This is a genomic window from Nonomuraea sp. NPDC050451 (assembly GCF_044458585.1).
The window spans coordinates 1-226,100 of sequence record NZ_JBITHZ010000003.1; the positions used below are offsets into that span (position 1 = coordinate 1).

The following is a 226,100-nucleotide window of genomic DNA, read 5'->3' on the forward strand; positions in this document are numbered from 1 at the left end:
ACCACACGGCCGGCCAGGATGACGCGCTGCTGGACATCTACCGCAAGCTGCGGCCGGGTGAGCCGCCGACCAAGGAGTCGGCGCAGACCCTGCTGGAGAACCTCTACTTCAACCCCAAGCGGTACGACCTGGCCAAGGTCGGCCGATACAAGATCAACAAGAAGCTGGGCGTCGACTCGGAGATCTCGCAGGGCACCCTGACCGAGGACGACATCGTCGCCACGATCGAATACATCGTCCGCCTGCACGCGGGCGAGGAGTCGATGCCGGGTGCCAACGACCGCGAGGTCATCGTCGAGGTCGACGACATCGACCACTTCGGCAACCGTCGTCTGCGCAGCGTCGGCGAGCTCATCCAGAACCAGGTCCGCCTGGGTCTGGCCCGTATGGAGCGCGTCGTGCGCGAGCGCATGACCACGCAGGACGTCGAGGCGATCACGCCGCAGACCCTGATCAACATCCGCCCGGTCGTGGCGTCGATCAAGGAGTTCTTCGGCACCTCGCAGCTGTCGCAGTTCATGGACCAGACCAACCCGCTGGCCGGCCTGACGCACAAGCGGCGTCTGTCCGCGCTGGGTCCCGGTGGTCTGTCCCGTGAGCGGGCCGGCTTCGAGGTCCGTGACGTGCACCCGTCCCACTACGGCCGGATGTGCCCGATCGAGACGCCTGAAGGCCCCAACATCGGCCTCATCGGCTCGCTGGCCTCCTACGGCCGGATCAACGCCTTCGGGTTCGTCGAGACGCCTTACCGCAAGGTCGTCGACGGCAAGGTGACCGAGCAGATCGACTACCTGACCGCCGACGAGGAAGACCGCTACGTCAAGGCGCAGGCCAACACGGTGCTCAACGCCGACGGGTCGTTCGCCGAGCCCCGCGTCCTGGTCCGCACCAAGGGCGGTGAGACCGAGCTCATGCGGGCCGAGGAGGTCGACTACATCGACGTGTCGCCGCGCCAGATGGTGTCGGTGGCCACCGCGATGATCCCCTTCCTCGAGCACGACGACGCCAACCGCGCGCTCATGGGCTCCAACATGCAGAGGCAGTCCGTGCCGCTGCTGAAGAGCGAGGCGCCGCTGGTCGGCACCGGCATGGAATACCGTGCCGCGACCGACGCCGGCGACGTCATCAACGCCGAGAAGGCCGGTGTGGTCGAGGAGGTCTCCGCCGACTACATCACCGTCATGAACGACGACGGCACGCGCACCACGTACCGTGTCGCCAAGTTCAAGCGCTCCAACCAGGGCACCTCGTTCAACCAGAAGCCCATCGTCGCCGAGGGCGACCGGGTGGAGGTCAACCAGGTCATCGCCGACGGCCCCTGCACCGACAAGGGCGAGATGGCGCTGGGCAAGAACCTCCTGGTGGCGTTCATGCCGTGGGAGGGCCACAACTACGAAGACGCGATCATCCTGTCCCAGCGGCTGGTGCAGGACGACGTGCTGTCCTCGATCCACATCGAGGAGCACGAGGTCGACGCCCGCGACACCAAGCTGGGCCCCGAGGAGATCACCCGGGACATCCCGAACGTCTCCGAGGAGGTCCTGGCCGACCTGGACGAGCGCGGCATCATCCGCATCGGCGCCGAGGTCGTCCCCGGCGACATCCTGGTCGGCAAGGTCACGCCCAAGGGTGAGACCGAGCTGACGCCGGAGGAGCGGCTGCTGCGCGCGATCTTCGGTGAGAAGGCCCGCGAGGTCCGTGACACCTCGCTGAAGGTGCCGCACGGTGAGCAGGGCAAGGTCATCGGCGTCCGCGTGTTCTCCCGCGAGGAGGGCGACGAGCTGCCGCCGGGTGTCAACGAGCTGGTCCGCGTCTACGTGGCCCAGAAGCGGAAGATCACCGACGGCGACAAGCTGGCCGGCCGGCACGGCAACAAGGGCGTCATCTCCAAGATCCTGCCCGTCGAGGACATGCCGTTCCTGGAGGACGGCACGCCGGTCGACATCATCCTCAACCCGCTGGGCGTGCCCGGCCGAATGAACGTCGGCCAGGTGCTGGAGACCCACCTGGGGTGGATCGCCGCCCGCGGCTGGGACATCTCCGGCATCGCGGAGGCCTGGGCCGAGCGGCTGCGTGACAAGGGCTTCGAGAAGGTGGCCCCGCGCACCAACATGGCCACGCCGGTCTTCGACGGCGCCCACGAGGAGGAGATCGTCGGTCTCCTCGACAACACCATCGCCAACCGCGACGGTGACCGGATGGTCCAGGCGACGGGCAAGGCCCGGCTGTTCGACGGTCGTTCCGGTGAGCCGTTCCCGTACCCGATCTCGGTCGGCTACATCTACATTCTCAAGCTGCTGCACCTGGTCGACGACAAGATTCACGCGCGTTCGACGGGTCCGTACTCGATGATCACCCAGCAGCCGCTGGGTGGTAAGGCACAGTTCGGTGGTCAGCGCTTCGGTGAGATGGAGGTGTGGGCGCTGGAGGCGTACGGCGCCGCCTACGCCCTGCAGGAGCTGCTGACCATCAAGTCCGACGACGTTCTCGGCCGGGTGAAGGTCTACGAGGCCATCGTCAAGGGCGAGAACATTCCCGAGCCGGGTATTCCGGAGTCCTTCAAGGTCCTCATCAAGGAGATGCAGTCGCTGTGCCTCAACGTCGAGGTGCTCTCCAGCGACGGCATGTCCATCGAGATGCGCGACACGGACGAGGACGTCTTCCGCGCGGCGGAAGAGCTCGGCATCGATCTGTCCCGGCGTGAGCCGAGCAGCGTGGAAGAAGTCTGAGGGGGAGATCGCACAAAATGCTGGACGTCAACTTCTTCGACGAGCTCAGGATCGGCCTCGCGACGGCCGACGACATCCGTCAGTGGTCGCACGGCGAGGTCAAGAAGCCCGAGACCATCAACTACCGCACCCTCAAGCCGGAAAAGGACGGGCTCTTCTGCGAGAAGATCTTCGGTCCGACCCGCGACTGGGAGTGCTACTGCGGCAAGTACAAGCGCGTCCGCTTCAAGGGCATCATCTGTGAGCGCTGTGGCGTCGAGGTGACTCGCGCCAAGGTGCGTCGTGAGCGGATGGGCCACATCGAGCTGGCCGCGCCGGTCACGCACATCTGGTACTTCAAGGGCGTCCCGTCGCGCCTCGGCTACCTGCTCGACCTGGCCCCGAAGGACCTGGAGAAGGTCATCTACTTCGCGGCCTACATGATCACGCATGTCGACACCGAGATGCGTGAGCGTGACCTGCCCTCGCTGGAGGCGAAGATCTCCGTCGAGCGGCAGCACGTCGAGCAGCGCCGTGACGCCGACGTCGAGGCCCGGCAGAAGAAGCTCGAGGCCGACCTGGCCGAGCTCGAGGCCGCCGGTGCCAAGGGCGACCAGCGCCGGAAGGTCCGCGAGGGCGCCGAGCGCGAGATGCGTCAGCTCCGCGACCGGGCCCAGCGCGAGCTGGACCGGCTCGAGGAGGTCTGGAGCCGCTTCAAGAACCTCAAGGTCCAGGACCTCGAGGGCGACGAGCTGCTCTACCGCGAGATGCGTGACCGCTTCGGCCGCTACTTCAAGGGCGGCATGGGCGCGCAGGCGATCCAGGACCGCCTGATCAGCTTCGACCTCGACGCCGAGGCCGAAAACCTGCGCGAGACCATCCGCAGCGGCAAGGGCCAGAAGAAGGCCCGTGCCCTCAAGCGGCTCAAGGTCGTGTCGGCGTTCCTCAACACCACCAACTCGCCGCGCGGCATGGTGCTCGACTGCATCCCGGTCATCCCGCCGGACCTGCGCCCGATGGTGCAGCTCGACGGTGGCCGGTTCGCGACCTCCGACCTCAACGACCTCTACCGCCGGGTCATCAACCGCAACAACCGCCTCAAGAGGCTTCTCGACCTCGGCGCGCCCGAGATCATCGTGAACAACGAGAAGCGGATGCTGCAGGAGGCCGTCGACGCGCTGTTCGACAACGGCCGCCGCGGTCGCCCGGTCACCGGTCCTGGCAACAGGCCGCTGAAGTCCCTGAGCGACATGCTCAAGGGTAAGCAGGGTCGTTTCCGTCAAAACCTGCTGGGCAAGCGAGTCGACTACTCCGGCCGTTCGGTCATCGTCGTCGGCCCGCAGCTCAAGCTGCACCAGTGCGGTCTGCCCAAGCAGATGGCGCTGGAGCTGTTCAAGCCGTTCGTGATGAAGCGGCTGGTCGACCTCAACCACGCCCAGAACATCAAGTCGGCCAAGCGGATGGTCGAGCGCGCCCGCCCTGTGGTGTGGGACGTGCTCGAAGAGGTCATCACCGAGCACCCGGTGCTGCTCAACCGCGCTCCGACGCTCCACCGCCTGGGCATCCAGGCGTTCGAGCCGCAGCTGGTCGAGGGCAAGGCCATCCAGATCCACCCGCTCGTCTGCACCGCGTTCAACGCGGACTTCGACGGCGACCAGATGGCCGTGCACCTGCCGCTGTCGGCTGAGGCCCAGGCCGAGGCACGCATCCTGATGCTCTCGACCAACAACATCCTCAAGCCGGCCGACGGCAAGCCCGTGACGATGCCCACTCAGGACATGGTCATCGGCCTCTACTGGCTGACCACCCAGAAGGAAGGCGCGCTGGGCGAGGGCCGCGTGTTCGGCTCGATCGCCGAGGCGCAGATGGCCTTCGACCGCCGCGAGCTGGAGATTCAGGCGAAGATCCAGATCCGGATGAAGGACATCCTGCCGCCGCGCGACTGGGTTGCGCCTGAGGGCTGGGAGCAGGGTGACCCGATCCGGCTGGAGACCACGTTCGGCCGGTGCCTGTTCAACCTGACGCTGCCCGACAGCTACCCGTTCGTCGACTTCCAGGTCGGCAAGAAGCAGCTGTCCACGATCGTGAACGAGCTGGCGGAGACCTACCCCAAGATCGAGGTCGCCGCTTCGCTCGACGCGCTCAAGGACGCCGGCTTCCGCTGGGCGACGCGCTCCGGTGTCACGATCTCGATCGAGGACGTCGTCGCGCCGCCGAACAAGACCGACATCATGGAAAACTACGAGCGCCGGGCCGACAAGGTCCAGCGGGAGTACGAGCGCGGTCTGATCACCGACGAGGAGCGCCGTCAGGAGCTCATCGAGATCTGGACGCACGCGACGGCCGACGTCGAGACCGACATGGTCAACGCCTTCCCGGCGACCAACCCGGTCTGGATGATGGTCAACTCCGGCGCCCGTGGTAACAAGATGCAGGTCCGGCAGATCGCCGGCATCCGTGGCCTGGTGTCCAACACCAAGGGTGAGACGATCCCGCGGCCGATCAAGGCCTCGTTCCGCGAGGGCCTGTCGGTGCTGGAGTACTTCATCTCCACCCACGGTCAGCGGAAGGGTCTGGCCGACACCGCCCTGCGTACCGCCGACTCGGGCTACCTGACCCGTCGTCTGGTGGACGTGGCGCAGGACGTCATCGTGCGCGAGATCGACTGCGGCACCGACCGCGCCGTCCCGCTGCACGTCGGCGAGCGCGACGCGTCGGGCAACCTGGTCAAGGCCGAGAACGCCGAGTCCAACGTGCACGGCCGCATCCTGGCCGAGGACGTCGAGGTCGACGGCAAGGTCATCGCGGCGGCGGGTGTCGACATCAACGACAACCACGTCACCGCGCTGGTCGAGGCCGGCATCGAGACCGTCCGCACCCGCAGCGCGCTCGTCTGCGAGGCCAAGATCGGTGTCTGCGCGACCTGCTACGGCCGCTCGCTGGCCACCGGCAAGCTCGTGGACGTCGGCGAGGCGGTCGGCATCATCGCCGCCCAGTCGATCGGTGAGCCGGGCACGCAGCTGACCATGCGTACGTTCCACACCGGTGGTGTGGCCGGCGCCGACATCACCCACGGTCTGCCCCGTGTCACGGAGCTGTTCGAGGCGCGCATCCCCAAGGGTGTCGCCCCGATCTCCGAGGCCGAGGGCCGGGTTCGCATCGACGAGACCGACAAGACCAGGAAGATCGTGATCACCCCCGACGACGGCTCGGAGGAGATCGCGTACCCGGTGTCGATGCGTTCGCGCCTGCTCGTGCAGGACGGCCAGCGCGTGTCGGTCGGGCAGCAGCTCGTCGCCGGTGCGGTCAACCCCAACGAGGTGCTGCGCATCCTCGGCCCGCGGGCCGTGCAGCTGCACCTGGTGGCGGAGGTCCAGCAGGTCTACCGGTCGCAGGGTGTGTCGATCCACGACAAGCACATCGAGATCATCGTGCGGCAGATGCTCAAGCGCGTGAACGTGCTCGAGTCCGGTGACACCGACCTGCTGCCCGGCGAGCTCGTGGAGCGGCCGCGCTTCGAGCTGATGAACCGCGAGACGGTGGCGGAGGGCGGCTCGCCGGCCGCCGGCCGTCCGGTCCTCATGGGCATCACCAAGGCGTCGCTGGCCACCGAGTCGTGGCTGTCGGCGGCCTCCTTCCAGGAGACGACCAGGGTGCTGACGGACGCGGCGATCCACGCCAAGTCCGACTCGCTGCTGGGCCTGAAGGAGAACGTCATCATCGGTAAGCTCATCCCGGCCGGCACTGGCATGCCGCAGTACCGCAACATCCGGGTGGAGCCGACCGAGGAGGCCAAGGCGGCCATGTACACCGTGGGTGGTTACGACGGCTCGGCCGCCGACTACACCTTCGGGACTGGCAGCGGCGAGGCGGTTCCTCTGGAGGAGTACGACTTCGGTCAGTACAACCGGTGATGTTCTTCTAGTCGCCGGGTGACGCGCCCGGGCTCCCGATTTCGGGGGCCCGGGCACGCTGCTTTTCAGCGCCATCGGGTACGGCGGGGGCTCAGGATCGTCTGGTGCGGCAGGGTACGGCGGGGGCTCAGGATCGTCTGGTACGGCGGGGCACGGTGGGCGCCAGTGGCCGTACGGGGCTGATGGCCCTCCAGGAGACGCCTCTGACCCTTCACCGGCTGACCGCCGCAACGGCGCCCGCTTGACCGGCCTCGTGGCTCCTACCCACCCGCTGCACGTCGCGCTGGCCGCACGTCGCGCTGGCCGCACGTCGCGCTGGCCGCACGTCGCGCTGGTCGTACGTCGGGCTGGTCGTACGCTGGGCTCAGGCCGCACACAGTCGCACGACGGGCGCACGCGCATACGCCGCGCACCCCCGAAGGTCGGGAGCAGGCCACAGACCGCGCACCCGCCGCAAACCCAGTGCTCGCTCGCGCAGGGCGGGGGCCCCTGGACGTGGATCTGGGTCATGATGGCCTCCAGGTGGGCGACGCCGCCGGGGCTCTGCTCGCCGAGTCGCAGGTCGCATATGGGGACCTGGGCCACCCAGTCGCAGAACTGGCACTTGGAGTTGCAGCAGGGGACGTTCGCGTAGATCAGCAGGGGCTTGGTCATGAGGAACCTCTCACGTGCATCTCCCTGACGGCGAAGATCTGGCTCTCGTTGAAGGGGCGCTTTTCGGGATGGGGCTCGGTGAAGCGACTCAGCAGGCGCTCCAGCCCCGAGCTGGGCGCCCAGAGAGAAGTGCATGCCCTGGCCGAACGCGAGCCGGCCGGTGAGCTGCCGGTCGAGGTCGAAGCGTTCGGGGTCGGCGAAGTGGCGTTCGTCGTAGTTCGCGGACGGCAGCCAATTGATGACCATGGAACCGGCCGGGATCGGCGTGCCGTCGATCTCGACGTCGGCCGTGGGCAGCCGGGCGGCCTGGGTGAGCGGCGGGCGCAGCCTGAGCACCTCCTCAAAGGCCGGTGCGATCAGCTCCCCGGGCCCGTACGGCACTCTCCACGCCGGGCGCGTCACGGAAGCACAGAAACGCGTTCCCCAGCGCCATGGTGCTGGTGATCTGTCCGGCGGGCAGGAGGAGTTGACGATCTCGACGTCGGTTAGCCGGTCGCCGTCCACCTCGGCCGCGGCCATCCGGCTGACCAGGTCGTCCTGCGGACGGGTGTGGCGCTCGCGCATATGGTGAGGACGTATTCCCCCATTTCGCCATGGCCTGGCCGACGATCCGCCCGATCTCGACGTCCTGGGGGTCCTCGACGTGCAGTGCGACCAGCCGGTCGGCCCAGGTGCGGAACAGTTCGCCGTCGTGGATTGGGATGTCGAGCATCTCGGCGATCACCATCACGGGCAGCCGGTGCGATGTTCTCGACCAGGTCGAACTCGTCCTCGTCGATCTCGTCCAGCAGCGCCGTGGTGAGCTCAGTGAGGCGGCCAGGGGTTGGGGGTGAGTTTCGCCCGGTATTCCGCCGTGGCGCCGTCGAAGATCTCGACGGTACGGCGGGCGGGTCGGTCAGTTCTTCGGCCGGGATTTGATCAGCGGGCTCGAAAGGGCTCCTGATGAGGCCGGCCAGACTGTCGGCGTGGGTGCGAGATCGGGTCGCGCGTCGACGATCTCGGCGTGCAGGTGGAGTTCGATGAAACCGGAAAGCAGGGCGTTGAGGGCGAAACCGTGGGACGGGTCCCACATTTCGCTCTCGTGGAGCATCCGGAGATAATTGCGAAATAGCGTGAACGTGGTGAAGCGATAACACTGGAAAGCGAGCTGGGGATCGTCGTAGGCTCTTCCGATCGTTTCCTTGTCATAGATGTAGAGTGCTCGGAGGTGTGGATGCCTGAACACGAGGGTGAACAGCTCGCGGGAGAACTCCGAGAGGCCTGCGACGGCAGGACGACTCCGACAATTTCCTGAATGGCGAGCGTTCTTATGAGGCCGTCTTTCGTGTCCCAGCTGAGATAAATGGTGCCCTTGCCGATGTCCGCCCGCCGGGCGATCTCGTCCATCGAAGTTCGCTTGTAGCCGGATCGCAGGAGCATGCTTCTGGTGACGTCCATGGTCCGGCGTACGGGATCGTCGCTGGTCCTGGCACCCGTGCTGCGTGTCGATGTGCACCTAGCGTCGGCGATGTCGCAAAGGTGTTCCTATGTCAGGCGATGCACATCCGTGCGTTTGCCTGGAATGTCGATGGGCGTTTACCCCCAGAATGAGAGTCCGGATGGACCTCAGCCATCTGCCTATGGACGTCTTGGAACTCGCCGATGACGGTGTTGCGGTCGAGTCCCTTACTGCTGGTCACGGCATAACCGAAGTGGGCGCTTCGTGTAACTGCTTCTGCTATATCCGCTGCTCCTGTTCGAGCGCCTGACGTGGTACTCGGGCGTCGCAGTGGCGGTGCCCGCGCACCGTTGCATTTTGGTGCCAATAAAGCGAATGGGGCGTCATGTAATGACGGTTATTGAGCGGAATGCGATGGCCCGCCGGTCGCTGTTCTCACGTGCGGGTTCGCGGCCGCGCAGCTGGAATCCCCGCCATGGGACGAGTCCTATGCGCTGGTGACCCGGCTGCTCGCCGAGACCGCCCGGGTGGAGGCGGATGGGCGGCGGCTGGCGGTCGAAGGAGGATCTTCTGATGGCCGCGGGTGGGGCCGGTGGGCCTGATGGGATTTTTTTCCCCGCCGCCACCGACCCCGACGGCAACGTCCTGGGGCCGTGGCGCTCGGTGACGTCAATGGAGAGCTCGGCGCGTCCGGTTCCAGGCCGGTGCTCGTGGGGCTGCGGCGGGCGCTGCACACCGGGCGCCTTCGCTCCGGGCGGGAGTTGGCGGCGGTGTTGCCGTACGGGCTGAGGGGCGAGGTGGAGGAGTGGGTACGGCGTGCGCGCGAGTGCGCCGGGCTGCGCGCTCGCCTGCCTGAGGTCGTCGCTCGGGAGTCCCTGGAGAAGGAGGAACGGCTGCGCGCCGCCGCGGCCGATCCGGCCTTCCGGAGGGGGCTGACCTTGGCCGGTGGTGAGTTGGCGGCCGACCTGGAGAGGTGGCTCGCGGACCCTGCGCGGCGCCCAAAGCCGCAGAAGCTGCTCAGGCTGGCCAAATACCTGGTCAGGGCCGCTGTGAAGACCAGCCCGTACAGCTCTGCCCCGGGCGAGGGCGGTGCCGCAGTGCTGACGGCAGCGTCGCTCGGGGCGTTGACGGTGCTGATGGCGGTGGCGCTGCGCAGGGTGGTGGCGGTGGCGCCGCTCAGGAGGCAGGCGGGCTGGCCGATGGCGAGGCCGCGGCTGAGGGTCGCGCCGTTGCGATGGCGTCGCTCCCGGCGGGAGCGGTGCCCGTCGCGGGGGCGGTGTGGGGCGGACGGTGGGGCATGAGGTGGCGGTTTGTGCTGAGCCTGTGGCGAGGCTCGAGCTGGCGCGATGGCGTGACGGGCTTGCCGATCTCGACGCCGTACGCCGCTGGCTGGCCGTTTTCGACGCCAAGCACCCCATGCGCCTGGCGGTCGCCGACTACCTCGCCACCCGGTACGGCCCCGACGCGGCCGTCCCCTTCCTCACCCTCCACCACCACATCCAGCGCGAACTGGCCGGCACCGGGGAGGCAGGCCGGGAGTTGCGCGCGTTCCTCGGCTCCTCAGCCGTCCGGACCCAACCGCTGGCCAGCTCGGCCATGCCCAGGATCCGGGTGCTGGAGCACCTCAGAGCCGAGGCGAGAAGCCTGGCGCTGGACGCGGTGCCGCGTCATTCCAGGACAGCTGGCCGCGCAGCTGGAGTCGTGGCCGTCCTGGATCGCGATCCCCGCCTCCTCGGCCTGCTGCCTGCAGGCGGTGGCCGACACCCTGGTGCTCAATGTCGTCCATGGTGGCCACGGCCGAGCCCTGCGCAGGCTCGACCACCTCGTCGGAACGCGCCGGCGGCCACCCCGAGCCCGCCCGGCTCCAGGGCCCGGACGGCGCGGTCTATGCCGAGTTCTCCGGCGACCTGGGCTGCATGCTCAACGCGTGCCCGCCGAGCACCCGATACGAGATCGACTACCCCCCACTCGCCCGGCATGCGCCCGCCCGACCAGCGGCTGCCGGCGCTCGGACCTGCACGTGACGCTCTGCCCGGGCACCGGCCTGCCCGAGCTGCGTTCCAAGCGGCTCGGCCGCCGGGTCGTGCCGTTGCATCTCGGCCTGGCCGCCGAGTTCGGGCTTCCGCCGGCCGCGCGGTTCATCGAACGGGTCTTCGGCCCCGGCTACCTTCTCCATCCCGGTTCGCCGCCGCTGGTGCGGATGGGCCGGGTCCCGTCGGAGGTCACCCGATATTCGCGCGTCGAGGCGGGGCGAGTGGTGGTGCAGCGGCGTCGCTGGCTGGCGCCGAGGCCGCGCTGCCAGTGCGCGCGAAGGGCGGGGGCGGCCTCGCTCTCGCGCTCCCGCCTGGTGATCACGCTGCCGGTGCGCGCGAAGGGCGACGGCGACGTACCTCACGCGGCTGATCGCCTGGACGGATGAGTACGGCGTACCGCACCGATCGTTCGTCCGCGCCTGGCCGGAGCAGACGGGCCAGGCGGGGCAGGACAAGGTGCGTAAAGCGCTCTTCCTGGACCTGGCGAACCTGTTCCTGGTCAAGAAATTCGAGCGGCAGATACGCGGCTGCGCGTTCGCGCTCTTCGAGGAGGCGCTGCCCGACCCGGGGCCGGAGGGGGTGACCGAATACGTGATCGAGGTGGGAGGCCGATGAGCTGGGTGAGCGTACGCGTCTTGTCGCAGGGCCCGCTCGACGACATGATCACCGGGCTGGCCGTGCCCGAGGGGGCCGAGGAGCGGGAGCTGCGGGTCCGGCAGTGGGCACCGTACGAGCTGGAGTTCCATGATCGGAGGCGGGTGGGTCGCCGCGGCTACCTGGGTGACGGGTTCGGCGGGATGTTCTGGGCCCGTGGCCGGTTCGACCCGCTGCCCGCACGGCCCCAGCCCTATCCCGGACGGGCGATCGGGCTGCCCACCCCCCGATCTGGACGAACTGCGTCTCAAGAACCCCTCGCTCACGGATGTACTGGAGAGCCGCAGGTCCGTGCGCCGCGAGCGCCGATCACCCTCGACCTGCTCGGCGAGCTGCTGTATCGCACGGCCAGGGTGCGGGAGCGCTGGACGTCCGACGGCGTCGAGTACACCCGCAAGCCGTACCACTCCGGAGGGTCCGTCTACGAGCTGGAGATCTACCCCGTCGTCAGGAACGTGGCCAGGGCTGGAACCCGGCATGTACCACTACGACGGGCACGGCCACGTGCTCAGGCCGGTACGCGAGGCCGGCCATCCCACCGTACGCCGCCTGCTGACCGTCGCCGGGCACAGTGCCGCCACTGGCTGCGGTCCCCAGGTTCTGCTGGCTGTCTCCAGTCGCGCTGGCCCGCTGCTGATTGTCGTCGGGCACGGCGCCGCCACTGGCTGCGGTCCCCAGGTTCTGCTGGCCGTCTCCAGCCGCGCCAGCCGGCTGCTGTGGAAGTACGAAGGCATGGGGTACGCGCTGACGCGGTCGGCGAATTCCTGATCGGAACCGCGGAGGCGCCACGTTGAACGACTTCCAACCCAGACTTCCCGCCGACGTACGCTTCGTGCCAACCTTCGGCGGTGTCGCCTTCCTCACCCGCGAAGGCGTCGTGCGGATGAATGGGGCCTCCCTACGGGTGGAGCGGCTGGCTGTGCACCTCGACGGGAGCAGGACCGTGGCCGAGTTGACCGGTGGAGTTGCCCGACGAGTGGCGCGTTCGAGACGAGCCTGCTGACCACGCTGCGCGAGCGCGGGCTGGTGGAGGACGCGGGGGAGCGCGGCGTGCTGCCCGTGGCGGCCGGCACCACGTGCTCGCTGGTGGCCGACGTGGACCGGTTCGGAGAGCTGGCGCCCGCCCTGGCCGACGCCATGCGCAGGCTGGGGCTGGAGGTGCTGGGAGAGCCGTCGGGCGGGGCGCTCGTGCACGTCGTGGTGGCCGATGAGGACGGGCTGGCCGCCGCCGGGCGCTTCGACCGGCCGGGCGCCGAGGGCGGGTTGCCCATCGCGCATGTGCTGCTGCGCGAGGGCGAGGCGTGGTGGAGTGAGAGCGGCGTCGTCGGGCGCGACGTCCGCCGTGGGCGGCCGAATGGCGGCGGATGGCGGCCATGGAGGCCGTGCCGCGTACCGCCGGGCGCGTCTCCGAGTCGCCCGTCGCCGCGGCCCGCGTCGCCGGGCAGGTGGTGGCGGATCTGGGGCGCTGCCTGTCCGGAACGCCTGCGTGTTCGGCGGTCCGCGCGTGCACGTGGTGGACCTCGACGGGCTCGGCACCTGTACGCACTCCTTCCTGCCCCGCCTGCGGTGCTGCCGCCCGGCACGGGGGCGAGTTCGGGGCCGCTGGGCGAGGAGGAGTTCTTGCGGCGGGCGGCCAGGTTGATGGGCTCGCGGACGGGGGGTTCGCCGGGGGAGTATGGGCAGCTCCCGCTGCACGTGTCGGTGACCACGGTGGCCGATCCGATGGGGACCCTCAGGGGGGCGCGGACGCGGGTGATCGGTGTGGGGCGGACTTCGCCGCCGCGCGATACCGGGCGGCGCTGAAGGCGCTGACCGTGCACGGGCTGCTCGCCCTCGACCCCCGCCGCCTGTCCACGTCCAAGGGGACACCACTGACCGGCGCGGGGGAACGGCCGGTCGGCGGCCTGCTGCGTGGCCCGCTGTTGGACGATGCCGACCCGCTGCTGGACGGCATCGCGGTGGGCCGGGTTGAGGCATTCGTGCGTGGCCGTGACCTCGTAGCGGGCGGTGATGTGCTGCTGCCTGCCCGCGCGGTGTTCCTGGATCGCACGCCACCGGGGCCGCTGCGGCTACTCGGCCGAGGAAGCGCTGGTCGCCGGGGGTGCTGGACCACTGCGCGGGGCTGGCCGGGCTCGACGGGCCGCTGCCGCCCGTGGACGCGGGCGGCGCGCGGGCGGCCGACGACGAGAGCGCGTGTTCGGCGGCGCTGCTGGACGCGATCGGGCTGCCGTACCAGATGCTGGACGCCACCGGCCCCTCGGGCGTGCCCGTTTACGCGGGGACGCTCGACGGGCGGCTGGTGGCCCGGGCGGGAGGCGTCACACCCTTGGCCGCGCTGCGGGCCACGCTCGAAGGGATCCGGGCCGCGTATTAGGGCATTCCCGGTCCCGCGCCCCTGCCCGAGTTGCGCCCGGCCGTCGCGCAGGAGCCGCAGGTCGCCGTCGACACTGAGGCGGCGGGGCGCGGCGTCGGCGAGCTCGCCGACGCCCTGGCCGGCGCCGGGCTGTGGGTCAGCGCCGTTCCGCTGGATCACGACCGGGAGGTACACGCGCTCATGCCGCACGTCGTCCGCGTCGTCACGGAGCCGCTCCATGGCTGAGGTCATGGGACGGGCCTGCTGGCCGAGGAGACCACGCTCGCGCTGGCCCAGCACGTTTCTCCGTTCCCCGCGGGGCTGATCGCCTACCCGGAGCCGCCCACCGTGGCCGGCGCCGAACTCCGCGTCGTCGTCGCGAGAGACGGCGGGCACGTCGGCGACGTCGGCCATGCTGAGAGCGCTGCTGAGCCTCGTGACGTCGGCCATGCTGGGGGTGCTGGTGAGCCCCGTGACGTCGGCCAAGGTAGGGATGCCGGCCAGGCCGGTCGCATGGGTCAAGTCGGGGATGTCGGGCGGGTCATGGGGCGCAATCCGGTCACGGCCGTCGCTGCGCTCGTCCATCGGCTCGATCCGGCGGCCTTCGACCAGGCGGTCGTCACCGTGGGGACGCTGCGCGTGAGCGAGTGCGCGAACGTCGTCCCCACCCTCGCCGAGGTGGGCGTCACGGTCAGGGCCGCGACGGAGGACGCGGTGACCAGGGCCGTCGCCCGCGTCGCGCGGTCGGCGGAGGAGGCGGGGCGCGGCTGGCGGAGGAGACGGGGCGCGGTCGGCGGAGGAGGCGGGGCGCGGATGCAGGTCGAGCGCGCAGCGCCCGCGGGGGCCGGACCAAGCCGTGGGCGAGCAGGTCGCGCGGGGGAGTCGGTGGCATCGTGGTGTCCAGGGTCCCGCCCGGCGTGAACGAACCCGCCGCCACCGCCCTCGTACGCCGGGCCCACGAGGCCACGCTCGGCCACGGTCGTCACCGGCCCAGGCGGCTCGGCCTGCGAGGACTTCCCCCTCTACGGTGTGCCGTCCGTCTACTGGTACGTGGGCGCGGTCCCACCCTCTGGCCTGGTCGGACGCCCGCATACCGGGGCTTTCCGCCCCGGTCCCGTGCCTACGTTGAGGGCAGGGGTCACCGCCATGCAAACGGCTGCCCTGGCAGTCCTTGCGAACCCGTCACAGTTCGCCCCTCCATCCCGATATCATGGACGCGGAGCAGTAGCCGAGCACTGATGAAAACGGTCTCGGCGTCCTGGAGTGGCAAGGCTTGTCCGCTTTGCCGCGCCGCTTTGACGTGTCGCAGAGGCCTGGGTAGTCTTGAGCTTCGTGCCCGTCTCTAGCGGGCTCTCGACCGTGCGCTCATTGCGGGCGCGGGACGGCTTCCTGGCTCGTAAACCTCGCGGGACGTCTGCGTGAACAGCGCGACACGCCCGAGCGCGGGGGCACCGAGACAAGAAAAATCAGCAGGTCATGACACCGGCAGCACCTGCGAAATGCACCACAACTGACGAAACACCGGCCAAGCACGAAACGGAGTGGCAGTGCCCACTATTCAGCAGTTGGTCCGCAAGGGCCGGCAGGACAAGGTCTCGAAGACCAAGACTCCTGCCCTCAAGGGGAGTCCGCAGCGGCGCGGCGTGTGCCAGCGCGTGTACACCACGACCCCGAAGAAGCCCAACTCGGCACTGCGCAAGGTGGCCCGCGTTCGACTCACGAACGGCATCGAGGTCACGGCCTACATCCCGGGTGTGGGTCACAACCTGCAGGAGCACTCCATCGTGCTCGTGCGTGGCGGTCGTGTGAAGGACCTGCCCGGTGTTCGCTACAAGATCATCCGCGGCTCGCTGGACACCCAGGGTGTCCGCAACCGCAAGCAGGCCCGCAGCCGCTACGGCGCGAAGAAGGAGAAGAGCTAACAATGCCTCGCAAGGGTTCTCCTGGCCGTCGTCAGCTCATGTCTGACCCGGTTTACAGCTCGCCCCTGGTGACCGCCCTGATCAACAAGGTGCTTCTCGACGGCAAGCGCTCCATCGCGCAGTCCATCGTGTACGGCGCCCTCGAGGGCTGCAGGGAGAAGACCGGCAACGACCCGGTCGTCACCCTGAAGCGCGCGCTCGACAACGTCAAGCCGACCCTCGAGGTCCGCAGCCGCCGCGTCGGTGGCGCCACGTACCAGGTGCCGGTCGAGGTGCGCGCCGCGCGCAGCACCACCCTGGCCCTGCGCTGGCTGGTGCAGTACTCCCGCGCCCGCCGCGAGAAGACCATGACCGAGCGCCTCATGAACGAGCTCCTCGACGCCAGCAACGGCCTCGGGGCGAGTGTCAAGAAGCGCGAGGACACCCACAAGATGGCCGAGTCCAACAAGGCCTTCGCCCACTACCGCTGGTAACCCCGGCGGGTTCGACGAGACGACGAGGACGCGAGAGAAGTGGCCACCACGACCGCTCTTGACCTGGCCAAGGTCCGAAACATCGGGATCATGGCCCATATCGACGCGGGCAAGACCACCACGACCGAGCGCATCCTGTTCTACACCGGCATCAACTACAAGATCGGTGAGGTCCACGAGGGCGCTGCCACGATGGACTGGATGGAGCAGGAGCAGGAGCGCGGCATCACGATCACGTCTGCCGCGACCACCTGTGAGTGGATCGGTCACACCATCAACATCATCGACACCCCGGGTCACGTCGACTTCACCATCGAGGTGGAGCGCTCGCTCCGCGTCCTCGACGGTGCCGTCGCCGTGTTCGACGGCGTCGCGGGTGTCGAACCGCAGTCGGAGACGGTGTGGCGCCAGGCTGACCGCTACGACGTCCCCCGGATCTGCTTCGTCAACAAGATGGACCGTGTCGGCGCGGAGTTCCACCGCTGCGTCGACATGATGATCAGCCGTCTGGGCGCGACCCCGGCTGTCATTCAGCTTCCGTGGGGCGTTGAGGCCGACTTCAAGGGCGTCATCGACCTCATCACGATGAAGGGTCTCATCTGGAGCGCCGAGGCGGCCAAGGGCGAGATGTACGACACCGTCGACATCCCGGCCGACCACGCCGAGGCCGCGCGCGAGTGGCGTGACCGCCTCATCGAGACCGTCGCCGAGAACGACGACGAGCTGATGGAGCTCTTCCTCGAGGGCGTCGAGCCCACCGAGGAGCAGCTGGTCGCGGCCATCCGCCGCGCCACGCTGGCCAGCGCCATCAACCCGGTGCTCTGCGGCACCGCGTTCAAGAACAAGGGCGTGCAGCCCCTGCTCGACGCGATCGTCGCCTACCTCCCCGCCCCGACCGACATCCCGGCCTTCAAGGGCCACGCGGTCGGCCACGAGGACAAGGTCATCGAACGTCACGCGGACCCGAGCGAGCCGTTCTCCGCTCTGGCCTTCAAGATCGCCAGCGACCCGCACCTGGGCAAGCTCACCTACATCCGCATCTACTCGGGCACGCTCGAGACCGGTTCACAGGTCGTCAACTCTGTGAAGGGTAAGAAGGAGCGGATCGGCAAGATCTACCAGATGCACGCCAACAAGCGCGAGGAGCGCCCGACGGCGATTGCCGGCCAGATCGTCGCGGTCATGGGTCTGAAGGACACCACGACCGGCGACACCCTGTCCGACCCGTCGAACCAGGTCGTGCTCGAGTCGATGACGTTCCCGGCTCCGGTCATCAACGTCGCCATCGAGCCCAAGACCAAGGGCGACCAGGAGAAGTTGTCGACCGCCATCCAGCGGCTGGCCGAGGAGGACCCGTCCTTCCAGGTTCGCCGTGACGAGGAGACCGGTCAGACGGTCATCTGGGGCATGGGCGAGCTTCACCTGGAGATCCTCGTCGACCGCATGCGTCGCGAGTTCAAGGTGGAGGCCAACGTCGGCCGTCCGCAGGTGGCCTACCGCGAGACCATCCGCCGCAAGGTGGAGAAGCTCGATTACACCCACAAGAAGCAGACCGGTGGTTCCGGTCAGTTCGCGCGGGTGATCATCAACCTCGAGCCGCTGGGTGAAGGCAACGACGGCTACGAGTTCGAGAACAAGGTCACGGGTGGTCGCGTCCCGAGGGAGTACATCCCGTCGGTCGACGCGGGCGCCCAGGAGGCCGCCGAGTTCGGCGTGCTGGCCGGCTACCCGATGGTGGGCGTGAAGGTGACGCTCGTCGACGGTGCCGCGCACGACGTCGACTCCTCGGAAATGGCGTTCAAGATCGCCGGCTCGATGGCCTTCAAGGAGGCCGCGCGCAAGGCCGACGCAGTGCTTCTCGAGCCGATGATGGCCGTCGAGGTCACCACGCCCGAGGACTACATGGGTGATGTCATCGGTGACCTCAACGGTCGCCGCGGGCAGATCCAGTCTATGGACGAGCGGGCCGGCGCCCGTGTCGTCACGGCGCTCGTGCCGCTGTCTGAGATGTTCGGCTACGTGGGTGACCTGCGTAGCAAGACGCAGGGGCGCGCGAGCTACAGCATGCAGTTCGACTCCTATTCGGAGGTGCCCCCGGGCATCGCCAAGGAGATCGTCGCGAAGGCCCGGGGCGAATAGTTCCAGGTCCTGAGGTGGCTGGGGCCAGTGGAGATCGTCGCCCCGCTGCCAAGGGACCCGGGGCGAATAGAGTCCTGGTCCCTGGTGGGGTGGTGAGAGCCACCCCGCCGCCAAGGGGTTCGGGAGCTCCCGGGCCCGAGTGTGTAGACGAAAGTCAGTCAGATTCTCAAGGAGAGAACCAGTGGGCAAGGCCAAGTTCGAGCGGACTAAGCCGCACATGAACATCGGCACCATTGGACACATCGACCACGGCAAGACCACGCTGACCGCGGCGATCACCAAGGTGCTTCACGACCGTTTCCCCGAGCTGAACAAGGCGACCCCGTTCGACAAGATCGACAAGGCGCCCGAGGAGAAGGCTCGCGGCATTACGATCTCGATCGCGCACGTCGAGTACCAGACCGAGAAGCGTCACTACGCTCACGTTGACTGCCCCGGTCACGCCGACTACGTGAAGAACATGATCACCGGTGCTGCCCAGATGGACGGCGCCATCCTCGTGGTCGCCGCCACCGACGGCCCGATGCCGCAGACGAAGGAGCACGTCCTCCTGGCCCGCCAGGTCGGCGTCCCCTACATCGTCGTGGCCCTCAACAAGGCCGACATGGTCGACGACGAGGAGATCCTCGAGCTCGTCGAGCTGGAGGTCCGTGAGCTCCTGTCCGCTCAGGAGTTCCCCGGCGACGACCTGCCCGTCGTCCGCGTCTCCGCTCTCAAGGCTCTCGAGGGCGACCAGAAGTGGGCCGACAGCATCATCGAGCTGATGAACGCCGTCGACGAGAACGTGCCCGAGCCTCCGCGTGAGACGGACAAGCCGTTCCTCATGCCGGTCGAGGACGTCTTCTCGATCACCGGTCGCGGCACCGTCGTCACCGGTCGTATCGAGCGCGGCATCGTCAAGGTCAACGAGCAGGTCGACATCATCGGCATCAAGTCGGAGAAGACGACCACCACCGTCACCAGCATCGAGATGTTCAACAAGATGCTCGACGAGGGTCACGCCGGTGACAACGCCGCCCTGCTGCTCCGCGGCATCAAGCGCGACGACGTCGAGCGCGGCCAGTGCATCATCAAGCCGGGCACGACCACCCCGCACACCGAGTTCAACGGCCAGGTCTACATCCTGTCCAAGGACGAGGGCGGCCGCCACACGCCGTTCTTCAACAACTACCGCCCGCAGTTCTACTTCCGTACGACTGACGTGACCGGTGTCGTGAACCTCCCCGAGGGCACGGAGATGGTCATGCCGGGCGACAACACCGAAATGCGCGTTGAGCTGATCCAGCCCATCGCCATGGAGGAAGGCCTCAAGTTCGCGATCCGTGAGGGTGGCCGCACCGTCGGCGCCGGCCGGGTCGTGAAGATCATCAAGTAGCTAGACCGTCGGGGCGGCGGTCGGCCCCGGATCTCGGAGCCGACCGCCGAACCACGTTAGGGACCTCATGTAGAGGCCGTGATCCAGCAGTTGCTTCGGCCGAAGAGATATGACCGAAGTCACTGCCGGATCACGGAAGAAAAGGCAGATCCACTGCGTCTGCCTCTTGGGGTCTAGCAGGCTTCGACCTGCACCAACACAGCGGCAACAGGCCGCACGATACTTTTTCAGACGACAGCGAAGGACACCGAGGCCACTATGGCGGGACAGAAGATCCGCATCCGGCTTAAGGCCTATGACCACGAGGTCATCGACAGCTCGGCCAAGAAGATCGTCGAGACGGTGACGCGGACTGGCGCGAAGGTCGCGGGCCCGGTGCCGCTGCCGACCGAGAAGAACGTGTACTGCGTCATCCGCTCGCCGCACAAGTACAAGGACAGCCGCGAGCACTTCGAGATGCGCACGCACAAGCGGCTGATTGACATCATCGACCCGACCCCCAAGACGGTTGACTCGCTCATGCGGCTCGACCTCCCCGCGGGTGTCGACATTTCGATCAAGCTCTGAGGGAACGCACTGACATGGCTAAGACGATCAAGGGCGTCCTGGGCAAGAAGCTCGGCATGACCCAGGTCTTCGACGCGGACAACCGGCTGGTGCCGGTGACCGTGGTCGAGGCCGGTCCGTGCGTGGTGACCCGCGTCCGCACTGCTGACAAGGACGGCTACTCCGCCATCCAGCTCGGCTTCGGGCAGGTCGACCCCCGGAAGGTCAACAAGCCGCTCGGCGACTACCTGCGTAAGCACGACATCACCCCGCGCCGTTACTTCGCGGAGATCCGCACCGACGACGCGAGCGACTACAACCTGGGCCAGGAGCTGCTGGCCGACACCTTCGAGGCCGGCCAGTTCGTCGACGTGACGGGCAAGAGCAAGGGCAAGGGCTTCGCCGGTGTCATGAAGCGGCACGGCTTCGGTGGTCTGGGCGCGTCGCACGGTACGCAGCGCAAGCACCGTTCGCCGGGTTCCATCGGTGGCTGCGCCACCCCGGGCCGCGTTTTCAAGGGTCTGCGCATGGCTGGTCGGATGGGTAACGTCCGCACCACCGTGCAGAGCCTCAAGGTTCACTCCGTGGACGCCGAGAAGGGCCTCATCCTGATCAAGGGTGCGATCCCCGGCGCCAACGGAAGCCTGGTCCTCGTTCGCACCTCTGCCAAGAAGGGGGCTGCCAAGTGAGCACCACTATTGACGTCCTCGACGCCAGCGGCGCGAAGGCCGGCACCGTCGACCTGCCCGAGAACATCTTCGGCGCCAAGGTCAACGTGCCGCTGATCCACCAGGTGGTCGTGGCCCAGCTCGCCGCTCGCCGGCAGGGCACCCACAAGGCCAAGACCCGCGGTGAGGTCTCCGGCGGCGGCAAGAAGCCGTACCGGCAGAAGGGCACCGGCCGCGCCCGTCAGGGCTCGACCCGTGCGCCGCAGTTCACCGGCGGTGGCACCGTCCACGGCCCCGTGCCGCGCGACTACTCGCAGCGCACGCCCAAGAAGATGAAGGCCGCCGCCCTGCGTGGCGCCCTCTCCGACCGGGCCGGCGGCGGCCGCGTCCACGTGGTCAGCTCGCTGGTCGCGGGTGAGACGCCCAAGACCAAGGCCGCCCTCGAGGCGCTGCGCAAGATCACCCAGGCTCCGCGCGTCCTCGTCGTGGTCGACGAGGCCGACGAGCTGACCTGGCTGAGCCTGCGTAACGCTCCCGAGGTCCACCTGCTGGACGCGGGGCAGCTCAACACGTACGACGTGCTCGTGGCGGACGACGTGGTCTTCACGCAGGAGGCGTATGACCAGGTCGTCGCTCGCCTGAGCGACAGCGGGAAGGAAGAGGCCTGATGGAGAAGATCGCCGACCCGCGCGACATCATCATCAAGCCGGTCGTCTCTGAGAAGAGCTACGGCCTGATCGATGAGAACAACAAGTACACGTTCCTGGTGAAGAAGACCGCGAACAAGACCCAGGTCAAGATCGCCGTCGAGCAGATCTTCGGGGTCAAGGTCACCAGCGTGAACACGATCAACCGGCAGGGCAAGCGCAAGCGCACCCGTACCGGTTTCGGCAAGCGTCCCGACACCAAGCGCGCGATCGTGAGCCTGGTCGAGGGCGATCGGATCGACATCTTCGGTCAGATCGGCTAGCAGCGCCATAGAAGTGAGTGCGGGCCACACGGCCTGTGCGGGGCTGAGACCGTCGCGCTTTCGCGCGGCGGGCTCACCCATGTAACCGACGAAGGATGAACGAAAAAGATGGGCATCCGTAAGTACAAGCCGACGACTCCGGGTCGCCGCGGGTCGAGTGTCTCGGACTTCTCCGAGATCACCCGCAGCACGCCCGAGAAGTCGCTGCTTGCGCCCCTTCACAGCAAGGGCGGCCGTAACGTACACGGCCGGGTCACCGCCCGCCACCAGGGCGGCGGTCACAAGCGCGCCTACCGGATCATCGACTTCCGTAGGCATGACAAGGACGGCATTCCGGCCAAGGTCGCTCACATCGAGTACGACCCCAACCGCACCGCCAACATCGCTCTGCTCCACTACGCCGACGGTGAGAAGCGCTACATCATCGCGCCGACCGGCATCAAGCAGGGCGACCGTATCGAGAACGGCCCCGCTGCCGACATCAAGCCGGGCAACTGCCTGCCGCTGCGCAACATCCCGACCGGTACCTTCATCCACGCGGTGGAGCTCCGTCCGGGCGGCGGCGCCAAGCTCGGCCGTTCCGCGGGCGCCCAGATCCAGCTGCTCGCCAAGGAAGGCCAGTACGCCACCCTGCGTATGCCGTCCGGCGAAATGCGCATGGTCGACGTGCGCTGCCGGGCGACGGTGGGCCAGGTCGGCAACGCCGAGCAGGCCAACATCAACTGGGGCAAGGCCGGCCGTATGCGGTGGAAGGGCAAGCGCCCCACCGTCCGCGGTGTCGCGATGAACCCCGTCGACCACCCGCACGGTGGTGGTGAGGGCAAGACCTCCGGTGGTCGCCACCCGGTGAACCCGAAGGGTAAGCCCGAGGGGCGCACCCGCCAGGCCAACAAGGCCAGCGACCGACTGATCATCCGTCGTCGGAGCAAGAGGAAGAAGCGGTAGGAGCAGCCGAAATGCCACGTAGCCTTAAGAAGGGTCCCTTCGTGGACGGTCACCTTCAGAAGAAGGTCGACGTCCAGAACGAGAAGGGCACCAAGAACGTCATCAAGACGTGGTCGCGGCGCTCCATGATCGTTCCCGACATGCTCGGGCACACGATCGCCGTGCACGACGGCCGCAAGCACGTCCCGGTCTTCGTCACCGAGTCGATGATCGGCCACAAGCTTGGAGAGTTCGCCCCCACGCGGACCTTCCGCAGCCACGTCAAGGAAGACCGCCGCAGCCGGCGGTAAGCGTCCCGGAAGTAGGAGAAAGCGATGGAAGCCAGGGCTCAGGCGCGGTTCGTCCGTGTCACGCCCCAGAAGGCCCGCCGTGTGGTGGACCTCATTCGCGGGCTGCCCGCTTCGGAGGCGCAGGCCGTGCTGCAGTTCGCTCCCCAGTCGGCGAGCGAGCCGATCTACAAGGTGCTCAGCAGCGCTATGGCGAACGCTGAGCACAACTTCGACCTCGACCCGCAGACGCTCGTCGTCAGCCGGGCGTGGGTCGACGAGGGCCCGACGCTGAAGCGGTTCCGCCCGCGTGCACAGGGTCGTGCCTATCGGATCAACAAGCGGACGAGCCACATCACTGTGATCGTGGAGTCCCGCGAGCCGAAGGGAAGGACCCGATAGTGGGCCAGAAGGTTAACCCGCACGGGTTCCGCCTCGGCATCACGACCGACTTCAAGAGCCGGTGGTACGCCGACAAGCTGTACAAGTCGTACGTCGCCGAGGACGTGGCGATCCGCCGCATGCTGCAGAAGGGCATGGAGCGGGCCGGCATCTCCAAGGTCGAGATCGAGCGCACGACGGACCGCGTGCAGGTGGACATCCACACCGCGCGTCCCGGCATCGTGATCGGCCGCCGCGGCGCCGAGGCGGACCGTATCCGTGGCGACCTGGAGAAGCTGACCAAGAAGCAGGTCCAGCTCAACATCCTCGAGGTCAAGAACCCGGAGATCGACGCGCAGCTCGTCGCGCAGGGCGTGGCCGAGCAGCTGTCCAGCCGTGTCTCGTTCCGCCGCGCCATGCGCAAGGCGATGCAGTCGGCCATGAAGTCCGGCGCCAAGGGCATCCGTGTCCAGTGCTCCGGTCGTCTGGGCGGCGCCGAGATGTCGCGGTCGGAGTTCTACCGCGAGGGCCGCGTGCCGCTGCACACCCTCCGCGCGGACATCGACTACGGCTTCTACGAGGCCCGCACGACCTTCGGCCGCATCGGCGTGAAGGTCTGGATCTACAAGGGCGAGGCTCCGACCAGCCGCGCCGAGCGCGAGGCGGCTGCCGCCGGCGCTCGCGCCGGTCAGCGTCGCGAGCGTGACGACCGTCGTGGTGGCGGCGGCGACCGTCCGCGTCGTGGTGGCGGCGACCGCCCCCGTCGTGGCGGCGGCCGTGGCGACCGCGCCCCCCGCACTGAGGCGGCCTCGCAGGCCGCCCCCGAGACCGGCCCGGCTGCGCAGCCGGGTGCTGAAGGGAGCTGACCATGCTGATCCCGCGCAGGGTCAAGCACCGCAAGCAGCACCGGCCTGACCGCAGCGGAGCCGCCAAGGGCGGCACCAGGGTCACGTTCGGCGAGTTCGGCATCCAGGCGGTTGAGCACTCCTACGTGACCAACCGTCAGATCGAGTCGGCCCGTATCGCCATGACCCGTCACATCCGCCGTGGCGGCAAGGTGTGGATCAACATCTACCCCGACCGTCCGCTCACCAAGAAGCCTGCCGAGACCCGCATGGGTTCCGGTAAGGGTTCGCCGGAGTGGTGGATCGCCAACGTCAAGCCCGGACGCGTGATGTTCGAGCTGTCCGGCGTGGCGGAGCCGATCGCTCGCGAAGCGCTTCAGCGTGCGATCCACAAGCTGCCGATGAAGTGCAAGATCGTTAAGCGTGAAGTGGGTGAGGCGTGATGGCTAAGGGCCTGACCGCCGGCGAGCTGCGGCTCGAGGACGAGGACACCCTCGTCCAGAAGCTGAAGGAGGCGAAGGAGGAGCTGTTCAACCTCCGCTTCCAGGCGGCGACCGGTCAGTTGGAGAGCCACGGGCGGCTGCGCGCCGTCCGCCGCGAGATCGCCCGTATCTACACCGTGATGCGCGAGCGCGAGCTGGGCATCGTCACGGTCGAGAAGGAGACGAGCGATGGCTGAGACCGAGACCACTGAGACGAACGAGCAGCGGAACTTCCGCAAGGTCCGCGAGGGCCTCGTGGTGAGCGACAAGATGGACAAGACCGTCGTCGTCGCCGTCGAGGACCGCGTCAAGCACCGTCTGTACGGCAAGGTCATCCGCCGTACGACCAAGTACAAGGCACACGACGAGGCCAACGCCTGCGGCGTCGGCGACCGCGTGCTGCTCATGGAGACCCGCCCCCTCTCCGCCACCAAGCGGTGGAGGGTCGTGGAGATCCTCGAGAAGGCCAAGTAACACCCACCTTCTCGACATATACCGCGCCTCGTGGGGGCTCTGAGAGCCCCCATGACGGCGTCCAAGGACGCGGGGCCACATGTGGTCTCGCGTCGCCTGCGGTGCGGCGCCTACGGGCGTTGTGGCCGTGGGAACAAGACAACGACGGTTCCGCCAGGCTCAGAAATGAGAACCGGCGCGACTAACAGGAGTTCAACGTGATCCAGCAGGAGTCGCGGCTCAAGGTCGCCGACAACACGGGGGCGAAGGAAATCCTTTGCATCCGTGTGCTCGGTGGCTCGGGCCGACGCTACGCCGGTATCGGCGACATCATCGTCGCCACTGTCAAGGACGCGCTGCCGGGCAGCACGGGCGTCAAGAAGGGCGACGTGGTCAAGGCCGTCATCGTCCGCACGGTCAAGGAGCGCCGCCGGCCCGACGGCTCCTACATCCGCTTCGACGAGAACGCCGCCGTCATCATCAAGGACAGCGGCGACCCTCGTGGCACTCGTATCTTCGGCCCGGTCGGCCGCGAGCTGCGCGACAAGAAGTTCATGCGCATCATCTCGCTCGCCCCGGAGGTGCTGTAATGCCGAAGCTGCATGTGAAGAAGGGTGACCTGGTCCAGGTCATCGCCGGCAAGGACAAGGGTGCCAAGGGTCACGTCATCGCCACGCTCCCGCACGAGGACCGTGTGGTGGTCGAGGGCGTCAACATGATCAAGAAGCACTCCAAGGAGACCCACCAGGGTCCGCGCGGCGCCAAGACCGGCGGCGTGCAGACCATGGAGGGCCCCATCCACGTCTCGAACGTGAAGAAGCTCAAGGACGAGAAGCCCGCCGAGAAGAAGGCCGACGAGAAGAAGGCCGACGAGACGGGTGAGGACAGCTGATGACTGCCACGACCACTGAGACCGAGCGCCCGACGCCGCGACTCAAGACGAAGTACCGCGAGGAGATCGCGGCCCAGCTTCGCGAGCAGTTCGGCATCGAGAACGTCATGCAGATCCCGGCCCTGACCAAGATCAAGGTCAACATGGGCGTCGGCGAGGCGGCTCGCGACTCGAAGCTCATCGAGGGCGCCGTCCGCGACCTCACCGTGATCACCGGCCAGAAGCCGGCCGTCGTCCGGGCGCGCAAGTCCATCGCCCAGTTCAAGCTGCGTGAGGGCATGCCGATCGGTGCCCACGTCACGCTGCGCGGCGACCGCATGTGGGAGTTCCTCGACCGGCTGCTGGCGCTGGCCCTGCCTCGTATCCGGGACTTCCGCGGCCTGTCGCCCAAGCAGTTCGACGGCAACGGCAACTACACGTTCGGTCTGACCGAGCAGGTCATGTTCCACGAGGTCGACCAGGACAAGGTCGACCGGCCGCGGGGCATGGACATCACGATCGTGACCACGGCGAAGAACGACGACCAGGGCCGGGCGCTGCTGAAGCTCCTCGGCTTCCCGTTCAAGGAGGCCTGATCCAATGGCGAAGAAGTCGCTGATCGCCAAGGCGGGGCGCAAGCAGAAGTTCGAGGTCCGGGCGTACACCCGTTGCTCGCGTTGCGGCCGGCCGCGCGCCGTCTACCGCAAGTTCGGGCTCTGCCGCGTGTGCTTCCGCGAGATGGCGCACCGGGGCGAGCTGCCCGGCATCACCAAGTCGAGCTGGTAGATAACCTTAGGGGCGGCCTCGTGCCGCCCCTGGGTGATCATATTTTCAGAAGAAGACCCGGGCGCTCCCAAGGAGCGTCCATGACCGCGCCGAAGGTCCACCGGCAGAGCGCTGCTTGGCCGACTGGAAACCGCGGCGAGGAAGGCCACTGGCCATGACGATGACCGACCCGATCGCAGACATGCTCACACGTCTGCGTAACGCGAATTCGGCGTACCACGACAGCGTGACGATGCCGTACTCGAAGATCAAGGCGCACATCGCCGAGATCCTCCAGCAGGAGGGTTACATCCAGTCCTGGAGCGTCGAAGACGCCAAGGTTGGCAAGAACCTCGTGGTGGAGCTCAAGTTCGGGCCTACCCGTGAGCGGTCGCTCGCGGGCCTGCGCCGGGTTTCCAAGCCCGGTCTGCGGGTTTATGCAAAGAAGGACAACCTGCCTCGAGTCCTGGGCGGGCTGGGCGTCGCGATCATCTCGACGTCCGCCGGTCTCATGACCGACAAGCAGGCCGGCAAGCGTGGCGTGGGCGGCGAAGTCCTCGCCTACGTCTGGTAGAGGGGAGGAACACAGCATGTCGAGAATCGGACGGCTGCCCATCCCTGTGCCCAGCGGCGTAGACATCACGATCGCCGGCCAGGATGTCCAGGTCAAGGGCCCGAAGGGCACGCTCAGTCACAAGGTCGCCGAGCCCATCACGGTCGCTCGCGACGAGGACGGCGCCATCGCCGTCTCCCGGCCCAACGACGAGAACAAGGTCCGTGCGCTGCACGGCCTGTCCCGGACGCTGATCGCCAACATGGTGCAGGGCGTCACCCAGGGTTACTCCAAGTCCCTGGAGATCGTCGGCGTCGGTTACCGCGTCGCGGCCAAGGGCCCGACGCAGCTGGAGTTCTCGCTGGGCTTCAGTCACCCGGTCATCGTGGACGCCCCCGAGGGCGTCACCTTCCGCGTCGAGAAGCCGACCCTGTTCCACGTGGACGGCATCGACAAGCAGAAGGTCGGCGAGGTCGCGGCCAACATCCGCAAGCTGCGCAAGCCTGACCCGTACAAGGGCAAGGGCGTGCGCTACCAGGGCGAACAGATCCGCCGCAAGGTCGGAAAGGCTGGTAAGTAGGCATGGCTCCGAAGACTGCGTTCAGCAAGCACACGGCTGCCCGCACCGTCTCGCGGGCCCGCCGTCACCGCCGCGTCCGCAAGTTCGTCGTCGGTACGGCCGAGCGTCCGCGCCTGGTCGTCAACCGCTCGACGCGTCACATGTTCGTCCAGATCGTGGACGACTCCGTCGGCCACACGCTGGTGAGCGCGTCCACCATGGACGTCTCGCTGCGCTCGCTGGAGGCGGACAAGACCGAGAAGGCGAAGAAGGTCGGCGAGCTCCTCGCTCAGCGGGCCAAGGAAGCCGGGATCACCAAGGTCGTCTTCGACCGCGGTGGCAACCGCTACGCCGGCCGCATCGCGGCTCTGGCGGACAGCGCCCGCGAAGGCGGGCTCGAATTCTGATGGCAACTGAGAAGAGGAACCACTGATGGCTGCAGCTCCGCGTCGCGGTGGCGGCACCGGTGGCGAGCGGCGGGACCGTCGTGACGATCGCCGCGGTGGCGCCGCCGACAAGGGCGTCTCGTACATCGAGCGCGTAGTGAAGATCAACCGAGTGGCCAAGGTCGTGAAGGGTGGTCGTCGCTTCAGCTTCACCGCCCTCGTCGTCGTCGGTGACGGCAACGGCCTGGTCGGCGTCGGCTACGGCAAGGCCAAGGAAGTGCCCGCGGCCATCGCCAAGGGCGTCGAAGAGGCGAAGAAGCACTTCTTCAAGGTGCCTCGGATCCAGGGCACCATCCCGCACACCGTGCAGGGCGAGGAGGCGGCCGGTGTCGTCTTCCTGCGTCCGGCCTCGGCCGGTACCGGCGTCATCGCCGGCGGTCCGGTGCGCGCGGTGCTGGAGTGCGCCGGCATCCACGACGTGCTGTCGAAGTCGCTCGGCTCCGACAACCCGATCAACATCGTGCACGCCACCGTGGCGGCTCTGAAGGGCCTCTCGCGGCCCGAGGAGATCGCCGCCCGCCGTGGCCTGCCGATCGAGGACGTCGCTCCGGCCCGCATGCTGAAGGCTCAGCGTGAGGGTCTCGCCGAGGCGGCGGCCGCGAAGGCGGTGAGCTAGTCATGGCACGCCTGAAGATCACTCAGGTTCGCTCGAAGATCGGTGGCAAGCAGAACCAGCGTGACTCGCTGCGTTCGCTTGGCCTGAAGCGAATCGGCGACGTCGTCGTCAAGGAGGACCGGCCCGAGATTCGCGGGATGGTCTCCGTGGTGACGCACCTCGTCGAGGTGGAAGAGGTCGACTAGTCATGACTGACAAGGCTCCGCTCAAGATTCACGACCTGCGTCCCGCCCCCGGCGCCAACAAGGCCAAGATCCGCAAGGGTCGCGGCGAGGCGTCGAAGGGCAAGACCGCCGGTCGCGGCACCAAGGGCAGCCACGCCCGTACGACGGTCCCCCTCGGCTTCGAGGGTGGCCAGGTGCCGCTGCAGAGGCGTCTGCCGAAGCTCAAGGGCTTCTCCAACGCGCTGTTCAAGACGACCTACCAGGTCGTCAACCTGGACAAGCTCGGCGAGCTGTTCCCCGAGGGTGGCGAGGTCACCGTCGAGGCGCTGGTCGCGAAGGGTGCTGTCCGCAAGAACCAGCTCGTGAAGGTGCTCGGCACCGGCGAGATCTCTGTCACGGTGAACGTTCAGGCTCACGCCTTCTCGTCCACCGCGAAGGAGAAGATCGCCGCTGCGGGTGGTTCCGTTACCGAGCTGTAAGAGCTATTACGAGGCGTGGGGGCTTTGACAAATGCCCCCACGCCCGTAGTGCGTTAGAGTTCGCGAGACGGCAGGCTTCTGACCGACTCGTTTGACCTAAGACAGACATGGCAGATCCCCGCACCATCGCATACTCACACCGCCGTAAAGGCGCGCAGGAGGGACCGTGCTGACCGCGTTTACCCGGGCGTTCCGGACACCGGACCTGCGCAAGAAGTTGCTCTTCACCCTGGGCATCATCGCGCTATTCCGTCTCGGCTCGGTTCTTCCGACTCCGGGAGTTCACGTCCAGAACCTCGCGGCCTGTTTCGATCAGGCCCGTCAGGGAGCCGCCGGCAACATCTACGGGATGGTGCAGCTGTTCAGCGGTGGTGCGCTCCTGAAGCTTTCGGTGTTCGCGCTGGGCATCATGCCGTACATCACCGCGAGCATCATTCTCCAGCTGCTGGTCGTCGTCATTCCGCGACTCGAGGCGCTGAAGAAGGAAGGACAGGCCGGTCAGACCAAGATCACGCAGTATACGCGTTATCTGACCATCGGGCTCGCCGTCCTCCAGTCGACCGCTTTCATCGCGCTGGCCCGCACCGGGCAGCTTTTCCCGAACTGCCAGCAGGACGTGCTGCTCGACCCCGACAACATCTTCCAGATCGTGACGATGGTGGTCATCATGACCGCCGGTACGTCGGTGATCATGTGGCTCGGTGAGCTCATCACCGACCGCGGCGTCGGCAACGGCATGTCCATCCTGATCTTCACGCAGGTCGTCGCGGTCTTCCCGTCCGAGCTGGCCAACATCTTCCAGGCGAACAAGTTCACCTTCTCGGTCGTCATGGTCGTCGGTGTCTTCATGATCGCCGCGGTGGTGTTCGTCGAGCAGGCCCAGCGCCGCATCCCGGTGCAGTACGCCAAGCGGATGGTCGGGCGCAGAATGTACGGCGGCACGTCCACCTACATTCCGCTGAAGGTCAACCAGGCCGGCATCATCCCGGTCATCTTCGCGTCCTCGCTGCTCTACCTGCCGCAGCTGCTGACGTCGCTCTTCCAGACCACGGACAACGCGTTCATCCGCTGGGTCTCGCAGAACCTGGCCACGGGCGACACGCCGATCTACATGGCCACGTTCTTCCTGCTGATCATCTTCTTCACGTACTTCTACGTGTCCATTACGTTCAACCCCACTGAAGTCGCCGACAACATGAAGAAGTACGGTGGTTTCATTCCGGGCATCCGTCCTGGCAGGCCGACGGCTGAATACCTGAACTTCGTGCTCACTCGTCTGACCGCGCCGGGCTCGCTCTATCTGGGTCTCATCTCCATGGTCCCGATCGTCGCGCTGGCGGTGTCCGGTGCGAGCCAGAACTTCCCGTTCGGAGGGACGAGCATTCTGATCATGGTAGGCGTCGGCCTGGACACTGTTAAGCAGATCGAGAGCCAGCTCCAGCAGCGTAACTACGAAGGTTTCCTGCGGTAGTGCGTCTCGTTCTGGTCGGGCCCCCCGGAGCGGGTAAGGGGACACAGGCCCAGTACATCGCATCGAACCTGTCCATCCCGAAGATCTCGACAGGTGACATCTTCCGTGCCAACGTCTCGGGGGGCACGGATCTTGGCAAGCTGGCCAAGACGTACATGGACCGTGGTGATCTGGTGCCCGACGAGGTCACCATCGCCATGGTCCGTGACCGTCTGTCCGAGGACGACGCGCAGGACGGGTTCCTGCTCGACGGCTTCCCGAGGAACGTCGCACAGGCGGAGATCCTGCGCGACATGCTCAAGGACTGGGGCCAGGCGCTCGACCTCGTACTCGAGCTCGTCGTCGACGACGACGAGGTGGTCAGGCGGCTGGCCGGCCGGCGCACCTGCAGCCAGTGCGGCCGCATCTGGCACGTCGAGTTCGACGACAAGAAGGACGACAAATGCGACGCGTGCGGGGGCGCGCTCTTCCAGCGTGACGACGACAAGGAGGAGACCGTCAGGCACCGCCTGGAGGTCTACCAGGAGCAGACGGCGCCGCTGGTCTCCTACTACGCCGACGAGGGCATTCTCGTGGGGGTCGACGCCACGGGTCCGGTCGAGGAGGTCACCCAGCGGGCCATGGAGGCGATCCGCCCGTTCATGGGATAGCTCCAGTTACGAGCGATTTGCGGAGGTGGCACGGGTTTCCGTGCCACCTCGCGGCTATTGTGGGGGGAATTGGGCCCCCATTGTGGCCCGTTGAGACCCAGGGGGGCAGAAGATGTTCAAAAGGAACAGACACGGCATCCAGATCAAGTCGCCGGAGCAGCTGGAGAAGATGCGGGCGGCGGGCCTGGTGGTCGGGCGCACGCTCGACCTGCTGAAGCGCTCGGTCGAGCCCGGCATGACGCCGCTCGACCTCGACGTCATCGCCGAGAAGGCGATCAGGGGCGAGGGCGCGATCCCGTCGTTCAAGGGCTACCAGGGCTTCCCTGCGACGATCTGCGCGTCGGTGAACGACGAGGTGGTGCACGGCATCCCGACCGACGCCAGGAAGCTGCGCGAGGGCGACATCATCTCCATCGACTGCGGCGCGATCCTGGACGGCTGGCACGGCGACTCGGCCGTGACGGTGCCGGTCGGCGAGGTGGACCCGAAGCTGACCGAGCTGATGCGGATCACCGAGGACGCCATGTGGCGCGGCATCGCGGCGCTGCGGGTCGGCCGCCACCTGTCCGACATCGGCTACGAGGTGGAGCGCTACGTCAAGTCGCAGGGCCGCTTCGGCATCCCCCCGGAGTACGGCGGGCACGGCATCGGCACCGAGATGCACATGGACCCGTGGATCGCCAACCACGGCCGGCCCGGCCGGGGCCCGGTGCTGGAAGAGGGCATGTGCCTGGCCATCGAGCCCATGGTGAACCTGGGCACCGAGCGCACCCGCGTGCTGGCCGACGAGTGGACCGTCGTGACGGTCGACGGCAAGCACTCCGCGCACTTCGAGCACAGCGTCGCCGTGACACATAATGGACCTTGGGTGCTGACCGCCCTTGACGGCGGGAAAGAGCGCCTTACCCAACCGCAGAACTGACCCCCGGGAGTGGGTGGGATGGCGAACAGCCCCGAGATGCGAGCCTCCGACGCCGACCGCGACCGCGTCGCCGCCATCCTCCGCGAGCACACCGCGCAGGGTCGCATCACGATGGACGAGTTCAACGAGCGGCTCGAGCAGCTCTACCAGAGCAGGACGTACGGAGAGCTGGCCAAGCTGACGGTCGACCTGCCCGACGTGGACCTGCGCAACCGGCCCGCCACGGTGCCACAGAGCCCCGCACGGCGCACCGGCATGCATCCCGGCATGCGGGCGGCCTGGGGCGCCTGGGCGTCGGCCAGCGGCATCAACTGGGTGATCTGGCTGATCGTGAGCATCACGTCGGAGCATCTGATCTACCCCTGGCCGCTGTGGGTCATGGGCCCGTGGGGCGTGATCCTGCTGGTCAGCACCGTCTTCGGCAACCCGCCGCCCGACAAGTCCAAGAAGTCCAAGAAGCACAAGTAGGGCTGTGTGCACTAGTGCACTGTGTGCATTCGTGCGCAGTACGGATATGTCTGGATTCCTAACGTGAGCTGTGTCGGGAAGCACGACTCACGGAGGAACCGAAATGCGCAAGATCCTTGCGGCCACCGCCCTCGCCGGCTCGATCGCCCTCACCGGGCTCGCCGTCGCCCCCGCCGCCCAGGCGGCCACCACCACCCAGTCGACGGTCACGTCGATCAGCAGCTGGGGCAAGTACTACTCCGCCAACCACAAGGCCTACACCTACGGCAAGACCTGGAAGCAGAACGGCAAGGTCTACACCCACTGGTACGGCAAGGAGTTCACCCCGAAGAAGGGGTACGTGTGGTTCAAGTACTACTCCGGCGGCAGCTGGCACAAGTTCGTCCAGGGCTGGGACGGCTCGTACCAGGCGACCTGGTCGAAGTTCGGCATCAAGAAGCTGTACACCTACACCTGCTGGGGCGGCCCGTCCAAGTACTGCGGCCCCGCGCACCGCATCTACTAGGACCTCACCCACTGGAACAGGGCCCGCCGGGATCTCTCCCTCGGCGGGCCTTCCGCTTTTCCGGGTGGGCCTGAGGGCCGGTGAACGTGGGGTAGACTCTTCCATGGTTGTGTCAGGACACCTGACACGCGTTTCGCGTTTTAGGCTCAGGTGTCGTACACTCCTTAGTCGGCTCACTATGACTTTCACGCGTCGGCGGCCTTGCTGGTCGCCGCTCTCTTCGAAGCGTGAGGTCGCGGCTGCTTAGTGAACCGGAGCCTCAGACGATCGATCAGTGAAACGCGAGGAATCTTGGCCAAGAAAGACGGCGCCATCGAGATCGAGGGCACTGTGGTCGAGTCGCTCCCGAACGCCATGTTCCGGGTGCAGCTCGACAACGGCCATAAGGTCCTGGCCCATATCAGCGGGCGGATGCGGATGCACTACATCCGGATTCTGCCGGACGACCGGGTAGTCGTTGAACTGAGCCCCTACGACCTGAGTCGTGGGCGGATCGTCTACCGATACAAGTAAGACGTCTGAGGAATCACGAAGGACAATGAAGGTAAAGCCGAGCGTCAAGAAGATCTGCGACAAGTGCAAGGTTATCCGCCGGCACGGTCGCGTCATGGTGATCTGCGACAACCTGCGCCACAAGCAGCGCCAGGGTTAGTCGCCGCAAGGCTCCCCGAGTCCGCCCCGATTGAGGGAGCGGGCTCGACGCATGAGGAGCCTGAGTCAGTAATCGCGTCTCACACTTGAGCAGGCGGGCCCTTTTCGAAAGGCCCGAACCACTCGGGAGACCCCCGGTCGGAGGCCGGGGCCCTCACCCCGGGCATTGGGGAGGGGTAGTGCGGCGCAAGACCTCCGCCACAAAGAAGGAGAATGCCCGACCATGGCTCGCCTGGTTGGCGTCGACCTCCCCCGCGAGAAGCGGCTGGAGATCGCTCTCACCTACATCTACGGAATCGGCCGCACCCGCGCCCAGGAGATCCTCCAGGCCACCGGTGTCAGCGGCGACCTCCGCGTGCACCAGCTCTCCGACACCGAGCTCGTCCCGATGCGTGACTACATCGAGGCGAACTTCAAGATCGAGGGTGACCTGCGCCGCGAGGTCCAGGCCGACATTCGTCGCAAGATCGAAATCGGTTGCTACCAGGGCATCCGGCACCGCAAGGGCCTGCCCGTCCACGGCCAGCGCACGCAGACCAACGCGCGCACCCGCAAGGGCAAGAAGAAGACCGTGGCCGGCAAGAAGAAGCCCGGTAAGAAGTAGTCCACAGCCGCGGACCGAAGACCTCAGGAGTAATGGCAAACAATGCCTCCTAAGAGCCGCCAGGGCGCCCCGAAGAAGGTGCGCCGCAAGGAAAAGAAGAACGTCGCTCACGGGCACGCCCACATCAAGAGCACGTTCAACAACACGATCGTCTCGATCACGGACCCCAACGGGAACGTGATCTCCTGGGCCAGCGCCGGCCACGTGGGTTTCAAGGGCTCCCGTAAGTCCACCCCGTTCGCCGCGCAGATGGCCGCGGAGAACGCCGCTCGCCGCGCCATGGAGCACGGCATGCGCAAGGTGGACGTCTTCGTCAAGGGTCCCGGCTCCGGCCGTGAGACCGCGATCCGCTCGCTCCAGGCCACCGGCCTCGAGGTGGGCTCGATCCAGGACGTCACCCCGGTCCCGCACAACGGTTGCCGGCCGCCGAAGCGCCGCCGCGTCTGAACAAGCCCAGGAGATATTGAGAAATGGCTCGTTACACGGGCGCCGACTGCAAGCTCTGCCGTCGCGAGAAGACCAAGCTCTTCCTCAAGGGCAGCAAGTGCGAGTCTGCCAAGTGCCCCATCGAGATCCGTCCTTACCCGCCGGGTGAGCACGGCCGCGGACGTCCCAAGGAGTCCGAGTACCAGCTTCAGCTTCGTGAGAAGCAGAAGACCCGCCGCATCTACGGCGTCCTCGAGAAGCAGTTCCACAACTACTACGAGGAAGCCACCCGCAAGACCGGCAAGACCGGTGAGGCGCTGCTCCAGATCCTGGAGAGCCGTCTCGACAACGTCGTCTACCGCGCCGGGTTCGCCCAGTCGCGCGACGCCGCCCGCCAGCAGGTGCGCCACGGCCACATCCTGGTGAACGGCAAGAAGGTCGACATCCCGTCCTACCGCATTCGCGAGCACGACATCATCGAGGTCCGCGAGAACAAGCGCAACCTTCTGCCCTACGAGGTCGCCCGGGCGACCGCGGGCGAGCGCACCGTTCCCGCGTGGCTCGGCGTCGTGCCCGAGAGGCTCCGCGTCCTGGTTCACCAGCTGCCGGTTCGCCAGCAGATCGACACCCAGGTCCAGGAGCAGCTCATCGTCGAGTACTACTCGAAGTGAGCCTGAGTTGAGGTGCGGGTCTCCGCACCTCAACTACGCTGTTTATCGGAGTGGCGTCATATAGCGGGCGCCACACGAAAAAGGGGAGACCCCACATGCTGATCGCTCAGCGCCCGACTCTTCTCGAAGAGTCGATCGACGACACCCGGTCCCGGTTCGTCATCGAGCCGCTGGAGCCGGGCTTCGGCTACACCATCGGCAACTCGCTCCGCCGCACGCTGCTGTCGTCCATTCCGGGCGCGGCCGTGACGAGCATCCGGATCGAGGGCGTCCTGCACGAGTTCTCGACCGTTCCCGGGGTCAAGGAAGACGTCACCGACATCATCCTCAACCTCAAGGAGCTGGTCGTCTCCTCGGAGCACGACGAGCCGGTCGTGATGTACCTGCGCAAGCAGGGCCCGGGTGAGGTCACCGCCGCCGACATCGCGCCGCCGGCCGGTGTCGAGGTGCACAACCCCGAGCTGCGCATCGCCACGCTCAACGGCAAGGCGAAGCTGGAGATGGAGCTGACCGTCGAGCGCGGTCGCGGCTACGTCTCCGCCGCCCAGAACAAGCAGCCGGGCCAGGAGATCGGTCGCATCCCGATCGACTCGATCTACTCCCCGGTGCTCAAGGTCACCTACAAGGTCGAGGCGACCCGAGTCGAGCAGCGCACCGACTTCGACCGGCTCATCCTCGACGTCGAGACCAAGCCGGCCATGAAGCCCCGCGACGCGGTGGCATCCGCCGGTAAGACCCTCGTCGAGCTCTTCGGCCTGGCCCGCGAGCTCAACGTCGAGGCCGAGGGCATCGACATCGGCCCGTCGCCGACCGACGCCGCCCTGGCCGCCGACCTGGCGCTGCCGATCGAGGAGCTCAACCTCACCGTTCGCTCCTACAACTGCCTCAAGCGCGAGGGCATCCACACCGTGGGCGAGCTCGTCGCGCGCAGCGAGCAGGACCTGCTGGACATCCGCAACTTCGGCGCCAAGTCGATCGAAGAGGTCAAGCAGAAGCTGCACGAGATGTCGCTGGCGCTCAAGGACTCCCCGCCCGGGTTCGACCCGAGCGCGGTGGCCGGTGGCGGCTACGACGACGACGACAGCGCTTACGTCGAGACCGAGCAGTACTGACACTTCCGCGGTCCCCGCGCGTCCCTCGTGGAGGCGCGGGGAAGCTGAACGTAACGGCGTCGCGCGTACGCGGCGCCGGCCCGACTCCGGTACCTGGTACGGCCGGGGCGGGTTAACCACAAGGAGAATGAAATGCCCAAGCCCACCAAGGGTGCACGTCTTGGCGGCAGCCCGGCGCACGAGCGGCTGATCCTGGCCAACCTGGCCACCGATCTGTTCCGCCACGGCAAGATCCGCACGACGGTCGCCAAGGCCAAGCGCCTGCGCCCGCTGGCGGAGCGCCTGATCACCAAGGCGAAGAAGGGCGACATCCACAACCGTCGCCAGGTCCTGACGGTCGTCAAGGACAAGGGCGTCGTACACCACCTCTTCACCGAGATCGCGACGACGTTCGCCGAGCGTCCCGGTGGCTACACCCGGATCACCAAGGTCGGTCCGCGTAAGGGCGACAACGCCCCGATGGCGGTCATCGAGCTGGTGACCGAGCCGCTGAACGCCGTCACGACCCGCCGCACCGAGGCCCCGGCCGCCGCCGCGGCTCCGGCGCCCGCCGCGGAGGAGACCGAGGCTCCCAAGGCCGAGGAGAGCGAGGCCCCCGAGGCCGCCGCCGAGGAGACCCCCGCCGCTGAGGAGGCCCCGGCCGCCGAGGCTGAGGCGAAGAAGGACGAGGCCTGATCTTTCAGGTCGGACGAGACGGGCCCGGACCCCCTGCGGGGTGCGGGCCCGTTTTCCATTGAAGGAGGATCATCGTGGTACGGCTCCGCCTCGACCTCGCGTACGACGGGACCGACTTCTCCGGATGGGCCAGGCAGCCGGGACGCCGGACCGTCCAGGGCGAGATCGAGCAGGCGCTCGGCAGGATCCTGCGCCTCGGCGAGCCCGCGATGCTGACCGTGGCCGGCCGCACCGACGCCGGCGTGCACGCGCGCGGTCAGGTGGCCCACGTGGACGTGCCCGACGGGTCGCTGGCCGAGCTCGACGGCAACAGGGGGCCTCTGGGCGTCCACGAGCGGCTCGCTGCGCTTGTCAGGCGCCTGGGTGGGATCCTGCCCTCGGATGTGCGGGTTCATCGAGTCTGCGTGGCTCCTGAGGGCTTCGACGCGCGTTTCTCGGCGATGTTCCGGCGGTACGCGTACCGGGTGAGCGACCGGATGGGCGGCGTCGACCCGCTGCGGCGGCGCGAGGTGGTCTGGCACAACCGGTCGCTGGACGTCGGCGCGCTCAACGCGGCGGCGGCGCGGCTGATCGGGGAGCACGACTTCGCGGCGTTCTGCAAGAAGCGCGAGGGCGCGACCACGATCAGGGAGCTGCAGCGGCTGGACTGGGCACGCGAGCCCGACGGGGTGCTGGTGGCGACCGTCGTGGCGGACGCGTTCTGCCACTCGATGGTGCGGGCGCTGGTCGGCTCGCTGCTGGCCGCCGGTGACGGTAGCCGGCCGGTGGAGTGGCCCGCCCAGGTGCTGACGCGGGCCGTACGGGACTCGGGGGTGCACGTCGCGCCGGCGCATGGGCTGTGCCTGGAGGAGGTGGGCTACCCGGCGGAGCCGGAGCTCGCCGCGCGGGCCCGGGCCACGCGGCGAGTGCGCACCACCGCCCTCCAGCGGACGCCGTCAGCCCTTGGTGACGCGGCGCTCGAGGACGAGTGAGATCTGGTCCCGGAACGCCCCGCTGACCTTGGGCAGCGTCTTCTCCTTGGACTCCGGCGTGTGGCCGTCGGCGTAGGTGGCGTAGCTGAAGACGATGTAGCGCCCCCACACCAGGCCGGCCGCGTAGCCGCCGGCGATGTTCACGCGCTCGCCGCCCGAGCCGTCGGAGCCCGGGAGCGGGCGGAACCAGACGTTGCGTGAGAGGTTCTTGGACTGGTCGGCGATGATGGCCGCGTCCTTGTCGGGCAGGACCGCTATGCCCGTGGTGACCGCGTAGCGGCGCTTGCTGTCGACGTAGGTGGCCCTGAGCACGCGGCTGCACTTCTGCTCTTTCAGCGCCTCCGCGAACTCCCCTGTGGCGGCCTTGTCGCAGCTCGTCTCGACCGCCGCCTTGACCCTGGTGAACGTGGTGCCCGCCGCGCTGACCTTCTTCTTCGGGAACGCCTCCGAGAGCGAGAGCTTCTGCGGGTCGGTCTGCTCGGAGTTGAGGATGGACGTGCCGTCGGGCGCGTCGGAGGGCGCGCTCGCGGCGGGCGCCTCGGAGCTGGGCTCGCCCGACGTGCTGGGCCGGGCTGCCGCCGTGGTGGGCGTGGGGGAGGTGACCGCCTGGTAGGCGAAGAAGCCGCCGGTCGCCACGCCGGCCAGGGCCAACGCGCCCAATGTGACGAGCAGGGCCCGCTTGCTCTTTCCGGGCGGGACGGGCGGCGGGGGCGGGGTCTGGAACGGTGGCTGTTTGAACGCTCCAGGCGGGAACGCCGGGCTGCCGCCCTGGGGCCGGCTGAGCGGGGCGGCGGGCTTCTGTCCCCAGGTGTCCCTGGGGAACGGGAGATCGGGCAGCTTGGCCTCGGATGCTGGGATAGGGGGCCAGACGGGCACGTCGCCGGGCTCCGGCGTGCGGGCCGGCGGGTTGGCCGGATCGGACAGTGAGAGCGGCGGGGTGCCGCGTTCGGCGGGCTTCGGGCCGAAGGAGGGAACCGTCGGATCGGTGACGTCCTCCTCGGGTGGGGCGATCGGGGCCGGCAGGAAGCCGTCCGGAGGGGTGTCCTGGTCGGCGATGGACGGGGGCTGGGCCCTGACCACCTCCGCCTGCTGGGCGGCCTCCCTGCGGGCCGCCTCCGGGTCGAAGTAGTGGGCCGGGCGCGTGACGCCCTCCGGCTGGGTGGCGTTGGGGTCGAAGGGGGAGCCCGGCTCGTCGTTGTCGGGTTCGGCCACCAGCTCGCCCGTGGCGGCGGGCCAGGGCGGCATGGCGTGCGGGTCGCTGGGGGGCGGGGGCCACACCGGCATGCCCGCCGCGGCGGCGGTGAACGCCGGTGGCGGCTCCCACGACGGGCCGCCGGGCTCCGGGTCGTCCCAGGGGCGGACGGCCCGCACCTGTTCGGCTCGCATCTGCTCGCCCAGCGTGGGGCGCGCCCGGCCGATGAGCGTCTGGTCGGGGTCCTCCGCCTCGGCGGCCGCGTGAGGCGGCCGCAGGCCGCCCGGCCTGGTGGGCTCGGACTCGTCCTCGAACCAGTCGTACGGCGCGGCGTCGTCGCCGGCCACCTCCCACGGCTGGACGCCGGGCGGCTCGTCGGGATCGGAGGAGTCGGGCGGCGGCTCCCGGAAGGAGGGATCAGCGGGTCGCGTCCCGTGGTCGGGCGGCGGCTCCCGGAAGGCGGGATCGGCGGGTCGCGGTTCGGGCGGCGGCTCCCCGAAGACGGGGACGGCGGGTCGCGTCCCGTCTTCCGGCGACTCGGACGGCGGCCCCCGGAAGACGGGAACGGCGTCCGCCGCCTCGCCCGGCGGGGCGGGCGGCGCGTCGTCGGCAGGGCCGTGCGCCGCGTCGTCGGAGGAGCCGCGCACTTCCTCGTCGGCGGGGGCGAACGCCGGTGGTACGTCTCGCCCGCTGGTCTGGCCGAAGCTCGGCGGTGGCGTCGCTGGTGCGGCCGATCCGTCGGCTTCCCTGCGATCGTGCTCAGACCCGGGTTCCTGGCCACGCATAGGGCGAGCCTAGCGAGAGTAGCGAGATCGTTATGTCGGTATGGGCTTACCCAACGGGATCCGGCATCCCGTTTGGGGGCTTATCAAATAAGAAGCCGGATTCGCTACAGGGGGCTTCCGGTGACCGAACGGTGGTCCAGAGCTTTGAAGACCGTCGCCTTGGTGATGTCGCCGATGGCGGCGAAGATCTGCTTGGAGCCCTTCTTGTCCGGCTTCGTGCCGTCCTTGTTCTGGAACCAGACCATGATCGCGTAGTGGCCGTGCGTCCAGATCTTCGCGCCGCCCGCGCCCGAGCCGAGCTGCTTGGTGACACTGTCCTTGCCCGCCAGCGGCTTCACGTAGTTGGCCGTGCTGCCGGCCTTGGCCACCTTGGACGCCGACTTGCTGGTCTTGAGGTTGGCCACGCCGACCGTGCCGATGATCTTTCCGTCCTTGTCGCGGAAGCTGGCGCGTACGAGCTGGTTGCACTTGCCGTCCTTGAGCGCCTTCTTCAAGGCGTCGCCCAGGGCGCCGTCACTGCACTTCTTGTCCTTGCTGGTGATCGTCATCTCGTACGAGCGGCCCGAGATCGTGATCTTCTTCGTCTTGCCGAAGATCTCCTTGACCGTGATCGGGTCGGGGTCGCTGGACCGTTCGGCCGCGAAGCCGTACTTGCCGGGCGGGGCCGTCGGGAGCGGTGGCGCGGTCATGCGGGTGTTGGTGGTCTGGGCCGTGACGGGCTTGTCGGCGTTCCACATCAGCGCGAGGCCGCCGCCGAGCAGGCCGAGCACCGCTATGCCGCCGAGGGCGAACCACAGCGGGGCGCGCGAGCGCGGGCCCTCGTCGTACGGGCTCCAGCCGACCCTGCTCTGCGGCGCCCTGTCGGAGCTCTGCGGCGCCCCGTCGGACTTGCTCTCCTGTTCGGAGTCGTCGGCGGCGCGTTGCTTGCGGGAGCGGCGGGAGCGGCGCGGAGTGTCGTCGCCGTCGCCGGGGAGATCCGGACCGTTCGGGCCGTCAGGGCCGCCGGGACCACCAGGTCCACCGGGACCACCGGGGCCGTCCGGTCCGCTCGGGCCGCCGAAAAAGCCGGATCCGCCGGGACCACCGGGGCCGGGACCGCCAGGACCGTTGGGGCCGCCGGGTCCGTTCGGGCCACCAGGGCCGCCAGGACCACCGGGTCCGTTCGGGCCGCCGGGGCCGCCGGGACCGCCGGGCCCGTTCGGGCCGCCGGGACCGCCAGGGCCGTTGGGGGCGCCGAAAAAGCCAGGCCCGCCAGGCCCACCGGGGCCACCGGGCCCGCCGGGACCCCCAGGCCCACCGGGCCCGCCGGGACCCCCGGGCCCGCCGGGGCCATTGGGGCCGTCCGGACCGCCGGGACCGTTTGGAGCGCGGCGTCTGCCCGCAGGCTGGAAGACACTCCCCATGCCATAGGGGGCGCTGTTTTCACGTCCTTCGGGAAAAGCCATGCGGCGAGATTACCGTGATGCGCGTCATCGGGTTCCGAAGTCCTGGGTCCACCAAGGCCCGTCCGGGCCGGACGCGACGCCCACCCCGATGGCCTTCAGGCCGCAGTCGAGGATGTTCTTGCGGTGGTCGGGGCTGCCGAGCCAGCCGCTCACCGCCTCTTCGGGGGTGCTGTAGCCGGCGCCGATGTTCTCCGCGGCGCCCCAGCGGTATCCCGCGCGCTCCATCCGGTCCCACGGCGACGAGCCGTCGGGGGAGGTGTGCGCGAGTTGCCCGGTCCGGGCCATCTCCAGCGAGTGCGTACGCGCCGAGCTGGAGAGCCCGGCGTTCACCCTGAGCGCCGGGCAGCCGTGGCGGGACCTGGCGGAGTTGGTGAGCGAGACGACCTTGGCCGCCAGCCCGGGCATGATCTGGACGCCGCCGCTGCCGTCGCTGAGCATCGCGGGGTTGTCCTGGGTGTTGAACCCGGCGATCTCGCCGTCGGGCGTCCTGGTGGCCTTGGGGGTGGCCCGGCCGCGGGGCAGCGCCTTGGTCGTGATCTCCCTCGGGATCATCTCGAGCTGCTGCTGCGCCTTCCTGGCCGTCGTCGGCGCGGGGTTGGCGGTGGCCGCCGCGGGCGGGGCGGTCTCGTTGAGGTAGACGTGAGGGGCCGGCTCGGCGTCGTCGGTGAGCCGGCCGAGCAGCACCCCCGTGAAGAGCACGGTCATGAGGCAGGCCAACACCCCCAGATGATTCCGGCGCCGAGCGCCCCGCTGGGTTGGCCGGGAGTGAGAGTTCTGCCACATACCGCCGCTAACGATAGGGATGTCTGGTCCTGGGAAAGAAGAGGTCCCAGGTAAACGAAACCGAACCGTTCTGCGTTCGGGTAGACTCGCCCAGGGCTACTGGTCGTTTTGACCTGCGCGCCTTTGGGCGAGTAGCTTAGGTTCGTTGTGTGCATAGGTCCCGCGTGACCAATGCGCGGCGCGTCCGGCGTCATCTCCCGTAATGAGGAGACGGAAGGTCCGGGCCGTCGTGTGCCCGCACCGACCGACCAAATGTAGCTGTCGCATCCGACAGCGCCGAAGACGCGAGCATAAAGAAGGCTACGACCGTGCGCACGTACTCACCGAAGCCCGCCGACGTCCAGCGTCAGTGGTACGTCATCGACGCGACCGATGTCGTGCTGGGCCGGCTGGCCAGCCACGTCGCGACCCTGCTCCGCGGCAAGCACAAGCCGATCTTCGCTCCTCACGTCGACACCGGTGACTTCGTCATCGTGATCAACGCGGACAAGATCGCGCTCAGTGGCAACAAGCTTGAGCAGAAGAAGGCGTACCGCCACTCGGGCTACCCGGGCGGTCTGCGTTCCGTCAGCTATGGCGAGCTCATGGAGAAGCGGCCCGACAAGGCCGTCGAGAAGGCCGTCAAGGGCATGCTTCCGAAGAACTCCCTCGGCCGGAAGATGGCGAAGAAGCTGAAGGTCTACGCGGGTTCCGAGCACCCGCACCAGGCCCAGCAGCCGGTGCCGTTCCAGATCACCCAGATCGCCCAGTAGTAGTTCGAAAGAGTTAGAGGAGAACCGTGGCTGAGCCCACCGGTGTCGAGACGGCCGTCGAGGCCGAGCTGGAGGAATTCTCCGGCGAGGACTTCCCGTCCGAGTACACCACCGAGTCCGCCGCCAGCGCCGACGCGCCCGTGCGCAAGCCCGTCACCACGGGCAACTCGTACGGCACCGGCCGCCGCAAGGAGGCGATCGCCCGCGTGCGCATCGTCCCCGGCACCGGCAAGTGGACGATCAACGGTCGTTCGCTGGACGTCTACTTCCCGAACAAGGTCCACCAGCAGATCGTCAACGAGCCCTTCGTGGTGCTCGGCGCCGAGGAGGCGTTCGACGTCATCGCGCGCATCGACGGCGGCGGCGTGACCGGCCAGGCCGGCGCGCTGCGCATGGGCCTGTCCCGCGCCCTGGCGATCCTGGACGTCGAGGTCAACCGGCCGCCGCTGAAGAAGGCCGGCTTCCTCACCCGTGACGCCCGCGCCACGGAGCGGAAGAAGTACGGCCTCAAGAAGGCCCGCAAGGCTCCGCAGTACAGCAAGCGCTAAATTGGCGCGCCTTTTCGGCACCGACGGGGTACGTGGGGTCGCCGGTCGCGACCTCACGGCGCAGCTCGCCATGGACCTTTCGGTCGCGGCGGCTCATGTCCTCGGCGATGCGGGCGCGTTCGCCGCTGCCGGCCGCAAGAGCAGGCCGGTGGCGGTCGTGGGCCGGGACCCTCGCGCCTCGGGAGAGTTTCTCGAGGCCGCGGTGGTCGCCGGCCTTGCGGCGTCCGGTGTGGACGTGCTGCGCCTCGGCGTACTGCCCACCCCGGCCGTCGCCCACCTCACCGCCGCGCTCGGCGCCGACCTCGGCGTCATGCTGTCGGCCTCGCACAACCCGGCGCCGGACAACGGCATCAAGTTCCTGGCCCGCGGCGGCTTCAAGCTGTCCGACGCGGTCGAGGACGAGATCGAGCGGCGGCTGGGCGAGGACTGGAGCTTCCCCGTCGGCTCGGCCGTGGGCCGGGTGCGGGACGCGTACGGTGAGGCCAACCGGTATGTCTCCCACCTGCTGACCACGATGAAGGCCGCGCTCGACGGGCTGAACATCGTGGTCGACTGCGCTCACGGCGCCGCCCACATGGTGGCCCCGGAGGCGCTGGTGCGGGCGGGCGCCAGGGTCGAGGCCATCGGCGCCAGGCCCGACGGCCTCAACATCAACGCCGGCCACGGCTCCACCCACCTGGACAAGCTCGCGCAGGTGGTCGTGTCGCGCGGGGCGGACCTGGGCGTGGCCTACGACGGCGACGCCGACCGCTGCCTGGCGATCGACCACACGGGCGCGATCGTCGACGGCGACCACATCATGGCCATCCTCGCCGCCGCCATGCACGGCGAGGGCCTTCTGGCCAAGGACACCGTGGTGGCGACCGTGATGTCCAACCTGGGCTTCAAGCTGGCCATGCGCGATGCGGGCATCACCGTGGTGGAGACCGCGGTGGGCGACCGCTACGTGCTGGAGCGGATGAAGTCCGGCGGCTACAACCTGGGCGGGGAGCAGTCGGGCCACGTCATCATGCTCGACCATGCCACCACCGGCGACGGCCTGCTCACCTCGCTCCACCTGCTGGGCGTGGTGGCCAAGTCGGGCGTGCCGCTGAAGGAGCTGGCCGCGGTGATGACGCCGCTGCCGCAGATCCTGATCAACGTCAAGGACGTGGACAAGGGCAAGGCCGCCGCCCCCGAGCTGCTGGCCGCCGTCGCCGAGGCGGAGGCCGAGCTGGGGGAGACGGGCCGGGTCCTGATCAGGCCGAGCGGCACCGAGCCGATGATCCGGGTCATGGTCGAGGCCGCGTCGGAGGAGCACGCCACCCAGGTGGCGGACCGTCTCGCCGGCGTGGTGCGCACGGCCTGCGTCTGAGCGACTGTTCGAACGGCCCGCGGGGGTTGACCCCCGCGGGCCGTTCGTTCATTCGTCCCCGGTGAGCGAGAAGACCCGCAGCCGCTGCCCCGCCCAGAAGACGCCGACCACCGTGACGACGATCAGGGCCGGTGCGGCGAAGCTCAGGGCGACGTCCGCCTGGACGAAGGCCGAGTCGGAGATCTGCTTGGCTATCGTCTGGCCCCACTGCTGGATCGAGAACTTGCGGGCGCCCTGGATGAAGTTGCCCACCACGCTCTCCCAGACGAGGGCGTAGATGATGCCGATCGTGACCGCGTGCCGGGTGACGACGCCCAGCAGGAGGAAGACGGCGGCGTACGCGATGCCGGCCACCAGGGCTCCCAGGGCGAAGCCCGGGGCGATGCCGTCCTCGTTGCCGGCCAGGATCCAGGCCGCCACATAAGTGGGCACGGCGCCGAACAGGGCCATCAGCGAGGCCGCCACCAGGAACTTCGTCTGGATGATGACCGGGCGGGAGATCGGCTTCGACATCAGGTGGATGATCGTGCCGTCGTCGATCTCCGGGGCGATGACGCCCGTGCCGGCGATCAGGCCCAGCAACGGGAGCATGGTGCTGATGGCGAACTTCTGCATCAGTTCCACGGCCGCGCTCTGGTCGCCTCCGCCGAGCACGCGGAAGAGCACGGCCAGCCCGATCAGGGCGAGCGGGAGCAGCAGGAGCAGGATGATGCGCCGCCGCCCGAGCAGGGCCCGGTAAGTGATGCCCGCGACAACAGTGTTCATTCGGCGCTCCCTCGCGGATTCATCAGGTGCTCCTGGTGATGAGGTAGGAGAAGACGCTCTCCAGGTCCTCGTCCGCCGGGGAGACCTGGTGCAGGTGTACGCCCTCCGCCTGGGCCACCCGGGGGAGGAGCCAGGCGAAGCGGCGGAACTCGTCGGCCTGGACCTCCAGGCCGTCGGGACGGAGGGTGATGCCGCCCGTCGAGTGGTCGCGGATGAGGGCGGCGGCGAGCTTCCTGTCGTCGCTCGAACGGATCACGAACAGGTGGGGCCTGTCGGTCATCAGGCGCCGGATCTCGCGGAAGTTGCCCGACGCCGCGTGCCGGCCCGCCACCAGGACCTCGATGTGCTGGGCGACCCGTTCGACCTCCTCCAGGATGTGGGAGCTGAACAGGATCGTCTTGCCCGCCGTGCCCATGGTGCGGATCAGGTCCATGAGGTGCAGGCGCTGGCGGGGGTCCATGCCGTTGAACGGCTCGTCGAGCAGGAGCACTGGCGGGTCGTGGACGAGCGCCGCGGCCACCTTGACGCGCTGGCGCATGCCCTTGGAGTACGTCTCCACGCGCCGGTCCTTGGGCTCCTCCATCTCCACCGTGGCCAGGGCCTTGCGGGCCGCCTCGACCGGGTCGCTCAGCCCGTGGAGGCGGGCGGCCGAGAGGACGAACTGCCAGCCGGTGAGGAAGCCATACACGCCCTCCCGTTCCGGGACTAGGCCGATATTTCGGTAAATGTGGTGGTTCTTCCAGACCTGCTGGCCGTCCAGCGTCACCGACCCGCTGGAGGGCGCCAGGAAGCCCGCCATCATGTGCAGGAGTGTGGACTTGCCCGCCCCGTTGGGGCCGAGCAGGCCCGTGACGCCGGGGCCGATCGTCATGGTGACGTCGTTGACCGCCACCACGTTGCCGTACCAGCGGGAAACTTGAGACAGCTCGATCTTCACCGCGAGGCCGCCTTCCTGTAACGCAGCGCGAGGGCGCCCAGGGCGAGCGCCACCAGCACCACGAGGACCGCGGCCGAGGCGGGGCCGCTCGGGTAGCCGCTCTCGATGGCGTGCGGCGGCGTGCCGAACAACCAGGACTGTACGGAGTCCACCAGCCAGAACGGGTTGGCCAGCCAGGCCCAGGAGGCCGCGGCCTCGTTGCCCGAGGCGTACAGGGACCCGTAGATCAACGGGACCGACGCCGACGACAGCAGGTAGACGGCGATCACGGAGGCCACCCCGAGCCCGCGCCGTGGCGTGAACGAGGCCAGCGCCAGCCCGAACGACGACAGCAGCAGGGCCAGCACCAGGGCCATGAGGACGGAGCCGAGGTATTCGCCGGTGGCCGGCGGCCCGGGCATGTCCACCACCAGCTCGCCGGCGTAGATCAACGTCAGGGGCACCGCCACCAGCAGGAACAGCGCCGCCGTCATCGCCGTGACCTTGGCGCCCACGTACTCGGCGACCGAGACGGGCCGCGACAGGTAGAGCGGCAGCACGCGGTAGCGCAGGTCGGGCGCGACCACGGTGGGCGCCTGCGCGGCCAGGAAGACCGCGACGACGGCCTGCATGATGACGGCGAAGCCGCTGTAGGGGAGGATGCGCTGCTGGGCCAGGGCCATCGTCGCGACGGCCACGATCGCCGGCAGGAGCATGATGACGAAGAGGGAGAACGGCATGATCTTGCTGCGCGCCGTGCGCCCGAGGCCGAAGATGCCGCGCAGGCTGTGGACGGTCAGCGCCCGGGTCGCGTAGGCGCGGCCGAGCCGGGGCCCGTCGTAGTGGCGGTAGCCGATGTCGTAGATCTCAGACACCCGCCACCTCCTCCCTGAAGACGTCCTCGATGCGGTGACGTCCCTGTTCGAGGCGGATGAGGCAGAGGTCCAGCTCGACGGCGGCGTCCCGGATCGCGTCGTACGTCTCGGGCCCGAGGACCTTGACCACCAGCAGGCGGCCCTGCTGCGAGACGGTCTGGCCGGCCTCGGTCAGCCGGGCGGCCAGCGGCTCCAGCCCCTCCTCGACCTCGACCGTGACGGTCTGCGTGGCCTGGGTGAACTCGCCGATCGCGGACGAGCGCAGCAGCCGCCCGGAGTCGATGACGATCACGTGGTCGCAGATGCGCTCCAGCTCGCCCAGCAGGTGGGAGGTGACCAGCACGCTGATGCCGAACTCGGTGCCGATGCGCCTGATCAGCGTCAGCATCTCGTCGCGGCCGCGCGGGTCGAGGCCGTTGGTGGGCTCGTCCAGGAAGATCAGCTTGGGGTCGTGCACGAGGGCCTGGGCCAGCTTGACGCGCTGCTTCATGCCCGTGGAGTAGCCCCCGACGGCACGGTAGCGCTCTTCGGCCAGGCCCACGTGGCGCAGCACGTCGGCGGCGCGCTCGCGGGCGGCGGTGCGCGGCAGGCCGGACATCTGTGCGAGGTGGACGACCAGCTCGGTGGCGGAGACGTCGGGCGGGAGGCATTCGTGCTCGGGCATGTAACCGACGAGCCGGCGGATCTCGGCGCCCTGCGCGGTCACGTCCAGATCGAGCACCCTGGCCGCGCCGCCGGTGGGCGGCAGCAGGCCGAGCAGGATCTTGATCAGCGTCGACTTGCCCGCGCCGTTCGCCCCCACCAGACCGGTGACGCCGGGCCCCACGGTGACCGTGAGCTGGTCGACCGCGGTGACGGTGGGGAAGCGTTTGGTCAGCCCCTCGGTGGCGAGGATGTGCATGTGCCCGACCGTACCCGGCGGGCCGGGGCCGCCGCCTCGTTCAGACGGATGAACGCTGTCCTACTTGAGGCCAGAATTTCCGCTGGACCAGCAGCGTGGCCGTGCCCGCGATGACCATGCCGAGGATGTTGACCGCGAGCTGCGAGACCGAGCCGGAGACCTCCTTCCAGTCGCCCAGCGCCAGCGCGACGGCCACGTAGCCGGCCGCGGGCACGGTGGTGACCGAGATGAAGACGCCGACCAGGGCCGACGACTTGGCCGCCGTGACCGACAGCACCCCGGCCGCGCCCGCGAGCAGCGCCACGATGAACGACCACCGGTCCGGCTTGACGATGAACTGGACCTCCTCGTTCCGGATGAGGTGGCCGGCGTCGATCCAGCCGAGCCAGTTCGAGACGAGCGCGCAGGCGAAGGTGATCGCGATCGCCACCGCGAACCCGACGACCAGCGTCTTCAGCGCCGCGGTGACCAGATGCCACCTGCCGCGCAGCAGCCCGAAGCAGATGGCCACGACCGCGCCGAACTCCGGCCCGAGCACCATCGCGCCGACGATCAGGATGGGGGAGTTCTGCAGGATGCCGATGCCCGCGAGCTGCGTGGCGATGGCCAGGAAGGCCAGGTACGCCCACGTCATGCGGGAGTCGGCGTGCACCCTGTGCGCGAGTTCCTCCCAGACCACGGCGTCGTCCGGCTCGCCGGGCGCCTCCTCGATCGCGTCGGTGGCGACCCTGGACAGCGACAGATCGACCTGCTCGATCGCGATGGAGCCCTCGGTCTCCAGCCACTTGAGCTTGTTCAGCACCTCGTTGGCCGACTCGCGCGCCGCGTCGCAGAGGATCACGTCGCCCACTGGCTCTCGGGCCGCGCCCGGCAGGACGACGATGTTGGTGACGCCTGGGCAGTCCTCCAACACCGCCGTCACCTCGTTGGTCCGCGCGGCAGGGCTGATCAGTCGCAGATGTAGCACAGAGGCCATTGTCGTCTATCGGACGTTGATGGCGTTTTGACACATGTGCGAGAGGTTGACGCGCATGATCCGATACCGGTGTCACGATCATGACGAGGAGTGCTGGTTCGCCGCGGTGGACGACCAGGAGTGCGGGGGCAGGTTCGCCCGTTACCTGTTCGAGGAGGTGTTCAGGTCTGGCGGAGCCGTACCCGCCGTACCGAGTGGTCGGCGCCCTTCTTGAGCACGAGGTCGGCGCGGCCCCTGGTGGGGGCGATGTTCTCGACGAGGTTGCGCTCGTTGATGTCGCGCCAGACGTTGACCGCGAAGGTCGTGGCCTCGTCGTACGAGAGCTCCGCGATGTGGCGGAAGTACGACTTCGGGTCCTCGAAGGCGGTGCGGCGGAGTTTGTGGAAGCGGTCGACGTACCAGGTGCGGATGTCCTCGACCTTGGCGTCCACGTAGATGGAGAAGTCGAAGTAGTCGTTGACCGCGAGGGACGTGGGTGGGGCCGGCTGGAGGACGTTGAGCCCTTCGATGATCAAGATATCCGGACTTTTCACGACTTGGTGTGCGCCGGGGACGATGTCGTACTCCAGGTGGCTGTAGATCGGCGCGCGCGCCTCCGCCGCCCCGGCCTTCACCTCCGCCACGAACCTGACCAGCGCCCTGCGGTCATAGCTCTCCGGGAAGCCTTTGCGATGCATGATCCCCTTGGACTCCAGCACCGCGTTCGGGTAGAGGAAGCTGTCGGTGGTGATCAGCTCCACGTGCGGGTGCTCGGGCCAGCGGGCCAGCAGGGTGTGCAGGAGCCGCGCCGTCGTCGACTTGCCGACCGCGACGCTGCCCGCGATGCCCAGGATGTACGGCACGCGCTGCTCGGGGTGCCCGAGGAACGCGCTCAGCACGCTGCTGCGCTGCTTGGACCCGGTGAAGTGCAGGTTCAGCAGCCGGGTCAGGGGGAGGTAGATGTCCGTGACTTCAGTGAGATCGATGGGGTCGTCGACGCCGCGAAGCTCTTCCAGCTCGTCTGCGGTGAGAGTCAAGGGCGTGTTCTTGCGGAGCTCGCTCCACTGCTCCCTGCTCAGTTCCACGTAGCCGTTGTTCACCTAGGCAGCGTAGCGATGAGCGGCAAACCGGATCATGGCCGGGTACGCGCAGGCGAGATCCACAGCCTGTGGATAAAGCCGTGGGATTACCGAGACTCAGTTCGGGGAATGAAGATCCGTCTTGCCGAATCACGCGTATGAACATATGTCGGCGGCTACTGTGCAGGGCTGGGAGGTCTCATGGACCGTCGTCGCTTCATCACGAACGTGATCGCCGTCGCGGGTCCCTTCGCCGGGGTCGCGTGCGCGGGAGCGCAAGGGGGCGTGAAGCCGGTGCAGGGGGGTTACGGGCGGCTGAAGCCCGTGCCCGACCTGCGTGACGGGAAGGTGCGGCTGCACCTGCCCGAGGGGTTCAAATATCGCTCCTTCAGCGCCGCCGGCGAGAAGTTCAGCGACGGGTCGGCCGTGCCGGGCAGGCACGACGGCATGGCGGCGTTCTCCGGCCCCAAGGACAGCGCGATCCTGATCCGCAACCACGAGGTCAACGGGCCCGTCGGCGCGTTCGGCGACAAGGCCAAGGCGTACGACCCGATGGCCGGGGGCGGCACCTCCACGCTGCGCGTCACGCGCTACGGAGAGGTGATCCAGGCCGCCCCCTCACTCAACGGCACCATGATGAACTGCTCGGGCGGCCCCATGGCGTGGCGGGCCTGGGTGAGCTGCGAGGAGACGGTCAACGGCCCCGACGTGGCCGACGACTTCTCCGGCGGCGACAACTCCAAGCTCACGCGCAAGCACGGCTACATCTTCGAGGTGCCGGTCAACCGCGCCGCCACCGCCAGGCCGATCAAGTCGGCCGGCCGGTTCCCGCACGAGTCGGTGGCCTTCGACCCCTCCACGGGCGCGCTCTACATGACCGAGGACAACTTCTCCTTCCCCTCCGGCTTCTACCGCTACCTGCCGCCGAAGCACCCCGTCCAGGCCGGGCGGCTGCTCGACGGCGGGCGGCTGCAGATGCTGGCCGTCAAGGGCGCCAAGCGCAAGGACCTGTCCGTGGGTCAGCAGCCCGGGGCCGCGTACCAGACCGTCTGGGTGGACATCGAGGACCCCGACCCGACCTTCACCGGCAGGCCCGCCTACGACGACGCCGTCCAGGCCGTGGGCAGGCAGGGGCGCGCGGCCGGCGCGGCCGTCTTCTCCCGGCTGGAGGGGGCCGTCTTCCACCAGGGGGTCGTGTACTTCGTCTCCACCCAGGGCGGGGCCACCGCGCCCGGCGACACGCCGCCCTCCGGGTTCGGCAAGGGGCGGGGGCAGGTGTGGGCGTACGAGACCTGGAGCGGACGGCTCAGGCTCGCCTACGAGTCGCCGCGCTCGTCGGTGCTCGACCTGCCCGACAACGTGACGGCCAGCCGGCGCGGCACGCTCGTGCTGTGCGAGGACGGCGACGGCGACAACTACCTGCGCGGGCTCACGAAGTCGGGGGAGATCTTCGACTTCTGCCGCCTGGAGCCGATCTCCGACGACCCGGGGGCGGAGTTCGCGGGCTCGACGTTCGGGCCCGGCGGCCACACCCTGTACGTCAACGTCCAGGCGAAACAGGGCAGGTCATTCGCGATCTGGGGTCCGTGGGAGCGCGGGCTGTTCTGAGTACGCTGGGGTGATGATCCTTGGCATCGGCGTTGACGTCGTGGACATCGACCGCTTCGAGGCGGCGCTGGAGCGCACGCCGCAGCTCAAGGAGCGGCTGTTCACCGAGGCCGAGATAGAGCTGCCGGTACGGTCGCTGGCCGCCAGGTTCGCCGCCAAGGAGGCCGTGGCCAAGGCGCTCGGCGCGCCCAGGGGGCTGGCCCACCTGGAGGCCGAGGTGCGCCGCGACGAGCGTGGCAAGCCCGAGCTGCGGATCACCGGCAAGGCCGCGGAGGTCGCCTACGACCTCGGGGTCAAGCGCTGGCACGTCTCGCTCAGCCACGACGCGGGCGTGGCCGTGGCCTATGTGATCGCGGAGGGATAGCTTCGGATCATGAACACCGCCTACACCGCCGACCAGATCCGGGGCGCCGAGCACGAGCTGATGGCGCGGCTGCCCGAGGGCACGCTCATGCAGCGGGCCGCCATCGGGCTCGCCGCCGTCTGCGCCGACCTCTTGGGCAGGGTGTACGGGAAACGCGTCGTGCTTCTCGTCGGCAGCGGCGACAACGGCGGGGACGCGCTCTACGCGGGCGAGCGGCTGGCCAGGCGCGGGGCGTGGGTGGGCGCCATCCTGGCCGGGTCCAAGACGCACGAGGCCGGGCTCGCCGCGCTCAGGCAGGCCGGCGGGCGGGTCGTCGGGCGTGACGCCCTGGAGCGCGCGGACCTGATCATCGACGGGCTCGTCGGGATCGGGGCCTCAGGGGCGCTGCGGGAGCCGTACCGGGCGCTCGTCGAGGAGGCGAACTCGGCCCGCGGGCCGATCGTCGCGGTGGACGTGCCGAGCGGCGTGGACGCGAGCAGCGGCCGGGTGGAGGGCCCGGCGGTGCGGGCCCGGGTGACCGTGACCATGGGGGCGTACAAGACGGGCCTGCTCGTCGATCCCGGTGCCGAGTACGCGGGGACGGTGGAGCTGGTGGACATCGGGCTCGGGGCCTATCTGCCCGATCCCGACGTCGCGGCGCTGACCGGCGGAGACGTGGACGTGCTGCTGCCGCGGCCCGGCAACGAGTCCGACAAGTACCGCAGGGGTGTCCTCGGCGTCGCCGCGGGGAGCGACCTGTTCACCGGCGCCGCCGTGCTGGCCGTGGGCGGCGCGTTGCGGGCGGGGGCCGGCATGGTGCGGTACGCGGGCCCCGGCGCCCCTGTCGCGCAGGTGCGCGCGCACTGGCCGGAGGCGGTGGTCACCGAGCTGGACCGGCCCTCCATCGACGACGTGGGCCGCGTGCAGGCGTGGGTGCTCGGGCCCGGGCTGGGCACCGGGGACTGGGCGCAGGAGGTGGCCGCCCAGGTGCTGGCGTCCAACGTGCCCGTGCTGATCGACGCCGACGCGCTGACGCTGGTGGCCAGGGACCGCGGGCTGCTGCGGCGGCCGGCGCCCGTCCTGATCACGCCGCACGCGGGGGAGCTGGCGCGGCTCATCCGCGCCGACCGGGACGTCATCGAGGCCGCCCGGCTGGAACACGTCCGCCGGGCCTCGGCCGAGCTGGGCGTGACCGTGCTGCTCAAGGGCTCCACCACGGTGGTGGCCGAGGAGTCGCGGCCGGTCCGGGTGAACGTCACGGGCACGTCCTGGCTGGCCACCGGGGGGACCGGCGACGTCCTGGCGGGGATCGCCGGGGCGCTGCTTGCCCAGGGGCTGAGCTGCTACGACGCGGCGTCCTGCGGGGCCTTCCTGCACGGGCTCGCCGGGCGGCGGGCCGCCGACGGCGCGCCGCTGACCGCGGCCGACGTGGCCGCGGCGGTGCCGGAGGCCATCCGCGCGGTGACCGGCGAAGGCCGCTCGTCGTAGGGGCGGCGGGTCGCAGGGGCGGGGGCGGAAATCGCGCTCGACCACCCGGGTGAGCTGCCACACTAGAAGGATGTACTCCTCGATGGCCACACCGGCGCAGGCGCGGGTCGATCTGGCCGCGATCAGGCACAACGTGGCCCTGCTCAAGGAGCGGGCCGGCGGCGCGGAGCTGATGGGCGCCGTCAAGGCCGACGCGTACGGGCACGGCCTGGTGCCGGCGTCCGAGGCCGTGATCGAGGGAGGAGCGAGCCGGCTGGGCACCGCGTTCGTCCGGGAGGCGCTCGAGCTGCGCGCGGGCGGGGTGACCGCGCCGATCCTGTCGTGGCTCATCACCCCGGGCGAGCCGCTGGACGAGGCCCTCGACAAGGACATCGAGCTGTCGGCCTCCGACGCGGGGCTGCTCGGCGAGATCGAGGCCGCCGCCCGCCGCACGGGGCGCACGGCCAGGTTGCACCTGGAGGCCGACACCGGCATGAGCAGGGGCGGCTCGCCGCTGGCCGCCTGGCAGGGGCTCCTCGACGGGGCGCTGAAGCTCCAGGCCGAGGGCGTCGTCGAGATCGTCGGGCTCTGGTCCCACTTCGCCTGTGCCGACATCCCCGGCCACCCGTCGATCGAGCAGCAGCAGGAGGCGTACAGGACGGCGCTGAAGCTGGCCGAGCGGGCCGGCGCGGCGGGCTCCCACGTGATCAGACACCTCGCCAACTCCGCGGCCACCGTGACGCTTCCAGAGGCCCGCTACGACCTGGTGAGGCCCGGCATCGCGATGTACGGCCTGAGCCCCATCCCCGAGCTGGGCGACTTCGGGCTCAGGCCGGCGATGACGCTCGTGGCGCAGGCCGGGCTGGTCAAGCGGGTTCCGGAGGGCTCGGGCGTGTCATACGCTCACCTGTACGTCACCGACCGCGAGACCACGCTCGGCCTCGTGCCGCTCGGATACGCCGACGGGATCCTCAGGCACGCGACGGGGCGCGCCGAGGTGCTGGCCGGCGGGCGGCGCAGACCGATCGCGGGCCGGGTGTGCATGGACCAGTTCATGATCGACATGGGCGACGACCCCCTGTCGGCGGGCGACGAGGTCGTGCTGTTCGGGCCCGGTGACGGGGGCGAGCCGACCGTTCAGGAGTGGGCGGATAATCTCGGCACGATCACGCATGAGATCGTGACCAGGATCGGGTCGCGCGTGCCGCGGGTCTACGAGCACAGGCGCTCGGAGTGACGACGGGCACTTCGCGGCGGGCATGAGCGGAGAAGGATCGGGGAGATGACGACGACAACACGGCGCAGGGTAGGCATCGCCGGCGCGCTCGTCGGTGCGGCTTCCGCCGGCGTCGCGGCGGCGGCGCTGGCCAAGCGGTACGCGGTCGGCCGGATCAGGTTGCGCCCCGACACCGAGGCCAGCGAGCCGTTCGGCGAGCTGCGGGGCAGGGAACGCACGCTCATCACCTCAGACGGGAAAGCGCTGCACGTCGAGATCGACGGGCCCGACGACGCCGAGCTGACCGTCGTGTTCTGCCACGGCTACTGCCTCAGCCTGGAGTCCTGGCACTACCAGCGCAAGGACCTGCGCGAAAACTACCGCATGGTGCTGTGGGACCAGCGCTCGCACGGGCGCTCTCAGCGCTCGGGCGCCGACGACAGCACGATCGACCGGCTGGGCGCCGACCTCGCCGAGGTGATCGAGCGGTTCGTGCCGGGCCCGTGCGTGCTGGTCGGCCACTCCATGGGCGGCATGACGATCATGGCGCTGGCCGACAGCCACCCCGAGCTGTTCGCGGACAAGATCCGCGGCGTGGCGCTCATCGCGACCTCGGCGGGCAAGCTGGCCGAGCTCACGCTGGGTCTGCCCGCGATGGTGTCCAAGGCGGTGCACAAGATCGCCCCCTCCACGGTCTCGATCCTGGGCAAGGGCGGCGCCCTGGTCGACCGCACCCGCCGCGCGGGCAGCGACATCGCGTTCCTGATGACCCGATACATGGGCTTCGGCGACTCCAAGAACGTCAGCCCGACCGTGGTCGACTTCGCCGAGTCGATGATCAGGGCCACGCCGACCGAGGTGGTCGCCGACTTCTACCCGGCGCTGATGAACCACGACAAGCTCTCCGCGCTCGACGTCCTCGACCCGGTGCCCACCGCGATCATGGTGGGCGAGCGCGACTGGCTCACCCCGCCCGACCACAGCAAGGCCATCGCCGCCGCGCTGCCCAAGGCGCAGCTCACCGAGGTGCCCGACACGTCCCACCTCATCCAGCTGGAGCGTCCTGGCGTCGTCAACGACGCGCTGCGCGACCTGATCAAGAGGGTGGAGATGCAGTGAGGCTCGCGACCGCCGAGGACATGCGCGCGTACGGCGCCCGCCTGGCCGGGCTGCTGCGCGCCGGAGACCTGCTCGTGCTGTCGGGCGCGCTCGGCGCCGGCAAGACCACGCTCGTGCAGGGCATCGCCGAAGGGCTCAAAGTACGCGGCCCGATCACCTCGCCCACGTTCGTGATCGCCCGGGTGCATCCCTCGCTGCGCCAGGGGCCGCCGCTCGTGCACGCGGACGCCTACCGGCTCGGCGGCAACCTGGAGGTCGACGACCTCGACCTGGACGCCTCGCTCGAAGACTCCGTCACCGTCGTGGAGTGGGGCGAGGGGCTGGTCGAGGGGCTGGCCGACGACCGGCTGGAGATCCACATCGACCGTGAGGCGGGCGAGGAGGCCCGCATTGTCACCATGCGCGGCGTGGGTCCGCGATGGGCCGACACGCCGTCTGAGCCGCTGGAAGGCTAAAACAGCCGTCAATTTTCGGCAATACTGGCACCCTTGACGTACCAGGCCAAAGACATAAATCATGATCGTTGGTCAGGGATTGGCCCAGATTTTCTGGGTATCAGGAGGGGCGACATCCATATTTCTGATGGATGCTGGGTGGTACGACGGCAAAGTGGGGTGCGGCCGGTGCTCAGGGTCAGGCGAGTCGCGTACGCGGGAGCCATCGTCATGGTCGGTCTGACCGGCTGCACGGCCTCCGCCGAGACAAATCCAACAGGCACGGCGACGCCCACCCCCACAGCCAGCGGCACGGCCGCCCCGACCACCACCGCCACGAGCAGCCCGCGGCCCACGACCACGACCACCAGGCAGACCATCTCGGTCCAGCTCAACCCCGACCGCGTCACCGCGGGCGAGACCTCCAAGGTGTGGATCCTGGCCAACTGCCCCGTGCCGACCGGCGGCCCGGCGCACACCGGCACCGGCACCTCGCGCGCGTTCGTCAACGGCGTCGTGCTCAACCCCGTCGCCGGGGCCTCGGCGACCCCCACCGTGACCGCCACGCCCGCCAACGGCTCGCCCTGGGTGCGTGGCGAGGCGCAGGTCTCGGGAACGGTCCGACGCGGCTCCTACCGGGTCGACGTCAAGTGCGACGGCACCAACGACATGGGCCGGGCCACCCTCAGGGTCGCCGCGGCCGAGGCCGTGCCGTCCACCGTGCCGAGCAAGGCGCCCAAGGCGGGCGGCGGGGGCACGTACGGGATGGACGCGAGCGACGACTCCTCGATCCCGATCGGCCCCGCGGGCGTGCTGGTCGGCCTCGCCCTGGTCGCGGGCATCGGTTTCGCGGTCAAGCGCCGCAAGGCGTAGCGATGGCCCGCCCTGGACGGGTGGTGCTCGCCGGCGCCGCCACGGGCCTGCTGCTGGTCGCGTTCGGCAAGAGCATGCAGACCGGCACCACGCCCACCGCGTCGATCGTGCCCGAGAGCATCGACATCCCCTCGATCGACGTCGACGCGCCGCTCATGAAGCTCGGGTTGTCGAAGGACGGCGAGGTCGAGCTGCCCCCGTACGAGAAGCCGAAGGTGGCCGGCTGGTACACCGGCAGCGCCGTGCCCGGCGAGAAGGGCGCCTCGGTGATCATCGGCCACGTCGACACCAAGACGGCCCCCGCCGTGTTCTACAAGCTCAGGCAGTTACGCAAGGGCGAGACCGTCAAGGTCGAGCGCAGCGACGGCAAGGTCGTGAGCTTCAAGGTCGACCATGTCGAGCAGGTGCACAAGGACAGCTTCCCCACCAGGCGCGTGTACCTGGAGGACGGCCTCAAGCTGGTCACCTGCGGCGGCAAGTTCGACTACGCCACGGGTGAATACCTGGACAACATCATCGTGTACGCCTCCCGCGCCTGAAAAACGGTTTGCGGGCCCCTTCCCCTCACCCAGGATCATGGACGCGTGAGTGCGAACACCAGCCCGTCCGCGTCCGGCGTGCGCCTGCCCTGGGGCGATGTGCATCCGCAGGTGCGCGCGGCGGTCGAGGACTTCCTCGGGGCGCGCGTGGCCGAGGCGGTCACCCAGTCCGGCGGCTTCTCCCCGGCGGCCGCGGTCCGCCTGCGCGCGGAGAACGGCAGGCGCGCCTTCGTCAAGGCCGTCGGCCCCGAGCCGAACGCCGACAGCGTCCGCCTCTACCGCGCCGAGCTGGAGATCGCCGCCGCGCTGCCGGAGTCGGTGCCCGCGCCCAGGCTGCTGACCGGCTTCGAACTGGAGGGCTGGGTCGCCCTGGTCTTCGAGGATGTCGAGGGCGAGCATCCCGAGCTGCCGTGGCGGCGCGACCAGCTCGACCGGGTGCTCGGCGCCATCAGGCGGATGTCGGCCGAGCTCACCCCCACCCCGATCGCCGCGCCGCCCGTGGCCGAGACTCTCGACCCGTCGTTCCGCGGCTGGCACCGCCTGCTGGAGGAGGACACGGACGGGCTCGACCCGTGGGCGCTGCGCCACCTCGGCGAGCTGGCCGAGCTCGAGTCCGGCTGGGCCGAGGGGGCGGCGGGCGACACCCTGGTCCACGGGGACCTGCGGGCCGACAACATCCTGCTCAGCGGCGAGCGCGTCTACGTCGTCGACTGGCCGTGGGCCTGCGTGGGCGCGCCCTGGGTCGATCTGGTGGCCATGCTGCCCTCGGTCGGCATGCAGGGCGGCCCCATGCCGCACGAGCTGTTCACCGATCCCGACCCCGCGGTGACCGCGTTCGTCGCCGGGCTCTGCGGCTACTTCGTCCGCCACGGCCGCCTGCCGGACCCGCCGGGACTGCCCACGGTCAGGGCGTTCCAGCGGGCGCAAGGGGTGGTCGCGCTCGACTGGCTCAAGCGTCGTACGGGCTGGTCTTGACTTTTGGAGGCGGCGGGCCGTACGGCGGGTAGGCTAGACAGCCGTGCTGGTCCTGGCCTTTGATACCGCGACACCCGCCGTCACCGCTGCGCTCCACGACGGTGGACGGGTGCTCGCCGAGCACACGACGATCGACGCCCGGCGTCACGGCGAGCTGCTCATCCCCACCATCGAACGCGTGCTGGACGAGGCGGGCGCGGCGCTGCGCGACGTGACCGCCATCGTGGCGGGCAGCGGCCCCGGCCCCTACACCGGGCTGCGCGTCGGGCTGATGACCGCGCAGGGGCTCGCCACCACGGTGGGCGTCCCCGCGTACGGCATCTGCACGCTCGACGCCGTCGCCTACGGCAGCGGGCTCGCCGAGCCGTTCCTGGTGGCCACCGACGCGCGGCGCAAAGAGGTGTTCTGGGCGCGCTACGCCGACATGCGCACCAGGCTCGACGGCCCCTTCGTCGACCGGCCCGCCGACGTGCCCGTGGACGGGCTGCCGGTCGTGGGCGCCGGCGCCGGCCTCTACGCCGAGATCCTCGGCGAGAGCGACGCGCCCCCGTACCCCTACGCCGGGGCCCTGGCCGCGCTCGCGGCCGAGCGGCTCGCCCAGGGCACGCCGCTCGACCCGCCCCGCCCGATCTACCTGCGCAGACCCGACGCCGTCGTGCCCGGGGCGCCCAAGCGGGTGACGGCGTGAAACTCCGGCCGATGACCGAGGCCGACCTGCCGGCGGTCATGTCGATCGAGCGGGCCACGTTCCCGCTCGACGCGTGGAGCGAGGGCATGATGCGCGGCGAGCTGGCCGACATGCCGCGCTCGCGCCACTACGTGGTGGCGCTCGTGGACGACGAGATCATCGGCTACGCCGGGCTCGCCGCCGCGGTCGACCAGGCCGACGTGCAGACCATCGCGGTGCTGGAGAAGCACCAGGGCACCGGCGTCGGCGGCGCCATGCTGACCGAGCTGCTGGCCGAGGCGGGGCGCAGGGGAGCGCGGGAGATCTTCCTTGAAGTACGCGCCGACAACCCGCGCGCGCAGGCCGTCTACCGGCATTACGGGTTCGAGGAGATCGGCACCCGCCGCCGCTACTACGACGACGGCACCGACGCGATCATGATGAGAAGGAATCTTGATGACTGACGAACCACTGGTCCTGGGCATCGAGACCTCCTGCGACGAGACCGGCATCGGCATCGTCAGGGGCCACACCCTGCTGGCCAACACGATCGCCTCCAGCATGGACGAGCACGCCCGCTACGGCGGCGTGGTGCCCGAGGTGGCCTCGCGCGCCCACCTGGAGGCCATGACGCCCACCGTGGAGGCCGCGCTGGCCGAGGCCGGCCTGAAGTTCTCCGACATCGACGCCGTCGCCGTCACCGCCGGCCCGGGGCTGGCGGGGGCGCTGCTGGTGGGCGTGGCCGCCGCCAAGTCGTACGCGCTGGGCCTCGGCGTCCCCCTCTACGGCGTCAATCACCTGGCCGCCCACGTGGCCGTCGACCAGCTCGAACACGGGCCGCTGCCCAAGCCGTGCATCGCCCTGCTCGTGTCGGGCGGCCACTCGTCGCTGCTGCTCGTGCCCGACGTGGCTTCAGACGTGATCTCGCTGGGCTCGACGGTCGACGACGCGGCCGGCGAGGCGTTCGACAAGGTCGCGCGGGTGCTGGGGCTGCCGTTCCCCGGCGGCCCGCACATCGACCGGGCCGCGCGCGACGGCTCGGGCGCGGCGATCACGTTCCCGCGCGGCAAGATCGACGACGGGACGCTCGACTTCTCCTTCTCCGGGCTCAAGACGGCCGTGGCGCGCTGGGTCGAGGCCCGCGAGGCGTCAGGGCAGTCGATCCACGTGCCCGACGTGGCGGCCTCGTTCCAGGAGGCCGTGGTCGACGTGCTGACCCGCAAGGCGCTGCAGGCGTGCCGGAAGTACGACGTGCACGACCTGCTGATCGGGGGCGGCGTGGCGGCCAACTCGCGGCTGCGCGCGCTGGCCCAGGAGCGCTGCGACGCGGCCGGCGTGCGGCTGCGGGTGCCCCGCCCCGGCCTCTGCACCGACAACGGCGCGATGGTCGCCGCCCTGGGCTCCAACCTGGTCGCGGCCGGGATCACGCCGTCGACGCTGGAGATCCCCGCCGACTCCTCGCTGCCGATCACGACCGTTCACGTGTGAGGGCCGTGCCGTCGATGACGGCACGACCCCCGAGGGTCAGTCCTTGGCCCTGGTGGGGCGCAGGAGGGCCTCGGCCAGGGCCAGCATGGTCTCCTCCAGGGCGCCCAGGCGCTTGGTGAGGTCGTCGGTCGCGGGCTGGACGATGCCGGTGACCGTCTCCGTGAGCTGGTCGCGGTCGGGACGCGCCGTGACGAGCTCGGTGAGCGCGTTCGCGGCGGCGGACAGGCGCTCGGCCTGGTCCCCGGCGTGCGCCTGGAGCAGCTCGCTCTGGCCCGCCAGGGCCTCGGGGAGCCGGCCCACGCGCTCGCTGACGGTCTCGATGCGGTCGTCGACGGACTCCAGGTGGGCGCTGGCCTGCTCGGCGCGGGTGGCCAGGCCGTTGAGGTGGGTGTCGAGCCCGTTGAAGCGGGTGTCGATGCCGTCGAACCGGCTGCCCAGGTGCTCCTCGGCCTCGACCAGGCGCTCGTCGATGGAGTCGATCTGGGTGTCGAGCTTGTTGAAGCGGCCCTCGTTGCGCGTGGACAGCTCGCCGAGGCGCTGGTCGGAGGCGACCATGCGCTCGTCGAGGGCGCCGAAGCGGGCGTCGATGCGTACGTCGAGCGCGTCGAACCTGTCGTCGTGGCGCCCGAGGTGCCCGTCGACGGTGCCCAGGCGCTTGTCGACGCCGCCGAGGTGGTTGTCCACGGACAGGAGCCGCTTGTCGACGCCGGCCATCCTGCCGTCGAGGCCGTCGAGCCTGGTGTCGATGTCGGCCAGGCACTCGTCGGCGGACTCCAGGCGGCTGTCGAACCCGGTGAGCCTCGAGTCGAGCCCCGTGAGCCTGCCCTCGACCCGGTCGAGCCGGGCGTCCACGCCGCTGAGCCGGGCGCTCAGGCGCTGCTCGCTCTCGCCGAGCTGGACGGCGAGGTGCTGGTCGGCCTCGTCGAGCCTGGTGGCGAGCCGCAGCTCCACGTCGGACAGGCGGCTGCCGAGCTGCTCGTCGGACTCCTTGAGGCGGCTGGCCAGCCGCTCGTCCGCCTCGACGAGGCTGGTGGCCAGGCGCTGGTCGGTCTCGTCCATCCGGGCGCTCAGCCGCAGGCCGGTCTGGTCGAGCCGGTCGGACAGTCGCTGGTCGGTCTCGTCGAGCCGGTCGGTCAGTCGTTGGTCGGTGTCGTCGAGGCGGGCTGTGAGGCGTTGGTCGGCCTCGTCGAGGCGTGTGGTCAGCCGCTGGTCCGTCTCGTCCATCCGGACGGCGAGCTGCTTGTCCTGCGCGCTCAGCCGGGCGGTGAGGTGCTCCGACAGGTCGCCGACCGCGACCTCGACCCGGTCGGTGCGGGTGCTCAGGTCGGCCATCGACTTGTCGAGCCTGGTGAAACGGCTCGCGGCGGCCTCCATGCTGGTGTTGAGCGTGGCCAGCTTGGCGGCGAAGTCGGACATCCCCTTCGTCAGGCCGTCCGTGGTCTCGAGCACCGTCTGCAGGCGGGTGAGCGCTTCGTCCACCCCCTCGCCCATGGTGCCCAGGTCGGCCCGCAGGCCGGGCAGGTCGGCCACCGGGGCGACGCGGGCGTCCACGTCTCCGATCCGCTCCCCGACGGCGTCCACGTGGTCGCGAACCGCCTCGACGTGCTGAGCCAGCCCCTCCGCCCACATCGGCGGCTTGGCGGTGATGTCGTCGAGCCGCCCGCTGACCGCCTGCAGCGTGCCGCTGAGGCCGCCGAGCTCGCGCTCGCGCACCTCGCGCAGCAGCCACTCCATGCCTTCGAGTCGCTGGCGGATCTCGTCCAGCACGGCCCCCTGCGTGCGCTGCTCGTACACATGATCCTGCGAGGCGCGCGCCAGCAGGTCCCGCATCCTCTCGGAGATGCCGGACTGGCCTCCTGCCTGGAGAAGGGTGGTGTGGTTGGAATGGTCCACCGAAAGCTCCTTTGGCTCGCCGACGGTCTGCCGCGCAGCGGTGGTATATAGGTCGATTTTCAGATGAACGAGCGGGAACGCGGGAAACCGCATCAGGGGAGAACTCCCGTCCGCCCACCTTAGCCTCTCGATCAAGGTCCGTCAGGGGCGAAGTGAAAGATCGAGGTTAACGGCAGAATGACCGGTTCAGGCAGGTGGAGAGGTGTCGCAGATGATGACCGATGGCTTATCGAGGATCCGGGTAAGGATGATAGTTGCTGATTTTTCGCCATTCAGGCGGAGATCAGAGCGGAGGCGCTCGATGTCGACGGCGGAGCCACGCTTCTTGATGGTGACATTTCCCACTAGTCGTTCGCGGAGTGCGGCGCGCAGCTTTTTCCCGGAAAAAGGGAGAACGTCCTCTACTTCATATCTGGCCGCCCATGGGGTGTCGATCGGGTCGTCACCGGTGATGTAGGCGATCATCGGGTCGAGCAGGCGTCCGTTCACGATTTCCGACACCTCTCCCACGAGGTGCGCCCGGATGGCCGCGCCGTCCGGCTCGTAGACGTACCTGCCGGCCGGGCCGACCGGGGCCTCGGCTCCGGTGGGAGTCAGGGTGTGGCCGCCGGGCAGCAGGGTGGCGCGGCGGCGCGCTCCCTCCTGGCCGGTCCAGAGAGCCGCCTCCTTGACCTCGCCCTTGTACGAGACCCACTCGGCCTCGGCACCTGCGGGGATGAACTCGTACGGGATGCCCGGGGCGACCTTGACGCACGCCCGGGAGGCTCTGGAGAGCAGGTCGAGCACCACCGGCCAGGGCGGGGAGTAGGCCATGGGGTCGAACGTCCTGCCCCGGCTCGTCCTCCTGGCCGGGTCGGCGAAGAGCACGTCGTACTCCTCCGGCCGGACCTCGGCCGCGTCCCCCACGGACACTCTGACCCTGTCGCCCAGCCCGAGCGCGTCGGCGTTGGCCCTGGCCACGGCGACGGTCAGCGGGTCGGTGTCCACGGCGGCCACGGTGCAGCCGGCGCGGGCCAGCGCGAGGAAGTCGCCGCCGATGCCGCAGCAGGCGTCCACGACCCTCAGCCCGTGCGGGGGCGCGTCCGACCGTGGACCGGTCAGGCGGCGGGCGCGGTGCTCGGCGACCTCCGTCCGCGTGGACTGCTCCAGGCCGTGCGGCGTGAAGTACATCCGCCCGGCGTCCTCGCCGAACTTGGCCCTGGCGCGCTCCCGCAGCCCCGCCTGGGTGAGAGCCGCGGAGGTCAGGGCGGCGTCGTACGTCTTGCGTAGCTTTGTGGCGGCGGCCACCGGATCCGTGCCCACCAGCTCCACGGCCTCCGCGAGCGCGCGCTGCCCGCGCGGTGTCAGCAGCTCGTCGAAGGCGTCAAGGTCCACATCACCCGACGTTAGCGCCATGTCCGACCCGGTCGGACCAAGGGCGTACCGTGTCCATAGGGGGACGGGTTCGGTCTGATCGCTCTCAGCAGACGCGTTCGTGTTGACTGTCAAGCCCCTCTTGCATATGTTTCCTGTTGGCACTCTCCCCTTGAGAGTGCCAACGTGCGACGAGGCAGGTCTGACACCCGCGACGGCAGGCCCAGCTGGTCGCCTCTTCTAGATCATTCAAATCTGAAGGGGAGGTCCGATCGTGACGACCGCCACCAAGGTTCCCGTTAAGCCGCTCGGCGACCGCATTGTGGTTCAGCCGCTTGAGGCCGAGCAGACCACCGCTTCCGGCCTGGTCATCCCTGACACCGCCAAGGAGAAGCCGCAGGAGGGCAAGGTCCTCGCGGTGGGTCCCGGCAACTGGGATGAGGACGGCGACAAGCGGATTCCGCTCGACGTCTCTGAGGGCGACATCGTCCTCTACAGCAAGTACGGCGGCACTGAGGTCAAGTACGGCGGCGAGGAGTACCTCGTGCTCTCCGCCCGCGACGTTCTCGCGATCATCGAGAAGTAAGCCGGATGTGTCGAGCCCCGGGCGCTCTTGAGGGCGGCCGGGGCTTTCGACGCTAGGAGAGGACTTTCAAGTAATGGCGAAGATCCTGGAGTTCGACGAGGACGCCCGCCGCGCGCTCGAGCGCGGTGTGAACGCCCTCGCCGACGCCGTCAAGGTAACCCTCGGCCCGCGTGGCCGTAACGTCGTCATCGACAAGAAGTTCGGTGCGCCGACGATCACGAACGACGGTGTGACCATCGCTCGTGAGATCGAGCTGGAAGAGCGCTACGAAAACCTCGGCGCCCAGCTCGCCAAGGAAGTTGCCACCAAGACCAACGACATCGCTGGTGACGGCACCACCACCGCCACCGTGCTGGCCCAGGCCATGGTCCGCGAGGGCCTGCGCAACGTGGCCGCCGGCGCCTCGCCGCTGTCGCTCAAGCGCGGCATCGACAAGGCCGCCAAGGCGATCAGCGACAAGCTGCTCGACAGCGCCCGCGAGGTGGCCGACAAGAAGGAGATCGCCAATGTCGCCACGATCTCCGCTCAGGACGCGCAGATCGGCGACCTGATCGCCGAGGCGTTCGACAAGGTGGGCAAGGACGGTGTCCTCACCGTCGAAGAGTCCAACGCCATGGGCATGGAGCTCGAGTTCACCGAGGGCATGCAGTTCGACAAGGGCTACGTGTCGCAGTACATGGTGACCGACCCCGAGCGGATGGAGTCGGTCCTCGAGGACGCCTACATCCTGATCAACCAGGGCAAGATCGCCTCCATCGCGGACTTCCTGCCGCTGCTGGAGAAGATCGCCCAGACGAAGAAGCCGCTGCTCGTGATCGCCGAGGACGTCGAGGGCGAGGCCCTGGCCGTTCTGGTCACCAACAAGATCCGCGGCACCTTCACCTCCGTGGCCGTCAAGGCCCCGGGCTTCGGCGACCGCCGCAAGGCCATGCTGCAGGACATCGCCATCCTCACCGGTGGCCAGGTCGTCAGCGAGGAGGTCGGCCTCAAGCTGGAGCACGTCGGTCTCGAGGTGCTCGGCACGGCCCGCCGCGTCGTCGTGACGAAGGACAACACCACCATCGTCGACGGCGCCGGTGACCCGCAGGCCATCGAGGACCGCGTCAAGGAGATCAGGCTCGCCATCGAGCAGTCCGACTCCGACTGGGACCGCGAGAAGCTGCAGGAGCGCCTGGCCAAGCTCGCCGGCGGTGTGTGCGTGCTGCGCGTCGGCGCCGCCACCGAGGTGGAGCTGAAGGAGAAGAAGCACCGTCTCGAGGACGCGATCTCCGCGACGCGCGCCGCGATCGAGGAGGGCATCGTCTCCGGCGGTGGCTCCGCGCTGATCCACGTCTCCAAGACTCTCGACGACCTCGGCCTGACGGGCGACGAGGCCACGGGTGTCGGCGTCGTGCGCCGCGCCCTGGTCGAGCCGGCCCGCTGGATCGCCGAGAACGCCGGTCTCGAGGGCTACGTGGTGACGCACAAGGTCGCCGAGCTGGAGGCCGGCCACGGCCTCAACGCCGCGACCGGCGAGTACGGCGACCTGATCGCGCAGGGCGTCATCGACCCGGTCAAGGTCACGCGTTCGGCCGTCCAGAACGCCGCGTCGATCGCGGGCATGCTCCTCACGACCGAGGCGCTCGTGGTGGACAAGCCCGAGGAGGAGGCCCCGGCCGCCGGCGCGGGCCACGGTCACGGCCACGGCCACTGACCCGTCTCTTCTCTCGCCACGGCCCGCACCCGAAAGGGTTGCGGGCCGTTCGGCGTTCCAGGGACGGTTGATTACGGGAGGTTCAGCGCGGGCCGAGTGCGCTCGTACAGGACTCCGATCGCGCCGTTGCCGAGGAGCGCCATGTCGGAACATCCGGCGTGGTCGCCGTCGATCCGGTTGGTGGAGTTGTCGTAGTTCCGCCAGGTCGCGCCTTCGTCGAACGACGAGCGCACGTTCATGCCCACCGGGTTGTTGTCCGTCTTCGGGGTGGCGGGCGCCGAGAGCAGGATCCGGGGGTAGGGGGCCCGGTTCCGCCGGCGCAGCAGGGCCGAATGGGTGGGCGGAGCGCTGATCGCGCCGTCGGCCTGGAAACCGCCGTCGAACGACTGCTCGCTCTGGGCCAGGCCGTGGACGGAGGTCTGGTCGTCGGGCACGGCGCCGTTGCGGGCGACAAGTTGTGGCGGACGCCGAACTCGGCGAACGAATGCTTTCAACCGCCCGGCGGCATCTGACCAGCGCGGAGACCCCACGCCGCCGCAGATTCCATGTCTGGCGTACACGGCGTTGCACGATGCCGTCCGCAAGTTGCAGATCCAGGGTCTCCGGGCGACGGCGACCGGCGGCCACCTGGCGGTCCCAGCATGCCGCGCGGGCGCAGTTCGGGGCGTCCATGGGAGCGGTCCTTCGCTACCGCACTACGCGGCACGAAAGCGAGTATCCGGCCAGCCGCACCTGGATCGACGAGGACAGCGTCCGCGATGACCTGCCGCCGGCGATCGCGGCGGTGGACGCGGCGGAACGGGCGCTGACGCGCATTGCCTGATCCCTTCGCCACGGGCGGGGAGGCTGGTGTTGGGCGCCGCCAGGGCCCTTGTGGCGCTTGCGTCCCACGCCTCCAGACGGCTCGAGGGGCCTTGTCGGTCGGCCGTGCGAGCGGTGGCGCTCGTCGTGATGGCGGCTCTGTGTCGAAACCGCCCGCGGTCAGTGGGGGATCGCCTTGGCCGTGTGGTGATCGGGGTCGCGTCCGAGGGGTGCGGGGACCGGTAGGTCCTCGCTTGAGGGTGTGGGCCCCCACCGGGCGCTGCCCGAGCTCTCCATCGCGCGAAACGCGTCCCCGGGTGATGACTTGCTGTCCGGGCGGTTGGGGGGAAGTGGGCGGAAAAGGTGGATTATTGGAGTAAACCGGCAGTGGGTGATAAGCGTCCGGGATCTGACAATTGTCGTGCATTCCAGGTTATGGGATGAAACATTATGTCACTAGTTAAGCCTTAGTGTGGTCATTTGATTACTGCCCGTTATCGTCGCTTCAATGTGACCAATCCGTAGCCGTTCGCCATGACGACAGGCCGGATCAGTGCGGGCATCATGCCTATCGTGAGCGAGGGAAGCGTCGCCGACGCCAAAATTGGGGTAAGGCTCGCGTCGAGACTTCCGGCACGGACGGATGACTCCGACCTTAGGGAACTGACGAGCCTCGCCGTACAGGGAGATCGCAGTGCGATCGAATCCCTGCTCGGTGAGTTGCGTCCGATGGTGGTGCGGTATTGCCGCGCCCGGCTGGGCAGGGTTTCAGGGCAATATCACATTGCCGATGACGTAGCCCAGGAGGTGTGCATCGCGGTCCTGTCCGCGCTGCCGCGATACCGCGACATGGGGCGGCCGTTCGCCTCCTTCGTGTTCGGGATCGCCTCGCACAAAGTGGCCGACGCGCTACGGAGTTCGGTGCGCTCGGCCGTACCGACTCAGGATCTGCCCGATGGGCCGGACGACGGGCCGGGGCCCGAGGAGACCGTGGTCCGCTACATCGAGGTCGAACACGCGCGCAGGCTCCTGGCCAGGTTGCCCGAGAACCAGCGCGAGTTGCTGCTGTTGCGGGTGGTGTCGGGCTTGTCGGCTGAGGAGACCGGTAATGTACTCGGTATGTCACCGGGTGCGGTTCGTGTCGCCCAGCATCGGGCGCTGGCCAGGTTGCGGCAGATGGCCGAGCTGGAGTCGGCTTGACGCCAGAGGAGGAGACCGACGCGCTGCTCGACGCGCTCGGTCGCGGAGAGAGGCCTGACTCAGGCGATCCAGCCGTGCGGTTGCTGGCCGTGCTGCTCGATGATGTCGGTCAGCGGCGTTCCTCCGTGTCGATGACGCCGTCGACATAGCCTCTGGCGTACTCCCAGCTGACGTAGTCGGCGGGGTCCGGGTGAAAGGCCGGCTCGTGGACCTGCGGCTGGCCTTTCTCGATCATTTGTCGTAGGTTGCCGCGCAGCAGCTCCCAGTCGAAGAAGTGCTGCTCGCCGCATTCAGGGCAGTCGAGTACGAGGCCCAGCACCCCCTGCGGTTCGAGCAGGGAGCGGAAGACCTCGACGTCGGCGAGGTCCGTGATGGCCTCGTCACGTTCGGCCGCGGTGAGTGGCTCGGCGTCGTCGAGGGCGCCCATCGCCGAGGAAGGGTCGTTCGGGTCGTCCGCGAACGGGTCGCGGGGGACGTCTTCCAGCACCTTCCCACCATATGACCGAAGCGGCCCGAGCGGTGGACATTACCTCAGCCATCCGCGCCTGGCGGCCTCCACGCCCGCGTGGAAACGCGACTGAGCGCCCAGTTCGGACATGGCGTCCGCGAACCTCGCCCGGACCGTTCGCACCGATACGCCCAGCTGGCGGGCTATGGAGTCGTCGCACATGCCCTGGGCGGCCAGGCGGAGGACCTGGACCATGCCGTCGCCCCTGCGGCCCCACGGCAGGGGCACGGCCCTGGCCCACAGCTCCCTGAACAGCGTGCGGAGCATGCCCACGACGATCGGCGTGCGGATCAGATAGAAGTTGTACGCGTGGTCGGGCAGGTTGCCGCCCCAGAACGGGGGCAGTCCCGCGACCTCGGGCCCCGCGGTCATGAACCAGCTCGGCACCCGGTCCAGCGTGCGTACCTTGCCGCCCGTCTCCAGCACCCGCGTGAGCTGGTCGCGTACGCCGGGCAGAACCAGGGTCGAAACCGGGATGATCGCGTGAACCGTGAGAAGTTTTCGTTCTTGCGCGTCAATCCATAGTTCCGCAAATTTGCGCGCAAAATCAATCATGGTGCGTTCGTCGGGAACCGCGGTAAGTAATTCCATCGGCGGAGACTGCACGGCTATGCCGACCACGCTCTCGTACAGAACGTCGGCCCCGTTCACCATCTCCACCGTGAACGTGCCGCTCTGGTAGTCGCGGCCGGCGTCGTAGTCGCGGATCAGCGACCGGATCGAGCCGAGCGCCGAGTCGATCCTGCGGCTCTCCTCCGCCAGCCGGTCGAGCCGGTCGGCGATCACCCGGCCGAGGGCCGCGGCCGGGTGTCTGGCCAGGTATTCCCCCGACTGCTCGTCGATCACGCCCAGCTTGACGAGGTCGTCGAGCTGGCGGCCGACCTTCTCGACGGGACCGTCCAGGGCCTGCGCGAGATCGGTGCGGGTCGCGCGGTGCAGGCGCAGCACCGCGGTGTACAGCGCGGTCTGCGTCGGGTCGAGGCCCAGCGTCTCGAAAGGATCAGGCATGGTACGGGGCTCGTTGCGCATTATGGGCGGCTCCGTTGGGGGGACACGGGCGTGCCGTGAGGATAACCCCGCATTACGCTCGTGTCCCCCCGTTGCGATGACTGGTCGGAGCGCGGTGTGCAACTTCGTGCAATTGCACGTTTTCACATTGCGTTGTTCCGTTCAGTAACGCAGGCTTTACCTAGCGTCGGCACCCTGCGAGGGCTGAGGCGACGGCGGGCCATCAGGACGCGGAGGGGGGTTCGGTGGCGCCAAGCGCCGCCTTGACCCGGGTGCCGGTGGCCGAGGCACGGGACGGATCACCGACCGTCCCGTGCCTCGGCACTTTTCGATGCCGGGAGTACGACGGACCGTGGGGGTCATCGTGCTCCCGGCATCGCCGTTGTCGGGCGGGTGGTGTGCTCAGGCGGGCGGCTGGGCGTCGTGCGGGGCGCGCAGGGCGGACCGCGCGGCCAGGGGCTGGGCACCGGGTGAGGTGCGCCGGCGCCCCGAGCGGTGGTGGTCTGGCCCAGGAGGTCGTGGTGTGGTGCAAGGGCGGCGATGGCACCCCCAGGGCGGTGGTGCGGTGCGAGGGGAGTGGCGGGGGCGGTGTCGGGGTGATCGTCTGAAGGGCTGTTCGGGGGTGGAGAAGGCAGTGGGCGTGGCGGGTGTGGGTGCTGCGGCGCAGTTTGGAGGCAGGGCCTAGACTTGGCTCAATCAGAGCAACGGCAAGAGGGGGCCGCAGCATGTCCAAGTTCACCGAGACAGGTTTGACCTTCGACGACGTGCTGTTGGTGCCCGGCTATTCAGACCTGCAGCCAGGCGAGGCCGACACCAGGGCCCGGTTGTCCCGTGGCATCACCCTGTCCATCCCGCTGGTCTCCGCGGCCATGGACACCGTTACCGAGGCCCGCATGGCGGTCGCCATGGCGCGCCAGGGCGGCATCGGCATCCTGCACCGCAACCTGTCGGTCGAGGAGCAGGCCCAGCAGGTCGACCTGGTCAAGCGGTCCGAGGCCGGCATGGTCACCAACCCGGTGACCTGCAGCCCCGACAACACGCTGGCCGACGTGGAGAAGCTCTGCGCGACGTACCGGATCTCGGGTGTGCCCGTGACGGACGTGGACGGCACGCTGCTCGGCATCGTGACCAACCGCGACATGCGCTTCGAGACCGACCAGTCGCGCGCCGTGCGCGAGGTCATGACCAAGATGCCGCTCGTCACCGCCCCGGTCGGGGTGTCGCGTGACGAGGCGTTCGCCCTCCTCCGGCGGAACAAGATCGAGAAGCTGCCGCTGGTCGACTCCGACGGCAGGCTGCGCGGCCTGGTCACGGTGAAAGACTTCACCAAGAGCGAGCAGTACCCGCTGTCCACCAAGGACGCCGACGGCCGGCTGATCGTGGGGGCGGCCGTCGGCGTCGGTGGCGACGCCGAGCTGCGGGCCAAGGCGCTGATCGAGGCCGGCGTCGACGTGGTGGTCATCGACGTGGCCCACGGTCACTCCAAGGGCCTGGCCGACATGGTCGGCAAGATCAAGGCCAACAGCAAGGTCCAGGTCGTCGCGGGCAACATCGCGACCAGGGCCGGGGCGCAGATGCTGGTCGACGCGGGCGCGGACGCGGTCAAGGTGGGCGTCGGGCCCGGCTCGATCTGCACGACGCGGGTGGTGGCCGGGGTCGGCGCGCCGCAGGTCACGGCCATCTACGAGGCGTCCAAGGCGTGCGCGCCCGCGGGTGTGCCGGTCATCGGCGACGGCGGCCTGCAGTACTCCGGCGACATCGTCAAGGCCATCGCGGCCGGCGCCGACACGGTCATGCTGGGCTCGCTGCTCGCCGGCTGCGAGGAGTCGCCCGGTGAGCTGATCTTCATCAACGGCAAGCAGTTCAAGTCGTACCGGGGCATGGGCTCGCTCGGCGCGGTGCGCAACCGCGAGCGCGGCGGCACCTCCTTCAGCAAGGACCGCTACGCCCAGGCCGACGTGGGCGGCGACGACAAGTACATCCCCGAGGGCATCGAGGGCCAGGTGCCCTACCGCGGCCCGGTCGCGGCCGTCGCGCACCAGCTCATCGGGGGCCTGCGCCAGGGCATGTGGTACGCCGGCTGCCGCACGATCGCGCAGATGCACACCGACTGCGAGCTCATGCCGATCACGGCGGCGGGCCTCAAGGAGAGCCACCCCCACGACATCCAGATGACCGTGGAAGCTCCGAACTATCACAGAAGGTAAGTTCATGACTCAGCAGGTGGAGATCGGCCGGGGCAAGGCCGGGCGGCGGGCGTACTCGCTTGACGAGATCGGTCTGGTTCCCTCGCGGCGCACCCGGGACCCGGAGGAGGTCTCGATCGCCTGGCAGATCGACGCCTACCGGTTCGAGCTGCCGGTAGTGGTCGCCCCCATGGACAGCGTGGTGTCCCCGGCGACCGCGATCGAGATCGGCCGGCTCGGCGGCCTCGCGCCGCTCGACCTCGAAGGGCTCTGGACGCGGTACGAGGACCCGTCGCCGCTGCTGGAGGAGTGCGCCGCGCTCGACGTGGAGGCAGCCACCAAGCGGCTCCAGGAGATCTACGCCGCGCCGATCAAGGAGGACCTGATCGGCCGGCGGATCGAGGAGATCCGGGCCTCCGGCGTGACCACCGCCGTGCGGCTGTCGCCGCAGCGTACGGTCCAGTACCACAAGGCCGTGATCGACGCGGGCATCGACATCTTCGTCATCCGCGGCACCACCGTGTCGGCCGAGCACGTCTCGGGCCGGGCCGAGCCGCTCAACCTCAAGCAGTTCATCTACGAGCTCGACGTGCCGGTCATCGTGGGCGGCTGCGCCACGTACACGGCGGCCCTGCACCTGATGCGCACCGGCGCGGCGGGCGTGCTGGTGGGCTTCGGCGGCGGCGCCTCGCACACGACCCGCAACGTGCTGGGCGTGGCCGTGCCGATGGCCACGGCGATCTCCGACGTGGCGGCGGCGCGGCGCGACTACATGGACGAGTCCGGCGGGCGCTACGTGCACGTGATCGCCGACGGCGGCATGGGCACCTCCGGTGACATCGCCAAGGCCATCGCCTGCGGCGCCGACGCCGTGATGGTGGGCTCGCCGCTGGCCAGGGCCGCCGAGGCGCCCGGTCACGGGTTCCACTGGGGTTCGGAGGCGCACCACCCCGACCTGCCGCGTGGCCGGCGGGTCGAGTTCGGGACGGTCGGCACGCTGGAGCAGATCCTGCACGGGCCGTCGAGCGTGGCCGACGGCTCGATGAACCTGATGGGCGCGCTCAAGCGGACCATGGCCTCCACCGGCTACTCCGACATCAAGGAATTCCAGCGCGTCGAGGTCGTGGTGGCCCCGATCCAGCGCTGACGCCCATGCTGGAGAGCGCGGTCGAGCGGGTGTTCCGCGAGGAGTACGGCAGGGCCGTCGCCGTGCTCGTGCGGGTCTTCGGTGACATCGACGTCGCCGAGGAGGCGGTGCAGGAGGCGTTCAGCGTGGCGGTGCGGCAGTGGCCGTCCGCCGGGGTGCCGCCGAGCCCGGCCGGGTGGATCATCACGACCGCGCGCAACCGGGCCGTCGACCGGTTGCGCAGGGAGTCGGCGCGGCCTGGCAAGTACGCGCAGGCCGCGCTCCTGCACGCCCAGGACGCGCCCGTGGATGTGGGCCCCGTCCAGGACGACCGGCTGCGGCTGATCTTCACGTGCTGCCACCCCGCGCTGGCCGTCCAGGCGCGGGTGGCTCTCACGCTGCGGTTGCTCGGCGGGCTGACGACGGCGGAGATCGCCCGCGCGTTCCTGGTGCCCGAGGCGACGCTGGCGCAGCGGCTGGTGCGGGCGAAGAGCAAGATCCGGGCCGCCGGGATCCCGTACCGGATCCCGGCGCAGGCCGATCTGCCCGAACGCCTGCGCGCGGTGCTGGCCGTGGTCTACCTGATCTTCAACGAGGGCTACACCGCCGTCCGCGCGGACCTGTGCGCCGAGGCCGTCCGGCTCGGGCGGTTGCTGGTCGAGCTCATGCCGGACGAGCCCGAGGCCATGGGGCTGCTGGCGCTGATGCTGCTGATCGAGTCGCGGCGCGCCGCCCGTACCTCCGAGGAGGGCGAGCTGGTGCTGCTGGGGGAGCAGGACCGCGGGCTGTGGGACCGCGGTCTCATCGCGGAGGGTCAGGAACTCGTACGGCGGTGCCTGCGGCGTGACGAGCCCGGCCCGTACCAGATCCAGGCCGCGATCAACGCCGTGCACAGCGACGCGGCGAGCGCGAAGGACACCGACTGGGGGCAGATCGTGCGGCTGTACGACCTGCTGGCGCAGCTCGACCCGAGCCCGGTCGTGACGGTGCACCGGGCGGTGGCGGTGGCCGAGGTGGAGGGACCCGAGGTGGCGCTGGGGCTGCTCAAGGGGCCAGATGACTACTACATGTTCCACGCGGTGCGGGCCGACCTGCTGCGGCGGCTCGGGCGCGAGGCGGAGGCCGCCGCGGCGTACGAGGCCGCGGCCGCGCGGGCGGGCAACGAGGTGGAGCGGGACTTCCTGCGCAGGCGCGCCCTGCGCGGCTGATCACTGGCGGGCGTACGTCATGACCACCGCCCCGTTGCTGTACGTCTTCGAGCCGGTCAGCGTGAACAGGGTCGGCCGGAACTCGCCGTCGAACGCCGAGATGCCCGCCCCGGCCACCACCGGGTAGCACTTGATGACCAACTCGTCGATCTCCGGCAGCAGGGCGCCGGCCAGCTTGCCGCCCCCGCAGAGGTAGATGTCCAGGCCGTCCTCCTGCTTGAGCCGGCGCACCAGGCCGAGCGGGTCGCCGGTGACCAGCTCGACGGCCGGGTCCTCGATCTTCATGGTGCTGGACACGACATACTGCCGCAGGTGGGCGTACGGGTTGGTCACGCTCTCGTCGATCTGGTAGGTGCCGCGGCCCATGAGCACCGTGTCGAAGCGCTGGTTGGGCGCGTCGAGGCCGAACACGGCGCGGAGGTGGGTGGGGACGGTCTCGGGGTAACGGGCGTTGACGTCGGCCGTCATGTCGTCGGCCCACGGGTAGAAGTCCCACTCGCCGTTCGGCCCCGCGATGTAGCCGTCGATGGAGGTGGCGACGAAGTACACGAGCTTCCGCAAAATGACTCCAGATGAAGTACTATGGTTGAAGTGGTTTAACCGTAGTACTACGAATGGAGTGGTGTCAACATGGTCAGGCAGAACGTCGCCAGGCGGGCGGCGCTGGTCGATGCCGCGATCGAGGTGCTGGCCAGGGAAGGGGCCCGCGGGCTGACGTTCAGGGCGGTGGACAAGCAGGCGGAGGTGCCGCCGGGCACCGCGTCCAACTACTTCCCCAGTCGCGACGAGCTGTTCACCCAGGCGGGCGGCCGGATCTACGAGCTGCTGCAGCCGGACGCCGCCATGACCGCCGCCCACCTGAGCGGGCCGCGTGACCGCGACCGGGTGGTCGCGCTGATGCACGAGGTGGTGGATCGCGTGGCGTCGTACCGATCGGGCTACCTGGCGCTGCTGGAGCTGCGCCTGGAGGCCACCCGGCGGCCGGAGCTGCGGGCCGTGCTGACCGAGCGGATCCGTGCCGACGTGGACGCGAACGTGCGCAACCACCTCGAATCGGGCCTCCCTGGTGACGCGACGAGCGTGCTGCTGCTCTACCTCGCCATGAACTGGCTCGTCGTCGAGCGGCTCACGCTGCCCGACGTGTTCGGCGAGGAGGAGATCCACAAGCTCGTGACCAGCGCTGTTGAGCGATTGGTGCCCTAGCATGCGGGCATGGCCGACCTACGCCACACGCACGAGCTGGCCTTCGCCGGCGACGTCGTCATCAAGCGCTACATGGACAGCAAGCCCGGCGCGGCCGAGCGCGAGTGGCGCGCGCTGAACCTGCTGGCCGAGCACGCCCCCGGCCTGGCCCCCGAGCCGATCGGCTACGAGGACGGCGTGGTGACGATGTCCCGGATCGACGGGGTGTCGCTGCGCGGGCTGCTCGCGACGGCCGTGCACGTGGCGGCCCTGGTGGAGGCGCTCACCGAGTTGCACACCGCGGTGCCGCCGCACGTGCTCCAGGCCGTGCCGCTGCGCCCGTGGCATCTCGAGGCGCTCGCCGACTGGGCCGACCGGCGCGGCACGCGCTGGGAGCCCAGGGACCCGCTGGCGGACCGGGCGGTCAGGGAGGGCACGCGGTGGCTGCGGGGCTGGTCGCCGGGCGGGTCGGGGGTCACGCCGGCGTTCGGGGCGGGCGACGGCAACCTGGCGAACTTCCTGTGGGACGGCACCCGCGTCCGCATCGTCGACTACGAGGACTCGGGGCGCAGCGACGTGGCGTTCGAGCTCGCCGAGATGGCCGAGCACGTGTCGATGTGGGTGGACGGCGAGGTGGAGATCGCGCACCGCTTCGAGCTGAGCGCGCCGGAGGAGCGGCGGATGCGCGACTGCCGCAAGCTGCACGCGCTGGTCTGGCTGTTCCTGCTCTCGCACGAGCACCCGCGCAATCCGCCGGGCACCTTCAAGCGACAGGTCGAACGCGTGCTGGCAACATTGGGCGCATGAGACTGGCGGATCACACCGACAAGGCGGCCGTGGAGCGGCTGGTCCACGACGCCTACTCGCCGTGGATCGAGGTCGTCGGCATGCGGCCGCTGCCGATGGAGGCCGACTACGGCGCGCTCATCTCGGCCGGCCGGGTGCACGTCACCGACGCGCTCGACGGGCTCATCGTGCTCGTCCCCGAGGACGGCGTCCTGCTGGTGGAGAACGTCGCCGTGCGGCCCGACCGCCAGGGCAAGGGACTCGGGCGGACGCTGATGGCGTACGCCGAGGAGCAGGCGCGCCGGCTGGGGCTGCCCGCGCTGCGCCTCTACACCAACACCAAGATGACCACCAACATCGCCCTGTACGGGTCGCTCGGCTACGTCGAGACCGGCCGCATGGGCGTCGAAGGCCGCTCCGCGGTCATGATGCGCAAACAGCTCACCCCGTGAGGACGCCCAGGAGGTGGCTGACCTCCCTGGCCACCGCGTCCCGCCCGGCCTTGAGATATTTGCGGGAGTCGACCACGCGCTCGTCATGGGCCAGGTAGTCGCGTACCGCGCCGGTGAACGCCTTGTTCAGGTGGGTCGCGATGTTGATCTTCTTCATGCCGTTCCGCACGGCCTCGCGCAGCACGTCGTCCGGCACCCCCGACGAGCCGTGCAGCACCAGCGGCACCGGCACCGCGGCCCGCAGCTCGGCGATGAGCCCCAGGTCCAGCACCGCGTCCTTGGTCGTCATGGCGTGCGAGGTGCCCACGGCCACGGCCAGGGCGTCGACGCCGGTCTTGGCCACGTAGTCGACCGCCTCGTGCGGCTTGGTGCGCGCGCCGGGCGCGTGCACGCCGTCCTTGCCCCCGACCTCGCCCAGCTCGGCCTCCACCCACACGCCGCGCTCGTGGCACCAGGCCACCACCTCGGCGGTCGTGCGCACGTTCTCGTCGTCGGGCAGGGCCGAGGCGTCGTACATCACCGAGCCCAGCCCCAGCTCCACCGCCTCCTCCACGAGCGCGCGGTCGGTGGCGTGGTCGAGGTGGACCGCGACCGGCACCTCGGCCCGCCTGGCCACCGCCAGCGAGGCCAGCGCGACGGGCTCCAGCGCGCCGTGGTAGCGCACGCAGTTTTCGCTGATCTGCAGCACGACCGGCAGGCCCAGAGCCTCGGCGCCGGCCACGATGGCGGTGGCGTGCTCGAGCTGGATCACGTTGAAGGCGCCCACCCCGGCGGGCGACTGGCGGACGATGTCGCCGATGGCGGCGAGGGGCATGACGTGCTCCTTACGTGATGATGATCTGGGGGTGTATGGCGGCGTAGACGTCGGGGTCGAAGTCGCCGGCCACGGGTGCGGCCACGGCGGCCGCGCCGAGCGCCGCTGCCCGCCTGAGGCTGTCGGGCCACGACGCCGACTCCACCAGGCCCAGCGCGAGCCCGGCAACCAGCGAGTCGCCCGCCCCCGTCGGATTACCCCGCACGGTGTACGGCATGCGCGCGGTGAAAGTGCCCTCCGCGGTGACCGCCAGCAGCCCGTCGGCGCCCATGGACACCACCACGGCCCCGGCGCCCTGGCTGCGCAGCGCCTGCGCGCCCTCTGCCGGGGTGCCGCCGGGAACGGCCCTGGCCAGCTCCTCCCGGTTGGGCTTGACCACGGAGGGACGGCCTTTGGGAGCGTGGCGGAGGGGGTCGCCGTCGGCGTCCACGATGGCCGGGACCCCCTTGTCGGCGGCGATGGCCGCCAGCGTGGCGTAGGTGTCGGCGGGGACGCCTCGCGGGAGGCTCCCCGAGATGACGACCGCGCCGGCGGCGTCCAGGAGCGATTCGTAACGCCGTACGAAGCCTGCCAGCTCGCCGGGGGTGACCTCCGGGCCGGGCTCGTTGAACAGCGCGGTACGCGTGCCCGCCTGCTCGGAGACGACCAGCGTCGTGCGGGAGTCGGCGGCGACGGGGTGCAGGGCGGCGGGCAGGCCGGCCGCTCGCAGGTCGTCCTCGATCGCCCGCCCCGTGGGGCCGCCCGCGAGCCCCGTGACCAGCACGTCCTGGCCCAGCGCGGCCAGCACGCGGGCGACGTTGACGCCCTTGCCGCCGGCGCGCCGGTGCACGGCGCTGACCCGGTTCACCCCGTCCCAGTCGACGTCGGGGACCTGGTAGGTCACGTCGAGGGCGGCGTTGAGCGTCACGGTGAGGATCATCAGGGCTCCGTGATCCAGACGCCGTCCTTCAGCACCCCGGCCACCTCCAGCGAGTCGGACAGCACCACCAGATCGGCCGCCTTGCCCACCGCGATCGAGCCGATCCGGTCGGCCAGGCCCAGCACCCGCGCGGGCGTCAGGGAGGCCACCTGGACCGCGTCGGGCAGCGACATCCCGACGTCCTGGACGCTGCGCCGGAACGCGACGTCCATGGTCAGCGTGGACCCCGCGATCGAGCCGCCCTCGACCAGCCTGGCCACGCCGTCCTCCACCCGCACCCGCATGGGGCCGAGCACGTAGTCGCCGTCGCCGAGCCCGGTGGCCGACATCGCGTCGGTGATCAGCGCCGTCCGGCCGGGCCCCGCCACCTCGTACGCCAGGCGCAGCATGGCCGGATGCACGTGCACGCCGTCGTTGATCAGCTCGACCGTCACCCGCTCGTCGTCGAGCAGCGCGGCCACCGGGCCGGGCGCGCGGTGGCCCAGCGGCGGCATCGCGTTGTAGAGGTGGGTGGCCACGCTCGCGCCCGCCTCGATGCCCTGGATCGTGGTCTCGTAGTCGGCGTCGCTGTGCCCCACGGCCGCGATCACGCCCTCGGCGGCGGCCATGCGGATGACGTCGAGCGCGCCGGGCAGCTCGGCCGCGATGGTCACCATGCGGACGTGCCCGCGCCCGGTCTTCAGCAGCTCCGAGAGCTCCTGCCGCGACGGCTCCCGCAGCAGCGTCGGGTCGTGCGCGCCGCAGCGGGCCCTGGCGATGTAGGGGCCTTCGAGGTGAATGCCGGCCAGCAGCCCCTCCTCGCACAGCTCGGCCAGCGCCGCCACGGCTCTGGTCAGCCCGTCGATCGAGTCGGTGACCAGGCTGGCCATCGTCGTGGTGGTGCCGTGGCGGCGGTGCAGCTCGACGGCCTCACGCGCCTTGTCCTGCTCGCCGGTCGGGAACGAGCCGCCCGCGCCCCCGTGGTTGTGGATGTCCACGAACCCGGGGATGACGTGCCGCCCTCCCACGCTCAGACCCTGACCTGGGGCGGATCCGCGGCCGACATGCGTGATGCGGCCGTCTTCGATGGTCAGCCACCCCTCGTGGACCCCCTCGGGGGTCACGATCCTGGCGTCGGCAAGAGTAAGGCTCATGAAGAAAGGATCACAGATCGCGTGAGGTGCATGGGCTCGTCGGGGTTCAGCCCTTGGGCGAAGGCCCGGGCGACGGCCACCCGCTGGGCGCGGATCAGCTCGGCCATGGGGTCGAGCGCGGTCTCGAAGAACGTCCCGCCGGTCTCCTCGACCTGCGCGCGCAGGCCCTCGGGCGCGCTGCCGAGCATCCACGTCACGCGCCCGGGGGCGGCGATGCTGATCGGGCCGTGCCGGTATTCCATCGCCGGGTACGCCTCCGTCCACGAGCGGGACGCCTCGCGCATCTTCAGCGCCGCCTCCTGCGCCAGGCCGACCGACCAGCCGGTGCCGAGGAAGCTGAACTGCTCGGCCCGCACCAGCTCGTCGGGCAGCGGCGCGGCCACGGCCGCCTCGGCGTCCTCGACGGCCTTGGTGAGTTCCTCGCCGAGGCTGGCCCGCAACAGGGCCAGCTGCGTGGTCGCGAACCTGGTCTGCACGACCGACTGCTCGTCGGCGTAGTCGAGCACGACGACCTCGTCGGCGGCCGTCATGATCGGCGTGTTCGGGTCGGCGGTGATGGCCGTGGTCTTCGTGGTCGTCCTGGACAGCAGCTCCAGCACCTCTGTCGTGGTGCCGGAACGGGTCAGCGCGAGCACGCGGTCGTACGAGCGCCCGATCGGGGCCTCGGAGGCGGCGAAGGCGTCGGTCTCGCCGTGCCCGGCCCGCTCGCGCAGGGCGGCGTACGCCATCGCGATGAACCACGACGTGCCGCATCCGACCACGGCGACCCGCTCGCCCTGGCGCGGCAGCGCGTCGGCGGGAACGCTCGCGATGGCGCGACGCCAGCACGACGGCTGGGACGCGATCTCGGCCTCGGTGTGGGTGGTCACCACTTGCCTCCCCGGCGATTGATTGTTTCTGCTGGTTTTATACCAGGAAAGTGCATTAATGAACACCGTTGGCCCTGGCCTGGCTGGTTGTGCCACGCTTGCCCTTGTCCCCATCGCCTAGGAGGCCTTGTGTCCCGCTACGACCGCTGGAACGCCATCCTCGAGCTGGTGGCCCAGGAAGGCAGGCTGTCGGTGGAGGAGGCCAGCCAGGCGCTCGGCGTCTCCACGGCGACGATCAGGCGGGACTTCGATCAGCTCGCCCAGCAGCAGATGCTCATGCGCACGCGGGGCGGGGCGGTCGCGCAGAGCGTGAGCTACGACCTGCCGCTGCGCTACAAGACGGCCAGGCACGCCGACGAGAAGCACCGCATCGCGACGGCGGCGGCCGAGCTGGTGACGCCCGGCGCCGTGGTGGGGCTCAACGGCGGCACGACCACCTCCGAGCTGGCGCGCACGCTCGCCACGCTGTCCACGCTGGAGAGCGGGTTCACGATCGTCACGAACGCGCTGAACATCGCGTCCGAGCTGACCGTCCGCCAGCACGTCAAGATCGTGGTGACCGGCGGGGTGGCCAGGCAGCAGTCGTACGAGCTCATCGGGCCGCTGGCCACCGGGGTGCTGGAGCAGGTGACGCTGGACGTGGCGTTCCTCGGGGTGGACGCGCTCGACGTCGAGCTCGGCGCGTCGGCCCACCACGAGGGGGAGGCGAGCGTCAACCACCTGCTGATCAGCCGGGCCGCGCACGTGGTCGTGGTGGCCGACTCCTCCAAGATCGGGAAGCGGGCCTTCTCCCGGATCTGCCCGATCGGGCAGGTCGACACGCTGGTCACCGACGCCCAGCTCTCCGACGCGCTGGCCGGGGAGCTGACGGAGGCGGGAGTGAAGGTCATCCGCGCCTGACCCCCCACGTCGGCACGCGTCGCGTTACAGCCGGACTGCCCTGAGGGTAGGTATCGAGGCGCAGGCGACAAAGCCTTACCAGGGGGAGATATGACGTCGGGAAGGTGCACGGCTCAGCTCGGGCCCGCGGAGCGGACCGCGGCCTTGGATCGCATGGCCGGGCAGGACTTCGACGTGGTCGTGGTCGGCGGCGGCATCGTCGGCGCCGGGATCGCGCTCGACGCCGCGACCAGGGGGCTCGACGTCGCCCTGGTGGAGGCCAGGGACTTCGCCTCCGGCACCTCCTCGCGCTCCTCGAAGCTCATCCACGGGGGCCTGCGATACCTGGAGCAGCTCAACTTCGAGCTGGTGCGCGAGGCCCTGCGGGAGCGGGCGCTGCTGCTGCAGCGGATCGCCCCGCACCTGGTCAAGCCGGTGCCGTTCCTCTTCCCGCTGACCCACTACGTGTGGGAGCGGGTCTACGTCGGCGCGGGCGTGGCGCTCTACGACACGCTCGGCGCCGCGGCCGGGGCCACCCGCGGCGTGCCGGGCCACCGGCACCTGTCCAGGTCGCGGGCGCTGCGACTGGCTCCGGCGCTCAAGAAGTCCGCCCTCACGGGCGCCGTCCAGTACTGGGACGCGCAGGTGGACGACGCTCGTTACGTGGTGAGCCTGCTGCGCACCGCCGCCACCTACGGCGCGCAGATCGCGCCGCGGGCGCAGGTGCTGGGGTTCCTGCGGGAGGGCGAGCGGGTCACCGGCGTACGCGTGCGCGACCTGGAGCTGGGCGACGAGCTGGACGTACGCGCCCAGCAGGTGGTGAACGCCACCGGCGTCTGGACCGACGACATCCAGGAGCTGGTCGGAGGCCGCGGCCAGATCCACGTACGCGCGTCCAAGGGCATCCACCTCGTGGTCCCCCGGGACCGGATCCACTCGCTGACCGGGATCATCCTGCGCACGGAGAAGTCCGTGCTCTTCGTGATCCCCTGGGGCCGCCACTGGATCATCGGCACCACCGACACCGAGTGGACGCTCGACAAGAGCCACCCGGCCGCCTCCCGCGCGGACATCGACTACCTGCTCGACCACGTGAACTCCGTCCTGTCCGTGCCCCTGAACCACGACGACGTCGAAGGCGTCTACGCGGGGCTGCGCCCGCTGCTGTCGGGCGAGTCGGAGGAGACCTCCAAGCTGTCCAGGGAGCACGTGGTGGCGCACCCGGTGCCGGGCCTGGTCATGATCGCCGGCGGGAAGTACACGACCTACCGGGTCATGGCCAAGGACGCGGTGGACGCGGTGGCGCACGGGCTCGACCAGCGGGTGCCGCGCTCGTGCACCGACCGCGTCCCGCTCGCGGGCGCCGAGGGCTTCCAGGCGCTGTGGAACTCCAGGTACCGCATCGCCCACACCTCGGGGCTGCACGTGGCCAGGATCGAGCACCTGCTGCAGCGCTACGGCTCGATGATCGACGAGGTGCTGGAGCTGGTCGAGCGCGAGCCGTCGCTGGGCAGGCCGCTGGCGGGGGCCGACGACTATCTGCGCGCCGAGGTCGTCTACGCCGCCACCCACGAGGGGGCCAGGCATCTCAACGACGTGCTGACCCGGCGCACGCGCATCTCGATCGAGACCTTCCACCGGGGCCTGGCCGTGGCGCAGGAGGCCGCCGAGCTGATGGCCGGGCCGCTCGGCTGGGACAGCGAGCAGGTGAAAAGGGAGGTGGAATACTACGCGAAGCGCGTCGAGGCCGAGCGCCGCTCGCAGGAGCAGGTCTCCGACCAGGAGGCCGACGCGATCAGGCTCGGCGCGCCGGAGATCGTCCCCGTCGTGGCCCCGGAGCAGTCATGAGCGAACCCTCGAAGAAGCTGTCCGATCCCCGCACGCTGCTGGAGGGCTATCTCGACCACTACCGCGAGGAGATCCTGCGCAAGCTGGACGGGTTTCCCGAGCCCGAGGTGAGCCGGGTGCCGTCCGGGTGGACGCCCGTGTCGATGCTCAAGCACCTGGCGTACATGGAGCGGCGCTGGTTCGTCTGGGACTTCGCGGGCGAGCGGGTCGAGGACCCGTGGAGCGACCGTGACGAGGACGACATGTTCGTCGCGACCGAGTCGTTCGAGGAGATCAAGGACTTCTACCTGGCGCAGTGCGAGCGGTCCAGGCAGGTGGTGGCGGGCGCGAGCCTGTCCGACCTGGCCTCGCGGATCGGCCGGTTCCAGCCGCCCGAGGAGCCGCCGACGCTGGCGTGGATCATGTTCCACGTCCTGGAGGAGTACATGCGCCACGCCGGCCACCTCGACATCGCGCGCGAGCTGGCCGAGTCGTCAACAGGGGCCTGAAGAGGGGAGGGGGCGGCACGCGGCGCTGCGGGATCCGCGTACCGCCCTATCCAGGATGGTCTGTCAGTACTGCGTGGCGTCGTGCACGTCGAGCAGGGGCTCCTTGACGCCGTCGCCGGAGTCGTCGGTCCAGTTGGAGTTACCGGTGGAGATCAGCTTGGTCCGTACGGCCAGCGAGCCCGCCCTGGTCGTCGGCTTGCGGGCGCCCGAGGTGAGGATGCCGGCCGCGCCCGCCACGTGGGGGCTGGCCATCGAGGTGCCGCTGATCGTGTTGTAGCCGCCGTTCATCCACGTCGAGTAGATGCAGGTGCCGGGGGCGGTGATCTCGACGGTGGAGCCGTAGTTGGAGTAGAAGGCCGAGGTGTCGTCCTGGTCGGTCTCGCTGCGGCACGAGAGCGTGCTGCCGCCCGCGCCGCCGGGCAGGCCGTCGTTGTCGGTCAGCGCCGAGACGGTGACCACGTCGGCGTGGTTGGCGGGGAAGAACGAGGACGTGTTCGCGTGGTTGTTGCCCGCGGCGACCACGACCACGATGCCGGCGTTGACGGCCCTGGTGATCGCGTTGCTGATCGCGCTGCTGGTGCAGCCGTTGCAGCCCAGGCTCAGGTTGATGACCTCGATGGTGGAGGCGCGGGCCACCACCCAGTCGATGCCGGCGGCGATCCCGGCCAGGGTGCCGGAGCCGGCCGAGTTGAGCACCTTCACGGCGTGGATGCGGGCGCCGGGGGCGACGCCGACCGAGCCGACGGAGTTGTCGATCGCGCCGACGATGCCCGCGACGTGCGAGCCGTGGCCATTGTCGTCGACCCCGGCGTTGTTCGTGCAGATGCCCAACACGCAGTTGGCGCGGGCGACCACGTTCAGGTCGGGGTGGGTGTGGTTGACGCCGGTGTCGATGACGGCGACGTCCGTGTCGATGCGCACGTCATCGGTGCCGTCGATGTCCAGGTTCGGGTTGTTGGGGCCGAAGATGCGCCGTACGCCGGTGGGCGTGGTCTGCGCGAAGGCGGTCACCTCGGCGTCGGGCTCGACGCTGAGGACGTTCGGGTTCCGCTTGAGCTGCTCGGCCGCGCTCGCGCTCAGGCGGGCGGTGTAGCCCTTGAACGCGTGCTCGTAGACGCCGACGAGCTGGCCGCCGGCCTGGGACACCTGGTCCTGGGCCGCGGTGCGGGGCGCCGCCCGCATGGTCGGCTTGAGCTCGACGATGTACGTCCCTTCCGCGGCCTGGGCGTCCTGCGCGGCGGCGGAGGCGGGCGGCGGCGCCATGGCTAACGCCACGGCGCTGACGAGCAATGCGAGCAGGGGGGTGCGTGTTCGCATCAGCGTGAGCCCTTCCTGTGTCGCGGACCCAGGGGACCCATGTCATGACAAATCCGCTGAGCCCGACATTACATGGTTAGTAAAGTTTTCATCAGTTGTCAGGCTCTGTCCATGGGAAAAAGGTGCCAATTTCATACGAAATCAGCACCTTTGATTGGTTGGGTTTGTGGTCAGCGGAGCGGGATCCAGGCCTGCTCTGCCAGTGTGGCGGCGTCGTTGACCTGGATGCCGTCGTACGAGAGCGTCCAGATCGAGTCGCCGATGACCAGCGCCCGGTCGATCCCGGCCTGGTACTCCTCCTTGGCCGGGTGCTTGATCATGCCGAGCTTCGTCACGCCCGAATCGTCGATCTTCAGGACGAGCCCGCCCGACTCGGTCTGCTGGTTCAGCGGGATCACCGCCAGGCCGGTCTTGGGCCAGTACAGGAACGCGTGCGGGTCCCACTCGGCCGCGGAGCCCGAGTCCTTCTGGAACAGCTGCGACAGCCTGCGCGGGCTGGCCGGATCGCTCACGTCGAACAGCGAGACCTGCGTGCCCAGCGTCCTGCCCTTCTCGCTGGCCTCCTGGCCGATGCCGATCAGCCGGCCCTCGGCGCCGGGGTGCAGGTACGCGGAGTAGCCGGTGATCTTCAGCTCGCCCGTCACCTTGGGCGCCGCCGGGTCGCGCAGGTCGAGCGTGTAGAGCGGGTCGACCTGCTTGAACGTGACGCAGTAGCCGACCGGGCCGATGAACCTGACCGAGTAGATGCGCTCGCCCTCGCCGAGCCCGCCGACCTCGCCGGTCTTGGCCATGGTGTCGGACTTGAGCATGTACACGGCGCTTGAGCTGTTCTTGCCGTCCGGGGAGGTGAGCGTGGTGGCGACGCGCAGGTGGCCGTCGTACTCCGACAGCGAGTACTGGTTCAGCAGCCGGCCGGGGACCTTGCCCGAGGCCACGTAGGAGGGCGCGCCGGGCGAGCCGATGTCGAACCGGTGGACCTCGGTCTCCTCGGGCGGGATCGTGGGCTCCGGGCTGGGCGTGGGGGTGTCCGGCAGCGGAGGGCTCGTGGGCGTGGGCTCCACGGCCGGGGCGGCGTCTCCCGAGGACGGTGCGGTCGTCGGGGTCTCGACCGCCGGTTCGCTGATCACCACCGGCATCCACCAGCGCGGGTTGCTGGCCACGTAGAGGCTGCTGCCGGTCCCGTACACGATGTCGCCGTCGGCCGCCAGGCTGATCGGGTCGGTGCCCGCGGCGGTCACGCCCTGCGCCAGGTCGATGGTGTGCACGGTCAGCAGCGAGGTGCCGGTGTAGTCGGCCGGGTGGCTGATCCGCTCGCACTTCACCGAGTCCTTCTTGACGGTGCCGGACGCGTCGGTGATCTCGATCTTGGGGAGCCAGGCGTCCGCCGGGGCCTGGCGGACCACGGCCTGGTTGCGCTTGAGACGCTCGGCCTCGGAGACGTCCTCCTTGAACTCGGGGAAGGCGATGTCCGGCTGGCTGCGGGTGACCAGCCTGACCGTGGAGCCGACCATCCTGGCGTCCACGTACGAGCCCTGCGGCTTGATCGTGCTCAGCACCTTGGGCCGGCCCGACAGGTCGACCAGCACGTATCTGGTGTCGGCCTGCGGGGCGAAGGAGGCCATCCGCTTGTACATGATGTCGCCGCCGCGCATCAGCACCAGCGCGCGGTCGCCCGAGACCAGCAGGTCGGCGGGCACGCCGCGCCCGTTCTCGCCCTCCGTGAGCTTGAGCGAGCCGGTGACCTTCCTGGTGGCGGTGTCGATGATCCGCAGGACGCCGTCCTTGACGGTGATGAGCCGGTTGCCGTCGGTCTTGACGACGTCGGGCTCGTCCACGCCGGCCTCGTGCACGTTCGTCGTGGAGTGCTCGGGGGTGCTCGTCTTGGCGTTCGCGGTGACCGAGCGGGCTGAGTCCTCCATGTACGCGAGGGGCATGACGTTGTCGAACCCGTACGGGGTGACGCGCTGGGCGGCGTGCTCACGCAGCCCGGACAGCAGGTCGTCGCAGCCGTTGTAGGCCACCAGGCGGATCGCGCCGAGCGAGCTCACCCTGGGCTTCGGCGGCGCGCCGGCGGTCGTGGAGGTGCAGGCGACCGCGGCCGTCGCGAGCGCCGCGACGGTCGCGGCCGTGCGGATCAGCGTCTTCATGCCCTCATGACGGCTGCCCCGGGCGGATGGTTCAGGAGCCCTTGTTCGGGTTGACGGTGAAGACCGGGCTGAAGTCGATCTCGTCGGGCACCTCGAGCAGCTTGCGCACGAGTTTCCCGCTGAAGTCGACCACCTGGACCTCGTCGTCGGCGCCGTTGTCCTGCTCCCAGCAGTAGAGATGGCTCTCGTCGTAGAAGCCGAGGACCTTGTCGCACTGCGAGGAGAACTTACGCAGGCGATCGCCCGACTTGGTGTCCCAGATGCAGTGGTCGCCGTCGCCGCCGTTGGGACAGTTCGTGACGAACGTCTTGCCGGAGGGCGAGAAGATGTCCTGCGTGCCGGCGGACAGCGTGCCGATCTCGCTCGCCGAGTGCGTGGCCTTGCCCAGGGCGTTGAAGAAGCGCAGGCTGCGGTTCTTCTCGTCGCCGTAGACGTTCACGGTGCCGTCCTCGGCGCCGTCGAAGCCGAAGGCCGTCTGGCGCACGGAGGTGTCGCTGACGTCGACCTGGGTGGCCTCCTTCCTGGCCACGTCCACGATGACGAAGCCCAGGTAGAGCCACTTGTTCCCGACCTTGCGCTCGGTGTTGAGCAGGATCTTCGAGCCGTCCCTCGACCACGCTCTGATGCTGCTGATCAGCGGCTCCTTGACGGTCTTGATCGTCGAACGGTCGCCCGACTGCCGGTCGGTGAGGACGATGAAGTCGAAGTCGTCGGAGCTGTAGCTCCTGCCCCTCTCCGCGAGGTAGCGGCCGTCGGGGGAGACCATCGACTCCCAGTTGGCGGCGTACTTCGTGAACGAGCCGCGCAGCGACCCCCTGGCGTAGTCGATCCAGTCGTCCTTCTTCTTGTCGTAGATCTCGTAGGAGGTCAGCACGATCGCGTCGCCCGGGTCCTCGTAGAGCGAGATGTTGGCCCCGGGGAGCGCCTTCTTGGCGCCCGCCCTCGGCACGGCCGACTCGGTGGGGGACGGGCTGGCGCTCGTCCTGCTCTTCGTCGATCTCGGCGCCGGGGTGTTGACCGGGCCGGCCAGCGTCGACGACTTGTCGACCTGGATGTACACGACCACGCCGGCGAGGATCAGCAGCGCGACCGCCACCGTGATGCCGGCGACCAGCGGCGCCCTGCTCTTCCTCGGCGGCCGCTGCTCGCCCCAGCTCGGGTGCGTGGGCTGGCCGTAGCCTCCGGGAGGCTGCCACGGCGGCTGGGGGGACGGGGCGACGGAGCCGGTGTGCGGGACCGGGCCGGAGTGCCCGCCGGGCCCCGGGTACGGGACGGGACCCGACGGCGGGACCGGGTGCGGGCCCGACGAGGGCATTGACGGCGGCCCCGAGTGCGGCCCCGGCAGGGGACCGGACAGGGGCCCTGACGGCGGGCCCGAGTGCGGCCCCGAGTGCGGCCCCGAGTGCGGACCCGAGTGCTGGCCTGAATGCGGGCCCAGCGGCCCCGACGGCGACGCGAAGGGCGACGACGGCGCGGGGGCGGCCTCGGCGGCGGCCTGCGCGAGGATGCCGGATCCGGGCGCGTGCTGCGGCCCGGAGCTGGGCGCGGCGCCCGGCGCCGGGTGCCGCAGCAGCTGCATGATGACCTGCTCGGCCGTCGGCCGCTGCGCCGGGTCCTTGGACAGGCACGCGGCCACCACGTCACGCAGCTGCCCGTCCAGCATGCCCAGGTCGGGGTGCTGGTTGAGAACGCGGTTGATCACCGCGGGCATCGTGTCGCTGCCGAACGGCGCCTGCCCGGAGGCGGCGAAGACCATCGCGCTCGCCCACGAGAACATGTCGGCGGCCGGGCCGACCGTGTGCCCCATGATCTGCTCGGGCGACATGTACGCCGGCGTGCCCACGACCATGCTGCTGATCGTCGAGGTGGCGTTCAGCGCCCTGGCGATGCCGAAGTCGATCACCCGGGGCCCGTCGGCGCCGATGATCACGTTGGCCGGCTTGAAGTCGCGGTGGACGATGCCGGCCTGGTGGATGGCGGCCAGCGCGGTGGCGGTGCCGATGGCCAGGCGGTGCAGCACGGTGCCCGTGCGCGGCCCGTCCTCCTGCACGACCCGGTGCAGCGAAGGCCCCTCGATGAACTCGCTGACGATGTACGGCCGGTCCTGCTCGACCCCGGTGCCGAGGACGGCGGCGGTGCAGAACGGCGCCACCTGCTGGGCCACCTGGACCTCGCGCGTGAACCTCTCGGCGCTCACCTGGTCGCCCGACAGGTCGGGCCGCAGCCACTTGACGGCCACGCGGGAGTCATTGTGGCCTTTGGCGAGGTAGACGACGCCCTGACCGCCCTCGCCGAGCCGGCCGAGGAGATCCAGGCCCCCCAGCCGCTGTGGATCTCCGGGGCGTAGCGGAGCGAAGGTTGCCATGTAGGGATTCTGTCGCTATGGCGCGAATCCGCAAAAACTACCCGTCGGTAGCCGGGCGGAATATCCTTCTGGCATGCACGTGACGTCCAGCGGTAGGACACGGCACATCATCGCCCCCTTCACCGGCGAAACCCTCGCTGAGCTGCCCGTCTCGGACGTCGACGACGTCCGCAGGGCGTACGAGAAGGCCAGGGCCGCCCAGGCCGAGTGGGCCCGCAGACCCGCGACGGAGCGGGCGAGACCGTTCCTGCGGCTGCACGACGCGATCCTCGACCGGCGCTCCGAGATCCTCGACATCGTCCAGAACGAGACCGGCAAGGCCCGCAAACACGCCTTCGAGGAGGTGCTCGACGTCGCCGGCTGCGCCCTCCACTACGCCCGCCGCGCGCCCGGCCTGCTCGCGCCGCGCGCCCGCAAGGGCGTCTTCCCCGGCGCCACCCGCGTCGTGGAGCTGCGCCGGCCCAAGGGCGTGGTCGCGCTGATCTCCCCGTGGAACTACCCGCTCGCGCTGGGCGTCACCGACGCGGTGCCCGCGCTGCTGGCCGGCAACGCGATCGTGCACAAGCCGGACACGCAGACCGCCCTGTCCACGCTGTGGACCATCGACCTGCTGGCCGAGCTGGGCATGCCGCGCGAGATCTGGCAGGTCGTGCTCGGCGAGCCGGCCGAGATCGGCGACGCGCTGCTGGACGACGCCGACTACGTGGCGTTCACCGGATCGACGCGCGGCGGCAGGAAGATCGCCGAGGAGGCGGCCAAGCGGCTCATCGGCTGCTCGCTGGAGCTCGGCGGCAAGAACCCCATGGTGGTGCTCGACGACGCCGACCTCGACGTGGCCGTCCAGGGGGCCATCCGGGCCTGCTTCACGAACGCCGGGCAGCTCTGCCTGTCGATCGAGCGCCTGTATGTGCACGCGTCCGTGTTCGACGCCTTCGCCGAGCGCTTCGTCGAGCAGGTCCGTGGCATGAAGCTGGGCGCGGGACACGACTGGTCGGTGCAGATGGGCTCGCTCACCTCGCAGCGCCAGCTCGACACGGTCAGCGCGCACGTGGACGACGCCCTGGCCAAGGGCGCGCGGCTGCTGACCGGGGGCAAGGTCAGGCCCGACCTGGGCCCGCTGTTCTACGAGCCGACCGTGCTCACCGGCGTCGCCGAGGACATGGAGCTGTGCCGCAACGAGACGTTCGGGCCGGTGGTCGCGCTCTACCCGTTCACCTCCGAGGACGAGGTGGTCGAGCTGGCCAACGACACCATCTACGGCCTGAACGCCTCCATCTGGACCTCCAGCCTCCCGCGCGGCCGCGCGCTCGCCGCCCGCGTCAAGGCGGGCACGGTCAACATCAACGAGGGGTACGCCTCGGCCTACGCCTCCTACGACGCCCCCATGGGCGGCATGAAGGCGTCCGGGCTGGGCCGCCGGCACGGGTCGGAGGGCCTGCTGCGCTACACCGAGTCCAAGACCGTGGCCTCGCAGGCGGGCTGGCTGGGGTTCGAGCCGCCGTTCGGGCTGCCGTACGAGAAGTGGGCCGCCACCCTGGCCACCACGCTCAAGACGATGCGGCGGTTGCGGTTGAAGTGACGTCTACGCTGTAAACGTGAACGATCAGGGCACGGCCGGGCGCATCGTGGCCGTCGCGCGGCAGATGCTCCTGGAGGGCGGCGCCGACGCGGTCAGCATGCGCCGCGTGGGCGACGCCGTGGGCATCACCGCCATGGCCATCTACCGCCACTATCCCAACCGGGAAGCCCTGCTGCGCGCGGTCGCCGACCGCAGCGCCCGCGAGCTGGCGCAGGCGTGGCGGCAGCGGTCCCCCTCGGGGACGTGGGACGAGCGGTGCACGGCCGCGCTCGACGACTTCCTCGACTTCGCCCTCGGGAGCCCGCACCTGTACCGGTTCCTGACCCAGGACGCCTGGGCAGGGGCGCGGCGCTTCCCCGAGGACTTCCGCGACGGGCAGGGGCCGCCGTTCAGCGTCGTCGCCGAGCTCGTGGAGGAGGGCATGCGTACGGGGCGGCTGCGCGAGGACGATCCGCTGGAGACGGCGATGACGATCACATCGAGCGCGCAGGGTCTGGTCCAGCAGTACCTGAGCGGGCGGATCGGGATGGACGAGGCCGACTTCCGCGCGCTCTGCCACCGGTCGACCGGGCGGATCATCAACGGGCTCGTGCGGAATAACCCGTCCTGAGCCGGTGTAGTTGACGTCCATGGAGATTCGTTATCTCGGAGGGCCGACGGCGGTCCTGGAGGTCGGCGGGGTCCGCCTGCTGACCGATCCCACGTTCGACGCGCCCGGCGACTACCCGATCGGGAACAGGGCGCTCACGAAGACCGCGGGGCCGGCCCTCGGCACGGCCGAGCTCGGGGCCGTGGACGCGGTGCTGCTCTCCCACGACCAGCACCCGGACAACCTCGACAAGGCCGGGCGGGACTACCTGACGTCCGTTCCGCTGGTGCTCTCCACCGGGTCGGCGGCCGAGCGGCTGGGGGCCTCCGTGCGGGCGCTGCCCAACTGGACGTCCGTCACGGTGGGCGACGGGCTGCGGGTGACCGGGGTCCCCGCCCAGCACGGGCCCGACGGGACCGAGCACCTGGTGGGAGAGGTGACCGGGTTCGTGCTCAGCGGTGACGGGCTGCCGACCGTCTACGTGAGCGGGGACAACGCCTCGCTGGACGTCGTACGGGAGATCGCCGGGCGGTTCGGCCCCGTGGACGTGGCGCTGCTGTTCGCGGGCGGGGCGCGCACGCCGCTGGTCGACGGCTACCTGACGCTGACCAGCGACGACGCCGTGACGGCGGCCGACATCCTGGGGGCCCGGCACGTGGTGCCGCTGCACTTCGAGCACTGGGCGCATTTCACGCAGGGGCGGGACACCGTGGAGAAGGCGTTCGCCGGGTTCGGCGACCGGCTCCGGCTGCTCGCTCCGGGCGAAAGCACTGCTGTTTGATCGGTCGGCTCGTGGCGAACGGCGCCGCCCGGCCCTGCCCCGGCCTGGCAGGGTGGAGCCGTGAGCTGGAACACGCGGGCCCTCGACGTGCTGGCGGCGGGGGAGCCCACCCCGCTGATCGACTTCCCGGTCCAGGCGCCCGGGATCAGACTGCTGCTGAAGGACGAGTCCGCGCAGCCGACCGGGAGCCTGCGGCACCGGCACGCCAGGGCGCTGTTCCGGCAGGCCGTCCTCGACGGGCTGGTCAGCGAGGGCACGACCGTGGTGGAGGCCACGGGCGGCAACGCGGCCGTCGCGCAGGCCTGGTTCGCGCGGCGGCTCGGGCTGCCGTACATCGTGGTCATGCCGGGCGAGCGCAGCCAGGCGCGGGCCCGGGCGGTGGAGGCGCTGGGCGGGGAGTGCAGGTTCGTGACGCCGCCGCTGGCGATCTACGACGCGGCGCGCGGGATCCCGGGGCATTTCCTCGACCAGTTCGGGCGGGCGGCCGAGCACGACCTGGGGGAGGAGCTGTTCGCCCAGGTGCGGCCCGACTGGGTGGTGACGGGCGCGGGCACGGGCGCCACCTCCGCCACGCTCGGGCGGTGGATCCGCGATCACGACGTGCCCTGCCGGGTCGCGGTGGCCGATCCCGATAATTCGGCATATTTCCCGGGATGGACGCTCGACGTGCCCGACTACGCGACCGGGATGCCGTCGCGCATCGAGGGCATCGGGCGGCCCCGCGTCGAGCCGGGGTTCCGGCCCGACCTGGTCGACCTCGTCGTCCCGGTGCCCGACGCGGCGAGCGTGGCGGCGGCCCGGCACATCAGGGCGGTCACGGGCCTCGCGGTGGGCGGCTCGTCGGGCACGGCGCTCTGGGCGGCGCTGGAGCTGGTCGAGCGCATGCGGGCCAGGGGCGAGACCGGCACCGTGGTGTCGCTGGTCGGGGACGCCGCCGATCGGCATCTGGCGACTTGTCACGATGACGCGTGGGCCGCCGCCAAGGGGCTGGACGCCGGGCAATACGCCGATGAGCTGCTGCGCCGGGTAGCGCTCAGGCCAGGGGATGGGTGACCCAGACGTTCGGCTCGACGTACACGGCGTGGTCCTGCTCCACGTCGCAGTGCACCAGGGTGAGCGCGCCGGGCACCTCCACCGGGCCCGGGCGGTCGAACGGCAGGTCCGTCCACTGGCGCCACTCCGCCAGCGTGCCCGAGACGACCATCGAGCGCGGGGCCACCTTGACGATCTTCCCGCCCGCCCGCACGTGCACGCGTAACCAGTCGTCATGGGGCAGGCCGTCGGCGCGGGTCCTGAAGGCGTACTCGTTCATGGGGGTGCGCGGTTCGAGGTGTTTCCTATTGGGCCTGACCGGCGCCACCAGCTCGCGGTAGCCGAGGCCGGCGGCGTGCTCGCGCATGGCCGCGAGCACCAGGGAAGAGAGCCCCGTCCCTTGGAGGTCGCGGCGGACGGAGATCTCCAGGGCGGAGATGCTGTCGGGCCGCCGGCCGCGCTCGCGGGCCAGCCAGCCGTACCTGATCACGCCGTCCCACCCGTCGTCGGGCAGCTCGGAGCCCCTGGAGAGGAACGGGATCATGCACCCCCGCGCCGCCAGCCGTCCCGGCTCCTCGTCGGAGTCGGCCACCAGCACGTAGTCGGCGTAGGTCGTGGTGGCGAACGGATAGAACAGGTCCGCGATCGGATCCTCGAGCACGAAATCGTGCCACGTATGGTCCATTTCGAACAGCGACGTCGCGAACTCGGGACGCTCCGCGAGCGTCGTGATCTTGAGGGCCACGAGAATCATTCTCACATTACGGCCGACCGGTACGCGCTTGTATAAATCAGGGCGAATGGCGTGCGCTAGCGTCGGCCGCATGACAGAACTTGACGCCAGGCTGCGCGCCATCACCGACCTGATCGTGGCCGAGGCGCGCGAGGGCGGCGGCAGGCACGAGTACGACGGCCGGATCCAGGACCTCTCGCCCTCGGGCGTGCGGTCCGGGCTGGCGCGACTCGGCGAGGGGCCGCTGCCCGCGGACGCGCATGACGCCGAGCACCTACAGGTGTTCGAGGAGAGCCTGCGCACCCAGTTCGGCGAGCTGGAGCTGCATCGCAAGAACCCGCTGATCCACCTCTCGAACCTCGATCTCGCCTGCTACGACCGCGACTACGCCCCCGAGGAGGAGCGCGCGGCGGCCAAGGCGGCCCACCTCGCGCTCTGGCCCGAGGCGGTGGACCAGGCGATCGCCTCGCTCGACCAGATCCCGGCCCCCGTCGCGCAGTCGCTGCTCGCCGCGACCAAGGGGCTGGCCGCCGGGGTTACCGACGAGGCCGCGCTCAAGGCGCACAGCCTGCTCGTGGCCCACGTCGAGCGGGCCGCGGCCGAGGGCGACCCCGACGCGGCGCTCGGCGGCGAGGCGCTGGCCAGACTCATGGGCACGGCCGAAGGGCTGCCCGTCGACCTGGGCAGGCTCGCCGAGCGGGCCGACGCCGAGCGGGACCGGCTGATGGGGCTGCTCGCCGAGTCCTGCGCCAAGCTGGGGGAGCGGGACCGGGCGCCGCTGGACGTCGTACGGGAGCTGGTCAAGGACCATCCCGACGCCGACGGGGTCATCGAGGCGGCGCGGATCGGCACGGAGAAGGCCATCGCGTTCACCCGTGAGAAGGATCTCGTGCCCTACCACGACGGCGAGTGCCTGGTGGGGCTGGCACCGGAGTCGCGGCGCTGGGCGATGGCCATGATGGCGTGGAACTCGCCGGGCGAGCCCGAGGGCCCGTCCTGGTACTACATCACGCCGCCGGACCCGTCCTGGCCGAAGCAGGACCAGGAGGAGTGGCTGGAGGTCTTCAGCAACGTGACGCTGCCGGCGATCAACGTGCACGAGGTCGCGCCCGGGCACTTCTCGCACGCCCGCGCGCTGCGGCGGGCGAAGTCGGACGTGCGCCGGCTCCTGCAGTCCCTCGCGTTCATCGAGGGGTGGGCGCACTACGCCGAGGAACTGTGCGTGGAGGAGGGCTTCGAGTCGGGCGACCCGCGGTTCGAGATCGGCGTCTGGGTGGAGGCGCTGCTCCGCGTCACCCGGCTGGCCTGCGCGATCGGCGTGCACACCGGGCAGATGACGGTCGAGGAGGGCGCCAGGCGCTTCGAGTCCGACACGCACCTGGCCGGGCCGGCCGCGCTGTCGGAGGCCAGGCGGGCGACGTTCGACCCGACGTACGGGCGTTACACCTGGGGCAAGCTGCTCATCCTCGACCTGCGGGTGCGGGTGCGGGCGCGGGCGGAGTGGGGCGCGGACTTCACCCTGCAGCGCTATCACAAGGCCCTGCTCGACCTCGGCTCGCCGCCCCTGGGTCTGATCGACCGCATCCTCTAGATCGTCCCCTGGGACCCTGGGGCGGCGGTGGCACGTCCGGTAGCGTCGGTCGCGAGCGAGGGGAGGATGATCCTGTGCGGGAGCTCTCCGGCAAGGTCGCCGTGGTGACCGGCGCGGCCAGCGGCATCGGGCGGGCGCTGGCGCTCAGGTTCGCGGCCGAGGGCATGGCGCTGATGCTCGCCGACGTCGATCCCGGCGGCCTCGCCGAGACGGCCTACCAGGCAGGCGACGGCAAGGTGCTCACGCAGGTCACCGACGTCTCCGACGCGGCGGCCGTACGGCACCTGGCCAACCGCTGCTTCGGCGAGCTCGGCGCCGTGCACGTCCTCTGCAACAACGCCGGCGTCTTCCAGGGCGGCCGCATGTGGACCCGCGGCGAGGAGGACTTCGCCTGGCTGCTGGGCGTGAACCTCTGGGGCGTGCTCCACGGCATCCACGAGTTCGTCCCGCGCATGATCGAGCAGGACACCGAGGGGCACATCGTCAACACGGTGTCGGTGGCCGGGCTGTTCACCACGCCGGGCTCGGGCGGGTACGCGGTCACCAAGTACGCCGCGATGGCCGCGTCCCAGGCCCTCGCCGAAGACCTGGCCGCCACGGGCTCCAAACTCCGGGTGACCGCGCTCTGCCCCGGCGCGGTCAGGACCCGCATCGCCGACTCCGAGCGCGTACGCCCGGCCGGCCTGGTCACCACCCCCACCCAGGACGAGGTGGACGCGCAGGAGTGGGTCGGCCGGGCGGCCGAGCGCGGCATCGAGCCGGCCGAGGTGGCCGGCCTGGTCGTGGCGGCCATCCGCGAGGAGCGGTTCCTGGTGCTGACCGACCCCAGGTACGCCGCCCGGCTGCGCCTGCAGACCGAGACCCTGCTCACCGGGAACCTGCCGCCCTACCAGTGACGTTCGTGGGCCAGCACCCGCACCACCGTGCCGCTGTGCGGCCTGACCAGCAGCCGGACGTGGTCGCCGGGCAGCACGTCCTGGTAGAGGCCCTGCGTGACCAGGAACGACCTGGCCTTCTCCGAGCTGCCGTCGTGGACGGCCACGTGATAGGCCCGCCTGCTGCTCATCGTCTCGGGGTCCTGATCGACGACGGCCCAGCGCTTGACGACGAAACCGGAGACCTCCTGCCGCTTGGGGCCCGGCGCGGCGGACCCGGGCGGCTCGATCCCGACGCCGTGCCAGCCGCTGCCCGTGAAGATCCACTCCTGCTGCGGATCCGTCGGCTCGGCGTCCGGCCCGGCGACCTCCCGCCCAGCCGGCGTCAGCAGGAACCCCCGGCCCGCCATGAGCAGCCCCACCCCGGCCACGAACGACACCATCGTCGCGATCATCCCCGGCCACGACAGCCCGGCCGCGGAGATGGTGGCGTACCAGGGGATGAACAGCCCGGCGGCCAGGAGCACCGGAACGATCATGCTCGGCCAGCGCCGCCGTGCCAGGCCCAGGTCGATGGCGGTCTGCCGGGCCAGCGGGACCAGGCCGCCGTCCAGGTCGGACCCTTCGGGCATGACCGCCATGACGGGCGCGTACGGCTTGCCCGCCAGGCGGGCGACCACCCGTTCCAGGACCCATCGCTCGTACGGGAGGAGCGGCTCCTGCCTCAGGGGCGCCACCGAGAGGCGGTCGTCCTCGATCGTCAGCCACCCGCGCCCGGCCAGCTCGAACAGCGCCGAGTGGAACACCTCCTGAGCCCGCATGCCGCGTAACAGCTCGACCACGGGCAGCGGCGCCTCGTGTCGCGGCGCCCCACGCGGGCGGTCGCGGCTGGACACCTTGAAGGCGGCGGCCAGCGTGGCGGCCCACAGGGCCCACGCCGTCGCCGGCCAGACAAGATCCATTGTTCTGTGTTAGCACGAGTGCCGGTGGCAGGCCAGGCGTAATGCACAAGGCCGATAGACTGTAGTCACCGCATTTCGCCTTTGGGGGGTTCTCACGGTGTCTGAATTCGACACAGTGCTGGTGGTCGACTTCGGCGCACAGTACGCGCAGCTCATCGCCAGGCGTGTGCGCGAGTGCCACGTCTACTCCGAGATCGTGCCCTCGACCATGCCGGTCGAGGAGATGATGGCCAAGAACCCCAAGGCGATCATCCTGTCCGGCGGCCCGTCCTCGGTCTACGCCGAAGGCGCCCCGCCGGTGCCTCACGGGCTGTTCGAGACGGGTTTGCCCACGTTCGGCATCTGCTACGGCTTCCAGGCCATGGCGCAGGCGCTGGGCGGCGAGGTGGCCCGCACGGGAGTGGCCGAGTACGGCGGCACCGCGCTGGAGGTGCTCGACGAGGGCGTGATCTTCTCCGGTCTGCCGGCCGCCCAGACGGTCTGGATGTCACACGGTGACAGCGTCGCCGCCGCCCCCGAGGGCTTCACGGTGACCGCCTCGACGAGCGAGACCCCGGTCGCCGCCTTCGAGCACCCCGAGCGCGGCCTCTACGGCGTGCAGTTCCACCCGGAGGTGCTCCACTCCGAGCACGGCCAGGTGGTGCTCAAGCACTTCCTCGACGCCGCCGGCTGCCGTCCCTCGTGGACCATGCTCAACATCGTCGAAGACTCCGTCGAGGCCGTGCGCCGCCAGGTGGGCGACGGCCGCGCGATCTGCGCCCTGTCCGGCGGCGTCGACTCCGCGGTGGCCGCCGCGATCGTCCAGCGCGCCATCGGCGAGCGGCTGACCTGCGTCTTCGTCGACCACGGCCTGCTGCGCAAGGGCGAGGCCGAGCAGGTGGAGCGCGACTTCGTGGCCGCCACGGGCGTGAAGCTGCGCGTGGTCGACGCCGCCGACCGCTTCCTCAAGGCTCTGGAGGGGGTCTCCGACCCTGAGGAGAAGCGTAAGATCATCGGTCGCGAGTTCATCCGCGTCTTCGAGGACGAGCAGCGCGCCATCATGGCCGACGGGCCGGTGGAGTTCCTGGTCCAGGGCACGCTCTACCCCGACGTGGTGGAGTCGGGCGGCGGCACCGGCACCGCCAACATCAAGTCCCACCACAATGTGGGCGGCCTGCCTGACGACCTCCAGTTCAAGCTGGTCGAGCCGCTGCGCGCGCTCTTCAAGGACGAGGTGCGCCGGGCGGGCGAGGAGCTGGGGCTCCCGTCCGCCATGGTCTGGCGCCAGCCCTTCCCGGGCCCCGGCCTCGGGATCCGCATCGTGGGCGAGGTCACCCGCGAGCGCCTGGCCCTGCTGCGCGAGGCCGACGCGATCGCCCGTGAGGAGCTGTCCCGGGCCGGTCTCGACCGGCAGATCTGGCAGTGCCCGGTGGTGCTGCTGGCCGACGTCCGGTCGGTGGGGGTACAGGGGGACGGGCGTACGTACGGGCACCCCGTGGTGCTGCGGCCGGTGACGTCCGAGGACGCGATGACGGCCGACTGGGCGCGGGTGCCTTACGACGTGCTGTCGCGCATCTCGACCCGGATCACCAACGAGGTCCGGGAGATCAACCGGGTCGTGCTCGACGTGACGAGCAAGCCGCCGGGCACCATCGAGTGGGAGTAGTTCGCCGGCCGGGCTGACCGGCCGGGGCGGGAGAGCTGAGGGTTCAGACGCGACCGGGGCTCAAGTTGTGCTCGGGGCTCAGGCGGCGACCGGGGCGAGGGCGCCGATGGGGGAGTCGATCTCGGCGTGGACGAAGGCCGGCAGCTCGAACCAGATGGCCTTGCCGCGAGCCGTACGCTCGCCGCCCCAGCAGCAGGAGAGCACGTCGACGAGGAACAGCCCGCGTCCCCTCTCCGCCTCCGCGTCGACGACACGCATGTGCGGCAGGTCGGGGTTCTCGTCCTCGACCTCGCAGCGCAGCAGGCCGTCCTCGGCGGAGAGGCTGAGGCGGACCCGCCCGTACGCGTGACCCACGGCGTTGCCGACCAGCTCGCTGACGAGCAGTTCCACGGTCTCCACCTGGTCGTCGAGGCCCCAGTCGGCGAGCTTCTCGCGGGTCAGCCGACGGGCATCGCGCACCGAGCCGAGGTCAGGCGAGAGCCACCACGAGGCCGTGCGGCACGTGGTCTGGCGGCGGCCGGTCACCGCGGTCAGGATGCTGCTCATCGAAAGCCTGTTCATGTCCTACCCCGAGTGGGTCCTCTTCCTTGCCTCTCGATCAGTGAGCCTGGGTTGCTCACACCATCGAGAATGCCTCAGTGAGGTGCCTCGGGAAGAGGTGAAAACTCCCCGTATAGGTACCTATTCCACGTACGTAGGCAGCCCACGGCAGGGACCGGTGTGCTTTCTGATGCGAAGGGTGCTCTATGAGGTGGTCTGGGGGACGACGCAGTTGTTGTTCGGAGGCTTCCCCTCCGGCCAGGCGACGCCCTTGAACGTCAGCTTTCCCGCCGCCGGGTCCAGCCGGACGACCGGGAGGGCCTTGTCGTACGGGTTGCCCGCGCCGGTCAGGCAGATCAGGCCGCTCGCGCCCTGGATCCGGTAGGCGGCGTGCAGATCGGCGAGCACGTCCTTGACGTCCTGCTGGGAAGGAACCTCTGTGGGGCTGAGCGCCACCGCCTTCGCCAGGGCCCGGTGGGCGGTCAGGACCACGTCGTGGGTGATGATCGTACGCCCGTCCTCGAGCGCCACAGGGCCGATCTTGGCGGTGGCGATGAGGTGCTGGAGCCGTGCGAGGGACTCCTGCGGCTCGGCGAGATAGCGCGGGAGGTCCTCCCGCTTCGGCTTGGAGCCTTTGTTCTTCCGCCACCATTTCTCCACCTCGATGTTCCAGGCGCCGGGATGGGCCGGGGCGGCGTACTCGACGGACACGGACGGTTTGCCGCCCCCCGGGTCGCCTCGGAGAAGTTCGAGGTCCTCGGCGTCCAGGCGGCTGTCGAGTGTCGTCGCGTCGGAGCCGGTGATCACGGTGTAGGACTTCTTGCCGGAGCAGTAGGTGTTCGCCAGCGTCTTGACGAAGAGCTTCAGGTGGAAGGCGCGGCCGGCGAAATAGATGAAACGGGCGTTCGACTGGCAGATGTTCAAGGCGAAGTCCTGGAACCGGTTGGGCGTGCGGCCGGGCTCCTCAAGGCCGGGTGACTCGTACGTCATGTCCTGGACCCCGGTGCCCTTCTTGCCCTTTCGGGCCTCGGTGAAGGCGTCGCGCAGAGACTTGTCGTAGTTGTCCTTGGGCCGAGTGTCCGCGATGAGCGCGCTCTCGGCGCCCGCCAGCTTCGGGTCGGACTTGAGCAGCGCCTCGGCCTGCTCCTTGGAGGTCGAGACCACGCGGGCCAGGCCGGGGAACGGATCCTGGCTCCGGTCCTGGGTCTCCGGATTGGCGAAATCGGTCGAGGTGACCAGGCCCGCGACGACGGGGATCCCCAGATCCTTCGTCAGGTGGCGCATCGCGTTCCACGTGTTGGTCAGGCTGAGGTTGAACCCGGCCACGACGCGGAGCTGCGGTTCCCTCTCGGTGAGATACTTCACGGTTTTCTGCCAGTGCCCGTAGTCGCGTCCGGGGTTGGCGAGGACGAGGCGGATCGGGGGCTTCGCGGCGTCGGGGGTGTTGGCCTGCAGTTGGGCCAGATAAGCGCCCTGCACCTCGCTCAGGATCTGCCGGCGCACGGCCGGGATGTCCGACTGCATGGGGATCATCAACGCCACGGTGGCGTACGGTTTCGCCCCGATCCGGTCGTTCTCCGCCTCGATGCGCGCGAAAACCTCCGGCATGCCGTCGACCTCCGGCATGAACACGCCTGTCCCGTCCGACACGCCGATGCAGTCGCTGCCCATCACGACGAGCCCTTCGCCGCAGCTCGCCGGCTCCGGCGGCGGGAGAATCACCGTGTACGCGACGAAACTCAGGACACCAGCGAGAGCGAACATCTCGGTGGCGAGGGTCACCGGTCCCGGCCCCCTGCGGGGCGGTTCCGGCGCCGGACCTGATCCCGAGGTGACCGGCAGCAGCCGGCTGGGCACCGGCTCGGCGCCGCCGGCGATGATGTTCTCGATGGCCTCTTTCCGCCGTGCGAACAGCGCCGGAATCTCCTTGGCGAGTTCGCCCGGAGCCGCGGGCGGGTTGGCTCCTCTCGCGACCGGTGCTCCGCCCCGCGCCGAAGTCGCCACGACGACGGGATATACGCGCAGGCCGCGGGATCCGTGATCGTACGCGGCGAGGAGGGCGTCCCTGATCCTCCGCCGCGCCGGGACGAGGTCGACGTCGGGCAGGAGAATGACGGGGCGGCGCACCCGGTTGAGCCGGCGGAAAATCCCGTGGTGCGCGTTGATGTCCGCCAGCAGGGCCTTGACGAGCAGGAGCTCCTTCTCGTCGATGCCCTTGGACGGCGGTTCGATCAGCAACCGGCGCAGTTCCCTGACGAGCTCTTCGCTGGTGTCCAGCGGCCGTTTGAACGCCTTCTTCCGGAACCAGCGCAGGGTCCGGCGGCCGCGTCCCTTGAAAGCGCCGAATATGCCGATCACCACGCCGACAACGCCGTTCGCCAGGTTTCCGAGGTGGGCGTTGGCGAGCACCTCTTTGACCGCCTGGCGAACCTCCCAAAGGATCTTCTGCCGGGCCTTGTCGCTCGCCTTTCTGATCTTCTCCTTCAGCTCGGCGTCCAGTTCGCCCAGCTCGGCGAGGCGTTTCTGCTCCGGATCCTGGAGATTCCACTCCGCGAGGGCGTACGCGGCCTCGAAGCGGGGGAAGACGAGGGGAAGCCGGCAGGCGGGACGCGAGAACCTGTGTGCGACGGCCCGCAATTCCGCCGCGAACTGCGGCAGGTCGGCGTCCGGCGGGGTTGCGCACGGCTCGTTGATCGGCAGGACGCCCGAATACTCTTCGTAGTACTCCGCGGGCCACGATCGAATCGCATCGAGGTCGGCCGCGTGCTCGTCCGAGGGCTCGAACTGAAAGGCCAAAGGTCCGGTCCGGCGGCCGAACCGAACCTTCCTCCGGCGGAACCGACGTAGGATCACCAGCTCCGCCAGCGCCGCGTGCAGGTGCTGAGCCACCTCGGCCCCCATCGTCGTCAGCGAGTGGGTTGGACTTTAACCGATCGTGACCACGTCTTGACTGGGTTTGGGGAAATGCCCTGTACGGCGGCGCTCGCCGTACAGGGCGAGGGTTTTTCCGGCGTCAGCTGCTCTTCTTGTCCTTTTCGGCGAGGGTGCCGCAGGTGAAGTCCTTTTCGCGGTCTGGATCGAGCTGGATGTCGATCAGGATCGTGCTCTCCGAGAACTTGCGGAAGGTCATCATCTTGTCGCAGTCGTAGAAGGCGTAACCGCCCTCGAACTCGCCCAGCAGCATCATCCAGCGCCCGTCGTAGAGCGTCTTGCCGCTGCTGTCCTGGAGCCTGGCCCACTGGTCCTGGAAGCCGAGGCTGTCGAGCAGCGTGTTGGCCTGCCCGGTCTCCTGCACCTGCACGGCGCCGAAGACCATCTGGATGATGAGCAGGTATCCCAGCCCGACGCCCGTGAAGGCCCCGATCAGGACCTTCATCCCGGCGCGGCCGATCGACTTGCGGCGCAGCAGCCGGAAGGGCACCACGTAGGCCAGGAAGCCCAGCACGATCGCGAAGACGACCTCACCGCCGCCCAGGTGCTCTCCCGCCGCGGTGTACACGTAATAGAGGAAGCCCAGGTAGGACAGGCCGGCCCAGATCGCGGCGATCACCGCGACGATCCACGGGCGTGTCCGGACGGCCTGGAACACGCGCCCGGCCCAGCCGCGGGTGATGAGGTTGAGCAGCCAGCCCAGTCCGATGACGAGGCCGATGAACGAGGCGCTGATCAGTATCAGCGGGAGCAGGGTGCCCAGGAGCCGCCCGAAGAGCACGGACTGGTCCATGCCGGCCTGCTCGGGCGTGATGCCGAAGACGCTGTACATCTCCTTGAAGCCCATGTACAGCAGCGCGTACAGCGTGACACCGGCCGGGACCACCACCGAGCCGATCTTCTCGAGTACGTCGAGGACGCCGCCGTTGTCCTCCTCGACCTCTGGCGTGGCCGTCGGGGCCTCGGCCGGGGGAGCGTTTTGCGTCAGCGGCTGAGCCGGGATGGGCTGATCTAACGGGTAAGACTGATAAGTCATGATAAATCGGAATCCATGCCTGTTTGACGGAGTGTGGGAGTAATTGCAAGATCATTGACCGCTGGAGGGCAGTGCGGATTGACCCATCCCGATCGCCCAAATGGCGATCCAGCACAAAGCCCTCAGGGCGGGCGCGCCAGGATCTAGGGGAACGCGGCGACGCCGCAGTCGTTACTTCAACTTCCCTCGAAATGTTCCCCTGATCTACGCTGATCGTCCGAGGTCGCCGCCTCGGCGGCGGCGCTCAGCCCCATACCGTAGCGGTCGAGGCCGCGCAGCCGCGACAGAACCCCCTCGATGCCGATATATGACCGTAAGCAGCCCGAAGCTGCCACAAGCGCGCGGCATTTTCGCTGACTCGCACATTTACCGGACCGGTCCTGTGGCTAGTCGGAGCCATTCGCGTCATTACGTATTCACCGGCAACCGGTGCTTCGAGGAGCCTAAGGTGCGGGCGGTGTGTCGTCCGCGTGTTCGCCGATCAGGGGGACGAACCGGGCGGGTGTCAGCAGGCGTTCCTGGACCAGGCGGTCGTGTCGCTTGCCGAAGAGCACGACGGTCTCGTTCAGCTCCTCGTGGATCGGCATGACCAGCCGTCCGCCCTCGGCGAGTTGCTCGGCGAGCGGGACGGGCACCGTCCGGGCCGTGGCGGACACGACGACGGCGTCAAAAGGCGCGTGCTCGGGCAGGCCGGCGGTGCCGTCGCCGACCAGTACCTCGGCGTTGGTCACCCCGGTTGCGGCGAGGTTGGCCCGCGCGTGCCGGGCCAGGTCGGCGTGGCGTTCCATCGAGTACACCCGGCGGGCCATGCGGGCGAGCAGGGCGGTCTGGTAGCCATACCCCGTGCCGATCTCCAGGACCTTCTCCGTGCCCGACAGCCGTAGGGCGTCGATCATCTGCGCGATCAGGGACGGCTGCGAGGTGGGCTGGCCGTGGCCGATCGGGATCGGTTCGTCGAAAGGGGCGCGGTCGGCATAACGCGGCGGCACGAACCGGTCGCGCGGTGTGGTGGCGAGGGCCGCCAGCAGCCGGGGATCTTCCACCCCGGCCCACTGGGCGGCCTTCACCAGCGTCTCGAACTCCATCGGCGGTCACCCGCCGACGCGCTGCTCCGAGCCATGTCCACCTGCTTCCCCACAGGTCAGGCTCGATGCTGTCGAGGTCAGCAGTTCTTGCCGCGGTTGACGCAGCGGACGACGGTGTTCATGAGCCGCTGCGACATCACGCCGATGGCGCCGGCGTGGTCGGTGCTCGGTTCGTTCTGTTCGCTCGCGAATCCGTCCACCGTGAAGGGGACGTCTCCCGAGGTGGGCACGTCGTCGTAGGTCAGCGTCATCCGGAGCTGCGGCACGGCCTCGGTGCCGCCGGGGCAGGCGCCGCTCTCGTCAGGGAAGACGAGGTGCGTACGGTGGTCGGCGCTGTCGAGGTTCTGGCCGTCCCAGCAGCTGGGCATGTCGAAGACGCGGACCAGGTCGCTGCCGGAGGGGCAGATCGGATACTTGTCGGTCAGCCGGTCGGTGAAACCTGTGCAGGTGAACGTCGGGCGGGCGTTCTCAGCGCCGTTGCTGGCCGCCCTGGCGTCGCCGGAGATCATCCTGAGGAATCGCGGCGCCGCCGTCACCTCCGAGGTCAGGTTGCCGCGGTATTCGAGCCTCACCGAGGTGGGCTGTACGGGGGTGCCGACGTTGTTGGTGTCGTCCCCGGCGGCGGATTCGTCGTCGGATCCGCGTACGCGCAGGGTCGGCCAGAAGTAGGCGGACCGGTCGTCGCTGGTGCGGCAGGTGGTGTCCGCGGCGGCCAGGCTCTCGTTGGTCGAGAACGCGTCCGTGGACATGTTGCCCACGTAGTCCTGCTTGAGCTGGGCCCCGTCCGACATGCCCGGGGCGAGGATGAGGTTGTCGGTGTTGGAGTGACCGGCGCTGTTGGTGCCGCATTGGGAGACGTACGTGCCGGTCGAGGCGTCCTCGCCTGCTTGCGCCTCCTCCGCCTTGGGGACGTCACGGATGTCGACGTAGTCGTCGGCCGACAGCCCGGCGTCCGCCGAGTTCTGGGCGGAGTCGCCGAGTGAGCAGGTGGCGAGCTCGTCGAGGCCGGTGGGGCGTTCTGCGACGCGTCCGATGGCTATGGCGATGCGGTCGATGGCGGCGGCACGTTTGTCGGTGAGCGGGCCGAGGATGGCGTTCTGGACGAAGTTGGGTCCTCCTTGTCCGGTTGAGGTGGCGAGTCGGTCGTTGGCCTCCTGTAGTTGTTTGTCGAGTTGGGCGAGGTTGCGGTCGACCTCGGCCTTGGCGGCGGCGGGGATGTCGGGCAGCTTGTCGGCCACGTTCGGGCAGACGATGGTCTGCGCCGCCGGGTCCGCGGTCTGGCTGCCGCTGGGGTCAGGCGTGGCGGAGCCGGTAGCCGGGGGTGCGGTGGTTTGTTCCGGTGAGGTGGCTTGGTCGGTTGGGGTGGCTTGGTCGGTTGGGGTCGCTTGGTCGGTTGGGGTGGCCTCCCCGGATGGAGTGGCGGAGTCGCCGAGTGAGCAGGTGGCGAGGCCGTTGAGACCGGTGGGGCGTTCTGCGACGCGTCCGATGGCTATGGCGATGCGGTCGATGGCGGCGGCGCGTTTGTCGGTGAGCGGGCCGAGGATGGCGTTCTGGACGAAGTTGGGTCCTCCTTGTCCGGTTGAGGTGGCGAGTCGGTCGTTGGCCTCCTGTAGTTGTTTGTCGAGTTGGGCGAGGTTGCGGTCGACCTCGGCCTTGGCGGCGGCCGGCACCTCAGGCAGCTTGTCGGCCACGTTCGGGCAGACGATGCCCTCGGCCGCGACCGTGCTCAGATAGACATCCACCGCCCCCGCCTGCGCGTACGGCGGGGATCCTGACAGGACGAGCGCGACGCTGCCGCTCAGGCAGACCGCCCCCAACCACGGCCTGAAACGTCTTTCCCCCGATGGACTCCACATGCGACCACTCCCTCCGGTTTCGTGACGTGGGCAAGGAAAGTCCGATCTTCGACAGGTACGGGGGTGCTTACGGGAGGGTTCACCGCATGAGTCCGCTAGGAGCCACAAAACCGCCTCCTACCAGCGCGAATGCGTATTTATACACATTCGCGGATTGAACCCGGCGCGAGACGCGGGTCGTACAACCGGGCGTCGAACACCGCTACGAGCCTCACCCCTGAGGCAACTGAAAGGGTCAATCATGACGAAGCGCATCCTCACCGCCTCCGGCCTCGCGCTCGCGACCGCGCTGCTCGCCGCCTCCGTCAGCCCTGCCATGGCACAGGCGGACACGCAGTCGAGCACCGACGTCTATCTGGCGGCCACGCTGCTGGGCAAGAACGAAGTGCCCGCCCCCGGCGCGAAGGTGGGCGACCGGAACGGCAGCGCGATCGCGGTGTTCCGCATCCACGGACAGCAGGTCGACTATGCGATCCGGTGGCAGAAGGTGGCCGCTCCGACCGCGTTCCACATCCACCAGGGCAAGGCCGGCAAGAACGGCGACGTCAAGATCCCGTTCTTCGGCGCGGCACTGCCCGCCTCGCTCAGCGCCGTCAAGGGCACGGTCGCGGTCAAGGACTCGGGCCTGCTTGCCAGGATCGCGAACAACCCCAAGGGCTGGTACGCCAACCTGCACACGGGTGAGTTCCCCGGCGGCGCGGTCCGAGCCCAACTGCACCGCGTACGTCCCGTTTCGCTTGAATCGGTGCTGGCCGCCGGCTCGTCCCACCACACGCTCACCGCGCTGGCCGACGGCCGCCAGGAAGTGCCCGCGCCCGGCACCAAGGTCGGCGACAAGGACGGGCAGGCCGCGTGGCTCGTCTGGGTGAAGGGCGCCAAGGTGCACTTCGCCACCGCCTGGAAACGCGTCGCCCCGCCGACGAACGGCCACGTCCACCGCGGCGTGAAGGGCAAGAACGGCCCGGTGGTCGTGGACTTCTTCGCCGCCGCGAACGGCCTGCCCGCCGGCATCAACGGCATCGCCGGCACCGGCACCGCCTCGGCCAAGGTCGCCGACGGCATCAAGCGCAACCCCAAGGGCTGGTACGTCAACCTGCACACTGCGGAGTTCCCCGGCGGCGCGGTGCGCGGCCAGCTCCACAACGGCGGCTGGTAACAGCGCACACGAACGCGCCGCGCGGGATCCCACCCGCGCGGCGTTCGCGTGTCCCGGCTCAGGCGCTGATCAACGCCACCAGGACGAGGATCGAACCGCCCATCACCGCCGCGTGCCGGACATTCTGCAGACCCGGCATCACCCAACTCGGGAAGGCGCTCCCGGCCGCCTTCAGCAGCGCCGGCACGTCGACGCGCTGCAGCATCGGGTCGCCCTTGCGCTCGAAGGCCTTCTGCACGGACTTGGCGGCGGTCAGCTGGCTGTAGAGGATCAGCACGTTGCCGACCAGCACGAGCGGCTGGAAGACCCAGGACAGGACCTGTCCCCAGTGGCTTCCCATCAGGTTGAGCACGGCCAGGACCGTCATGACCAGCGCGACCGTGGCGGGCACGATGGTCTCGTGGCCGCCGGCGTCGAAGTTGATGTTGTTCTCTTTCAGGACGCGAGCGGGGACGCCCTGACGCTCCAGCTCCCGCTCCGCTGCCACCGCTGCCTCGTGACCGTAGCGGTGACGTACGAAGGGGATGGTCACGAAGGCGAGGGCGACGAGCAACTGCAGAACGGCGGCGAAGGTCATCATGGTGGGGGCTCCTCATCGGGGCATCGGGGGTGCTTCTCGATGAGGAAGACGATGCCGACCACCACTGCTCCCAGACTGACCGCGCGCTGTCACGGCCCCGCCGCCGCGTATCAGCGGCATCCCAAGCACCCCTACGCCAGCAGACGATCTTGAGGTCGCGACACCACAGGTGTCGATGTGGAGATGCCGTGCTCTGATGACATCTCTCGCTCGGGTTCGGTGCGGTCCCGCCGCCCCGATGGGCGGAGGGACCAAGACCGCTGAAACCGATCTATCCGAGCACCGGGTAGTTCGCGCGGAACACGTTGTGCGGGTCACGGACCCGCTTGATCTCCCGCAGCCGCGCGAGCGCGCTGCCGGAGAAGGACTTCGCCGCCGTGTCACCGGGGGACAGCACGGTGTACGGCTTGCGGCCGCTGACGTAGGCCTCCAGGTCGGCCACGACCTCGGCCTGCTTGGCGCGCGTCGCATCGGCCGCGTGCGGCAGGCCGAGACCCAACAGGCCGAGCAGGTACGGCTCAGCCATCGCGCCGCTCGCACCGGCCCCGCCGCCCGGCTCGGCGAGCGCCCCGCCCAGGTGCCTGATCTGCACGTTGATGAGCGGTTCGACCGGCTTGGCCAGCAGGAGCTCCACCGCGTCCGCGTCCAGGCCGGTGAGCAGCTCCGCACGAGCGATGGACGGGACAGGGTCGGTGGGCTCGGCGGCGATGCCGCCCAGGTCGGCAACCGGGACGACGCCGCGGCTGTCGGAAATCGCGCCCTGGATCTTGTCGAGGCGCGCCAGCAGGTCCTCCCCCTGAGCCGCCTCACCCAGGTAGGCCAGATCCAGCGTCACCATCGGCGGCGCGCCGGGAGGCTGGAGCCGGTTGATCCAGACACTGAGTTCACGCGGCGCCTCGGCGGTGATCTCCAGGAACGCGTCGTACACCTCCCTGGTCCGGTGCTCCGGCCAGATCACGCGCCCGCCGTACAGGACCGGCACGGGATACAGCTCGAGTTCGAGGGCGGTCACCACCGCGAAGTCCCCGCCACCGCCGCGCAGCGCCCAGAACAGCTCGGGATCGGACTCGGCGGTCACCCGGCCCGGCTCCCCATCGGCGTCCACGATGTCGATAGCCCGCACGCTGTCGGAGGCGAAGCCGTACCTGCGGCTGAACCAGCCGACCCCGCCGCCCAGGGTGTAGCCGGTCACGCTGACCCCCGGCGCGCTGCCGGCCAGGCCGGTCAGACCCAGCGGACCGGCCGCCGCCAGCACCTGCCCCCACTTCACGCCCGCGCCCACCCGGACCACGCGCTCCTCCGCGCGTACCTCCACCTCGTTCAGCAGGCCGGTACGCAACAGGATCAGGCCTTCCACATCACCGGAGGCGCCATGCCCGCTCGGCTGCGCGGTCACCGTCATCCCCGCCCGCCGCGCGTAACGCACGAGCGCCGCCACGTCATCGGCATCCGAGACCTCCGCCACGGCCGCCACCGGCTGCCTGACGGTCAGATTCCACGCGGTGGCCGCCTGTTCGAAGCCGTCGTCATCGGGCAGGAGCACGCGCCCCTTGAGGACATCGCGCAAATCGTTGATCGTCATAGTCGTCTCCTTTTTCGAGTTCTCACAAATGCGGGGGAACACCGTGCTGCGCCCTGACCGCGCTGTTCCGGTCCGGCGCGACCGGCTGCTGGATGGCGGGACGCTTCGAAGAGCTCCGGCCGCCGGACCGCGTGGTTCACGCGATCAGCAGGAGCGCGCTGATCGCCGGCATCACCGCGGCGGTGGCGCACGCGAACGCCGACACGCGCCAAGGCGGCGTCAGGCGGGCTGCGGGGCGGGCGTCGCCGGAGCGGCTGCGACCTTGCGGGTCTCGCGCATCATCAGCAGGCCGTTGACCACCATCAGCGTCGCGGTCAGGCCGTGGACGCCGAGCGCGGTGGCCACGGAGCCGTGGTGGGCCAGCACGGTGGTCATGTCGCCGTACGCGGCGAGGGCCTCCACCAGCAGCACCCAGCTCAGCGCCCGGCGGTGGCCCGTCACCAGCAGGATGCCCAGGACCAGGGCCAGGACGACGTCGCGGATTCCCTTGATGATCAGGAAGCCGTCGCCGTCGCCGGACGGCCAGCTCGGCAGGCCGAAGCCCGGCGCCGTCGTCTCCGGGCTCAGAATGAACTCCGTCCCGAACCAGAGGATGAAGAGGATGAAGGCGGCGGCCAGGACGGTGTTGATCTTCTTCAGCGACATTGTTCTTCTCCTTGCGAGGTGAGCTTCGTGGAGCTTGGTGGGGTCAGGCGGCACGGACGCGGCTGATGTGGCGGGCGTAGCGGGGGCGGCCGATGATGTGCCAGATGCCGCGTACCGGAGCGGGAAGGGCGGACAGGAGCGTGGCGCGCTCGGCCGGGTTCGCGTCCTCCAGGACGAGGCCGAAGAGGGTGAGCAGGGTGAACTTGGGCGTGTTGGCCACCAGGTGGTCGCCCAGGGAGGCCCATTCCTTTTCGGTGATGTGCTCGGCCGCGAGCGGAAGGAGAGTGGCCTCCTCGTCGTCGAGGTGCTCGAGAAGCACGGCCCGGTGGTCGGCCAGGGCGGCCACGAGCGTGTCGCGCTCGTCCGCCCCGGCGGCGGCCTCCCACGCAGGGACCGCCGCGTCCAGCCTGGTCAGCGTGGCCGCGACGCGCTCGTGCTGGGCCTCCATGCGCAGCACGATGTCGGCCTCCAGATCGACCCGGGACAGCAGCGGCGGCCACAGCAGCTCGTCCTCGCCCTCGTGGTGGTTCTTCAGTCCCAGCCGGTAGTCGCGGAAGTGGTCGGCGACCACCTTGGCGCGAGCGGTGTCACCCGGGGCGACCGCCGCGACGAGCTCCATCAGCAGCCGCGACTCGCGACGGAAGGCGCGGTGGACGATCTCCATGTCCTGGGTGTTGACGCTCATTTCGTTCCTGCCCTTCATCGGTTCGACGTGTTAAGGCTGCTCCCGGCGCTTGGAAGGCACTTGGAACCGATTTGGAACACCCGCGCGCGTAGGATGCTCCACGTCATGGTCTTGATCCGGGTTTTGGGCTCTTTCGGCGCCGAGGTCAACGGCGAGTCCGTCCCCCTGGGCGGGCCGCGGCAGCGCGGCGTCCTGGCCCTCCTGGTCGCGGCACGCGGACAGGTCGTGTCGGTCGACCGGATGATCGAGGACCTCTGGCGCGGCGAGCCGCCATCCCGTGCGCTGGCCTCCCTGCAGGCGTACGTGTCCAACCTGCGCCGGCTGCTGGAGCCCGGCCGCCCGCCCCGAACCCCGGCCCGCCTCCTGGTGAGCGCCGCCCCCGGCTACGCGCTGCGGCTGCCGCCGGAGTCGGTGGACGCGTGGCGTTTCGAGGACCTGCTCGACGAGGCCCGCACGCCCACCGAGCCTCAGTCCGCCCGCGCCCGGCTGGCCGAGGCACTGGGCCTATGGCAGGGACCCGCGTTCGCCGAGGTCGCCGACGAGCCGTGGGCCGCCGCCGAGACCGCCCGCCTGAACGAGCTGCGCCTGGTCGCCCGCGAGCTCCACGTCGCGGCGGGCCTGCGGACGGGCGACCCCGCCTTGGTGGTCCCCGAGGCCGAGCGCCTCACCCGCGACGAACCCCTGCGCGAAGAGGGCTGGCGCCTGCATGCCCTGGCGCTGTGGAGCAGCGCCCGCCAGGCCGACGCCCTGGCGACGCTCCGCCGCGCCCGCGCCACGTTCGCCGACGAACTCGGTCTCGACCCCGGCCCCGACCTGGTCGCGCTGGAAGAGGCGATCCTCGCCCAGCGCATCGACATCCTCCGCACGGCCGTCCCCCCACCCCCGACCACCACACCCCCACCCGTCACACCCCCACACGATGCGCGCCTGCACGACGCGACCCTGCATCGCGCTGCCCCTTTCGTGGGGCGGGAGGGCGAGCTTGCCGCGCTGGTCTCGGCCGCCGGGGAGGCTGCCGCCGATGGGGCGCGCGTCGCTCTTGTCACTGGGGAAGCGGGGCTGGGCAAGTCGACGCTCTTGGAGCACCTCGGCGCGCAGTTGGAGCGCGACGGCTGGCTCGTCGCCGCCGGGCGTTGTCCGGAGGTCGACGGCGCGCCGCCCGCGTGGGCGTGGGTCGAGGCGCTGCGGGCTGTCGCCGCGACCGTTTCTCCGGGGGAGTTCGCGGAAGACCTGGCGCCGCTGCTCTCCGACTCCATGCCGGTGGACAGCGACGCCGCCGCCGGGCGGTTCCGGCTGCGCCGGGCCGTGTGGGGCTGGCTCGCGGCGGCCGCCACGGAACGGCCGGTCGCCGTCGTGCTGGACGACCTGCACTGGGCGGACACGACCACGCTGGGGCTGCTCGGCGGCGGCGTCGGCGTGCGGGCCCCGATCCTGGTCGTCGCGGCGTACCGTCCGGACGAGAGCGAGCACCTCACCGAGACGCTGGGTGCGCTCGCCCGCACCGCGCCGCTCCGGATCGCGCTGCCCGGGCTCGACGGCGCGGCGGTGGCCGAGCTCGTACGGGCCGAGAGCGAGGCCGACGACGCGACGGTGGCGGGGATCGCCGAGCGCACCGGCGGCAACCCGTTCTACGTGCGGGAGAGCGCGCGGCTGCTGAACGGCGAGGGTGCGCTGGTCGCGCTCTCCGAGGTCCCCGAGGGCGTACGGGACGTGCTGCGGCGCCGGCTGGCAAGGCTCCCCGAGAGCGGCGTGTCCGTCCTGCGGCTGGCGGCGGTGGCCGGCAGGGAAAGTTCGGTGGACGTGCTCGTGCAGGCCGCCGACTCCGACGGGGACGGCGTGCTGGACGCGCTGGACGCGGGCGTCATCGCCGGGTTGCTCGACGAGCCGGGGCCTGGGCGCGTCCGGTTCGTTCACGCGCTGGTCAGGGACACGCTGGTCGCCGACGTCAGCCGGTTGCGGGCCGCAAGGATGCACGCCCGGATCGCCGCCGCCCTGGAGGGCACTGGCGACGTCGCGGCGCTCGCCCATCACTATGCGCGAGCGGGATCGCCGAAGGCCGTCGGCTATTGCGTGCGGGCCGCCGAGCTGGCCGAGGCGCGCTACGCCCACGACGTGGCGGCTGCCCTCCTCACCGACGCGGTCGCCAACTCCAGCGAACCGGACGAGCGCGTCGGCCTGCTCGGCAGGCTGCTCCGGGCGCAGATCAGGGCCGGGGCCGTCGCTGCGGCCAGGGACACGCGCGAGCAGGCCGTGGAGTACGCCGAGTCGATCGGCCGCGACGACCTGATGATCGCCGCGTTCACCGCCTGGACCGAGCCCACCCCCTGGCAGGCCCGCACGTACGGCACGGTCGACCGTCCCATCGTCGGCCGCCTCAGCCGCCTGCTCAAGCGGACCGGTCTCGCCCCCGACGTGCGGTCCCGCCTCCTCATCGCGTACGCCAACGAGCTGGTGGGCGAGGACGATCCGACGGTCATGGCGGCGGCGCGGGAAGCCCTCGACCTCGCCACCGACCCCCGCCTCCGGGCCGCGGCGCTCCTGGTCCTCGCCAGCGACCTCGGGCGGGAGGAGTACTCCCGTGAGCTGGTGGAGATCGGCGTCGAGCACGACCTGCCCGTCTACCGCGTGACCGGGCTGATCAGCCAGGCCGCGAACGCCGCTGCGGCCAACGACCCGGCGGCGATGCGCCGCGTGACTGAGGAGGCGCTCGACCTCGCCCGCGCCTACCGGATGCCGGAGGCGATCGGCGCCGTCGAGATCGCGCTGGCGACCCTGGTGCTCATCGAGGGCCGGTTCGCCGACGCCGAGCGCCTCTACGTAGAGGCCACCGAACGCATGGAACGCGCCGGATCGGTGCACGTCGGCTTCGTCCGCCTCGCGTTGGCTGCGATCTGGCTGAACGACGGCACGCTCGGCGACCACCTGGACGACGTGCGCGCTCTCCACGAGGCGCTCGGCCCGATGGTCGCCGACCTGCTCGCGCTCGCCCTCCACGCCGCCGGCCGCAGCGACGAGGCACGCCGGGCCCGCACGTCACCGAGCCCGATCCGGCCCGACTTCTTCTTCACCTTCCTGACCACCCTGCGCGCCATGGCCGTCATCGCACTGAACGACACCGGCGCCGCTGAGGAGTGCTACGCGGCCCTGCTTCCCCATCGCGACGGTCCTCCGGCCGGCGCCACCAGCCTGTCGCTGGCCGTGCGCCCGCCCGCCCACACGCTCGGCGAGCTGGCGCTGCTGCTCGGCCGCGACGACGAGGCCGCCGCCCACTTCGCCCGGGCCGCCGCCATCGCCGACCGCTGGAACGCCCCCCACTGGTCCGCCCCGGCCCGCGCACACCTCTGACCAGCCCAGCCCGGACGGAAGATTCGCAAACCTTTGCGCTGCCCTCGAGCGGTGCAGGACCCTGATGGTGGATCACTACGTCGGCGGTCGCGCTGGTGATCGCGGCATCCCGAGCCGCCAGGCCCGCTACCGGCACGTCGAACACCCGCAGTGGGCCGCCGGTGCCGACGAAAGCGATCAAGGCGGTGGAGAAGATGAGCGTGTGGCTGAGTCGCATGGGCACCGAGAGCCCCAGCATGCGCTGGAGCCCCTGACGTGGACGCAGGGGGAGCGTCCGTAGGTACCTACGTAGTCCGGAATAGGTGCCTATATGGGGATTTTTCACCTCTTCTCCAGGTAGCCCGCCGAGGCATTCTCATGGTGTGAGCAATCCACGCTCACCTGATTGAGAGGACCGAAGGGGACCGGACGGCAGCACCTCAGCTGCCACCCGGGGTGTAAGGGCAATGAACAGCATTACGCGGACCAGCATCTGCACAACGGCCACCGGCCCGGCGACCCGCCGCACGGCCTCGTGGTGGCTGTCATCCGACCTCAGCTCGGTGCGCACCGCGCGCCGGCTGACCCGCGACAAGCTCACCGACTGGGGCTTCGAAGACCAGATCGAAGTCGCGGAGCTGCTCGTCAGCGAACTGGTCGCCAACGCCCTGGACCACGCCCACGGACAGGTCCACCTCAGCTTCTCCGCCGAGAACGGCCTGCTGCGCTGCGAAGTCGAAGACGAGAACCCCCAGCTGCCCACCCTGCGCACCGTCGACCTCGACGCCGAGCGCGGACGCGGGCTCTTCCTGCTCGACATGCTCTCCGGCTCCTGGGGCGGTACGCCCACCGCCCGCGGCAAGGTCATCTGGTTCGAACTCCCGGCATTCGCCGACGCCGAAGCCGGCTCCCTCGACGCCTTCATCCTCATGGCAGCCTGAGCCCTCAGCCGGACAGGCCGGTTCCACGCGCAGGGGGTGGTCAGGCGGACACCGCCACCGTCCGAGCCCGCCCCGCCGGCCTACTCCCGATCGTCCCGTCGCCCAGACGCCCCCGGCCCACCCGGGGCTTCCGGCTCGCCCGGCGCTCCCGGGTTGCTCGGCGAGAGATCCGGCGTCACGGGCTCCGAGAGCGATGCCGCATCGCCCGGCTCAGACGCTCGACCATCGGGCCCGCGAGCCGTGGGCGCATCCGCTGACGGCGCATCCGGCGTGGGCGCGGCGGGTGACGGCGCGTTTGGCGCAGGGGCGTCCCCTGTGGGCTCGCCCGGCAACGCCTCGCCCGCCGAAGCCCCATCCGCCGCAGGGCCGGCCGCTGAAGGGCCGCCTGGGGCGGGGGGGCTCGTTGGAAGGACGTCCGGGATGGTGTCGGTGGCGTTCGGAGCAAGCGCGGGCGTGCCGGGCGGCGTGAGTGCAGGCCGGGGCTTGGGACGGAGTGCGCGTCCGACCCCCCGTACCGAAGCGACCACCACCCGCCCCCCACCCCCCACCAGCAGCGGCACCAGCAACACCCCCACGAAGATGGGCGAGGCCATGTACCGGAAGTCCTGAGCCGAGATGTTGGCCAGCACCGTGAGCTGCTGCCCCGCCACCACGGCCGCCACCCCCAGCACGTACCGGTTCCGCAACGCCAGCGCCCCCAGCGCCACGGCCAGGTACGACGCGTACGCCCACAACGCCCCCCGCCACAGCACCCAGTCGTACTGCGGCGCCAGCGCCCCGGTCAGCCACGGGTCGGCCACCTGGTTCAGCTCCCACGACTTCGGCCGCAGCGAGAAGACCCACCGCCCGGGGAAGTCGGGCACCTTGTTCGGCCCGACGTAGGTGTCGGCGTTGGGCCGCCGCGAGAACCGGTACGTCATCCCCCCGATGGCGAACTCGTCCTGCACGGGCCGCCACGCGATCGCCCCCCGGCACAGCCGGGTGTCGATGATCATGCGGGGTTCGGAGGTCAGGAGCCGTTTCCACAGGTCGAGCAGCTCGGAGGCGTGCGCGTCGGCCTGCGGCCAGCTGAAGTCCCGCCGCCAGATCAGCGGGTTGATCGTGTAGCAGGTGCCGCCGTCCCACCACCGCGTCAGCGGCGCCACGGTGGCCATCAGCGCCTTGTCCTGCTCGGTGAACAGCTCGGGATGGTCCCGGTACGCCACCGCGATGTCGCCGAAGGCCGTGTGGTAGACGTACGTCTTCGCCGGGGCCATGATGCCGAACTGCGGGAACACGAAGTTCGTGAGCACGAGCGGCAGGGCAGCGGCGAAGGTGCCGGCGAGCAGCAGCCGTACGCGCATGGTCGTGACGATCACCAGCAGCGCGAGGACGGCGACGCCCACGACGAGGAAGCCGTTCGCCCGGAACAGCCCCAATGCCGTGAAGAGCAGCCCGAGCCCGACGAGCGTGGGCACGGTGACGGCGCGTCTGGCCGCGATCCGGGCGCACACGCCCGCGACGGCGATCGCGCAGATCGTGAACGGCACGTCCTTCCACAGCGTGACCGAGAACGCGCCCACGGGCGGCGCCAGCGGCATGAGCATCGCCACGAGCGTGGTCGGCAGGCGCGGCGCGCCGAGCGCCTTGAGCGACTGCGCCAGGTACGTCAGCGCCGCCGCCATGGCGGTGGTCTGCGCGAACGTGACCGCGCCCAGGTCACCCGTCTTGGTGAAGCTCAGCGACAGCAGCGCGTCGTAGAGCACCGAGTGGTCGCTCACCCAGGGGCCGACGACGGTGTGGCTGAGGTAAAGGACCGAGTCGCGGCTGAACAGGCCGGGGTAGAAGGCCGCCCACCAGCAGGCGAGGACGGCCTGGACGATCAGGAAGGTCGGGATCGCGACCCACGGCCTTGGTTTCGCGGTGCCCATGGCCCGTCAGGGGTAGCTCACTCCGGGCTCAGGTTTTTCGCCGCGTAGCAAGGTCGGCACCGTGACAAGGTGGTAGCCCTGCTTCTTGAGCTCCTTGAGGATGGAGGGCATGGCCTTCACGGTCGCCGGGACCGTGTCGTGCATAAGAATCACTCCGTCGCGCTTGGCCAGCCTGAGCACGGCGGCCTTGATCTTCTTGGCGTCACGCAGCTTCCAGTCGAGCGTCGTGCCCGTCCAGAGCACCTGCGCGAGCTCCACCTGGTCGGCCAGGCCCAGCACGCGGTCGTCGGTGTGCCCGTACGGCGGGCGGAACATCGACGGCCGCAGCCCCGTGGCCTGCTGGATCGCGTCCTGCGTGGTCTTGAGCTCGTCGAGGATCTGCTCGTCGAGCAGCGTCGGCAGGGAGGCGTGCGACCAGGTGTGGTTGCCGATCGTGTGTCCCTGCGCCAGCGTCTGCTTGGCGATCTTAGGCCGCTGCTCCACCTGCTTGCCGACCAGGAAGAACGTGGCCTTGGCCCCCTCCTGCCTGAGAATCTTGAGCAGGGTCGGGGTGCCCTCGCCCGGACCGTCGTCGAACGTCAGCGCCAGGCACTTGACCCGGTCGCAGTCGACCGTCGCCGCCTGGGCGGGCAGCGAGGTCGTGGCCAGCACGGCCGACAGCAGGGCATTAATCACCACGGATCACAGCCTATGGCCAATGCCCGCAGACCGTGGAACACGCAGACGTCTCGGTCTGAACACGCTCATCTCCCGAGCCGGGCCCGCAGGAACAGCGTGATGCCCTTGAGCGACTTGACCGGCAGGTACCGCTCGGCTCGCACGACCGCCGACAGGCCCGCGTTGACCAGGAGCGGCATCTTCCGCAGGTCGCTGCCCCTGGACCGGCGCCGGTGCCGGGCGACGAGGGGGCGGAGCAGCACGTTCCAGCTCCAGACGCGATCGACCTTCAGCCCGGCCTGCTCCACCACGACGGTCAGCGATTCGCGGGCGTAGCGCCGTACGTGCCCCACCGCGTCGTCGTGGGCCGACCACAGCGCCATGTCGCACGGGACCGCGATCAGCGCGTGCCCGCCGGGCGCCAGCACCCTGGCGATCTCCTCCACGACCAGGTGGTCCTCGCGGACGTGCTCCAGCACGTCGAACGCGGTCACCAGGTCGAGGCTCCCCGGCTCGAACGGCAGCGCCCGCGCGTCGGCGCGCACGGCCTTGAGCCCGCGGTCCCTGGCCACCTCGACCGCAGTCGCGCACGAGTCCGTCGCGGTCGCCTCCCAGCCCTCCTCGACCAGCACTCTGGTGTTCCCGCCGCCGGCGGCGCCGATGTCCAGCGCCCGCCCGGGACGGCCCAGCCCGCGCAGCTCCCTGCGCAGGATGGCCCGGCGCTCGCGGTACCACCAGTGGGTGTCCTCGAGCGCGATCAGGCGGCGGATCTCAGTGGTTTCCATCGATCAGTTCCTCGTACGGGAGAAGACCCAGCGGTCCAGGGCGGTGAAGCGGATCAAGGTGAGCAGGCAGTACGTGCCGGCGACCGCGCCGACCTCGGCCAGCCGCCCGGCACCGCGGGGCAGCGCGAGCACGGCCATGGTGGTGAGGGCGTAGTTGGCCAGGAAGAGCGCCGCCGCCCGCACGTGCGTGGCGGTGCGCCGGTGGAATGTCCGGCGGCGGTTCGCCTCGGTGCTGACGACTCCGGCGAGGACGAGCGCGGCGAAATTCGTCACCGCCGGCGGACAGATATCGCGCAGCGGCAGATAAGCGAGCGCATACAGAATTGCGTTAACAACACCCATCGCGGCGAACGAGGTGAATTTCGCCATCGTCACCGCGCGCGGGCGCGCCACGACCGCGTCCGGATGCGTGGGCGTGAGCTCGGACCGCGCCACCTCGACGCGGGCCCGGCCCATCGACATCGACCAGGTAACCCTGGCCAGCCCCTTCAGGTCGTCGACGGCCGTCCTGAAGATCTTCACGCGCGAGTCGGTGTCCTCGATCCAGTCCACGGGCACCTCGTGCACGCGCAGGCCGTTGTGCTCGGCCAGCAGGAGCAGCTCGGTGTCGAAGAACCACGAGTCGTCCTCGACCTTGGCCATCAGCGGCCTGACCACGTCGGCTCTGGCCGCCTTGAAGCCGCACTGGGCGTCGCTGAAGCGGACGCCGAAGCCGTACCTGAGCAGGGCGTTGTAGGCGCGCGACACCACCTCGCGGCGCAGCGAGCGGCGGGTGCGCGCGCCGCGCGCCAGCCGCGTGCCGATGGCGATCTCGGAGTGGCCGCTGGCCACCGAGGCGACCAGCGGGAACAGGGCGCCGAGGTCGGTGGACAGGTCGACGTCCATGTACGCCACGATGTCGGCGGGGCTGTCCTGCCAGGCCGCGCGCAGCGCCGCGCCCCGGCCCCGGATGTCGAGCCTGCGGACGTGTACGCGCTCGAACTCCCCGGCCAGCTCGTTGGCGACCGGCCAGGTGGCGTCGGTGCTGCCGTTGTCGACGATCGTGATGCGCCACGGCAGCGGGAAGCCGTCGCCGAGGAAGCGCGCCAGCGTGCGGACGCAGCCGGGCAGGGCGCGCTCCTCGTTGAGCACGGGGATGACGATGTCGACGCTCGCCAGCCGGGCCGTGGTGTCGAGAACGCGGGGGCTCGGCTCCGTCGCGGCACGCGTTTGCATAGGAGTCCCTGATCCTGATCGGTGGCCGTACGTCCACGGAAATGTTCCTGGGGCCGTCCAGCGGGGCGCGCGCCGTTTCTCTTGCAGCATTCCGGGAGAGGGAAAGACCTTTACCGGGCGGTGAGCTGATAAACGGAGGAGGTCGAATTACGGAAGCGCAGTCGCGCGTATTTCCCCAATTCCGGGTTCGTCCCGGTGAAGAGCCACTTGACGCCGTAGTCCGCGGCGAGGCGCCGGACGTTCTCCGCCGTGGGCGCCCGGAAGACCGCGTCGTTCGCCGCCAGCCGTACGGGATCCGCGAAGGGCACCTCGAGATACGGCGAGACGAACAGCTCGGCCCGCGACAGCGTGCTCTCGGCGTACGCCCATCCCTCGACCAGCACCCGCCGCTCGGTGAACCCCGACACCCAGTAGTGCCGGCTGTCGCACCCGGGCGCTTCGACGGGGCGGCAGTGCAGGTCGGTGGCCACCACGTCGCCGGGCGAGGAGTGCGCGCGCAACCACCGCCCCGCCCTCAGCGCCCCCGCGGGGATCTCCATCTCGCGGTCCTCGGGCACCACCCGCAGGGCCAGCTCCCGCGCGGAGGCCGGCACCGCGTACCCCGCCAGCAGCGCCACCACCGCCAGCACGGCCCCGCGCCGCCACAGCAGCACCGCCGCCGCCACCACCCCGAGCACGAGGTACGGCACCACCACCCGCGCCACCGCGCCCCCGGGCACCTCGATCCACGCGGCGATCAGCGCGACCCCCGCCCCCGCCGCGACCATGGCCCACGGCACCCGCCGCCCGGCCACCCCGCACACCGCGGCCACCGACAGATAGGGCCGAACGCTCTCCAGGAAGTAGAGCTGCGAGTCCGACGGATGCCCGAGCACCACCGCCGCGCCGACCCCCGCCGCCGCCATGCCGAGCAGCAGCGACATGGACGGCTCCAGCACCCGCCTGCCCAGCAAGGCCACCCCGCCCCACACGCAGAGCAGGCAGAACAGGTGCACGACGGTCAGGACCAGCAACGGCGTCACCGGCACAGCGGCCAGCTCGGGCGCCCTCACCCCCGTCACCAGCCCCCAGAGCCCCCGCATCGCCGAGAACGGCGCGATCGTCGTCCCCTGTGACCCCCGCCCGAACACCACGAACTGCGCGACCAGCAGGCACGCCAGCGTGATCCCGGCCGCGCCGAGCCACGCGCCGGGCACCCGCCGCTCCACCGCCCACCGCACGGCCACCACGACCAGCAGCCCCGCGAGCAGCAGCGGCAGGAACGTGGCCTTCGCCCCGGTCAGCGCCAGCAGCAGTACGGCCGGCGCCACCCAGCACCGCCGCCCGCCGGTCAGCAGCAGGACCACGGGCGCGAACAACAGCGCCCCGAACGTCTGCGTCGGGCTGGCCCAGGCGGTGAACATCGGCCGCGTCGTGAAGACCACGTCCTCCTGAAGGACCGGGCCCAGCAGGAAGTACGCGACCCCGGCCGCCGCGACCCCGGCGCCCCAGCTCCCGCCCAGCCGCCGCCCGAGCACCGCCACCAGCACGACCATGGCCGCCGTCATCGGCAGCGTGGCCAGCCGGTAGACCAGCGTCACCGGCTCGATCCCGGTCACCCAGCTCGTGGCGGCCAGCTCGGCGTAGACGAACCAGTGGTAGGAGAGCCGCTCGCCCAGCACGGACGGCAGCGTGGGCGGCACGTGGTGCTTGACCTCGCCGACCAGCGCCAAGTGGTAGGGCAGGTCCACGTACGCGGCGGCGACCGGCACGCCGTAGAGGTGGAGCGTGCTCCACGCGATCAGGTAGGCGACGACCGCCGCCAGCGCCCACGCGCACCACGCGGGCATGTGCTCCCGGGCGGCCCCGCCCCGCCAGTGCCGCCGCAGCCGGGGCACGCAGGCGAACGCGCAGAGCACTCCCGCGGACGGCACCAGCACGAGCAGCGGCGCCCCGGCCGCCCTGGCCGGGATGTAGGCCAGGACCTCGACCGCGTACCCCAGCGCCAGCCCCGCCGCGACGTCCTCGGCCGTCGACCTCCCGCCGCCGGTCAGCGCCCGCCACAGCAGTGTGCCGGGCAGCGCCACCCCCGCCCCGAGATAGGCCGCGAAAACGGCCAGGTCGCGGGCGGAGACCCCGCACCACAGGAACACGGCCACCGCACCGGCGCACACGACCGCCGCGGGCGCCCACCCGAGCCACCGCCTGGACGACGCCGGCCGCCGGGCGAGCCAGGCCGCGGGTGGCGCGAACGTCATCTGATCACGGTCACCAGTCGCGTGAACTCGGCCGGGAGATCGAACCCGTCCCACACCCGGTGGAAGCTCAGCGCGCTCCCGATCGGCACCATGCGATCGACCCCGCGCCCGCCCAGCTCTCTGGCCAGCTGCTCCAGCTCGGCCCTGGCGAACCCGAAGTGCGTCATCGTCTGGTCCCGCCGCTCGACCAGCGAGGCCAGCTGGGCCAGCGACCCGAGCCTGGCGTGCGCGAACGTACCGGCGCCCAGCCACTGCCTGGGCGCGGCGGCGGCGGCCGACAGCGTCACGTTGGCCAGCGCGTTGCCCCGGAACTCGATGCTCTCGGCCAGTCCGTCGGCGGCCAGGCCGTAGGTGGAGACCCGCTTCTCCACGGCCATCGCGGCGTCGACGCCCCACCCGCGGACCGCGACCACGCGCGACACGTGCTCGCAGAAGTCGGTCCGCGCCGTGTCGCAATCGCCCTCCGCGCCCACCCAGAACACCGTCCTGGGCGAGGAGCAGGCGGCCTGGTCGAACCAGTAGGTGTCGTTGACGAAGCCCTCGGCCACGGTGACCCGCGCGGCCCTGGGCGCGCACAGCCAGGCCGCCGCCCCCACGACGGCGAACGAGGAGCGGTCGGGGAAGACCAGGTCGCGGGCGTGCGGGGCGAGCGGGTGCCGCCGCATCTCCTGCACGGTGCGGTCGCCGCCCCACACCACCCGCAGGTCGCAGGCGGCGGAGAGGGCGGCGGTGACGCAGTCGCTGCGACCGTAGGAGACGATGCGCTGGGTCGCCGCGATGACGTGGTCGGCGTCGGTCAGCGCGTCGTGCAGCGTCTCCAGGATGACCTCGGCGACCGCGCCGGAGCGCGGCGAGAGGCGTACGACGTTGCGGTTTCCCATCAGGGCCGACAGGGCCCAGGAGTAGACGAAGACGGTGTCGACGTTGGCGGGCGGGATGTGGAAGACCATGCCGCGCGGGACGCGTACGTGCTCGTTGGCGAGGCCGTCGACGGTGCGGGCCAGCTCGCTGGGGCGCAGGAAGAAGCCGAGCGAGCCCAGCTCGGGGTGGCGCCGCGCCAGCGCGGGCCGCAGCAGCCGCTTGCCGAAGGACGCGAGGAACCCGCGCACCCGCTCGTCGCCCACGTCGAGCCCGCCGCGCAGCTCGGCCAGCAGGTCCTCGGCGGACGCCGGCGCGGCGGCGGGAAAGCGCACGTCGAGCTTCGGGTCGTCCAGCATCAGGCCCGTCCCATGGTGTCGCTGCAGCCGCGCGCCTCGGCCCTCGGCAGCCGGCCCAGGACCTCGAACCGCTTGCCCGGCCAGCATCCGTCGTCGACGCCGCGCACCACGCCCAGGTCCTCGGTCAGCAGGACATGGCCCGGGTAGGACGTGGGCAGCGTGCTGACGACCTCGATCAGCCCCGGCTCGCCGACGGGGGCCTCCTGCCAGGTCTCCGGGTCGCGGACGACGACATCGGCGAAGTCGGGGCAGTAGAGCCCGTCGCCGTCGGGCCCCTCCAGGAAGACGGTCCCGATCTGCTCGACCATCCCGTAGAAGTTGTGCACCCGGGTCAGCCCGCACTCGGCCGCCAGCCGCCGCCGGAACTCGGCGTTGTCCACCGCCTGCTCGGCCAGCCGCTTCCAGCCGCCGGAGTGGACCAGTACCCCCTGCGACAGGTCGGCCCCGAGGTCGCGCAGGTGGAGCCAGACCATGAACGTGAACCCGAAGATCAGGAACCGCTCGCCGCCGTGGCGCGCCAGGAACCCCTTGACCGCCTCGGCGTCCATCCGCCCCCGCTCGTCGAGCACGAACGTGTGGTCCCTGCCGAAGTTCATCATCCCGAGCACTCCGGCCCCGCGGGCGCTCAGCGTGGGGTCGCGGACGACCGAGCGGCTGTCCACGATCAGCATCGGCAGCCGCCGCCCGCCCAGCACCTCTCTGAGCGTGGCAGCCAGCATCCGGGGCTGCGTCGCGGCGGCCTCGCGGTCGAGGTAGACCCGGCTCGGCCGCTGCCCGGTGGTGCCGCTGGAGGTCAGCACCCTGAACACCTGGTCCTCGGGCACGCTGCGCAGCTCGTGCGTCTTGAACAGCCGCACCGGCAGCCAGGGCAGGTCCGCGAGCCGCTCGTACGGGGGCCTGGCCTGAATGGCGTCGAGCACGCGCCGGTAGGGGGCGCACGCCCGCCGATGCCGCTCGGTCAGCGCCGCCAGCTCGCTCACCAGCGCCGCCTCCCGCTGAGGCTCCGCCAGACTGAAAACGCTCATCCGCCACCCTCCGCCCGGTCGGGGACACCCGTGAGCCCGGCGCGCCGCGCCGGGCGGCCGCCCGGGGAGCGTGGCGGGGCCGTCATGTGCGGGACTCCAGGGCGCGGTAGTCGACCTTGCCGGTGGCCAGGAGCGGAAGGCTGTCGACGGCGCGCACGTCGAACCCGCTCCAATGGACCCGCAGCTCGGCCCCCAGCTTGCGGGCCAGGCCCGCCCGGCCGGCCGCGTCGAGGCCCTCGGCCCACACGGTCACGCGGTCGTCGCCGCTGGTCGCCGCCACCGGGACGGAGCCGCGCAGCAGGCGCTCGACGTCGTCGAGGTTGACCCGCACGCCGAAGATCTTGGCGATGCGTTTCAGCCGCCCGGTGAGGTAGAGGAAGCCGTCGGAGTCGAGCCGGCCCAGGTCGCCCGTGCGCAGCACCCCGCCCAGGTCGTCGCCCCTGGCCAGGTCGGCGGCCGTCTCGGCGTAGCCCATCATGACGTTGGGCCCGTGGTAGACGACCTCGCCCTCGTCGATGGTCAGCCGACCGCCGGGGATGGCCGGCCCGGCGGAGCCCGGTTTGTCGGACAGCCGGTCGGGCGGCAGGACGGCGATCCGGGCCGTGGCCTCGGTCTGCCCGTACATCACGAAGAACCGGTCGGCCTGGCCCGCGAACTCCTGGACCAGGTCCTGGCCGAGCCGCCCGCCGGCCTGCGTGAGGGTGGCGAGCGCGGGGTGCTCGGAGCGGTCGTAACGCAGCCGCCGCAGCATCTCGTACTGGTAGGGGACGGCCGCCAGCGACGTGCACCGGTGGGCGTCCAGATGCGTCCAGAACGAGCGCTCCAGCAGCCCCGCCTCCGTCAGCATCACCGTCGCCCCGGCGACCAGGTGGCTGTTGAGCACGGACAGCCCGTAGCTGTAGTGGAGCGGCAGGCTGGTGGGTGCGATCTCGTCGGGGACGATCGACAGGGCCGTGGCGATGGCGGTGGCGTTGGCCAGCACGGCCTGGCGCGACAGGCGGACGAGCTTGGGGTTGCCGGTCGAGCCCGAGGTGGCGAGGAGCACGGCGAGGTCGGGATGCGGCTCGGGCGCGTCGCGGCGCGGCGGCGAGCCGTCGGCCGCGTGCGTGAACCCGACCAGCGCCGCCGGCCGGAACCGGGCGATCAGCTCGGTCAGCGCCCCGGGAGCCAGGTCGGGGTCGAGCAGCGCGATGGGCCGGCCCGACCGCCAGGCGGCGAGGTAGCGCAGGACGGACGTGAGGTTGTTGCGCATGCCGCAGAACAGCGGCCCGGGCCGCAGCCGGGTCAGGGCCTCCGCGGTGCGCGCGACGTGGCCGGCCAGCTCGTCGCCGCCGAGGCCCGCCGCCTCTCCCGCGACGACGAGCCGGGCCTGTGGGTGCGGGATCATCACAGCACCAGCCCGCCGTCGACGCCGATGATCTGGCCGGTGACGAAACCCGCGTCGGGCGAGAGCAGGAACGCGGTCACGCGCGCGACGTCGGCAGGCGTGCCGAGCCGCCCGAGCGGGGTCGCGGCGACCGTGGCCGCCCGGCTCTCCTTGTCGAGCGTGGCGAGCATGTCGGTCTGGATGTAGCCGGGGGCCACGGCGTTGATCCGGATGCCGGTGGGCCCCAGCTCCTTGGCGGCGGCCTTGGTGAGGCCGATCACGGACGCCTTGGTGGCGGAGTAGACCGCCTGGCCCGCGCCGCCCATGCGGCCCATCATCGAGGAGACCAGGACCACCGCGGGGGAGCTGCCCCGCCGCAGCAGCCTGAGCGCGGACTGCAGCGTGTACGTCGCGCCGACCGCGTTGACCTGGAAGAGCCGCTCGACCGTGTCGTGGTGGGCCATGCCGAGCGGGCCGGCCGCGTGGATGCCGGCGTTGATCACGAGGGCGTCGAGGCGGCCGTGGCGCTGGTAGATCTGCCGCATCACGGCCGAGACGGCGGCGGCGTCGCCGACGTCGCAGGCGACCGAGTCGGCCGCCCCGCCGGTCTCCTCCGCGACCTCGGCGGCGGCCTTCGCGGCGCGCTCCTCGTCGCGGCCGTGGAGCACGACGTCGTGGCCCGCCCGGGCCAGCGTGGTCGCCACGGCCCGGCCGATGCCCGCCGTCGAGCCCGTGACCAGGACGACCCTGGCCTCAGATGGCGGCGGCGCCGATGCCATGCTTCTCCAGCAGCCCGGCCGCCTCGGCGAACGAGCTCATGTCGATCATCTCGTCGGTGTCGATCATGACGGAGAACTCGTCCTCCATCGCGGCGATCAACGCCATGTGGGCCAGCGAGTCCCACTGGGGGATGGCGCGGTATTCGAGCCCGTCGACGTCGGCGTCGGCCGGAAGGTTGAGCGCGCTGCGGAAGACGGCCCGCAGGCGGTCGAGATGACTCATGATCACTCACTCTCTGTCCTCAAGCCACGACGTAGTGTAGCGGGAATTGCGAGCCAGGAGAAAACCAAGGCCCCCTCTCGGGTAATGGAACCGTATAACGAGGCGTGGCACCCGTTGAGGGCTGGGAATGTCGGACGGGACACGGTCCACCGTACGGGGGGAATGATGGACGAATCCAATCACTGGTACGGGCACTCTCGCATAATCGGCCGATACTGCGGCCTGTCGGACGAGACGCCGAAACGCATCCAGGGCTTCCTCCAGCACGGATGGAACTATCTCCACGGATTTCCGCCCAACGACCACTGGTGCAGCCCTGGATATCCCCGTTTCATCTGGTCTGACGTGCTACGTCGCCGAGGCTGGTCGATGGGTCGCAGGGGACACTACCTCATCGGTGCGCCGTGGATTTACCTCCTTCATCTGGAGCCTGAGCTGGGCGTGGTCCCTGAACGCAAGGGTACGATCTGGTATCCCTTTCATGGCTGGGAAAAGCATTCCGTCAGCGGTGACCATGCCCGGTTGGCCGACGAAATCCGAAATGTCGAGACCGGTCCGGTCACGGTCTGCCTTTATTGGCTGGAATTCGCGAATCCGGACATTCGACGAGCGTACGAATCAAGGGGATTCCGGGTCATCTGCCATGGCGAGCGCGGCTCCCGGTGGGAGGGAAAGGGACGCGACTTCCTGCGCAAGCAGCTGGTCCAGTTGCGACGCCACCGCAGGGTGGCCTCCAACCGGCTCGGCAGCGCGCTGTTCTACGGCGCCTCGGTGGGATGCGAGGTGGCGGTGTACGGGGATCCGATGCAGTTCGAGGACGAGCGTCCCGAGTACGGGGGGACGGCGCGCCGCATGCGGCTCTGGCCGGAGCTGCACGGCACGCGCGTCGACACCGGGCTGGCGTCGGAGGTGGCGCGGCGCGAGCTGGGATTCGAGTATCAGGCGACACCGGAGGAGCTACGGCGAATGTTCGGATGGAAGCGAGGGGCCCGCACGTGATCACGGGGGAGGCGCCCGAGAACGTTCGGCTGATCGGCGGGGAGATGCTGCTGTGGTCCGACATGTCCAACATGGGTGGCATCACGGACTGGCGGGGCGCGGCGCTGGAGCTGGTCGGCCGGCTCGTCCCGGACAGCGGCAGGGTGCTGCTGGTCGGCCCGCATCCGCAGGTGCTGGTGGACGACGTGGTCACGCGGGCCCCGTCGGCCGCCGTGCTGCTGCGCTCCTACCCTGACGCCTGCGCGCTGGGCGAACGGCACCCGGGGCTGGCGGTCTTCTGCGGGCGGCTGGAGGTGTTCGCCGCGGAGGAGCCGTACGACCTGGTGCTGGCCCTTGACGGGCTGCTGCGCACGCACTCCGCGGAGGCGCCGGCGGCGGCCTGGAGCGAGTCGCTGGGGGCGCTGGCCGAGCTGGTCGCGCCCGGCGGGCGGCTGGTGCTCGGCGTACGCAACGACCTGGGCGTCGACCGGTTCCTGGAGGCCAGGCCCGCGGACCGGGAGGGCGCCGACGACCAGTGGGCGCCGCACGGCTTCGACCCGAGCTACCCCAGCGGCCCTGAGGCGCTCGACCGCGGGCTGGAGTCGGCGGGGCTGCGCGTGCGGCGGTGCTACGCGGCCTATCCGGGCAGGCAGGCGCCCCGGGCGTTGCTGTCCCGCGAGGTGCTGGCCGCCGACCTGCCGGACGCCCTCACGTTCCCGCTGAGCGCGCGTGGCGGCGACCGGATGCTGGTGGCCGACCCGCTGCGGTTGACCCGGCTGGTGTTCCGGCACGGCCTGGGCGAGGAACTCGCGCCGCTCTGGCTGGCCGTGGCCAGCGCCGCGCCCGGCGACGATGACGACGTGGAGCTGCCGCTCGGGCTGGTCGAGGAGGGCTCCGCCCTGTACGAGCTCACCGGCGGCGGCGCCAGGCGGCTGCCCGACGGTGAGGAGCGGCCGGTCCCGGCGGGCCGGGTCGTCGAGGAGATCCTCGTCGAGGCGTGCGCCCGCGAGGACGTCAGGACCGTGCGCGAGCTGCTGGCCCGGCTCTCCGAATGGCTGGAGGCGGGCGGCGACGTGTCGGCCGCGACCGACAGCCTGGTGTACGACGGCGAGCGGTTCGCGGCCATCAGCCCTTCCACCGGCCCGTCCACCCCGCCCGCCCCGAGAGTCGTCCTGTGCCGGATCCTGTGGCGGTTCGCGGTCAGGCTGCTGGCGGCCGGTCACCACCACCCGTGGCCGTGGCCGCTGGAGGCCGACCAGCTCGCACTGACCCTGTGCGGCATGGCCGGCCGCCCCTGCGACCAGGGCGACCTCGACCGTGCCCGCAAGCTGGACGCGGAGCTGGGCTGCCCCGCCGAGGTGGCGGAGCACGCCCCCACGTACCGGGATCTGCTGGGCGCACGGGACCGCCTGGCCGACCAGCTCACCGCGGCGCTGGCCAGGATCTCGCGCCTGGAGACCAAGCTCTCCTACCGCGAACGCGAGCTGGTCAGGGCGAAGGCCAAGCTACGCAGGACCCAGCGCAAGGCCAGCGCCTTCCGCAGGACGCTCGGATATCGCCTCTCCCGCCGCCTGGCGCGCCCCGGCAAGGTCGCCCGCAGGGTCATCCGCCTCCTGTCCGGCTGAACGCAGACACAAGGAAGAGGAATAGGTGTGCCGGTTCTTTCGGTGATCGTTCCGTTCTACAACGTCGAGAAGTACATCGGACCCTGCCTGGATTCCATCGCCGCCCAGACGCTGGGCGATCTGGAGGTGATCTGCGTCGACGACGGCAGCGGCGACGGCGGCCCGGCGGTCGTCGAGTCCAGGCAGGCAGACGACGGCCGGATAAGCCTCATCAGACAGGACAACATGGGCGTGGGCCGCGCCCGCAACGTCGGCGTACGCCGGGCGACCGGCCGCTACCTGGCCTTCGTGGACGGTGACGACACCGTTCCGCGCGACGCGTTCAAACGCCTGGTGACCTCGCTCGAAGCCACCGGCTCAGACCTGGCCTGCGGCAACGTCATGCGGCTCTACCGCAACCTGCTCATCCCGTCGTGGGCCCACCGGGAGGCGTTCGCCAAGCCCGTGAAGAGCACCCACATCACCCGCCACCCGCTGCTGATCCGCGACCGCATGCTGTGGAACAAGGTCTACCGCCGCTCCTTCTGGGAGCGCCTCGGCCTGAGCTTCCCCGAGCGCATGTACGAGGACCAGCCGGTCGCGATGGCGGCCCACGTGGGAGCGGGGTCGGTCGACGTGCTGGCCTCGATCGTCTACCACTGGCGCCAGCGCGACGAGCCGGGCACCTCGATCACCCAGCGCTGCCTGGAGCCCGACAACCTGCGCGACCGCCTCCTGTCGGTGCTGGAGACCGCCTCCCTGCTGGGCCGCGGGGCGCCGGGGCTCAAGGTGGACTTCGACCGCGACACGCTGGACATCGACCTGGCCGTCGCCGTGGAGGCCATGGCCGCCATGGGCACGACGGCGGACCCGGCCCTGCTCGACATGATCGTCCGCTACCTCGACGGCGTGTCGCGCGAGGCCTGGCAGAGCATCCCGTTCGCGCAGCGCCTCCAGGTCCACCTGCTGCACCAGCGCCGCCTGGGCGAGCTGTCGTACGTGTTCACCCAGGACCGCTGCGGCCAGCTGCAGCCGCGCGTCGGCGCGGCCGGGCTGCTGCGCAGGCGCTGGTACGGCAGGCACCCGTCGATGCCGCCGCACCTGTCGGAGGTCTCCGGCGAGCTGGCCCTGGCCGCCCGGCTGGTCGACCTCGACTGGCGGGACAGCGTGCTCTGCGGCGCCGGCCGGGTGGCGGTGGGCCGGTTCGACGTGGGGGAGCTGCGCCGCATGCGCGTGCGGGTCTGGCTGGAGGAGCGCAGGACCGGCGAGACCATCCCGCTGTCCGACGAGGAGAGCGCGCCCACCTGGGAGAACGTGGTGCAGGAGGACGGCGGCGCGCTGCCGGAGCACGCGTTCCCGTTCCGCTTCGCGTTCGACCCGGCCGCGTTGAAGCCCGCGCAGCTCGCCAGGCGCGGCCGCTGGGACCTGTGCGTCCAGCTCAGAGGGCATGGGCTGCGGCTCGCCGGCCGGGTGGCCGGGCCGCGCTGGCTGCCGCCCCTGATTCCCGCGCCAAGGCGTAGGTCGGGCGTGTGGCTGGTGCCGATCCGCAGCGCCAAGGGCGCCTGGGGCCTGCGCCTGCGCAAGGCGCGGGCGACCATCGGCGAGTGCCGGGTGGACGGCGGTGACCTGGTGGTCTCGGGGGAGATCACCGACATCGGCGACGGCGAGCCGGTGCTGCGGCTGCGGCGCAGGAGCGACGGCGAGGAGATGTACTTCCCGGTGACGCTGGCGGGGCGCGACTTCCACGCGCGGGTGCCGCTGGCCGACATCGACGAGAGCGTCGGCCACGAGTCGTGGTGGGAGGTCGTCATCGACCAGGGCAAACCCATCCGCCCGCTGGTGCGGACCGGGCAGCGGCCGGTCGCGACCGTCGCGGCCCGGCGCTTCCTCGTCGACCGGGGCGAGGACGGCTGCCTGCTGCTGGCGGAGCGCTAGCGCAGGATGGCCGCCAGGGTCTCCACGACCCGGTCCTGCTGGGCGTCGGTCAGGTCGGGGAACAGCGGCAGCGACAGCTCCTCGGCGTAGTACGCCTCGGCGCGCGGGCAGAGCCCACGCCGGTAGCCGAGGTCCTCGAACACCGGGTGCCAGTACGCCGGCAGGTAGTTGACCTGCACGCCGATGCCGGCGGCGCGCATGCGTTCGTAGACCTCGCGCCGCCGGCCGTCGCCGACCCTGACCGGGTAGAGATGCCAGCTCGGCCGCACGTACGCGCGCTGCGCGGGCAGGGTGAGCCCCGGCACGTCGCGCAGCAGCGCGTTGTAGCGCGCGACGAGCTCGGTGCGCCGCTCGCGGAAGCGCGCCAGCCGCCGGAGCTGGCTGACGCCCAGCGCGCACAGCACGTCGGGCAGCCGGTAGTTCAGCCCGAACTCGTGCACCTCCTGGTGCCACCCGCCCACGTCCGGCTCGCGCTGGTCGGCGGGCTCCCTGACCAGGCCGTGGTTCCTGAATCGGGCGGCCCGCCGGAACCGCGAAGGGTCGGCCGCCGCCACCGCCCCGCCCTCCGCCGTGGTCACGGTCTTGGTCGGGAAGAACGAGAAGGCCGTCAGGTCGGCCAGCGCCCCCACGGGCCGGTCCTTGTACGCGGCCCCGATCGAGTGCGCCGAGTCGGCCACCAGCACCGCCCCGGCCGGGCCGGCGACCGCGCGCAGCTCGTCGTAGTCGGCGGGATGGCCCGCGTAGTCCACGGCCGTGACGACCCGCGTCCTTGGGGTGACCAGGGCGGCGACGGCGTCGGGGTCGAGGTTGCCCGTGTCGGGCTGCACGTCGGCGAAGACCACCCGGGCGCCCAGCAGCGCGGCCGTGGCGGCCGTCGCCACGAACGTCAGGGGCGAGGTGACCACCTCGTCGCCCGCCCGCACCTCGGCCGCCACGTAGGCGACGTGCAGCGCGGCGGTGCCCGACGTGACCGAGACGCACGGCACGCCGCCGGTCCAGCGGGCCAGCTCCGCCTCGAACAAACCGACCGCGGGCCCGGTGGTCAGCCAGTCGCCGCGCAGCACCTCGGCGACCGCCTCGACGTCGGACTCGACGATCGACTGCCGTCCGTAGGGAAGCATCAGCGGGCCACCATGGCGCGCAGGTCGTCCACCGAGAGCCATTCGTCGTTGGTGTCGGAGCGGTAGGAGAAGCCCTCGGGCAGCGGCTCGCCGGTCTGCGGCGGCATGTAGCCCCAGGTCGCGATCGTCGGCTGGACGATGTAGCGGTCGGCCAGGCGGAGCGTCCTGCGGCCGTCGTCCGGCCCGATCATCTCCTCGTGCAGCTTCTCGCCCGGCCTGATGCCGATCTCGTAGATCGGGCTGTTCGGCGCCAGTGCCTCGGCCAGGTCGGTGATGCGCATGCTCGGCAGGCGCGGCACGTAGAGCTCGCCGCCCCGCATGAGGTCGAACGAGTCCACCACGAACCGGACCGCCCGATCCAGCGTGATCCAGAACCTGGTCATGCGCTTGTCAGTGATCGGCAGGCTGGCGCCCTGCTCGGCCAGGCGCAGGAAGAGCGGCACGACCGAGCCCCGGCTGCCGACGACGTTGCCGTAGCGGACGACGGAGAAGCGGGTCTCGTGGGCGGCGGCGTAGTGGTTGGCGGAGACGAAGAGCTTGTCGGCGACCAGCTTCGTGGCCCCGTACAGGTTGATCGGGCTGGAGGCCTTGTCGGTGGAGAGCGCGACGACCTTGCGCACGCCGCTGTCGATCGCGGCCTCCACCACGTTCTGTGACCCCGCGACGTTGGTGCGGACGTACTCGAACGGGTTGTACTCGGCCGTGTCCACCTGCTTGAGCGCCGCCGCGTGGACCACGTAGTCGACGCCGTGCATGGCGCGGGCCAGCCGGTCGCGATCCCTGACGTCGCCGATGAACCAGCGCAGGCGCTCGTCGTCGCCGAAGAGCTGCCTGGTCTCGTACTGCTTGAGCTCGTCGCGGGAGAAGACCACCAGGCGCCGCACCCCCAGCGAGTCGAGTGCGTTGCGGATGAACGCCTTGCCGAAGGACCCCGTGCCTCCGGTGATCAGAATCGACGATCCACTGAGAATGCTCACGTGGCCCCCTGGATTCGCGCTTACGCGCCGTAGTCGTTCGAGCAGGGCGGTAGCATAGCGCGATCGGCCAGCGACACACGGTCACACGGGGGATTGGGGCTTCGGTGCGCATTGTCGGGATTGTTCAGGCACGGATGGGCTCGACACGCCTGCCGGGCAAGGTGCTCCGGGAGCTGGGCGGCCGGTCGGTGCTGGAATGGGTGGTCCGCGCCGCCCGCGAGGCGGGCACGCTCGACGAGCTCGTGGTGGCCACCACGACGGAGCAGGCCGACGACGCGGTGGTGGCCGAGTGCCGCCGTCTCGGCGTGTCGTGGCACCGGGGGCCGGTGGACGACGTGTTGACGAGGTTCATGGAGGCGCTGGCAGGGCGGCGGTGGGACGCGATGATGAGGTTCACGGCGGACTGCCCGCTGCTGGACCCGGCCGTGATCAGGGAGGCGGCGCTGGTGTTCCGCGCCGTGCGCGGGCTCGACTACCTGAGCACCGCGCTGACGCGGACGCTGCCGCGCGGGCTCGACGTGGAGATCGTGAGCAGGAGCGCGCTGGAGCGGGCCGACGCCGAGGCCGCCGACTTCCACCGCACCCACGTGACCTCCTTCGTCTATTCGCATCCGGACGACGCGCGGCTGCTCGGGCTGGCCTACCAGCCGGTCGCCGGCGACCTGCGGGTGACGCTCGACACCGAGGACGACTGGCGGCTCATCTCCCGGGTGGTCGACGGCCTCGGCGACCGGTGCGTGCCGTTCGGGACGCTGGTGAGCTGGCTGCGGGAGCGCCCCGAGGTCTGCGGGCTCAATGCCCACGTGCGGCAGAAGGAGCTCCAGGACGCGTGACCCGGGTCGGCTTCCGGTGTGACGCCGGGGTGCGCAGCGGGGTCGGCCACCTGGTGCGGTGCGTGGCGCTGGCCGAGGAGCTGTGCGCGCGGGGCGTCGAGGTGGTCTTCCTTGGCGAGGTGCGCGGGTCCGCCTGGGCGCTGGCCCAGCTGCGCGAGCGCGCGCTGCCGCTGGTGCCCGCCCCCGAGGAGCCGGCCCGGCTGGCGGCGCTGGCCCGGGAGCTCCGGCTGGACGCCGCGGTCCTCGACTCGTACGACCTGCCGGAGGGGACGGGGGCGGCGCTGCGGGGAGCGGGCCTGACCGTGCTGGGGATCGTGGACGGCGACCCGCTGGGCCAGGAGGCTGACCTGTACCTGGACCAGAACCTGGGCGCGGAGCACCGCCCCTTCCCTCTGCCCGCCCGGCGCCTGGCCGGGGCGCGTTACGTACTCCTGCGTGACAGCGTGCGCGGGCGCGGGCGGACGCGTCCGGCGGGGCCGGTGCCGCGCGTGCTCTGCTTCTTCGGCGGCACCGACAGCGCCGGCGTCGCCCCCGCCTGGGCCGGGGCGCTCCTGGCGACCGGGCTGCCGTTCGAGGCCACGGTCGTCAGCCCCACGCCGTTCGAGGCGGGCGGGCCGATCGCCGTGATCCCGCCGACGGATCGGCTGCCCGAGCTCATGGCCGGGGCCGACCTCGTGCTCACCGCCGCCGGATCGGCCGTCTGGGAGCTGCTCCACCTCGGCGTGCCCACCGCCCTGACCTGGGTGGCGGACAACCAGCTCATCGGCTACGAGGAGCTCGTCGGCCGGGGCGTCGCGGCCGGGCTCGGGCGCGCGGCCGACGCCGCGGCGGTCGGCGTGCTCGCACGGCTGCTCACCGACCCCGCCGCCCGCGAGGAGCACGGGCGGCGGGGCCGTGGCCTCGTGGACGGCAAGGGCAGGGAGCGCGTCGCCGACGCGCTCCTTAGATCAGATCCCAGGTGAGCGGCGTGCCGTAGGGCACGTCCTTGCTGAACTGCCGCCCCATGACCACCGTGGCCATGTCCGGAGGCAGGCCGCCCGCGGGCCGGATCGACCGTACGTTGTCCGGGGTCACCACGTCGCCCTTGCGCACCTCCTGCACCACGTAGAGCGACCGCCGGAAGCGCAGCCCCTCGAGCTCGGACGGCCGGGGCCCGATGATCAGGTCACCCAGCGACAGCCACGCCCGCCGGCTCTCGACCACCAGCGCCGCCAGCTCGTCCGGCTCCAGCGAGAAGGCCGCGTCCACCCCGCCGTCGGCACGCGACAGGGTGACGTGCTTCTCGATGATGCACGCCCCCAGCGCCACGGCGGCCAGCGGCACCCCGATCCCCGGCGTGTGGTCGGAGAGCCCGACCGCCACGCCGGTGAGCGCGCTCAGCACCATCAGCGACCGCAGGTTGCTCTCGTCGGGGGAGGCGGGGTAGCTCGCCGTACAGGACAGCAGGAGCAGTTGGGTGCAGCCCGCCTCCCGGGCGGCGGCCACCGCGGCGTGGATCTCGCCGAGCGACGCCATCCCGGTGGAGATGATCACCGGCTTCCCGGTGGCGGCCACGAGCCTGATCAGCGGCAGGTCCACGATCTCCGATGAGGCGATCTTGTACGCCGGCACCTCCAGCTTCTCCAGGAAGTCGACCGCCGTGGGATCGAAGGGCGTGGAGAACGCGGTGAGCCCGTGGTCGCGCGCCCGCTCGAAGATCGGCTTGTGCCACTCCCACGGCGTGTGGGCGCGCTGGAAGAGCCGGTAGAGGCTCTCGCCGCCCCACAGGTCGTGCCCGTCGCCCACGCGGAACGCGGGCCCGTCGCAGTCGATGGTCAGCGTGTCGGGCCGGTAGGTCTGCAGCTTCACCGCGTGCGCCCCGGCCGCCGCCGCCGCGTCGACGATGGCCAGGGCCCGCTCCAGGCTCCCGTTGTGGTTGCCGGACAGCTCGGCGACGATGAACGGCGGGTCGTTCCGCCCGATCGGCCGCCCCTCGATGGTGATCATGGCTGCTCCTTCACGAGCCGGATGGCCACGACGTCGCGGGACTCGCCGTCGACGTCCCGCAGGTAGGCCCCGACCTCCAGGAAGCCGAACCGCCTGTGCAGTCGCCTGACCGCCTCGTTGCAGGCCAGCACCTCCCCGCGCAGCGTCGTCAGGCCGAGCGTCCCGAAGGCGTGGTCGATGGCGGCCCGCTCCAGGCCGATCCAGGCCCGCAGCAGCTCCCCCGACTGCTCCAGGCCCTCCAGGTCCAGGTAGAAGCCCCAGGAGGCGCTCTCGGACGACAGGCCGAAGAAGGTCACCACGCCTGCGGGGTTTCCTTCGTGCTCGTAGATCAGTACGCGCTTGCGCGTGTCGGCCCGGGTGGCCTCCCACCACTGGGCGTGCTCGTCCTCTCCGATCTTGTGCGTGGCGAAGCTGGCCGCTCGTACGCGCGGATGGTTGCGCCATCGCCGCATGGACGGCAGATCTTTGTCCTCGACGCCTCTCAGCACCGCTCCCCCTACTATTGGTGTCCAATCAATTGCACAACGTAGCCGATTATGCGTCCGGTAAAGAGCTGATCAGGGACACGGAATCCGTGGAGTGGTCAAGGCATGCTGCCCTCGAACCCACATCCCGAGAGCCAAGGAGCAAATCGGATGATCCCCCTGCTCAGCGTGGTCGTCCCGATCTACAACGTCGAGCCGTACATCACCGAATGCCTGAAGTCGCTGGCCGCCCAGACCATGGACGACATCGAGGTCATCCTGGTCAACGACGGCTCCGACGACGGCAGCCGGCGCGTCGCCGCCGACTTCGTCGCGCGGGACGGCCGCTTCGTCCTCATCGACCAGCGGGACAACCTCGGGCCGGGTCCCGCGCGCAACGTGGGGATCCGGCAGGCCCGCGGCACCTACCTCGCCTTCGCCGACAGCGACGACGTCGTGCCGCCGGAGGCGTACGCGCGGCTCGTCGGCACGCTCGCGGAGACCGGCTCCGACCTGGCGTGCGGTGCGGTGGCGCGGCTCGTGGACGGCGTGCTGGAGGAGTCGATCCTGCACGAGAAGGCGTTCAGGCGGCCGGAGCTGTGCACCCACATCACCGACAAGCAGGTGCTGGTCAGGGACCGCACGGTGTGGAACAAGGTCTACCGGCGCGACTTCTGGGAGCGCAACGCGCTGGCCTTCCCCGCCGGCATCTACGAGGACGTGCCCGTCGCCATGCAGGCGCATGTCCTGGCCAACAGCGTCGACATGGTCGGCGACGTGGTCTACCACTGGCGCAAGCGGGACGCGGGGGAGACCTCGATCACGCAGCGCCGGGCCGAGCTGCCCAACCTCTGGGACCGGCTGGCCGCCATCCGCGCGGTCCGCTCCTTCCTCGACGAGCGGGCGCCGGAGCTGCTCGACGGCTTCGACGCGCTGGTGCTGGAGAAGGACATCGTGTTCCTGTTCCAGGCTCTGGAGGGGAGTGAGGAGTCGGTGGCGCTGCTGGAGCTGGCCGACGCGTGGCTGGCCACGCTGAGCCCGAAGGCGCTGGCCACCGCGCCGTCGCTGCGCCGCTTGGAGCTGCACCTGCTCAGGCGCGGCCTGGTGACCGAGCTGCGCAAAGTACGCGAGTTCCGGCGCACCTGCGAGGACGGCACCCGCATCGTGCCGCGGGGGCTGCGCATCACCAACTGGTACGGCGACTATCCGTACTTCCGCAAGCGCCGCCGGCTCCGGATCCCGGACGAGGTGTTCGACGCCCGCGACGAGCTCAAACTGGTCGCCAGGGTCGAGGAGTGCGCGTGGACCGGGTCCGAATACCGCCTGCGCGGGCAGGTGGCGATCCACCGGGTCGACCGCAAGGTCGGCAAGGTCAACCTGTGGCTCAGCGACGGCCGCCGCCGGGTGCCGCTGGAGGTGCGGCGCGCCGGCCGCTACGGCGTCTCCGCGGCCTTCGACCCCACGCGGCTCGAAGGCGGAGGGCCGACCTGGCGGCTCATGGTGCGCACCGAGACCCGCGGTCTCGTGCTCAAGAGCTGGTTCAGGGACGGGGAAGCGAACTCCGCGTGGCGGTTTTCCGTGCCGGGTAGGTCAAGAAGCGGCATGGACATCACCCAGTAGTTCCAGAGAGTAATCGATCAGGCGCGTCGCGTGGTCATGCTGGAGTCCATGAGGACCTATTCGCTCGATGACGTCTTCGAGACACGCAAGCGGAGAGACTCCTGGTGGACCGTCTATTTCGTGGACCCGGTCGCCTGCCGGGTCGCCCTTCCCGTCGCCAACCACACCCGGTTGACGCCCAACGCCCTCACCGTGATCTCGCTGGTCCTCGGTGCGGTGTCGGCCACCTGTTTCGCCCTGAACCACCACGTAGCGGGCGCCGTGGTTTTCTATCTCAGCTTCATGATCGACTGCGTGGACGGCAAAATCGCCCGGCTGAAGGGCACGGGCACGCCGTTCGGCCTCTGGCTCGACTACGTGGGGGACCGGGTCAGGGTGGTCCTGTGTGCCGGGGGGCTGGCATACGGGCAGTACGCCCTCACCTCGGACGTGCGCTACGTCGTGCTCGGGGCGGCGGTGGCCGTACTGGACCTCTTCCGGTACGTCAACGCGCCGCAGATGAAGCGCGTCCGCGAGGCCGTCAGGGAGGAGCGGGGGGAGCGCGAGCCTGAGCTCGGGTCCGAGGAGGACATCGACTCGCTCGAGCGGGTGGCGCTCGTCCCGAGGGCACGCCGGCCGCGCAGCTTCCCCAGGCGGTTCAACAGGTTCCTGGCCCGGCACCGGGTCCGCTCGCACCTGATCAGCGGCATCGAGTTTCACGCGGCGGTGTTCGTGGTCGCGCCCCTTGCGGGGGCATGGGCGCTGATCCCGCTCGCCGCGGTGGCCGGGGTGCTGCTGCTGGTCAACGAGGTCTTCCTTGTCTACCGGATGTGGCGCTTCACGCGCAGGCACGGCGTGCCCTCCTCTCAGGAGAGCCGAGAGCACGTTCTCGTCTAGTTTTCGGGGGTTACTACGAAATGTCCGACCGGCCAGTCTTCGTCATTGGATGTCCGCGGTCCGGCACCACGATGCTCCAGCTCATGCTCCACTCGCACCCCCGCATGGCGGTGCCTCCGGAGACGCGGTTCCTCATTCCCGCCTACTACCGCCGCCGGACGTGGGGCGATCTGCGGATCGTCGCCCGCCGCCGCGCGCTGGCGCAGTGGATCGCGACCGACCGCAGCACGAAGTTCCGCGAGCTCAAGATCGACAAGGACGACTTCGTCAGGCAGGCCGTGGAGGGGCCCGGCTCACTGGGATCGGTGATCGGGACGGCCTTCCGCATGTACGCCGACCGGTTCGACAAGCCCCGCTGGGGCGACAAGCGGCCCAGCTACGTCAAGCAGGTCGACCTGCTGCTCAGGCTCTTCCCCGACGCCCAGTTCATCCACCTCATCAGGGACGGCCGCGACTGCGTGGCCTCGCTGAAGGAGATGCCCTGGTACACGCTGGACTCCTTCCACGCGGTCTCCACCTGGGCCGAGGCCATCGACGCGGGTGGCCGGCTCAAGCGCACGCTGGGCGAGGACACGTACTACGAACTGCGGTACGAGGACCTCACCGACGACCCGATGACCGAGCTGAAGAAGCTCTGCCACTTCCTCGACGAGGAGTTCTCGGTCTCGATGGTCTCCCCGCGCGAGGCGGCCAGCGTGGCGGTGCCACAGCACAAGGTCTGGCACAGCAACACGCACGGCGAGGTCATCCGCACCCGCGTCGGAAGCTGGGCCAACCGGCTGGACGACTGGGAGATCGCGCTGTGCGAGCACATGCTCGGCGACCGCCTGGAGTCCATGGGGTACGAGCTGACCGGCGCGCCCAAGCCGGCCAAGGAGCACGTGACGGCCTGCCAGAAGACCATGCAGAAGCGCAAGGCCAGCCGCATGCGCAAGCAGATGCGCGACCGCTTCAACCGGCTGCGCGAGCCGAGCCCCGTGGCCGCGATGCTCACAGCGCGCCAGCGGTCCCTGGCCGGGGTGCCGCAGCAGCGTACGGAGCTGACCGAGCCCGTCTAGCACCGTCTAGCGCTGGATGTGGGCGAACAGCCGCTCCCAGCCGTCGAGCACGTGGTCGAGGCGGAACGCCTCGGCCCGTGCGCGGGCGCAGGCCCCCAGCCGCCGCCGCTCCTCCCGGGAGGCGACCAGCCCGCCCAGCGCGGTCGCGAACGCGTCCACGTCCCCCGGCGGCACCAGCAGGGACCCGGCGGAGCGCACGCCGCCCGACACGTCGAACGCCACCGACGGCACCCCGTGCGCGGCCGACTCCAGCAGCACGACGGGCAGCCCCTCGTGCCCGCTGGTCAGGCCCAGGACGGAGGCGTTCAGGTATTCGGCGGGCATCCGGTCGCTCGGCACCAGGCCCTTGAAGACCACGCGGTCGCCGACGCCCTCCCCGTGCGCGTGCTCGCGCAGCCGGTCCAGCTCGCCGCCGTCGCCGATCAGGTGCAGCTCCCACGGGGGCGGCGCGCCCGAGCGGGCGAACGCGCTGATCAGCCGGTCGAACCGCTTGACCCCTTCCAGCCGGCCCACGCCGAGGACGCGGGGCGCGTCGAGCGCGGAGAGCTGCTCCGGCCAGTGGGCCAGGGGGTTCGGCAGGGCCCAGGCGTTGGGCAGCAGCGCGTGCTCGGAGAACAGCCGGGCGTCGTCCTCGCTGAGGAAGACCGCCTGGTCGAGCCCGGGGTAGTGCCGCTTGATGGAGCCGAGGTGCCAGCAGCCGCGGGCGTGGTCGTACGAGCCGTGATACTGCCCGATCGGCCGGAACGCCGGGGGCAGCAGCCCCGACATCCGGGCCACCACGGACGGCGAGGTCATGACGGCGTAGCCGGGCCTGATCTCCCCGAGCAGCTCCTTCAGCCGCCAGTCGGCCCGCTTGCGGGCCAGGCGGCCCTGAGACTCCATCGGCCGCCGGCTGATCACGTGGTGGTGGTAGAGGGGGCGGTCCACGTACCGGAACGGCGCCGCCGCGCGGTGCAGCCCGATCACGTGCACCTCGTGGCCGCGCCCGGCCAGCCCCTGGGCGAGGGTGTGCGTCACCCGCTGGACGCCGCCGAGCGTGTCGGCGTCCACGCAGGCGAAGACGACGCTCATCGCGCACCTTCGAAGAAGTCGGCCACGATCCTGGCGGCCGCGTCGCCCCGCTCGTCGGCGCACCACAGGTCGCGGAAGGCCGCGTACCGGCCGGCGTAGGCGGCGTTCAGGTCGGGCAGCCGCCTGAGCGCGTCCACCAGCTCGGCGGTGGTCGACATGCACGGGCCCGGCGCGATGGCGGGCAGGTCGTGGTACACGCCGCGCTCGGCCAGCCGGTAGTCGTCCCAGTCGTCGATGTAGAACAGCATCGGCTTGCCGGTGAGCGCGTAGTCGCACATCACCGAGGAGTAGTCCGTCAGCAACGCGTCCGAGGCCAGCATCAGGTCGTTGATCTCGGGGTAGGAGCCGGCGGACCGGACGAAGTGCCTGAGGTGCTCGGGCGGGCTGTAGCGCTCGATCGGGTGCGTACGCAGGATCACCACCCACTCGCGGGCCAGTTCCTCGGCCAGCAGCTCCAGATCCACCCGTACGGACTGGCCGCTGCCTTTGACGCGATCCCTGTACGTAGGCGCATAAAGCAGGATTTTTCGGCCGGGTGGGATCTCCAGCCGCTCCAGCACGTCCTCGGCCGGCTCGGCCCGCACCAGCGCGTCGCACCGCGGCGTCCCGCACCGGTAGACCTTCCCCGCGTACCCGTTGGACGGCAGGAACACCCGCGAGAACTCGGCGCTCGGCGAGACCAGCGCGTCCCACCGCGCGACCGCGGCCCGCCACTGCGCCCGCGGCCCGTCGAAGTCGGTACGCAGGTCGGGCGCGTCGAACCCGATCGACTTGATCCCCTGCCCGTGCCAGGTCTGCAGGTAGCGGGTGCCGTGCGGCTTCGGGTAGTCCAGCGGGAACCCGTGGCTGTCCACCCAGATCCCGGCCCTGGCCATCGTCCAGACGTAGGCCCAGCTGCCGCGCCGGACGAGCCGCGCGTCGGGCGGGAAGTTCCGGCGGCCCCTGGCCACCGACCAGACCACGTCGATCGGCAGGCCGCGGCGGCGCAGCTCCTCGTAGATGGCCCGGGGGCTGCCGCTGTAGCCCTTGCCGACGTCGGACTCGAACAGCGCGAGGTTCTGCCGGGGCGGCAACACCTTGATGAGCAGCTTGTAGGCCCGCAGCTTGTTCGCCGGCGTGTTCAGCCGGCTCATCGCCGCCTGCTTGACCCGCCGCAGCACCGAGCGGGTGACGGAGTCGGGGCGCACGCACAGGTACGCGGCGTACCCCTCGGCCCTCAGCGTGCACCCCGGCAGCTCGACGGGCCGCAGCCGGGGATCGGCGAGGATGCGGTCGGCCGTGGTGTGCCCGTCGGAGGTCCTGGTGAAGACGATGCGCGGCTCGCACCTGCCCGTGGGCTTGCAGACGACGTCGGTGACGTAACCTCCGCCGCCGGAGGGCTGCGGCTTTATCGGGATTTTTAGGGATCCGAGCTCCAGGACCGCCGTCCAGTCCAGCGGCAGCGACCCGAACGGGTCGTACGTGCGCACGATCATCCGTACGCGCTCGCCGTCCGAGATGATCTCCGTCAGCTCGTGCCGCAGCCTGGACTCGGAGAATGGCAGCTCGGCCAGCCGCAGCTTGGTGATGTCCATGCCAGGCGAGACCGTCGTCCCCCAGTACGTGCGCCCGTTCAGCCGCACCGCCGACCGCGGAGCGGCCCTCGGCCCGGTGAGCGAGGCCGCGGCGACCCGCAGGTCCTCGGCTCGGTCGTCGAGGATGAGCTGGCAGCAGACCCGGTCCAGCGGCTCCAGCTCCTCCAGCACCCAGCGGGGCATCTCCTCCATGTACGGCCGGACCACGGCGGCGAACTCCTTGATCCACACCAGCTCCCGCGCCGGCAGCGGGTTGAGGTAGACCCGCAGGTCCTGGCGAACGAACCGGCGCTGCCGCTGCGCCACCAGATCCCCGGCACCGTGGCGCCGCAGGACGTCGTCGCTCAGCCGGGCCGCGATGACCCGCTGCCGCACGTTCTCCAGGTCGTCGACGCTCAGCGAGATCGAGTCGTTCGTCGCCGCCCGGTGCCAGAGGTAGACCGTCCACGGCACGATCGCGAACCTGCGCGACACCGCGTACAGCCCGGTCGAGAAGACGTGGTCCTCGTAATGGATGTCCTCGGGGAAGCGCAGCGCGTGGTCCCGCAGCCAGCCCACGTTGTAGAGCTTGTTCGTGCTGAAGCAGTCGAGGAACAGGTCGGGCTCCTGGCGGATCCCCTCCACCACCCGCCGCCTGGCGAACAACCCGGGATAGTACGGCTTCAGCCGCCCGCTCGACTCGAACAGCCGCGAGATCTGCCCCGACACGAAGTCGGCCCCGGTCCGCTCGATCTCCGCGAGCAGGCTCTTGCAGGCGTGCCTGGGCAGCTCGTCGTCGCTGTCGAGGAACATCACGTACGGCGAGGCCGCGGCGTCGATCCCGTCGTTCCTGGGCGCGCCGCAGCCCCCGCTGTTGACCTGCCTGCGCAGGTAGAGCACCCGTGGATCGCTGTCCATGAGCCGGGCGGCCACCTCCGGCGTGCCGTCCGTGCTCGCGTCGTCCACGATGATCACTTCGAGGTCCCGCAGGGACTGCCCGAGTACCGAACGCACGGCCCTGGGCAGGCGCCCCGCGTCGTTGTAGGAGATCACGACCACGGTGCAGTCCGGCATCCCATGTCCCCCCGCTGGTTCAACCACCTGCGGAAATGGGACTTCCCCCAGCTTGAGCGAAGTGTCCGGACTTGATGGAGTATTTGCTGAAAATCAGCCCTTCAGGCGGTCAGCGCCGCAGCCGGCGGATCACCCACACGATGACCAGCAGCGCCACGAGCGCGCCCGCGACCGGGGCCAGGCGCTTCAGCAGCGGCTGCCCGGCGATCTCCAGCAGGTCCAGCGCCTCCTCGTCGGGCGTGCGCGACGTGCGGGTCGTGCCCGCGGGCCGCGACTCCGGCTCGGCCGGCGTCGGCACCGCGCTCAGGTGCCGCTCCTCCTCCGGGCCCGGCGCGGGGGCGACGGGCTCCACCATGGGCTCGGACAGCAGCTCGGCCAGGTTGGCCGCGAACTTCTCGATGAGCTTGCCGCCGACCTCGGCCATCACGCCGCGCCCGAACTGGGCGGGCCGGCCGGTCACGTTGAACGACGTCTCCACGGTCACCTGCGTGGCCTCGTCGACCGGCGTCAACCGCGCCTTGACCGTGGCCGAGGCCGTGCCGGAGCCCCTGGCCTCCTTGCCGGACGCCTGGATGGTGAGGGTGTAGGAGTCCTTGTCGACGTCCTCGAACCTGGCCGAGCCCTTGTAGGTCACCACGATCGGGCCGACCTTGACCTTCATCCTGCCGGTGAACTCGTCGCCCTCGTAGATGTCCAGCGTCGCCCCCGGCAGGCACGGCGCGACCCGCTCGACGTCGAGCAGCACCGCCCACGCCTGCTCGATCGGAACTGGAACAGTGAATTCGTGCTCGAACCGCATCGCCATCGATCCGCTCCTTTTCCCGCTGGTTGCGACACTACGTCGGGGCGGGGGCGCCCCGGAAGAGGCGCCCCCTCTGACTCGAACCGCAGCCTTGGCCCGTGGTCAGGGCGATCCGGCCGCGGTGCGTACCGCGCGGTGGGTCAGAACCTTGGCCAGATGCCGCCGGTAGTCCGGCTGCGCGTGCAGGTCGGACGGCGGCGAGGTGCCGGCCGCCGCCTCCTCGCACGCCTGGCGCACCTGGTCGCCCAGCTCCACGCCCTCCAGCGCGGACTCGGCGGCCTGGGCGCGCAGCGGCGTCGAGCCCATGTTCGTCAGCCCGATCCTGGCCTCGGCGATCGACCCGTTGGAGCGCCTGACCGCGGCGGCCACGCCGACGATGGCCCACGCCTGGGCGGTCCGGTGGAACTTCTCGTAGTGGAAGCCCCAGCCCTCGCCCAGCTTCGGGAGCTTCACCCCGACCAGGATCTCGCCGGGACGCAGCGACGACTCCCAGTAGTCGACGAAGAAGTCGGCGGCCGGGATCTCCCGCTCGCCCTCCTCCGACCTGGCCACGAACACGCCGTCCAGCGCCAGCACCACGGCGGGCAGGTCACCCGCCGGGTCCGCGTGGGCCAGCGAGCCGCCGAACGTGCCGCGGTGCCTGATCGCCGGGTCCGCCACCTGCGCGGTGGCCAGCGCGACCAGCGGGCAGTCGGCCCGGACGACGCCGGAGTGCAGGACCTCGTCGTGCGTGGCCATCGCGCCGATGAAGACGTGGTCGCCGCGGTCGTGCACGCCCTTCAGCTCAGGCAGCCGGCCGACGTCGACGAGCTTCGACGGGTACGCCATCCGCAGCCGCATCAGCGGCAGCAGCGACTGCCCGCCCGCCAGGACCTTGGCGTCCTCGTCGGAGGCGAGCTCCTGGCAGGCCTCCGCCAGCGAACCCGGGCGCACGTAGTCGAACTGCGCGGGGATCATCGCTGAACTCCTTCCAGCGCCCGATCCTTTAGGGCTCTCCAGATGCGTTCAGGCGTGCACGGCATCTGCACGTCGTGGATGCCGCGCGGGCGCAGGGCGTCCACGATGGCGTTCACGACGGCCGGGGTCGAGGCGATCGTGCCCGCCTCGCCCACGCCCTTGACGCCCAGCGGGTTGCTGGTCGCCGGGGACTCGGTGCGGTCGAGCTGGAACGCCGGCAGGTCCGCCGCCGACGGCAGCAGGTAGTCGGCCATCGTCGTGGTCAGCAGGTTGCCCTCGGCGTCGTAGACGGCCTCCTCGAACAGCGCCTGCGCGATGCCCTGCGCGATGCCGCCGTGCACCTGGCCCTCGACGATCAGCGGGTTGACGACCTTGCCGACGTCGTCGACCGCCACGTACGAGCGGATCTTCACCATGCCCGTCTCGGTGTCCACCTCCAGCGCGCACAGGTGGGTGCCGTGCGGGAAGGAGTAGTTCTCCGGGTCGAACGTGGCGTCGGCGTCGAGCCGCGCCTCCACGCCCTCCGGCAGGTCGTGCGCCAGGAACGCGGCGAAGGCCAGCTCCTGGATGGTCTTCTGCGAGTCCGTGCCCCGCACCTTGAACGCCCCGGCCGCGTACTCCAGGTCGTCGGGCGAGCACTCCAGCACGTGCGCGGCGAGCTTGCGGGCCTTGTCCTTGACCTTCTCGCACGCCTTCAGCACGGCGATGCCGCCGACGACGAGCGAGCGCGAGCCGTAGGTGTCCATGCCCTTGTGCGCGATGGCCGTGTCGCCGTGCAGCACCGTGACGTCGTCGAACGGCACGCCGAGCGCGTCCGCCGCGATCTGGCTCCACGACGTCACGTGGCCCTGCCCGTGCGGCGAGGTGCCGGTGATGACCTCGACCTTGCCCGTGGGCAGCATGCGCACCGAGCCGTGCTCCCAGCCGCCGGCGCCGTAGTTCGCCTCGCCGAGCATCCTGGACGGCGCCAGGCCGCACATCTCCGTGTACGTGCTGACGCCGATGCCGAGCTGCACCGGGTCGCCCCGGTCACGCCGGTCGGCCTGCTCCGCGCGCAGCTTGTCGTAGCCGAACAGCGCCAGCGCCTTGTCCGTGGCCGCCTCGTAGTTGCCCGAGTCGTACGTCAGGCCGGAGATGGTGGTGTACGGGAACTCGTCGTGCTTGATCCAGTTGCGCCTGCGCACCTCCACCGGGTCCATCTTCAGCTCGGCGGCCAGCTCGTCCATCACCCGCTCGATGCCGAACGTGGCCTCGGGCCGCCCCGCGCCCCGGTAGGCGTCCGTGGGCATCTTGGTGGTGAACACGCCCGTGCAGCCGAACTCGTACGCGTCCATCTTGTAGATCGCGTTGAACATCGACGCGCCGAGCAGCGGGATGCCCGGCGTGACCAGCATCAGGTACGCGCCCATGTCGGCCAGCAGGTCGACCTGCAGCCCGCGGATGCGCCCGTCGGCCTCGGCGGCCAGCCGGATGTGCTGGATCTGGTCGCGGCCGTGGTGCACGGTCAGGTTGCCCTCGGAGCGGGACTCGGTCCACTTGACCGGCCTGCCGAGCTTGCGGGCGAGCAGCAGGCAGAGCACCTCCTCCGCGGTGACCTGCAGCTTCGAGCCGAACCCGCCGCCCACGTCGGGGGCGATCACGCGGATCTTGTGCTCGGGGATGCCGGTCACCACGGCCAGCATGACCCGCAGGACGTGCGGGATCTGCGTGGCCGACCAGATCGTGTACGCGTCGCCGTCGGTGTCGGCCAGGACCGCGCGCGGCTCCATCGCGCTCGGGATGAGCCGCTGCTGGATGTAGGTCCGGTCGATGACGACGGGGGCGTCCCTGAACGCGGCCTCGATGTCACCCGAGTTGATCTTGACGCTGAACGCCTTGTTGCCCGCCTCATGCACCTTCGGGCTGCCGTCCGTGAGCGCCTCGTTCATGTCGAGGATCGCGGGCAGCTGCTCGTACTCGACGTCGATGGCCTCGAGCGCGTCGGCGGCACGGTAGCGGTCGGTCGCGATCACGCAGGCCACGGCCTCGCCGACGTACCTGACCTCGGACACCGCCATCGGCGGGTGGTCGGGGATGACGATGTCCTCGCTCACCGGCCACGCGCACGGCAGACTGCCCTGCTCGGCAGCGAAGTCCTGGCCGCTGAAGGCCGCCACGACCCCGGGCAGCTCACGCGCTCCCGACACGTCGACCCTGCTGATCCGGGCGTGCGCCATCGGGCTCCGCAGGAACATCACCTGCAGCATGCCCGGCCGGGAGAGGTTGTCCGTCCACTGCGTCCGGCCCGTGAGCAGCCGCGCGTCCTCCTTGCGCCGACGCGGCCTGCCCACCTCGGACGTGCCGGCCGGCTCGTTGAGCTGGTCGCTCTGCTCTATCTGCTCGGCGACCATGCCGGTGTCGATCTCGCTCATGGTGTCGTCACCGCCTGCCCCATCTCCTGCGCGCCCCGGCGCACGGCCTTGACGATGTTGCAGTAGCCGGTGCAGCGGCAGAGATTGCCCTCCAGGCCCTCCCTGATCGCCTCCTCCGAAGGCTCGGGATCCTCCCTGAGCAGGTCTATCGCGGCCATGACCATGCCGGGCGTGCAGTAACCGCACTGCAGCGCGTGTTCTTCGTGGAAGGCCCGCTGCATCGGGTGCATCGACCCGTTGACGCCCAGGCCCTCGATCGTGAGGACCTCGCAGCCGTCGGCCTGCACGGCGAGCACGGAACAGCTCTTCACGCTCTTGCCGTCGAGCATGACCGTGCAGGCGCCGCAGTTGCTGGTGTCACACCCGATGGGGGTGCCGGTCTTGCCCAGCCGCTCTCGTAGCAGATGTACGAGCAGGAGTCGCGGCTCCACGTCCTCCTCGTACTTGATCCCGTCGACGGTGACGGTGATTCGGGGCATACGTCCTCCCTCAGGAGCAGGGGATTGGCGGACACACCCGAACCTACGCCGGTGTTTTTCCCGGTCAAGGGTTACTTACCGCGAACCACCCTCGCGATGATCGCCACCAGCCCCGCGAACGCCAGTCCCAGCACCAATACCCCGGTCAGGACCAGCGGATCCGTGATCGCGCGTGTCACTATGAGAATGCCCAGAACCACGAAGAGCACACCGCTGAGCAGGGCCATCCAATCCGTACGATGCAAGCGTCGCGGCTTGTCGACCTCACGCGGCACGCCGCACCTCCATGTCGCCGAGCCCGCCCCGCAGATTGAGGACGATGGTCGAGACCTTGCCGTCGGGCTCGACCTCGGGCTCCAGCACCTTGTCGTACCGCACGTCCACGCCGCCCCTGACCGAATGATCCAGCTTGACGTCGCCGACCTTGTTGGTGGCGTGCACCTCGATCCTGGCCGTCGGCGGCACGATCACCATCAGCTCACCCATCGTCACCGCGGCGTTGAACGTCACCTTGGCGCCCGGCTCCAGCTTCAGCTCCGACAGGTCCAGCCGCCCGTCGCCGACGCCGACGTCGTACAGCATGCTCGACTGGGTCACGCTGGTCGGCGTCCAGTCCGACTCGCCGATGTTCCGCGGAATGCCCCCGAGCACGAAGCCCAGGGCCACGATGACCGTCACGAGCGTCCCCGCGGCCACCAGTCCGGCCCCGCGTCCCCACCAGGCGGCGATCAGCAGCCCGGCGCCGATCGTGATGAGCACGGCGCCGCCGACGATGGTCGGGCTCACTCCGGCGGCCGACCTGGCTTGGACCGCCACGACGATCCCTCCAATGATGATTGCCAGCAGGATGGTGATGGCGCCGATGAACGACCTCGGGCGCGGCTTCCGCTCCTTCTTCGGGACCGGACGGCCGTACAGGACGGGGTCGTACGGCGAGTAGCCTGCTGCCCGCTTGGCCGGGTCGAGCGGCTGGTAGGGGCCCTTCGGCGCGAACGGCTCGCCGTATGGGGTGTAGTCGAGGCGGGTCCTGGGCTGCGGTTGGTAGGAGGGGACCCGGTGCTCGGCGGTGACCTTGGTGTCCTCACCGGCAGGCGGGGCGGCCTCCTGCACCCGGGTCGGCGGCTCGGGGACCGAGGGCTCCTGGACCGGCTCGGGGGCGGCGGCTTCCTGGACCGGCTCCGGGGCAGCGGCCTCCTGGACCGGCCCGGGTACGGAAGGCTCCTTGACCGGAGCGGCGGCTTCCTGGACCGGCTCCGGGGCGGCAGGCTCCTTGACCGGCGGTGGCCCCGCGGCGGTCGTGGGTGTCGCCGGCGATGGTTCCGGGGAGGGCACGGGCCTGACCGGCGGGGCTTCGGGAGCAGCGGTCGTGTGCCTCTGCCTCCTGCTCAGCCGTTCGGGCATCGAGCGGGCCAGCCCCCGCAGGTCCACCCCGCTGGAATGGGCGGCGAGCAGCGAGACGGCGAGCAGCACGCCCACCACCAGGGTGCCGGTGTCGAGCCACACGGTCGCCAGGTTGAGCGCCAGCCCGAACGCCAGCACCGCCGTCAGCAGCGCCATCACGGTTTCGGCGTCGAAGTCGCGGCGCGTCCACTGTTCGATGATCCCCGGCCTGCCGTTCGGCTCCTTCATCAGCAGGAACGCCGCCAGATAGAGGAACAGGCCGATGCCGGAGCCGAGCAGAAGCACGGCGAAAGCCACGCGGAACACCACGGGGTCGATGCCGGTGTGCCGCCCAAGACCGGAACAGACCCCCATGAGGAAGCGACCCTCGCTGCTGCGTCGCAGCGACCGGGGCGGGGCGGCCGGTTCTTTGGGTGGAGCTTCTGTCATGTCACCATCGTGGACCTACGCGTGGTGTGCTCGCATCCGGGACACCCCTGACCCGACCCGGGGGTTGTTCCCTGATGCCTGAAGTGCCCCCGACATGTGACTATGGCGATGTTATGGCTGACCAGAAGACTCTCGCCGAGCCGACCGGCGACGCGCCCTATCGGCGCCTGATGCGCCCCATGGAAGGCCGCCTCCTCGGCGGTGTCGCCCAGGGCCTCGCGGCGCAGCTCTCGCTTGATCCCGTGGTGGTCAGGCTGATGTTCGTGCTGCTCAGCGTGGTCCACGGGGTCGGCATGGTGGCGTACGCCGTGTTGTGGATGGTCACGCCCCGGCAACCGTACGAGGGGCAGCCGCCGCAGCGGGACTGGAGCCAGCTGGCCGCGTTCAGCGCGATCGGGGTGGCGCTGTTCGCGTTCGGCTGGCTCACGGGGGCGTCCCAGGGCGGGATCGGCATGCTGCCGTTCGCCGTGGGCGGGATCGGGGCGCTGATCCTCTGGCAGCAGGCCGACCCGGACCGCCGCAAGAGCTGGGTCCAGGGCGCCACCACGAGCATCAGGAAGAACCGGGTTCGCACGCTGCTCGGCGTGACGCTCGTGGTGATCGGCGCGGCGGGCTTCCTGTACGCCGAGGGCGAGCTGGCCCAGGCCAGGCCCGGCCTGATGTTCACCGTCGTGGTGGTCGGCGGCCTGGCCGTCATCGCCGCGCCCTGGCTCGCCGGCCTGTGGAAAGAGCTGCAGCTGGAGCGGCGCGAGCGCATCAGGCAGGAGGAACGCGCCGAAGTGGCCGCCATGGTGCACGACTCGGTGCTGCACACGCTCACGCTCATCCAGCGCGTCGCCCACGATCCGCGCGAGGTCACCCGGCTGGCCCGCGCCCAGGAGCGCGACCTGCGCAACTGGCTCTACCAGCCCGCCCAGGACGCCGACGCCACCGTGGCGGCCGCCGTACGCCGGATCGCGGCGGAGGAGGAGGACGCCCACGGGGTGCCCATCGAGGTCGTCTGCGTCGGGGACATCGCCCTCGACCCGGCGGGCAAGCTGGCCGCCCAGCTCAAGGCGGCCCGGCAGGCGATGGTCAACGCGGCCAAATACTCTGAGAGTCCATCCATTTCCGTCTATGCCGAAGTAGAGGGTGAAGAGGTCACGATTTTCGTGAAGGATCGTGGCAAGGGGTTCGACCTCGATGCGGTGCCACTCGACCGGATGGGCATCAGGGAGTCCATCATCGGGAGAATGGAACGCCACGGAGGCACGGCCCGGGTGCGCACCTCCGTGGGTGAGGGCACGGAAGTGATGTTGACCATGAAGGTGGAGAAGGCATGACGCGCGTGTTGATCGTCGACGATCACCGGCTCTTCCGCTCCGGCGTACGCGCCGAGCTGGGCGATTCGATCGAGGTGGTGGGCGAGGCCGAGGACGTGGAGACGGCCGTCAAGGCGATCGCCGAGCACCAGCCCGACGTGGTCCTGCTGGACGTGCACATGCCTGGCGGCGGGGGCCAGGAGGTGCTGCGCCGGGTCCTCGGCGCCGGCTCCCAGGTGCGTTTCCTCGCCCTGTCCGTCTCCGACGCCGCCGAGGACGTCATCGGCGTGATCCGGGGCGGGGCGCGGGGCTACGTCACCAAGAACATCAGCGGCAAGGAGCTCACGGACGCCATCCGCCGGGTGGCGGAGGGGGACGCGGTCTTCTCACCGCGGCTGGCCGGGTTCGTCCTGGACGCCTTCGCCTCGTCGGAAGCGCCGTCCATCGATCCCGAGCTGGACTCCCTGACGCAGCGGGAGCGCGAGGTGTTGCGCTTGATCGCGCGGGGGTACGCGTACAAGGAGATCGCCAAGGAGCTCTTCATCTCCGTCAAGACAGTGGAAACCCACGTCTCCTCGGTCCTGCGCAAGCTCCAGCTCTCCAACCGCCACGAACTCTCCCGCTGGGCCACCGCCCGCCGCCTCGTCTAACCCCCACCCCATCCGCATCCCACCCCACCCACCACCACACCCAACCCCCCACTTCCTCCACCCTCACCACGGCCCGCTCACCACGGCCCGCTCACGACGGCCCGCTCACGACGGTCCGCTCACGACGGTCCGCTCACGACGGTCCGCTCACGACGGTCCGCTCACGACGGTCCGCTCACGACGGTCCGCTCACGACGGTCCGCTCACCACGGCCCGCTCACCACGGCCCGCTCACCACGGCCCGCTCACCACGGCCCGCTCACCACGGCCCGCTCACCACGGCCCGCTCACGACGGCACCCGTTACCGCGGTCGGTCCTCACCGCGGCATCGGTCATTGCGGCTGGCACCTCACCCGCCCTGCGCCGCTCCGTCCGTCTCGCGCGCTGCGCCGCCCTGCGCTGCTCCGCCCATTTCGCGCCCTCCAGCGCCGTCGTGCACCACGCCATCCCGTGCCCGCCGACACACCGCGCATCGCCCACCGCCGTGCCGCGCTGCCCGCCCGGTCCCGTCCCGTGCACCGCGCGGTGCTGGCGTCGCCCGCCGCGCGCCTGCACACAGCACCCAGCACCCAGCAGCCAGCAGCCAGCAGCGCGTCGGGCGCGGGTTCCCCGTGGGGCGGGGGTTCATCCGTGTCGGGTTTGGAACGTTACGGGATAGTTATCGTGAGTACGCCCACAAAACTCCCGCCTCAGTTGTCACACATTAAGGAGAAAAAGCACATAGCCCAGGAGTAGCCCCCTTGAATCGCGTCCCCCGGATGCTGCCGGCCCTTGTCGCATTGGCCGCCGTGACGGCCTGTGCGGCGGAGAGCGTCCACGTTCCCCAAACGCAGCAAGCCTCGGTGGTCCGGGCCGCCGGCGCGGCGAGCGTCACGGCCCCGGTGAAGGTCACGGCCCCGGAAAAGAAGGTCAAGCTCGATATAGCCGACATCACCCCGATGGGGGAGAAGTCGGAGAAGGTAGGCGTCGGCTTCCCGATCATCGTCACGTTCGACCGCGACGTGAAGAACCGGGCGGCCGTGGAGGCGCTGCTGGAGGTGGAGGCGGAGAAGCCGGTCGACGGCGCCTGGCGCTGGGTTTCGGCGCGTAAGGTCATCTACCGGACGAAGACGTACTGGAAGCCTCACCAGAAGGTCCTCTTCACCGCCCGCCTGTCGCAGCTCCCCGGCAACAAGGGTGCCAAGGACGTCTCGCGCCGCTTCGCCGTCGGCGCGTCGCAGATCTCCGTGGTCAACACCCGTAATCACCAGATGAAGGTCTACCGCGACGGCAAGCTCACGAAGAAGATCCCGATCAGCGCAGGCAGGGGCGGGCTGATCAGGAACGGCGTGGACGTCTACCTCACCACCAGCGGCGTTCACCTCACCATGGGCAAGAAGGCCGTCGAGACCATGACCTCCTCCTGGATGGGCGTGACGGATCCCAAGGATCCGCGCTACTACAAGGAGGAGATCCCGTGGGCGGTCCGCATCTCCGACAGCGGTGAGTACGTCCACCAGAGCGCCGGCTACTACCAGTTCCTCGGCCGCTCCAACCAGAGCCACGGCTGCGTGCGGGCCACCCCCGCCGGCGCCAAGTGGTTCTACGGCATCGCCCAGCGCGGCGACGTCGTCAAGATCACCGGTACGAAGCGCAAGCTGCAGTGGAACAACGGCTGGAGCTACTGGCAGCTGAACTGGACCCAGTGGAAGAAGGGCAGCGCCCTGAAGGGCTGACCCCGTAAAGGCATCAGGGCCGCTCTCCCAAAGCCCAAAGCCAGGGAGGGCGGCCCTGCGGCCGTCAGAGCTTGTCGAGGGGCGCGTAGGCCAGCAGCAGCGTCTTCTCCCCGCCGCTGCCGAAGTCGATCTTGACCTTGGTCTTCTCCGCCACCCCGTCCACGGCCACCACCGTGCCCAGCCCGAACGCGTCATGCGTCACCCGGTCGCCGGGCGCCAGCGAAGGCACCTTCCGCCCGCCGCTCTTGGCGGGCGCCGGGCGGGCGGCGGGCTCCTTGCGGGTGGCCGCGCTCCAGGCGGACTTCTCCGGATCCGTACGCCAGTCGATGAGCTGCCCCGGCACCTCGTTCACGAAGCGCGAGGCCGGGTTGAACGACGGCGCCCCCCACGAGCTGCGCACGGCCGCCCGGGTGATGTAGAGCCGCTGCTGCGCCCTGGTGATCCCCACGTACGCCAGCCGCCGCTCCTCCTCCAGCTCCTTGGGCTCCCCGAGCGAGCGGATGTGCGGGAACACCCCGTCCTCCATGGCCGTCAGGAAGACGACCGGGAACTCCAAGCCCTTGGCCGTGTGCAGGGTCATCAGCGTGACGACCCCCTGCCCGCCGTCGGCGTCGGGGATCTGGTCGGCGTCGGCCACGAGCGACACCTGCTCCAGGAACTCCACCAGCGTCCCCTCCGGGTTGGCCTCCTCGAACTCGGAGGCGACGGAGATGAGCTCGTTGAGGTTTTCCAGGCGTGACTCGTCCTGCGGGTCCTCAGACGCCTCCAACTCGGCGCGGTAGCCGGTGGCCACCAGCACCTCCTCGGCCAGTGCCGACGGCGGCATGCCCTCGGCCTTGGCGATCAGCTCCTCGAGCATCGCGACGAACTCGCGTACGGCGTTGAGCGAGCGCGTGGCCATCCCGTACGCCTCGTCGGCCCTGCGCAGCGCGTCCCAGAACGAGATGCGCTCGCGCGACGACAGCGCCTCGACCATCGCCTCGGCGCGGTCGCCGATGCCGCGCTTGGGAACGTTGAGGATGCGGCGCAGCGACACCACGTCGGCCGGGTTGGCCAGCACGCGCAGGTAGGCCAGCAGGTCCTTGACCTCCTTGCGCTCGTAGAAGCGCACGCCCCCGACCACCTTGTACGGCAGCCCGGTGCGGATGAAGATCTCCTCGAACACCCGGGAGGCCGCGTTGGTCCGGTAGAAGACGGCCACCTCGCCCGGCTTGACGTCTTCCTCGTCGCTGAGCCGGTCGACCTCCTGGGCCACGAACATGGCCTCGTCGTGCTCGTTGTCGGCGACATATCCGACGATCTTGGGCCCGTCGCCCTGGTCGGACCAGAGATTTTTGGGCTTGCGCGACTCGTTGCGCGCGATGACCGCGTTGGCGGCGGCCAGGATGTTCTGGGTGGAGCGGTAGTTCTGCTCCAGCAGGATGGTGCGCGCGTCGGGGTAGTCGCGCTCGAACTCCAGGATGTTGCGGATCGTCGCGCCGCGGAAGGCGTAGATGGACTGGTCGGCGTCGCCCACCACGCACAGCTCGGACATGTCGGCGCCCGACCGCACCAGCTCGCCGTCGGTCGTGCGCAGCTCGGGGTGCCCGACCAGCTCCCTGATCAGGATGTATTGGGCGTGGTTGGTGTCCTGGTATTCGTCGACCAGCACGTGCCTGAACCGCATCCGGTAGTGCTCGGCCACCTCGGGGAAGAGCTGGAACAACGTCACCGTGTTCATGATGATGTCGTCGAAGTCCATCGCGCCGGCCTCGGTCAGCTTGAGCTGATAGGCCTTGTACGCCTGCGCCAGCGTCTTCTCCAGATGCGAGCCCGCCTTGTCGAGCGCGGTCTCGTAGTCGATCAGCTCGTTCTTGAAGTTGCTGACCTGGGCCGAGAAGGAGCGCGGCGGGTAACGCTTGGGATCGAGCTCCATCTCCCTGCAGACCATGGCCATGAGCCGCTGCGAGTCGGCCTGGTCGTAGATGGAGAAGCTCGACGGGAACCCCAGCCGCTTGGCCTCCCGCCGCAGGATGCGCATGCAGGCGCTGTGGAACGTCATCACCCACATCGCCCTGGAGCGCGGGCCGACCAGCTTGTCGATGCGCTCCTTCATCTCGCGGGCGGCCTTGTTGGTGAAGGTGATCGCCAGGATCTCGCCCGGGTGCACCTCACGCTCGGCCAGCAGGTACGCGATGCGATGCGTGAGCACCCGCGTCTTGCCGGAGCCCGCCCCCGCCACGATGAGCAGCGGACTGCCATGATGGATCACGGCCTCGCGCTGCTGAGGGTTGAGGCCGTCGAGCAGAGGGTGGTCAACAGAGACTTGGGTCGGCACCTACCTAGGTTAAGACGCCCCACCGACAATCGGCGCCCGGAATGCCTTCGGCGGGGGGCCGGTTGTCTTCTCGTAGAACATCAGAAAGGAAAGCCATGCTGCCGGAAGTCGAGATCAACCGGGTCCTCGTGGTCACCGCCCACCCAGACGACGTCGATTTCGGCGCGGCGGGGAGCGTGGCGCTGTTCGTCGACAAGGGCGTCGAGGTCACGTACCTGCTGGTCACGGATGGCGATGCGGGCGGCAATGAGCGTACTTTGGACAATTCCGGCATGGCCGAGCTGCGCAGGACCGAGCAGCGCACCGCCGCCAAGGCGGTCGGCGTCACCGACGTGCGGTTCCTCGGCCACAAGGACGGGCTCGTGGTGCCCTCCATCGAGCTGAGGCGCGACATCGCCCGCGTGATCCGCCAGGTCAGGCCGGATCTCGTCATCACCCACCACCCCGATCGCAACTACAACAACGTCGCTCCCAGCCACCCCGACCACCGCGCGGTGGGCGGCTCCGCCCTGGACGCCGTCTACCCGGACGCCCGCAACCCCTACGCCTTCCCCGAACTGCTGCGGGACGAGGGCCTGGAGGCGTGGACCGTGCGCGAGGTGTGGCTGACGGGCGGCTCGACCCCCAACCACTGGGTGGACGTCACCGAGGCCATGGACCGCAAGCTCGCGGCCTTGCAGTCACATGTGAGCCAGGTCGCCCACGTGGAGGGCTTCGTCGACTTCGTCAAGACCCGCTTCGCCGCCTGGGCCGACCAGGCCGGCTTCGCCTCGGGCCACTACGCGGAGGCCTTCCAGGTCGTCCCCACGGCCTGACCCTCCCTAGGGCACCGACCCCGGGGGCACTGCCCAGAGCGACGGCTGGCCGGTGACCTCGGAGATGATGTCGAAGTCCCGGTCGTAATGCAGGATCGTCGCCCCGTGCACCTCGGCACAGGCGGCGATCAGCAGATCGCTCGGTCCGACGGCCCGGTGGTGCGATTTGCGCGCGAGGATCGCCTGGACGTCCAGCGCCCGGGCGGCCACCTCCTTCTCGTGGATCGACAGGAGGCGGAAGCCCTCGCGCAGGTAGTGGGCGTCGCGCTCGTAGCCCGCCGGGTCACGCGCGCTGAAGAGGACCTCGAGTTGTGTGACCTCGCAGATGGCCAGCATCTTGTCGAGCATGAGCGGCTCGAGTGCGCGGTGGACCGCCGGGTGCGGCATGCGCGCCAGTGCGCTCTTGTCGATGAGGTAGACCACGCCGGTGGCTACCACGCATGCTTCATGATCTCCGGATCCAGAAGATCGGAGTTGTCCCGGGTACGCCAGTATTCGAACGCTTCGCGACGCTTTGCCCTTTCGGCGATCTCCTCCAGGGCCGCGTTGACCGTCTCCTTCATGGTCGAAGTCCCCAACTCGTGCTGGGCCACTTCCAGGAGCTCCTTGTCGATGTCGATTACCGTACGCATGCAACACCACCTCCGTGCCTCCATCGTATATCAGAACTTGTGATCTTGATATACGCCTTTCCCGGCATTGCGCGGTCTCGGGAAGTACGCGCTGGAGACGTTAAAGCATCTCTGTGGAACGCTCCAATCAAGGTGAAGGATCTTCCTCCTTCGAGGCTGAGAATCCTCATCCTCGGCTGATCAAAGATCCACCTGGGTGCCGGGAATGCTCACGTTCCGTCACTTTCGCTTGGCGGCGAGGCGGGCGAAGAGGTAGCCGAAGGAGTTGGTGGCAAGGTGCAGCATGGCCGGGGTCAGGAGGCCGCCGCGGCGCCGGAGCTCGCAGAACAGCACCCCGGCCGCCGCCGTGGACACCACGCTTCCCGCCACCACCCGCGCCGTGTCCAGGCCGGCCGGGGAGTCGGCCGACGTCAGGGCGCCGAGGGCGGGGTTGGCGTGGGCCATGTCGATGGCCGGCAGGATGTGCCAGAGGCCGAACAGGGACGACGAGATCGCCGTGGCGGCCACCGTGCCGTGATCCTTGCGCAGCATCGCGTACAGGGCGCCCCGGAAACCCACCTCCTCCAGCAGGACCGTGCCCATCGGGACCTGGAGCAGGGCCTCCTCCAGGACGCGGGCACGCGAGAGCGACAGGGCGCGCTCGTCCTGGAAGAGCTGCCTGGTGCGGGGGTGGGCGATGCCGACGGCGTAAACGGCCGCCACCGCAGCCGCCAGCGCGCCTCCCGCCACGGCGCCGCGCCGGCCGTGCTCGAACCCGAGCTCCTTCCACGACAGACCGGACCTGCGGGCCGTCGCCACCAGGGCGGCGGTCGCGGCGGCCGAGGTCAGGGGGGCCAGGCGGGGGGCCACCTTGTTGTTCAGCAGGTTGGCTGCGGCGAGGATCGCGATCGAGCGGAGCAACACCCTTGCCAGGCTACGTCGCTCATCCTCTTTTCACCCGCGCCGCCGGTCGATCGGCGTCAGGAGGCGGCCGGGCGGCGCCAGCCCGTGGGGAAGCGACTGCGCCGGCGCTCCTCCGGGGTGAGGCCGCCCCAGATGCCCTCCGACTCGCCCGAGCGTAATGCGTACGCGCGGCACTCCTCGATGACCTGACAGCGCGCGCAGACCGCCTTGGCGCGGGCCTCCTGCAAGGGCGTGGGGGCGAGGGGGAAGAAGAGGTCAGGGTCGCTGGATCTGCACGCACCCCGTCGCAGCCAGCCGATCTCCTCCAATGGCATGGGTCAACGGTAGAGCGTGGGCATGATCGGATACATCATCCTCTGGGTTGACCCGCGCGTACATCCTGGAGTCCGATCCGCGCCCCTCGTGTACGCCCCCGGTCAGCACGCGTTCACTCCGTCCCGGTAGCCGGTCGCGAACGACGCCTGGCGCTGCCCGGCCGTCCCATGAGCAGACGGGTTCAGCCAGTCGTCCGTCGGGTCGCCCGCCGCCTCCAGGCTCAGGAGCAGTTCGTCCTCGTCGCCCGCCTCCGTGTCGAGCACGCCCGAGCGCACGAGCGCCGAGAGGGTCCCGCCCGCGTAACAGTCGGCCTGGAGCTCTATTTGTACGTTGAGCTGGAAGTTCGTCTGGAGCTGGGCCTGGATCGCGTGCCCGAACTCGTGGGGAATGATCACATAGACCGACCCGTCGCCCATCTCGTTCCAGAGCGATTCCATCCAGGTCTGGTCAAAAGCGATGAAGTGGCCGATGGGGCAGTAGAAGGCGTTGTTCGGGACGGCGGGCTCGTTGCCGCAGCTGGGTCCGGAGTTTCCGGAGTAGGGGACGAAGTCGGCAATAGGCCGATATGTCCGGCCGCTCTGCTGGAACTGCTGCGTCCAGAACGCCTCCGTCAGCGTACGGGCGGTCCGCACATCGTCCTCGAACGAGTCGGCCCCCTGCGTGTCCATGGACGGCCGCCCGGTAAGGCCGCAGGCGCCGACCAGGAGGACCAGGGCGAGGACCAGGATGCGCTTCACGGGCTTCATACGTCCCAAGTGTGCACGGGCTCATTGCTGTGCATTCGCTCGATGTACTCGAGCATCATGGACCGCAACGCCTCGTGCCGGTCGCCGGAGTGGCCTTCATGCGCGCGTACGCGTTCCACCTGCCAGCTCGCCCCCGTACGGCCCGTCAGGCAGCGCCCCTCGATGATGCCGAGCAGCCGGTCGGCCACGGGACCGTCCACCCCCCACCTGGCCAGCCCCTCGCGCGCCATGGGCAGCAGGCGGCGCAGGATCAGCTCCGCCGCCGGCACCTCTCCCATGCCCGGCCAGTACAGCCGCGCGTCCAGCCCGTGCCGGGCCGCCGCGCCGAGGTTGTCCTCCGCCGCCTGGAACGACATCTGGCTCCAGATCGGCCGCTCGGCGTACGGCACCATGCGCATCAACCCGTAGTAGAACGCCGCGTTGGCCGCGATGTCGGCCACGGTGGGCCCGGCGGGCAGCACACGGTTCTCCACGCGAAGGTGCGGCACCCCGCCCACCACCGCGTACACCGGCCGGTTCCACCGGTAGATCGTGCCGTTGTGCAGGGTCAGCTCGTGGAGGTGGGGGATGCGGCCCTGTTCGAGCTCGGTACGGGGGTCCTCGTCCTCGCACAGGGGCAGCAAAGCGGGGTAATAGCTGACGTTCTCCTCGAACAGGTCGAAGACGCTCGTGATCCACCGCTCCCCGAACCACACCCTCGGCCGCACGCCCTGCGCCTTCAGCTCGGCCGGCCGCGTGTCCGTGGCCTGCTCGAACAGGGTGATCCTGGTCTCGCGGTGCAGCTCCTTGCCGAACAGGTACGGCGAGTTGGCCGCCACCGCCACCTGAGGCCCGGCGATGGCCTGGGCCGCGTTCCAGTGCGAGGCGAACGCGTCGGGGCTGACCTGCAGATGCAGCTGCACGCTCGTGCACGCGGCCTCGGGGGCGACGCTGTCGGCGTGGGTGTCCAGGCGCTCGACGCCCTCGATGGCCAGGTGCAGGTCCTCGCCCCGGGCCGCGAAGATCTGCTCGTTGAGCAGGCGGTAGCGGGGGTTCGCGGAGAGCGTGCCCTCGCCGATGTCCTGCTCGCGCAGCGTGGGCAGGATGCCGATCAGTACGAGGTGACCGTCCTGGGAACGGGCGCGTTCCTCGGCGTGGTTGAGCCGCGCCCTGACGTCGTTCTCCAGCCGGAGCGCGCCGTCGCCGCCCAGTTCCTGCGGCTCGATGTTGATCTCGATGTTGAACTGTCCCAGCTCCGTGGCCCAGTCCGGCTGCTCGATCGCGGCGAGCACCTGGGCGTTGCGCATGGCCGCCTCGCCGTACGCGTCCACGATGTTGAGCTCGATCTCCAGGCCGGCGAGCGGACGCTCGATCTCAAAGCGGGACTCGCGCAACATCTGGGCGAAGACGTCGAGGCATCGATACACCTTTTCCCGATATTTCCGGCGGTCGTCCCGGCTGAAGACGACGCTTGGCACGTCTCTGCCCATATCAGGAAATGTCGCACGCCAACACGGGACCCAACAAGCCCCATACCACCGCCCCTTTCCCTCTACCGCGTCAGCCGGGCACTCCCGACTCCCCGCCCCGGCGATTTCAGCCCGCAGGCGAGCGCGGGCTCGGGGCGTAGTTATGGCTTGGCTGTGAGGGGCGGGGCCACGCCGAGCGAGGTTCGGGGTACGGCGTGATGGCGGAGCCTTGAGCAGAGGCGCAAGTGAGCCGGACCCAGCCGTACAAGATGATTAAGGGATTCGGAGCTGTTCGTGTTTGAGCGTGCATGACATGGGGCTGGTCACGTCATCGCCGGAGTGCGTATTCGACGGCATGTGTGCACGCAAGGGGTAGTCCTCGCTCTGCGTACCGCTGTCGCGCCGGGGCCGCTCTGCTCGGGTTCCGGCTCAGCCGTAGGGCTGCGCTGCGCATCTGCCGGCCCGTATCGCGCACATGTTCTACCCAGCAATATCAACGCTTGGTATCATTACGGCCACGCAACGTGAAACCTTGGAGGGGGCGAGTGTCATCCATGCCAGCGTGCCCGTTCGACCGCGATCCACGGGCGCCGACCGTGCGGTGCCCTCGGCGGTCGGCCGTAGACCACGTCGGCATCGCGGCGGAGGTCGGCGAGCATGGCTGAGCTGCGTCCGATCGCCCCCGCTTTCGTGGTGCCCGGCTCGTCCGGCGTCGCTGTCCGCGACCGGCTCAAGCTCCTGACGCCTGAGGATGACGTGGTGTTGCGGCTGGTCGGCGCGCATCTGGGCGCGCTGGCCTCGCACGATCTGAAAACCAGGTGCGCCGACGGGCTGGAGCACTCCACCGGCACCTGGGCGGCTCGCAAGCGCGAGTTGACCGTGCAGTCATCGTCACGCTGGGCCGGGGCCATCACCAAAGCCTCCCACGATCAGTGGGCGCTGGCTCGCCGCGGCCAGGCCGACCACATCCGCGACCTCCAGGTCGCCATCCGCGCGATCACCCATCGGCTGTCGCTGCCCATCGGAAAGAAAGGCACCCGCAAGGAGCCAGGCGGTTACCGCTCGGCGCAGGAGTGGTTCGCCAAGTCCCGCCGTCTGCACTTCCTGCAATATCGGCTGCAGCACCTGCGGGCCGATCAGCGGGCGGGGCGGGTGCGCGTGGTGCGAGGCGGCAAACGGCTCGCCCGCGCTCGGCACCACCTTGAGGCCGCCGGGCTCACCCAGGCCGAGTGGCGGCAGACCTGGCAGGCCGCGCGCTGGTTCCTGGCCGCCGACGGCGAGTCCGGCAAACGCTACGGCAACGAGACCATCCGCATCACCCCCGACGGCCAGGCGTCGATCCGGCTCCCCGCACCGCTGGCACAGCACGCGAACGCGCCGCACGGCCGCTACGTGCTGGCCTGCCGGGTGACCTTCGCCCACCGGCGCTCCGAGTGGGCCGATCGCATTGAAGCCAACCGGGGCGGTGGCTTACCGTATCCACCTGGATGCGGCGCGCGGCCGCTGGTACATCACCGCCTCCTGGGAGATTCCCGCGGCCCCGGCCGTGCTGATGTCGGCTGCGCTCGCCCACGGGGTGATCGGGGTGGACACCAACGCCGACCACCTGGCCGCCTGGCGCCTGGATGTCCACGGCAACCCGATCGGCAATCCCCGCCGCTTCTCCTACGACCTGTCCGGCAATGCCGGGCATCGCGACGCCCAGGTCCGCCACGCCCTGACGCGGCTGCTGCACTGGGCGCGTACATGCGGTGTGAAGGCCATCGCCATCGAAGACCTCGACTTCGCCGCGGAGAAGACCCGGGAGAAGCACGGCCGCCGCAAACGCTTCCGCCGGCTCATCTCCGGCATACCCACCGGCAGGCTGCGGGCCCGGCTCACTTCGATGGCCGACCAGACGGGTATCGCGATCATCGCCGCCGATCCGGCGTATACCTCGAAGTGGGGCGCTCAACACTGGCAGGCCTCGCTGGCCTCCACCAAACGTACGACCACTCGCCACGACGCAGCCGCGGTGGCGATCGGCAGACGCGCCCAAGGGCATCCGATCCGGCGACGGACGGCACCGCCCCCTGCTCACCGGAGCGATGAGCAGGGGCATCGGACCGTCCAGGCCGGACCGGCCGCCCGCGGGCGTGAGGGACCCCGCCCCCGCATCCCCGGACCACGGACACGATCCGTGCCGCCCGGACGCGGCGCGAACGCGGGCGACCAGAACGCTCAACACCGTTCGGAGCGTTCGGCTGAGCACGTGCCACTTATGCTCAGTCCATAGGTACGGTGCTGGGATGCGTGTATTGATTACTGGCGGGGCGGGATATATCGGGAGCACGGTCGCGTCGGCGTGCCTCGATGCCGGGATCGAGCCCGTCATTCTCGACAACCTCATCACGGGCAGGCGCGAGTTCGCGAAGGGGCGGGCGTTCTATGAAGGGGATATCAGCGACGGCCCACTGATTGACAAGATATTTGCCGAGTATCCGGATATTGAGGCCGTAGTCCACTGCGCCGCGCTCATCGTGGTCCCGGACTCCGTCGCCGACCCCATCGGCTACTACCGCGCGAACGTCACCAAGAGCCTCGAGTTCGTCGATCACCTGATCCGCAACGGCTGCACCCGGATGATCTTCAGCTCCTCCGCGTCCATCTACCGCACGGGCGACGACCACACGGTGAACGAGGACTCTTCCCTCGACCCCCAGAGCCCGTACGCGCGGACCAAGGCTGTCTGCGAGGCCATGTTCGCCGACATCGCCGCAGGTCGTCCGATCAGAATCCTCTCCCTGCGGTACTTCAACCCGATCGGCGCGGACCCCGAGATGCGCACCGGTCTGCAGCTGCGCCGCCCCAGCCACGCCCTCGGCAAGATGATCGAGGCGTACGAGGACGGCGTCCCCTTCCAGATCACCGGCACCGGCTATCCGACCAGGGACGGGACGGGCATCCGTGACTACGTCCACGTCTGGGACCTGGCGACGGCCCACGTGGCGGCGCTGCGGCGGTTCGACGAACTGGACGTCGACGTGATCAACCTGGGCACCGGCGCGGGCACCACCGTCCGTGAGCTGGCCGAGGCGTTCAACCGCGTCGTCGACCGCCCGATCGAGGTCGTCGAGACCGACCCGCGCCCCGGCGACGTGGCCGGCGCCTACACCCGCAGCGACCGCGCCCGCCGCCTGCTGGACTGGCAGGCCCGCTACTCCGTCGAGGAGGGCATCAGGCACTCGCTCGAATGGGCGAGCGTGCGGGAGTCCCGGCTCGGGTAGACCTCCGTTCTGCGGCGGAGTACAGTTCGTACACGAACAGTTCGTACACGAAAGAAGTAATGGAAGAAGCGGAGGCGGCCCGCGAGGTCGCGCGGCTCTACCCTGCGATCTACCGGCGGTTCAAGGCGTCCAAGAGACCGATCGCGGCCGGGCTGACCGCCAGGATGCACGCCGTGCTCGGCCACCTGCAGGCCGCCGGGCCGCTCACCCTGAGCGAGCTGGCCGAGCACCTGCAACTGTCCAAGGCCGCGACGACCGAGCTGGTCAACCGGGTCGAGGAGCGTGGCCTGGTGGGCAGGATCAGGGACGAGCGCGACCGGCGGCGGGTGTTCGTGTGGGTCACGGACGAAGGGCGGGCGGCCTATGCGGCGGCCGCACCACGGGTGCTCGAGGACGACCTGCTGGCGCGGGCCGTACGTCAGATGACGCCCCAGGAGCGCGAAGGGCTCGTCACCGGGCTCCGCGCGCTCCTCAGGGGCGAGGATCCAGGAGAGGACGTGCCGTGAACTGTCAAAGCTGCGGGATGCCCATGCGGACGGCCGACGACCACGCCCCCGGCCACCCGGACAGCACGTGGTGCCGGTTGTGCTCCAAGCCGGACGGGACGCTGCAGGACTTCGACGAGCGGTTCGAGCGCATGGTGCAGTGGCAGACCCAGCGCACCGGCCAGGCCAGGGCCGAGGCCGAGGAGGCCACCAGGGCCTACATGCGCTCGATGCCCGCCTGGCGCGACCACCCGAGGCTCGCGTCATGAGGATCCTCGGCGTCGACAACATCCTGGTCGGGGTCGGAGACCTGGCGCGGGCCCGGGAGTTCTACGGGGGCGTGCTGGGGCTGAAGGAGAAGTTCGCGACGGGGGAGCTGGCGCTGTTCGCGATCGGGGAGGAGACCCCGGGGCTGCTGGTACGGGTCCAGGAGGGCGGGCCGGGCTCCATGCGCGTCTGGCTGGAGGTGCCCGATGCCCGCGCGGCGGCCGATGAGCTGGGGGTCGAGCCGTTCGAGGTGTTCACGGGCTGGACGGTCGAGGTCGCCGACCCCTGGGGGAACGTCATCGGCCTGACCGACTACACCAAACAGCCCCACCTGGCCCGCGCGGGCTGAGGATGCCTTACCGGGGGGCGAGCGCCTCGTTCGGGATGATTTGCAGCTCCTCCAGCATCTCGTCGATGGCCTCGTCGCTGAGCTCTTCGGAGCTGGCCACCAGTTCCTCGGGCGGAGCCTTGATCGTCACCTTGTGACCCCAGTCGCTGTAGCGGGTGTCGACCGTATCCGCACTTGAAGAGCTTTTCACGCCGGTGAAGAAGCGGCTGGGCAGGCCGGTGGAATCGACGCTCAGCCGATAGTCCACCGAAGGGCCGAAATAGAGCCCGCTGAGTTTGCTCGTCTGCTTGGCGGTGAGTGTGCCTTGGTAGAGGCCGCCCGTGCTGGACTTCGCGTGTGACAGCAGGCCCTTCAACTGCGCAGGCCGAAAGATGTCGAGGGGGTGAAAGGTGCCGCTCGCCCTACTCGCATCGCCCATACGCAGCCAGGTCTTGCCCTCGGGCAGCGTCTTCTCGAAGGCCTCGCTCTGAATGTAAGTCTTCCTCCCAACGGTCACGGCGCGAAAGTTGATCTTCTCTGAGGGCTTCAGGAAGCTCCCCCGCAGGATCACATCGGAGGCGACGACCCCTGACGTGCCGAACTCGAAAGCGCCGGTCACACGGAGGGCCGTCGGCTTCTTCTTGTCCATCGATCGGTTCAATTCGGAGACCTTCACGCCGTGCCCGGGCACGAACTGGCTCTTCAGAGCCTTCACCGGATCAGGGGTCGCCGCCTGTGCCGGTGTGGGGGTGGCCAGGGCCGCGGCGGCCACCGCCGCCGCCAGAACTCGCTTCATGCGCATCCTTGAAGAGGAGAAAGCCTCCTTCCGCCCAGCGGGCGGAAGGAGGCCGGGAGAGCTACTAGTTGGCGAGCGAGTTCAGGGAGTTGTTCGGGATCTCCTGCGGAACCTCGCTGTCCTCACCGAGGTCGTCCACGTCGACCCACAGGTCCTTGGCCGGGGCCTTGATCTTGACCTTGGACCCCCACGCGAGGTACCGGGTCTCGGTCTCGGAACGGGTCTTGCCCAGGACGCCGAAGTCCAGGGTCCAGCCCGACGTGAGCGTGGTGACCAGGCCCTTGGAGTTGACCTTCAGCGCGTAGTCAATCTTGATCTTGCCGACCGCGCCGGACAGCTTCTGGCCGTAGGCCTTGGCCAGTTCGCTGTAGGTGAGGGCGCCCTTGTAGGTGCCCCCCTTGAAGCTCTTGGCGCGCGACACCAGCGTCTTCAGCACCTTCGGCTCGAAGATGTCGAGGATCTGGTTGTAGGTGCCGCCGGTCGCCTCGCCGCCGCTGTAGCGAACCCACTTCTTGCCCTCGGGCAGGTCCTCGCTGAACAACCCGCCCTGAACGTAGCTGTAGCCGCCGACCGTGATGATGCGCGGCGGGGCGAGCGCGGCCGAAAGGCTCTTGTCGTTGCTGGGCCTGCGGGTCCGGACATCGCTTGCCACGATTCCCGACTTGCCGAACTCGAAAGAGCCGAGCGTCGTGCTGACCCCGATGCTCTTGCCGTCCAGGGACATCCGGGTCTTCTCCGAGATCCGTACCCCGTGCCCCGCGACGAACTGCTTCTTGAGCGCCTTCACCGGGTCCACCGGCGCGGCCTGCGCGGCAGGTGTGGCGGTAACGAGCGCGGCGGCCGTGGTTAACGCCAAGCCCGCGAGAATTCGCTTCATACGATTTCCCCGTTCGATTCAAAAGGAGAGGGAGCAGAAGCCTGCCAATAGAAGATCACGACCATATATCGACAGCCGGGGCAGGCGATGCCAAAACGGTGCATTTTTCGTGCAGGGTCCGTCCTGGAGAAGTGAGATGACCGTCACAGAGCGGAAGAACCATGCCCCCATGACCTGGGCAGGTCAAGCTTCGGGCTAGGCTTTACCGGCGGAAACGCCCGGCACGCACGGGGTTGCCCGGGCCGTCGAACATCAGTCGGAAAAGCAGGGCGCGAACCCGACAGAGGGTGAGCGACCAAACGGAAGAGGACGGACCCTCGTGGACCTGTTCGAACATCAGGCGAAGGAGCTCTTCGCCGACTACGGCATCCCGGTGCCACGCGGCATCGTCGCACACAACGTGGAGGAGGCGCGGTCGGCCGCCGAGGAGCTGACCGGCCGCGTTGTCGTCAAGGCCCAGGTCAAGACCGGTGGCCGAGGCAAAGCCGGCGGCGTCAAGGTGGCCGACGACGCGGTCGACGCCGTGACCAAGGCCGAAGCCATCCTCGGCATGGACATCAAGGGCCACACGGTCCACAAGGTCCTCGTCGAAGAGGCCAGCGCGATCGCGGAGGAGTACTACTTCTCCTTCCTGCTCGACCGCGCGAACCGTACCTTCCTCGCCATCTGCTCCGCCGCGGGCGGCATGGACATCGAAGAGGTCGCCCACACCGCGCCCGAGAAGGTCGCCAAGGTGCCGGTCTCGGCGCTGAACGGCGTCGACCGCGCGACGGCTCGCGAGATCGCGGTGGCCGGCGGCCTGCCGGAGAAGGCGCTCGACGGCGCCGCCGACCTCATCGAGAAGCTCTGGTGCTGCTTCGTCGACGAGGACGCCACGCTCGTCGAGGTCAACCCCATGATCCTGTCGGCCGACGGCCAGGTTAAGGCCCTCGACGGCAAGGTCACGCTCGACGACAACGCCGGCTTCCGCCAGGCCGACCACGAGGCGCTCGCGGACAAGGCGGCCGAGGACCCCCTCGAGGCCAAGGCCAAGGAGAAGGACCTCAACTACGTCAAGCTCGACGGCGACGTCGGCATCATCGGCAACGGCGCGGGCCTGGTCATGTCCACGCTCGACGTGGTGGCCTACGCGGGCGAGCAGTTCCCCGGCAAGCCGTCCCCCGCGAACTTCCTCGACATCGGCGGCGGCGCCTCTGCCGAGGTCATGGCCGCGGGCCTGGAGATCATCCTCTCCGACCCGAGCGTCAAGTCGATCTTCGTGAACGTCTTCGGCGGCATCACCGCCTGCGACGCCGTCGCCAACGGCATCGTCTCGGCGTTCAAGCTGTTGGAGAGCCGCGGCGAGGCCGTGACCCACCCCCTCGTGGTCCGCCTCGACGGCAACAACGCCCAGCTCGGGCGCCAGATTCTGGCCGACGCCGCGCTCCCGCGGGTCGAGCTGGTAGACACGATGGACGACGCGGCCAAGCGTGCCGCCGAGCTCGCTGCGGTAGGTGCGTGACCCATGGCCATCTGGTTGACTGAGAACAGCAAGATCATCGTTCAGGGCATGACCGGTGGCGAGGGCACCAAGCACACCCGCCGCATGCTCGCCTCCGGCGCCAAGGTCGTCGGCGGGGTGAACGCCCGCAAGGCCGGCATCACGCACGAGGGCCTGCCGGTGTTCGGGACGGTCAAGGACGCCATGGAGAAGACCGGCGCCGACGTGTCGGTCGTGTTCGTGCCGCCGGCGTTCACCAAGGACGCGGTCATCGAGGCCATCGACGCCGAGATCCCGCTGTGCGTGGTGATCACCGAGGGCGTTCCGGTCCACGACAGCACCGCGTTCTGGGCGTACGCCGTCTCCAAGGGCAACAAGACCCGCATCATCGGCCCCAACTGCCCCGGTATCGCCTCTCCCGGCGCCTCCAACGCGGGCATCATCCCGGCCGACATCACCACCGCGGGTCGCATCGGCCTGGTCTCGAAGTCGGGCACGCTGACGTACCAGCTCATGTACGAGCTGCGTGACTTCGGCTTCTCGACCGCTGTGGGCATCGGCGGCGACCCCGTCATCGGCACGACCCACATCGACGCGCTCCAGGCGTTCCAGGAGGACCCGGGCACCGACGCGATCGTCATGATCGGCGAGATCGGCGGCGACGCCGAGGAGCGGGCCGCCGCCTACATCGAGCAGCACGTCACCAAGCCGGTCGTGGCCTACGTCGCGGGCTTCACCGCCCCCGAGGGCAAGACCATGGGCCACGCCGGCGCCATCGTGTCGGGCTCCGCGGGCACCGCCCAGGCCAAGAAGGAGGCCCTGGAGAAGGTCGGCGTCCGCGTCGGCAAGACCCCCTCCGAGACCGCCCGCCTGATGCGCGAGATCATGCAGGCGCGCTGATCGTCGGGTTTGCGTTTTTCGAAAGCCCCGTGCGGGTCCTCCCGCACGGGGCTTTCCCTCTCCCACCTTTACGCTCACGGCGGGCAACCCACCCGCCGCACGTGGCCGGCCCCTGTCCAGGGAGACGGTCACCAAGCGCGCGGGGCCGGCCGCCGTTACGCCGCCCCGTGGGCCGTTTCCGTGCCCGATCCGGGGCCCGGGGACAAATCGGGTGTAGTTCGACGTCACAAAGTGGATGGGCGGCGGCGCGTCAACCAAGCGCCGGTCGGGAAACCTTGAGAAAATCGCCTACTGTGACGGCGATTCTCGACCAGTTGCGTGCTGCCCCCCGGTCGATGCTAGGCAAGCTCCCCGGGAGCTCAGGCGACGACGACGAGACGAGGCGGCCGCTACCCGTGTCCGGGATGCTGGCCGCCGCCGCCACGCTGGGCGTCGGCCTGGCCGCGCTCACCACACTCACCCTCGTCGGCTGGATCGCCGCGCCGCGCGGCACGCTGGGCACGGGGCTGCCGGGCGTGTTCCGCACGGCGGCGCAGCTCTGGCTGGCCGCCCACCACGCCGGGTTCGCGATCCAGGGCGGGCGGGTCGGGCTGCTGCCTCTGGGGCTGATCGTGCTGCCCGCCGTGCTCCTCTACCGAGCCGGGCGGTGGATGGCCCGCGACGCCGACCTGCGGCTGCGGCTGCCCGCCCGGCTGCCGAAGAACAGCCCCAAGGAGCAGGCCGGGGCCCGTCGCCGCGCCCAGCTCGCCGTGGTCGTCCAGGCGGGGGTGTCGCTGGCGGCGCCGTACGCGCTGCTCGCGGGGTTGATCGCGCTCGCGGCGAGCAACGAGATCACGCAGCCGTTCATCGGCGAGGCGTTGCTCAGCCACTTCGTGCTGGCGTTCCTGGCGGGGTCGCTGGCCACGGCGCGGATGATCGGGCCCTGGCGGGTGATGCTGCGGCTGCTGCCCGAGCGGGTGCGCGCGCTCACCGTCGGCACGGCGGTCGCCACGGCGCTGCTGCTCGTGGCCGGGCTCGTGCTGGTGCTGGTCGCCATCGGACTGAACTTCGGGCAGGTCAAGGAGCTGTCCGACGTGCTCTCGCCGGGGCTCGTCGGCGGGGTGCTGCTGTTGCTGCTGCAGCTCCTCTACCTGCTGAACGCCGTCGTCTGGGCCTTCTCCTACATCGCCGGGCCAGGGTTCGCGATCGGCGCCGACACGCTGGTCGCGCCCACGGGGGTGCAGCTCGGCACGGTGCCGAGCCTGCCGCTGCTGGGGGCGTTGCCGGAGAGCGGGCCCGTGCCGGGTTGGATGATGGCGGTGGTCGCGGTGCCGTTCGCGGCTGGGGCCGTCGCGGGGGTCATGGTGGCCCGGATCTCGCCGTCGCCCTCCTATGAGGCGGCGCCGATGTGGGGGTTCCTCAGCGGGGTCGTCACGGGGCTCGTGGCGGGGCTGCTGGCGGCCCTGTCCGGCGGGCCCATCGGCGGCGGGCGGCTGGCCACGATCGGGCCCTCGCCCTGGGAGGTGGCGCTCTCCGTCGCGGTGGAGGTCGGCGTGGCCGCGGGCATCTCCGCCGGCGTGGCCAACCTGCTGCTGCTCAACAAGCGCGCCCGTACGCCGCTCGACAAGGCGGCCGCCCCCGTACGCAAGGCCGGGGCCGCCATCGCCAAGGCGGCGAGCAAGGTCGGGCTGGCCGAGTCGGATCCGCGCCCGCTGCCCGGCCACTGGATGGACGCCACCGAGGCCGACACTCAGGAGATCCCGGTCATCAGGGACGACTGGCAGGACGAGCACGCCTCAGCCGAGGCCGAGACGCTGGCCCAGGCCCGCCCGCGCCTGGCGGAGCCCGACCGCCCGCCCCGCAAGGACATCGTGGACGAGTCGGACGACCGCGGCGGCCACGTCATCTACCTCGACCCGTACGCCTGGGACCGCGACTGATCCGCGTCCGGCTAGGGCTGCACGGTGCCGAGCAGCTGCAGCACGTCGGCGGGCAGCTTGCGCTGGGCCGCGTCCCTGAACTGCGTGAAGCACTCGCCCTGCGCCGAGACGGTCCCCGCGCCCTTCATGCACTCCTGGTAGGCCGAGTATTCGTCCATCAGGTACAGCTGCATCCCCGTGGCCATGGCCGACAGCGCCAGTGCGATCGAGGAGATCGTGATGCCGCCCACGGCGATGCCCGTGGACCGGCCTGCGGACTTCAGCTGTGGCAGCGCCCGGATCCCGGCCGCGAGCGCGAACAGCGCCATGACCAGGCCTGCGAGCGGCAACATGAACGTCATGGCCAGCGCTGCGATGGACAACCAGATCGCTCGGCGACCCGCCGAATCGGCGGGTTGCTGGCCTGCCGGTGCCTGCACCGGTGTCGACACCTGACCTCCTCTGCGTCGCCGGGCGAGGAACAGATACTCTGGCACCCCCACCCTGTTTCCTCTTTGGAGTGTGCGTGTCTAAGGCTGGGCGGCTCGTCGTCCTCGTCTCCGGCTCTGGAACCAACCTACAGGCCCTGCTGGACGCTTCCGCCGACCCGTCATACGGGGCTCGTGTGGTCGCGGTCGGCGCGGACAGGGATGGGATCGAAGGGCTGGCCAGGGCCACGAGGGCACAAGTCCCAACTTTTGTTGAAAAATTGGGCGATTATGCGACGCGGGCGGAATGGGATGCCGCCATCGCGGCCAGAATCGCAGCGTACGAGCCTGACCTGGTGGTGTCGGCGGGTTTCATGAAAATTCTGGGTCCGCCGACCCTCGACGCCTTTCCCGTGCTGAACACGCACCCGGCGCTGCTGCCGTCGTTCCCCGGCGCGCACGGCGTGCGGGACGCGCTCACCCACGGGGTCAAGGTGACCGGCTGCACGGTGATGCTGGCCGACGCCGGCGTCGACACCGGGCCGATCGTCGCCCAGGAGGCGGTGCCCGTGCTTCCGGACGACGACGAGGCGGTCCTGCACGAGCGCATCAAGAGCGTCGAGCGGCGCCTGCTCGTCGAGATCGTCGGCCGGATGGCTCGCGAGGGCTGGACGGTCAGCGGACGTCACGTCCGCATCGGCAACCTAACAGGAGGGGAATCCACGTGACTCGCATCGCCATCCGGCGCGCGCTGATCGCTGTTTACGACAAGTCCGGGCTCGAGGAGCTGGCCAGAGCCCTCGACGGCGCCGGGGTGGAGATCGTCTCGACCGGTGGCACGGCCGCCGCGATCTCGTCGTTCGGGATCCCGGTGACGAAGGTCGAGCAGCTCACCGGGTTCCCGGAGTGCCTGGACGGGCGGGTCAAGACCTTGCACCCGCGCGTGCACGCCGGGCTGCTGGCCGACGTCACCAAGCCGCACCACGTGGCCCAGCTGGAGGAGCTGGAGATCGACCCGTTCCAGCTCGTCGTGGTCAACCTCTATCCGTTCCAGGAGACGGTGGCCTCCGGCGCGTCCGACGAGGAGTGCGTCGAGCAGATCGACATCGGCGGGCCCGCCATGATCCGCGGCGCCGCGAAGAACCACAACACCTGCGCCGTCGTGGTCGACCCCGGGTTCTACGGCGACGTGCTCGACGCGCTGGCCGAGGGCGGCTTCACGCTGGTCGAGCGCAGGCGGCTGGCGGGCATCGCGTACGCGCACACGGCCTCGTACGACGTGGCGGTGGCCAACTGGTTCGCGCGGACGTACGGGGAGGACGGGTTCCCGGCGTTCACGGGGGCGACGTACGAGCGCAAGGCCACGCTGCGCTACGGCGAGAACCCGCACCAGAGCGCCGCCCTCTACACGGCCGGCACGAGCGGCCTGGCCAACGCCGAGCAGTTGCACGGCAAGGAGATGTCGTACAACAACTACCTCGACTCCGACGCCGCCTGGCGGGCCGCCTGGGACTTCAGCGAGCCGTGCGTGGCCATCATCAAGCACCAGAACCCGTGCGGCATCGCCATCGGCGCCGACGTGGCCGAGGCGCACCGCAAGGCGCACGCCTGCGACCCCGTCTCGGCGTACGGCGGCGTGATCGCCGTCAACCGCGAGGTCACGGCCGAGCTGGCCCGGCAGATCGCCGACATCTTCACCGAGGTCGTCATCGCGCCGTCCTACGCGGCGGAGGCGCTGGAGGTCCTGCGGGTCAAGAAGAGCCTGCGCCTGCTGCAGTGCCCGCAGGGGCCGTCGCGGCAGGTGGAGCTCCGCGAGATCGACGGGGGAGTCCTGGCGCAGTCCGTGGACAAGGTGGACGCATCCGGCGACTCGGCCGCGCAGTGGGAGCTCAAGACCGGCACCCCGGCCTCGCCCGAGCAGCTGGCGGACCTGGAGTTCGCCTGGCGCGCCTGCCGCTCGGTGAAGTCCAACGCCATCCTGCTGGCCAGCGACGGGGCGACCGTTGGCGTGGGCATGGGCCAGGTCAACCGGGTCGACTCGTGCCGCCTGGCGGTCTCCAGGGCGGGCGAGCGCGCGACGGGGGCGGTCGCGGCCTCGGACGCGTACTTCCCGTTCCCGGACGGGGCGCAGGTGCTGATCGACGCCGGCGTCCGGTTCATCGTGGAGCCCGGCGGCTCAATCCGGGACGAACTAGTCATCGAGGCCGCCGAAAAGGCCGGCATCACCCTCTACTTCACCGGCACCCGCCACTTCTTCCACTGACCCACCAACGCCTGCACCCCAGGGCCAGAGCTCCCCTCTGGCCCTCACCCGGGGACGGGCTGGTCACGACGATCCTGGACACGGGCGACGCGCAGGCCGGCTTCGCCGGCTCGGACCGTTGCGTCACTGAAGGCGCCTCGTGCCGCTCAGGGGGCGTTCGTCGGGTGCGGTGGGGAACCGCCGTTCCGCTCGGGGGCGTTCGTGGAGTACGGCGGGAGCCGCAGCTCGAAGTCCTTGTCGGCAGCGATGGACCGGTCGACCAGCCGCGGCGCGCGATTCGGGTGGCCCCATGGCGGCGGGCGTCGGCCAGGGGGAGCGAGCCGACGCGGCCGCCTTGGCGGGGCTCGTTCCCTGCTTGACCCGTCCTCGTTGCCGTGTCACGAGGTCCGCGCAGAACCCCGGGACACGGCTGTGGCTACGCGGGTCGACATCGCATCAGGCGGCGTCGAGGGCTGCGGTGATCTTGCGGATCATGTCGGCCAGGGTGGGGCCGGGCTCGCCCTGGTGGGTCCGGGCGGCTCCTTCGACGGCAACGAGGACGGTGCTGCGGAAGTTGCCGGCCTCTGCCGGGTCCTGCTTGTTGAGCAGGTTCATGGCCGCCGTCAGGGCCGGCAGCACGTGGTCGGCGATTTCGGCCACGGACTTGCCGTTCAGCTTGATGTCGTTGGTCTTGGCGGCGAGCACGTGGCCGATCGGGCCGGTCGCGGAGGCCAGGGCGATGGAGCCCTCGGTGGCGACCTTGTGGGGCGAGCCGGCGGCATCGGCGGCGGCCAGCAGCGAGACGGCGCCGTAGGCGGCGGTGCGCAGGGTGAGCTTGTCCTGGTCAGTCAGCTGTTACGGCCTGCAGAGGCGGACAGGGCCCGCCCGGAAACGTCGACGGTCCGGCCGCCACGAGCCTGAGGGCGGGTCTACCAGGGCGCGGGCTCGATGTCAGTCGTCGATCGCCTGGTAGAGGGTCGTCCAGAAGTCGCTCATCAGCCGTGCCGGATCCGGGACGGTGTACCCGACCTGGCAGAGCAGGATCCCGGTGAGCTGGTGGTGCGGGTCGGCGTAGGTCGAGGTGCCGCTTCCGCCATCCCAGCCGAACTGGCCGATGGAGGCGTAGTCGCCGCGGTAGGTGCGCACCGCCATCCCCATGCCCCAGCCGCCCTGCTGCCCCTGGCCGAAGGACATATGGACGTTGTCGACGGCCATGGCATGCCGGGGGGCCTGCTGCTCGGGGGTGAGCCGGTTGGTGGTCATCAGCTCCACGGCGGGCCGCGACAGGATCCGCCTGCCCTGGTGCACCCCGCCGTTCAGCAGCATCCGGAAGTAGGCGTGATAGTCGTCGGCGGTCGAGACCAGCCCACCGCCGCCGCCCTGGAACGCCGGGGGCTGGCTCCACCGTCCGTCCTTGGGCTCGTCCCATGCGAGGAACTCGCCGGTCTGCGGGTCGGGGGCGTACAGGGTGGGCAGCCGGTCGATCTTGTCGGCGGGCACGTGGAAGCCGGTGTCGGTCATGCCCAGCGGCTCGAAGATGCGCTCCCGCAGGAACTCCTCGAACGACTGGCCCGTGACCCGGGCCACCAGCACGCCGACCAGATCGCTGCTGATCTGGTACTGCCAGCGCTCGCCGGGCTGATGCATCAGCGGAAGCTCGCCCAGGCGGCGCATCCACTCGTCCTGCTCGGGCACCGGCACCGGCAGGTTGGGCGTGAGCCCCCGCTCGAAGATCGCGTTCAGGATCGGGGTGCCCAGCGAGGTCATGTCCATGCCGAGCCCGAAGGTGGAGGTCAGCACGTCCCGAACGGTGACCGGCCGCCGCGCCGGCACGGTGTCGTCCAGCGGGCTGTCGATCCGCTTCAGCACCCGGCGATCGGCAAGCTCCGGCAGCCACGGATCCACCACGTCATCCAGTCGCAGCCGGCACTCATCCAGCAGCACCATCGCCGCCGCGATCGACAACGGCTTGGACGTGGACGCCATCCGGAAGATCGTGTCCCGGTGCATCGGCGCGCCACCGTCGTGCTGCATCGTCCCGATCGCCTCGACGTGCGTCTGGCCGCCGCGGCTGACCAGGGCGACCAGCCCAGGGATCTTCCCGGAATCGACATGCCGCGTCAGCACCTCGCGCAGCCTGCGCAGCCCAGTCGCGGAAAAGCCGCTGTTGCCGTGTTCCATCATGAATCTCCTTGCGTACAGTGTTCGCTCTTTCAGGAGCCGTCCGGGGCGTGGCGCTCATGCTTCGGCTCCCGCTGGCGTTCGGCAATCGCTGAACGCCAGCGACACTACATTGCGTTCACAAATCAGTCAACGCTAATGAGAGCCCTATCGCTCCTGTTAAACTGGAGCTTCAAGGCTTCCTTTGCAATGAGGTTGACGCTAAACGCAAAAGATGATCAAGGGTTGTATTGCAATGAGACTCTGCGTGAATGCATACTTTGCAACGGGGTGTGCGGGCGCCGAGCTCCGCGCACGTCGGCAGACAGGAGACGAGCACCGATGCCCGGAGGCAGACTCACCAACGAGGACCGTCAGCAGATCGCTGCGGGGCTGGCCGAGGGGCTCGGATACGCAGAGATCGGCCGGCGTCTAGGGCGGCCGGCCTCGACCATCATGCGGGAGGTCGCCCGCAACGGCGGACCCGACGATTACGGGGCGGACCAGGCTCAGCAGGCCACCCGGCATCGTGCGCGCCGGCACAAGCAGGCCCAACCTCCGGCGCCCCCGATCCCCGACAGCGGCCACGGGCGCGACCCCCAAGCGGTGCAGGACTTCACGGAGTCCTTCATCGCCCTCCTCGTTCAGCAGGGCCTGCCCCGGATGGAGGCCAGGGTGCTGGCCTGCCTGTACATCACCGACTCCGGCACCCTCACCGCCGCTGACCTGGTCCAGCGGCTTAACGTCAGCCCGGCGTCGATCTCGCACGCCGTCGCCTTCCTCGAACAACAGGGAATGATCAGCCGGGAACGAGTCCCTGGCGCGCGGCGCGAACGCTATGTCATCGACGATGAGATCTGGCTCCGGTCCATGCTCGCAGGTCTGCAGATGAACGAGGCCCTGGCGGCCGCGTCGCAGCGCGGAGCCGAGATCCTCGGGGCCACAACCCCGGCGGGCGCCCGCTTCGAGTCCTCCGCCGAACTCCTTCTCCTCGTGAGCGACGCCTTCCGGCAGGTCATGGAGCAGTGGCGGCAGAACGAGGCCGCCCGGAGCGCCCAACGCCCGGCCACGCTGACCACGCAAGACCGATCGCCAACGCTCTGACAGGCCCCGCCTGGGGACCGTACGCGATGCTTCGGAGGTCTCCACCTGGCTCGCCATGAGACCTCTCAGCCAGTGGGCCCGTGACAGCACACCGAATCCGGGGTCTACCTCTTTGGGAAAGATCGCCTGGAGGGCTATGCCCTTCGACGCGATGCCTGGGAGGACGGCTGTCAGCGGCTGCGTGAGTTCGGGCTGATACTCCCCGGGGCAGAAAGGTCTGCCCCGGGGTTGTTCGCCGGCGGCTGGCATCTCCTCAAGCTGACAAGCCGAGAGCGGTATGAGCCGCACCGCTACCAGGCCACCGACGATGGGTTCGTCAAGGGCGCCGCGAAGAAGCGCATATGTACGCGCTGAGGCGCGTACCCACACGGGCGGCCACACACGGGCGGCCACACACGGGCGGCCACACACGGGCGGCCACACACGGGCGGCCACGCGCGAGGCCAGCCACGGGAGCGCCGGCGATCAGGTGGTGGTACAGGCGATGCTGGCGGCGCGGCGGTGGTCGGCGGCCTGGCGCGCTGCCGGCAGTGCTAGCGAGGGCGGTGGCTTGCGGGCTGCCAGCGATGCTGGCGAGGGCGCTGGCTTGGGGGCTGCCAGCGATGCTGGCGAGGCTGGTGGCCACGGAGGCGGTGCGGCGAGCGAGCCCGGCGCACGAGGGCTCCCACCCGGTCGACGGGTCGCATCCCAGGTCGCCGACGGCGAGCTCCGCGTGTGCCCGTTCGAGCTCGGCGGTCGGCACCAGGAGGTTCTCGGTGCCGGCGATCAGCGCCAGGAGGTTCTCGACGCCGTCGCCAGGCGGCGGAGCGGCCAGTCCAGTTCTTGGTGCGCCTGCTGACAGGCAGCCTCGGGCGCGGCGGGCAGCCTGGTCAAGCCGCAGTTTTCCGGGGCGGCCCAGTCGGTCGGCACCCGATCAAGCGGGGCGAACCGGGCGGGGCGCGACAGCGGGGCCTGCCGCAGTAGACGGCGGAGCGGCCGCGGGATGAGGAACTGGAGGGCGCTCGCGTACACCGGGACAGGCCGGCGCCTCGGGAGCGGTCACGCGGTCACCTCTTCGTTCGGGGACAACGTCACGCGCTGCGGCCGCCTCAAGCCCGCGACGATAGCATCGGGCGCTGCGGAGCCTCGCACGTGACGATAGCGTCGGGCGCCGCGCCCGCTCCAAGCGCCCGACGATAGGGTCACGCGCCGCGGCGACCTCGAACACGTGACGATAGCGTCGGGCACTGCGGCCGCCCCGAGCCCGCGACATTAGCGTCGGGCGCTGCGGAGTCTCGTGCACGTGACGATAGCGTCGGGCGCTGCGGCCGTCCCCAGCAAGTGACGACAACGTCGCGCGCTGTGGCGACCTCGAAGACGCGACGAAACGGAAGGCGGGATTGCGTCGCGGGAAGGCCTGGACCCGCGACGCAATAGCGACCGTCGGCTCGCAAAAGCCGTGGAACCGACAGATCTGCGCGGTGATACTTGACCCTGCTCCCTGCATATCCGGCTGCTGACGCCGATCGCATCCACGCGTTCGGCCTCGACGGCGCCGCGCTCGCGATCGTGCCGCGCAGTCGATTTCTAGCCCTTTCGACGTCCGGCTTGGCCCGCGCGATGTGGCGGGGGAGTCTCCACTCGCCCTTATCGGTAGAGCAGCGGCTTGTCAGCCAGACAGCCCATGTCCATCGCTGATGCTGAGCATGACCTTCCCGCGGTTGGCGCGGGACTCCAAGCGTCGGTGTGCTCCCGCCGCGTCCTGCAGCGCGAAGACGGAATCCACCGGTACGCGCAGTTCGCCGTCGGCCACCTTCGCGATCAGTTGCTCGAGGTCGGCACGCGGGTCGTATCCGAGCTCAACGAGGTTGGCGGACTGGTAGCCGTGGATGCTCACGTTCTTCGGATAGAAGTCGCGGGTGTCGATCACACTCGGCGCCAGCGCGACGTTGGCCAAGGCCACGACCCGACCGCCCGGCGCGGCAGCTTTCAGGCTCAGCGGGAAGACCTCGCCGCCGACCGTGTCGAGCACCACCTCGGCCCCGCGTCCGCCTGTCAAGGCTTTGACCTGGTCGAGGAGGTCGTCGCCGGACAACTCCCGGGAGTCGAGCACCTCGTGCGCGCCGAGTTCGGCCACCCACGCCGTCTTCTCCTTGCTGCCGGCCGCCGCGATCACCCGCGCCCCGGCCGCCGCGGCGATCTGCACCGCCGCGCTCCCCACGCCGCTGGCCGCCGCGTGGATCAGCACCGTCTGACCGGGTTGGATCTCTCCAAGGGTGGTGAGGCAGTACCAGGCTGTCAGCCATGCGACCGGCAGCGCCGCCGCGTGGAACGGATCAACGCCGTCCGGCAGCGCCAGCACCTGCTCGGTCGGCACCACAGCCTGCTCGGCGTAGAAACCAGGTGCGTTGGGCTCCCCCATCATCAGCACCCTCTGCCCGACGTGGAAGCCGTGCGTGCGCTCGCCCAAGACGCTGATCGTTCCGGCCGCCTCCAGACCGAGAATCACGGGCGGCGGGTCGGCCCGGTGGTAACGGCCCGACCGGAGGAGCGCGTCGGCCCGGTTCACCCCCACGGCTTCGATCTGGACCAGTACCTGGCCGGGTCCAGGTGACGGATCGGCTACCTCGACGACGTTGAGGACTTCCGGCCCTCCGAATGCCTCCACCACTACAGCGCGCATGACCCTCCTTCGTGACACCGATTGAACAGGTGTCAGCCTGCAACACTACTTCAACCGGTGTCAACTAGAAGGGCGCGTCCATGGGTCCGCGAACGTCCAACGCCGATCCGCTCTCCGCCTCCGCTCTCCGCCTCCGGGGTCACGGGTCACCGTGCCGCCCGTGGGTGTTCGTCGGGTACGGCGAGGGGCTGCCGTACCGCCCGTGGGCGTTCGTCGGGTATGGCGGGGACTGTCGTTTCGCTCAGGGTGTTCGTCGGGTATGGCGAGGGCGGCTGTTTCGCTCAGGGGGCGCTTGCTGCGTACAGCAGGGGTTCGCTGCATCATCGTCTCGCCACTCCTGCTCACAGCGGTATCAGGTGTCGCGCTGAGGGGTGCTTGTCGTGCAATGAGGGTGCGCTGTGCCGCTCTCGAGGCTTCTGCCGCATGCGGTAGGGGATCAGCGTGTGGCTTCAGCCGCGGCAGCGGCATCATCGCGTCCTCGGGTGCGGTAATTGCTGTGTAGCTCACGGGGATCGTGGTGTCGTCTCGGGCGGACGATTGCCGCGCGAGGGGGCTTGTTCGTCGCAGCGCATGAGTCGGCCCCGGCGATCATTGCGTGATGATCGTCCGAAAGTGGCGCATTCGTCCGCTAAATAGTGACATAGACGATCATGTTGCTGTTTGGCCGTTTTATGGGCAAGCACACGCCGACTGCGGTTACCCTGAGTGCCACTCCTCGCTCGCCCAATCCCACGGAGCCCCTCTTGCTCGAGTTGATCCTGCAGGTCTTCGTCACCATGAACGGCTTTGCCACCAGCCCCTTCGTCCTCCTGGTGCTAGCCCTGATCGGGGCCTACCTCGGCAGCCGCGTAGTGGAGATCATCCCGATCACCCGCCGGATCATCGAACGCCGCGAAGCCCAGGCCGCCGAACGCGAGTAACCCACCGCTCCGCCACCCCCAAGGGCTGAACGTGGCCGGCGCCCTCCAACGCCTGGTGCACGTCCCCTCTCTCCGCCACAGCACCAGCTGCTCGCTTCTTACTGGAGAGCAGAGCGGCGGAACCCCAGCCGTCCAGAACGCAGCACCCCATCCCTGACTCGGCGGAACAGGGCACAGCGGCGGAAGACCACGGACTGTGCTCAGCCGGCAAGGCAGAAGCACAGTCCGATGTCTTGGTGAGGCGTTCCAATCACGGCATTGACCAGGTTTCCCGGGTGGCCCTGCTCCCGGATCGTGAGCTTCGCTGGGGTCGAGGTCCATGCCCTCAGGACATCCGACATCCAGCGCGGCTCGCCGCCAGAGGCAGCAGCGCCCCCGCCGGTACGCCATTGATCGGTCGCGTACCGGCAGGAGGCGCGCATAGGCCGCCTAGCGGGCCATTGACGCCAGGCGGGCTGCTCCCGCCAGGGCTGCGTCCACGCCAAGGGTGCTCTGATGGACCTGTACCGCCCGGACGAACGCCAGTCCGGCGACGTCATCGAGGATGCGCTCCAACGGATCGAACAGCACCTTCCCTGCCGCCGACACGCCACCCCCGATGACCACGGTGGTGATCTCGACAGCGGCCGCCGTGGAGGCGATCATTCCGGCCAGCGCCCGCGCGCCGCGTTCGAACGCCGCCACCGCGACCGGATCGCCCGCTGCCGCGTCCCTGGCGAGCGTTCGGGCGTCCGCCTTTTCCTCCGATCCGTCGAGGGTGGGGGACCAGCCGTTGTCCAAGGCCCAGCGGGCGAGGTTGGGTCCGCTGGCGTAGCGCTCGACGCAGCCCCGGCCTCCGCACTCGCACCGCTCGCCGTTGGGGTCGATGGACATGTGGCCGACATGTCCGGCATTTCCGGTCGGTCCCAGGAGCGGCATACCGTCGATCACCAATCCACCGCCGATCCCGGTGGACACGACGATGCCGAGCAGGGACGTACTGTCACGTCCCGCTCCCAACCAGTGCTCGCCGAGCGCGAAGCACTGTGCGTCGCCGGCGAGCACGGTGGGCAGTCCTGTCAGCTTCCGCACCTCCTCGCGCAAGGGGAACCCGCGCCAGCTGGGCATGTTCACGGGGCTCACCGTTCCGGCGGCCAGGTCCAGAGGTCCGGCGCATCCGATCCCGACGGCCGCCGGCGGAGGGCCGCCCTCGGTCACTTCCGTGATGAGGGCCGCCAGGGCGGACATGACGTCCGTGCGCGGCGTGGGCCGTGTACCGGAACGCAACACGGAACCTTCCTCGTCCACCAGTGCGGCGGCGAGCTTGGTTCCTCCGATGTCAATGGCAAGTACGTAGTTCATCAATGTTTGTGGTGGTTGTCGGGCTGGCGAGGGTCGCCAGGGTGTTCCAGTCCGGGCACGAGTTCGACCTTCTTGGCGCGCATGTCATCCAGCCACCGCGCGAAGGCTCTCCGCCGCGCGGCATCCAGCAGTGTTGCTCCACCTCGGTTCAGCCGAGGAGGGGGATGGGGGGTGGTTGGAGGCGCTGCGGTGGGTGCGTCGCACGCAGGCGGTCGGGGGATTCTTGGTTCTGATCGGACGGCGACTCCTTGTTCTGGAGGTGGTGCTGGGTCCTGAGGTACGAGGACGACCGCACGGTTCATCTGGTCGTTGATGGGTTTCCGGCCTGTTGGGCGGTGGGGCTGGGCGTTGGTTGGGTGTGGGCTGTTGATGGCAGGTGGGTGTGGTCCAGCGTCGGTGGGGGCTGAGGTGTGTTGGTTGGGTTGGGGGTTGGGTGGGGTTGCGCCGGTGATGGGGTAGCGCGACTGGGCGGTGGTTGGTCCTGCGCTGATGATGGCGGGTGGGTATGGGCCGGCGTCGGCCGGGGTCGAGTCGGTGGTGGGTCGGTGTGGTTCGGTGTCGGTCGGGGTCGAGTCTGTGGTGGGTTGTTGGGGTTGGGGGTTGGCTCGGGTTGTGATGGGGGCGGGGGTGGCGAGGGCTACGTGCCAGCCCAAGGGGTCCTGTACCGGGCCGACCAGTGTGCCGTATGGATGGGTTCGGAGCGCTTCGGCTATTGCCCTTGGAAGGGAGTCGATGGATGTCGGGCCGAGCGAGTCGAGGCGGTCGGGCGTGGCGTGCTGGGCGCTTGAACGGTCAGGGAAGACGCGGTGCCGGATGTGGGGTTGGGGGGACTGCTTGGCGGGTGTGGGGGATTGCCATTCGGGTGGGGGTGTCACAGTGGCGGTGACGTGCTCGAAGATGGCGCGGACCCATGGGCTGGCGTTGTAGGCGGCGGTGTTGATGGAGCCCAGTTCGACCGCGGCCACACCGTTGAGCGGCTCGGCTTCCACTGGGTCCAGTCCCAGGTCAGAAGTGAGCGTTTCGCACAACGCCTCCGTGAGGATGACCTGGGTCAGCCATCTGGCGAGTTGGCGGTCTTCGGAGCTTCCCGGCGTGGGCAGTGTCGCGTGGAAGGGGCCGTTGCGTAGGTCGGCTATGCGGTGTTCGAGCCGTTCGCGTGGGATTGGGTGGCCGTCAACCCACCCGGCCACTGTGCCGGTGGGGTGGCGGGGCTGGGCGTTGATTGGGTTTGGGCTGGTGATGGTGGGCCGGAGTGGTTCGGCGTCGATCGGGGTCGAGTCTGTGGTGGGGTGGCGCGGCTGGGCGTTGGCGGGGGAAGGCGCTCCCGTGGCAGGCGGACGTACGTGCGCCGTTTCCAGCTCGGCGTTGGATGGATGGACATGGGCCGTGCCTGGGTCTGCTGTAGGCGTGAGTCCGTGGGGTTGTTCTCGTTGGGCTGTGGGTGTGTGCCCGCGCGTTGTCTCTGGTTCGGATGGGAGCGGATGCGCGAGGGCTGGTTGCGGCTTGTCGTGGGATGGATGTCCGTGGGACTTGTTTGAGATAGCGCTGGATGGATGTACGCCAAGCGGTGCCGGGTCGCCCTCGGATGGATGTACGTGGGTTTTCACCGGGTCACCTCCAGGCGGATCGCTGGAGCGTACTGGCAGCGGCCGAACCACATGACCTTGGCCAGGGCCCAGGCGTGGCCGTTCGGGGCGTCCTCGGGTACCTCCACCGGGAACGACACGTCGGTGGATTCGCCTGGGGGGATCGTGAAGCCCTGGATGACCTTGGGGAGCAGGTGCCACGTTCCCCATGGGGATGCCAGCTGGGATTCGCCGCGGATCTCGGCGGATGTGGTGTTGGTGAGTCTCAGGACGAGAGAAGTGCTGGTGCCGGGCTGGAGGGTGAGGGTGTCGGTGAGAGGGGAGATTGACAGGCCGGTGGGGTAGGCCTCGGCTGAGGAAGTGCCTTGGGTGGTGGCGGCGAATGCTGGAGATGGGACTGGGGTGGGGAGTTCGGGGGTGGCGTTGAGGGCCACCGTGGTGATGTCTTCGATCAGTTGGCCGTCGCCTGCTGAGGTGCGGGCGGAGATGAAGTGCAGGCCGGGGCTCATGGCTGGGTGCGTGCGCTCGGCGCCGGTGGGAGTGGGGGGCGGCGTCACGGTGACCGGGAAGTGGAGGTGGCCGCCTGGGGGGAGGCGGAAGGGGCGTTGGGCGGGGGTGGCGGTCCAGCCTTTCGGGACGTGGAGGGTTACCAGGCCCTCGTGGGGAGCGTCTGTCAGGTGGGAGGAGAGGACTACCTCTACGTCGAAGGGCTCGCCGGCTGGTGGTGTGACCAGGCCGGGGGTGATGGCCATGGAGATCGGTAGGTAGCCGAGAGGGGCCGGGCCCTTGTTGTGGAGCCAGTAGCGGGTGAAGACGGGCTGGGCCTGCTCCGTTGTGGGGCCGAGTTCGGGCATGGCGGGTGGGGGCGCGGTGCTGGTTGCCAGCTCGGTGTCCGAACCTGGTTGGGGGGCGGTGGCTTCCTCGGCCGGGGTGTGGGCCAGGTAGGTGGCGATTTCGGAGCCGGCCAGGGTTAGGGCCGGGGTTGTGATCGGGGTGCCGGGGTGTTCCAGGAGGTTGGCGCGGGTCAGGGAGTGCAGGGGAAGGTGCGGGGAGCTGAGCTCGGCGGTGGAGCCCAGGCCGGTGGATTCGATCAGGCGGATGGTCACGGCCTCGTCGGGTGGCGTGGTTTGGCCGTGGGCGTGGGGGTTGCCGGCGACTTTGAGGGTGCTCAGGAGGACGTCGCGGGCGGGGGTGATGGCAAAGAGGGAATGGGTTTGGGGGAGGTGGCCTGCTTGGGCGGCGGTGATGGTGCGGTGTAGCAGAGGGGTGATGTGTTCCTGGGCCTTTGCGGGGAGTCGCTGGGCTCGCCAGTCGCCACTGCCGGCGACCAAGGAGTATGAGAACTCGTGGGTCCAGTGTTGGAGTTGGAAGCCTGAGCTGTCCGGCGTGGTGCGGTGCGGCGGGTCCAGCCAGATGCCCGACGGCCAGCCCGTGCAGGAGCGCATCAGCGACAGGTGCAATGCGCCCGAAGGGTCTACGGCGAAGCCGGGTAGGCCGTAGGTGAGGAGAGCGACCGTGCGGTCGTCCAGGCGCTCGGTGCCCAAGGGGCATTCTGCCGCGATTGTCGCGTCTGCCAGGTCGGTCACCAGGTCGGCGATCGGGCCGGAGACGATCAGGGCCGGGAGGGCGCGTAGGTCGCGTAGGTCGGCGCTTGGCTGCCAGACCTCCGTGAGCGGGAGCTCGGCGGGGACCCATACTCGGGAAGCGCCTGACTTCAAGGCGTCGAGGTAGGCCGGGTCGGCGCGGGCGAGGATCTCGGCGGCCAGCGGGTTGGTGTCGGGGCCGCCCAGGACGATGCGTACGTCCGGGAGGTTCGAATCGACGTCGAGCCAGCCGTACCTCGTGCCTGAGGCGGAGGACGTGGTGGCGGTCACGCCCACGCGGGCCAGGGCCACCACCAGGTCGCGGGCCTGAGGGGCGTCATCCAGGGTGGGGACCACGACCTCGGCCACCCCCAGCGCTCGCGCGCCCGCATCGCCGAGATCGACCTTCGCTGCGGCGGACAGGCCGAACCAGGTGTTGGCCGGGTTGTCGAGCGTCCACGGGTGTTCGGCCGAGTCCACGTCGGGGAGTGCGAAGCCTCGGCCCACCACGGCTCCTGAGACGTCGGACACGGGGAGCGCACCTTCGACGCGGGCCGGGAAGCGGACGCGGAGCAGGCGGTCGGCGCCGGTGTGGTCGAGGACGCGGGTGGTGAAGTCGATCCGGTCCGAGCCGGTCAGGAGGGTGACCGTTTGCTCGTAGGCGATCTCGCCGACCTGGCCGGAGACCGTCAGACGTCGGCCGATCGGGCTGGTGTCGGCGCGTGCGGTCAGGGCGTGGGTGTCGGCGGAGCCCACGACGTGGCCTGTGGGAGTGAGGTGCCAAGGGCCCTCGCCCATGTCCGGGTGCTGGGGATATTCGTTGTAGAGGCGCAGCTCGTTGCCGAGGCCGGTGAGGAGCTCCTGGCCGGAGGATCGGTCGAGGATCGAGGTCAGGGCGCCGCCCCGGGAGGGGGCCGCTGTTACCCGCCATCGATGGTTCTGGATGGTTATGAGGTCCAGGTCGAGGTCCGGGTCGAGGTCGGGGTCCGGGTCTAGGTCCGGGTCCAGGTCGAGGGGTGGGGCGTCGTTGGTGGTCAGCTCGTCAGGGGCGGGCGTGGTGAGCGCTTCGGGGTCGGAGAGCTCTCCCGGTGGGGACAGTTCTCGCACGGGGGCCACCTCTCCCATTGCGGCCAGCTCTCCAGGCGGGGTGGTGAGGTCCGTTGTCTGGAGGGTGGGGAGGTCCTTGGGGGTGGGGCGCTCAGGTGGGGTGGTGGGCGGGGGCTCGTCTGTGGGGGTTAGGTCCCTGGTGGGGGTGGGTTGCCAGGGGATGGGGGAGCCGGTTATGACGTGGTACGTGCGCCAGCCCATCGACGGGACGTCGCGGGCCAGGAAGGTCAGGGTGCCGTTCTCGATGACGGCGGGGACCTCTGCGCCCGTGGGGTCGGCGACTGTTCGGCCGGGCGGCAGGCGTATGTGGACCAGGCCGTCGCGGGTGAAAGGGAGGGTGTTGGTCACCACCACGCTGCTCGTGTCGACGCCGATCTGGGCGGTCAGGGCGGCCAGGGCGTTGTCGCGGGTGGTCGTGGCCAGGTCGTATGCCTCTCGCCAGCCGGTCAGCAGGTCGATGTAGACCTGGTCGGACTCGGAGCCGGTGATCGCGTCGTGGTGGGCGCCATAGGCCAGCTGGCGCCACACCTTGTCGAGCGCCGTGTGCGGATAACGGCCGAGGCCGAGCAGGGACGCGAACGTCGACAGGCGCTCGGCGTCCAGGGCGGCCACCTCTGCGGCGCGCTGGGCCTGCTTGGTGTCGATGTAGGAGACGTCCTTGCCGGTGTAGATGGGGTTCATGTCGCGGGTCTGCGGGCTGAACGACGATCTGGCGGCGCGGACGGCGTCCATGAAGTCGCGAGGGATGGCGCAGACGAACCTCGGCCACACGTAACGGCGCGCCCACGTGCGGTGGATGTCGGTGACCCACTTGTTGGGCGGGGTGTAGTCGGTGCCGACCGGGAGGAGGATGTTTTTGGTCGCGGCCACGGGCTTGAGCGAGCGGTAGAGGTCGTAGACGGCCTGGCAGGCGTCCTCCAGGGACGGGGAGGAGTCCATCCACCAGCCCGCCGAGTAGTGGGCCGGCATGTAGTGGGTCAGGACGCCCTGGCCGGACGGTGAGATCCACTCGAACTCGCTGGGGAACTGCATCAGCGCGGCGTCGTTCTTGGCCTGCTTGAAGTTTTTGCTGATCGGGCCCCACTGGTGGAACGGGCCGCGCGCCCACGCGCTGCCGGTCAGCCCGGCCGCCGAGAGGTAGCCGGGGAACTGAGGGTCGTGGCCGAACACGTCTAGCTGCCACGCGGTGCGCGGGTCGCCGCCCAGGATGTCGCGCTGGTAGCCGATGCCGTAGACGAGGTTGCGGATCGTCGTCTCGGCGCCGGTCAGGTTGGTGTTGGGCTCGTTGTAGGTGCCGCCGATCAGCTCAATCCTGCCCTCGGCCAGGAGCGCGCGCAGGTCGGCCCGCCGCTCGGGGTGGGTGTCGAAGAACGGCTTGAGATAGTCGACCTCGGCCAGCACGAAACGATAGTCGGGGTCGCGTAGCGCCAGCTCGATGTGGGCCTCGACCAGCGCGAACGCGTTTCGCTCCCACAGCGGCCTGGTCGTCCCGTCGGCGGAGAGCAGCTCCCACGGGCTGGTGTAGGCGGCCTGCGTGTTCCACCACACGGGGTCGTAGTGGAAGTGGGAGACCATGAACATCGTCCAGCCCGGCTCCTCGGCCGTGACCGCGACCTCCAGCGACTCCTCGCCGAGCGTGAGCACGCAGGGCACGGTGCTGCCGACAGGGGCCGACACGGCCAGCGGCACCTCCAGAACGGCGGCGGTCGCCGGAACGGTCACCGGCTCGGCCAGCCGCACGCCCTCGCCACGGAGCTCCAGCGACGTGTCTTGCTCTCCTTCGGCGACCGTGACGCGCAGCACTTGATAGGGCGCGTCGGTGGAGCCCACGAACAGATCGGTCGACTCGGCGGACAACAGGCGGAAAGGCAAGGGGACCTCCGACCTCCGTGAGCATGTTGCTGGCGCCCGCAACACTAAGCCCTTCCAAGATCAATGACAACGATGTCAATGATTGCCTGTGGATAACTGGGGCGGGCTGCCTGGTATCTGTGGATAACTTGTGGGTGTCCCGCCCACCCAGTCCTGTGCATCACCGTGGGAACGGCGGGGCTCTGGGGGGTGGGCGGCAAGGGCGGGTGACTGCTGTTGGGAGTGGCGTGTTGAGCGAATGAGGGGGCATGGAAGGATTGCCGCATGAGCGCAGTGAAACTCGATGGCAAGGCGACCGCCGCCAAGATAAAGGCAGACCTCACGACCCGAGTGGCCGCGCTCAAGGAACGCGGCATCACGCCCGGCCTGGGCACCGTCCTCGTCGGTGACGACCCCGGCAGCCAGATCTACGTCGCGGGCAAGCACCGCGACTGCGCCGAGGTGGGCATCGCCTCCATCCGCGTCGACCTCCCGGCGACCGCCACCCAGGCCGAGGTCGAGGCGGCCATCGACGAGCTCAACGCCTCGCCCGAGTGCACCGGCTACATCGTCCAGCTTCCCCTCCCCAAGCACCTCGACGCGATGGCCCTGCTCGAGCGCATGGACCCGGCCAAGGACGCCGACGGCCTCCACCCGATCAACCTGGGCCGCCTCGTCCACATGGTCGACGCCCCGCTCCCGTGCACCCCGCACGGCATCGTGCTGCTCCTGCAGGAGTACGGCGTGCCGATCAAGGGCGCCGAGGTGGCCGTGGTCGGGCGCGGGATCACGGTGGGCCGTTCGCTGGGCCTCCTGCTCACCCGCCGCAGCGAGAACGCCACCGTGACCCTCTGCCACACCGGCACCCAGGACCTGGCCGGTCACGTGCGTCGGGCCGACATCGTGGTGGCGGCGGCGGGCGTACCCGGCCTGATCACCCGTGACATGGTCAAGCCCGGCGCGGCCGTCCTCGACGTGGGGGTCTCCCGGGTCGACGGCAAGATCGCCGGTGACGTGGCGCTGGACGTGGCGGAGGTCGCGGGGTTCCTGACGCCCAACCCGGGCGGCGTCGGGCCCATGACCCGCGCCCTGCTGCTGTCCAACGTGGTCGAGGCGGCCGAACGCGCCTGACAAACCGCCGGAAGCGCGGGGCGGCGCCCCGCGCCCGCCGTCAGCAGAGCCCAGGCCGGCCGAGAAGCGGGCCGGCCGGGGTTGCGGTCGTCGTCCCTAGAACGGGTACGCGGCGATGTCCCCCTGCATGGTGACCCACTGCGTCTCGGTGAAGGCGTCGACGTTCGCCCCCGTGCCGCCGAACCGCGCCCCCGTCCCCGAGGCCCCCACCCCGCCGAACGGCGCCACGGCCTCGTCGTCCACGGTCTGGTCGTTGATGTGCACGATCCCCGTCGGCACCAGGTCGGCCAGCGCCAGCCCCTTCATCACGTCCCGTGTGAGGATGCCCAGCGACAGGCCGTACTCCGAGTCCGCGGCCAGCGCCGCCGCCTCCTCCAGCGTGGAGAACGTCGTCACCGGCGCCACCGGCCCGAACACCTCCTCCGCGTACGCCGGCGCGCTCACCGGCACCTCGGCCAGCACGGTCGGCCGGTAGAACAGCCCCTCGTACGTCCCCCCGGCGGCGAGCCGGGCCCCGGCGGAGACGCTCGCGGTGACCAGCTGGTGCACCCGGTCGCGCTGCCCGGCGTCGATCAGGGGCCCGAGCGCGACCTGCCCGGTGGCGGGGTCGCCCACCGGCAGCCCCGTGGCTTTGGCGGCCAGGCGCTCGACGTACTCCTCGGCCACGGCCTCGTGCACGAGGTGCCGCCCCGAGGTCATGCAGATCTGCCCCTGATGGAAGAACGACGCCCACGCGCCCGCCGACGCGGCGGCCCCGAGGTCGGCGTCGTCGAAGACGACCAGCGCCGAGTTCCCGCCCAGCTCCAGGTGGACCCGCTTGAGCAGGCGCGCCGCCGCCTCGCCGACCTTGCGCCCGGCGGCGGTGGAGCCGGTGAAGGAGATCACGGGGATGTTCGGGTCGGCGACCAGCGCCTGACCGGCCTCAGGACCGCCGGGCAGCACGTGCAGGAGCCCGCTCGGCAGCCCGGCCTCCTCGAAGACCCGCGCGATCGAGAACCCGCCGCACACGGCCGTACGCTGGTCCGGCTTGAACACCACCGCGTTCCCCAACGCCAGGGCCGGGGCGACCGACCGGATGCCCAGGATCAGCGGGAAGTTGAAGGGCGCGATCACCCCCACGACCCCGACCGGCACCCGCCGGGCGAAGCTGAGCCGCTTGCGGGCCGTAGGCAGCACCTCGCCCAGGGGCTGCGAGGCCAGCGCCGCCGCCTCGTAGCACTCCTGCGCCGCCACGTGCGTCTCGAACCCTGCCTTGCCCGGCACGCCGCCGGACTCCCGGACGATCCAGTCCTGGATCTCCTGCGCGTGCTCCTCGAACAGCCGGCCGGCCCGCCGCAGCAGCGCCGCCCGCTCCTCGTACGGCGTGGCGGCCCACGCCCGCTGCTCGGACCGGGCCCGTACGGCGGCAGCCGTCACGTCGTCGGCGCCGGCGGTGCCCGCGCGGCCGAGTTCGTCGCCGGTGGCGGGTTCGATGACGGGCGCGTCCCCGGCGCACGAGGCCGTCCATCCGCCGTCGAAGATCGATCCCGTCCAGATCTTGGGGTCGAGGAACGTCATGGTGAGCCTCCTAAGGCTGGAAGTCCGGATCCACGGTCACGGTCACGTCGAGCAGCAGGGGCTCCTCGCGGGATGCGAGCGACGGCAGCACCTCGTCGAGGGCCGCAGTCAGCTCGTCGTACGAGTCCACCCGCCTGGCGGGGCAGCCCAGGGACCTGGCCAGGCCGCCCATGTCCACCTCGGTGAACGGCGGCCACGGCGCCTTGCCGCCCTGCTTGTCGGCCAGCCGGTCCATGATCGCGTACCGGCCGTTGGAGAGCACGACGAACAGCGCGCCCACCCGGTAGTGCGTGGCGCTCCAGAGGGCGTGCAAGCCGTAGAGGGCCGACCCGTCGCCCACGACCGCGACCACGGGCCGGTCTGGGAGCGCCATCCGCAGGCCAACCGCGGCGGGCACGGCGAACCCCAGCCCGCCCATGGCCGCCGACAGGAAGCCGAGCGGGTTCCGGGCGGGCACCAGCCGGTGCAGGTCGGGACGGGACGAGGGGGTCTCCTCGATGAGCACGGTGTCGGCGGGCAGCCGCAGCGCCAGCTCGCGCAGCACGTGCGCCGCCCGCAACGGCCGCCCCTCGGGCGGCAGTTCGGGAATGTCCGGCGCGGGAGCCCGCCCCGCGGCCGGTGACGACGAGGGCAGCAAGGCGGCCAGCCGGGCGCAGGCGGCCGACGGCGAGGCGAGGTAGGCCAGGTCAGCCGGGCTGCGATGCGCCTCCGCCGGGTCGTCCGTGATCACCGCGACCGACGTCCCCGGCGCCACCAGGGGACCGGGCGCGTACGGGTACTGCCGGAAGACGGGAGCCCCCACCGCGAGCACCACGTCGTGCCCCGCCAGCGCCTCCCGCAGGCGGGCCCGGCCGGCGGGCAGCACGCCCGCGTACTGCGGATGGTCCTGCGGGAACCCGGCCCGCCCCCCGAACGACTCCTGGAACACGGGACACCCGAGCCGCTCGGCCAGCGGGACCAGCGCGTCCCACCCGGCTCCCGCGCCCGCGACGATCGCCGGCGACCGGGCCTCCGACAGCAGCTCCACCAGCGGCGCGAGGTCGTCGTCCGAGATGCCGGCGGGCCGCACCATCCGCGCGGGCGCCGCCACGGTCTCCTCCGAGAAGGGCGCCTCCCAGTCGTCCATCGGCACCACGACCAGCGCGGGCCCGCGGAAGGTCGTCGCCTCGTGGAAGGCCCGGGCGACCGCCCCGGGCACGTCCTGCGCCCGTACCGGCTGGTCCACCCGCACCGGATAGTCGCCGGCCAGCCCGCTCAGGTGCCCGGTCAGGAACGGCTCCAGCGCCAGATGCCGCCGGTCCTGCTGCCCGACCAGGATCACTAGGGGCACCCGGTTCACCCGGGCGGTCGCGATGGCCCCGACCGCGTTCCCCAGCCCGGCCGTGGTGTGCAGCACGGCCAGCGCGGGCGCCTCGTGCCCGATCGCCCACCCCGTGGCCATCCCCACCACGGAGCCCTCGTGGAGCGCGAGCACGAAACGCAGGTCGTCCGGGAGCCCGGTCAGCAGGGTCACCTCGGTGGAGCCGGGGTTGCCGAAGATCGTGGTCAGCCCGTACCGCCTGAGCACGTCGAACGTGGCGTCCCGAACGGTCGTCATCGCCGGTCCCTGGCCCGCTGGATCTGCCGGTAGACGTGCCCGCGCAACTCGCCGAACCGGGGCAGCGAACGGGTCGTCAGCTGGTCGCGTTCGGACGGAAGGTCCACCTTCAGGTCCTCCAGGATCACGGTCGGCGACGAGGACAGCACGATCACGCGTTGCCCCAGGTAGACCGCCTCGTCGATGTCGTGGGTGACGAACAGTGTGGTCACCTCCAGGTCCCGCCAAAGCCGCAGGATCAGGTCCTCCAGGTCCGCCCGGGTCTGGGCGTCCACGGCGGCGAACGGCTCGTCCATCAGCAGCACCTGCGGCTGGTACGCCACCGCCCTGGCGATGGCCACCCGCTGCTGCATGCCGCCGGAGAGCTGCCACGGATGGGCGTCGGCGGCGTCGCCGAGACCGACCGCGCTCAACGAGCCGGCCACCAGCTCGCTCCGCTGCGCGGCGGGCACCTTCTTCTCCTTCAGCGGCAGCTCGACGTTCTCGCGCACGGTCATCCAGGGGAACAGGCTGCGCCCGTACTCCTGGAACACCACGGCCATCCGCGGCGGCGGCCCGGTCACGAGCACGTCGTCCACCCGCACCTCGCCCCCGCTGACCGGCAGCAGCCCGGCGACGCACCTCAGCAGCGTGGTCTTGCCGCACCCCGACGGCCCCACCACGCACACCAGCTCGCCCGCTCCGACGCCGAAGGTGATCGAACGGATCGCCTCGACGGTACGGCCGGGGCTCTCGTAGACCTTGCTCAATGAGGAGATCTCAAGCACGGGCGGCTCCACTGCCGTAGTACCAGGCCAGGACCCGCCGCTCCACGCGGCGGAAGAGGACGGACAGGGTCAGGCCGATCAGCCCGAGCAGCAGGATCCCGCTCCACATCTCGGCGATCTGGAACTGCCGCTGGAACACCAGGATCGTGAACCCCAGCCCGCTGGAGCTGGCGAACATCTCGCTGATGACCATGAGGATGATCCCGATGGACAGCGCCTGCCGGAGTCCGGTCATGATCTGCGGGCTGGCGCCGCGCAGCACGAACCGCCGCAATCTGGAGGTTCCGCGTACGCCGTACATGCGGCAGGTGTCGGCGAGCACCTCGTCCAGCGCCCGTACGCCCTCCACGGTGTTCAGCAGGATCGGCCACAGGCAGCCCGAGACGATGACCAGCACCTTCATGGGGGTGTCGATCCCGGCCAGCAGCATGATCAGCGGCACCAGCACCGGCGGCGGGATGGCCCTGAAGAACTCCAGCACCGGTTCGAGGGTGGCACGCAGCCGCGGAGACAGCCCGATCGGCACGCCGAGGCCCACGCCCAACAGCCCCGCCACCGCGTACCCCGCCAGCAGCCGCCCCACGCTCGGCAGCACGTCCTCGACCACCCGCTCGGAGAACCAGGTCTCCGCGAACGCCTGCCCGACCAGGCCGGGGCTCGACAGGTAGAACGAGCTCCCGCTGACCGCCCACCAGACCAGCACCAGCGCCACCGGCAGGGCGAGCAGCCTGACGACCCGCATCATGCGGCCACCTCCGACCGGACACTCGGATGCCAGGCCAGCACCCGGCGCTCCAGGAGCCGCACGGCCGCGTTCACGCCGATGCCGACCAGCCCGGCCAGCACGATCAGCGCGTACACGGTCGGCACGGCCCCGCTGCTCTGCGCCACCTGGATCTCGGCGCCCAGCCCGGGGCTGCCGATCACCAGCTCGGCCGTCACCGCCAGGATGAACGCCACCGCCGCCGCCAGCCTGAGCCCGGTCATGACGTACGGCAGCGCCGTCGGCCACACCAGGTGCCTGACCCTGGACCAGGCCGACAGTCCGTACGACCTGGCGGTGTCGTAGGCCACGGAGTCCACGGCCGCGACGCCGTACAGGACCTGGATGAGCACCTGCCAGAATGACGCGTACACCACGAGCAGGAGCGTCGAGCCCAGCGACGGCCCGAACAGCAGCGTCGCCAGCGGCACCAGCGCGACCGACGGGATCGGGCGCAGGAACTCGACGGTGGAGTTCGTCATCGCGCGCACGCCCGGCACGATCCCGATGACCACCCCGGCCACCACCGCCGCGCAGAACGCCAGCGCCAGCCCCAGCACCCAGCCGAGCATGGTCTCGCCGAGCGCGATCCACAGCTCGGGCGTGGCCAGTTCAGCGGCGAGCGTGCCCAGGATGCGCGAGGCGGGCGGCAGGAACCGCTCATCGACCAGGCCCAGCCGCGGCACGGCCTCCGTCAGCACCAGCAGCCCGCCGAGCCCGGCGAGCCCGTGTCCGAGCCGGCTCAGTGTCCCCGTCACGGCACCAGCGCCGAGACGTCGACCTTCTGCTTGAGCACCCCGTCGGCCAGCGCCAGGTCGGCCACGGTCTGCACGGAGGCCTTGTTGACCTCGACGGGCCACTTCGGCAGGTTGATCTTCGCGATCACCTCGGGCGCGATCTTGGTGTACGTCTTCAGCACCTCTCTGACCTCGTCCGGATGCGCGTCCGCGTACTCCAGCGACTTGCGCATCGCCGCCATGAACCGCCTGGTCAGGTCGGCGTGGGTCCGGCCCGTGGTGAAGTACATGGCGACGGTGAGGTTGGGGGCGGCGTCGGCGAAGTTCCAGGCCACGGGGCGCGCTCCCTGGCTGATCGCCTGGCTGACGAACGGCTCGACCACCCAGACCGCGTCCACCCGGCCGCTCTGCAGCGCGGCGGGCGCGTCCGGGAAGGGCAGCTCCACGAACTCGATGCCGGTGGGATCTCCTCCCGCGTTGCGCACGGATGCGCGTACGGTCGTGTCGCCGATGTTCTTGAGCTGGTTGACGGAGATCTTCTTGCCCGCCAGGTCCTTGGCCGTCCTGATCGGACTGTCCTGCTTGACCAGCACCGCGCTGAAGTCCTTGCCCTGCTGACCGGTGGAGGAGACGCCGTTGGCGACCACCTTGACGTCGAGGCCCTGCTGCTTGGCGGTCAGCAGCGAGGTCGTGTTCGCGAACGCGAACTGGAACTGCCCGCTCACCGCCCCCGACACGGCGGCGGCGCCGCCCTGGACCGGGGTGATCGTGAGGTCGATGTTCTGCTCGGTGAAGAAGCCCTTGGCCTTGCCCAGGTGGATCGGAGCGGTGTCGACGATCGCGATCACTCCGGCGTTGACCTTGTCTGCCTGCTTGGCCTGGCCGGGGGAGGTGGAGGGCTGGGTGCCGCCGCAGGCGGCCGTGAACAAGGCGGCGAGGACGATGAGAGCGCGACGCACGGCTGCTCCTATTTGTTCGCGATGCGCACATGTATTCTCTGACCGAACAACCCGGTATCGCGGAACTTACGCTCTTGCCAGCCCATGTCAAGGGGATCACGATGGTTGATCATGTGCAGTCGCTGGCCCGGGGACTCGCGGTGATCCGGGCGTTCAGCGCCACCGAGCCTGAGCTGACGCTCAGCCAGGTGGCCCGCGCGACCGGCCTCAGCAGGGCCGCGGCCAGGCGATTCCTGCTCACGCTCGAGGACCTGGGGTACGTGCGCAGCGACGGGCGGCTGTTCTCGCTGACGCCTCGGGTGCTGGAGCTGGGGTACGCGTACCTGTCGAGCCTGTCGCTGCCCGAGGTCGCCGACCCGCACCTGGAACGCCTGGCGGCCGAGGTGCACGAGTCGGCCTCGGTGGCGGTGCTGGACGGGGAGGACGTCGTCTATGTGGCCCGGGTGGCGACGGCCCGCATCATGCGGGTGACGATCAGCATCGGGACCCGGTTCCCCGCGTACTGCACGTCGATGGGGCGGGTCCTGCTGGCCGCCCTCCCGCCGGCCGAGCTGGACGCGTACCTGGAGCGGGCCTCGTTGCGCCGCCTCACCTCGCACACGATCGTGCTGCCCGCCGCCTTGCGGGCCGAGCTGGCCGAGGTGCGCGGGCGGGGCTGGGCGATGGTTGACCAGGAGCTGGAGGAGGGGCTGCGTTCGATCGCCGCGCCGATCCGCGACCGCTCGGGGCGGACGGTGGCCGCCGTGAACGTCTCGACCCACGCCAGCCGTACGACCCTGCAGGCGGCCCGCCGCGACCTCCTGCCGCCCCTGCTGGCCACGGCCGCCAAGATCGAAGCCGACCTCGCCGCCCTATCGGTCGCCCGCGCCTGACCACCCCCGCGAACGGCGACTCACCCGTCCCTCTCCCAAGGGACGGCCACCAACGGCGGCAGTCGCATCGGCGCACCCCTTTCCCTCCCAAGGGACGGTCACCAACGACGGTGATCGCTTCGGGGCCGGTGGGTCAGCGGTTGCGGTAGCGGTCCGTGGCGTCCCGGGTGGCGCGGATGGCCGCGTCGGCCATGTCGTACGTCCGCTGCGCCAGCCCCACGAAGATGCAGTCCACGATCAACAACTGGCTGATCCGGCTGGCCAGCGCCCCGGGCCGGAACGCCGTCTCCCGCCCCGCCGACACCAGCGTGTGATCGGCCAGCTCCGCCAGCGACGACCTCGGATTGTTGGTGATGCCCACGACCAGCGCCCCGGAGTCGGCCGCGGTGCGGGCGGGCACCAGCACGTCGGGCGTCTCGCCGCTGCAGCTGATCGCCACGACCACGTCGCCTTCCTTCAGCAGCGCCGCGCTGGTCAGGGCCAGGTGCGCGTCGCTGAACGGATGGCTGGACACCCCGATCCGCAGCAGCTTCTGCGACATGTCCGCCGCCACCAGCCCCGAGGCCGCCACACCGTACACGTCCACCCGACGCGCCACCGAGATGGCCTTCACCACGTCGCCGAGCTGGTCGGGGTCGAGCTGCGCGGCGGTGTCGGCCAGCGCCTCCGACTCGGCCCGGGCGACCTTGGCGATCACGTCCGTCAGCGGGTCGTCGGGCCCGAGGTCGCCGGGCACCAGCCGCTCCGGCTCCTTGGCCACGGCCGCCGCCAGGGCGAAGCGCATCTGCGAGTATCCCGCGAACCCGAGGGCCCGGGCCGTGCGCACGATGGTGGCCTCGCTGGTCCCGGAGACCGCGCTGAACTCGGTGATCGTGCTGCGCACCACCAGCCCGGGGTCGTCCAGGATGATGCGGGCGATGGACTGCGCCGCCGGGGTGAGCGAGGGCAGCACGGCGCGTACGGCGGCGACCGGGTTCGCGGGTTCGGCGGTCACTGGGTCAGCCATTCTGCCGCCGCCTGCGCGGACACGCGGGAGATGCCGTGGGTGGCCACGTGGACGGCCCCGCCGGGCGGCGCCGGCACGCCGGTGTCCACCACGATCACGTCGGGCCGCACCGCCAGCGCCTTGGCCACCGTCGAACGCACCCAGTCGTACCGGGCGGCGTCGTGCACCACCAGCACGACCGGTCGCTCGTCGGAGGTCAGGTCCGGCAGGTCGCCCATGGGTTCGAGCTGCAGCCGGGCCGTGTTCGGCAGCAGGGCGGTGAGGGCCGCCGTGATGCCGGTCGGCGTCGAGGGGTCCACGGCCTTGCTGAAGCGGGTGTTGACCTCGACCACCAGCGGGGCGCGGTCGAGCCCGGCGGTGCCGGACGTGGTCAGCGCCGCCCTGGCCGCCTCCAGGCCCACGCCCTCGTCCACGTCGCCCCGGGCCTTGTCGCGCAGCGCCGCCTGCGCCGCGTACCACCGGGAGAGCGCGAGCACCCGCGCGGCCGCCTCCGCGAGCCGCTCCTCGGGCAGTTCTCCTGCGCGTACGGCGGCCACGATCGTGTCGCGCATCGCGTGCAGGCTCTCCTCGGTGGCCAGCCCCACGCAGATGGCGTCCGCGCCCGCGCTCAGGGCCCGCACCGCGATCTCGCCCGGGGTGAACATGGCGGCCACCGCCTGCATCTCGATCGCGTCGGTGACGAGCATCCCGTCGAAGCCGAGCTCGCCCCTCAGGAGCTCGGTCATGGCGGTACGGCTCAGCGTCGCCGGCATCGACGGATCGAGAGCGGGGACGAGCAGGTGGCCCGACATGATCGAGCGCACCCCGGCGGCGATCGCGGCCCGGAACGGCGGTAGGTCGCGCTCGAAGAGCACCTCGCGCGAGGCGTGCACGGTGGGCAGCGCCAGATGGGAGTCGGTGACAGTGTCGCCGTGGCCGGGGAAGTGCTTGGCGCACGTGGCCACGCCCGCGCCCTGGACGCCGTTCACGTACGCGACCGTGTGCCGGGAGACCAGGTCGGGCGTGGGGCCGAAGGAGCGGATGCCGATCACAGGGTTGGCCGGGTTGGAGTTCACGTCGGCGTCGGGCGCGTAGTTGAGCGTGATGTCCAGCTCGCCGAGCATCCGGCCGATCTGGCGGCCCACGCGCTCGGTGAGCGTCACGTCGTCCACCACGCCGAGGGCCCGGTTGCCGGGGAAGGAGCTGCCGGCCAGGACCTCGAGCCGGGTGACCGCGCCGCCCTCCTCGTCGATCGCGACGACGGTGTCCGGGTTCTCAGCGCGCAAATGCCGTACGAGCTGAGCATCTATGACGTTGCGGGCGAACAGGACGATCCCGCCCAGACCCTCGCCCAGCGCGCGTCGCAGCCAGTCGGGAACCGTGGTCCCCTCGTACCCTGGGTGCAACACTGTCATCGCCAGTCTGGACAGGTCACCGCTCATCGGCACTTTCCTTCACGGTTGTTGATCTGAAGGTAATTTTCTGTCATCGTCGCCTTCGATACAACCACTTTCCGAGAGGCCACCCCCCATGCCGAGCAGACGGACTCTCTTGAAGGGCCTCGCCCTCGCCGCCGCCGCTTCCGCCGTTCCGATGCCCGCCTTAGCGCAGGACTACGTGCCGCCGTTGCGTCAGATGCGCGGTATGTGGATTGCCTCGGTGGTCAACATCAACTGGCCGTCGAAGCCGGGACTGACCGCCGGCGAGCAGAAGGCCGAGTTCGTCGCCTGGCTGGACGTGGCCGTGCAGCGCAAGCTCAACTCGGTGTTCGTGCAGATCAGGCCGACCGCGGATGCGTTCTGGCCGTCACCGTTCGAGCCCTGGTCACAGTATCTGACCGGAACCCAAGGTCAGGACCCCGGCTATGATCCGCTCGGCTTCGCCGTGGAGGAGACGCACAAGCGCGGCCTGGCTTTCCACGCCTGGTTCAACCCGTACCGCGTCTCGATGCAGCCCGACCCCGCCAAGCTGCACCCCGACCACCCCGGGCGCAAGCACCCCGACTGGATCCTGCCGTTCGGCGGCAAGCTGTACTACAACCCGGGCATGCCGGAGGTACGGAAGTTCTGCCAGGACGCGATGATGGACGCGGTCACCCGCTACGACATCGACGGCCTGCACTTCGACGACTACTTCTACCCCACCAACACCACGGCTTTCGACGACAGCGCCACGTTCGCCAAGTACGGCGCCGGCTTCCCCGACCTGGCCACCTGGCGGCGCAACAACGTCGACCTGATGGTCCAGGAGATGCAGCAGCGCGTCCTGGCGGCCAAGCCGGAGATCGCGTGGGGCATCAGCCCGTCCGGCATCTGGCGCAACAAGGCCTCCGACCCGCTCGGCTCGGACACCAACGGCGGCCAGTCGTACGACAACCTGCACGCCGACACCCGCGGCTGGGTCAAGAAGGGCTGGCTCGACTACATCGCGCCCCAGCTCTACTGGTACATGGGGCAGCCGCCGGCCGACTACTCCAAGCTCGTGCCCTGGTGGTCCGACGTGGCTGGCGGCACCAACACGCTGCTGTGGATCGGCCAGGCCGCCTACAAGGCGGGCGACCCGGCCCAGGCGGCCCAGTGGCAGGCCCCCGGCGAGCTGTCCGCCCACCTGACGCTCAACCGGGACCACCCCGAGATCGGCGGCGACATCTGGTACAACGCCAACGACGTCAAGGTCGACCGGATCGGCTCGATCACGACCGCCGTCAACGACCACTACCAGCGGCCCGCGCTGGCTCCCGTGCTGCCCCGGCTGGCGAACGGCGAGCCGCCGCGCCGGCCGGTCCTGGCGTACGCGCTGCGCAAGCCCGGCGGGGTCGAGGTGCGTGCGGTGGCCACCGGCAGGGACGAGCCCTTCCAGTTCGCGATCTTCCGCTTCGGCGGGCACGCGTCCTCGCGGGATTTCGCCGACGCCCGCAACCTGGTCGCGGTCGTGCCCGGTGACCGGCAGGTCCGCTGGACGGACCCCGACGGCAAGCGCGGCGACCACTACTACGTGGTCGCGGTGGACCGGGCCAACCGGACCAGCAAGCCGAGCAACGGCTTCAGGGTGATCTGAGAGCATGCTTCGTCGGCACGTGTCGCCGGCCGGCTTCCTGGCCGGCGACGTGCCCGTTTCCCGTGGGTCGCGGGCACGCTGACGCTCAGGTTCCGACGCTGCCGGAACCCCTTGCCGAAGCCCCGGTCGTGATCAGGCCCTGAATACCGTCGTCAAGAAGCCCTTCGCCCAGCCGCCGACGGCTGCTCGGCCGGGGCGCCCGTCGACCGCTGCGGTGGCACCACGGGGGTCGGACGGACCAGACCGAGCGCGACGACCTCATTGGCCAGGCGCGTGCGCCGGTTGGTGCCCTCGGGGATCCTGAACTTCTGGTAGAGCCGCAGCAGATGCTGCTTGACCGCGGCCTCGGTCACGACCAGGTCGTCGGCGATCTCGCGCGCGGTCGCCGGGGCGACGAACGCCTCGTCCGACAGCGCCGGCCTGCAGAGCGAGGTCAGCACGTCGACCTCGCGCCTGGTCAGCTCGGGCGCCGCCGCCCTGCGCAGCTCGACCTCGGGGGTGAAGTCCTCACGGGGGACTCCACCGATGCGACCCCGCGCCGCGCCGAAGGAGACGACGTCGCCGTCGTCAAGAACCCTCCGGGCGATCGGCCTGCCGTTCACCCGCGTGCCGTTCCTGGACAGCCCCAGGTCGACGACGTACAGGTAGGGTCCTCGTCTGACGAACTCGGCATGGAGTCGAGACACGCTGGGATCGGTGAGCCGGATGTCGACTCCGCGTCCCCTCCCGACCGTCGTGATCTCGGGGCGCAACGGGACCACCTCGCCAGTGTCCTCGATGCGTATGAACGGCCCCTCCACGGCAGTTCCTCCCCAGGTAGCCCGCCGTAACTATTACTACAGCTCCGGCTTACCCAAACGAGGGGATGCGGAATCGCCTTTGCCGAAAGGAGAATCCGGCGTGAAATTGGTCTGGACCTTTGAGGCCGGTTTTGCCTGCTCACGGGTAGACTTCGGACGAAGATAAGCGGAGGAAACACTCATGGCGGACAAGCCCACGAAAGGCCTGGCCGATGTCGTTGCCGCGTCCACAGCGCTGAGCGACATTGACGGAAAGGCCGGCCGGCTCTTCTACCGTGGATACGACATCCACGACCTGGCCGGCCGCGCGACGTTCGAGGAGACCGCACACCTGCTCCAGCGTGGCAAGCTGCCCAACCGGTCCGAGCTCGACGCGTACGTCGACGAGCTGGCGCAGGGCCGGGAGCTGGGCGCCCTGGCTTCCGCGAACATCGCCGAGATCGCCGAGAAACAGAAACCGATGGAGGCGCTGCGCAGCCTGGTGTCGCTGTCCGGCGCGGACGACGCGGACAAGGACTCCATCGCCCCCGACGCCAACCTGCGCAAGGCGGCCCGGCTGACCGCGCAGCAGCCGCTGCTGGTCGCCCGCTACCACGCCGCCCGCACCGGCGGGAGCGTTCCCGAGCCCGACCCGTCGCTCAGCATCGCCGCGAACTTCCTGCACGAGGTCACCGGCCGCGTCCCCGACCCCCGTGCGGTCGAGATCTTCGACGAGTGCCTGGTGCTGCACGCCGACCACACCATGAACGCCTCCACGTTCGCCGCCCGCGTTTGCGCCGCGACCCTCTCGGACATGCACTCCGCGATCGTCGCCGCCATCGGCACCCTCAAGGGCCCGCTGCACGGCGGCGCGAACGAGCAGGTCATGAAGCTGCTGGAGTCGATCCCGCCGGGCCAGGTGGCCCAGGTCGTACGTGACAAGCTGGCGGCCCACGAGAAGATCATGGGGTTCGGGCACCGCGTCTACAAGACGGAGGACCCGCGCGCGACCCATCTGCGCAAGATGTCCGCCGAACTGGCCGAGGCCGGCGGCGACGACACCTACTACCGGATGTCCAAGGAGATGGAGGAGGTCGTCTTCGAGACGAAGGGCCTCTACCCCAACGTCGACTTCTACGCGGCTTCGGTCTACCACTATCTCGGGATCCCGACGGACCTTTTCACGCCGGTCTTCTCGATCAGCCGTATGTCTGGCTGGACTGCCCATGTCATAGAGCAGCACGCAGACAATAGGCTGATCCGGCCTGACAGTGAGTACATCGGTGAGACCGATCAGAAGTGGAAGCCACTAGAAGAACGTTGAGCACCGGGACTGAGCGTGAGAGCTGGGGGCCGTACCCGCTGATTCTGGCGGGTGCGGTCATCGGCGTGCTCGTGATCTTTTTCGTGAACCCGCGCTGGGGCGGGTTCACGCTGGGCGCCGTCATCATGATCGCCGCCGCCCTCCGCTTCGCCGGTTACGGTGGGCAGCTGTCCATCCGCAGCAAGAAGGTCGACGTCATCACGCTGGCCGGGTTCGGGTTCGTGCTGGTCCTGACCTCGCTCCTGCTCTACAACAACGAGCTCAAAGCGTTGATACTGTCCCTTTTCGCCTGATGACCGGACGGTCCGATAGCCTCAACGCATCAAAACATTGAAGGGGAACCATTCGCATGCCCAAGATCAAGGTGGAGGGTCCGGTCGTCGAGCTTGACGGCGACGAGATGACCCGGATCATCTGGCAGTTCATCAAGGACCAGCTGATCCTTCCCTACCTCGACGTCGACCTGAAGTACTACGACCTTGGCATCCAGTACCGGGACGAGACGGACGACCAGGTCACCATCGACGCCGCGAACGCCATCAAAAAGTACGGCGTCGGTGTGAAATGCGCCACCATCACCCCGGACGAGGCGCGGGTCGAGGAATTCGGTCTCAAGAAGATGTGGAAGTCCCCCAACGGGACCATCCGCAACATCCTCGGCGGCGTGATCTTCCGCGAGCCGATCATCATGTCGAACGTGCCGCGTCTCGTCCCCGGCTGGACCAAGCCGATCGTCGTCGGCCGTCACGCGTTCGGTGACCAGTACCGCGCCACCGACCTGAAGATCCCCGGCGAGGGCACGCTGACCCTGACGTACACGCCGAAGGACGGCTCCGAGCCGATCGAGCTCGACGTGTACGACTTCCCCAGCAGCGGCGTCGCGCTCGCGATGTACAACCTGGACGAGTCGATCCGCGACTTCGCCCGCGCGTCGATGCGCTACGGCCTGGCCCGCAACTACCCGGTCTACCTGTCGACGAAGAACACGATCCTCAAGGCGTACGACGGTCGCTTCAAGGACATCTTCGCCGAGGTCTACGAGACCGAGTTCAAGGCCGACTTCGAGAAGGCCGGTCTCACGTACGAGCACCGCCTCATCGACGACATGGTCGCCGCGGCGCTGAAGTGGGAGGGCGGCTACGTCTGGGCCGCGAAGAACTACGACGGCGACGTGCAGTCCGACACGGTGGCCCAGGGCTTCGGCTCGCTCGGCCTGATGACCTCGGTCCTGATGACCCCCGACGGCAGGACCGTCGAGGCCGAGGCCGCGCACGGCACCGTGACTCGCCACTACCGCGAGCACCAGAAGGGCAACCCCACCTCCACCAACCCCATCGCCTCGATCTTCGCGTGGACGCGCGGTCTGGCCCACCGGGGCAAGCTCGACAACACCCCCGCCGTGACCGACTTCGCCAACAGGCTGGAGGAGGTCTGCGTCGAGACCGTCGAGGGTGGCCAGATGACCAAGGACCTGGCGCTCCTGGTCGGCGGCGACGCCAAGTGGCTCACCACCCAGGACTTCCTGGCCGCACTTGACGAGAACCTCAAGAAGAAGATGGCAGTTTGATCGTTTCAGCTTAAAGGGCCGCCCGCGGGCGGCCCTTTCGCTTTCCCGCGTCCCAGACCATCTCTTGACGGTGACGCGGCGTGGCGCAGTTGATCAGCTGGGTAAGAGCCACCTCGTAACAGTCGTACGCGTCTCGGGGGGTTCGGATGCGACTGCGTATTTTCAGTGGAGTGGGGCTGTTGGCCGCCGCCGTCCTCCTGACCGGCTGCGACTCGCAGCCCAGCACCGTCAAGCTGGCCGACACCAAGGCCGACGCCGCCGCCAAACTCAAGGCGAGCCAGGCCGCCAGGACCAAGATCGCCGCCCAGGTCAAGGCGAACGAGCTGGGGCAGATCCCGGTGCTGATGTTCCACCGGGTGATCGACAAGCCGGCCACGACGGACGACAGGTCGCCGCAGCAGTTCCGCGCGGATCTGGAGCGGCTGGCCAGGGAGGGGTACGTGCCGATCACGGCCGCCGAGATGGTGGCCGGCAAGATCGACATTCCGGCGGGCAAGCACCCAGTGGTGCTGACATTTGATGACTCGTCACCGTCGCAGCTCACGCTCAACGAGGTAGGCGTCCCCGCCCCGAACACCGCCGTCGCCATACTCAAGGACGTGGCGGCCAAGCACCCGGGCTTCCCGGCGAAGGCCACCTTCTACGTGACCCGCGACATGTTCGGCAAGACCGTTCGCGAGGAGCAGGCCCAGATGCTGGGCTGGCTCAAGGAGAACGGCTTCGAGATCGGCAACCACACCCGCGACCACATCAACCTGCGCGGACGTTCGCACAAGGAGGTCGACGAGCAGATCAGCACGATCGCCCAGCAGATCGACTCCCTGTCCGGCGTCCACCCCACCACGATCGCCCTGCCGTACGGCAACCAGCCGAGCAACAAGGAGTGGTCCATGCACGGCAAGGCCTACAAGCACCAGGGCGCGTTCCTGGCCGGTTACACGCCCGCGCCGGCGCCGTTCAGCAAGGCGTTCGAGCCTCAGGGGATCCCGCGGATCAAGGTCATGGAGAAGAAGGGCGACTGCAAGCAGTTCTGCTCGGAGGCGTGGCTGGACTGGCTCAAGAACAACCCGGACATGCGCTACACCTCGGACGGGGACGTGCGGACCGTGGCGTACCCGAAGTTCAAGAACCCGTACCTGCGCAAGTCCTTCGTCAAGTGGGGTCTGCCCTACTGACGGACCTTCCCGAGGGCCACTCCCGGTTCGGCGGGCCGCAGGAGCTGGTCGGCCACGTCACTCATGCGTATGTCGAGCTGCGGCGCCGCCCCGGTGGCGAGGTCCACGACGTGGTACGCCGTCTCGGTGCGGGGACCGGAGGTCCGCACGACGACGGCGTCCTCGCCGTCCCATCGCAGGATCCTCGTGGCCTGCCGGCCCGCCGGTAGCCGCGGCGCGACGGTCCGCGCCGGCCTGCCGGTCGACGTGTCGGTGAGCACGATGCCGTGCCCGACGACGCCGTCCGGCGTGACCTCGCGGGCGAGCGTGGCCATCGTGTGTCGGGACGGGGACAGCATGGCGCTCTCCGCCAGGTTGCCGGGCAACGTGAGCCGCCCGGCCACCTTGCCCTTGGGCGAACAGACGGTGAACGAGGCCGACGTGGTGTGTCCGGGCAGGCTGTTCGTACGCCGGCTCGTCATGGTCATGAGCCCCGCGGACGTCCAGCCGACGACCTGCCCGACGGCGGGCAGGTCACGGACGGCGCCGGTGCCGAGGTCCACGATCATCGGGTTATCCTCCACGGTCTCGGTGTCCTTGTCGAGGTGGTCGCGCTGGATGAGCAGGTGGCGGCCGTCGAGGGAGAACAGCGGGACCTGGGCGCCGAACATCTCGCCGACCGTGCCGCCCTTCAACCGCACGGGGAGCGCCTTGACCGCTCCCGTGCGCAGGTCGGCCACGACGTACGCATCGTTACTCGTCCGCAGGTAGGCCGCACGTGTGCCGTCCGGGCTGAGAGAGAGCGAGTCCGCGGCGTCGGTGCCGGGCAGCCGGCCGCGCTCGCCGCCCCACGCGACGAGGACCCAGTGGCTGCAAGGAGCCGAGCCGTTCTCGCAGGCCGGGCTGTACGCGTACCGGATGGGGGAGGCGTACCTGCCGAGTTTCTCCGGCGCGGCGACAGCCGGGGCCGGCTCGGGGCGGGCGAACTGGACCGGCGGTTTCTCGCCGGTCGGGGCGATGACCACGCGGTGGCCAGGGCCAGTGCCGCCGCGGCGAGGGCGTACCACCACCGGCTCACTGGATCCTCCCGAACACCGCGCCGTCGAGGTTCGCGGGCAGGCTCACCCCGGCCAGTGCCACACCCGCGGCGGCCCAGAACCAGATCGTCCTTTTGCCGAAGGTGCCGGAGGTGCCGGAGGTGCCTGGCGGCCAGGCGTTCGAGGCCAGGGCCAGCGCCAGGATCGGCAGGCCGATGAGGGCCGGCACGCCCATGCCGTGGAACCACCGGATGGGCAGGGCGATCACCGACGTCCAGAGGGCCGCGGACGCGCCCACCCCGAGCAGCCAGCGGGCGGAATGGGACCGCGTGGCCAGTTCCCCGCCCACGAGGTCCGCCGTCCCCGAGAGCAGCGCCCGCCGGTGCAGACCGCCGGCCATGAACTGGACGACGGCCACCACGCCGAACACGGCCGCGGCGCCGAGCCGGTGGTCGACGGTGGTCTCCGCGGAAAGGGACCGCTCGACCGTGCTCAAGGCGACTCCGCAGGAGAAGGCGGCGCAGATCAGCCAGGTCGCGGCGAGCTTCGGCGGGACGAGCCGTATTCCCGGCGCGCGCCGAATTGGGCCTCTCGGGCGGCCGAATGCGATTTCACCGGCCATGACTCCCAGGAGCCAGCCGATCAGCACGAAGTAAGGAGCCAGAAACATCGAGCCGGAGGTTGCGCTGAAAACTCCCGTGGTCAGTCCGGCGCTGATTCCCATCCACCGGTATCGCCGCGTGACCTGTAGATATCGCAGGACGTGAGGACCGTTGAACGCGGTGATGTCCACCATTTGGCGGTGTCCGAATCGGTCCGCGTCCACGCGGTGCAGAGGCGAGTTGGCGGCCGCGGCGGCCGTCGGTATCACCAGTAACAGGAAGACCAGAAAACCGGTCAGCAACAACATTCGTCATTCGCCACGCCGGGGAAAGTAGCAGAATGCGGAATCGCCAAAAAGGGGGCTCGAGTGATTTCCGATGAAGTCTGGGGGCGCCTGGGTCCGCGGGCGGGCATGGTGCGCCGGATCTCTTACGGACGCTGGCACCTGGCCGGAATCGCAGTGCTCCTCGCCGGGGGCGCCTGGATGAGCGGGGCGTTCGTCCCCCGCCTGTCGCACAGTACGGGCAGTGGCGACACCACCACGACGTACCAGGATGAGCTCGACGGTGGCGGCGCCTTTCCCCGCTCGCTCCCGCCCGGCAGGCAGATGACGCTGAGGCTCGTCCTCGATGTCACCGACTGCCGGGCCGCCCTGACCGAGGACGTCCCCCTCGTGGTGGAGGCGGAGCGGTGGTGGGGCCGCACCACCGCCGAGGCGCAGGCCGAGGAGCCCTGGCACACCTCCTCGATCGAGTCCGCCTGCCGCGTCAACGCTTCCTGACGAACGAGATGTCCGCAGCGCGCAGGCGGTCGATGAGTGGCCGGCCCATGGCCGAGGCCGTCGTGAGCTGGCCGGCGCGGTCCGGGAGGTCGTCGAAGGCGAGGCAGAGGGCCGACTCCGCGAACATCCTGGCCGTCGCGCCGTAGCCGGGGTCCCCGCCCGAGACCTCCGTGACCACGCGCTCACCCCCGCCCTCGCCCAGGAACGTGACCTTGAACCAGTTCCGGGCTCGGCGCTCGGCGGACGGGCCCTCGCCGGGCTTCAGCCGGTCCTGGATCCAGCCGCGTACGGGCGGGATCTGGGCGAGTGCGGCGAAGGCGCCGGCGGCCGTCACGGTGGCCAGGGCCTCGGGGAGGGTTCGGACGGCGTAGTGCTGGCGGTAGGTGAAGTCGGGGCCGTAGCGGTCGAGGAGGCGGGCCGAGTAGCCGACGACGAACGGGTCGAGGCTCGGCATCGGGAGCGCCCAGCCGCCCACGTAGCGGACGCCGCCGGGCAGCGAGCTCACGTTGCGGCCGGCGGGCCGGGGCTCGGCGGAGCGGCGCTGCGTGCCCTGCTGGACCGTCTGGCGGGCGCGGCCGAGTATGGACATCATCGTGGCCAGGGTGCCGCCCGACGGGGTCATCCTCGCCCGCAGGAAGCCGCTCACCCTCAGCGGAACGCCCTCGGGGAGGTGGCTGACGGTGTGGAGCACGCCCAGGTCGTACGGGATGGAGTCGAAGCCGCAGGCGTGCACGAGCTTGGCGCCGTTCCTGGCCGCCCGGTCGTGGTGGCGCACGTAGACCAGGTCCACGAACTCGGGCTCGCCCGTCAGGTCCAGGTAATGGGTGCCGGCCTCGGCGCACGCGGCCACCAGCGGCTCGCCGTACGCCACGTAAGGGCCGACCGTCGTGGCCAGGACGCGCGTCTGGCGGGCGAGCGCGGCCACCGAGGCGGGGTCCGTGGCGTCGGCGAGCAAGATCGGTACGTCGAGCCCCAGCCGCTCCAGCTTGGCGCGGTCGCGCCCGGCCAGCGCCCACCGCGTGCCGGGTCCGGCGGCCTGCGCGAGGTAGGCGGCCGTGAGCGCGCCGGTGAAGCCGCTCGCTCCGAAAAGTACGATGTCGTAGGGGCGGTCCATGATCCCGAGCCTCCCCGCGACGGCCCTCGCGCGCAACTCCACTCCGGGTAAAACCGTGACGTCACGAACGGTTAACGGATCCCTGAGGAGTTGCTGAACGTCGTAAAGTTTGCGTCGTTGGGGTTAGCACACGTGGGGATGACGAATGCCGCAAATCTCGCCGTTGGTCGCCGGCGATCCCACACAGCTGGGGTCCTTCCGGCTGTCCGGACGGATCGGGGAAGGCGGTCAGGGCATCGTTTACCTGGGCGTCAGCGACAGCGGGGAGCAGGCGGCGATCAAGCTGCTGCACGTCAAGTTCACCGGTGACACGATCGCCAGGTCGAGGTTCGCCAGGGAGTTGAAGGCGGCGCAGCGGGTGGCGTCGTTCTGCACGGCCAGGGTGATGGAGGCCGATCTCGACGGCAACACGCCGTACATCGCCAGCGAGTACATCGACGGCCGGGCGCTCAGGGACATCATCGAGACCGACGGGCCGCTCACCGGCACGGTGCTCGACCGGCTGGCCATCGGCACGGCGACCGCGCTCACCGCGATCCACCACGCCTCGATCGTCCACCGGGACTTCAAACCCGACAACGTGCTGATCGCCGCCGACGGGCCGCGCGTGGTGGACTTCGGCATCGCCCGGATCATCGACTCCACCGGCACGATCACCAGCCGGGCCATCGGCACGCCCGCCTACATGGCGCCCGAGCAGATCGCGGGCGATGACGTCGGGCCCTATACGGACGTGTTCTCTTGGGGCGCCACCATCGCGTTCGCGGCCACGGGGAAGCCCGCGTTCGAGGGCAAGTCCATCGCCGTGGTGCTCAACCGGATCCTCAACCACGAGGTCGACGTCGGCATGATGCCGGAGCCGCTGCGTGGCGTGGTGCGCTCCGCGCTGTCCAAGTCCCCGGCCGACCGGCCGTCCGCCGACCAGATCCTGCTGCGGCTGCTCGGGCAGCCGTCCACGGTGGGGGCGTCCACGGCGGTGCTCACCCGGGGCGTGCAGGTGGCCAGCGACGACACGACACCGTTCAGCAGGGTTTCGGCGGGCTCGATCACGGACCTGCCCCGGCCGCAGTCCACGACGGCACCCTCCGCGTCGTCACCGCCCGCTACGTCACCGCCCGCTACGGCATCGCCCGCGACGATGCCTCCCGCGACGGTTTCTCCCGCGACGGTGCAGCCCGAGGGCGGCGGGGTGCCGTACCCGCTGACCGAGCCCTCCCCGCCCGGGCGGTCGCGCCGCGCGAGGGTGTGGATCGCGGTGGGCACCGCCGTCGTCCTGCTCGCCTCCGCTGCCATCGCGCTCGCGATGAACGGCGGCTGGTCGATCACGTTCAGTGAGGGGCCCCAGCCCACAGGGACGGCCGAGCAGAAGGCTCCCTCCACCGCGTTCGCCACTGTGGTCGACAAAGTGGCGCAGACCGGGAAGATCGTGATCGGCGTAAAGGGCGACCTGCCCGGCATCGCGCTGCAGAACGGCGACGACTTCCAGGGCTTCGACATCGAGTTCGCCAAGCGCGTCGCCGCCGAGTTAGGGGCGAAGGACACCGCGCTCGTCAAGGTCAGCAGGGGCGACCGGGCCGACGCGCTGGCCGACGGCAGCGTCGACCTGGTCGTGGCCACCTACTCCGTCGACAAGTCCGAGACCCAGTTCGCGGGGCCCTATTACGTAGCGCACCAGGACGTCCTCGTGCACGCGGGCAGCGGCATCGACTCCGTGGACGACCTGGAGGGCAAGAGGCTCTGCGCCCCCGACAGCCCGTCCGTCGGCGAGGTGCAGTCGAAGGTGAAGGTCGAGCCGGTCTCGGCCGGCGACTACGCCGTCTGCATGCAGCTGCTCAGGGACGGCAAGGTGGACGCGGTCCCGGGCGACGACCTGATCCTGGCCGGGTTCGCCGCCCGCGAGAACATGCGCTACAAGGTCCTCGGCGCCAAGCTCAACAACGAGCGGTACGCCGTGGGCATCAGGAACGGCGACGTGAAGACCTGCAAGGCGGTGAAGGCGGTCATCGCGGACCTCTATCACACGGGCTTCATGAAGCAGCTTTTGAGCAAGCACTTCGCCAAGGTCGACTTTGATCCGGAGCTGAAGGTGCCCGCGATGGAAACCTGCGGATGACGAGCAGGTAGCATCCCAAAGTCAACCAATATCCTGCTAGTGAGGGGAAGGCCATGGCGTCGTCAGCCAACGGGCCCGTCAAGGTGACCGTTACCGGAGCAGCCGGTCAGATCGGCTACGCACTGCTGTTCCGCATCGCGTCGGGGCAGCTGCTCGGCGCCGACGTCCCGGTCAAGCTCAGCCTGCTGGAGATCCCGGCGGCGGTGAAGGCGGCCGAGGGCACCGCGATGGAGCTCGACGACTGCGCGTTCCCGCTGCTGTCCGGCATCGAGATCACCGACGACCCCAACGTCGCCTTCGCCGGGGCCAACGTCGCGCTGCTGGTCGGCGCCATGCCGCGCAAGGCCGGCATGGAGCGCGGCGACCTGCTCGGCGCCAACGGCGGCATCTTCGGCCCCCAGGGCAAGGCGATCAACGACCACGCCGCCGACGACATCAAGGTCCTGGTCGTGGGCAACCCGGCCAACACCAACGCGCTCATCGCCCAGCGCAACGCGCCCGACGTGCCCGCCGACCGCTTCACCGCGATGACCAGGCTCGACCACAACCGCGCGCTGTCGCAGCTGGCCGCCAAGCTCCAGGTCCCGGTCACCGAGATCAAGAAGATGACGATCTGGGGCAACCACTCCGCGACGCAGTACCCCGACCTGTTCCACGCCGAGGTGGGCGGCAAGATCGCGGCCGAGCAGGTCGACGGCGAGTGGCTGCGCGAGACGTTCATCCCGACGGTGGCCAAGCGCGGCGCGGCCATCATCGAGGCCCGTGGCGCATCCTCGGCCGCCTCGGCCGCCAACGCGGCGATCGACCACGTCTACGACTGGGTCAACGGCACCGAGTGGACCTCCGCGGCGGTCGTCTCCGACGGCTCCTACGGCGTTCCCGAGGGGCTCATCTCGTCGTTCCCCGTGCGTGCGGCGAACGGCAAGTTCGAGATCATCCAGGGTCTCGAGATCGACGCGTTCTCCCGCGACCGGATCGACGCCAGCGTGCGCGAGCTGGAGGAGGAGCGCGACGCGGTCAAGGAGCTCGGGCTCATCTGACGACCGGCCCGGCCCCCCGCGCGAGGCGGGGGGCTTCAGGGCGGACAGGGTACGGGCTGCACGGCGGGTACGGCCGGCGGGGTGGCGAAGATCACGCCCGCGGCGGCCAGAAGGCTACCCGCCACGATGAGGACACCGAAGAGCAGCTTCGTGACCCTTGGTGAAAAGTTCCTCACATTTCGGTATCACAGCACATTTTGCGGTGCCGTATCACGCATTTGCGGAAAGCGCGTCCCACGCGTCGGAGACGATGTCGCGCAGCGCAGGTCGTTCGGCCTTCCAGCCGAGCTCGCGCTGGATCTTGGCGGACGAGGCGACCAGCACGGCGGGATCGCCGGGGCGCCGGTCCGCGACCACGGCCGGGATCTCGTGCCCGGTGACCTCACGGCAGACCGAGATCACCTCCTGCACGGTGAAGCCGGTGCCGCTGCCCAGGTTGTAGATCTTGTGCTCGCCCGGCGTGACGGCGTCCAGCGCCAGCAGGTGCGCCCGCGACAGGTCCGACACGTGGATGTAGTCGCGTACGCAGGTGCCGTCGGACGTCGGATAGTCGGTGCCGAAGACGCTCACGGACTCGCGCTCGCCGGTCGCGACCTTCAGGACGTTCGGGATGAGGTGGGTCTCGATCGTGTGCCGCTCGCGGTAGCGGCCGTAGGCGCCCGCCACGTTGAAGTAGCGCAGGCTCACCGCGCCCAGCCCGCGGATCTGCGCGAACGCGCTCAGAGTGGTGTCGACGGCCAGCTTGGAGGCGCCGTAGGGGTTGGTCGGGCGCGTGGGGTCGTCCTCCTCGATGGGGGAGCGCTCGGGCTCCCCGTACGTGGCCGCGGTCGAGGAGAACACGATCCTGCTCACCCCCTTGTCCCGCATGGCGTCGAGCAGGGCCAGCGTGCCGCCGAGATTGTGGGCCCAGTAGAGCCCCGGCTTCTCCACCGACTCGCCCACCAGCGACTTGGCCGCGAAGTGCAGCACCGCGTCCATGCCGTCGAGCACGTCGTGTGCCTCGGTGATGCTTTTTTGGACAAATCGGGCACCTTCTGGCACCGCGTCCTGATGCCCGGTTGACAGGTCGTCGAGTACGGTCACCTCGTGTCCTGCCTCGATGAGCTGCGCCGCCACGACACTGCCGACGTATCCGGCACCCCCGGTGACCAATAGTCTCATGTGTACTCCTGTGCAAATATGTTGGATTTTGTACGGCTTGCCGCCCAGCATACGCGCGAAAGCCGCCGAGTACGCTGCCAACCACCATGTTTGACACCCTCGCGGCCAACATCGCCCTGGTTCTGGTGTTCATCCTGATCGGGGGGTTCTTCGCCGCCGCCGAAATCGCCATGGTCTCCCTCCGGGAAAGCCAGGTCCGCAAGCTCTCCCGCCGGGGCCGACGAGGCGAGCGGGTGGCCAAACTCGCCCGTGACCCCAACCGCTTCCTGTCCGCCGTCCAGATCGGCGTCACCGTCGCCACCATGCTGTCGGCCGCGTTCGGCGCCGACCGGCTGGCCGCGCAGCTCGTGCCCGTCCTGGAGCGGTGGCAGGTGCCCCAGGCCGTCGCCCCCGTGCTCGGGCTCGTGCTGGTGACGCTGGCGATCTCGTACATGTCGCTCGTGCTCGGCGAGCTGGCGCCCAAACGCCTGGCGCTGCAGCGGGCCGAGGGGCTGTCGCTGTACGTGGCGCCGTTCCTCGACCGGCTCGCGTCCCTGTCACGGCCGATCATCTGGATGTTGTCGAAGTCCACCGACCTCGTGGTCCGGCTGCTCGGGGGCAATCCGGAGGCCGACCGCGAAGAGGTCACCACGGAAGAGCTGCGTGACATGGTGGTCGGGCACACCGACCTCACCGCCGACGAGCGCCACCTGATCGCCGAGGTGTTCGCGGCCGGGAAACGGCAGCTCAGAGAGGTGATGCTGCCGCGTACCGAGGTCGAGTTCATGGACGCCGACACGCCGCTGGACGAGGCGGCCCGCCTCGCGGCGGGGCTGCCGCACTCGCGCTTCCCCGTCTATCGGGAGACGTACGACGAGGTCATCGGGTTCGTGCACGTACGGGACCTGCTGGACCCCGAGCTCATCGGGCGGACGGAGCCGATCGGCGCGGTGGTGCCGATCCGCGCGGCCAAGTTCGTGCCCGCCTCGAAGCGGCTGCTCACCACCTTGAACGAGATGCGGGACGAGGGTCAGCACTTGGCGATCGTGGTGGACGAGTACGGCGGCACGGCGGGCATCGTGACCTTGGAGGACCTGGTCGAGGAACTGATCGGGGACATCAGGGACGAGTACGACGAGGAGGAGGACGTCGTGATCCTGCCCGCCGGCGAGATCGAGATCGACGGCCTCACGAACCTCAATGACTTCGCCACCGAGACCGGCATCCGGCTACCCGACGGCCCCTACGAGACGCTTGCCGGATTCGTCATGGCGATGCTGGGGCATGTGCCAGTTGTCGGGGAGAAGGTGGAAATAGCGGGTTTTGAGATGACTGTCACAGGGCTGGACGGGCGCCGTATCGCGAGGGTGAGAGTGAAACGCGGCCCAGCGGTCGAGTCGCCGCCCGAGCAAGATTCCTGACACAATTGCGTTCTATGGCCAGACCTCGTGTACTCTCCGGCATCCAGCCCACAGCGGACTCCTTCCACCTGGGCAACTACCTGGGTGCCGTCCGCCAGTGGGTCGCTCTGCAGGAGACCCACGACGCCTTCTACTGCGTGGTCGATCTCCACGCGATCACCGTGCCGACCGAGCCCGCCGCGCTGCGCCGCCGCACTCGCATCGCCGCCGCCCAGCTCTTCGCCGCCGGCCTCGACCCGGAGCGGTCCACCGTCTTCGTGCAGTCGCACGTGCGCGAGCACACCGAGCTCGCCTGGATCCTGATCTGCCTCACCGGCATGGGCGAGGCGGGCCGGATGACCCAGTTCAAGGACAAGTCGGCCAAGTTCGGGGAGAGCGCGGCCAGCGTCGGCCTCTTCACCTACCCGATCCTGCAGGCCGCCGACATCCTGCTCTACCAGGCCAACCGGGTCCCGGTGGGCGCCGACCAGAAGCAGCACCTGGAGCTCACCCGCGACCTGGGCCAGCGCTTCAACCACCGCTTCGGTGACACGTTCACGCTGCCCGAGCCGTACATCCTCAAGGAGGTCGAGAAGATCACCGACCTCCAGGACCCCACGGCGAAGATGTCGAAGTCCTCCTCGAGCCCGGCCGGCATCCTCGACGTGCTGGAGCAGCCCGGCCCGCTGCGCAAGAAGGTCATGCGGGCGGTCACGGACACGGGCTCGGAGGTGCTGTTCGACGAGGAGAACAAGCCGGGCATCTCCAACCTGCTCCGCATCCAGTCGGCCCTGACCGGCACCCCCATCCCCGACCTCGTGGCCCGCTACGAGGGGCAGGGGTACGGCACGTTCAAGAAGGACGTGGCCGAGGCGGTGGCCGACACGTTCACGCCCATCCGGGAGCGCACGGAGAAGCTGCTGTCGGACGAGGCCGAGCTCGACCGCCTGCTCGCGATTGGGGCCGAGCGCGCCGCGGCGGTGGCCAAGCAGACCATGGCCGAGGTTCGCGACAAGGTCGGCTTCCTCCCCACGCTGTAGGCCACGCAGCTCCACCCACCCCGTTGCCCTGTTACCGGGTGGGCCTGCTGGACCCCGCCCCGAGCGGTCCTCGCTATCGCTCGGGCTGCTCTTCCCGGGCGGCCTTCGGCCGCGCTATCGCGCGAACGCGGTTCGTCGACACCACAGGGGCACGGGCGAATTGAGCTGTTGGCCGTGCAGGGGATCAGCAAGCGGCTGAGGAGATCGGCTCGGTCGGGGCCAGGGGCGTGGCTACGAGGGAATCGGCTCACCCGCCGGGCCGGCATCGGGTCTCACCTCGGCTGCGACGCCACGGCTTCGCAGCTGGATCTTCAGAAACTCCATTTCCACCAGCGTCCCGACCAAGCCGGTGTCAGTGAGCTCGTCGGCGAGTTCACGAGCCCGGGGAAGCGACACCTCCGAGACCTCCCGCAGAACCTTCAAGACCGAGACCAGGCTCGGCCGCGGCCCGACCACACACAGCCGGCTCGGGCCATGCTCCGCCAGCAGGGCACTGCGGACATCCTCAGGCGCCCTACCTGGACCGGCGTGCTCGCACAAGTAGGCACCGCAGGACTCGCAGTAGACCTCGGCATCCCACCACAGCTGCCCGCGGTCGATGAACTGGTTCACCTGGCGGACCTGGGTGCCCTCGCAGCGGCCACACCGCGATTCGATCTTTGCTGTCTGCCCCGTCATCCCGACACCAACGCTCCCATCGCCGCCACGAGCCGACGGGCCCGGCACCACATACTCGGTCACGTCACACCGTACAGATCGCTCACTGAGGCCAGAGATCTCGTTCAGCCAGAGCCAAGAGACCGTTCGAGACCAAAGACGACGCCACTTTCAACGACCGGTGGAGGTTTCGATTCTCATCGAAGGCGGGCACCTCTATGAGCTTCCGTACCACCAGGTCGCCGACCAATAGCGACAGCCGCGGCGGGCGGTCTCCCTGCTCTGCGTGACAGCCGATAGCGGGGTGGCTCGTACGCGCACGAGCCACCCCTCATCAAGAGATCACCCGAAGATCATTCGAAGAGGCCGGGAGGCATCCAGCCCGGTGTGCCGGGTAGCGGGGTGACGGGTTTCCTGAGCGTCTGGGCCTCGGCGGGTGGGACCGCCGGGCAACGGGTCCCCGGCGCCGGGAGGGTCTGCGAGATCAGGTAGGCGTCGACGGCCTCCATGGCGCAGGCTCCACGCCTGTAGACGATGTGGCCCCAGCCCTCGTACGTGAGCAGCCGGCCCGACCGACCCAGTTGGTGGGCCGTGCTCAGGGCCCACGGGTAGGTGGTGGCCGGGTCGTGCAGGGAGTTGAGGACCAACAGCGGCGTGTTCGTCCGCACCTTCAGGCGGTGCTGCGGGTTGGGGATCGGGTCCGGTTGGCCGAGGCACGAGACGACCGGACTGATCGCCAGCGGGCTGTAACGCATGTCGGGCGCGATCTTCGCCAGGCGGCGCACGTGCTTGCTGAACTCGCGGTAGTCGCGTACGGGCAGCCGGAAGTCCAGGCAGAAGATCTGGAACGGGTTGGGGCTGACCTCCTGCGTCCGGTCGATCGCCAAGGGGAACGCGCCCGGGCGCGATGTGTCACCGGCCTCCAGGTCGGCGAGCAACTGCGAGAGCGGCTGCCAGTTGCCCGGATCGTAGAAGGCGCCCAGGGCGTTGTCGATCAGCATGTACGCGGTCACCTTGGTGTCCGGCTCTCCCGGGACGGGCAGTTCGCCGCGGTCGGCGCGCTCCAGCAGTCCCTTCCAGATCGACCTGACGTCCTTGCCGTGCTGGACGCAGCGGCTGTCGCGGTCGCACCAGGCCACGAACTCGTTGAAGGCGTCCTGCGCGCCCCAGGTCTCCGTGTCCATGAAACCCCGCGTGTCCAGGCTGTGGTCCATCGTGCTGTCGAGCACGAAGGCGCGGACCCGCGACGGGTAACGCTCGGCGTACAGCTGGCCGAGGAGGGTGCCGTAGGAGCCGCCCCAGAAGGTCAGCTTCTTCTCGCCGAGCGCGGCGCGGAAGGCGTCGAGGTCGGCCGCGGTGCTGAGCGAGTCGACGTGGTCGAAGAGCGGGCCGGTACGGGCCCGGCAGTCGGCACGCAGGCGGTCGTTGTAGGCCAGCGTCCTGTCGAAGTCGGCCTGGCTCTTCAGGAGCGGATCCGGGGCCTGCACCATCACGTCCGTGGAGCAGACCACGGGGTGGCTGCGGTTGGTGCCCCGCGGGTCGAGGCCGACGATGTCGAAACGGCGCAGGATCTCGGGACTGAATATGTGCGGGCTGCCGAGGACCAGCTCCACCCCCGATCCTCCCGGGCCGCCCGCTCCCAGCGCGAGCGCGCCGATCCTGGCGGCGGGATCGGTGGCCTTGCGGCGGGCCACACCCACCTCGAACGTGCCGTTCGACGGCTGGTTCCAGTCGATGGGCACGGTGAGCGTTCCACATTCGACGGCCGGCTCTTCCGGACACGGAGCCCACGAGATCGTGTCCTGTGACTGCGCGGCCTGCGTGGTGGCGGCCGCGACCGGCGTGAGTAAGGCGAGCGGCGAGACGAGTCCGAACAACAATGCGGTGAGTCTTCGCATGCTCTGATCTTCAACGGCCTCCGGACGACTGTGAATCGGGCGCAAGTATGGACCGGCGGCTCCTTCGCGAGGACGACGGCACTGGGTCTTTGGTCCCATGTACCGGTGAGCGGGCAGCGGCGGGCTCTCCCGGGACGGATATTTCGGCGCGGAGAGGACCTGCTCCGGACGCGCCGCGATACGCTCGCGGCGTGTCCGACGACGCCACGGCGCAGCCTCCGTTACCAGAGCTCACCCGGATCCTGATCGGTCCGCCTGGCAAGGTGCTGCTTCCCCTGGTCGCCCTGCTCGCGCTGATCATCCTGAACCACTGGAGCCTGCCGGGCGGCGGTCCCTTCCCGCTGGTGTTGACGGGCTTGATGCTGGGGCTCGGCACGGTCGTCGTCTGGACCGCCCGGTTCGTCGTGGGCCTGCTGCGTTCGGACGGCCGCGCCGGGCTGCGACGGCACTGGGTGCGCTGGGCATGCGCGCCCGTCATCGGGGTGGCCGTGGTCGGCATGGTGTACGCCGACCTGCCCTTCGCCGCCCGATTCACGCTCTCGGAGGCGAGCCTGGAACAGCTCGCCCGGACGGTCGCCTCGGGGGACGAGTCCGGCGGGCACGACGACCAATGGGCGGGGCTCTACCCGCTGACGTCGATCGAGCGGATCGAGGGCGGGGCGCGGTTCCTGGTGAGCGGCACCGGGTTCCTCGACGGGTACGGCTTCGCGTGGAGCCCCGACGGTGAGCCGCCCGCCGAGTCCCACACCGGATACACGCACCTCGAAGGCCCCTGGTACGTATGGGAGAGCCGGTTTTGAGAGTCCCCGGAACGCCCGGCTTCTGGGTCTTCCTGGCCGCCGCGCAACTGATTCCCGCCTGGTACGCCGCCGGGGAGATCGGCTGGCTCGTCGCGCCCGTCGTCGCGCTGCTCGCCATGATCGCCGCCGTGACCCGGGCGTACCAGGACGCGGCACGCCTGCGAACCGCGGAGGATTCACCACCGGACGAACAGTAGGGGTGCCGTCCCATCCCAGGTCCACGTTCTGCGTGCTTACTCGGGGACGGGGAGCCGCGGTGCCGGGAACAGGTCGCCGACCAGCAGCGTCGCCGCTTGCGTGGCGATGGCGAGGATGTCGTCGTCCATGGCTTCGGTGCCCTGCGCGGCCAGCACGGCGTTGTGCACACTGAGCAGGGCCATCCGGACCCGCAGCCGGTCGGTCAGCGGCGCGTCGGGGCCGAGGAGGAGCTGCGTGGCCCTGCCTATCCGTTCCAGCGGGCCGCCGTCCCGCAGCGGCATCACCTTGCGCAGGGTGGCATGGTTGGCGGCGGCGAACCGCATGATCCGCAGTCCCCGCCTGCCGCTCAGAGCGATCCAGCGGCCCAGGAATTCGGAGGACAGCTCCGGCGTGAGCGCCTGGCCTGCGGCCCAGTCCAGCAGGTCGTCGAGGGCGCGCATATTGTCCTGGAAGAGGCTGAGGATGATCGCCTCTTTGCTGTCGAAATGGTAGTAGAGCGCCGCCTTGGTGATGCCGATCTGCTCGGCGATCTCGCGCATCGAGGTGGCGTCGTAGCCGCGCTCGGTGAACAGCGACAGCGCGGCCTGCTGGATCTCGGCCCGCGTCTGGCTGCCCTTGCGCCGCGCGGCCGTCACCTGTTCCGTCTTTGACATCGCTCTTCTTGCTCCCAGGCTCAGCTCTCCGGAGAGTCTACACCCACTTGCTTACCGGCCGGTCAGCAAGTACCTTGCTAACCGGCCGGTAGGCAATCACCTCTGGCCAGCCGGAGGCGACCGGGATCGCCGTGATCGAGGAAGGAAGGGCTGGCATGAGTTTGCGAGTTGTGGGAGCGGGATTTCCGCGTACGGGGACGACGTCGCTGAAGGCGGCGTTGGAACGGCTGCTCGGGGCGCCCTGCTACCACATGCAGGAGCTGTTCGGGCGGCCGGACGACGCCGCGGTCTGGCGCGACGCCTACGCGGGTGTCATGCCTGACTGGCAGCGATTCCTCGCGGGATACGCCGCCGGGGTGGACTGGCCGATGTCGTGGTTCTGGCGGGAACTGTCCGCCGCGTTCCCGGACGCGCTGGTGCTGCTGTCCCGGCGGGAAAATGTCGAGCGCTGGTATCAGAGCATGGATCGTACGGTGCTGGAAGGGGCGCGCCGGCTGACACGCGGCGACTTCGCCGGCGCGCGGCCGCCGATGGTCGCCGGTGGCACCCCCGAGCAGGCCCACGCCATGGAGGAGATGATCCGGGCCATGTTCGGCGGCGCGTTCGGCGACCCCCACGACCGCGACAAGGTCATCGCGGCCTACGAGCGGCACCTCGCCGAGGTCCGCGCCACCGTGCCGGCGCACCGGCTGCTGGAATGGCAGCCGGCCGACGGCTGGCAGCCCTTGTGCGCCGCACTCGACCTCCCGGTTCCCGACGAGCCGTTCCCGCACGAGAACACCACGGCCGACATGCGGGCCCGGATGAGCGACCTCGGTGGGCAATGACCTCAGCGCCGCGTCGGATGCCGGCGAGGAAGAACGGCCGGTCCGCATGAACCACGTCGGGGCCGAGGGCACCGCCCCAGGTCAACGCCGGCGGCTCACCGACGCCGACACCCCGGCCTGGCAGGACGGCCGTGGCCTGCTGCGGCCCGGCAGGCAAGGCCGACACCTCGCAGATCCGCCAGGAGGTCAGTAGCCCCGCCCCCTCGAAGCGGCAACTCGCGCAATTGCTTACCGGCCGGTTAGCAAGTAAGCTTGCCGACCGACCGGTAAGTTCTATTGCATCGATGGGAGCGCAATGATGGCAGGAGACAGCGTGACGAGTCCCCCGGTGGCGGGGCAGCAGGCCGGACTGGGGTTCAGCCACCGCCAGATCCTCGTGACCATGAGCGGCCTGGTCATCGCCATGATGCTGGCGATGCTGGACAACATGATCGTCGCCCCGGCACTGCCGACCATCGTCGGCGATCTGGGCGGCCTGAACCACCTGGCGTGGGTGACCACCGGCTACGTCCTGGCCTCCACCGTGGCCACGCCGATCTGGGGCAAGCTCGGCGACCTGTACGGCCGGCGCATCGTCTTCGTCGCCGCCGTGGCGCTCTTCCTGCTCGGCTCAGTCTTGTGCGGGATGTCACAGGACATGGCGCAGCTGATCGGCTTCCGCGCGCTGCAGGGCCTGGGAGCGGGCGGCCTGATGGTCGGCGTGCTGTCGATCATCGGTGAGATGATCCCGCCGCGGGACCGCAGCAAGTACCAGGGCGTGATGATGGCCGCCATGCCGGTGGCGATGATCGGCGGCCCGCTCATCGGCGGCTTCATCACCGACAACCTGAGCTGGCGCTGGGCCTTCTACGTCAACCTGCCGCTCGGCGCCATCACCCTGGTCCTGTGCTGGATCACCCTGGCCAAGCTGCCCAGGGGCACCGGCAAGGCGGTGATCGACTGGTGGGGCACCGCGCTGCTGACGGTGTGGATCACCGCGCTGGTGCTCATCACCAGCTGGGGCGGCACCCAGTACGACTGGGGCTCGCCGCAGATCCTCGGCCTGGCGGCGCTGGCACTGGCCGGGTTCGTCGCCTTCGTGATCGTCCAGCGGCGGGCAGCCGAGCCGATCATGCCGCTGCGGGTCTTCAAGAGCCGCAACTTCTCCCTCGCCGGCGCCGTCGCCTTCATCTCGGGTTTCGCCATGTTCGGCGCCACGGGCTTCCTGCCGCAGTTCCAGCAGTTCGTCCAGGGCTCCTCGGCCACCAACAGCGGCCTGCTGCTCATGCCGATGATGATCGCCGCGATGATCGTCAGCCTGGCCGGCGGCTCACTGATCAGCAGGACCGGGCACTACAAATCGCTGCCCATCATCGGCTCCATCCTCGTCACCGTCGGCCTGGCGCTGTTCGCCACCGTGGACCTCGACACCACCACCACGATGACGGCCCTCTACATGGTGGTCCTGGGCGCCGGCATGGGCGCGCTGATGCAGACCAGCACCCTCATCGCCCAAAACAGCCTCGACCTGCGCGACATGGGCGCGGGCACCGGGGTGTCGACCTTCCTGCGCAACATGGGCAGCTCGCTCGGCGTCTCCCTGCTCGGCGCCGTCTACACCAGCCACCTGGCCGACTCCCTGGCGGCCGCCGGGCCGGCCGGGCAGGGCGTGGCCGCCTCCGCCACCTCGATGACCCCTCAAGCGCTGCGTGCCCTGCCCGAAGCAGCCCGGCACCTGTTCCAGCAAGCCGTCACCGACGGCATCACCACCCTGTTCACCTGGGGTGCGGCCGTGACCGCCGTCGGCATCATCCTGGCCCTGTTCATCCGCCAGGTCCCACTGCGCAGCGCCGCCACACCAGCCGCCAGCCCCGACGCCGAGCCGGTCGCGGCCGGTAGGTGAGGCCATCCGCCCCGACCAGCCGGCATCGGGCAAGGCCCACGACAGCGAGGCGATGGCGCGATGATCCACGCCCTGATCGCTCCGGTGGTGTCACGTTGGTTGACGGCCCCCAGTAGTCGTGCGGCCTTAGCGGTGCTAAATTTGCCTTAGCGTCGCTAAGGGGGTGTCTGATGATCAGCGTGATGACGGCCGACGGGACCGAGGCGCGGGCCGTCGACGAGGGGCAGGGGCCGATCGTTCTCGTTCTTCACCCCGGCCTCGACGACGGCTCGTCCTGGCGGGAGGTGACCGCGCGGCTCACCGCGCGCCATCGGGTCGTGCGGCTGCACCGTCGCCGTTACCGGCTCGATATCGGCGGCGCGTCCTGCACGGTCGCTCAGGAGGTCGAGCACGTCCTGGCCGTGGTGGCGGCGCTGGGCGGCGGGCCGATGGTGCTCGTCGGGCACTCCTCAGGTGCGGTGATCGCGCTGGAGGCCCTGGTGGCCGACCCGTCGGCGTTCGCGGGGGCGGTTCTGTACGAGCCGCCCGCCGTGATCGGGGCGCCGCTGGGCGGGCCGCACGGCGAGGTGCACGCGCGGGCTCGGGCGGCGATCGCGGCCGGTCGGCCGGGGAAGGCGATGAGGGTGTTCCTGCGGGGGTCCGTGCGGGTTCCCGCGTGGGTGGCGGTCCTGGCCGGGGTGTTCGTGACGGTGGTGCCGAGGATGCGGGCGCTCGTTCCGTCGCAGATCGAGGACAACGTGGGCATGGACTCGCTCGGCGTGCGGCTCGACGCGTACTCGGGGATCGAGGTGCCCACCGTGCTGCTCGGCGGCGATCGCAGTCCGGCGCATCTCGCGGAGAGGCTCGACGCGCTGGAGCGGGTGATGCCGCGGGTGGAGCGGGTGGTGCTGCGCGGGCAGGGACACTCCGCCCACCTCAAGGCTCCCGGTCAGGTCGCCGCCGTCATCGACGCCTTCGCCGCCAAGGTGCTCGACCGGCCCGGCCGCTGAGCCGCCGGATCCAGCGAGTCCGCCGGCCGCTGAGGCGCCGGATCCGCCGAGCCCCGCCGGCCGCTGAGGCGCCGGATCCGGCGACCCCGGCGCACGCCGAGTCCCCGGCGGCCGTCGAGTCAGTTCCGGCGGGCGCCCCGGTGGAGGCGCAGCAGGGCGCGCAGGGCCGCCAGGCTGGGGCGGGTGAGCCGGATCTCCCCGTGGGTGGCGGTCCAGCCTGAGCGATCCCGCTGGAACGACCACCCGGGGAACTCCCGCGTCGCCTCCTGAAGCAGTCGTTCCATGACGAACTCGGCACTCGGCGCTGTGGTCATGAACGCAGCGTGTCACCCACACCCCGCTCCGTGACGAACTCGGGCCGAAGAACTCCTCGTTCGTACGGCCCGAACTCTCAGTTCGCGATGCCGTGGCGCTCGGCCAGGTAGCGGACCTCCGGCGCCCACGACGGCCGCGCCCGCCGCGCCAGGGACCGCACCATCTCCCTCAGCAGCAGCTTGTGATCCAGCTCCTCCGGGCATTCGCGTTCGATCCGCAGGAGATGGAGCAGGCTGGCGGCGTCGTCGCCCACGTCCTCGCAGGCGCGGGCGACCTGGCTGAGGTGGGTGGCACGCCGCTCGATGGACGGGGTGCGCCGCAGGTCGATGTCGTCGGCGATCTGCAGCACCGCCTCCGGGCGGCCCATGTCGTTCTCGATGCTGGCCATGTGGATGGCGACGTTGGTCGGCC

221 protein-coding genes and 2 pseudogenes (1 of these 223 running past the window's edge) are annotated in these 226,100 nt (G+C 69.9%); 129 read left to right on the plus strand and 94 right to left on the minus strand.

What is annotated here, in order from left to right:
- Positions 1-2,729: DNA-directed RNA polymerase subunit beta (rpoB, locus tag ACIBI9_RS11195; protein WP_397221854.1), on the plus strand; the 2,729-nt coding region annotated here is incomplete at its 5' end.
- A 17-nt stretch (positions 2,730-2,746) separates the two neighbouring features.
- Entirely contained in the window at positions 2,747-6,622 is a 3,876-nt protein-coding gene (locus tag ACIBI9_RS11200; protein ID WP_397221855.1) for a DNA-directed RNA polymerase subunit beta', read from the plus strand.
- An 822-nt stretch (positions 6,623-7,444) separates the two neighbouring features.
- Here ACIBI9_RS11200 and ACIBI9_RS11205 read toward each other — a convergent pair.
- The 4 genes and pseudogenes from ACIBI9_RS11205 to ACIBI9_RS11220 all read right to left on the minus strand — a co-directional run.
- Positions 7,445-7,678, minus strand: a pseudogene (locus ACIBI9_RS11205) (cytochrome P450); the annotation flags it as partial.
- Positions 7,617-8,003 (minus strand): hypothetical protein, encoded by a 387-nt coding sequence (locus ACIBI9_RS11210; protein ID WP_397221856.1) that lies wholly within the window; start codon positions 8,001-8,003, stop codon positions 7,617-7,619. The gene ACIBI9_RS11210 and the pseudogene ACIBI9_RS11205, both read right to left, overlap by 62 nt.
- 168 nt (positions 8,004-8,171) lie before the next feature.
- Positions 8,172-8,501: a hypothetical protein gene (locus tag ACIBI9_RS11215; RefSeq protein ID WP_397222603.1), complete on the minus strand. Its 330-nt coding sequence runs from the start codon at positions 8,499-8,501 to the stop codon at positions 8,172-8,174.
- 92 nt (positions 8,502-8,593) lie between these two features.
- Positions 8,594-8,713: pseudogene (locus ACIBI9_RS11220) on the minus strand (helix-turn-helix domain-containing protein); the annotation flags it as partial.
- Positions 8,714-8,874: 161 nt separating this feature from the next.
- Here ACIBI9_RS11220 and ACIBI9_RS11225 point away from each other — a divergent pair.
- From ACIBI9_RS11225 to truA, 48 genes are all read left to right on the plus strand, one after another.
- On the plus strand, positions 8,875-9,024 hold the full coding sequence (locus ACIBI9_RS11225) for a thiomuracin/GE37468 family thiazolyl RiPP peptide (protein ID WP_397221857.1): 150 nt from the start codon (positions 8,875-8,877) through the stop codon (positions 9,022-9,024).
- Between the two features lie 343 nt (positions 9,025-9,367).
- On the plus strand, positions 9,368-10,015 hold the full coding sequence (locus tag ACIBI9_RS11230) for a hypothetical protein (protein WP_397221858.1): 648 nt from the start codon (positions 9,368-9,370) through the stop codon (positions 10,013-10,015).
- Between the two features lie 474 nt (positions 10,016-10,489).
- A complete protein-coding gene (locus ACIBI9_RS11235; RefSeq protein WP_397221859.1) occupies positions 10,490-10,738 on the plus strand; it encodes a hypothetical protein in 249 nt (82 codons plus the stop codon).
- Positions 10,735-11,133 carry a hypothetical protein gene (locus ACIBI9_RS11240; protein ID WP_397221860.1) on the plus strand — a complete coding sequence of 133 codons (399 nt, stop codon included), beginning with the start codon at positions 10,735-10,737 and terminating at the stop codon, positions 11,131-11,133. Before ACIBI9_RS11235 ends, ACIBI9_RS11240 begins: the two co-directional genes overlap by 4 nt.
- 70 nt (positions 11,134-11,203) lie before the next feature.
- Positions 11,204-11,362: a hypothetical protein gene (locus tag ACIBI9_RS11245; protein WP_397221861.1), complete on the plus strand. Its 159-nt coding sequence runs from the start codon at positions 11,204-11,206 to the stop codon at positions 11,360-11,362.
- Positions 11,363-11,878: 516 nt separating this feature from the next.
- Positions 11,879-12,169 carry a hypothetical protein gene (locus tag ACIBI9_RS11250; protein ID WP_397221862.1) on the plus strand — a complete coding sequence of 97 codons (291 nt, stop codon included), beginning with the start codon at positions 11,879-11,881 and terminating at the stop codon, positions 12,167-12,169.
- A 258-nt stretch (positions 12,170-12,427) separates the two neighbouring features.
- A complete protein-coding gene (locus ACIBI9_RS11255; RefSeq protein WP_397221863.1) occupies positions 12,428-13,204 on the plus strand; it encodes a hypothetical protein in 777 nt (258 codons plus the stop codon).
- 298 nt (positions 13,205-13,502) lie between these two features.
- Positions 13,503-13,775, plus strand: coding sequence for a hypothetical protein (locus tag ACIBI9_RS11260; protein WP_397221864.1), 273 nt, complete (start codon positions 13,503-13,505; stop codon positions 13,773-13,775).
- 30 nt (positions 13,776-13,805) lie between these two features.
- On the plus strand, positions 13,806-14,000 hold the full coding sequence (locus ACIBI9_RS11265) for a hypothetical protein (RefSeq protein WP_397221865.1): 195 nt from the start codon (positions 13,806-13,808) through the stop codon (positions 13,998-14,000).
- Between the two features lie 297 nt (positions 14,001-14,297).
- On the plus strand, positions 14,298-14,675 hold the full coding sequence (locus tag ACIBI9_RS11270) for a hypothetical protein (protein WP_397221866.1): 378 nt from the start codon (positions 14,298-14,300) through the stop codon (positions 14,673-14,675).
- Between the two features lie 626 nt (positions 14,676-15,301).
- Entirely contained in the window at positions 15,302-15,676 is a 375-nt protein-coding gene (rpsL, locus tag ACIBI9_RS11275) for a 30S ribosomal protein S12 (protein ID WP_020542315.1), read from the plus strand.
- Between the two features lie 2 nt (positions 15,677-15,678).
- Positions 15,679-16,149 carry a 30S ribosomal protein S7 gene (gene rpsG, locus ACIBI9_RS11280; protein WP_043623423.1) on the plus strand — a complete coding sequence of 157 codons (471 nt, stop codon included), beginning with the start codon at positions 15,679-15,681 and terminating at the stop codon, positions 16,147-16,149.
- Positions 16,150-16,239: 90 nt separating this feature from the next.
- Positions 16,240-18,288, plus strand: a complete 2,049-nt coding sequence (gene fusA, locus ACIBI9_RS11285) for an elongation factor G (RefSeq protein ID WP_397222586.1) — start codon at positions 16,240-16,242, stop codon at positions 18,286-18,288.
- Between the two features lie 181 nt (positions 18,289-18,469).
- Positions 18,470-19,663, plus strand: a complete 1,194-nt coding sequence (gene tuf / locus ACIBI9_RS11290; RefSeq protein ID WP_397221867.1) for an elongation factor Tu — start codon at positions 18,470-18,472, stop codon at positions 19,661-19,663.
- Positions 19,664-19,921: 258 nt separating this feature from the next.
- Complete coding sequence (gene rpsJ / locus ACIBI9_RS11295; protein ID WP_012887830.1) at positions 19,922-20,230, plus strand: 30S ribosomal protein S10; 309 nt, start codon at positions 19,922-19,924, stop codon at positions 20,228-20,230.
- Positions 20,231-20,244: 14 nt separating this feature from the next.
- The gene (gene rplC, locus ACIBI9_RS11300) at positions 20,245-20,898 is read left to right on the plus strand and encodes a 50S ribosomal protein L3 (protein ID WP_397221868.1); all 654 of its coding nucleotides are present in this window, start codon (positions 20,245-20,247) and stop codon (positions 20,896-20,898) included.
- Positions 20,895-21,545, plus strand: a complete 651-nt coding sequence (gene rplD, locus ACIBI9_RS11305; protein WP_394493374.1) for a 50S ribosomal protein L4 — start codon at positions 20,895-20,897, stop codon at positions 21,543-21,545. The genes rplC and rplD overlap by 4 nt, the downstream gene beginning before the upstream one ends.
- On the plus strand, positions 21,545-21,847 hold the full coding sequence (gene rplW, locus ACIBI9_RS11310; protein ID WP_111180891.1) for a 50S ribosomal protein L23: 303 nt from the start codon (positions 21,545-21,547) through the stop codon (positions 21,845-21,847). The genes rplD and rplW overlap by 1 nt, the downstream gene beginning before the upstream one ends.
- A 108-nt stretch (positions 21,848-21,955) precedes the next feature.
- Positions 21,956-22,792 (plus strand): 50S ribosomal protein L2, encoded by an 837-nt coding sequence (gene rplB, locus ACIBI9_RS11315; protein WP_192789895.1) that lies wholly within the window; start codon positions 21,956-21,958, stop codon positions 22,790-22,792.
- An 11-nt stretch (positions 22,793-22,803) separates the two neighbouring features.
- Positions 22,804-23,082: a 30S ribosomal protein S19 gene (rpsS, locus tag ACIBI9_RS11320; protein WP_192789896.1), complete on the plus strand. Its 279-nt coding sequence runs from the start codon at positions 22,804-22,806 to the stop codon at positions 23,080-23,082.
- 24 nt (positions 23,083-23,106) lie between these two features.
- Complete coding sequence (gene rplV, locus ACIBI9_RS11325; protein WP_020542306.1) at positions 23,107-23,460, plus strand: 50S ribosomal protein L22; 354 nt, start codon at positions 23,107-23,109, stop codon at positions 23,458-23,460.
- Positions 23,460-24,305, plus strand: coding sequence for a 30S ribosomal protein S3 (gene rpsC, locus ACIBI9_RS11330; RefSeq protein WP_185070622.1), 846 nt, complete (start codon positions 23,460-23,462; stop codon positions 24,303-24,305). Before rplV ends, rpsC begins: the two co-directional genes overlap by 1 nt.
- 2 nt (positions 24,306-24,307) lie before the next feature.
- Positions 24,308-24,727: a 50S ribosomal protein L16 gene (rplP, locus tag ACIBI9_RS11335; protein ID WP_185070624.1), complete on the plus strand. Its 420-nt coding sequence runs from the start codon at positions 24,308-24,310 to the stop codon at positions 24,725-24,727.
- Positions 24,727-24,963, plus strand: coding sequence for a 50S ribosomal protein L29 (rpmC, locus tag ACIBI9_RS11340; RefSeq protein WP_106253417.1), 237 nt, complete (start codon positions 24,727-24,729; stop codon positions 24,961-24,963). The genes rplP and rpmC overlap by 1 nt, the downstream gene beginning before the upstream one ends.
- Positions 24,956-25,240, plus strand: a complete 285-nt coding sequence (rpsQ, locus tag ACIBI9_RS11345) for a 30S ribosomal protein S17 (RefSeq protein WP_185070626.1) — start codon at positions 24,956-24,958, stop codon at positions 25,238-25,240. The genes rpmC and rpsQ overlap by 8 nt, the downstream gene beginning before the upstream one ends.
- Before the next feature lie 197 nt (positions 25,241-25,437).
- Complete coding sequence (gene rplN / locus ACIBI9_RS11350) at positions 25,438-25,809, plus strand: 50S ribosomal protein L14 (RefSeq protein ID WP_106253399.1); 372 nt, start codon at positions 25,438-25,440, stop codon at positions 25,807-25,809.
- A gap of 8 nt (positions 25,810-25,817) precedes the next feature.
- On the plus strand, positions 25,818-26,111 hold the full coding sequence (gene rplX / locus ACIBI9_RS11355) for a 50S ribosomal protein L24 (protein ID WP_225965786.1): 294 nt from the start codon (positions 25,818-25,820) through the stop codon (positions 26,109-26,111).
- Positions 26,111-26,686, plus strand: coding sequence for a 50S ribosomal protein L5 (rplE, locus tag ACIBI9_RS11360; protein WP_106253395.1), 576 nt, complete (start codon positions 26,111-26,113; stop codon positions 26,684-26,686). The genes rplX and rplE overlap by 1 nt, the downstream gene beginning before the upstream one ends.
- A 4-nt stretch (positions 26,687-26,690) precedes the next feature.
- On the plus strand, positions 26,691-26,876 hold the full coding sequence (locus tag ACIBI9_RS11365; RefSeq protein ID WP_020542298.1) for a type Z 30S ribosomal protein S14: 186 nt from the start codon (positions 26,691-26,693) through the stop codon (positions 26,874-26,876).
- 154 nt (positions 26,877-27,030) lie between these two features.
- The gene (gene rpsH / locus ACIBI9_RS11370; RefSeq protein WP_360687295.1) at positions 27,031-27,429 is read left to right on the plus strand and encodes a 30S ribosomal protein S8; all 399 of its coding nucleotides are present in this window, start codon (positions 27,031-27,033) and stop codon (positions 27,427-27,429) included.
- A gap of 16 nt (positions 27,430-27,445) precedes the next feature.
- On the plus strand, positions 27,446-27,988 hold the full coding sequence (gene rplF / locus ACIBI9_RS11375; protein ID WP_397140978.1) for a 50S ribosomal protein L6: 543 nt from the start codon (positions 27,446-27,448) through the stop codon (positions 27,986-27,988).
- A 2-nt stretch (positions 27,989-27,990) separates the two neighbouring features.
- On the plus strand, positions 27,991-28,374 hold the full coding sequence (gene rplR / locus ACIBI9_RS11380; protein WP_397221869.1) for a 50S ribosomal protein L18: 384 nt from the start codon (positions 27,991-27,993) through the stop codon (positions 28,372-28,374).
- Positions 28,375-28,399: 25 nt separating this feature from the next.
- The gene (rpsE, locus tag ACIBI9_RS11385) at positions 28,400-29,029 is read left to right on the plus strand and encodes a 30S ribosomal protein S5 (protein WP_091090115.1); all 630 of its coding nucleotides are present in this window, start codon (positions 28,400-28,402) and stop codon (positions 29,027-29,029) included.
- Positions 29,030-29,031: 2 nt separating this feature from the next.
- Positions 29,032-29,214, plus strand: a complete 183-nt coding sequence (rpmD, locus tag ACIBI9_RS11390; RefSeq protein WP_080043226.1) for a 50S ribosomal protein L30 — start codon at positions 29,032-29,034, stop codon at positions 29,212-29,214.
- A gap of 2 nt (positions 29,215-29,216) precedes the next feature.
- Positions 29,217-29,672, plus strand: coding sequence for a 50S ribosomal protein L15 (gene rplO, locus ACIBI9_RS11395; RefSeq protein ID WP_397221870.1), 456 nt, complete (start codon positions 29,217-29,219; stop codon positions 29,670-29,672).
- Positions 29,673-29,838: 166 nt separating this feature from the next.
- Complete coding sequence (secY, locus tag ACIBI9_RS11400; RefSeq protein ID WP_397221871.1) at positions 29,839-31,143, plus strand: preprotein translocase subunit SecY; 1,305 nt, start codon at positions 29,839-29,841, stop codon at positions 31,141-31,143.
- A complete protein-coding gene (locus ACIBI9_RS11405; RefSeq protein ID WP_185070637.1) occupies positions 31,143-31,793 on the plus strand; it encodes an adenylate kinase in 651 nt (216 codons plus the stop codon). Before secY ends, ACIBI9_RS11405 begins: the two co-directional genes overlap by 1 nt.
- A gap of 112 nt (positions 31,794-31,905) precedes the next feature.
- Positions 31,906-32,715: a type I methionyl aminopeptidase gene (map, locus tag ACIBI9_RS11410; protein WP_397221872.1), complete on the plus strand. Its 810-nt coding sequence runs from the start codon at positions 31,906-31,908 to the stop codon at positions 32,713-32,715.
- An 18-nt stretch (positions 32,716-32,733) separates the two neighbouring features.
- On the plus strand, positions 32,734-33,183 hold the full coding sequence (locus ACIBI9_RS11415) for a DUF1707 domain-containing protein (protein ID WP_397221873.1): 450 nt from the start codon (positions 32,734-32,736) through the stop codon (positions 33,181-33,183).
- A gap of 103 nt (positions 33,184-33,286) precedes the next feature.
- Complete coding sequence (locus ACIBI9_RS11420) at positions 33,287-33,688, plus strand: hypothetical protein (protein ID WP_397221874.1); 402 nt, start codon at positions 33,287-33,289, stop codon at positions 33,686-33,688.
- A 291-nt stretch (positions 33,689-33,979) separates the two neighbouring features.
- A complete protein-coding gene (gene infA / locus ACIBI9_RS11425) occupies positions 33,980-34,201 on the plus strand; it encodes a translation initiation factor IF-1 (protein WP_012887858.1) in 222 nt (73 codons plus the stop codon).
- A 25-nt stretch (positions 34,202-34,226) separates the two neighbouring features.
- Positions 34,227-34,340, plus strand: coding sequence for a 50S ribosomal protein L36 (rpmJ, locus tag ACIBI9_RS11430; protein WP_003956441.1), 114 nt, complete (start codon positions 34,227-34,229; stop codon positions 34,338-34,340).
- Positions 34,341-34,562: 222 nt separating this feature from the next.
- Complete coding sequence (gene rpsM / locus ACIBI9_RS11435) at positions 34,563-34,943, plus strand: 30S ribosomal protein S13 (protein ID WP_125644650.1); 381 nt, start codon at positions 34,563-34,565, stop codon at positions 34,941-34,943.
- 42 nt (positions 34,944-34,985) lie between these two features.
- Entirely contained in the window at positions 34,986-35,390 is a 405-nt protein-coding gene (gene rpsK, locus ACIBI9_RS11440) for a 30S ribosomal protein S11 (protein ID WP_020542285.1), read from the plus strand.
- Between the two features lie 23 nt (positions 35,391-35,413).
- Entirely contained in the window at positions 35,414-36,040 is a 627-nt protein-coding gene (gene rpsD, locus ACIBI9_RS11445; protein WP_397221875.1) for a 30S ribosomal protein S4, read from the plus strand.
- 95 nt (positions 36,041-36,135) lie between these two features.
- On the plus strand, positions 36,136-37,152 hold the full coding sequence (locus ACIBI9_RS11450) for a DNA-directed RNA polymerase subunit alpha (protein ID WP_103960866.1): 1,017 nt from the start codon (positions 36,136-36,138) through the stop codon (positions 37,150-37,152).
- 132 nt (positions 37,153-37,284) lie between these two features.
- Positions 37,285-37,827 (plus strand): 50S ribosomal protein L17, encoded by a 543-nt coding sequence (rplQ, locus tag ACIBI9_RS11455; RefSeq protein ID WP_397221876.1) that lies wholly within the window; start codon positions 37,285-37,287, stop codon positions 37,825-37,827.
- A 74-nt stretch (positions 37,828-37,901) separates the two neighbouring features.
- Positions 37,902-38,798, plus strand: coding sequence for a tRNA pseudouridine(38-40) synthase TruA (gene truA, locus ACIBI9_RS11460; protein WP_397221877.1), 897 nt, complete (start codon positions 37,902-37,904; stop codon positions 38,796-38,798).
- Here truA and ACIBI9_RS11465 read toward each other — a convergent pair.
- From ACIBI9_RS11465 to ACIBI9_RS11475, 3 genes are all read right to left on the minus strand, one after another.
- Positions 38,763-40,775 (minus strand): hypothetical protein, encoded by a 2,013-nt coding sequence (locus tag ACIBI9_RS11465; RefSeq protein WP_397221878.1) that lies wholly within the window; start codon positions 40,773-40,775, stop codon positions 38,763-38,765. The genes truA and ACIBI9_RS11465 overlap by 36 nt on opposite strands.
- A 104-nt stretch (positions 40,776-40,879) precedes the next feature.
- Entirely contained in the window at positions 40,880-41,545 is a 666-nt protein-coding gene (locus ACIBI9_RS11470) for a hypothetical protein (RefSeq protein ID WP_397221879.1), read from the minus strand.
- Positions 41,546-42,244: 699 nt separating this feature from the next.
- Positions 42,245-42,925, minus strand: coding sequence for a CAP domain-containing protein (locus ACIBI9_RS11475; protein ID WP_397221880.1), 681 nt, complete (start codon positions 42,923-42,925; stop codon positions 42,245-42,247).
- 386 nt (positions 42,926-43,311) lie between these two features.
- Between ACIBI9_RS11475 and rplM the strand changes: the two genes are divergently transcribed.
- The 3 genes from rplM to glmM are packed head-to-tail and all read left to right on the plus strand — an operon-like array spanning position 43,312 to position 45,657.
- A complete protein-coding gene (rplM, locus tag ACIBI9_RS11480) occupies positions 43,312-43,755 on the plus strand; it encodes a 50S ribosomal protein L13 (protein ID WP_185070656.1) in 444 nt (147 codons plus the stop codon).
- A 26-nt stretch (positions 43,756-43,781) separates the two neighbouring features.
- Positions 43,782-44,303, plus strand: a complete 522-nt coding sequence (gene rpsI / locus ACIBI9_RS11485) for a 30S ribosomal protein S9 (protein ID WP_185070658.1) — start codon at positions 43,782-43,784, stop codon at positions 44,301-44,303.
- Position 44,304: 1 nt separating this feature from the next.
- Positions 44,305-45,657, plus strand: a complete 1,353-nt coding sequence (glmM, locus tag ACIBI9_RS11490; protein WP_397221881.1) for a phosphoglucosamine mutase — start codon at positions 44,305-44,307, stop codon at positions 45,655-45,657.
- A gap of 48 nt (positions 45,658-45,705) precedes the next feature.
- Here glmM and ACIBI9_RS11495 read toward each other — a convergent pair whose 3' ends face one another.
- From ACIBI9_RS11495 to coaA, 6 genes are all read right to left on the minus strand, one after another.
- Positions 45,706-46,422, minus strand: a complete 717-nt coding sequence (locus tag ACIBI9_RS11495; RefSeq protein WP_397221882.1) for an ABC transporter permease subunit — start codon at positions 46,420-46,422, stop codon at positions 45,706-45,708.
- A gap of 22 nt (positions 46,423-46,444) precedes the next feature.
- The gene (locus ACIBI9_RS11500) at positions 46,445-47,359 is read right to left on the minus strand and encodes an ABC transporter ATP-binding protein (RefSeq protein WP_397221883.1); all 915 of its coding nucleotides are present in this window, start codon (positions 47,357-47,359) and stop codon (positions 46,445-46,447) included.
- Positions 47,356-48,213: an ABC transporter permease gene (locus ACIBI9_RS11505; RefSeq protein WP_397221884.1), complete on the minus strand. Its 858-nt coding sequence runs from the start codon at positions 48,211-48,213 to the stop codon at positions 47,356-47,358. Before ACIBI9_RS11505 ends, ACIBI9_RS11500 begins: the two co-directional genes overlap by 4 nt.
- Entirely contained in the window at positions 48,206-49,114 is a 909-nt protein-coding gene (locus tag ACIBI9_RS11510) for an ABC transporter ATP-binding protein (protein ID WP_397221885.1), read from the minus strand. The genes ACIBI9_RS11505 and ACIBI9_RS11510 overlap by 8 nt, the downstream gene beginning before the upstream one ends.
- Before the next feature lie 40 nt (positions 49,115-49,154).
- Positions 49,155-50,081 (minus strand): DUF389 domain-containing protein, encoded by a 927-nt coding sequence (locus ACIBI9_RS11515; RefSeq protein ID WP_397221886.1) that lies wholly within the window; start codon positions 50,079-50,081, stop codon positions 49,155-49,157.
- Positions 50,082-50,251: 170 nt separating this feature from the next.
- The gene (coaA, locus tag ACIBI9_RS11520) at positions 50,252-51,154 is read right to left on the minus strand and encodes a type I pantothenate kinase (RefSeq protein WP_397222587.1); all 903 of its coding nucleotides are present in this window, start codon (positions 51,152-51,154) and stop codon (positions 50,252-50,254) included.
- A gap of 195 nt (positions 51,155-51,349) precedes the next feature.
- On the opposite strand from coaA, the gene ACIBI9_RS11525 reads away from it, so the two are divergent.
- The 12 genes from ACIBI9_RS11525 (at position 51,350) to tsaD (ending at position 61,877) form a co-directional block, all read left to right on the plus strand.
- A complete protein-coding gene (locus ACIBI9_RS11525; protein ID WP_397221887.1) occupies positions 51,350-52,756 on the plus strand; it encodes an alkaline phosphatase PhoX in 1,407 nt (468 codons plus the stop codon).
- Between the two features lie 13 nt (positions 52,757-52,769).
- Complete coding sequence (locus ACIBI9_RS11530; protein WP_364835411.1) at positions 52,770-53,120, plus strand: holo-ACP synthase; 351 nt, start codon at positions 52,770-52,772, stop codon at positions 53,118-53,120.
- Positions 53,121-53,129: 9 nt separating this feature from the next.
- On the plus strand, positions 53,130-54,587 hold the full coding sequence (locus tag ACIBI9_RS11535; RefSeq protein ID WP_397221888.1) for an NAD(P)H-hydrate dehydratase: 1,458 nt from the start codon (positions 53,130-53,132) through the stop codon (positions 54,585-54,587).
- Between the two features lie 82 nt (positions 54,588-54,669).
- Positions 54,670-55,803, plus strand: a complete 1,134-nt coding sequence (gene alr / locus ACIBI9_RS11540) for an alanine racemase (protein ID WP_397221889.1) — start codon at positions 54,670-54,672, stop codon at positions 55,801-55,803.
- Positions 55,804-55,848: 45 nt separating this feature from the next.
- Positions 55,849-56,901, plus strand: coding sequence for an alpha/beta fold hydrolase (locus ACIBI9_RS11545; protein ID WP_397221890.1), 1,053 nt, complete (start codon positions 55,849-55,851; stop codon positions 56,899-56,901).
- A complete protein-coding gene (gene tsaE / locus ACIBI9_RS11550; protein WP_397221891.1) occupies positions 56,898-57,356 on the plus strand; it encodes a tRNA (adenosine(37)-N6)-threonylcarbamoyltransferase complex ATPase subunit type 1 TsaE in 459 nt (152 codons plus the stop codon). The genes ACIBI9_RS11545 and tsaE overlap by 4 nt, the downstream gene beginning before the upstream one ends.
- A gap of 168 nt (positions 57,357-57,524) precedes the next feature.
- On the plus strand, positions 57,525-58,208 hold the full coding sequence (locus ACIBI9_RS11555) for a hypothetical protein (RefSeq protein ID WP_397221892.1): 684 nt from the start codon (positions 57,525-57,527) through the stop codon (positions 58,206-58,208).
- 2 nt (positions 58,209-58,210) lie between these two features.
- Positions 58,211-58,747: a class F sortase gene (locus tag ACIBI9_RS11560; protein WP_397221893.1), complete on the plus strand. Its 537-nt coding sequence runs from the start codon at positions 58,211-58,213 to the stop codon at positions 58,745-58,747.
- A gap of 45 nt (positions 58,748-58,792) precedes the next feature.
- A complete protein-coding gene (locus ACIBI9_RS11565) occupies positions 58,793-59,722 on the plus strand; it encodes an aminoglycoside phosphotransferase family protein (RefSeq protein ID WP_397221894.1) in 930 nt (309 codons plus the stop codon).
- A gap of 43 nt (positions 59,723-59,765) precedes the next feature.
- A complete protein-coding gene (tsaB, locus tag ACIBI9_RS11570) occupies positions 59,766-60,410 on the plus strand; it encodes a tRNA (adenosine(37)-N6)-threonylcarbamoyltransferase complex dimerization subunit type 1 TsaB (protein ID WP_397221895.1) in 645 nt (214 codons plus the stop codon).
- 11 nt (positions 60,411-60,421) lie between these two features.
- Positions 60,422-60,853: a ribosomal protein S18-alanine N-acetyltransferase gene (gene rimI, locus ACIBI9_RS11575; protein WP_397221896.1), complete on the plus strand. Its 432-nt coding sequence runs from the start codon at positions 60,422-60,424 to the stop codon at positions 60,851-60,853.
- Positions 60,846-61,877: a tRNA (adenosine(37)-N6)-threonylcarbamoyltransferase complex transferase subunit TsaD gene (tsaD, locus tag ACIBI9_RS11580; protein ID WP_397221897.1), complete on the plus strand. Its 1,032-nt coding sequence runs from the start codon at positions 60,846-60,848 to the stop codon at positions 61,875-61,877. Before rimI ends, tsaD begins: the two co-directional genes overlap by 8 nt.
- Before the next feature lie 36 nt (positions 61,878-61,913).
- On the opposite strand, the gene ACIBI9_RS11585 is transcribed toward tsaD, so the two are convergent.
- Positions 61,914-63,770 carry a hypothetical protein gene (locus ACIBI9_RS11585; protein WP_397221898.1) on the minus strand — a complete coding sequence of 619 codons (1,857 nt, stop codon included), beginning with the start codon at positions 63,768-63,770 and terminating at the stop codon, positions 61,914-61,916.
- Between the two features lie 186 nt (positions 63,771-63,956).
- Complete coding sequence (locus ACIBI9_RS11590; protein WP_397221899.1) at positions 63,957-65,144, minus strand: methyltransferase domain-containing protein; 1,188 nt, start codon at positions 65,142-65,144, stop codon at positions 63,957-63,959.
- A gap of 250 nt (positions 65,145-65,394) precedes the next feature.
- Between ACIBI9_RS11590 and groES the strand changes: the two genes are divergently transcribed.
- Complete coding sequence (groES, locus tag ACIBI9_RS11595) at positions 65,395-65,709, plus strand: co-chaperone GroES (RefSeq protein WP_197093639.1); 315 nt, start codon at positions 65,395-65,397, stop codon at positions 65,707-65,709.
- 73 nt (positions 65,710-65,782) lie between these two features.
- Positions 65,783-67,402, plus strand: coding sequence for a chaperonin GroEL (groL, locus tag ACIBI9_RS11600; protein WP_397221900.1), 1,620 nt, complete (start codon positions 65,783-65,785; stop codon positions 67,400-67,402).
- Positions 67,403-67,473: 71 nt separating this feature from the next.
- On the opposite strand, the gene ACIBI9_RS11605 is transcribed toward groL, so the two are convergent.
- Positions 67,474-67,836: a hypothetical protein gene (locus ACIBI9_RS11605; protein WP_397221901.1), complete on the minus strand. Its 363-nt coding sequence runs from the start codon at positions 67,834-67,836 to the stop codon at positions 67,474-67,476.
- Between the two features lie 236 nt (positions 67,837-68,072).
- Between ACIBI9_RS11605 and ACIBI9_RS11610 the strand changes: the two genes are divergently transcribed.
- The gene (locus ACIBI9_RS11610; protein ID WP_397221902.1) at positions 68,073-68,225 is read left to right on the plus strand and encodes a hypothetical protein; all 153 of its coding nucleotides are present in this window, start codon (positions 68,073-68,075) and stop codon (positions 68,223-68,225) included.
- A 542-nt stretch (positions 68,226-68,767) separates the two neighbouring features.
- A complete protein-coding gene (locus tag ACIBI9_RS11615; protein ID WP_132334441.1) occupies positions 68,768-69,403 on the plus strand; it encodes a sigma-70 family RNA polymerase sigma factor in 636 nt (211 codons plus the stop codon).
- A gap of 109 nt (positions 69,404-69,512) precedes the next feature.
- On the opposite strand, the gene ACIBI9_RS11620 is transcribed toward ACIBI9_RS11615, so the two are convergent.
- Together ACIBI9_RS11620 and ACIBI9_RS11625 are read right to left on the minus strand one after the other, a co-directional pair.
- On the minus strand, positions 69,513-69,890 hold the full coding sequence (locus ACIBI9_RS11620; RefSeq protein ID WP_090930411.1) for a DUF5319 domain-containing protein: 378 nt from the start codon (positions 69,888-69,890) through the stop codon (positions 69,513-69,515).
- Between the two features lie 39 nt (positions 69,891-69,929).
- Entirely contained in the window at positions 69,930-70,919 is a 990-nt protein-coding gene (locus ACIBI9_RS11625; protein ID WP_397221903.1) for a LuxR C-terminal-related transcriptional regulator, read from the minus strand.
- A 725-nt stretch (positions 70,920-71,644) separates the two neighbouring features.
- Between ACIBI9_RS11625 and guaB the strand changes: the two genes are divergently transcribed.
- From guaB to ACIBI9_RS11640, 3 genes are read left to right on the plus strand one after another with little or no spacing between them, the layout of a single operon-like run.
- Positions 71,645-73,126, plus strand: a complete 1,482-nt coding sequence (guaB, locus tag ACIBI9_RS11630; protein WP_397221904.1) for an IMP dehydrogenase — start codon at positions 71,645-71,647, stop codon at positions 73,124-73,126.
- A 4-nt stretch (positions 73,127-73,130) separates the two neighbouring features.
- Positions 73,131-74,252 (plus strand): GuaB3 family IMP dehydrogenase-related protein, encoded by a 1,122-nt coding sequence (locus ACIBI9_RS11635; protein ID WP_397221905.1) that lies wholly within the window; start codon positions 73,131-73,133, stop codon positions 74,250-74,252.
- Between the two features lie 5 nt (positions 74,253-74,257).
- Positions 74,258-75,439 (plus strand): RNA polymerase sigma factor, encoded by a 1,182-nt coding sequence (locus ACIBI9_RS11640; RefSeq protein WP_397221906.1) that lies wholly within the window; start codon positions 74,258-74,260, stop codon positions 75,437-75,439.
- On the opposite strand, the gene ACIBI9_RS11645 is transcribed toward ACIBI9_RS11640, so the two are convergent.
- The gene (locus ACIBI9_RS11645; RefSeq protein ID WP_397221907.1) at positions 75,440-76,000 is read right to left on the minus strand and encodes a dihydrofolate reductase family protein; all 561 of its coding nucleotides are present in this window, start codon (positions 75,998-76,000) and stop codon (positions 75,440-75,442) included.
- Positions 76,001-76,069: 69 nt separating this feature from the next.
- Between ACIBI9_RS11645 and ACIBI9_RS11650 the strand changes: the two genes are divergently transcribed.
- Genes ACIBI9_RS11650 through ACIBI9_RS11660 form a run of 3 tightly spaced genes read left to right on the plus strand, consistent with a single transcriptional unit; the run spans position 76,070 to position 77,859 of the window.
- The gene (locus tag ACIBI9_RS11650; protein ID WP_397221908.1) at positions 76,070-76,642 is read left to right on the plus strand and encodes a TetR/AcrR family transcriptional regulator; all 573 of its coding nucleotides are present in this window, start codon (positions 76,070-76,072) and stop codon (positions 76,640-76,642) included.
- A 9-nt stretch (positions 76,643-76,651) separates the two neighbouring features.
- The gene (locus tag ACIBI9_RS11655; RefSeq protein WP_397221909.1) at positions 76,652-77,428 is read left to right on the plus strand and encodes a phosphotransferase family protein; all 777 of its coding nucleotides are present in this window, start codon (positions 76,652-76,654) and stop codon (positions 77,426-77,428) included.
- Complete coding sequence (locus ACIBI9_RS11660) at positions 77,425-77,859, plus strand: GNAT family N-acetyltransferase (protein ID WP_397221910.1); 435 nt, start codon at positions 77,425-77,427, stop codon at positions 77,857-77,859. The genes ACIBI9_RS11655 and ACIBI9_RS11660 overlap by 4 nt, the downstream gene beginning before the upstream one ends.
- Here ACIBI9_RS11660 and ACIBI9_RS11665 read toward each other — a convergent pair.
- From ACIBI9_RS11665 to ACIBI9_RS11680, 4 genes are read right to left on the minus strand one after another with little or no spacing between them, the layout of a single operon-like run.
- Positions 77,849-78,673 carry a ketose-bisphosphate aldolase gene (locus ACIBI9_RS11665; RefSeq protein ID WP_397221911.1) on the minus strand — a complete coding sequence of 275 codons (825 nt, stop codon included), beginning with the start codon at positions 78,671-78,673 and terminating at the stop codon, positions 77,849-77,851. The genes ACIBI9_RS11660 and ACIBI9_RS11665 overlap by 11 nt on opposite strands.
- Before the next feature lie 10 nt (positions 78,674-78,683).
- Complete coding sequence (locus tag ACIBI9_RS11670) at positions 78,684-79,592, minus strand: 1-phosphofructokinase family hexose kinase (RefSeq protein ID WP_397221912.1); 909 nt, start codon at positions 79,590-79,592, stop codon at positions 78,684-78,686.
- Positions 79,592-80,725, minus strand: coding sequence for an N-acetylglucosamine-6-phosphate deacetylase (gene nagA / locus ACIBI9_RS11675; RefSeq protein WP_397221913.1), 1,134 nt, complete (start codon positions 80,723-80,725; stop codon positions 79,592-79,594). Before nagA ends, ACIBI9_RS11670 begins: the two co-directional genes overlap by 1 nt.
- Positions 80,722-81,594: an SIS domain-containing protein gene (locus ACIBI9_RS11680; protein ID WP_397221914.1), complete on the minus strand. Its 873-nt coding sequence runs from the start codon at positions 81,592-81,594 to the stop codon at positions 80,722-80,724. The genes nagA and ACIBI9_RS11680 overlap by 4 nt, the downstream gene beginning before the upstream one ends.
- A gap of 129 nt (positions 81,595-81,723) precedes the next feature.
- On the opposite strand from ACIBI9_RS11680, the gene ACIBI9_RS11685 reads away from it, so the two are divergent.
- The 3 genes from ACIBI9_RS11685 (at position 81,724) to ACIBI9_RS11695 (ending at position 84,809) form a co-directional block, all read left to right on the plus strand.
- Positions 81,724-82,494 carry a DeoR/GlpR family DNA-binding transcription regulator gene (locus ACIBI9_RS11685; protein WP_397221915.1) on the plus strand — a complete coding sequence of 257 codons (771 nt, stop codon included), beginning with the start codon at positions 81,724-81,726 and terminating at the stop codon, positions 82,492-82,494.
- A 90-nt stretch (positions 82,495-82,584) separates the two neighbouring features.
- The gene (locus ACIBI9_RS11690) at positions 82,585-84,321 is read left to right on the plus strand and encodes a glycerol-3-phosphate dehydrogenase/oxidase (protein ID WP_397221917.1); all 1,737 of its coding nucleotides are present in this window, start codon (positions 82,585-82,587) and stop codon (positions 84,319-84,321) included.
- Positions 84,318-84,809: a DinB family protein gene (locus tag ACIBI9_RS11695; protein WP_397221918.1), complete on the plus strand. Its 492-nt coding sequence runs from the start codon at positions 84,318-84,320 to the stop codon at positions 84,807-84,809. Before ACIBI9_RS11690 ends, ACIBI9_RS11695 begins: the two co-directional genes overlap by 4 nt.
- A 63-nt stretch (positions 84,810-84,872) precedes the next feature.
- Here the strand turns inward: ACIBI9_RS11695 and ACIBI9_RS11700 are convergent, their stop codons facing one another.
- From ACIBI9_RS11700 to ACIBI9_RS11710, 3 genes are all read right to left on the minus strand, one after another.
- Positions 84,873-86,126 (minus strand): S8 family serine peptidase, encoded by a 1,254-nt coding sequence (locus ACIBI9_RS11700; protein ID WP_397221919.1) that lies wholly within the window; start codon positions 86,124-86,126, stop codon positions 84,873-84,875.
- A 170-nt stretch (positions 86,127-86,296) separates the two neighbouring features.
- A complete protein-coding gene (locus tag ACIBI9_RS11705) occupies positions 86,297-88,273 on the minus strand; it encodes a beta-propeller domain-containing protein (protein WP_397221920.1) in 1,977 nt (658 codons plus the stop codon).
- Between the two features lie 31 nt (positions 88,274-88,304).
- Positions 88,305-90,638 (minus strand): protein kinase, encoded by a 2,334-nt coding sequence (locus ACIBI9_RS11710; RefSeq protein ID WP_397221921.1) that lies wholly within the window; start codon positions 90,636-90,638, stop codon positions 88,305-88,307.
- Between the two features lie 73 nt (positions 90,639-90,711).
- On the opposite strand from ACIBI9_RS11710, the gene ACIBI9_RS11715 reads away from it, so the two are divergent.
- From ACIBI9_RS11715 to ACIBI9_RS11730, 4 genes are read left to right on the plus strand one after another with little or no spacing between them, the layout of a single operon-like run.
- Entirely contained in the window at positions 90,712-92,217 is a 1,506-nt protein-coding gene (locus tag ACIBI9_RS11715; RefSeq protein WP_397221922.1) for a succinic semialdehyde dehydrogenase, read from the plus strand.
- A gap of 16 nt (positions 92,218-92,233) precedes the next feature.
- Entirely contained in the window at positions 92,234-92,827 is a 594-nt protein-coding gene (locus tag ACIBI9_RS11720; protein WP_397221923.1) for a TetR/AcrR family transcriptional regulator, read from the plus strand.
- A gap of 19 nt (positions 92,828-92,846) precedes the next feature.
- On the plus strand, positions 92,847-93,587 hold the full coding sequence (locus tag ACIBI9_RS11725) for an MBL fold metallo-hydrolase (RefSeq protein WP_397221924.1): 741 nt from the start codon (positions 92,847-92,849) through the stop codon (positions 93,585-93,587).
- A 60-nt stretch (positions 93,588-93,647) separates the two neighbouring features.
- The gene (locus tag ACIBI9_RS11730; protein ID WP_397221926.1) at positions 93,648-94,640 is read left to right on the plus strand and encodes a PLP-dependent cysteine synthase family protein; all 993 of its coding nucleotides are present in this window, start codon (positions 93,648-93,650) and stop codon (positions 94,638-94,640) included.
- On the opposite strand, the gene ACIBI9_RS11735 is transcribed toward ACIBI9_RS11730, so the two are convergent.
- Positions 94,621-95,373, minus strand: coding sequence for an N-acetyltransferase (locus ACIBI9_RS11735; RefSeq protein ID WP_397221927.1), 753 nt, complete (start codon positions 95,371-95,373; stop codon positions 94,621-94,623). The two genes, ACIBI9_RS11730 and ACIBI9_RS11735, sit on opposite strands and share 20 nt — an antisense overlap.
- A 70-nt stretch (positions 95,374-95,443) precedes the next feature.
- On the opposite strand from ACIBI9_RS11735, the gene ACIBI9_RS11740 reads away from it, so the two are divergent.
- Together ACIBI9_RS11740 and ACIBI9_RS11745 are read left to right on the plus strand one after the other, a co-directional pair.
- Positions 95,444-96,943 carry a DUF885 family protein gene (locus ACIBI9_RS11740; RefSeq protein WP_397221928.1) on the plus strand — a complete coding sequence of 500 codons (1,500 nt, stop codon included), beginning with the start codon at positions 95,444-95,446 and terminating at the stop codon, positions 96,941-96,943.
- A 74-nt stretch (positions 96,944-97,017) separates the two neighbouring features.
- Positions 97,018-97,839: an SDR family NAD(P)-dependent oxidoreductase gene (locus ACIBI9_RS11745; RefSeq protein ID WP_397221929.1), complete on the plus strand. Its 822-nt coding sequence runs from the start codon at positions 97,018-97,020 to the stop codon at positions 97,837-97,839.
- On the opposite strand, the gene ACIBI9_RS11750 is transcribed toward ACIBI9_RS11745, so the two are convergent.
- The gene (locus ACIBI9_RS11750) at positions 97,830-98,780 is read right to left on the minus strand and encodes a hypothetical protein (RefSeq protein ID WP_397221930.1); all 951 of its coding nucleotides are present in this window, start codon (positions 98,778-98,780) and stop codon (positions 97,830-97,832) included. The two genes, ACIBI9_RS11745 and ACIBI9_RS11750, sit on opposite strands and share 10 nt — an antisense overlap.
- A 97-nt stretch (positions 98,781-98,877) precedes the next feature.
- On the opposite strand from ACIBI9_RS11750, the gene guaA reads away from it, so the two are divergent.
- Positions 98,878-100,425: a glutamine-hydrolyzing GMP synthase gene (gene guaA / locus ACIBI9_RS11755; RefSeq protein WP_397221931.1), complete on the plus strand. Its 1,548-nt coding sequence runs from the start codon at positions 98,878-98,880 to the stop codon at positions 100,423-100,425.
- Between the two features lie 78 nt (positions 100,426-100,503).
- Here the strand turns inward: guaA and ACIBI9_RS11760 are convergent, their stop codons facing one another.
- The 5 genes from ACIBI9_RS11760 to ACIBI9_RS11780 all read right to left on the minus strand — a co-directional run bounded on the left by ACIBI9_RS11760 (position 100,504) and on the right by ACIBI9_RS11780 (position 107,873).
- Positions 100,504-100,971, minus strand: a complete 468-nt coding sequence (locus ACIBI9_RS11760) for an ATP-binding protein (RefSeq protein ID WP_397221933.1) — start codon at positions 100,969-100,971, stop codon at positions 100,504-100,506.
- Positions 100,972-101,169: 198 nt separating this feature from the next.
- Positions 101,170-103,761, minus strand: coding sequence for a hypothetical protein (locus ACIBI9_RS11765; RefSeq protein ID WP_397221934.1), 2,592 nt, complete (start codon positions 103,759-103,761; stop codon positions 101,170-101,172).
- Between the two features lie 217 nt (positions 103,762-103,978).
- Positions 103,979-104,932: a hypothetical protein gene (locus ACIBI9_RS11770; protein ID WP_397221935.1), complete on the minus strand. Its 954-nt coding sequence runs from the start codon at positions 104,930-104,932 to the stop codon at positions 103,979-103,981.
- Positions 104,933-105,375: 443 nt separating this feature from the next.
- Positions 105,376-106,017, minus strand: coding sequence for a protein-L-isoaspartate(D-aspartate) O-methyltransferase (locus tag ACIBI9_RS11775; RefSeq protein WP_397221936.1), 642 nt, complete (start codon positions 106,015-106,017; stop codon positions 105,376-105,378).
- A gap of 77 nt (positions 106,018-106,094) precedes the next feature.
- Positions 106,095-107,873 (minus strand): DUF1996 domain-containing protein, encoded by a 1,779-nt coding sequence (locus ACIBI9_RS11780; RefSeq protein WP_397221937.1) that lies wholly within the window; start codon positions 107,871-107,873, stop codon positions 106,095-106,097.
- A 241-nt stretch (positions 107,874-108,114) separates the two neighbouring features.
- On the opposite strand from ACIBI9_RS11780, the gene ACIBI9_RS11785 reads away from it, so the two are divergent.
- Positions 108,115-109,029 carry a CHRD domain-containing protein gene (locus tag ACIBI9_RS11785; protein WP_397221938.1) on the plus strand — a complete coding sequence of 305 codons (915 nt, stop codon included), beginning with the start codon at positions 108,115-108,117 and terminating at the stop codon, positions 109,027-109,029.
- A gap of 58 nt (positions 109,030-109,087) precedes the next feature.
- Here the strand turns inward: ACIBI9_RS11785 and ACIBI9_RS11790 are convergent, their stop codons facing one another.
- From ACIBI9_RS11790 to ACIBI9_RS11805, 4 genes are all read right to left on the minus strand, one after another.
- A complete protein-coding gene (locus tag ACIBI9_RS11790; RefSeq protein ID WP_397221939.1) occupies positions 109,088-109,609 on the minus strand; it encodes a hypothetical protein in 522 nt (173 codons plus the stop codon).
- A gap of 271 nt (positions 109,610-109,880) precedes the next feature.
- Positions 109,881-111,191: an FAD-binding protein gene (locus ACIBI9_RS11795; protein ID WP_397221940.1), complete on the minus strand. Its 1,311-nt coding sequence runs from the start codon at positions 111,189-111,191 to the stop codon at positions 109,881-109,883.
- A gap of 219 nt (positions 111,192-111,410) precedes the next feature.
- Positions 111,411-111,836 carry a DUF4267 domain-containing protein gene (locus tag ACIBI9_RS11800; protein WP_397221941.1) on the minus strand — a complete coding sequence of 142 codons (426 nt, stop codon included), beginning with the start codon at positions 111,834-111,836 and terminating at the stop codon, positions 111,411-111,413.
- A gap of 43 nt (positions 111,837-111,879) precedes the next feature.
- A complete protein-coding gene (locus tag ACIBI9_RS11805; protein ID WP_397221942.1) occupies positions 111,880-112,521 on the minus strand; it encodes a hemerythrin domain-containing protein in 642 nt (213 codons plus the stop codon).
- A gap of 105 nt (positions 112,522-112,626) precedes the next feature.
- Between ACIBI9_RS11805 and ACIBI9_RS11810 the strand changes: the two genes are divergently transcribed.
- Both ACIBI9_RS11810 and ACIBI9_RS11815 read left to right on the plus strand, forming a co-directional pair.
- Positions 112,627-115,866: a BTAD domain-containing putative transcriptional regulator gene (locus ACIBI9_RS11810; RefSeq protein ID WP_397221943.1), complete on the plus strand. Its 3,240-nt coding sequence runs from the start codon at positions 112,627-112,629 to the stop codon at positions 115,864-115,866.
- A gap of 446 nt (positions 115,867-116,312) precedes the next feature.
- Entirely contained in the window at positions 116,313-116,786 is a 474-nt protein-coding gene (locus tag ACIBI9_RS11815; RefSeq protein WP_397221944.1) for an ATP-binding protein, read from the plus strand.
- 80 nt (positions 116,787-116,866) lie between these two features.
- Here the strand turns inward: ACIBI9_RS11815 and ACIBI9_RS11820 are convergent, their stop codons facing one another.
- The 10 genes from ACIBI9_RS11820 to ACIBI9_RS11865 all read right to left on the minus strand — a co-directional run bounded on the left by ACIBI9_RS11820 (position 116,867) and on the right by ACIBI9_RS11865 (position 128,200).
- Entirely contained in the window at positions 116,867-118,696 is a 1,830-nt protein-coding gene (locus tag ACIBI9_RS11820) for a hypothetical protein (RefSeq protein WP_397221945.1), read from the minus strand.
- Between the two features lie 6 nt (positions 118,697-118,702).
- On the minus strand, positions 118,703-119,374 hold the full coding sequence (locus tag ACIBI9_RS11825; RefSeq protein ID WP_397221946.1) for a polysaccharide deacetylase family protein: 672 nt from the start codon (positions 119,372-119,374) through the stop codon (positions 118,703-118,705).
- A gap of 65 nt (positions 119,375-119,439) precedes the next feature.
- Positions 119,440-120,138 carry a class I SAM-dependent methyltransferase gene (locus tag ACIBI9_RS11830; protein WP_397221947.1) on the minus strand — a complete coding sequence of 233 codons (699 nt, stop codon included), beginning with the start codon at positions 120,136-120,138 and terminating at the stop codon, positions 119,440-119,442.
- Between the two features lie 3 nt (positions 120,139-120,141).
- Positions 120,142-121,353 (minus strand): glycosyltransferase, encoded by a 1,212-nt coding sequence (locus ACIBI9_RS11835; protein WP_397221948.1) that lies wholly within the window; start codon positions 121,351-121,353, stop codon positions 120,142-120,144.
- Between the two features lie 110 nt (positions 121,354-121,463).
- The gene (locus ACIBI9_RS11840) at positions 121,464-123,590 is read right to left on the minus strand and encodes a hypothetical protein (RefSeq protein ID WP_397221950.1); all 2,127 of its coding nucleotides are present in this window, start codon (positions 123,588-123,590) and stop codon (positions 121,464-121,466) included.
- Positions 123,587-124,807 carry an acyl-CoA reductase gene (locus tag ACIBI9_RS11845; RefSeq protein WP_397221951.1) on the minus strand — a complete coding sequence of 407 codons (1,221 nt, stop codon included), beginning with the start codon at positions 124,805-124,807 and terminating at the stop codon, positions 123,587-123,589. The genes ACIBI9_RS11840 and ACIBI9_RS11845 overlap by 4 nt, the downstream gene beginning before the upstream one ends.
- Complete coding sequence (locus tag ACIBI9_RS11850; RefSeq protein WP_397221952.1) at positions 124,807-125,832, minus strand: acyl-protein synthetase; 1,026 nt, start codon at positions 125,830-125,832, stop codon at positions 124,807-124,809. The genes ACIBI9_RS11845 and ACIBI9_RS11850 overlap by 1 nt, the downstream gene beginning before the upstream one ends.
- Positions 125,833-125,914: 82 nt before the next feature.
- Entirely contained in the window at positions 125,915-127,219 is a 1,305-nt protein-coding gene (locus tag ACIBI9_RS11855) for an AMP-binding protein (RefSeq protein WP_397221953.1), read from the minus strand.
- Positions 127,219-127,977, minus strand: a complete 759-nt coding sequence (locus ACIBI9_RS11860) for an SDR family NAD(P)-dependent oxidoreductase (RefSeq protein ID WP_397221954.1) — start codon at positions 127,975-127,977, stop codon at positions 127,219-127,221. The genes ACIBI9_RS11855 and ACIBI9_RS11860 overlap by 1 nt, the downstream gene beginning before the upstream one ends.
- Complete coding sequence (locus ACIBI9_RS11865; RefSeq protein ID WP_397221955.1) at positions 127,952-128,200, minus strand: acyl carrier protein; 249 nt, start codon at positions 128,198-128,200, stop codon at positions 127,952-127,954. Before ACIBI9_RS11865 ends, ACIBI9_RS11860 begins: the two co-directional genes overlap by 26 nt.
- A 162-nt stretch (positions 128,201-128,362) precedes the next feature.
- Between ACIBI9_RS11865 and ACIBI9_RS11870 the strand changes: the two genes are divergently transcribed.
- Genes ACIBI9_RS11870 through ACIBI9_RS11880 form a run of 3 tightly spaced genes read left to right on the plus strand, consistent with a single transcriptional unit; the run spans position 128,363 to position 132,717 of the window.
- On the plus strand, positions 128,363-129,199 hold the full coding sequence (locus ACIBI9_RS11870; protein WP_397221956.1) for a hypothetical protein: 837 nt from the start codon (positions 128,363-128,365) through the stop codon (positions 129,197-129,199).
- Positions 129,196-130,803 (plus strand): hypothetical protein, encoded by a 1,608-nt coding sequence (locus ACIBI9_RS11875; RefSeq protein WP_397221957.1) that lies wholly within the window; start codon positions 129,196-129,198, stop codon positions 130,801-130,803. The genes ACIBI9_RS11870 and ACIBI9_RS11875 overlap by 4 nt, the downstream gene beginning before the upstream one ends.
- Before the next feature lie 27 nt (positions 130,804-130,830).
- Positions 130,831-132,717, plus strand: coding sequence for a glycosyltransferase family 2 protein (locus tag ACIBI9_RS11880; protein ID WP_397221958.1), 1,887 nt, complete (start codon positions 130,831-130,833; stop codon positions 132,715-132,717).
- Here ACIBI9_RS11880 and ACIBI9_RS11885 read toward each other — a convergent pair.
- Together ACIBI9_RS11885 and pseB are read right to left on the minus strand one after the other, a co-directional pair.
- Positions 132,714-133,838, minus strand: a complete 1,125-nt coding sequence (locus ACIBI9_RS11885) for a DegT/DnrJ/EryC1/StrS family aminotransferase (protein WP_397221959.1) — start codon at positions 133,836-133,838, stop codon at positions 132,714-132,716. The genes ACIBI9_RS11880 and ACIBI9_RS11885 overlap by 4 nt on opposite strands.
- Positions 133,838-134,815: a UDP-N-acetylglucosamine 4,6-dehydratase (inverting) gene (gene pseB / locus ACIBI9_RS11890; protein ID WP_397221960.1), complete on the minus strand. Its 978-nt coding sequence runs from the start codon at positions 134,813-134,815 to the stop codon at positions 133,838-133,840. Before pseB ends, ACIBI9_RS11885 begins: the two co-directional genes overlap by 1 nt.
- Positions 134,816-134,919: 104 nt before the next feature.
- On the opposite strand from pseB, the gene ACIBI9_RS11895 reads away from it, so the two are divergent.
- A complete protein-coding gene (locus ACIBI9_RS11895) occupies positions 134,920-135,648 on the plus strand; it encodes a cytidylyltransferase domain-containing protein (RefSeq protein WP_397221961.1) in 729 nt (242 codons plus the stop codon).
- Positions 135,645-136,610: a PseG/SpsG family protein gene (locus ACIBI9_RS11900; protein WP_397221962.1), complete on the plus strand. Its 966-nt coding sequence runs from the start codon at positions 135,645-135,647 to the stop codon at positions 136,608-136,610. The genes ACIBI9_RS11895 and ACIBI9_RS11900 overlap by 4 nt, the downstream gene beginning before the upstream one ends.
- On the opposite strand, the gene pseI is transcribed toward ACIBI9_RS11900, so the two are convergent.
- Together pseI and ACIBI9_RS11910 are read right to left on the minus strand one after the other, a co-directional pair.
- Complete coding sequence (gene pseI / locus ACIBI9_RS11905) at positions 136,591-137,634, minus strand: pseudaminic acid synthase (RefSeq protein WP_397221963.1); 1,044 nt, start codon at positions 137,632-137,634, stop codon at positions 136,591-136,593. The two genes, ACIBI9_RS11900 and pseI, sit on opposite strands and share 20 nt — an antisense overlap.
- Positions 137,631-138,122, minus strand: a complete 492-nt coding sequence (locus ACIBI9_RS11910; RefSeq protein ID WP_397221964.1) for a GNAT family N-acetyltransferase — start codon at positions 138,120-138,122, stop codon at positions 137,631-137,633. The genes pseI and ACIBI9_RS11910 overlap by 4 nt, the downstream gene beginning before the upstream one ends.
- A gap of 147 nt (positions 138,123-138,269) precedes the next feature.
- Between ACIBI9_RS11910 and ACIBI9_RS11915 the strand changes: the two genes are divergently transcribed.
- The 3 genes from ACIBI9_RS11915 to ACIBI9_RS11925 are packed head-to-tail and all read left to right on the plus strand — an operon-like array spanning position 138,270 to position 141,652.
- A complete protein-coding gene (locus ACIBI9_RS11915; RefSeq protein ID WP_397221965.1) occupies positions 138,270-139,718 on the plus strand; it encodes a glycosyltransferase family 2 protein in 1,449 nt (482 codons plus the stop codon).
- A gap of 48 nt (positions 139,719-139,766) precedes the next feature.
- Complete coding sequence (locus ACIBI9_RS11920) at positions 139,767-140,594, plus strand: CDP-alcohol phosphatidyltransferase family protein (protein ID WP_397221966.1); 828 nt, start codon at positions 139,767-139,769, stop codon at positions 140,592-140,594.
- A 20-nt stretch (positions 140,595-140,614) separates the two neighbouring features.
- Complete coding sequence (locus tag ACIBI9_RS11925; RefSeq protein WP_397221967.1) at positions 140,615-141,652, plus strand: sulfotransferase family protein; 1,038 nt, start codon at positions 140,615-140,617, stop codon at positions 141,650-141,652.
- Between the two features lie 6 nt (positions 141,653-141,658).
- On the opposite strand, the gene ACIBI9_RS11930 is transcribed toward ACIBI9_RS11925, so the two are convergent.
- The 8 genes from ACIBI9_RS11930 to ACIBI9_RS11965 form a co-directional block, all read right to left on the minus strand.
- Entirely contained in the window at positions 141,659-142,723 is a 1,065-nt protein-coding gene (locus tag ACIBI9_RS11930) for a glycosyltransferase (protein ID WP_397221968.1), read from the minus strand.
- A complete protein-coding gene (locus tag ACIBI9_RS11935) occupies positions 142,720-145,350 on the minus strand; it encodes a CDP-glycerol:glycerophosphate glycerophosphotransferase (RefSeq protein ID WP_397221969.1) in 2,631 nt (876 codons plus the stop codon). Before ACIBI9_RS11935 ends, ACIBI9_RS11930 begins: the two co-directional genes overlap by 4 nt.
- 109 nt (positions 145,351-145,459) lie before the next feature.
- Entirely contained in the window at positions 145,460-146,155 is a 696-nt protein-coding gene (locus ACIBI9_RS11940) for an SRPBCC family protein (RefSeq protein ID WP_397221970.1), read from the minus strand.
- A gap of 99 nt (positions 146,156-146,254) precedes the next feature.
- Entirely contained in the window at positions 146,255-147,109 is an 855-nt protein-coding gene (locus ACIBI9_RS11945; protein ID WP_397221971.1) for an FAD binding domain-containing protein, read from the minus strand.
- The gene (locus ACIBI9_RS11950; protein WP_397221973.1) at positions 147,106-149,520 is read right to left on the minus strand and encodes a xanthine dehydrogenase family protein molybdopterin-binding subunit; all 2,415 of its coding nucleotides are present in this window, start codon (positions 149,518-149,520) and stop codon (positions 147,106-147,108) included. Before ACIBI9_RS11950 ends, ACIBI9_RS11945 begins: the two co-directional genes overlap by 4 nt.
- Entirely contained in the window at positions 149,517-149,999 is a 483-nt protein-coding gene (locus tag ACIBI9_RS11955) for a (2Fe-2S)-binding protein (protein ID WP_397221974.1), read from the minus strand. Before ACIBI9_RS11955 ends, ACIBI9_RS11950 begins: the two co-directional genes overlap by 4 nt.
- A gap of 71 nt (positions 150,000-150,070) precedes the next feature.
- Positions 150,071-150,274, minus strand: a complete 204-nt coding sequence (locus ACIBI9_RS11960; RefSeq protein ID WP_397221975.1) for a hypothetical protein — start codon at positions 150,272-150,274, stop codon at positions 150,071-150,073.
- Positions 150,264-151,829 (minus strand): PspC domain-containing protein, encoded by a 1,566-nt coding sequence (locus tag ACIBI9_RS11965; RefSeq protein ID WP_397221976.1) that lies wholly within the window; start codon positions 151,827-151,829, stop codon positions 150,264-150,266. Before ACIBI9_RS11965 ends, ACIBI9_RS11960 begins: the two co-directional genes overlap by 11 nt.
- A 113-nt stretch (positions 151,830-151,942) precedes the next feature.
- Between ACIBI9_RS11965 and ACIBI9_RS11970 the strand changes: the two genes are divergently transcribed.
- The 3 genes from ACIBI9_RS11970 (at position 151,943) to ACIBI9_RS11980 (ending at position 155,496) form a co-directional block, all read left to right on the plus strand.
- Positions 151,943-153,151 carry a PspC domain-containing protein gene (locus ACIBI9_RS11970; RefSeq protein ID WP_397221977.1) on the plus strand — a complete coding sequence of 403 codons (1,209 nt, stop codon included), beginning with the start codon at positions 151,943-151,945 and terminating at the stop codon, positions 153,149-153,151.
- Positions 153,148-153,780 carry a response regulator transcription factor gene (locus ACIBI9_RS11975; RefSeq protein WP_185070757.1) on the plus strand — a complete coding sequence of 211 codons (633 nt, stop codon included), beginning with the start codon at positions 153,148-153,150 and terminating at the stop codon, positions 153,778-153,780. The genes ACIBI9_RS11970 and ACIBI9_RS11975 overlap by 4 nt, the downstream gene beginning before the upstream one ends.
- Positions 153,781-154,521: 741 nt before the next feature.
- Positions 154,522-155,496, plus strand: a complete 975-nt coding sequence (locus ACIBI9_RS11980; protein WP_397221979.1) for a L,D-transpeptidase — start codon at positions 154,522-154,524, stop codon at positions 155,494-155,496.
- A 64-nt stretch (positions 155,497-155,560) separates the two neighbouring features.
- Here the strand turns inward: ACIBI9_RS11980 and pcrA are convergent, their stop codons facing one another.
- Positions 155,561-157,783, minus strand: a complete 2,223-nt coding sequence (pcrA, locus tag ACIBI9_RS11985; RefSeq protein ID WP_397222589.1) for a DNA helicase PcrA — start codon at positions 157,781-157,783, stop codon at positions 155,561-155,563.
- 125 nt (positions 157,784-157,908) lie between these two features.
- Between pcrA and ACIBI9_RS11990 the strand changes: the two genes are divergently transcribed.
- Positions 157,909-158,628, plus strand: a complete 720-nt coding sequence (locus tag ACIBI9_RS11990) for a PIG-L deacetylase family protein (protein WP_397221981.1) — start codon at positions 157,909-157,911, stop codon at positions 158,626-158,628.
- Between the two features lie 6 nt (positions 158,629-158,634).
- On the opposite strand, the gene ACIBI9_RS11995 is transcribed toward ACIBI9_RS11990, so the two are convergent.
- The 7 genes from ACIBI9_RS11995 to ACIBI9_RS12025 all read right to left on the minus strand — a co-directional run bounded on the left by ACIBI9_RS11995 (position 158,635) and on the right by ACIBI9_RS12025 (position 164,055).
- Positions 158,635-159,066, minus strand: coding sequence for a PIN domain nuclease (locus ACIBI9_RS11995; RefSeq protein ID WP_397221982.1), 432 nt, complete (start codon positions 159,064-159,066; stop codon positions 158,635-158,637).
- A complete protein-coding gene (locus ACIBI9_RS12000) occupies positions 159,060-159,260 on the minus strand; it encodes a type II toxin-antitoxin system VapB family antitoxin (protein WP_185070761.1) in 201 nt (66 codons plus the stop codon). Before ACIBI9_RS12000 ends, ACIBI9_RS11995 begins: the two co-directional genes overlap by 7 nt.
- 219 nt (positions 159,261-159,479) lie before the next feature.
- The gene (locus ACIBI9_RS12005) at positions 159,480-160,163 is read right to left on the minus strand and encodes a lysostaphin resistance A-like protein (RefSeq protein WP_397221984.1); all 684 of its coding nucleotides are present in this window, start codon (positions 160,161-160,163) and stop codon (positions 159,480-159,482) included.
- A 56-nt stretch (positions 160,164-160,219) separates the two neighbouring features.
- Entirely contained in the window at positions 160,220-160,477 is a 258-nt protein-coding gene (locus ACIBI9_RS12010) for a WhiB family transcriptional regulator (RefSeq protein ID WP_192790004.1), read from the minus strand.
- Between the two features lie 102 nt (positions 160,478-160,579).
- Positions 160,580-161,224, minus strand: coding sequence for a neutral zinc metallopeptidase (locus tag ACIBI9_RS12015; protein WP_397221985.1), 645 nt, complete (start codon positions 161,222-161,224; stop codon positions 160,580-160,582).
- Positions 161,221-162,681, minus strand: coding sequence for a glutamate--cysteine ligase (locus ACIBI9_RS12020; RefSeq protein ID WP_397221986.1), 1,461 nt, complete (start codon positions 162,679-162,681; stop codon positions 161,221-161,223). The genes ACIBI9_RS12015 and ACIBI9_RS12020 overlap by 4 nt, the downstream gene beginning before the upstream one ends.
- Positions 162,682-163,563: 882 nt before the next feature.
- Positions 163,564-164,055, minus strand: coding sequence for a hypothetical protein (locus ACIBI9_RS12025; RefSeq protein WP_397221987.1), 492 nt, complete (start codon positions 164,053-164,055; stop codon positions 163,564-163,566).
- 82 nt (positions 164,056-164,137) lie between these two features.
- On the opposite strand from ACIBI9_RS12025, the gene ACIBI9_RS12030 reads away from it, so the two are divergent.
- From ACIBI9_RS12030 to ACIBI9_RS12050, 5 genes are read left to right on the plus strand one after another with little or no spacing between them, the layout of a single operon-like run.
- Positions 164,138-164,947, plus strand: coding sequence for a hypothetical protein (locus ACIBI9_RS12030; protein ID WP_397221988.1), 810 nt, complete (start codon positions 164,138-164,140; stop codon positions 164,945-164,947).
- A 13-nt stretch (positions 164,948-164,960) separates the two neighbouring features.
- Positions 164,961-165,938 carry a UDP-glucose 4-epimerase GalE gene (gene galE, locus ACIBI9_RS12035; RefSeq protein ID WP_397221989.1) on the plus strand — a complete coding sequence of 326 codons (978 nt, stop codon included), beginning with the start codon at positions 164,961-164,963 and terminating at the stop codon, positions 165,936-165,938.
- A 59-nt stretch (positions 165,939-165,997) separates the two neighbouring features.
- Positions 165,998-166,444 (plus strand): MarR family winged helix-turn-helix transcriptional regulator, encoded by a 447-nt coding sequence (locus ACIBI9_RS12040; protein ID WP_397221990.1) that lies wholly within the window; start codon positions 165,998-166,000, stop codon positions 166,442-166,444.
- Positions 166,441-166,692 (plus strand): zinc ribbon domain-containing protein, encoded by a 252-nt coding sequence (locus tag ACIBI9_RS12045; RefSeq protein WP_397221991.1) that lies wholly within the window; start codon positions 166,441-166,443, stop codon positions 166,690-166,692. Before ACIBI9_RS12040 ends, ACIBI9_RS12045 begins: the two co-directional genes overlap by 4 nt.
- Positions 166,689-167,039 carry a VOC family protein gene (locus ACIBI9_RS12050; protein ID WP_397221992.1) on the plus strand — a complete coding sequence of 117 codons (351 nt, stop codon included), beginning with the start codon at positions 166,689-166,691 and terminating at the stop codon, positions 167,037-167,039. The genes ACIBI9_RS12045 and ACIBI9_RS12050 overlap by 4 nt, the downstream gene beginning before the upstream one ends.
- A 7-nt stretch (positions 167,040-167,046) precedes the next feature.
- Here ACIBI9_RS12050 and ACIBI9_RS12055 read toward each other — a convergent pair whose 3' ends face one another.
- Together ACIBI9_RS12055 and ACIBI9_RS12060 are read right to left on the minus strand one after the other, a co-directional pair.
- The gene (locus tag ACIBI9_RS12055) at positions 167,047-167,814 is read right to left on the minus strand and encodes a hypothetical protein (protein WP_397221993.1); all 768 of its coding nucleotides are present in this window, start codon (positions 167,812-167,814) and stop codon (positions 167,047-167,049) included.
- A 64-nt stretch (positions 167,815-167,878) separates the two neighbouring features.
- Positions 167,879-168,670 (minus strand): hypothetical protein, encoded by a 792-nt coding sequence (locus ACIBI9_RS12060; protein WP_397221994.1) that lies wholly within the window; start codon positions 168,668-168,670, stop codon positions 167,879-167,881.
- A gap of 340 nt (positions 168,671-169,010) precedes the next feature.
- On the opposite strand from ACIBI9_RS12060, the gene sucC reads away from it, so the two are divergent.
- The 3 genes from sucC to ACIBI9_RS12075 all read left to right on the plus strand — a co-directional run bounded on the left by sucC (position 169,011) and on the right by ACIBI9_RS12075 (position 172,990).
- Entirely contained in the window at positions 169,011-170,192 is a 1,182-nt protein-coding gene (gene sucC / locus ACIBI9_RS12065; protein WP_397221995.1) for an ADP-forming succinate--CoA ligase subunit beta, read from the plus strand.
- Between the two features lie 3 nt (positions 170,193-170,195).
- On the plus strand, positions 170,196-171,071 hold the full coding sequence (gene sucD / locus ACIBI9_RS12070) for a succinate--CoA ligase subunit alpha (protein WP_394493180.1): 876 nt from the start codon (positions 170,196-170,198) through the stop codon (positions 171,069-171,071).
- A gap of 293 nt (positions 171,072-171,364) precedes the next feature.
- The gene (locus ACIBI9_RS12075) at positions 171,365-172,990 is read left to right on the plus strand and encodes a DUF6350 family protein (protein WP_397221996.1); all 1,626 of its coding nucleotides are present in this window, start codon (positions 171,365-171,367) and stop codon (positions 172,988-172,990) included.
- Positions 172,991-173,001: 11 nt separating this feature from the next.
- Here ACIBI9_RS12075 and ACIBI9_RS12080 read toward each other — a convergent pair whose 3' ends face one another.
- Complete coding sequence (locus ACIBI9_RS12080; protein ID WP_397221997.1) at positions 173,002-173,421, minus strand: hypothetical protein; 420 nt, start codon at positions 173,419-173,421, stop codon at positions 173,002-173,004.
- Between the two features lie 74 nt (positions 173,422-173,495).
- On the opposite strand from ACIBI9_RS12080, the gene purN reads away from it, so the two are divergent.
- Both purN and purH read left to right on the plus strand, forming a co-directional pair.
- Positions 173,496-174,125 (plus strand): phosphoribosylglycinamide formyltransferase, encoded by a 630-nt coding sequence (gene purN / locus ACIBI9_RS12085; protein ID WP_397221998.1) that lies wholly within the window; start codon positions 173,496-173,498, stop codon positions 174,123-174,125.
- Entirely contained in the window at positions 174,122-175,660 is a 1,539-nt protein-coding gene (gene purH / locus ACIBI9_RS12090) for a bifunctional phosphoribosylaminoimidazolecarboxamide formyltransferase/IMP cyclohydrolase (protein ID WP_397221999.1), read from the plus strand. Before purN ends, purH begins: the two co-directional genes overlap by 4 nt.
- A gap of 435 nt (positions 175,661-176,095) precedes the next feature.
- Here the strand turns inward: purH and ACIBI9_RS12095 are convergent, their stop codons facing one another.
- Together ACIBI9_RS12095 and ACIBI9_RS12100 are read right to left on the minus strand one after the other, a co-directional pair.
- On the minus strand, positions 176,096-176,344 hold the full coding sequence (locus ACIBI9_RS12095) for a hypothetical protein (RefSeq protein ID WP_397222000.1): 249 nt from the start codon (positions 176,342-176,344) through the stop codon (positions 176,096-176,098).
- A gap of 246 nt (positions 176,345-176,590) precedes the next feature.
- The gene (locus ACIBI9_RS12100) at positions 176,591-177,823 is read right to left on the minus strand and encodes a serine hydrolase domain-containing protein (protein WP_397222001.1); all 1,233 of its coding nucleotides are present in this window, start codon (positions 177,821-177,823) and stop codon (positions 176,591-176,593) included.
- Between the two features lie 318 nt (positions 177,824-178,141).
- Here ACIBI9_RS12100 and ACIBI9_RS12105 point away from each other — a divergent pair, with 318 nt between their 5' ends.
- Positions 178,142-178,903 carry a helix-turn-helix domain-containing protein gene (locus ACIBI9_RS12105; protein ID WP_397222002.1) on the plus strand — a complete coding sequence of 254 codons (762 nt, stop codon included), beginning with the start codon at positions 178,142-178,144 and terminating at the stop codon, positions 178,901-178,903.
- Between the two features lie 765 nt (positions 178,904-179,668).
- Here ACIBI9_RS12105 and ACIBI9_RS12110 read toward each other — a convergent pair.
- A complete protein-coding gene (locus ACIBI9_RS12110; protein ID WP_397222003.1) occupies positions 179,669-179,914 on the minus strand; it encodes a hypothetical protein in 246 nt (81 codons plus the stop codon).
- Positions 179,915-180,551: 637 nt separating this feature from the next.
- A complete protein-coding gene (locus ACIBI9_RS12115; RefSeq protein WP_397222004.1) occupies positions 180,552-181,565 on the minus strand; it encodes a zinc-binding alcohol dehydrogenase family protein in 1,014 nt (337 codons plus the stop codon).
- 743 nt (positions 181,566-182,308) lie between these two features.
- On the opposite strand from ACIBI9_RS12115, the gene ACIBI9_RS12120 reads away from it, so the two are divergent.
- Positions 182,309-182,485, plus strand: a complete 177-nt coding sequence (locus ACIBI9_RS12120) for a hypothetical protein (protein ID WP_394493169.1) — start codon at positions 182,309-182,311, stop codon at positions 182,483-182,485.
- Between the two features lie 429 nt (positions 182,486-182,914).
- On the opposite strand, the gene ACIBI9_RS12125 is transcribed toward ACIBI9_RS12120, so the two are convergent.
- Positions 182,915-183,826, minus strand: coding sequence for an ROK family protein (locus ACIBI9_RS12125; RefSeq protein WP_397222006.1), 912 nt, complete (start codon positions 183,824-183,826; stop codon positions 182,915-182,917).
- A 1,603-nt stretch (positions 183,827-185,429) separates the two neighbouring features.
- Positions 185,430-189,974: an NEW3 domain-containing protein gene (locus tag ACIBI9_RS12130; protein ID WP_397222007.1), complete on the minus strand. Its 4,545-nt coding sequence runs from the start codon at positions 189,972-189,974 to the stop codon at positions 185,430-185,432.
- 264 nt (positions 189,975-190,238) lie between these two features.
- Here ACIBI9_RS12130 and ACIBI9_RS12135 point away from each other — a divergent pair, with 264 nt between their 5' ends.
- Positions 190,239-191,084 (plus strand): bifunctional methylenetetrahydrofolate dehydrogenase/methenyltetrahydrofolate cyclohydrolase, encoded by an 846-nt coding sequence (locus tag ACIBI9_RS12135; protein WP_397222008.1) that lies wholly within the window; start codon positions 190,239-190,241, stop codon positions 191,082-191,084.
- A 96-nt stretch (positions 191,085-191,180) separates the two neighbouring features.
- Here ACIBI9_RS12135 and ACIBI9_RS12140 read toward each other — a convergent pair whose 3' ends face one another.
- From ACIBI9_RS12140 to ACIBI9_RS12165, 6 genes are read right to left on the minus strand one after another with little or no spacing between them, the layout of a single operon-like run.
- Complete coding sequence (locus tag ACIBI9_RS12140) at positions 191,181-192,641, minus strand: benzaldehyde dehydrogenase (protein ID WP_397222009.1); 1,461 nt, start codon at positions 192,639-192,641, stop codon at positions 191,181-191,183.
- Positions 192,642-192,651: 10 nt separating this feature from the next.
- Positions 192,652-194,238 carry a thiamine pyrophosphate-dependent enzyme gene (locus tag ACIBI9_RS12145; protein WP_397222010.1) on the minus strand — a complete coding sequence of 529 codons (1,587 nt, stop codon included), beginning with the start codon at positions 194,236-194,238 and terminating at the stop codon, positions 192,652-192,654.
- Positions 194,235-195,005 (minus strand): ABC transporter ATP-binding protein, encoded by a 771-nt coding sequence (locus ACIBI9_RS12150; RefSeq protein ID WP_397222011.1) that lies wholly within the window; start codon positions 195,003-195,005, stop codon positions 194,235-194,237. Before ACIBI9_RS12150 ends, ACIBI9_RS12145 begins: the two co-directional genes overlap by 4 nt.
- Complete coding sequence (locus ACIBI9_RS12155; protein ID WP_397222012.1) at positions 194,998-195,750, minus strand: ABC transporter permease; 753 nt, start codon at positions 195,748-195,750, stop codon at positions 194,998-195,000. Before ACIBI9_RS12155 ends, ACIBI9_RS12150 begins: the two co-directional genes overlap by 8 nt.
- On the minus strand, positions 195,747-196,526 hold the full coding sequence (locus tag ACIBI9_RS12160; RefSeq protein WP_397222013.1) for an ABC transporter permease: 780 nt from the start codon (positions 196,524-196,526) through the stop codon (positions 195,747-195,749). The genes ACIBI9_RS12155 and ACIBI9_RS12160 overlap by 4 nt, the downstream gene beginning before the upstream one ends.
- Entirely contained in the window at positions 196,523-197,464 is a 942-nt protein-coding gene (locus ACIBI9_RS12165) for an ABC transporter substrate-binding protein (protein WP_397222014.1), read from the minus strand. Before ACIBI9_RS12165 ends, ACIBI9_RS12160 begins: the two co-directional genes overlap by 4 nt.
- Before the next feature lie 101 nt (positions 197,465-197,565).
- On the opposite strand from ACIBI9_RS12165, the gene ACIBI9_RS12170 reads away from it, so the two are divergent.
- Positions 197,566-198,336, plus strand: a complete 771-nt coding sequence (locus ACIBI9_RS12170) for an IclR family transcriptional regulator (RefSeq protein ID WP_397222015.1) — start codon at positions 197,566-197,568, stop codon at positions 198,334-198,336.
- Positions 198,337-198,469: 133 nt separating this feature from the next.
- Here the strand turns inward: ACIBI9_RS12170 and ACIBI9_RS12175 are convergent, their stop codons facing one another.
- A complete protein-coding gene (locus ACIBI9_RS12175) occupies positions 198,470-199,342 on the minus strand; it encodes a MurR/RpiR family transcriptional regulator (RefSeq protein ID WP_397222016.1) in 873 nt (290 codons plus the stop codon).
- Complete coding sequence (locus ACIBI9_RS12180; RefSeq protein ID WP_397222017.1) at positions 199,327-200,763, minus strand: glycoside hydrolase family 3 protein; 1,437 nt, start codon at positions 200,761-200,763, stop codon at positions 199,327-199,329. The genes ACIBI9_RS12175 and ACIBI9_RS12180 overlap by 16 nt, the downstream gene beginning before the upstream one ends.
- 202 nt (positions 200,764-200,965) lie before the next feature.
- On the opposite strand from ACIBI9_RS12180, the gene ACIBI9_RS12185 reads away from it, so the two are divergent.
- Complete coding sequence (locus ACIBI9_RS12185; RefSeq protein ID WP_397222018.1) at positions 200,966-202,378, plus strand: glycoside hydrolase family 10 protein; 1,413 nt, start codon at positions 200,966-200,968, stop codon at positions 202,376-202,378.
- A gap of 152 nt (positions 202,379-202,530) precedes the next feature.
- Here the strand turns inward: ACIBI9_RS12185 and ACIBI9_RS12190 are convergent, their stop codons facing one another.
- A complete protein-coding gene (locus ACIBI9_RS12190; RefSeq protein WP_355378381.1) occupies positions 202,531-203,178 on the minus strand; it encodes an FHA domain-containing protein in 648 nt (215 codons plus the stop codon).
- Between the two features lie 181 nt (positions 203,179-203,359).
- On the opposite strand from ACIBI9_RS12190, the gene ACIBI9_RS12195 reads away from it, so the two are divergent.
- The 4 genes from ACIBI9_RS12195 to ACIBI9_RS12210 all read left to right on the plus strand — a co-directional run bounded on the left by ACIBI9_RS12195 (position 203,360) and on the right by ACIBI9_RS12210 (position 207,223).
- Positions 203,360-204,481: a citrate/2-methylcitrate synthase gene (locus ACIBI9_RS12195; protein WP_394493152.1), complete on the plus strand. Its 1,122-nt coding sequence runs from the start codon at positions 203,360-203,362 to the stop codon at positions 204,479-204,481.
- Positions 204,478-204,774: a DUF3017 domain-containing protein gene (locus tag ACIBI9_RS12200; protein WP_394493151.1), complete on the plus strand. Its 297-nt coding sequence runs from the start codon at positions 204,478-204,480 to the stop codon at positions 204,772-204,774. Before ACIBI9_RS12195 ends, ACIBI9_RS12200 begins: the two co-directional genes overlap by 4 nt.
- A 56-nt stretch (positions 204,775-204,830) precedes the next feature.
- Positions 204,831-206,048, plus strand: coding sequence for an NADP-dependent isocitrate dehydrogenase (locus ACIBI9_RS12205; protein WP_397222019.1), 1,218 nt, complete (start codon positions 204,831-204,833; stop codon positions 206,046-206,048).
- Positions 206,049-206,218: 170 nt separating this feature from the next.
- The gene (locus tag ACIBI9_RS12210; protein WP_397222020.1) at positions 206,219-207,223 is read left to right on the plus strand and encodes a polysaccharide deacetylase family protein; all 1,005 of its coding nucleotides are present in this window, start codon (positions 206,219-206,221) and stop codon (positions 207,221-207,223) included.
- On the opposite strand, the gene ACIBI9_RS12215 is transcribed toward ACIBI9_RS12210, so the two are convergent.
- Together ACIBI9_RS12215 and ACIBI9_RS12220 are read right to left on the minus strand one after the other, a co-directional pair.
- Complete coding sequence (locus ACIBI9_RS12215) at positions 207,217-208,272, minus strand: hypothetical protein (protein WP_397222021.1); 1,056 nt, start codon at positions 208,270-208,272, stop codon at positions 207,217-207,219. The genes ACIBI9_RS12210 and ACIBI9_RS12215 overlap by 7 nt on opposite strands.
- Positions 208,273-208,276: 4 nt before the next feature.
- The gene (locus tag ACIBI9_RS12220) at positions 208,277-208,909 is read right to left on the minus strand and encodes a hypothetical protein (RefSeq protein WP_397222022.1); all 633 of its coding nucleotides are present in this window, start codon (positions 208,907-208,909) and stop codon (positions 208,277-208,279) included.
- 300 nt (positions 208,910-209,209) lie between these two features.
- Between ACIBI9_RS12220 and ACIBI9_RS12225 the strand changes: the two genes are divergently transcribed.
- Complete coding sequence (locus ACIBI9_RS12225) at positions 209,210-209,623, plus strand: hypothetical protein (RefSeq protein ID WP_397222024.1); 414 nt, start codon at positions 209,210-209,212, stop codon at positions 209,621-209,623.
- Here ACIBI9_RS12225 and ACIBI9_RS12230 read toward each other — a convergent pair.
- A complete protein-coding gene (locus ACIBI9_RS12230; protein WP_397222025.1) occupies positions 209,610-210,737 on the minus strand; it encodes a saccharopine dehydrogenase family protein in 1,128 nt (375 codons plus the stop codon). The genes ACIBI9_RS12225 and ACIBI9_RS12230 overlap by 14 nt on opposite strands.
- A gap of 145 nt (positions 210,738-210,882) precedes the next feature.
- On the opposite strand from ACIBI9_RS12230, the gene ACIBI9_RS12235 reads away from it, so the two are divergent.
- Positions 210,883-212,850, plus strand: coding sequence for a serine/threonine-protein kinase (locus tag ACIBI9_RS12235; RefSeq protein WP_397222026.1), 1,968 nt, complete (start codon positions 210,883-210,885; stop codon positions 212,848-212,850).
- Positions 212,851-212,903: 53 nt separating this feature from the next.
- On the plus strand, positions 212,904-213,890 hold the full coding sequence (locus ACIBI9_RS12240; protein ID WP_397222027.1) for a malate dehydrogenase: 987 nt from the start codon (positions 212,904-212,906) through the stop codon (positions 213,888-213,890).
- Between the two features lie 210 nt (positions 213,891-214,100).
- Here the strand turns inward: ACIBI9_RS12240 and galE (ACIBI9_RS12245) are convergent, their stop codons facing one another.
- Positions 214,101-215,051, minus strand: a complete 951-nt coding sequence (galE, locus tag ACIBI9_RS12245; protein WP_397222028.1) for a UDP-glucose 4-epimerase GalE — start codon at positions 215,049-215,051, stop codon at positions 214,101-214,103.
- An 86-nt stretch (positions 215,052-215,137) separates the two neighbouring features.
- Here galE (ACIBI9_RS12245) and ACIBI9_RS12250 point away from each other — a divergent pair, with 86 nt between their 5' ends.
- Both ACIBI9_RS12250 and trpS read left to right on the plus strand, forming a co-directional pair.
- Positions 215,138-216,451: a hemolysin family protein gene (locus tag ACIBI9_RS12250; protein ID WP_397222029.1), complete on the plus strand. Its 1,314-nt coding sequence runs from the start codon at positions 215,138-215,140 to the stop codon at positions 216,449-216,451.
- A gap of 14 nt (positions 216,452-216,465) precedes the next feature.
- Positions 216,466-217,470: a tryptophan--tRNA ligase gene (gene trpS, locus ACIBI9_RS12255; RefSeq protein WP_394493142.1), complete on the plus strand. Its 1,005-nt coding sequence runs from the start codon at positions 216,466-216,468 to the stop codon at positions 217,468-217,470.
- A gap of 231 nt (positions 217,471-217,701) precedes the next feature.
- On the opposite strand, the gene ACIBI9_RS12260 is transcribed toward trpS, so the two are convergent.
- Both ACIBI9_RS12260 and ACIBI9_RS12265 read right to left on the minus strand, forming a co-directional pair.
- Positions 217,702-218,211 (minus strand): hypothetical protein, encoded by a 510-nt coding sequence (locus ACIBI9_RS12260; protein ID WP_397222030.1) that lies wholly within the window; start codon positions 218,209-218,211, stop codon positions 217,702-217,704.
- A gap of 269 nt (positions 218,212-218,480) precedes the next feature.
- On the minus strand, positions 218,481-220,025 hold the full coding sequence (locus tag ACIBI9_RS12265) for an alpha/beta hydrolase (RefSeq protein ID WP_397222032.1): 1,545 nt from the start codon (positions 220,023-220,025) through the stop codon (positions 218,481-218,483).
- A gap of 191 nt (positions 220,026-220,216) precedes the next feature.
- Here ACIBI9_RS12265 and ACIBI9_RS12270 point away from each other — a divergent pair, with 191 nt between their 5' ends.
- Both ACIBI9_RS12270 and ACIBI9_RS12275 read left to right on the plus strand, forming a co-directional pair.
- A complete protein-coding gene (locus tag ACIBI9_RS12270; protein ID WP_397222033.1) occupies positions 220,217-220,825 on the plus strand; it encodes a hypothetical protein in 609 nt (202 codons plus the stop codon).
- Entirely contained in the window at positions 220,822-221,022 is a 201-nt protein-coding gene (locus ACIBI9_RS12275; protein WP_397222034.1) for a hypothetical protein, read from the plus strand. The genes ACIBI9_RS12270 and ACIBI9_RS12275 overlap by 4 nt, the downstream gene beginning before the upstream one ends.
- 36 nt (positions 221,023-221,058) lie before the next feature.
- Here the strand turns inward: ACIBI9_RS12275 and ACIBI9_RS12280 are convergent, their stop codons facing one another.
- Complete coding sequence (locus tag ACIBI9_RS12280) at positions 221,059-221,676, minus strand: TetR/AcrR family transcriptional regulator (protein WP_397222035.1); 618 nt, start codon at positions 221,674-221,676, stop codon at positions 221,059-221,061.
- A gap of 155 nt (positions 221,677-221,831) precedes the next feature.
- Here ACIBI9_RS12280 and ACIBI9_RS12285 point away from each other — a divergent pair, with 155 nt between their 5' ends.
- From ACIBI9_RS12285 to ACIBI9_RS12295, 3 genes are all read left to right on the plus strand, one after another.
- Positions 221,832-222,503 (plus strand): sulfotransferase family protein, encoded by a 672-nt coding sequence (locus ACIBI9_RS12285; RefSeq protein WP_397222036.1) that lies wholly within the window; start codon positions 221,832-221,834, stop codon positions 222,501-222,503.
- Positions 222,504-222,816: 313 nt separating this feature from the next.
- Positions 222,817-224,385, plus strand: coding sequence for an MDR family MFS transporter (locus ACIBI9_RS12290; RefSeq protein WP_397222037.1), 1,569 nt, complete (start codon positions 222,817-222,819; stop codon positions 224,383-224,385).
- Between the two features lie 170 nt (positions 224,386-224,555).
- A complete protein-coding gene (locus ACIBI9_RS12295; protein WP_397222038.1) occupies positions 224,556-225,374 on the plus strand; it encodes an alpha/beta fold hydrolase in 819 nt (272 codons plus the stop codon).
- Between the two features lie 119 nt (positions 225,375-225,493).
- Here the strand turns inward: ACIBI9_RS12295 and ACIBI9_RS12300 are convergent, their stop codons facing one another.
- Positions 225,494-225,688 carry a hypothetical protein gene (locus tag ACIBI9_RS12300; RefSeq protein WP_397222039.1) on the minus strand — a complete coding sequence of 65 codons (195 nt, stop codon included), beginning with the start codon at positions 225,686-225,688 and terminating at the stop codon, positions 225,494-225,496.
- 77 nt (positions 225,689-225,765) lie between these two features.
- A protein-coding gene (locus ACIBI9_RS12305; protein ID WP_397222040.1) for a helix-turn-helix domain-containing protein crosses the window boundary here: on the minus strand, positions 225,766-226,100 show its 3' end. 856 nt of this gene lie beyond the right edge of the window; only the last 335 of its 1,191 coding nucleotides appear in the window; its start codon lies beyond the right edge, outside the window; its stop codon occupies positions 225,766-225,768.

Bases quoted from the DNA above. Each gene is read 5' to 3' on its own strand.
- rpmJ (WP_003956441.1), top strand. From the start codon at position 34,227: ATGAAGGTAAAGCCGAGCGTCAAGAAGATCTGCGACAAGTGCAAGGTT.
- ACIBI9_RS11970 (WP_397221977.1), top strand. From the start codon at position 151,943: ATGGCTGACCAGAAGACTCTCGCCGAGCCGACCGGCGACGCGCCCTAT.
- ACIBI9_RS12240 (WP_397222027.1), top strand. From the start codon at position 212,904: ATGGCGTCGTCAGCCAACGGGCCCGTCAAGGTGACCGTTACCGGAGCA.
- ACIBI9_RS11805 (WP_397221942.1), bottom strand. From the start codon at position 112,521: ATGAGCGTCAACACCCAGGACATGGAGATCGTCCACCGCGCCTTCCGT.
- ACIBI9_RS12105 (WP_397222002.1), top strand. From the start codon at position 178,142: ATGCCCGGAGGCAGACTCACCAACGAGGACCGTCAGCAGATCGCTGCG.
- rpsK (WP_020542285.1), top strand. From the start codon at position 34,986: ATGCCTCCTAAGAGCCGCCAGGGCGCCCCGAAGAAGGTGCGCCGCAAG.
- rpsH (WP_360687295.1), top strand. From the start codon at position 27,031: ATGACGATGACCGACCCGATCGCAGACATGCTCACACGTCTGCGTAAC.
- ACIBI9_RS11780 (WP_397221937.1), bottom strand. From the start codon at position 107,873: ATGTGGAGTCCATCGGGGGAAAGACGTTTCAGGCCGTGGTTGGGGGCG.
- guaB (WP_397221904.1), top strand. From the start codon at position 71,645: ATGTCCAAGTTCACCGAGACAGGTTTGACCTTCGACGACGTGCTGTTG.
- ACIBI9_RS11790 (WP_397221939.1), bottom strand. From the start codon at position 109,609: ATGATGACCTTCGCCGCCGTTCTGCAGTTGCTCGTCGCCCTCGCCTTC.
- ACIBI9_RS11955 (WP_397221974.1), bottom strand. From the start codon at position 149,999: ATGCCCCGAATCACCGTCACCGTCGACGGGATCAAGTACGAGGAGGAC.
- ACIBI9_RS12180 (WP_397222017.1), bottom strand. From the start codon at position 200,763: ATGAGCGGTGACCTGTCCAGACTGGCGATGACAGTGTTGCACCCAGGG.
- rplV (WP_020542306.1), top strand. From the start codon at position 23,107: ATGGAAGCCAGGGCTCAGGCGCGGTTCGTCCGTGTCACGCCCCAGAAG.
- ACIBI9_RS11640 (WP_397221906.1), top strand. From the start codon at position 74,258: ATGCTGGAGAGCGCGGTCGAGCGGGTGTTCCGCGAGGAGTACGGCAGG.
- ACIBI9_RS11865 (WP_397221955.1), bottom strand. From the start codon at position 128,200: ATGAGTCATCTCGACCGCCTGCGGGCCGTCTTCCGCAGCGCGCTCAAC.
- ACIBI9_RS11830 (WP_397221947.1), bottom strand. From the start codon at position 120,138: ATGGAAACCACTGAGATCCGCCGCCTGATCGCGCTCGAGGACACCCAC.
- ACIBI9_RS11625 (WP_397221903.1), bottom strand. From the start codon at position 70,919: ATGCCTGATCCTTTCGAGACGCTGGGCCTCGACCCGACGCAGACCGCG.
- ACIBI9_RS11510 (WP_397221885.1), bottom strand. From the start codon at position 49,114: ATGCACATCCTCGCCACCGAGGGGCTGACCAAACGCTTCCCCACCGTC.
- ACIBI9_RS11920 (WP_397221966.1), top strand. From the start codon at position 139,767: ATGAGGACCTATTCGCTCGATGACGTCTTCGAGACACGCAAGCGGAGA.
- map (WP_397221872.1), top strand. From the start codon at position 31,906: ATGTTCAAAAGGAACAGACACGGCATCCAGATCAAGTCGCCGGAGCAG.
- ACIBI9_RS11655 (WP_397221909.1), top strand. From the start codon at position 76,652: ATGGCCGACCTACGCCACACGCACGAGCTGGCCTTCGCCGGCGACGTC.
- rplF (WP_397140978.1), top strand. From the start codon at position 27,446: ATGTCGAGAATCGGACGGCTGCCCATCCCTGTGCCCAGCGGCGTAGAC.
- ACIBI9_RS11935 (WP_397221969.1), bottom strand. From the start codon at position 145,350: ATGCCGGACTGCACCGTGGTCGTGATCTCCTACAACGACGCGGGGCGC.
- rplE (WP_106253395.1), top strand. From the start codon at position 26,111: ATGACTGCCACGACCACTGAGACCGAGCGCCCGACGCCGCGACTCAAG.
- ACIBI9_RS11560 (WP_397221893.1), top strand. From the start codon at position 58,211: ATGGCCCGCCCTGGACGGGTGGTGCTCGCCGGCGCCGCCACGGGCCTG.
- pseI (WP_397221963.1), bottom strand. From the start codon at position 137,634: ATGATCACCATCGAGGGGCGGCCGATCGGGCGGAACGACCCGCCGTTC.
- ACIBI9_RS11695 (WP_397221918.1), top strand. From the start codon at position 84,318: ATGAGCGAACCCTCGAAGAAGCTGTCCGATCCCCGCACGCTGCTGGAG.
- rplR (WP_397221869.1), top strand. From the start codon at position 27,991: ATGGCTCCGAAGACTGCGTTCAGCAAGCACACGGCTGCCCGCACCGTC.
- sucD (WP_394493180.1), top strand. From the start codon at position 170,196: ATGGCCATCTGGTTGACTGAGAACAGCAAGATCATCGTTCAGGGCATG.
- ACIBI9_RS11210 (WP_397221856.1), bottom strand. From the start codon at position 8,003: ATGGTGATCGCCGAGATGCTCGACATCCCAATCCACGACGGCGAACTG.
- rplW (WP_111180891.1), top strand. From the start codon at position 21,545: ATGGAGAAGATCGCCGACCCGCGCGACATCATCATCAAGCCGGTCGTC.
- ACIBI9_RS11990 (WP_397221981.1), top strand. From the start codon at position 157,909: ATGCTGCCGGAAGTCGAGATCAACCGGGTCCTCGTGGTCACCGCCCAC.
- galE (WP_397222028.1), bottom strand. From the start codon at position 215,051: ATGAGACTATTGGTCACCGGGGGTGCCGGATACGTCGGCAGTGTCGTG.
- ACIBI9_RS12220 (WP_397222022.1), bottom strand. From the start codon at position 208,909: ATGTTTCTGGCTCCTTACTTCGTGCTGATCGGCTGGCTCCTGGGAGTC.
- ACIBI9_RS11530 (WP_364835411.1), top strand. From the start codon at position 52,770: ATGATCCTTGGCATCGGCGTTGACGTCGTGGACATCGACCGCTTCGAG.
- ACIBI9_RS11800 (WP_397221941.1), bottom strand. From the start codon at position 111,836: ATGTCGCTGAAGAAGATCAACACCGTCCTGGCCGCCGCCTTCATCCTC.
- ACIBI9_RS11930 (WP_397221968.1), bottom strand. From the start codon at position 142,723: ATGAGCGTCGTCTTCGCCTGCGTGGACGCCGACACGCTCGGCGGCGTC.
- ACIBI9_RS12135 (WP_397222008.1), top strand. From the start codon at position 190,239: ATGAGCGCAGTGAAACTCGATGGCAAGGCGACCGCCGCCAAGATAAAG.
- fusA (WP_397222586.1), top strand. From the start codon at position 16,240: ATGGCCCATATCGACGCGGGCAAGACCACCACGACCGAGCGCATCCTG.
- ACIBI9_RS11250 (WP_397221862.1), top strand. From the start codon at position 11,879: ATGTACCACTACGACGGGCACGGCCACGTGCTCAGGCCGGTACGCGAG.
- ACIBI9_RS11950 (WP_397221973.1), bottom strand. From the start codon at position 149,520: ATGAGCGAGATCGACACCGGCATGGTCGCCGAGCAGATAGAGCAGAGC.
- rpsD (WP_397221875.1), top strand. From the start codon at position 35,414: ATGGCTCGTTACACGGGCGCCGACTGCAAGCTCTGCCGTCGCGAGAAG.
- ACIBI9_RS11615 (WP_132334441.1), top strand. From the start codon at position 68,768: ATGCCTATCGTGAGCGAGGGAAGCGTCGCCGACGCCAAAATTGGGGTA.
- ACIBI9_RS11650 (WP_397221908.1), top strand. From the start codon at position 76,070: ATGGTCAGGCAGAACGTCGCCAGGCGGGCGGCGCTGGTCGATGCCGCG.
- ACIBI9_RS11710 (WP_397221921.1), bottom strand. From the start codon at position 90,638: ATGGCAACCTTCGCTCCGCTACGCCCCGGAGATCCACAGCGGCTGGGG.
- ACIBI9_RS11855 (WP_397221953.1), bottom strand. From the start codon at position 127,219: ATGATCCCGCACCCACAGGCCCGGCTCGTCGTCGCGGGAGAGGCGGCG.
- ACIBI9_RS11635 (WP_397221905.1), top strand. From the start codon at position 73,131: ATGACTCAGCAGGTGGAGATCGGCCGGGGCAAGGCCGGGCGGCGGGCG.
- ACIBI9_RS12145 (WP_397222010.1), bottom strand. From the start codon at position 194,238: ATGACGACCGTTCGGGACGCCACGTTCGACGTGCTCAGGCGGTACGGG.
- rplC (WP_397221868.1), top strand. From the start codon at position 20,245: ATGGCTAAGACGATCAAGGGCGTCCTGGGCAAGAAGCTCGGCATGACC.
- ACIBI9_RS11940 (WP_397221970.1), bottom strand. From the start codon at position 146,155: ATGGCGATGCGGTTCGAGCACGAATTCACTGTTCCAGTTCCGATCGAG.
- ACIBI9_RS11850 (WP_397221952.1), bottom strand. From the start codon at position 125,832: ATGAGCGTTTTCAGTCTGGCGGAGCCTCAGCGGGAGGCGGCGCTGGTG.
- ACIBI9_RS11965 (WP_397221976.1), bottom strand. From the start codon at position 151,829: ATGACAGAAGCTCCACCCAAAGAACCGGCCGCCCCGCCCCGGTCGCTG.
- rplB (WP_192789895.1), top strand. From the start codon at position 21,956: ATGGGCATCCGTAAGTACAAGCCGACGACTCCGGGTCGCCGCGGGTCG.
- ACIBI9_RS12285 (WP_397222036.1), top strand. From the start codon at position 221,832: ATGAGTTTGCGAGTTGTGGGAGCGGGATTTCCGCGTACGGGGACGACG.
- ACIBI9_RS12300 (WP_397222039.1), bottom strand. From the start codon at position 225,688: ATGACCACAGCGCCGAGTGCCGAGTTCGTCATGGAACGACTGCTTCAG.
- rpsM (WP_125644650.1), top strand. From the start codon at position 34,563: ATGGCTCGCCTGGTTGGCGTCGACCTCCCCCGCGAGAAGCGGCTGGAG.
- ACIBI9_RS11465 (WP_397221878.1), bottom strand. From the start codon at position 40,775: ATGCGTGGCCAGGAACCCGGGTCTGAGCACGATCGCAGGGAAGCCGAC.
- ACIBI9_RS12235 (WP_397222026.1), top strand. From the start codon at position 210,883: ATGCCGCAAATCTCGCCGTTGGTCGCCGGCGATCCCACACAGCTGGGG.
- ACIBI9_RS11705 (WP_397221920.1), bottom strand. From the start codon at position 88,273: ATGAAGACGCTGATCCGCACGGCCGCGACCGTCGCGGCGCTCGCGACG.
- ACIBI9_RS11525 (WP_397221887.1), top strand. From the start codon at position 51,350: ATGGACCGTCGTCGCTTCATCACGAACGTGATCGCCGTCGCGGGTCCC.
- ACIBI9_RS11735 (WP_397221927.1), bottom strand. From the start codon at position 95,373: ATGATTCTCGTGGCCCTCAAGATCACGACGCTCGCGGAGCGTCCCGAG.
- ACIBI9_RS12000 (WP_185070761.1), bottom strand. From the start codon at position 159,260: ATGCGTACGGTAATCGACATCGACAAGGAGCTCCTGGAAGTGGCCCAG.
- ACIBI9_RS12015 (WP_397221985.1), bottom strand. From the start codon at position 161,224: ATGAAGCCCGTGAAGCGCATCCTGGTCCTCGCCCTGGTCCTCCTGGTC.
- ACIBI9_RS12250 (WP_397222029.1), top strand. From the start codon at position 215,138: ATGTTTGACACCCTCGCGGCCAACATCGCCCTGGTTCTGGTGTTCATC.
- ACIBI9_RS11690 (WP_397221917.1), top strand. From the start codon at position 82,585: ATGACGTCGGGAAGGTGCACGGCTCAGCTCGGGCCCGCGGAGCGGACC.
- ACIBI9_RS11420 (WP_397221874.1), top strand. From the start codon at position 33,287: ATGCGCAAGATCCTTGCGGCCACCGCCCTCGCCGGCTCGATCGCCCTC.
- ACIBI9_RS12010 (WP_192790004.1), bottom strand. From the start codon at position 160,477: ATGCCATTGGAGGAGATCGGCTGGCTGCGACGGGGTGCGTGCAGATCC.
- ACIBI9_RS11665 (WP_397221911.1), bottom strand. From the start codon at position 78,673: ATGCCCCTCGCCGCCATCGGCGACATCGTCCGCCAGTCGCCCGCCGGG.
- rpsS (WP_192789896.1), top strand. From the start codon at position 22,804: ATGCCACGTAGCCTTAAGAAGGGTCCCTTCGTGGACGGTCACCTTCAG.
- rimI (WP_397221896.1), top strand. From the start codon at position 60,422: ATGACCGAGGCCGACCTGCCGGCGGTCATGTCGATCGAGCGGGCCACG.
- ACIBI9_RS11450 (WP_103960866.1), top strand. From the start codon at position 36,136: ATGCTGATCGCTCAGCGCCCGACTCTTCTCGAAGAGTCGATCGACGAC.
- ACIBI9_RS12195 (WP_394493152.1), top strand. From the start codon at position 203,360: ATGGCGGACAAGCCCACGAAAGGCCTGGCCGATGTCGTTGCCGCGTCC.
- ACIBI9_RS11785 (WP_397221938.1), top strand. From the start codon at position 108,115: ATGACGAAGCGCATCCTCACCGCCTCCGGCCTCGCGCTCGCGACCGCG.
- ACIBI9_RS11715 (WP_397221922.1), top strand. From the start codon at position 90,712: ATGCACGTGACGTCCAGCGGTAGGACACGGCACATCATCGCCCCCTTC.
- tsaD (WP_397221897.1), top strand. From the start codon at position 60,846: ATGACTGACGAACCACTGGTCCTGGGCATCGAGACCTCCTGCGACGAG.
- ACIBI9_RS11610 (WP_397221902.1), top strand. From the start codon at position 68,073: ATGGGAGCGGTCCTTCGCTACCGCACTACGCGGCACGAAAGCGAGTAT.
- ACIBI9_RS11835 (WP_397221948.1), bottom strand. From the start codon at position 121,353: ATGCAAACGCGTGCCGCGACGGAGCCGAGCCCCCGCGTTCTCGACACC.
- ACIBI9_RS11840 (WP_397221950.1), bottom strand. From the start codon at position 123,590: ATGACGTTCGCGCCACCCGCGGCCTGGCTCGCCCGGCGGCCGGCGTCG.
- ACIBI9_RS12040 (WP_397221990.1), top strand. From the start codon at position 165,998: ATGGAAGAAGCGGAGGCGGCCCGCGAGGTCGCGCGGCTCTACCCTGCG.
- ACIBI9_RS11545 (WP_397221890.1), top strand. From the start codon at position 55,849: ATGACGACGACAACACGGCGCAGGGTAGGCATCGCCGGCGCGCTCGTC.
- ACIBI9_RS12295 (WP_397222038.1), top strand. From the start codon at position 224,556: ATGATCAGCGTGATGACGGCCGACGGGACCGAGGCGCGGGCCGTCGAC.
- ACIBI9_RS11845 (WP_397221951.1), bottom strand. From the start codon at position 124,807: ATGCTGGACGACCCGAAGCTCGACGTGCGCTTTCCCGCCGCCGCGCCG.
- ACIBI9_RS12265 (WP_397222032.1), bottom strand. From the start codon at position 220,025: ATGCGAAGACTCACCGCATTGTTGTTCGGACTCGTCTCGCCGCTCGCC.
- ACIBI9_RS12125 (WP_397222006.1), bottom strand. From the start codon at position 183,826: ATGAACTACGTACTTGCCATTGACATCGGAGGAACCAAGCTCGCCGCC.
- ACIBI9_RS11945 (WP_397221971.1), bottom strand. From the start codon at position 147,109: ATGATCCCCGCGCAGTTCGACTACGTGCGCCCGGGTTCGCTGGCGGAG.
- ACIBI9_RS11495 (WP_397221882.1), bottom strand. From the start codon at position 46,422: ATGAACACTGTTGTCGCGGGCATCACTTACCGGGCCCTGCTCGGGCGG.
- ACIBI9_RS11475 (WP_397221880.1), bottom strand. From the start codon at position 42,925: ATGACCGTGCTCTTCACGGGGGTGCTGCTCGGCCGGCTCACCGACGAC.
- ACIBI9_RS12140 (WP_397222009.1), bottom strand. From the start codon at position 192,641: ATGACGTTCCTCGACCCCAAGATCTGGACGGGATCGATCTTCGACGGC.
- ACIBI9_RS12115 (WP_397222004.1), bottom strand. From the start codon at position 181,565: ATGCGCGCTGTAGTGGTGGAGGCATTCGGAGGGCCGGAAGTCCTCAAC.
- rpmC (WP_106253417.1), top strand. From the start codon at position 24,727: ATGGCTAAGGGCCTGACCGCCGGCGAGCTGCGGCTCGAGGACGAGGAC.
- ACIBI9_RS11225 (WP_397221857.1), top strand. From the start codon at position 8,875: ATGGACCTCAGCCATCTGCCTATGGACGTCTTGGAACTCGCCGATGAC.
- ACIBI9_RS12050 (WP_397221992.1), top strand. From the start codon at position 166,689: ATGAGGATCCTCGGCGTCGACAACATCCTGGTCGGGGTCGGAGACCTG.
- nagA (WP_397221913.1), bottom strand. From the start codon at position 80,725: ATGAGCCTTACTCTTGCCGACGCCAGGATCGTGACCCCCGAGGGGGTC.
- ACIBI9_RS11810 (WP_397221943.1), top strand. From the start codon at position 112,627: ATGGTCTTGATCCGGGTTTTGGGCTCTTTCGGCGCCGAGGTCAACGGC.
- ACIBI9_RS11870 (WP_397221956.1), top strand. From the start codon at position 128,363: ATGATGGACGAATCCAATCACTGGTACGGGCACTCTCGCATAATCGGC.
- ACIBI9_RS11915 (WP_397221965.1), top strand. From the start codon at position 138,270: ATGATCCCCCTGCTCAGCGTGGTCGTCCCGATCTACAACGTCGAGCCG.
- ACIBI9_RS11670 (WP_397221912.1), bottom strand. From the start codon at position 79,592: ATGATCCTCACCGTGACGCTCAACGCCGCCCTCGACGTGACCTACCAG.
- galE (WP_397221989.1), top strand. From the start codon at position 164,961: ATGCGTGTATTGATTACTGGCGGGGCGGGATATATCGGGAGCACGGTC.
- ACIBI9_RS12155 (WP_397222012.1), bottom strand. From the start codon at position 195,750: ATGATGCGGGTCGTCAGGCTGCTCGCCCTGCCGGTGGCGCTGGTGCTG.
- trpS (WP_394493142.1), top strand. From the start codon at position 216,466: ATGGCCAGACCTCGTGTACTCTCCGGCATCCAGCCCACAGCGGACTCC.
- ACIBI9_RS11885 (WP_397221959.1), bottom strand. From the start codon at position 133,838: ATGCTTCCCTACGGACGGCAGTCGATCGTCGAGTCCGACGTCGAGGCG.
- rpsQ (WP_185070626.1), top strand. From the start codon at position 24,956: ATGGCTGAGACCGAGACCACTGAGACGAACGAGCAGCGGAACTTCCGC.
- ACIBI9_RS11860 (WP_397221954.1), bottom strand. From the start codon at position 127,977: ATGGCATCGGCGCCGCCGCCATCTGAGGCCAGGGTCGTCCTGGTCACG.
- alr (WP_397221889.1), top strand. From the start codon at position 54,670: ATGGCCACACCGGCGCAGGCGCGGGTCGATCTGGCCGCGATCAGGCAC.
- ACIBI9_RS11750 (WP_397221930.1), bottom strand. From the start codon at position 98,780: ATGGATCTTGTCTGGCCGGCGACGGCGTGGGCCCTGTGGGCCGCCACG.
- ACIBI9_RS11535 (WP_397221888.1), top strand. From the start codon at position 53,130: ATGAACACCGCCTACACCGCCGACCAGATCCGGGGCGCCGAGCACGAG.
- ACIBI9_RS11815 (WP_397221944.1), top strand. From the start codon at position 116,313: ATGAACAGCATTACGCGGACCAGCATCTGCACAACGGCCACCGGCCCG.
- ACIBI9_RS12205 (WP_397222019.1), top strand. From the start codon at position 204,831: ATGCCCAAGATCAAGGTGGAGGGTCCGGTCGTCGAGCTTGACGGCGAC.
- ACIBI9_RS12280 (WP_397222035.1), bottom strand. From the start codon at position 221,676: ATGTCAAAGACGGAACAGGTGACGGCCGCGCGGCGCAAGGGCAGCCAG.
- ACIBI9_RS11725 (WP_397221924.1), top strand. From the start codon at position 92,847: ATGGAGATTCGTTATCTCGGAGGGCCGACGGCGGTCCTGGAGGTCGGC.
- ACIBI9_RS11365 (WP_020542298.1), top strand. From the start codon at position 26,691: ATGGCGAAGAAGTCGCTGATCGCCAAGGCGGGGCGCAAGCAGAAGTTC.
- rpmD (WP_080043226.1), top strand. From the start codon at position 29,032: ATGGCACGCCTGAAGATCACTCAGGTTCGCTCGAAGATCGGTGGCAAG.
- ACIBI9_RS11795 (WP_397221940.1), bottom strand. From the start codon at position 111,191: ATGACGATCAACGATTTGCGCGATGTCCTCAAGGGGCGCGTGCTCCTG.
- ACIBI9_RS11660 (WP_397221910.1), top strand. From the start codon at position 77,425: ATGAGACTGGCGGATCACACCGACAAGGCGGCCGTGGAGCGGCTGGTC.
- rpsG (WP_043623423.1), top strand. From the start codon at position 15,679: ATGCCTCGCAAGGGTTCTCCTGGCCGTCGTCAGCTCATGTCTGACCCG.
- ACIBI9_RS11775 (WP_397221936.1), bottom strand. From the start codon at position 106,017: ATGGAGTTCGAGACGCTGGTGAAGGCCGCCCAGTGGGCCGGGGTGGAA.
- ACIBI9_RS11700 (WP_397221919.1), bottom strand. From the start codon at position 86,126: ATGCGAACACGCACCCCCCTGCTCGCATTGCTCGTCAGCGCCGTGGCG.
- ACIBI9_RS12055 (WP_397221993.1), bottom strand. From the start codon at position 167,814: ATGAAGCGAGTTCTGGCGGCGGCGGTGGCCGCCGCGGCCCTGGCCACC.
- rplO (WP_397221870.1), top strand. From the start codon at position 29,217: ATGACTGACAAGGCTCCGCTCAAGATTCACGACCTGCGTCCCGCCCCC.
- groL (WP_397221900.1), top strand. From the start codon at position 65,783: ATGGCGAAGATCCTGGAGTTCGACGAGGACGCCCGCCGCGCGCTCGAG.
- ACIBI9_RS11770 (WP_397221935.1), bottom strand. From the start codon at position 104,932: ATGACTTATCAGTCTTACCCGTTAGATCAGCCCATCCCGGCTCAGCCG.
- ACIBI9_RS12175 (WP_397222016.1), bottom strand. From the start codon at position 199,342: ATGGCTGACCCAGTGACCGCCGAACCCGCGAACCCGGTCGCCGCCGTA.
- ACIBI9_RS11200 (WP_397221855.1), top strand. From the start codon at position 2,747: ATGCTGGACGTCAACTTCTTCGACGAGCTCAGGATCGGCCTCGCGACG.
- ACIBI9_RS11415 (WP_397221873.1), top strand. From the start codon at position 32,734: ATGGCGAACAGCCCCGAGATGCGAGCCTCCGACGCCGACCGCGACCGC.
- rpsE (WP_091090115.1), top strand. From the start codon at position 28,400: ATGGCTGCAGCTCCGCGTCGCGGTGGCGGCACCGGTGGCGAGCGGCGG.
- ACIBI9_RS12230 (WP_397222025.1), bottom strand. From the start codon at position 210,737: ATGGACCGCCCCTACGACATCGTACTTTTCGGAGCGAGCGGCTTCACC.
- ACIBI9_RS11760 (WP_397221933.1), bottom strand. From the start codon at position 100,971: ATGAGCAGCATCCTGACCGCGGTGACCGGCCGCCGCCAGACCACGTGC.
- rplQ (WP_397221876.1), top strand. From the start codon at position 37,285: ATGCCCAAGCCCACCAAGGGTGCACGTCTTGGCGGCAGCCCGGCGCAC.
- ACIBI9_RS12185 (WP_397222018.1), top strand. From the start codon at position 200,966: ATGTGGATTGCCTCGGTGGTCAACATCAACTGGCCGTCGAAGCCGGGA.
- ACIBI9_RS11270 (WP_397221866.1), top strand. From the start codon at position 14,298: ATGGGGCGCAATCCGGTCACGGCCGTCGCTGCGCTCGTCCATCGGCTC.
- ACIBI9_RS12100 (WP_397222001.1), bottom strand. From the start codon at position 177,823: ATGATGGAACACGGCAACAGCGGCTTTTCCGCGACTGGGCTGCGCAGG.
- ACIBI9_RS11820 (WP_397221945.1), bottom strand. From the start codon at position 118,696: ATGGGCACCGCGAAACCAAGGCCGTGGGTCGCGATCCCGACCTTCCTG.
- ACIBI9_RS11235 (WP_397221859.1), top strand. From the start codon at position 10,490: ATGTCGTCCATGGTGGCCACGGCCGAGCCCTGCGCAGGCTCGACCACC.
- rplP (WP_185070624.1), top strand. From the start codon at position 24,308: ATGCTGATCCCGCGCAGGGTCAAGCACCGCAAGCAGCACCGGCCTGAC.
- ACIBI9_RS11925 (WP_397221967.1), top strand. From the start codon at position 140,615: ATGTCCGACCGGCCAGTCTTCGTCATTGGATGTCCGCGGTCCGGCACC.
- ACIBI9_RS12170 (WP_397222015.1), top strand. From the start codon at position 197,566: ATGGTTGATCATGTGCAGTCGCTGGCCCGGGGACTCGCGGTGATCCGG.
- rpsJ (WP_012887830.1), top strand. From the start codon at position 19,922: ATGGCGGGACAGAAGATCCGCATCCGGCTTAAGGCCTATGACCACGAG.
- ACIBI9_RS11740 (WP_397221928.1), top strand. From the start codon at position 95,444: ATGACAGAACTTGACGCCAGGCTGCGCGCCATCACCGACCTGATCGTG.
- ACIBI9_RS11975 (WP_185070757.1), top strand. From the start codon at position 153,148: ATGACGCGCGTGTTGATCGTCGACGATCACCGGCTCTTCCGCTCCGGC.